Origin of the sequence: Nonomuraea sp. B12E4 (assembly GCF_039871825.1) — a bacterium.
In the GTDB taxonomy this organism is placed as follows: Bacteria; Actinomycetota; Actinomycetes; order Streptosporangiales; family Streptosporangiaceae; genus Nonomuraea.
Genome location: NZ_JBDPME010000001.1, coordinates 398,736 through 624,072, shown reverse-complemented (window position 1 = coordinate 624,072; position 225,337 = coordinate 398,736). Strand labels below are relative to the sequence as shown.

Below are 225,337 nucleotides of genomic sequence, written 5' to 3'. Positions count from 1 at the left end.
GGTTCCTCTGGATGAGCACGATCGGCCCCGGCGCCTCCTACCCGCTCCAGGTGCTGCCCGCGGTGTCCGTCTTCGGGCTGGGGCTGTCGGCGGCCGTCGCGCCGCTGACCGCGACCGTGCTGGCCAGTGCCGACGAGCGGTACGCGGGCACGGCCAGCGGCGTCAACAACGCGGTGGCCCGCACCGGCAGCCTGCTCGCGGTGGCCGCCGTGCCTCCGCTGGTGGGGCTGGTGGGCGACGCGTTCCAGCAACCGACGGTCTTCGACGCCGGCTTCCGGATGGCGATGCTGATCAGCGCCGGGATGATGGTGGTGTCGGCGCTGATCACGTTCTTCACCATCAGGACCAACGTCCTCGCCGCCGAGGACTGACCCGGCCGTCCCAAGGCGTCAGCGCACCTGGCGGGCGGTGACGGTGCCGAAGGTGAACGCCTGGCTGCGCACGCTGTTGTCGAAGTTGGACAGCAGCAGCTCGGGCTCGCCGACCGAGCGGATGTCCGGGAGCCTGGTGAGCAGCTCGCGGAACATCGTACGCATCTCCTGCCGGGCCAGGTTGGCGCCGAGGCAGAAGTGCGGCCCCGGGCCGCCGAAGCCGACGTGCGGCTTGGTGTCGCGGGTGATGTCGAACGTGTCCGCGTCCGGGAACACCGACTCGTCCCGGTTGGCCGAGCCGTAGAACAGCACCACCTTGTCGCCCCGCCTGAGCTCCAGGCCGCGCAGCGAGTAGTCCTGGGTCACCGTGCGGCGGAACTGCATGATGGGCGACACGTAGCGGACCATCTCCTCGATCGCGCCGTTGATGTGCGTGTCGAAGTCGCTCATCAGTAGCTCGCGCTGAGCCGGGTTGTCGGTGAGCAGCTTGATCCCGTGGGCCATGGTGTTGCGGGCCGTCTCGTTGCCCGCGACCAGCAGCAGCGCGAAGAACGAGCCCAGCTCCCTGTCGGTGAGCTTCTCACCGTCCGGGTTGGCGTTGACCAGCAGGGAGAGCAGGTCGCCCTTGGGGGCGGCGACGCGTTCCTGGCCGAGCTTGATGACCATGCGCTGCAGGGCGAGCAGCGCCAGCATGTTCTGGCCGGCCATCTGGACGCTGCGGGCCAGGCTGGGCCGCACCCCGGTGTAGGCGGTGGAGATGTCCACGTGCTGGTGGACCCTGGCCCGCAGCTCCCGGGGTATGTCGAGCATGTCGCAGATGACGTGGATGGGCAGCCTGGCGGCGACCTGGGCGACGAAGTCGCGCGGCCCGTCCCTGATCACGTCGTCCACGATGGCGGCGCAGGCGGACTCGATGTCGCTCTGCAGGCCGGCCAGCATGCGCGGGCTGAACGAGCGGGTGACGATCCGCCGCAGCCGGGCGTGACGCAGGTCGTCCATGTTGACCATCGACTCGCCGAACACCTGCTTCACCCAGCCCGGCGGCTCCGGGTTGGTCACGGCGGGCTCGCTGGAGAAGACCTTGGCGTTGCGGCTGGCCTCGACCACGTCAGCGTGCCGGACGAGGGCGTAGAAGCCCCGGCCCGAGCGCAGGAAGGGGACCTTTTTCTCCGGGAAGAACACCGGCCGCTCCTGTTGCCGGAGCCAGGCGAACGCCTCATGCCGCTTTTTGGGCGGTTTGCGCCAGAAGTCCAGGTCAGCGAGGTCGATGTCCACCCGACTATCCTGACACGTTCCCACGCCCCCGGGGCGACCCGGAACCCCGCGGGCATAGGCCGATCGCCACAAAACGATCACATCCCGGCGAGTCGGTTTCTCACATGGTCACCGCACGCGGCGCACGATGTGCATCCTGCCCTCCTGACCCGTTCCCGCACTGTTCAGAACCGGTTTGAGCTGGGTGGACATTACTTCCGGTATGAAGGTTCTACTAGCGGCCTGTGTGCTTTTCCCCCTCGCTTCCGGTACGTCCTCCGCGGCGGCGGCGTCGTGCTCCGGCCACCCCCTCGACTTCGACGGCGACGGACGGCCGGACCTGGCCGTGGCCGCTCCCTACGACGCCTCCAGGGCCGGCTCCGTGACCGTGATGTACGGCTCCGGCAAGCAGGCCAGGCTCACCCAGGACGGCGCGGAGCCCGGCGACTCGTTCGGCTCGGCGCTGGCGGTGGGCGACTTCAACGGCGACCGCTGCGCGGACCTGGCGGTGGGCGTGTCGGAGGAGTTCGTCGGGCGGCGGACGCCCGGCGCGGACGGCAACGGAGTCGTCCAGATCTTCGACGGGTCCACCGCGGGGCTGGTCAAGGGCAAGGAGCTGGCCCTGGCCAAGCCGTCGAGCGACCGGTTCGGGGCCGCGCTGGCCGCCGGGGACCTGGACGGGGACGGCAGTGACGAGCTGGTCGTGGGGGCGCCCAGCCAGCGGTCCGGCGGGGCGGTGACGGTCTACGGGATGAAGGGCCGCAAGCCGTACCAGATCACGCAGAAGACGTCGTGGGTGCGGCAGGCGGCGAGCATGACCGACCAGTGGGGCGCGGCGCTGGCCACCGGCGACTTCGACGGCGACGGCCGGGACGAGCTGGCCGTCGGCGCGCCCGCGGACAGCGTCAAGCTGGACGGGCAGGGCTCGGTCACGGTGATCGACGTGCGCGGGGAGCGGGCCCGGCAGTACACGCAGAGCAGCCCGGGCATCGCGGGCTCCTCGGAGAAGTGGGACTCGTTCGGGGCGGCCCTGGCCACCGGCGACTTCAACGGCGACGGCCGCGCCGACCTGGCCATCGGGGTGCCCGGCGAAGGGCTCAGCGAGAACCAGCGGGCGATGGACTACGGCGACGGGACCGTCGACGTGCTCTACGGCAGCCGCGGCGGGCTGAGCGCCTCCGGCAGCGAGGCCTGGTCGCAGAACACGCTGAAGGGCATAGCGCGCTACTACGACCGGTTCGGCGCGTCGCTGGCGGCCGGGGACCTCAACGGTGACGGCCGGGACGAGCTGGCCGTCGGCGTGCCCGGCGAGAAGGCGGTCCAGGTGCTCGCGGGACGCTCCTCCGGCGGCCTGACGCGCGAGGGGAACCTGCTGGTCAAGGGCCAGGGACGGGACTTCGGCGCCGCGGTGGCCATGCTGCCGGGCTGGGAGCGGTACAAGCCGCTGGACAAGCGCCGGCCGCTGTACGGGCTCGTCGTCTCCTCCCCCGACCAGGGGCTGGTCATGTACGCGCCAGGCTCACGCGCCAACGGGCTGAAACTGGGCAAGGTACGGCAGCTCAGCAAGGGCACCGGCCTGTACGGCTACACCTTCGGCTGAATCGCTCATCCTCAGAGCGGAAGAACCACCCTGAACAGGGCGCCCTTGCCCGGTTCGCTCTCCGCCACGATGATCCCTCCGTGCGCCTCCACCAGCGTCGCCGCGATCGACAGTCCCAGCCCCGAGCCGCCCGTGCCGCGCGCCGGATCCGCCCGGTAGAACCGCTCGAACACCCGCTCGGCCACCTCCTGCGGGAACCCTGGCCCCTCGTCGGCCACCTCCACCACGGCCTGCTCCCCGTCGATCCCGACCCGTACCTGGAAGGGCGTGCCCGCCGGGGTGTGGACGAGCACGTTCGTGACGAGGTTGTTGAGCACCTGGCCGAGCCGGGTCTCGTCGCCCGTCACCAGCACGTCCCCCTCGCCCCCGGACAGCCGGACCAGCTCGACCCGCCGATCGGGCGCCAGCGTCTGGGCGTCGATCACGGCGGTGGCGGCCAGGCTGAGCAGGTCCACGGGCCGCCTGGCCAGCTCGCGCCGCTGGTCGAGCCTGGCCAGCAGCAGCATGTCCTCCACCAGCAGCCCCATCCGCGCCGCCTGCCCCTCGATGCGGCTCAGCAGCCGCACGGCCTCGGCCAGGTCCTTCTCCTCCCCCAGCCGGTACAGCTCGGCGAAGCCCCTGATCGACGTCAGCGGCGTGCGCAGCTCGTGCGAGGCGTCGGCCATGAAGCGGCGCATCAGCTCCTCGGAGCGCCTGGCGGAGGTGGCGGAGGCGCGGGCGGCCTCGGCCGCCGACTCCCGCTCGCGCGCGGCGGCCTCGATCTTGACGAGCATGGTGTTGAACGCCCGGCCGAGCTTGCCGACCTCGGTGGTCGCGGCCCACAGCGGGACGCGACGCGACAGGTCACCGCCCGCGATCTCCTTGGCCGTACGGGCGATCTGGCCGAGCGGGCGCAGGCTCCGGCGCACCAGCCAGTAGCAGGCGAACCCGAGCACGATCAGCGTGCCTCCGCCGCCGACCGCCACGATGAGCACGAGCTGCGAGACCGTGGCCTCGGCGTCGGCCAGGTTGATGGCGACCACCCGGCTCTGGCCGTTGCGCACCGGCACGGCGACGACCCGCCAGTCGGGGCCGCCCTCGACACGTGACTCCACGGTGAACGGCCGGTCCCCGAGCCTCAGGACGTCGGCGCGGGTCAGCTTGGGCAGGGCGGGGGTGTGGTCTTCGGGCGACTCGCTGATCGTCCTGACCGTGGCGCCGTCCGCGTCCAGGATCACCGCGTGGAACAGCCCGTAGAAACGTTGCGGCCGCAGGCCGGGACGCGGCGGCTCGGGCGGCGTGTCCGTGGGCGCCTCCCTGAAGGGGCGGGTGGCGGCGTGGAGTTGCTGGTCGACCCGCTCGACGAGGTAGCCGCGGAGCAACCGCACGGCGAACAGCCCGGTCAGCGTGATGGCGAGGGTGACCAGCAGCAGGGTCGCCGACACCAGCCGCAGCCACAGCGGGGCCCGCGCGAGGTGCTTGCGCACCGCCATGCCCTTCCCGATCGCCCTGTCCTTCCAGGCCGCGACGGTCCTTCCCAGGGTCCTCATCTCCGGAGCGTTCACGAGCGGACGTTCAGATGCGGGGCGGGCGCAGGATGTAGCCGACGCCACGCAGCGTGTGCAGGTATTTGGTCTCTCCGGTGTCCACCTTGCGCCGCAGGTAGGACACGTACGACTCCACGAGGCCGACGTCGGTGCGCCAGTCGCCGTTCCAGACGTGGTCGAGGATCTGCGTCTTCGACAGCACCCGGCCCACGTTGAGCATGAAGTAACGCAGCAGCCGGAACTCCGTCGGCGACAGCCGTACCGGGACGCCGTCCCGGAAGACCTCGCAGTTGTCCTCGTCCAGCTCAAGGTCGGCGACCTGGAGCCGGTTGGGCCGGGGCGAGCCGCGGCGCGTCCTGCGCAGCACGGCGCGGATCCTGGCGATGACCTCCTCCAGGCTGAACGGCTTGGTCACGTAGTCCTCGCCCAGTCGCAGCCCGGCGATCCTGTCCTCCGGGGCGTCCTTGGCGGTCACGAACAGCACCGGGACCCGCCGGCCGCGCGAGCGCAGCCGGCCCGCGACCGCCAGGCCGTCGAGGTCGGGCAGCATGACGTCGAGCATCACCAGGTCGGGCGCGCTCTCCTCGGCCACGCGCAGCGCCTCCATGCCGCCGGCCGCGGTCAGCACCTCGAACCCGGCCATCCGCAGGCTGGCCGAGAACAGCTCCCTGATGTTGGGCTCGTCGTCGACCACCAGCAGCCTGGCCTCGGGTTCGATCATCTCCGGCCTCCCAGCCCTCCCTGGTTGATCGACGCCGCCGTCACGGAGCCGTCCTCGCCCTGCCGGCCGCGCACCACGACCGTGGCACCTGTCTTGAGATCGGCCACCTTACCGGCCTCGCTGACCGTGATCGCCGTCCGGGCATCGGTGAGCACGGTGACGGTGGTGCCGTCGGCGGTCTTGACGTACACCTTGCCGCCCTGGACCTTCTCCACGGTGCCCAGGGTGGCCCCGCCGGCCGCGCCCGTCCGCCGGCCGCCACGCTGGTCGCCGGAGCCGGGCGGCCGGCCCTCGCCGGAGCCGTCCTGCCGCTGCGCGAAGCCCCCCATCGGCCCGCCGCCCCGCTGCTGGGCCGCGGCAGGCACGTCCCGCCGGCCGACGGCCTTGCCCGCCTGGATGCCGATGAGGATGCCGGCCACCAGCACGACCCCGGCGGCCAGCGTCAGCGTGAGCCTGGACATGCCCGCCCGCGGCCGGACGGCGAGCTCCTCCCGCAGGTCGTCGGGGTAGGGGGAGGAGTCGAGCTGGGCCATGTCATTCTCCTTACTCATGGCGGAGGGCCTGGATCGGCCTGAGCTTGGCCGCCCGGTTGGCGGGATAACTGCCGAAGAACAGCCCGATCCCCACCGACACGCCCAGCGCCAGCGCGACCGACGAGGGCACGAGCACCGGCTGGATGCCGGCGAAGGAGAATCTGGTCCCCAGGAACGCCACCAGCACCCCCGCCAGCCCTCCGATCAGGCTCAGCAACGTGGCCTCCACCAGGAACTGCCCCAGGATCGCGCTCCTGGGCGCGCCGATGGCCTTGCGGATGCCGATCTCGCGCGTGCGCTCCGTGACGGTGACCAGCATGATGTTCGTGATGCCGATGCCGCCCACCAGCAGCGAGATGCCGGCGACCGCGGCGAGCAGCGCCGTCAGGATGCCGGTCGCCTGGCTGACCGTCTCCTGCAGCGTGGCCTGGTTGAGCACCCGGTAGTCGGCGTTCTCGTCCGTGGTGCCGTGCCGCTGGTTGAGGATGGCGGTGATCTCCGACTGCGCAGCCGTGGTGGTCTCCGCCCCGGTCGCCTGCACGACGACGGAGCTGAGCGGCCCGAACCCGCTCAGGCTCTGCTGCACGGCAGGCAGCGGCGCGATGGCCACGTCGTCGGCGTCCTGCATGCCGGCGGAGCCGCTCTCCTTCAGCACGCCGACCACCGTGAACGGCACGCCGGACACGGTGACCTGCTTGCCGATCGGATCGACGGTCCCGAACAGCTCCTCCACCACGGTCTGGCCCAGCACCACGACCTTCCTGGCGGCCAGCACGTCGTCGTTGAAGAAGTAGGTGCCCTTGGCCACGGGCTTGTTGACGGCCTCGAAATAGCTGGGGTACGTGCCGACGAACTGCGCGACGGTGTGACTGGCGGCCCCGTACGCGGCCGCCGGGGAGGCGGCGGTCACGACCGGCGAGACGGACCTGACGCTGGGCGCGAGCGTACGGTCGGTCAGTGCCTTGGCGTCGGCCAGGCTGAGCTGCTTGGCCTGCGTGCGCGGGCCGGTGCCGCGGCCGGCCTGCCCGCGCATCCCGCCGCCGCCCCCGCCCGTGAAGGACGGGGAGATGGTGATGGTGTTGGCGCCCAGGCGCTGGATGTTCTGCTGGATGCTGTTCGAGGCGCCCTCGCCGATGGCGACCAGCATGATGACCGCGGCGACGCCGATGAGGATGCCGAGCGTGGTCAGCAGGCTGCGCATCTTGTTGGCCAGCAGGCCGCGCAGGGCGAAGCGGAAGGTCTCCAGGTGGTTCATCCGGCCGCCTCCAGCAGCCGCGGCGGCGGGCCGTCCACCGGCGCCTGGCGGCGGTCCTCCACGATCTGGCCGTCCACCAATCTGATCACCCGCTTGGCGTGCGCGGCCACCTCGTCCTCGTGGGTGATCAGCACGATGGTACGGCCCTCCTCGCTGAGCCGGTCCAGGATCCGCAGGACGTCGCCGGTGGAGGCGGTGTCGAGGTTGCCGGTCGGCTCGTCGGCCAGCAGCAGCGCGGGCGCGGTGACCAGCGCCCTGGCCACGGCCACGCGCTGCTGCTGGCCGCCGGAGAGCTGGTTCGGCTCGTGGTGCACCCGGTCGCCCAGCCCGACCTGCTCCAGCGCGGCCAGGGCGCGGGCGCGCCGCTCGGCCTGGCCGACGCCGCCGTACACGAGCGGCAGCTCCACGTTGGCCAGCGCGCTCATGCGCGGGATCAGGTTGAACGACTGGAACACGAACCCGACCCTGCGGTTGCGCAGGATGGCGAGCTGGTGTTCGTCCAGCAGGCCCACGTCGGCGCCGTCGATCTGGTACGTGCCGGAGGTCGGGATGTCGAGGCAGCCCAGGATGTTCATCAGGGTGGACTTCCCAGAGCCGGAGGCGCCCATGATGGCCACGTAGTCACCGCGTTCGACGTCGAGGCCGATGCCGCGCAGGGCGCGTACCCTGGCGTCGCCCTCGCCGTACTCCTTGACGAGGTCGCGCACGCGCAGGACGGGCACGGGAGCCGTCATCGCGCGGCCCCCCGCCGGACGGCGCCGCCGCCCGGGAAGCCCCCGCCGCCGGGGATGCGCAGGTTGCCGCCGGTGCCGCCGGTGGTGGCGGGCGGCACGATCTGGTCGCCCTCGGACACACCCGAGGTGATCTCGGTCAGCGTCGTGCCGCGCAGGCCGACCCGCACCGGGGTCCTGACCTGGCGGCCGTTCACGAGCAGGGTGACCGTGGTCTGGCCGCCGCTGGTGGAGACGGCGGTGGAGGGCACCGTGACCACGTCGTCGGCCTGGCCGGTCACGACCTCGACGGTGGCCGTCTGGCCCAGCCGTACCTGGCTCGGGACCTTCGTGAAGGTGATCGTGACCGGATACTGCACGACGTTGTTGCTGGTGGCGGCGACCGGCTCGATCTGGGTGACCTCGCCGGTGGCGGTCACCCCGGGCAGGGCGTCGAACGTGACCGTGGCCTGCTGGCCCTGCTTGAGCTTGCCGACGTCCGACTCGGTGAAGTCGCCGACGAGTTGCAGGCGGCCGGTGTCCGCGATCTCCACGAAACCGGCGGAACCGGCCTTCTGCCCGCCGCCGGCGTTGTTCCCGGCGTTCGCGCCGGTGTCGTTGCCGCCCGCGCCGCCGGAGTTCCCGCCGCCGGAGCTGCTGCCGCCTACGGAGCCGTTCACCGCCGTGACCGTGCCCTTGAACGGGGCCTTCAGCACGGTGGCCGTCACCGTCCGCTGGGCCTCCCGGTAGGCGTTGCGTGCCTTGAGGTAGGCGGCGTAGAGCTGGGCCGTGTCGGTCCCGTCGTCGACGGCGCCGTCGTAGGCGGCCTTGGCCGCCGACAGGTTCTCCTGGGCGGCGTCGTCGTCCAGCCTGGCCAGGATGTCGCCCGCGGCCACCTTGTCGCCCGGCTTGACGTAGACCTTCTCTACCGTCCCTGACGTGCCGAACGAGAGCGCCCTGGACTTCGAGCTCTCGACCGCGCCGGAGGCGGACACCGAGGCCGTCACGGAGCCGCGCGTGGCGCGTACCGTCCGCACGTCCGACTGGCCCGCCGCCCGGCCCGTGCCGAGCTGGGCGTAGGCGAGCACGACACCGCCCAGCAGGAGCACGGCCAGTGCTCCGTTGGTCATCAGCGCTCTGCGCCTTCTCGACACCTTCACAGGCGGTGACCCTCGCACACAATGCTGCACCGCAGCCGCGAGCAAGCTGAACGTTCGCTGACAACCCGGCGGCCACACCGGGCACACAGGTGACTTTGAGGCGGCCCGCAGCCTGGCGCGAACCTGCTGCGCCAGGATGGGCGCCCATGAGACCGACTTTCGCGCTGGGCGGACTCGCCCTGGCCGTGCTGGTCGCCGGGTCCGGCCTGGCGCTGGCGCTGCGCGACGACGCCCCGCCCGCCGTCCAGGTACGGCTCGCCGCCGCTCAGCGCGGCCAGGTCACGGCCTCGGTCAGCGCCGCGGGCAACACCGTGGACGGCTCGCGCCGGGACCTGGCGTTCGGGTCCTCAGGGGAGTTGACCAAGGTCTACGTCAAGGTCGGGACCAAGGTGAAGAAGGGGCAGGTGCTGGCCCGGATCGACAGCCGGAAGGCGCAGGAGGCGTACGAGGCGGCCAAGGCCGACGTCGCGGCCGCCGAAGAGGCCCTGGACCAGGCCCAGGACGCCGCGAGCACCCCGCCCCCCTGCCCCGCACCCGGCCGCTCCGCCACCGGCGGCACCCCGGCCGCCCCCGGCCCGGCAACCGGTGACCAGGCAGGCACCGTCCCGGCCGGCAGCGAGGCAGCGCCCGGCCAGGCCGGTGGCAAGACCGTCGCCGTCCCAGCCGGTGGCGCGGGCGGCGCTTTCGGGCCGGTGGAGGGTGCCTCCGCGAGCCCGAGCGCACGGCCGGGGCAGCACCGGGGGCCTCATGCGGGTGCCCGCTCGACGGCTCGGCCGGCTCCCGGGCCGACCCTCACCCCGGCCCCCACTCCGACCGGCGAGCCCACCGGCGGGCCGACGGACGAGCCCACGGGGCATCATCCCCGCCCCACGGTGACGGTCACGGTGACGGCCACCGTCACCACGACGGTCACCGCCACCCCCACCAGCCCGCCCAACGGCGGCACGGGACGCCCGGGCGGCCATCCACCGGCGACCGGCGGGCCCACCGATGGCCCCATCGGGGGCAGCCCGTTCCCCACGGGCTCCTCCACCGGCGAACCGACCACCGGCGGCAAGCCCTCCACCGGCGCGAGACCGACCGCGAGCGGCAGGCCCACCGCGGGCAGGCGGGCCGTTGGCAAGCCCTCGGCCCGGCCGGACGCCCGGGGAACGGGTGGCCCACGACCGGCGGGTTCCTGCGGCCGGAGCGCGGGCGCGACCGCGGGGGGCCGGGGCGGGCTCAGCGAGGACCAGGCGACCGCGAATGTGGACCGCGCGGAGGGGGCGCTCGAAGAGGCGGCGGACGACGTACGGGCCACCCGCATCGTGGCCCCGGCGGCGGGAACCGTGCTCTCGGTGGCGGGCGGCGTCGGCGACCTGGCCGGCACCGGCACCTTCATCAGCCTCGGCGACCTGAACGAGCTCCAGGTCCAGGCCATGGTCACCGAGTCCGACGTGAACCAGCTCAAGCTCGGGCAGAAAGCCCAGGTCACGCTGGCCACCCGCACCGGCGAGCGTTACCCGGGAACGGTCACCGCCGTCGCCCCCACCGCGACGGTGGACGACCGGCTCGTCCGCTACGCGGTCACCCTCGCCTTCGACGAACCCCCGGCCGGGCTGATGCTCGGGCAGACCGCCTCGGTGACGATCACCACCGACGAGGCCGAGGACGCGATCTACGTGCCCGCCGCCGCGGTGCGCAGCAGGTCGGACGGAACGCAGGTGGTCACGGTACGCTCCGGCGGCCACGACTCGTCGCGGGTGGTCAGGACAGGGGTACGCGGCGACCAGTACGTCGAGGTCACCTCGGGACTGGGCGAGAGCGACCAGGTGGTCATGTCGGGCGGCACCTCGGGCGAGTTCCCCGACGGAACCTGGCCGGGCGCCTGACCCACCGGCGACCGCCGGGACGGACACCCACCCCCCAGCGAGCGGGCACCAGCCCGGCGGGAGGAGCGAACAGGCACCCAACCCCAGCAGAACGGGCACCCGCCCGGCGGAGTCCCGATCGGGCGGGCGGGGACGTTGAGGAGACTTTCAGCGGACTCCCAGCCGGTGTTCAGCCTACGCGGGCGACTCCCGCCTGCCCGGCGGCCGCCGCACCGGTGACGGCCGGCAGGCTCAGGCGGTGGGACGTCCTGGCCGGGGCGCCCTTGCGCGAGATGTAGTCCAGCGTCCGGAAGTCGACGGCCAGCTCGTCCCGCGTGAGCCTCGCCATCAGGTACCCGCGCCGCTGGTCGATGTAGGAGAAGTGGGGGTTCTCCTGGAGCGCCTCGGAGATCCAGGTCCGGTCCCGGTAGCCGTCGCCGTCGCTGGCGATCGACGAGGCCACCAGCTCCGTGGCCACCGCCGGCGACTCGGGGTCGTCGAAGTCGGCCTTGAGCTCGGCCAGATGGTGCATGTGCGCGTCCCCGGTGAGCACCACCGGGTTGGCCGTGCGGGCCAGCGACTTCAGCAGGCGGGTGCGCTCGGCCGCGTACCCGTCCCAGGAGTCCAGGTTGACCTCCCGCCCCGGTCCGATCTTGAAGTCGCGCTGCGCGACCATGATCTGCTGCCCGAGCAGGTTCCACCGGGTGGTGGAGCCGTTCAGCCCCTCCTCCAGCCAGCGCCACTGGTCGGCTCCGAGGAGCGTGCGGTCGCCGGCCAGCCGGGTGTCGCATCCCGCCCGTACCCCGTCCAGGCACGCCTGGTCGTCGCGGAACTGCCGGGTGTCGAGCAGGTGGAAGCGCGCCAGCGACCCCCAGGACACCCGCCGGTTCACCCGCAGCACCGCCCCCTGGAGGCTGGCCCGCCGCAGCGGCATGTTCTCGTAGTACGCCCGGAACGCGTCCGCCCTGCGCCTGGCGAAGCCTGGCTCGCCCGTGCTGGAGGCGTGCCCGGCCCAGTTGTTCTCCACCTCGTGGTCGTCGAACGACACCAGCCAGGGCGCCACCGCGTGCGCGGCCTGCAGGTCGTGGTCGCTCTTGTACTGGGCGTGCCGCAGCCGATAGTCGGCCAGCGTCCGGCACTTGCCGGGCGTGTGGGTACGGACGCGGCCGGCCAGCGAGGTGTAGCCGCTGGGGGCGTACTCGTACATGTAGTCCCCGAGGAACACCACCAGCTCAGGTTCCTGCTCCGCCAGGCGGCGGTAGGCCGTGTAGTAGCCGTGCTCGTAGTGCGCGCACGCGGCCACCGCGAAGTTGAGGGGGCTCTCCCCCGCCGGCGCCGTCCTGGTGCGGGCGGCCGGCGAGACCCGGCCCTCGCTCCTGAACCGGTAGAAGTAGTCGCGCCCGGGCTCCAGGCCCTTCAGCTCGACGTGGACGCTGTGCGCGTCGCGCGCCCTGGCGGTGGCGGTGCCGGATCTGACGATCGAGGAGAAGCGCTCGTCGGTGGCGACCTGCCACTTCACGTCGATGTCGCGGGAGGGCATGCCGCCGCGGCCGTCACCGCTGAGCGGGTTGACGGCCAGCCTGGTCCACAGGACGAAGCCGTCGGTCGAGGGGTCGCCCGAGGCCACGCCCAGGGTGAAGGGATCGGTTTTGAGGGTTCTCGACGAGGCCGCCGCGGGGGCGGACTGCGGGATGAGCAAGCCGGCTGTCGCCGCTGTCAGAAAGGCTCTGCGGTCCACGTCATCAGGTATTTCCGGTCGCGCTGACTCCGCCGTGACAACGGAGTCAAGCGCGGGTGAACAGCATCAGTCGTCCTGCTCGCGAAGTTTCTCCGGACAATGATGGGAAGTGATCAGCGGGACGCCCCGCTCAGCACCCCCCGCAATGCCACGCGCAGCGGGGCGGCGCCGGTGAAGTGCAGGCCGGTCATGCCCGCACGTGCGGCGCCCTCGACGTTCTCCTCCCGGTCGTCGATGAAGACGATCTCGGACGGGTCGGCGCCGAGCTCGCCGGCCATCCGGTCGTAGATCTCCCGGTCGGGCTTGACCAGGCCCATCCGGCCGCTGTAGAAGCGGCGGCCGATCGCGGCGATCCACGGCAGCTCGTCCACCCCGTCGCCGATGCAGATCGGCGCGTTGGACAGCAGCGCCACGTCACGCCCCGCCTCGATCAGCTCGCCGAGCAGCGCGACCGTGCCGGTGTCGGGGTAGGCCCAGCTCGCCACGTCCATGGCGACCAGGCGGGCGATCTCGGCCTGGGTCGCGGGCCGCCCCAGCACCGCCGACCAGTAGTCGAACGGGGTCAGTCCGGCCCGGTCGAACTCCAGGCGGTGCTCCCAGTAGGCGCGCTTGAACGCCTCCGGGTCCGCCTCCACCGCCTGGGCCATGGCGTCCGCGTCGGACTCGGTCTGAGGCAGGCACAGGACACCGCCGTAGTCGAAGACAATCCACGTCATGCAAGGAATGGTCGCAGATGTGGATCGAGTGCCGGGCAACCCAGGTACTTCTCGGCGGTGTGGAAGTCGATCCAGTCGAGATTGACCAGTTCCTCGACGTCGATGCCGGTGAAGCTGTCGCGCAGGGCGGGCGGGATGGCGGCGATGTCGTCCTTGTCGGCGATGTTCACCCAGCGCCCGACACCCTTGGGGCGCTCGCCGCGGCCGTTGACGGGGGCGGGCAGGAGGCGCTCGAAGACGACGTTCCGCATGCCGAGCGGGCTGCCGAGGGTGATCAGGAGGTCGGCCTCCAGATCGGGCTCGGCCCACAGGGCCTCGTACGCGACGACGCTGCCGAGCGAGTGCGCGATCACCACCTTGGGCCGGTGCTCCCGGATGGCGTCGGCCACGACCCGCCGGCACTGCTCGCGCCTGCCCTGATCGGTGAGGTAGGCCGCCACCTCCGGCACGAACAGCCTGGCGAACGCCGCCGACCGGTCGTCCAGCTTGCCGAGCAACCAGCCGGTGAACGACTTGAGCATCCCGGTGACGTGCTCGCCCACGCCCAGATTCCGCAGCCAGGCGGCGAGGACCTCCTGCGACGGGGACTCCGGCACGGCGAGCGACCGCCGGCCGCGCTCATCGTCCTCGCCGTCGTGCAGGAGATGGGAGAAGTACGCGATCTCGCTGAAATACGACACGGCCTCGCCCCCGAGCCCCGCGTGCGGGGACTCGCCTCCCAGCCCCGCGTGCAGGTAACGGTCCCACTTGAGCCGCATGGCCGCGGCCGCGCCCGCCGCCGATCCCCCGGCCTCCAGGTAGTAGTTGTACTTGCCGATCCCGTGCACGCCGACGATGACGGCCACAGCGCCTCCCCACCCCGTGATCTTCCGCGCGATTCTGGCATGCGCCGCTTGCAAGCGACCATCAGGAGGGGCCAACTTTAGGCTTGCCTAAAGGTTTAGGCAGAGCTAAACTCGAAGCATCAGGAGAAGGACGTCGAGAGCGAGACCGTGATGGCCTTTCGTCGTGGCACCGGTGACGAGGTGGGCGGGCTCGCCCAGGAAGTCGTCGACGAGATCACCTGGTACATGAGGGAGCACAAGATCTCCCGCGCCGACCTGGCCACGTCGATGGGCGTGTCCCCCGGCAGGGTGAGCCAGATCCTGTCCGGCGACGAAAATCTCACCCTCCGCACGCTCGGCGCCGTCATCGACGCGCTCGGCGCCCGCCTGGACATCACTCTCAGCGACGTGGAAGGCTCCGCCGCCGCCTTCTGACCAGCACCGGACCGGCCGCCCCCGGCGCTCCGGCCGTTCGGAGCGGGGCGCCGGGGGCGGTGATCCGGTCGGTGACCGCCGGGTCGCCGGCGCCTCAGCGGGTGCGCCTGGCCGATTCGGTGCCGCGCGCCGGCGAGGGCGGGCCGGGCATCGACGGCTCGAACTTGGCCAGCGAGCGGTATCCGGCGCGGTAGGCCGAGGTCAGCAGCCGCAGCAGGTCGCTCTCCGCGTCGTGCCTGAGCACGCCGTGCAGCCGCGTCAGGTTGTTCAGATAGCGCTCGTACCGGACCAGCCGTGTGTAGCGCGATCCGTTCAGTGCCGTGACCACCTTCGACCGCGCCGCCCCGTCCTCGATCAGCGCCGCCACGTCCAGCCGCCGCTCGATCGCCTCCAGCCTGGCGTGCACCCGCTCCCGGCGGCGCTCCTCGGGCGAGAGGCGTTCGGCGATGCGCTCGTGGTAGCGGCCGGCGGCCAGGCTGAGCTCGTAGACGTTCCAGGAGTCGTCCAGGCGTTTCTCGCACCAGACCCGCTGGTCCTCGGCCATCGCCTGGTCCAGCCTGGCCAGCAGCGACACCAGCCAGAACGTCGCCGCCTCCTGCGCCAGCGACCGCCGCTCCTCCTCCTTGGCCCGCATCTGGCTGAGCCAGAGCCCGCTCGGCGCGACGGCTCCCAGCACGGTGGCGAGATACTGGTTCAGCACCATCCCGCTCACCAGCGCGACCCCGGCGGAGACGCACCCGGTCAGGATGGTGATGGCGATGGCGAGCCGGCGCCCCGCCGGCCCGAACGGCCGCCCCTTCCCCTGGCACCGCAGCAGCAGGAACCCGGTGGCCGAGACGATGGCCAGCACCACGGTGAGGCCCGCCTGCGCGGCCGAGACAGGCTGCATGGAATGTCGCCTCTCCTGTGTGGTGTTCCCTTCATAGTCGCAGCGACGGCGAAGATTGAAAATGCCGTTGCGAACGGCATATACCACCCGGATACGGTGGATTCGCATCAACAAGCCATCCGGTGAACAGGAGTCCCACGCATGCCCGGCCCGCTGGTCGTCAACGACTCGGTCGTCATTCCCGACGCCGAGCTCGTCTGGCGTTTCTCGCGCTCGTCAGGCCCGGGCGGCCAGGGCGTCAACACCACCGACAGCCGCGTGGAGCTGGTCTTCGACCTGGCCGCGACGACCGCGCTGCCGCCCGCGCTGAAGGCCCGGGCGCTCGAACGCCTCGGCTCCACCACGATCACCATCGCCGCCTCGGAATACCGTTCCCAGCTCAGGAACAGGGAGGCCGCCGCGCACCGGCTGGCGCAGCGCCTGCGTGAGGCCATCGCCCCGCCCCCGAAGCGCCGCCGCAAGACCAAGCCCAGCCGGGGCTCCGTCGAACGCCGCCTCGCCGCCAAGAAGCAGCGCTCGGACGTCAAACGCCTGCGCCGCGAACCCTGACGCCCCGCGCATCGGAAACCCACAGCCCGGACGGCCCGCGTACCGGAAACCCCTGGAGCGTCTGTCAGAGGGAGAAGGCCGGTTCCAGCACCTGGGCCGGGCAGAGCTGCCGGACCACCGCCCGCACCTGCGCCCGCAGCTCGGGCACCGTCAGATGCCCCGCCTCGTCGAAGTGGGGACAGGCCGGCGAGATGACCAGTTCGGCCCCCATCACGACGGCTCCCGCCCCCTGCAACTGCTTGTAGAGCTCGGCCTGGGCCCACATGGCCCCGCAGGCCCGCGCGCTCGCGCTCATCACCGCGACGTGCTTGCCGGACAGATCGTGACGGGCCGCCATCCAGTCCAGCGCGTACGTCAGCTCGGGCGGCAGCAGGCTGTGCTCGGGAGCGGTCAGCAACACGGCGTCACAGGCGGCCACCAGCCCGGACAGCTCGCATACGGAGGCCGGGACGGCGGGCCCGGCGGTGTACGGCGGGATCTCCCCCAGCCCTTGCCACGCCTCGAAGCCCACGCCTTCGGGCAACTCGCCGCCCGCCGCTTCCAGCAGCCTGTTGATGAACGACCCCGCATGGAGGCTGGCGGCGATCCCGATGATTTTCACCCTTGCTCCCCAAGCTCCGGATGTGTACGGGGAACCTGCCCGATGCCGGGGATGTCCAAGACCATCCCCCGGTCAAGACGCGCACAGGGTTCGGGCGGAAGCCGGAGTGTCGGCACCGCGAGCAGCGACCGGGCCGTCCGGGAGGGTGCCCCCGGCCCGCAGGGGGCCGAGGCGGCGCCGATGGGACGGGGAGCTCCACGCTCCCCGATCAGCTCACCACGCGGCGGACGGTCAGCCCGCGGCGGCGGCGCGGGCCCGGCGCTCGTCCCGGCGCTCGACGAACTTGGCGGCCGTGGCCTCGGTCTTGGCCAGGAACGCGGCCAGCTCCTCACGCGCCCGCTCGCCCTCGGCGTCCAGCCCGGTCTTGTCGAACACCGACCACTGCCGCAGCACCGGCATGAGCACGTCGTCGAGGTGCAGGCGCAGGTCGTAGATGCCCTCGTTGGCGATGATCATGGCCTTGCGGGCGAACCCCTCGATGCCCGTGCCCGGCATCTGGAACGTGGTGACGACGTCGGTCACCGAGCGCATGGTCTGGTTGGGGTCGAGCTCGAAGGCCGCCTTGAGCAGGTTGCGGTAGAAGAGCATGTGCAGGTTCTCGTCGGCGGCGATCCTGGCCAGCAGCCGCTCGCAGCCCTCGTCGCCGGAGGCCCTGCCGGTGTTGCGGTGCGCGATGCGGGTGGCCAGCTCCTGGAAGGAGACGTACGCGAGCTGCCCGAGCATGGTGCTGTATTCGGAGACGAAGCCGTTCTCCATGTGGTGCATGCGGGCCCGCTCCAGGGCGACCGGATCGACGGCCCGGGTGACGGTCAGGTAGTCACGCAGGGCGGTACCGTGCCGATCCTCCTCGGCCGTCCACCGGTGCACCCAGGTGCCCCAGGCGCCGTCGCGGCCGAACGTGGTGGCGATCTCGTGGTGGTAGCTGGGGAGGTTGTCCTCAGTGAGAAGATTGACGATGAGCGAGACGCGGGCGGCCTCGGGGATCTTCGAGTCGCCCTCCTGCCAGGCCTGGCCCCCGTAGACGCCGTCGAAGTCGCGGCCCTCGCTCCACGGGATGTACTCGTGCGGGAACCACTCCTTGGCCATCGTCTGGTGGCGGTCGAGCTCCACCGCGACTACCGGCTCGAGCTCGTGCAGCAGCTCCGTCTGAGTCATCGCCATAAAGATCTTCTCCTTCAGGTTACGGTACCGTAGGTTAGGCTACCCGAAGGACATACCGGTCAATTAGGGTTCCGTTATGCGACCCATTGTCCGCAGTGTCCCACTTACCATTCTGGACGCCGGCAGCGCACGCCGTGGACTACGCGCTCTCCTTCTTCAGTAACCGATCGAGCTTGATGCCGAGATCGGTCATCTCCGACCGGACGGACCCGAGCTCCAGCTCGATCCCGGACCGCACGGACGCGAACTGGTCGGCGATCTCCGCCCACACGTCCACGCCCGCCCGCCTCCGCCTCGCCACATAGCCACATCGCCGCGAAAAGGAACATGCCCAATCTATCCCGGGCCACCCCCCGCCCGTCACCACTTGGTCGCACTCCGTGAGCAAAACTCGCCCCGGCCACGTCCGTTGATCACGCGAGGTGGCACGGTGCGGTGTGCTGTGCCACTGTTGCGGCGGCGGACTCGCGCGGCGAAGGAGCGACCGATGACCACCGACCCCACGATGACCCGGATCGGCGAGGGGGTGGACCTGCACCACCGCCAGGGCCGGCCCGAGGCCGCTCGCGACCTGTTCGCACAGATCTGGGATGACATCGGCGGCGAGCAGGGCGACCCGCTGCACGTGTGCGTCCTGGCCCACTCGATGGCCGACGTCCAGGACGACACGCACGAGGAGCTGGTGTGGGACCTGCGGGCGCTCGCCGCCGCGGACCTCATCACGAACGAGCGGGTGGCGGAAGCCGGGGTGCCGCTCCCGGTGGCCGGCCTGTATCCGTCGCTGCACCTCAACCTGGCCGAGTGCTACCGCAAGCTGGACGATCTCCCCCGCGCCCGCGAGCACCTCCGGCAGGCCCAGGCCACGATCGGCACGCTCGGCGACGACGCCTACGGCAAGCTCATCAGGGACGGCCTGGAGCGCCTGACCGAACGGCTGGGACACGCCTGATCCCGGCACCCGGGGGCGATCCGGCACCGGCCGGGCCGGTCGATCGCGCGGGCGACGACCATCTTCGGGCCGCCCTCCAGGCGGACACGGGGCCATGCCACGTCAGCCTGCCACGCGGACCTGTCAGGACAGGCCGGGTTCAGATGAGCTCGATGAGGTCGGCCACCGACTCGACCACCAGGGACGGCCGATACGGGAAGCGGTCGATCTGGTCACGCTGGGTCACGCCGGTGAGGACCAGGATGGTGTACAGCCCCGCCTCCATGCCCGAGACGATGTCGGTGTCCATGCGGTCGCCGATCATCGCCGTGGTCTCGCTGTGCGCCTCGATCTCGTTGAGCGCGCTGCGCATCATGCGCGGGTTGGGCTTGCCGATGAAGTAGGGCTCGACCCCGGTGGCCTTGGTGACGAGGGCGGCCACGGCGCCGCAGGCCGGCAGGGAGCCCTCGGTCGAGGGGCCGATGGGGTCGGGGTTGGTGGCGATGAAGCGGGCGCCGCCCTCGATGAGGCGGATGGCCCGGGTGATCTGCGAGAAGCTGTAGGTACGGGTCTCCCCCAGCACGACATAGTCGGGGTCGCTGTCGGTGAGCACGTAGCCGACCTCGTGCAGCGCCGTCGTCAGGCCCGCCTCGCCGATGACGTACGCGCTGCCACCGGGCCGCTGGTCGTCCAGGAACTGGGCGGTGGCCAGCGCGGAGGTCCAGATGGACTCCGGCGGCACGTGCAGGCCCGCCCCGCTCAGCCGGGCCGACAGGTCGCGCCGGGTGTAGATCGAGTTGTTCGTCAGGATCCTGAACTTCCTGCCCGACTCGCCGAGTCGTTTGACGAACTCGTCCGCCCCGGGGACCGGCCGCCCCTCGTGGACGAGCACTCCGTCCATGTCGGACAACCAAGAATCGATCCGCTTACCCTGAGTCACCCGGACATCGTACCGAGCGCGCCTTATCGACTTCCTGCCTGCTACGTGAACAATGTGAACCATGTCGTTCACTGAATCCGCACAGGACATGCGGGAAGAACTCGTTCAGCTCAGGCACTCGTTGCACACCACGCCGGAGATCGGCCTGCACCTGCCGCGCACCCAGGAGAAGGTGCTGGCGGCGCTGGAGGGCCTGCCACTGGAGATCAAGACTGGCACCGCTTTGAGCTCCGTGACGGCGGTGTTGCGCGGCGGCAGGCCGGGACCCGCGGTCCTGCTGCGCGGGGACATGGACGCCCTGCCGGTGACGGAGAAGAACGACCTGACCTACCGGTCGGAGTTGCCCGGCCAGATGCACGCCTGCGGCCACGACCTGCACACCACGATGCTGGCGGGCGCGGCGCGGCTGCTCAGCGCGCGGCGGGAGGAGCTGGCGGGTGACGTCATCTTCATGTTCCAGCCGGGCGAGGAGGGCCACGGCGGCGCCGAAGTCATGATCGGGGAGGGCGTGCTGGACGCGGCCGGGGAACGGCCGGTGGCGGCCTACGGGATGCACGTCGTCTCCTCGATGTTGCCGCCGGGGCTGTTCTCGGCGCGCCCCGGGCCGATGATGGCGGCGGCCGACGTGTTCTGCGTCACGGTGAAGGGGCGCGGCGGGCACGGTTCGACCCCGCACCGGGCGCTGGACCCGATCCAGGCCGCGTGCGAGATGGTGACGTCGATGCAGGCGATGGTGACCCGGTCGTTCGACGTGTTCGACCCGGTCGTCGTGACCGTGGGCACCTTCCACGGCGGGTCGAAGGACAACATCATCCCGGACGACGCCTCGTTCGAGGCCACCGTGCGCACCTTCAGCAGGGAGAACCGGGACCTGATCCAGCGCCGGCTGGTGGAGGTCGTGCGGGGCGTCGCGGCGGCGCACGGGCTGGAGGTCGAGACGTCGTTCGGGATGGGCTACCCGGTGACGGTCAACGACGAAAGCGAGGCGGGGTTCGTCGGGCGCACGGCCGAGGAGTTGTTCGGGCCCGGGCGGTTCTTCGTCACGCCGAACCCGATCATGGGCTCGGAGGACTTCTCGTACGTGCTGGAGTCCGTACCGGGCGCCTTCACCTTCCTGGGCGCGTGCCCGCCCGGCCGGGACCCGGCGACGGCGCCGTACAACCACTCGGCGGAGGCGCTCTTCGACGACGCGGTGCTGCCCGACGGGACCGCGCTCTACGCGGCGCTGGCCTTCGCGCGACTGTCCTGACATGCGGGCCTGGGTGGTGGACCGGCCGGGGCCGATGGCGTCCCGGCCGCTGGTCGCGGTCGAGCGGGAGGTGCCCGCGCCCGGTCCCGGCGAGGTGCTGGTACGGGTGGAGGCGTGCGGTGTGTGCCGGACCGACCTGCACCTGGCGGAGGGGGATCTGCCCCCGAAGCGGCCGCGCACCACGCCCGGGCACCAGGTCGTCGGGCGCGTGGTGGGCACCGGCGAGCGGGTGGGGGTCGCCTGGCTGCGCTCCACCTGCGGGACGTGCCGCTACTGCCGCAGGGGGATGGAGAACCTCTGCCCGGACTCGGCCTACACCGGGTGGGACGCCGACGGCGGGTACGCCGAATACCTCCTCGCGCCCTCCGGCTATGTCTACCCCCTGCCCGACGGGCCGCCCGCCGAGCGGCTGGCGCCGTTGCTGTGCGCCGGGATCATCGGATACCGGGCGCTGGCGCGGTGCGACCTGCCGCCGGGCGGGCGGCTGGGGATCTACGGGTTCGGCGCCTCGGCCCACCTGACCGCCCAGGCCGCCATCGCCCAGGGCGCCGTCGTGCACGCCGTCACCAGGTCCGCCGCCTCCCGGGAACTGGCGCTGGAGCTGGGGGCGGCCTCGGCCGGCGACCGGCCGCCTGAGCCGCTGGACGCGGCGATCCTGTTCGCGCCGGTCGGCACCCTGGTCCCGCCCGCTTTGGAGGCATTGGACAGGGGAGGTACGCTGGCCATCGCCGGGATCCATCTCACGGACATCCCCGAGCTGAATTACGAGCGGCACCTGTTCCAGGAGCGCACCGTGCGCAGCGTGACCGCGAACACCCGGGCCGACGGGCGGGCCTACCTGGAGCTGGCACTGGCGCATCCGCCGCGGGTGACCACGACGCCCTACTCCTTCACAGAGGCCGACCGGGCGCTGTCCGATCTGGCAGCGGACCAGGTCAACGGGGCTGCCGTCCTGGTCGTGGCTTGACCGACTATTTGGTGGAACTTAGCGCCACTTCGTACACTCATGAAGGAAAGTTACATTAGCCTCACAACCTCTGGAGATTATTGACGCCGATCGGGCGCGATCGTAGGGTCCGGTCAACTCGTACTGATCCACTTATGGTCCGACATTCCCCGGAGCGGCATATGAAGCGACTGGCAGCGGTAGTGGCGATGGTGAGCCTGGCCACCGCTACTGCGGCGTGCAGCGGTGGCACGAATACGTCCGGCGGCCCGGGCGGCGGCGGGCTCTTCACCACGATCGACGTGACCAGGCCCGGCCTCGACGCGAGCGCCCCGGCCAACATCTGGAACCCGAAGGGCAACGCCTTCCTCGGGTACAACGCGATGAAACTCGGATGGGTCAAGAACTCCCTGACCGACCCGAACCAGTTCTACCCGGGCATCGCGGCGAGCTGGGACATCGCGCCCGACAACTCCTCGATCACCCTGCACATCCAGCCGAACGCCAAGTGGTCCGACGGCAAGCCCGTCACGGCCGAGGACGTCAAGATGTCCCTCGGGCTCGCCTACACCACCGGCAGCACCGCGTTCGCGCTCACGCCGGGCGCGGCGGGCGCCGCCGCGGACGTGCAGATCGTGGACGACAAGACCGTCAAGGTCACCCAGGACATGTCCAACCCCAGCAGCAAGTTCGCCCGAGGCGTCCTCGACAGCTGGGTCGAGCCCGCCCACATCTGGGGCGGCCTGCTGCCGGCCGACTTCTGGGAGAAGCTCAAGGCCTCCCGGGGCACCGGCGCGACGGCCGACAAGGACCGCGAGGAAATCCTCGCCATCGGCCAGAAGGTGCTCGCCTTCGCGCCGCAGAAGGACGTCTCGGCCGGGCCGTTCACCCTGGAGCGGGTGAACCCGGGTGAGGCGCTGCTGGTCAAGAACAAGTACTTCTACAACGCCGCGAAGATCGCCCCCGACCTGGTGAAGTTCCTCAACTACAGCGGCAACGAGCAGGTCTGGAACTACCTGAGCGCCGGCAAGCTCGACCACTCCGGCTTCACGGCCGCGCCCACCGACGTGATGAACCGGATCAAGAACGCCCCGGGCTCGGAGATCATCAAGGGCTTCTCGCCGGTGGCCGTCGGCATGGCGTTCGACCAGAGCAAGAAGCCGTACGACAACGTGCACGTGCGCCGCGGCCTGGCCTACCTGATCGACCGCGCCCAGGTCACCAAGGTGGCCTCGCCCGAGGGCGGCATCCCGGCCGTGACGACCTCCGGCATCCACCAGAAGCCGGCCCAGGAGTGGCTCGGCCCCGAGCTGTCCAAGCTGAACCCCTACCCGCACGACGTGGCCAAGGCGGCGGCGGAGTTCAAGGAGGCCGGCCTGCGGCAGAAGGACGGCAAGTGGACGCTGCCCGACGGCTCGCCGTGGACGGTGACCATGACGGCCCCCTCCGGCTTCTCCGACTGGATCTCCGCGCAGGAGAACATCAAGAGCCAGCTCATCGAGAACGGCGTCAACGCCGAGGTCGTGACCGTCGCCGACTACGCGATCTACCTGGAGGAGCTGGCGGCCGGCAAGTACGACGTGGGCTTCTGGCTGATGGCCCTGGGCCCGGCGCCGTACGACATCTTCCAGCGCCTCTACGGCACCTCCAACGGCTGGAACAACGTCGCGGGCAGGGTCACGCACAGCGCCCCCGGCAAGGCCGGCAACTGGATGGGAGGCCCGGAGGAGCTCGACGTCGAGGGCGTCGGCAAGATCAATCCGGGTGAGCTCACCGCCAAGCTCAACGCCGCCTCCGCCGAGGAGGCCAAGCCGATCATGGTGGAGCTCGCCAAGGCGGCCAACCAGGACCTGCCGGCCATCCAGCTCTGGGACTACGTGAACACGCAGTTCGTCAACACCAGCCGGTTCACCGGCTGGCCCGCGCAGAACAGCGACATGCTGCGCCTGACCGCCGGGGTCTGGATGCAGCTCGGCATGATCAAGAAGAAGCAGTAACCTATGGGCGTTATCGCACGGCGACTCGCGGGCCACCTGGCCCGCGGCATCGTCATGATCCTTGTCGTGGCCACGATCAGTTTCTTCATCGTCAGGAGCATCCCGGGCGACCCGGTGGCCGCGAACGTGCAGAAGCTGATCCAGCAGGGCATGGACCCGGCGGCGGCCGAGCAGGCGACCCGCGTGCTCTACGGGTTCCAGCCGCAGGGCACGCTCTGGCATCAGTACACCGACTACATGTCGGGCCTGCTCACCTTCAACCTGGGCCAGTCGGTCAGCCACGCGGGCGCGCCCGTCACGCAGGTGCTCGGCGAGGCGGCCAAGTGGACCGTTCTACCGGTGCTGGCGGGCACGCTGCTGAGCTTCCTGGTCGGCATCGTGCTGGGCGTCTACGCGGCCATCAAGCGCTCCGGCAAGCTCGGCGACGTGCTGGCGATCTCCGGGTCGCTGCTGCACGGCGTGCCGCAGTACGTGCTGGGGCTGCTGCTGAGCGCGGTCTTCGCGACGCTGATCCCGATCCTGCCGGCGGACGGGCCGGTGGACATCCTGTACGAGCCGGGGTTCAACGCCGGCTACCTCGGCTCGCTGGCCCAGCACGCGGTGCTGCCGGTGGCGACGTACGCGCTGGCGTCCTACGGCGGGTGGATCCTGGCCATGAAGTCCAGCGTGGTCACCGTGCTCGGCGACGACTTCATCCTGGCCGCTGAGCTGCGCGGGATGAAGCGGTCGATCATCTTCAGGTACATCGCGCGCAACGCGATCCTGCCGCTGTTCACGATCCTCGCGCTGTCCCTGGGCCTGCTGCTCGGCGGCGCGGTGTTCATCGAGCGGATCTTCAACTATCCGGGGCTCGGGCTGCTGCTCATCGACAGCATCACCATGCGTGACTACGCGCTGATGGGCGGGGCGTTCCTGCTGATCACGGTGTCCATCATCGTGGCGAACATCGTGGCCGACCTCTTCTACAGCGCGATCGACCCACGGGTGCGCGGCGGCGAGGAGGTTTCGTCATGAGCGTGCTGCTGGAGAGCTCGTCGACGAGCGCCGCCATGCGCCGCAACTTCTGGACCGGCGTGTGGCGGGTCATGAAGCGCAAGCCCAGCCGCATGGTGGGCGTCCTGCTCGTGCTCGGGTTCGCGTTCATGGGCGTGTTCGGGCCGATGTTCTACCCCGCCCAGCTCCCCCTCGACCCCAACCTGATCACCAGCCCGCCGAGCGCGCAGCACTGGCTGGGCACCGACGACCAGGGCCGGGACGTGATCGCCCTGGTGGTCACCGGCTCCCGCTACGTGCTGCTGGCCGCGCTGGTGACGGCCCTCATCACCGTGGTGGTGGGCACCGCGATCGGATTGTTCTCCGGCTTCAGGCGGGGCCGCTCGGACACCGTGCTCATGCGGCTGACCGACATGATGCTGACCCTTCCGGGGCTGCCGCTGCTGCTGGTGCTGTCGACGGTGTGGAAGTTCGGCAGCGCGATCCAGATGGGCCTGGTGCTGGGGCTGCTCGGGTGGGGCGGCGTGGCGCGGGCGGTGCGCTCGCAGACGCTGTCGCTGCGCGAGCGGGGCTTCATCGAGGCGGCGCGCGGGCTGGGGCTGTCCACGACGCACATCGTGGGCAAGGAGCTGCTGCCGAGCATGGCGCCGTACATCGCGATGAACATGCTGATCGCGGTCACCGGCGGCGTCTACGCGCAGGTGGGCCTGTTCTTCCTGGGCGTGCTGCCGTACGAGTCGAACAACTGGGGGCAGATGCTGAACACCGCCGTGTTCCGCTCCGGGGCCCTGACCGTGCCGGAGGGGCTGGGCTTCCTGATCGGGCCGCTGCTGGCGATCCTGCTGCTGACGCTGGCCATCGTGCTCGTGGTCGACGCGATGGACGAGATCTTCAACCCCCGGCTGCGCGAGGAGTAGGGCGTGACCGAGCGAAGCGAGGGCACCATCGAACAGAGCACCACGCCACGGGAGGCCGTGGCCGCCCCGCGGCCGGAGTCGCCGGGGGTGCGCATCAACGGCCTCACCGTCGTCTACAAGACCCCGGCGGGCGAGCTGCCCGCGGTCCGGGACGTCAGCCTGACGCTGGAGCCCGGATCGATCACCGGCATCGTGGGCGAGTCCGGCTCGGGCAAGTCCACGCTGGCCCTGTCGCTGCTCAACGCCGTGCAGCCGCCCGGCAGGATCGCCGCCGGCAGCGTCGAGATCGACGGGCTCGGCGACGTGGTGGGCTTCCGGGGCGAGCGGTTGCGCAAGGCGCGCGGCCAGCACATCGGCTACGTGTTCCAGGCGGCACAGAACTCGCTCAACCCACTCAAGACGGTCGGCAAGCAACTGCTCGACCTGGGGCGCTCGCACGGGGTGGACGACCTGCGCGGCCTGGTCCGGGAGGCCAGGGAGCTGCTCGGCCGGATGGGGCTGGACGGGGCCCGGGTGCTCGACTCCCACCAGCACGAGCTGTCCGGCGGCATGCGCCAGCGGGTCGGCATCATGCTGGCGCTGGTGCTCAACGCCCACCTGGTGGTGCTGGACGAGCCGACGACCGCGCTGGACATGATCACGCAGGCCAACATCCTGAAGATCGTCCGCGAGGTGCACCGCGAACGCGGCCTGACGACGCTGGTCATCACGCACGACATCGGCGTGGTCGCCGAGGTCGCCGACCGGCTCGCGGTCATGTACGGCGGGCGGCTGGTCGAGCAGGGCCCGACCCGGCTGGTGCTCGGCTCCCCGCGGCACCCCTACACCAGGGGCCTGATCAGGGCCATCCCGCGGCTGACCGGCGACATCGACGAGGCCCAGGCGCTGCCGGGACGGCCGCCGACGCTGGCGACCGTGCCGAAGGAGGGCTGCGTGTTCAGGGAGCGCTGCCCGCTGCGCATGGACGTGTGCGACACCGTGGATCCGGAGGCCGTCTCGTACGGGCCCAGGATCGTGGCCTGCCACGCCATGACCGTGAAGGAGCACGCATGATCACCGGGACCGGCGTCGTCAAAACGTTCAAGCAGCGGGGCAAGGTGCTCGGCGCCCGCGAGGTGCCGGCGCTGCGGGGCGTGGACTTCACCATCCCCAAGGGCGGGGCCGCCTCGTTCATCGGGGAGTCCGGGTGCGGCAAGACCACGCTGGGGCGGATCATCGCGGGGCTGGAGACGTACGACGCGGGTGAGATCGTCATCGGCGACGTCACGATGTCGTCGTTGCGGCCCAAGGAGCGGCAGCCGCACTACCGCAAGATCCAGATGATCCACCAGGACCCGTACTCGGCGCTGAACCCCACCAGGACCATCCACCAGACGCTGTACGCGCCGCTGAGCCTGCGCGCCCGGCAGACCGGGCGGCCGCGGTCGTGGATCGAGGAGCGGGCGGCCGAGGTGCTGTCGCTGGTGGGGCTGGATCCGGGCACGGTGCTGTCGCGCTATCCGCACCAGCTCTCCGGCGGCATGCGGCAGCGGGTGGTCATCGCCCGCGCGCTGACCGTCGACCCGGAGATGCTGGTCGCCGACGAGGCCGTCTCGATGATCGACGTGTCGCTGCGGCTGGGCATCCTGGCGCTGCTGAAGGACCTGCGCGAGCGGCTCGGGGTGAGCGTGCTGTTCATCACGCACGACGTGGCCACGGCCCGCTACATCGGCGGCGACGGCGAGCTGTACGTCATCTACCGCGGCCAGGTCGTCGAGCGCGGTCCGGTGGACACGATCATCGCCGACCCGGTGCACCCGTACACGCAGTCGCTGTTGTCGGCCATCCCGGTGCTGCACGGCCTGGAGCAGCCGGGCGAGCAGCCGGTGACGCCGCTGGAGTCGCTGGACGAGAGCCTGTCGGACGAGGGCTGCCTGTTCGCCCGCCGCTGCCCGTTCCGGGGCGAGCGGTGCACGTCCGAGCGGCCGACGCCGGCGGTCACGGACGCCGGGCCGCAGGAGCACGCCTGCTTCTACCCGGAGCGCCGCAGTGTGATCGCCCGCCCGATGAGCGAGGTGTGATGGCGCACGCGGTGCGGGCGGCGGAGCCCGCCGCGGCCGCCCGGATCGCCGCGGCCGCGCTGACGCTGGACGACGAGGCGGCCGAGCTGGTGGGGCGGCTGTCGCGGCCGCCCGCCGACCGGCGCTGGACGGCGCTGGCCACCGACGGCGGTGTCGTGCTGACCTCCCTGTCCACCCGCGACCCGGCCGTCGGGCACGTCGACCTGCTCGCCGTGCACCCCTCCGAACAGGGCCGGGGCCACGGCAGGGCGCTGGTGCGGGCGGCCGAGAAGTGGCTGGCCGGGCAGGGGGCCCGGCAGGCGCGCTTCGCCGGCAACCCGCCCTGCTACGCCTGGCCGGGCGTCGACGTGCGCTACACGGCCGCCGCCTGCCTGGCCGAGAGCCTCGGCTACGAGCGCTACGACGTGGCCTGGAACATGACCGCCGACCTGGGCGGTGCGGACCTGTCCACCGGGGACGACCTGGCCCGCCTGGAGCGGGCCGGGATCGCCGTACGCGCGGCCGGGGAGGACCGTGACAAGGTCGCCGCGTTCGTCCGCGACGAGTGGAACGAGCTGTGGGCCTGGGAGGCGGCCAACGCGAGCGGCCTGCACTACGCCGAGCGCGACGGGCGGGTCGTGGCCTTCGCCGCCTGGGGGGCGCGGCCCGGCTGGTTCGGCCCCACCGGCACCGCTCCCGGCGCCCGCGGGCTGGGGGTGGGCCGGGTGCTGCTGCGCCGGTGCCTGGCGGACATGCGCGCCGCCGGGCAGTCCAGCGCCCAGATCGGGTGGGTCGGGCCGTTGCGGTTCTACTCCTACGCCGTGGGCGCCCGGGCGGAGCGCGTCTTCTGGCTCTACCGGCGCGACCTGGCGTGATGTCACGTATTCAGGAGCCCGTCCCGCGGGCGTCCCGGCGGCGGGCACAGGTCGCGGGGGTCCGCGCCGCTCTCCAGGCACCGGCTCAGCGAGCCGAGGCCCGCGGCCGGCAGGGCGTCGGGGGTGCGGGTGAGGTCGGGCAGGATCCCGGTGGGGTTCGTGATCAGGCCGAGCCGGGCACCGCCGGCGAGCGAGGGATCCGCGGCCGGCCGTTCGGCTCCGGCACGTACGTGCGACATGAGCTCATTGTCCTGAAATATATTTACATGGGAGTAGTTGAGGGTGGAAGTTAGCGACATGATTGATCCGCTACGCGAGTTGTCCACCGAGCAGAGCGATCCTCGCTACAGCCACATCGACCGGCTGCCGACCGAGCAGATCGCGCGGTTGATGAACCAGGCCGACGCCGCCGTACCCGCCGCCGTCGCGGTGGTCATCCCGGCGATCTCGGCCGCCATCGACGCGGTCTCCGCGCGCATGGCCGAGGGCGGCCGGCTGCTGTACGTCGGCGCCGGCACGTCGGGCCGGCTGGCGGTGCTCGACGCGAGCGAGTGCCCGCCCACGTTCGGCACCGATCCCGAACTGGTGCAGGGCGTCATCGCCGGCGGGCCGGAGGCGCTCACCCGGTCCGTGGAGGGGGCGGAGGACGACTCGGAGGCGGGTGCCGCCGCGATGAAGGACCTGGAGGTGGGGCCGCTCGACTCGGTGGTGGGCGTGTCCGCCAGCGGGCGGGCTCCTTTCGTGCTGGGCGCCCTGCATGAGGCGGCCGGGCGCGGCGCGCTGACGGTGGGGCTGTCGTGCAACGACGGCGCGCCGCTGTCGGCCACGGCCGAGCACGCGATCGAGGTGGTCGTGGGGCCCGAGGTGGTGACCGGGTCCACCAGGTTGAAGGCGGGCACGGCGCAGAAGCTCGTGCTGAACATGATCTCGACGATCTCCATGGTCCGGCTCGGCCGTACCTACGGGAACCAGATGATCGAGATGGCGACGATGAACCGCAAGCTCGCCGGGCGGGCGCTGCGCATGGTCAGGGAGATCACCGGGGCCGACCAGGAGACGGCCGGCGCGGCGCTGGACGCGGCGGGCGGGCAGGCGAAGATCGCGGTGCTGATGATCCAGCACGGGCTCGACGCGGCCGGCGCCCGCGCGCTGCTGGAGTCGCACGGCGAGCGCCTCAGCGACGCGCTCAGCGGCTGAGCGCGTCCCGTTTTTCGGTGGGGCGCCGGGCGGCTGAGCCCGTCCGGCCGGACGAGGTGCCGGGCGGCTGAGCCCGTCCCGGTTTCGGTGAGATGCCGGGCGGCTGAGCCCGTCCGGCCGATGAGGAGGGAACGGGATGTCCCGCCGGGACGCTGAGATGGGAACGGGAACGTCCGACCGGCTGGAGGCGATCCTGGCGGACGCGGTGCCGCGCGTCTGCTCGGCCGCGGTCGCGCTGATCGCCGTGGACGGCTCCCTGACGGCCGCCGCCGCGACCGGCGAGCTCGTCCGCTACGCCGACGCCACGGGGACCCCGGCCGCCGAGCGCCCGCCGGCGCGCCGGGACTCGATCTTCGATCTGGCCTCGGTCAGCAAGCTGTTCACCACGGTCGTGCTGCTCTCGCTGGCCGAGGAGGGCCGGCTGGGCCTGGACGAGCCGGTGGCCGCCTGGATCCCCGGCCGCGACCCGCGCGTCACGCCGCGCCGGCTGCTCACCCACACGGCGGGCCTGCCCCCGACCCGCCGCATCGACCTGGAGCTGCCCGGCGCCGATCACGAGACCCGGATGGCCGCGATGCTGGCGACGCCGATCGCCCACCCGGTCGGCGGGCCCTACCTCTACAGTGACGTCGGCATGGTCATCGCGGGCCGGGTCGCCGAGCTGGCCGGCGGCGCGCCGCTGGACGCGCTGGTCCGCGCCCGGATCACGGACGTGCTCGGGCTGCCCGGCACCGGCTACCGCCCGTCCTCGCCGTCCCGGATCGCCGCCACCGAGTGGAAACCGGAGCGCCCCGGACCCGGCTGCGTACGGGGTGTGGTGCATGACGAGACCGCCTACGCGCTGGGCGGCGTGGCGGGGCACGCCGGGGTGTTCGCCACGGCCGGGGACCTGCTGGCCTTCGGCGAGGCGCTGCGGCTCGGCGGCGGGCCGCTGCTGCGCCCCGGGAGCGTCGCCGAAATGGTACGCGACCAGGGCGCCGAGGGGGCCGCGTTCCGGCACGGGCTGGGCGTGCGCCTCGGCGATCCGGGCATCACCGGCCCGCTGGGCCCCGGCGCGTACGGCCATTCGGGGTTCACCGGCACCTCACTGGTGGTCGATCCGGCCCGCGGGCTGACCGTGGTGCTGCTGACGAACGCCGTCCACCCCCTGCGGGGACGCGAGGGGATCGGCGAACTGCGCCGCGCGGTCGCGGCCGAAGCGCATAGCCTGAAAGCATGTCCGTCCATCTGAACCACACCATCGTGCAGGCCAGGGACAGGGACGCGACCGCCGAGTTCCTGGTCGACGTGCTCGGGCTGGAGCCGGCACCGGTCTACGGACCGTTCCGGGTCGTCACGCTCGGCAACGACGTCTCGCTGGACGTCGTCCAGGCGGGCGGGGACGTGCCCGCGCAGCACTACGCGTTCCTCGTCAGCGAGCGGGAGTTCGACCAGATCTGGGGCCGGATCAAGGATCGCGGGCTGCCTTACTGGGCCGACCCGCACCACCGGCAGGCCGGCCGGATCAACACCAACGACGGCGGCCGCGGCCTCTACTGGTCCGACCCCAACGGTCACAACCTGGAGATCATCACAGTCCCGTACGGCGGCGGCTAGGGCGCCAGCGCCTCCAGTGCCTCCTCCGCCCGGCGCATCGCCTCCTTGGCGCCGAGCGTGACGAACTCGCGGTCGAAGTTGAGGTCGTGGAAGACCTCCGTCACGCCTGCCGCGGCCAGCTCGGCCACGTCATGCCGGATGTCGTCGTACGTGCCGGTCAGCATCCGGCCGGAGCGGGCCGCCCTGACCTGCGTGACGCCGCGCACCACGATCCGGAACGCCTCCGCGTCCCGCCCGGCCCCGGCCACCTCCTCCTTGAGCAGCCGCACCCGGCCCGCGATGGCGGACAGGTCCTCCCTGCTGGAGCTCACCCACCCGTCGGCCAGCCGCGCGGCGCGGCGCAGCGCGACCTCGGCGGCGCCCCCGAGCAGGACAGGCGGCGGTCCCGGCTCGGGCTTGGGGTCCATGTGGGACGGCGAGACCCGGTAGAACTCGCCGTGGTGCTCGATCACGTCGTCGCTCCACGCCTCGCGCAGCAGCTCGACATATTCCTCGCCCCTGCGCCCGCGCCGCTCCATGCCGACGCCGGTGGCCTCGAACTCCTCCGGCACCCAGCCCAGCCCGATGCCGGCCGTCAGCCGGCCGCCCGAGAGCGTCTGCAGCGTGGCGAGCTGCTTGGCCAGCACCAGCGGCTGCACGTACGCGTTGATCACGGCCACGCCGAGCCGGATCCTGCTCGTCATGCCCGACAGGTGGGCCAGCGTGATCAGCGGGTCGTGCACGCTGCGATAGGTCGGCCCCATCTGGTGCCCGACGGGGTACAGCAGCCGCTGGAACGTCCAGAGCTCGTGATACCCAAGCGCTTCGGCGCGGGAGGCGACACGGCGCAGGTTGTCCGGCGTGGCCCACGCCCCTGACTGGGGTACGGCGAAACCAACTCTCATGTCCCCCAGTCTGACCGACGCGAGTCCCCGGAGATGACCCGGCGACCCGGCGGAGACCATCTCTGGTGCGCCGGCGCTTCCGCCCGCCTACCGGCAAGCGCCGGCGGCCACCGAGGAGAGCGAGCAGCGGTCCGGCGAGGCGATCTTCGCCGTGACCGTCAAGTGAGCGTCGCGCGGCAGCGCACGTCTGGCCGGGGGTGAGGCCCGATCCGGCGGTCACGTCCGGTGGCATGCACCGCCCATACCGCCGAATAGTCTGTATGAGTGGGTCTGCAGGCGGAACTGGCGGGTATCGCGGAGGCGTACGGAGGGGCGGGGACACCCGTGTTACATCCGACGCGCACGGACGTCGTGGTGTTACGGCTGGGTGAGGTCGTGGTCAAGGCCCACTCCGCGCGTGACGACGCGGGGCTGCTGCGGCCGAGGTTGCGGGCCGCCGCGTCGGCCGCGGTCAGCGGGGTGATGCTGGCCCCGCTGGAGCCGGAGGTGCTGACGGCCGGGGGCCGCGCGGTGACGGTCTGGCCCGCGGGCCGCCCCGTCGCGCACGAGGACCCCGACGCCGCGCCCTGGGAGGAGGGCGCCCGGCTGCTGGCCAGGCTGCACGCCGTGCCGCTCACGCTGGTCCCGGGGCTGCCCGAGGCCGGCGGGCCCGCCAGGGCCGCCCGCGCGGTGGACCGCATGACCGGAGACGGGCCCGTCGAGCAGCTCGTCAGGCGGGCCTTCAAGGAGCTGCCCGAGTCCGGCCCGGCCCGCGGCGCGCTGCCCGGGCTGCTCACGCACGGTGACTGGCACCTGGGTCAGCTCGTCCACCGCGACCGCTGGCTGCTCATCGACGTCGACGACCTCGGCGTCGGCGACCCGGCGTGGGACCTGGCCAGGCCGGCCGCCTGGTATGCCGCCGGGCTGCTCGACCCGGTCGTGTGGGAGCGGTTCCTGGGGGCCTACCTGGCCTCGGGCGGGCCCGCGCTCGGCCGCGGCGACGACCCCTGGCAACGCCTCGACGGGCCCGCCCGGGCGCTCACCATCCAGCTCGCCGCGGTCGCCGTGGTCAACGCCGAACGCGAGGGCCGGGAACTGGATGAGGTGGAGCATTCGTTGGTCGAGTCGTGCAACAGAATCGTCAGAGCGTGACGAGGTTGCGCGCGGTAGGTTTCACCTTGGAGACCTCGAAGGCAAGGAGAGCGACTTAGATGCAGTGCCCCAAGTGCCGCGGCAACATGCGGACTTACGAGCGCAATGGCGTCCACATCGAGCAGTGCGACAACTGCCGTGGGATCTTCCTCGACTACGGCGAGCTTGAGACGATCACTCGGATGGAGTCGCAGTACAACGCGGCTCCCCCGCCCGCCCCCGGCCCCGCGTGGGGCGCGCCGCACGGTGGCCACGGCGGCCACTACGGCCACCACCGGCAGCGCAGCTGGGTGGGCATGCTGTTCTCGACCTGATCCAGGAGGGGCCGCGCACGGCGGGTGCGCGGCCCTCGGGTCCCCCGCGTGTGAGCGTGGCCCGGCTCACTTGGGGAAGTCGTCCGGGTCCACCGCCGAGGTCCGGGCGTTGCCCCCGGAGATCGAGTGCAGCGTGATCCGCCAGTCGTGCCAGCGGATCTGCGTCGCCGTGAACGTCGTCTTGAACGTCACCGACTTCTCGAACCGCTCGAAGCTGCACTCGCGCGTGAACGCCCTGTTCTTGCCGTCCCAGTCCACCCCGTGCGTGAAAAAGATCTTGTAGGTGCCGTCGCGTACGCCCCTGACCTTGAACGTGGTCTTCTTGCGCACATAGACGCTGAACGCCTTGCTGCTCCCCCGGACCACGGTCACCACGGCGTCGCGGCTGCCACCGTTGTCGATCTCCAGCGAGCTGCGGCCGTTGAGGGCGCCCTTGCGGACGAACGAGCCGTTGCTCAGCCGCCTGGACTGCTTGCCCTTGGCCGACACGTCCACGACGTCGGCCGGGTAGTCACCGGCGCGTTCCAGGGCCTCCCCCGCCTTGTCGAGGTCCTCCAGTGTGCCCTCCAGGTCGGTCAGAACGGCCGAGGAGGTGCACAGGTCTCTCGCGCCCACCTTGCCGGCCGTGGTACCCAGTTCGGAGGCGAAGTCGCGCAGGCTGGTCACGTATGCCTGGTGCTGGGTGCGTACGGCCTCGGGCGGGGTGAGGGCGCCGAGCGCGTCGGCCGCGCCGGTCAGCTCCTGCTCGGCCTTGTCCACCCGCTGGTCCAGGGCCTTGACCCCGCGCGCGCCCGCCAGGGCGCTGATCGCGTCGGCCATCGCCTTGTGCCTGCCGTCGAGCTCACCCTTGTAGGCCTCGGCGGTCATGGCGGCCGGGGTGGGCCTGGCGGTGGCTCCGGCCCCGCCGTTGGCCGCCACGCCCCCCTTGCCGCCCGCGACGCCGCTGACCCTCGGCTCGCCACCGGTCGGTGAGGACACATTCGCGGAACAAGCGCTGAGTGTGAGCGTCGCCAGGGCAAGAACGGAGGGGATCAACCGAGGTACAGCCACCTGCCACACTATCGCCGGGTTGATCCCCACGCGTCAATTACGATTCCGACAGTCCCTCGTCGCGATCCCGGCGCAGCCGGCGGGTGATCCCGATCGTCTCCAGCAGCGGCAGGTCATGGCCGGTCACGATCAGCGCCCCCGGTACGCCGACAGCGCCCGGCGGAGCTGACGGACGCCGGCCAGGTCCAGGTCGTTCGCCGGCTCGTCGAGCAGCAGCACCCCGGGCCGTTTGAGCAGTCGCGCCCGGCCGAAGGAGACCTGCTCCACCACGGGGGAAAGGCGAACCCTGGATCAACCGGCGTGGCGACGCGCCCGGTGCGCCGCCACGTTGACCCTGTTGGCGCAGCCCGGCGAGCAGAACCGGCGCCGCCCGTTGCGCGAGGTGTCGACGTAGACGACCTGGCAGCGGCCGCCGTGGGCGCTCACGTACGGCCTGGCAGCGGTGACGCCGAGCAGGTCGTTGACCAGCTTGATCTGCGCCTCCTGGGAGGTCTCCCCGAACACCGGCGCCAGCCGGCCCGCCCACGCCCGCAGCTCCCCGGCCTGCCCCGCGGTGACCGCGGCGCGGAGCATGCGGTGCTCCGACAGCAATGCCTCGACCACCGCCGGGGCGACGTCGGTCGCGTTGACCAGAGCCGCCGCCAGGGCCGACCCGTTGCCGCCGTAAGTGTTGAAATGCATAAAGCCATTACATCAGGTTGGACTCATGCATACAGAGCCGCACAACCCGCTCGACCTGACCGTCGTCTCCCGTCACCGCACGTCCGAGGGCCTCGTCTCCTATCTACGGTGTGCCTGCGGCGCGTGGGAGGTGCGCACGTCGGCACTGGTCGCGACCGCGCTGCCGCGGCGCGGTTCGATCAAGACCATCGACTGACGGGGGCCCGGGGACCTAGAGTCTGCTCCAACACCCCCTGGAGGTCAGGCATGTCCAGCATTCCCTCCCTGCTCCGCGACCGGATCGCGGCCACTCCCGACGCCGAGGCGTACCGATTCCCCTCGGACGACGGCTGGGCCTCACTGTCCTGGCGGGAGGTGGGCGAGCGGGTCCGCGGGCTCGCCCTGAGCCTGTCGGAGCTCGGCGCGGGGCCGGGGACGCGGGTGTCGATCCTCTGCTCCACGCGGATCGAGTGGATCCTGGCCGACCTGGCCGTGCTGGCCACCGGGGCGGCCACGACCACGATCTACCCCTCCAACACCGCCGCCGAATCCGCGTTCGTCATCACGGACTCCGGCAGCACGATCGTCATCGCCGAGAACGAGGAGCAGGCCGCCAAGATCAGGTCCGTCCGGGACGAGCTGCCCGGTGTCACCCACGTGGTCGTCATCGACGGCTCGGCGAGCGAGGACGGCTGGGTGGTCACGTTCGACTCGCTGAGCGACGGCGAGGGCGACTACGACGCCATGGTGGACGCGATCGGCCAGGACGACCTGGCCACCCTCATCTACACCTCGGGCACCACCGGCCGCCCCAAGGGCGTGGAGCTGACCCACGACAACTGGCTGTACGCGGCGAACGCCGTACGCGAGCTGGACATGATCTCCGGGTCCGACCTGCACTTCCTGTGGCTGCCGCTGTCGCACTCCTTCGGCAAGCTGCTGGAGGTGGTGATGATCGACATCGGCGTGTGCACCGCGATCGACGGCCGGCTGGACAAGATCGCCGACAATCTGGGCGTCGTGCGGCCGACGTTCATGGCCGCGGCGCCGCGCATCTTCGAGAAGATCCACAACACCGTGGCCGCCACCCAGCAGCGCGAGGGCGGCATCAAGCTGCGCATCTTCACCTGGGCACGGGCGACCGGCATCAGGGTCAGCAAAGCCCGCCAGCGCGGCGCCGCCGTCCCGGTCACCACCCGGCTCGAACACGCCCTGGCCGACCGCCTGGTGTTCAGCAAGCTGCGGGCCAGGTTCGGCGGCCGGATCCGGTTCTTCATCTCCGGCGCCGCCCCGCTGTCCCGGGACATCGCCGAGTTCTTCGACGGGGCGGGCCTGACGATCCTGGAGGGGTACGGCCTGACCGAGTCCTCGGCGGGCAGCTTCCTCAACCGGCCGGACTCGGTGAGGTTCGGCAGCGTCGGGCCGCCGCTGCCGGGCACCGGCGTACGCATCGACGACGACGGCGAGATCCTCATCGGCGGGCGCGGCGTCATGCGCGGATACCACGGCCTGCCGGAGGAGACGGCCGCCGCGCTGGACGACGGCTGGCTGCGTACGGGTGACATCGGCGAGCTGGACGAGGCGGGCCGGCTGATCATCACCGACCGCAAGAAGGAGCTGATCAAGACCTCGGGCGGCAAGTACGTCGCGCCGACATACCTGGAGGGCCGGATCAAGGCGGCCTGCCCGTACGTGTCGCACGTGTTCGTGCACGGCGACCTGCGCAACTACGTCACGGCGCTCGTCACCCTCGACATGGACGTGGTCAGGCCGTGGGCGCAGGCCGAGTCGCTGCCCACCGACGCCGAGTCGCTGCGCGAGCACCCGCGCATGCGCGCCGAGGTCGACAAGGCGATCAACCAGGTCAACGCGGACCAGGCGAGCTATGCCACGGTGAAGAAGTTCGCGATCCTGGCCGAGGACTTCACGGTGGAGACGGGCGAGCTGACCCCCAGCCTCAAGATCAAGCGCAGGGCGGTCGAGGAGCGCCACGGCAAGATCCTCGACTCCTTCTACGACTCCTGAGCCGGGAACGGCCCGCCGTGAGCGAGGCGAAGGAGCGCGCCCTCGTCACACCGGCGCCTCGCGTAGGGTCCCAGAGGTGATCTCCCACCTCCCGGTGCGCCCGCGGCACTGCGACGCGCAGTCGATGATGCACGCCACCCGCTACTACGAGTATTTCGAGGACGCCTTCCTCGACTGGCTGGGCGCTCGGGGCGGCTACGACCGGCTCCGGAGCGAGGGCGCCGACCTGGTCGTCAAGGCCAGCGGCTGCGAGCACCACGCCCCCGCCCGGCTCGGCGACGTGCTGGCCGTGGAGAGCGCCCCGGCCCGGCTGGGCACCACGTCGCTCACGATGACGTTCACCATGCGGCGCGGGGACGACCTGGTGGCCGTCGGCACGATCACGTACGTGTGCGTGCGCGGCGGCCGGGCCGCCCCCCTGCCCGGGATGCTCACAGCACCCGCTTAGCCCCCGGCAGCGACCGCACCGCGTAGGCCAGCGCCCAGCACAGCGGCAGGGCGAGCACCAGCATGGCGGCGAACTTGACGATCGCGGCGGCGTGCAGCCCGCTCAGCGCGAAGCCGAGGGCGACCAGCACGATCGGGTGCACGATGTAGACGGTGAAGGCGTGCTCGGCCAGGAACCTGCCGCGCGGCCCCTGCTCGTTGAACCGCTCCCGGAACAGCACCGACAAACCGATGATCATGCTGACCGCGAAGGCCGACTCCCACAGCGCGGTGGCCGCCGAGGACGCCGCGCCGGTGGTCATCCCCGCCAGCGGCAGCAGCACCGCGGTCACCACGCCCGCCATGACGAGGCCGAGCCACCCGGCCCGCGCGGGCAGCGACTCGAACCAGCCGCGCCGTTGGGCCACGCAGCCGACCGCGAACATGCTCGCGTACTGTGGCAGGTAGCTCGGCGTCGGCAGCCCGAGCACCGGCACGTAACTGCCGCTCGGCACCAGGATCCGCCACAGGAACGTGACGACCGCCAGCGCCACCACGAACAGCGCGATCGCCGTGAACGTGAGCGGGGCCGGCCGCGGGGCGGCGGGCTTGCGCAGGTGCCGCCAGACCGCGAAGGCCAGCGCGAAGACGATCAGCACCTCGACGAACCACATGGGCCCCGGGTCCCAGGAGGCGAAATAGTACTGCCAGTACGGCATGTTCGCCTGCGGGTAGGTGGGGAAGTTGACCAGCGGCCGGAGCAGGATGAGGAAGGCCAGCAGCGGGAGGCCGAGCCGCACCAGCCGGTCGCGCACGAAGGGGCCTGCCCCCTTGCGCTCGTAGGAGCCCGGGGTGAACAACCCGGAGATGAGGAAGAAGAAGCCCATGAAGAACGCCTGGTTGAAGACGACCAGGATGTCCAGGACCGCCCCCGAGGGGTCCTTGGCGGGCTCGACGTAGAACCAGAGGGGGATGTTTCCGTACGTGACCGCGCAGTGGTGGACGACGACCAGCGCGGTCAGCACGATCCGCAGGTTGTCCACCGCGTAGAGCCTGGTCCTGGTGATCGGCTCGGCCGTCATTGTCTGCAAGCCCTTTCGATGAAATCGGTAAGTTCCCTGACATGCGCGTCCAGGTCGTGGTCCGGGTTGGCCACCCAGTACGCGAACATGGCGTCGATGGCCGACGAGTGCGTGATGGCCATGACCCGCCGGTCGAACTCCCGGAACTCCCCGCTCTCCTGACCCAGCCGGTAGACCTCCTCCATGGCCCGGAAGATCTCCTCACTGGCGTTGATCCCGTAGCGGGGCTTGTTGTCCGCGGTCCTGAGGTTATAGAAGATCTCGCCCAGGGCGATGAGCTGGGTGCGGTGACCGCGCATGTGCTCGGCGACGGTCTGGAGATGCGTCCTGACCATCTCGGTGGCCGTCCGCAGGCCCTCCATCCTCCGCGTCACGCTCTCCCCGATGCTCCCGTAGACCCGGGCGACGACCTCCTCCATCAGCTCGTCCTTGCTGCCGAAGTGGTAGGAGATGACGCCCTTGCTGATGCCCGCGTGCTTGGCGATCCGCGCCAAGGACGCGTGGGTGAAACCGACCTCGGCGATCACCTCCACGGCCGAGGCGACGATCTGGGCGCGCCTGGCCTCCTCGATGAACGACCGGCTTTTCTGGCCACCCGGCTCGTTTTCTGGCCGCATGGCCAAAAAGTAGCACATGCGGCTAGGAAACGAAACGATCGGCTTGTTCTTCGAAAGGGCCTCTACCTCAGAAGCTCAGCCAGCCGAGCCGCCCGTACCAGGTGCCGCCCGCCGCCAGGTGGTCGGCGACGGCCCGCTCCAGCCTGGTGCGGCGCGGCAGCCGGGCCGGGTCGGCGGCGGCGGCGCCGAACACGAACGACAGCATGTCGCCGCCCTCGAACCTGTCGAGCGGGTGGAAGCGCCGCTGGAAGGCCACGATGTTGGAGTCGGCCGGCAGGTAACCGGCGAGCTGCTCGTCCAGCAGCCACGACATGCACGTCACGACCCGGTAGTCCTCCTGCGGGAAATGCCGGGGGAAGAACCTCCTGGCCTGTTCGAACGACGCGTCGCACGCCTCGGGCGACAGCGGGCCGCGGAAGTCCGGGACGTGCACGTCGAGCGCCATGTCGCCGCGCTCCGCCGGCACCCCCGCGACGCCGGTCCCGCCGAACCGGCCGCGGTTGAACTGCAGCCTGCCCAGCTCGTACAGCAGGCCGCGGGCGTGCAGCATGAACCAGTGGGGCGCGTGCAGGCCACCGGTGCCGTGCCGCTTGCGGTGCACCGCCATGTTGCGCCCCAGGTCCGCGAACGTCGCCCAGGACACCTCCTCGGGGATGCCCAGCTCGCGGTGGTAGCGGCGGGTGTGCGGCAGGGTCGCGAGGTAGACGTACACGTAGAAGTACGGCCCGAGCCCGGGCAGCGCCGGGAACGGCGGCGGGCCGTCCAGGCTGCCCATGGTGGACACCAGGGAGTGCACGCACCGCTCGGCCAGCCACCACAGGGGGCCGCCCGGCTCGGGACGGGCGGCGACGACGGCGTTGACGTCCTCGTGCGGCACCGCCAGCCGCAGTAACGCCGACGGCAGGTCGGCGGGCAGGGCGAGGTCGATGCCGTCCCGGGACTCGAGGTGTTCGAGCCAGGCGGGGTGGTCTTTCAGCAGCTCCTTGACGTTCACCGCGGTCAGCTTAGCCGCCCCCGGTAAACGGCCCTGGCCTGCTCCAGCAGGGACATGTGGTCGCCGAACTGGTACGGGCTGACCAGCCGGGCGTGCTGCCTGATCAGGTCCTCCAGCAGGTCCAGCCACTCCAGGCACCAGAGCACGTCCTCCCGCCTGGCCACGTGCCGGCCGTTGACGTCCACGTAGACGGGGCTGGTCAGGGCGTACCCGGTGGAGGTCAGGGTGCGCGGGTGCGGGTCGCACAGGACCTCGGCGACCACGTACGTGGGGGCGTCCACCTGGAAGGAGGCCGTCACGGTCAGCTGCTCGTCGCCCGCCCGCCCGTAGTCGGCCGACAGCCGCTCCGCGCCCGCGCGCACACCCTCGGCCGTGCGGATGCGCACCGCCGCGACCTCCGGGCCGACGGCGCTGGCGGTGATGCTGATGTGCTGTCCCGGGCGGGCGTCGATGACGTGTCCCGGGCCGTGGCCGTCCACGGTCAGCTCCAGCCAGGGGCCGGTGGTGGCGAACGTACGGCCCGCGCGTACCGCCGCCGCGAACGTTCTCGCCGTGAGCGGCCCGTCGACCCGGGCGTAGACGCGGGCCCAGCCGGGCGGGTTCGACTGGTTGTCTGAACGGGTGAAGGAGATCATCGCGTCCGTGCCGGCGGTGACGGCCAGCCGGTTGCCCGCGCCGATCAGCCGCCGGTAGACGGCCGCCGTGGACGGGATCGAGGCGTGGGTGAGCACGTCGAGGCTGTCCACCAGGCCGAGCGCGGCGTCGGCGACGAGCTCGCGGGCGGCGCAGTTGCGCGGCAGGGGCGACACGACGCCCTTGGGCGGGTCGCCGTCGGCGATCGGCGTCCTGAAGGGGTGGCTGTAGCCGACGAGCGCCCCGAGGCCGCGCAGCTCCCGCAGGCCGTCGGCGTTGGGCGGCCAGTCCGCGTCCCCGGCGAACCCGGTGTGGTAGCGGCCGGGGGCGGCGCGCGGCGCGAAGGCGTAGACGTGGCCGAGCAGGTCGTTGCGGTATTCGACGCCCATCCTGGCCACGTGCGTGGCGTCGGACCACGGCAGGTCCTCGTCCGTCCAGTGCTCCAGCGCCTCGCGGTCGTAGACGCGCCGGCCGGAGACGTTGCCGGCCAGCAGGTTGAGCACGTGCAGGTCCTCGCCGTACTGGGCGGCCGCCGCGTCGGCGGGCACGCCCACCACGTCGCCCGCCCAGTTGAGGTGCACGTGCATGTCGGCGCCGTACCAGCCGCGGGCGGCGGCGTCGTAGAGGCGTCGCGGGGTCAGCCCGACCAGGTGCGCCCGGCCCGGGGCGGGCATGAGCTCCAGCGTCTCCTCGTCGAACTCCATGCCCCGGGCCACGGTGATCGTCAGGGGGACCGCGGGGACCTCCAGCTCGATGTCGTCGCCGTGGAAGTACGGGCGGCCGTGGTAGTCGTGGCGGTTGGGGGTGCCGGGCGGGAACCAGCCGCCGCCGTCGGCCGCCGTGACGCTCCACCGGCAGGGCATGCCCGCCCGCAGGCGCAGCCGGGCGGCCGGGGTGGGCCGCAGGAGGGTGTCCAGGCGCACGCGGGCACCGTCGACGACGATCGTGCTGTCGTGGTCCACCTGGATCAGCCAGGCGCCGTGGGGGGCCAGCCGCCGCTGGGTGTCGTCGATGGACACCAGGCAGGGGCTGTCGCGGCTGGAGTCGACGAGCAACGAGATCCGCTCCTCCCCCCGCCCGGGCAACGAGGCCGCGAGACGCGGGGCGGAAGGCGGGCCGTCGGGCCGGGCGACGTCGGTCAGCAGCACGTACGGCGCCTCGCCCGTCCGTCGCGGCCCGGCCTTCGCCCACCTGACCGGTTCGCCGTCCGCGTCCCGTGGCATCGGCAGGAGCACCGTCCGCGGCGCGCCTTCGAGCGTGACCCCGTCCGGGGTGACCCGCAGGGCGGCGAGGTGCCCCGGCAGCGCACCGTCGAGGGTGTCACGCAGCACCCGGTCGTAGTCCGGCTCGGTCAGCCGGGCGGCGAGCTGGTCGAGCGGCTCGTCCGGATGGCTCTCGGTCACCGACAGGTGGATGAGCTGCCAGAACCGGTCGAACAACGCCGGCGGCAGCACCCTGCGCCTGGCGAAGAACTTCACATAGTGGATCTCCGGCTCGCCCCAGGTGATGCCGTGCTCGTCCAGCAGCCGGCCGTACTCCTCCAGCGCTCCGGCCACCTTTTCGGGCAGCGTCGACTCCGCGCACATATGTCGCCCCTCCCCACGTAGTTGCGCGCCATCGTGACATGGCTCGCGACGCCGCCCGCTCGGCGAGGAGCTGGTAGAGGCGGAATCTTCCCACCCGGGTGGAGGTATTCCATCCGGAGGTTTCCGATGCTGCCCCACCGCCCGCGTTCGGCCGGAGTCACGAGGCTTTGAGACCGCCCCGGGCTGAGACGGTCAGGGGCGTTTGAAGGCGGCCAGGAGGCGATCGGCGGCGAGGGCGGGGGGCAGCCGTCCGGCGAGCACCTCGCGCTCCACCTCCTCCGTGATCGCCGCCACGTCGGGGTCGTCGCGCAGCTCGCCCAGCAGCCGGTCCCGCACCATCGTCCAGGTCCACCGCACCTGCTGCGCGCGCCGCTTGGCGCCGAGGTCGAGCGACTCCCGGTGGGCCAGCACCTGCCGCCAGACCCGCTCCAGCCCGTCGCCGGCGAGCGCGCTGCAGGTCAGTACGGGCGGCGGCCCGGTGCCGGACGCGGTGTCGTACCGCAGCATGCGCAGCGCCCCCGCCAGCTCCCGTGCCGCCTTCCTGGCCGGGAGCTCGTGCTCGCCGTCGGCCTTGTTGACCGCGATGACGTCGGCCAGCTCCAGCACGCCCTTCTTGATCCCCTGCAGTTGGTCGCCGGTACGCGCCAGCGTGAGCAGCAGGAACGTGTCCACCATGTCGGCCACCGCGGTCTCCGACTGCCCCACGCCCACGGTCTCGACCAGCACGACGTCGAAACCGGCGGCCTCGACCACGACCATGGCCTCCCTGGTCGCCTTGGTGACGCCGCCGAGGGTGCCGGAGGTCGGGGACGGGCGGATGAAGGCGGCCGGATCGACCGACAGGCGGGACATCCGGGTCTTGTCGCCCAGGATGCTGCCGCCCGTCCGGCTGGAGGACGGGTCCACGGCCAGCACGGCCACCTTGTGCCCCCGGCCGGTCAGCGACGTCCCGAGCGCGTCGATGAACGTCGACTTCCCCACGCCCGGCACGCCGGAGATCCCCACCCGGCACGCGTCGCCGGACAGGGGGGTGAGCTCGACGAGCAGCCGCTGTGCCAGGGCGATGTGGTCCGCCCGGGTCGACTCGACCAGCGTGATCGCGCGGGCGATCCAGGTGCGTGACCCGGCCCGTACGCCCTGGACGTAGTCCTCCAGCGAGTGCATCCGCCTGCTCCCCCTTTTCTTCCCGGTTGATCAGCCTAATGTCTGACAAGTCGTGACACTTGCCAGTAGGGTGCTGGAGTTCTTGTCTCAGCCGTCACAGGAGTCACTCCCCTCATGCCCACCGTCGAACCCCTCCGCGAGGGGGACCCGGCAGCGGCGGGACCCTACCGATTGGTCGGGCGGCTCGGCGCGGGCGGCCACGGTGTCGTCTACCTCGGTCAGGCGCGCAACGGCGCCCCCATCGCCGTCAAGGTGCTGCATGAGGGGATCACCCTGAGCGAGCGCCTGGTCAAGGCGATCGCCGGGGCGCGGAGGGTCGAGCCCTTCTGCCTCGCGCGGGTGCTCGACGCCTCGACCAGCGGCAGAGCGTACATCGTGGCCGAGTACGTGGACGGGCCCTCGCTGCAGCAGGCGGGTCCGCGCGGCGGGACGGACCTGCGGCGGCTGGCCGTGGCGACGGCGACCGCGCTGGACGCCATCCACCAGGCCGGAGTCGTCCACGGGGACTTCAAACCGGCGAACGTCCTGCTCGGCGCCGACGGGCCGCGGGTCGTGGACTTCGGCATCGCCGCGGCGCTCGGCTCCGGGGTGAAGGCGACCGGCGCCATCGTGGGCACGCCCGCGTACATGGCGCCCGAGCAGCTCGCGGGCAGGGCGGTGGGGGCGCCGGCGGACGTGTTCGCGTGGGCGTCGGTGGTGGTGTTCGCGGCCACGGGGGTGCCGCCGTTCGGGGACGACTCGCTGCCCGTGGTGATCAACCGCATCCTGCACGAAGAGCCGGAGATCGGCGAGCTGGGATCGCCGTTGCGCGAGGTGGTGCTGGCGTGCCTCGCCAAGAGCCCGGCCACCCGCCCCGCGATGCGCGACGTCCTCCTGCGCCTCACGGCCCCCCTGCGCCACCGGTCCGCCGCCGGACCCGAACCCGCCATCATGCCCCGGCCCGAAACCCCGCCCCCGAACTGGCACCAGCTCCCCGACCTCACCCCCGACCACACCGCCCACCGCCCTCAGCCCTCAGGCGGTCCCCTCCCCTGGGCCAAACGCCCCGACGGCCCCGCCCTCCGCCCGCAACCCGCGAATCAGCCCGCCTCCGGCCAGGAGACCCAGGAACAGCCCCCGGTCTGGCCAGAGGTTCCGGCCACCCAGGACGCCACCCGCCAACAACCCCCGGACCAGCCCGCGGCCTCGCACGAGACCCAGGACCGGCAGCGACCGGCCCGGCAGTTCGAGACCGCGCCGATGGAGGCGCTGTTCAACCTGGCCTCCCCGGCCGAATCGCCGGAGCACCCCGAACCCGTGGCCCGATTCGAGCCCGAACGCCCCGAGCCCGCGCGCCGGTTCGAGGCGGCGACACCGGGCGGTTCCCCGGTCGCGGTGATGACGGCGCCCTCGGTCCCCGCGGAGGCGGCCGAGGACGAGGCCGGGTCTCGTCCTCCGAGGCCGCGGCCCTGGCGGCGGCGGTTGAAGACCGCGCTCGTCATCACCGTGGCGGGTGTGACCGTGCTGGCCCTGGCCGGTGCCATCGTGTGGCTCACCCCCACGACCCCCACCCCGAAGACCAGGAGCGTGGCCGCCAAGACCGACGCCCCCGCGACATCCACCGCGTCGCCGGACCCGGGGCGCACCACCGTCCCGACCCCGCGAACCGACGACGCCACCGGCGCCGTACCCACGGCGACCGCCACCGCCGCGACCGGACGGCTCAGGCTCATCAGCCTCCGGGCGAACGGCACCAGGAACGGCGCCTGCTGGGCCGACGGCGAGCTGACGCTTCAGGCGCTGGTCCAGCGGACGGGCGGCCCGCTCACCTTCACCTACGTCTGGATCGTCGACGGCGCCATCGCCAGGCGCGCCACGGCGCTCATCCCGGAGAACGGCCGGCGCTACCTGACCGCGCCCCGCAGCCTCACGAGCACGGCCGGCCCTCACGACGTCGCGCTGCGGATCACCTCCCCCATCGCGCTCCAGCGCAGCATCTCGGTCACCACGTGCGAGAGCACGACCCTCTGACGCCCGGGCTCACGGCGAACGGCCGCCGGGGATGTCCATCGAAGGATGACGAATCAGCAGGGTGATCACGGCAGGCTCGGCCCATGAACATCACACGGACCATGGCCGCGGCGGTCACGCTGGTGGCCTCTGCCAGTCTCCTGCCACAGCCGCTGCCGGGGAAGGCACTCTGAGCTGGGGCGACTGCCCAGGAGGCGGCGGCACCACGGGCATGCGCTGCGCCACCCTGCGGGTCCCCGTGGACTGGTCGAAGCCCGGCGGCCGCACGATCGAGCTCAAGCTGGGCCGGCTGGCCGCCACCGGATCCCGCCCGGCCAAGGGGACGGTGCTGGCGAACTTCGGCGCGGGCGCGCCGGGGATCCCCTCCCCCTTCCGGACCGGCCGGCCTCACCGGTGGCCGAGCCGGGACAGGAGGTCGAGGGCGGCGTCGGCGATCACCGTGCCGGGCGGGAAGATCGCGGTGGCGCCGGCGGCCAGGAGTTCGTCCTGGTCGCCCGGGGGGACGACGCCGCCTACGACGACCATGATGTCGGAGGCGTCGAGGTCGGCCAGCGCCCGGCGCAGCGCGGGCACGAGCGTGAGGTGGCCGCCCGCCAGCGAGGACACGCCCACGACGTGCACGTCGGCCTCGACCGCCTGCCGGGCGACCTCCTCCGGCGTCTGGAACAGCGGCCCGACGTCCACGTCGAAGCCCAGGTCGGCGAACGCGGTGGCGATCACCTTCTGGCCGCGGTCGTGCCCGTCCTGACCCACCTTGGCGACCAGGATGCGCGGCCGGCGGCCCTGCGCGCGCTCGAAGTCGGCGCAGGCTCGGCGGGCGCGCTCGATGTTGGCGGCCGGTCCTGACTCGTCGCGGTACACCCCTGAAATGGTACGTACCTGCTCGGCGTGCCGCCCGAACACCCGTTCCAGGGCCTCGGAGATCTCCCCCACCGTCGCCTTGACCCGGGCGGCGTTCACGGCCAGTTCGAGCAGGTTGTGCTCCAGGCCGGGCGCGGGGTCGCCGGCGGCCTTGGTGAGCGCGTCGAGGGCGCGCCGGACGGCGTCGGCGTCGCGCTCGGCCCGCAGCCGGGCCAGCTTGTCGAGCTGGCGGGCGCGTACGGCGCTGTTGTCGACCTTGAGCACCTCGATGTCCTCGTCGATGTCCACGCGGTACTTGTTCACGCCGATGACGGGCTGGCGGCCGGAGTCGATCCGGGCCTGCGTACGGGCGGCCGCCTCCTCGATGCGCAGCTTGGGCAGGCCCGCCTCGATGGCCCTGGCCATGCCGCCGGCGGACTCGACCTCGCGGAGGTGGGCCCAGGCGCGTTCGGCGAGGTCGTGGGTGAGGCGCTCGACGTAGTAGGAGCCGCCCCACGGGTCGATCACCCGGGTGGTGCCGGACTCCTGCTGGAGCAGGAGCTGGGTGTTGCGGGCGATGCGCGCGGAGAAGTCGCTGGGCAGGGCGAGCGCCTCGTCCAGCGCGTTGGTGTGCAGGGACTGGGTGTGACCCTGGGTGGCGGCCATGGCCTCCACGCAGGTGCGGGTCACGTTGTTGAACACGTCCTGCGCGGTCAGCGACCAGCCGGAGGTCTGACTGTGCGTACGGAGGCTCAGCGATTTCGGGTTTTTCGCATTAAATCCGGACACAAGCTTGGCCCACAGCAACCGCGCGGCCCTGAGCTTGGCGACCTCCATGAAGAAGTTCATGCCGATGCACCAGAAGAACGACAGCCGCGGCGCGAACCGGTCGATGTCCAGGCCCGCGGCCACCCCCGCGCGCAGGTATTCCACCCCGTCGGCCAGTGTGTAGGCCAGCTCCAGGTCACAGGTGGCCCCGGCTTCCTGGATGTGGTAGCCAGAAATGCTGATGGAGTTAAATTTCGGCATCTTTTCGCTTGTATAAGCAAAAATATCCGAGATTATCCGCATCGACGGCCCGGGCGGATAGATGTAGGTGTTGCGGACCATGAACTCCTTGAGGATGTCGTTCTGGATGGTCCCCGCCAGCTCCTCCGGCGCGACCCCCTGCTCCTCGGCCGCCACGATGTACAGGGCGAGCACGGGCAGCACGGCGCCGTTCATGGTCATGGACACCGACATGCGCTCGAGCGGGATGCCGTCGAACAGCTGCCGCATGTCGTAGATCGAGTCGATCGCCACCCCCGCCATGCCCACGTCGCCGGCCACCCGCGGGTGGTCGGAGTCGTATCCCCGATGCGTGGCCAGGTCGAACGCCACCGACAGGCCCTTCTGCCCGGCCGCCAGGTTGCGCCGGTAGAAGGCGTTGGAGTCCTCGGCGGTGGAGAAGCCGGCATATTGGCGGATGGTCCAGGGCTGGTTGACGTACATCGTGGGGTAGGGACCCCGCAGGTAAGGGGCCGCGCCCGGATAGGTGTGCAGGAAGTCGAGCCCGTCGAGGTCGCCGGCCGTGTAGAGCGGCTTGACGCCGATGCCCTCGGGGGTCTCCCAGACCTCGCCCGCCGGCGGCTCGGCGTCCTTGGCGGGACGGGTGTCGAGCGGGATGCCGGAGAAGTCCGGGATCATCGGGTCACCTCCAGGTCGTCGAAGGTCTGGCGGAGCACGGCCAGGGCGTCGCAACCGGTGTACAGATTGGCGTCCACGCCTTCGTACTGTCCCTTCCCCGCCAGCCACACCCTTCGCGCGCCCGCCCGGACCAGCGCGGTGGCCACGGCGGCGGCGTGCTGGGCATACAGCTTGTCGGTGGAGCACAAACAGGCGACGCGGGAGCCGCTGACGGCGAAGGCGGTGGCGATCTGCTCGGGGTCGGTGCCCGGCCCCGCGGTCTCGGTGTCCAGACCGCCCGCCCCGAACAGGTTGGCCGCGAACGCCGCCCTGGCCGTGTAGGCGGCCGGCGGGCCGATGGTGGCCAGGAACACCTTGGGCCGCTCGGGCCGGGCGTCGGCGAGGTCCCGCAGCTCCTCGAACGCCCGCGCGTACCGCACCTTCGGCAACCCGCCCGCGGCGGCGTCCGGGGCAGCGGCGGCCGGAGCGGCACCGGGCCCGGCGGCGGGCTCAAAGGCGGGCCCAGCGGTAGCGGCGGTGGGCGGGCGGCGGAGGGGGCTCTCGTGGATGTCCGGGAACTCGCTCACGCCCGTGATCGGGAAGCGCCGGTGGGCGATGTCGGCGTCGCGGCGGGCGCGGGTGGCGGCCAGCCGCTCGGACACCAGCCCGGCGGCCGCCCCGATCCCCCCGGCGGCCTCGATCTCCTGGAACCAGGCCCAGGCCCGCTCGGCCAGCTCGGCGGTGCGGCGCTCGGCGTAGTAGGAGCCGCCGGCGGGGTCGATGACCCGCCCCAGCCCGGACTCCTCCAGCAGGAGCGACTGTGTGTTGCGGGCGATGCGGCGGGAGAAGGCGTCGGGCGGCCCGAGGCAGGCGTCGAACGGCTGCACGGTGACCGCCTCGGCCCCGCCCACCCCGGCGGCGAAGCAGGCCACGGCGGTGCGGAGCAGGTTGACCCAGGGGTCGCGGGCGGTCATCATGGCCGAGCTGGTGACGGCGTGCTGCCGCTGCGCCCCGTGCTCGGCCGCCCCGCACACCTCGGCGACCCTGGCCCACAACCGGCGCGCGGCCCGCAGCTTGGCGATGGTGGCGAACTGGTCGTCGGTGGCGGCGTACCGGAAGTCGATCTGTTCCAGCGCCTGTGCCACGGTGAGCCCGCCGCCGGTGAGCACCCGCAGCTCGGCGACGCCCCGCGCGATCGAGCAGCCCAGCTCGTCGGCGTCGCCGCCGCCGGCGTCGTGGTACGGGGTGGCGTCCACGGTGACGGCCCGCAGCCCGGGGAAGCCGGCGACGCAGCGGGCGGCCAGCTCCAGCCCGGGGGCACCGGAGGCGCCCAGGTTGCCGCGGGGCGCGACGCCGCGCTCGGCGGCCAGGGCGAACAGGACCTCGGCGGCCTCACCGGCCAGTGCCCCGGCCTCCAGCACGACGGGGGCCAGGTCGAGGTAGACGTCCTTGAGCACCGCGCCCAGCGACTCCACCGGGATGGCCCCGGCCCCGACGACCAGCCACAGCGAGGTGGCGCCGCCCTCCAGGTCGGCCAGCACCGCGGCGGGGTCGGGCACGGCGTGCCGCTGGCGCACGTCCCACCCGGCGACCGCCCGGGCTCCCCGCAGGAACGGGTAGGCCCCGGGCAGGCCGGTATCACCCGGCAGGTCGTCCAGGTCGTAGAGTGGGGCGATCGTCGTCCCGTCGTAGGTGGCGCCGGACAGCGCCTCCTCCGGCGAGTCCGCCTCGACCCCGGACCGGCGCAGCACCTCGACCGCCAGCGCGCGCCAGTCGTCTCGATTGATGGACGCGAAACCCGCTGCCAGTTCCATGATTGGGATAGTAGGTCGGATCGCGCCGAACACCGTAACCGGGTGGGGTCAGTCCAGGGCGTCCCAGGTCAGTCGCCAGGTGAGCGGCCCCACGATCCCGTCGTCGGGCACGTCCTGCTGCCGCTGGAAGCGCCGGCACACCTCACGCGACCGGCTCCCGTACGCGCCGTCCACCGCCAGTTCCCAGCCGCGCGTCCGCATCTGACGCTGCCACATGCGTACGTCCTCCCCGTACGTCACCGGCGGGTATCGCAGCAACCGGCCGGGGAAGGGCGGGGGCGGGGCCGTGGGGGTGTCCGGTGACGGGCCGCCGCCGCCCGGCCGGGGCGCGCCCCGCCTGACCCAGGTGTAGAGAGGCTCGCCGGGGCAGTCGGTCGCGTATCCGTCCTGGTGGCCCTTGATCTCCTTTCCGGCCTGGCCGTGCTCGCGCGCGTGCCGGATGGCGTCGAGGATGGCGTGCAGCAGCTCGTCGGGGGGCTCGACCAGCCCGGCGTTGCCGACCAGCCCGAGCACGGCGTAGTGGCCCGCGTTGAGCCCCGGGCCGTTGGCGGCGGGCAGATGGTGCAGCCCGCGCCCCTCGAACACCATCCGGTGCGGGCAGGCGACGAACGAGTAGGCGATGTCGATCCAGCCGTTGGTGTCCATGTGGTGCGCCTGGATGGACCGCACCAGGGCCACGCAGCCCTTGTGGTCGGAGACGATGTCCGGGTCCACCCTGCCGCCCGTGTAATGGACCTTGACGCCCTTGGTGGAATCGAGCTGTGTGTGGTCGCCGCGCGGCGAACGGGCGTTCCAGTCATGCCGTAACACCAGGTCAATGGCCACGGTGATCTCCGGGGGTAGATATCGTGAACACTGAGCGTAACGCGCCGAACACCGATCGGTCCCCCGGATCCGGGGATTTTACTGTTGGCCGTCCAAACGCAATGAGCCGTCCTGGCCCACGGCCCGTCCATGCGGCGCTCCGCGGCCCCCCTTGCCCAGTCGGGCGGCAGCCTGGCCCTTCGAGTCCGGCTTCCAGTCCTGGACGAGAAGCCCGAGCAGCACCTCGTCCAGAAACCCGCCCATCACCCGGGCCGAGGGGCGCAGCACGCCCTCGCGGACGAAGCCGTTGCGCTCGCAGGCCTCCCATCCGACCGGGCCGGCCGGCGGCAGATCGACGCTCATCGCGTTGGGACCTCTCAGGGCCTGATCACCCGCTGGTCCGTCACGATCGCGGTGATCAGGTCGTGCGGGGTCACGTCGAAGGCCGGGTTCAGCGCCCGGGTGCCCTCGGGGGCCAGCCGCGTCCCCCTGATGGAGATGATCTCCTCCGCGCCCCGGTCCTCGATCTCGATGTGCTCGCCGGACGGGGTGGCCGGGTCGATCGTGGACTCGGGCGCCACCACCACGAACGGCACCCCGGCGCGTTCGGCGCCGAGCGCGAGCGCGTACGAGCCGATCTTGTTGGCGGTGTCGCCGTTGGCGGCGATCCGGTCCGCGCCGATGAGCACCGCGTCGACCTCCCCCTTGGCCAGCAGGTACGGCCCGGCGGAGTCGGCGATGAGCCGGTGCGGCGCGCCCATCCTGACCAGCTCCCAGGTGGTCAGCCGGGCGCCCTGGAGCAGCGGGCGGGTCTCCAGGGCGAGCACCTCGGCCAGCCGCCCCCGCTCGTGCAGCGTCTGGACGACGCCGAGCGCGGTCCCGCGTTCCACGGCGGCGAGCCCGCCGGTGTTGCACACGGTCATGATCCGCAGCCGGTCGCCTTCGAGCAGGCCGGCCCCGCGCTCGCCCATGGCCCGGCAGGCGGCGATGTCGTCGTCGCGCACGCGCAGGGCGGCGGCCAGCACCGCCTCACGGCCCTCGGACAGGTGCGCGGCGGCCTGGTCGACGCCCCATGCGAGGTTGACGGCGGTGGGCCGGGCGGCGCGGAGCGCGGCGATCGCGGCGGGGTCACCGTCGGCGAGCACCACCCCGAGCGCCCCCGCCACGCCGAGCGCGGGCGCGCCGCGCACGGCCAGCCGCCGGATGGCGTCCACGAGCGCCCCGACGGTGTGGACGCGCACCATCACGCACTTGTCGGGCAGCAGAGTCTGGTCCACGAGCTCGACGGCGCCGTCGACCCAGTCGATGGTCCTCACGGGCAAACGCTAACTGATCCGGCAACCCACGCATTCAGCTCTCGGCGAGGACGATCACCGAGTCCGTCTCGTCCAGCACGATGGGCTCCGCCTTGGCGGGGTTGAGGACGATGCCATAGTGCGGAGGGTCGTTCCTGGCCTGGGCGTTGCGGTAGCCGATGGCGGTCTCGCCCCTGCGCCGGGCGGCCTCCACGACCGTGGAGAACGTCACCTGCGTGCCCGCCTTGACGTACGAGGCGGCCGGGCGCGGGTAGATCTCGGACCCGCGCGAGTCGAACAGGTAGGCGAACACGTCGGCGAGGTGGCGGTTCTCGGCGAGCTGGGCGAGGAGCAGGCCGATGACGGTGTCGCTGATCACGATGTCGTCGGCCTCGGTTACCTCGGCCAGGGCCCGGTTGTTCTCGTCGTGCATCTCGCTGACGATCGAGTAGTGCTCGCCCAGCGTGCTCTGCATGTCGCGGAGCTGCAGCAGCGTCATCAGCGTACGCGTGTCGGAGTGGTGCGGGTCGAAGCGGTCGTCGGACAGCACGATGACGTGCTGGAAGAGGCCGACGCCGAGGGACTCCAGGGCGTAGCGGTCGGTGGTGTCGCAGTCCTTGACGTTCACGGTGAGGTTGCGCAGTCCCGCCAGGCCGGTGCCCGCGTTGGGGTGGTCGGCGGCGACCTCCAGCACCGAGCCGGGGGCGACGTACCCGTCCAGGTAGCGCACGATCTGCTCGGCCCGGCCGTTCCAGTTGAGCAGGAGCGTGCGCTCCGGCTCGATGGGCGTGGCGGGCGCCATGACGATGACGGACTCGTCCACGGAGGGCATGCCGGCCGCCAGGCTGATGTGGGAGTCGTCGTGCGCGATGACGATGACCTCGTCCTCGGCCGCGATGACGGTGTCCATGGGCGGGTTGAGCACGACGCCGGACGGGCGGCGCAGGCCGATCACGGAGGCCGTCTGGTAGGCGTGCAGCGCGTCGCCGTACGTCATGCCGACGGTCTTCTTCGGAGTGCGCAGGTAGATCTCGCCGCCGTCGAAGTTCAGCAGGTCCATGCAGACCACGGACATGCCGGACTGCCGCGAGGACTGCACGATCAGCCTGGAGGCCGTGTCGTCGGAGTCGACCAGGTGCACGTCGGTGCCGCCGGCCAGGCGGGCGGCGGCGATGTTGCGGCTGGAGGTGAGCCCGGCGACCACCGGCGGGTGGGAGCCCTCGCGCTTGGCCAGGGCCAGCAGGATCTTGATGACGTGCGCGTCCGGGTCCTCCCTGTCGGGCGAGAGCACCACGACGGAGTTGGCCGCGGTCAGGTTCATCAGCGCGAGGTCGTGCGGCTCGGTGGGACGCCCGGTGCGGCAGACGACCCGCGTCCTGCCGAGGTCGCCCACGTGCTCGCGGATTTCCTCCTCCATCTCCAGCTTGTCGCGCTCGGCGAGGATGGCGATGGCCGAGCTCCGCTGGCTGGCGTGCGCCTTGACCAGCTCGGCCACGATCGTGAAGATCTGGTCCGACCAGCCGAGCACCACCGTGTGGCCGGACTCGACGACCTTGGAGCGCCCTCGGCGCAGCCGGTCCACCTTCTCCTTGAGCCCGTTGGACAGCAGGCCGACGAGCAGGCTGACGATGAAGAGCCCGCCGAGCGACCCGGCGAACATCACGGCCATGTACGCGATGGAGCCCCGGTCGCTGGAGATCTTGGCCGGGCTGAAGGCGTGCATGAGCGCGATCCAGAGCACATGCCCCGCACCTGTCACGCCGTCCGGCTCGTTCGGCGCCAGCCAGAGGGTCAGCGACGCCACCACCACGATCAACGCCACCGACGCCAACGCCAGCCAGCCGATCAGCGACGCCGTCCCCCTGGACATGGTGTTGTCGAACCAGTACCGCATTCTTTCGCGGACCGTGACCTTCGACACTTCCCCGATACCTCCGTTTAAGGAGTGATTTATCCCAGCGGTACAAGGTACCGGTGGATCTTCGGTTCCGCAGGGCGACCGGTAACGTATCGGCCATGGCGACCCCCCTGACTGCTGACGACCCGGCGTCGCTGGGCGCCTTCCGGCTGGCCGGCCGGCTCGGCGAGGGCGGGCAGGGCGTGGTCTACCTCGCCCACTCCTCCGACGGCGAGCCGGTCGCGATCAAGCTGCTGAGCACGGGTGACCAGGAGACGCGGGCCAGGCTGGCGCGGGAGCTGCAGGCGCTGGAGAGCATCGCGTCCTTCTGCACGGCGCGGGTGCTCGGCGTCTCGACCGACGGGCCGCGCCCGTACGTGGTGAGCGAATTCGTCGATGGCCCGTCGCTGGCCGACCGGGTCCGCGGGCGCGGCCCGCTGCGCGGTGGCGACCTTGAGCGGCTGGCGGTCGGCACGGCCACGGCGCTCGGGGCCATCCACGCGGCCGGGATCGTGCACCGCGACTTCAAGCCGGCCAACGTGCTGCTCGGCCCCGACGGGCCCCGGGTGGTGGACTTCGGCATCGCCAGGGCCGAGGCGGCGGCGACGATGACGTCCGGGCTGATCGGCACGCCGGCCTATCTGGCGCCGGAGCAGATCGGCGGCTCGCCCGCCTCGCCCGCCTCCGACGTGTTCGCCTGGGCGGCCTCGATGGTGTACGCGGCGACGGGCGTGAGCCCGTTCGGGGCCGACACCGTGCCCGCGGTGCTGCACCGGGTGCTGCACGCGGAGCCGGACCTGTCGGCCCTGCCGCCGCGCCTGCGCGCCCAGCTCGGGGCCGCCCTGTCCAAGGACCCGGCACGGCGCCCGACCGCCCAGCAACTGATCGTCGCCCTGCTCAACCCCAACACGCCCGCACCCCAGGCCACCCCGCCCCCACCCGCCGCCCCCGCCGGATCCCCGCCCGCCGGACCGCCTTCGCGGCCCATCCCCGGGGAAACCGGAACCCCGTCCGGCGGCCCGCCCTCACAACCCGGCCCCGGCGGGCCGGCGCCGGGGGAGGGTCCCACGGGGCCGCAGCACGCGGGGGTGACCACCCAGACGCCGGCGCGCCCGCGCGGGCGAGGGCTGCTCGTCGGCGCGGTGGCGGCGGTGGTGGCCCTGGCGGCGGGCGCCACGGTCCTCTACCTCGGCCGTGCCCCGATCACGGGACGCGGCACCCCGACCCTGTCGGTGCCCCCGCCGCAGAGCCTGTCCGTGTCCGCGACACCGGCCGGGACGACGGCCGGGACACCCACCGAGGCACCACCCGTGACCGTCACGGCGACGCCCTCCCCCACCGGGCCCACCGCCTCCGCGGGCGGTGACCTGAAGATCCCGGCCGCCTTCGGGGGAGACTGGTCCGGGCATACCAAGACCGCCAACCCCCTGGACACCGACGGCGCCGAGAACGCGGTGGAGCTCAATGAGGGGGAGTCCACCGCGTCCTGGTCCGAGGAGGACTCCACCAGCGACTGCAAGGCCACCATCGCCCTGACCGGAGTGGAGCCGGACAGGCTGACCTTCTCACTGACCGAGATCGAGGGAGGCTGCGTGCCCGGCACCATCTGGCTGACCCTGAAGGACGACACGCTCGTCTACCTCTGGCGGGACGTCCCCGGCCGGGACATCGACTCTCAGACCGGCACCCTCAAGAAGAGCTGATCCCCGCCGCGCCGCGATTTTCCCGACCAAAACCCTTCGACATCCGACGCCCTGAAGTAGATCATTGGCCTTATGTCTGTGATCAGGGAGGTGCCGTACCCCAGTCGGGACTCCTCTGAGCTCCCCATGAACATCTGGATCGACGACTCCGACTCCGCCATCGACGTCATCGACGCCATGGCGCTGTCGCCGTTCGCGACGGGAGCCCAGCCGTGGTCACGCCTGGCCCATCTGGCACGCGTACGCCCTGACGCGATGCTGAGCCCCGCCGGCGGGCGCGTGATGCGCACCGCGCGGGTCGAGGACGGCACCGAGTCGCGGCTGATCTGCGGTGAGGGCTGGACCCTGTGCGTCGTACGCCACCGCAACCGCACCGCCACCGTCAGCGTCACGGCCGTGGACGAGGACCTGGCCAAGTCCGTCCTCACGGAGAGCATCGACGGCGCGGAAGAGCCCATGCCGGAGGCCGACCACGTCGAGATGGGGTTCTGGTGGCGCGGCATGCACGGCGGCACCCGCTCGGAGAAGCCGATCACGGCACCACCCTGGACCGAGGTCAGCGCCAACTACTCGGCGAAGGTCCGTCCGGCGCTCGACCGGCTGATGGCGATCACCCCTGACGACGTGAACGGCCGCCTCGTCCTCCTGCACGGCCAGCCGGGCACCGGCAAGACCACGCTGCTGCGCACCCTGGCCAGGCAGTGGAAGGAGTGGTGCCAGGTGGACTGCGTGCTCGATCCCGAGCGGCTGTTCGACGAGCCCGGCTACCTGATGGAGGTGGCCGTCGGCTACGACACCGAGGACGAGGACACGCCGCGGTGGCGGCTGCTGGTGCTGGAGGACTGCGACGAGCTGATCAGCGCGGGCGCCAAGGCCCAGGCGGGCCAGGGCCTGTCCCGGCTGCTCAACCTGACGGACGGGCTGCTCGGCCAGGGCCGCGACGTCCTGGTGGCGATCACCACCAACGAGGACCTCACCCGCCTCCACCCGGCGGTCGTGCGGCCGGGCCGCTGCCTGGCCCAGGTGGAGGTCGGCCCCCTGACCAGGGACGAGTCCGTGGCCTGGCTCGGCACCTCCGAGGGCGTCGGCCCCACGGGCGCGACCCTCGCCCAGCTCTACGCGCTGCGCGCGGGCCGCGAGCTCACCACCCCGGCCCCGGGCGAGGAGTCCACGGGCCTGTACCTCTGACCCGCCGGGCCGGGCGCGGGAGGCTCGGCCCGCAGGCCGAACCCGGCCGCGACCGCGGTCGAGCACGGCGCCACCGAGGTCAGCCGACAGGCCGGGCCTGCCGTCGGCGAGCGTCGAGGGACCGGCGTAGGTGTACGCCTGAGTCGCGGGAGTCATGCCGCGACCACAAAGATCGGCACCGACACAATCACGCTCCTACGTAAACCATCCGATGTGCGACATGCAGGACGAAACCACAATGGTGCCGGTGCTCACCGTCGATCTCGCCCGCGTCGCTTTCGCCCGCTTCGCCGTCCCCGCCGGGCCGGCCGTGGACGGGCGGTGGACGAGCGAGGAACGGCCGATCGGATTCGCCGCCACCCAGCTCGTGCCTTCATGGACGGCGCGCACCGCGCCCGGCTCCTGGATCGAGGTCGCGCTGCGGGCCACGACGGCGACGGGCGGGCGCACCAAGTGGTTCGTCATGGGCCGCTGGTCCGAGCAGGGTGACCCCCGCACCTCGGTGCCCGGGCAGGGCGACGAGGATGGAGACGTGGCAGTGGACACGTTCGTGGCCAGGCGGCCGGTGGTGACCTACCAGGTACAGGTCGTCCGGCACGGCGCGGGCGCCCGCGTGACCGGCCTGGGCGTGATGGCCTCGGCGGTGCCCCGGCACCCGGTCACACCGAGCACCCCCGGCGGGGAGGGACCGGTGGAGCTGGCCGTGCCCCGGCTCTCGCAGCACGCGCACGCCGGGCACCACCCGCGCTACGACGGCGGGGGCGCCAACTGGTGCGGCCCCGCCTCGGTGGCCATGGTGCTCGGCTTCTGGGGCCGCGGCCCGGCGCCCGCGGAGCTGGCCTGGGTGGGCGCCGGCGATCCCGCGCCGGGCGTGGACCACGCCGCCCGCGGCACCTACGACGAGAGCTACCAGGGCACCGGCAACTGGCCCTTCGGCGTGGCGTACGCGGGACGGTACGGGCTGGCCGGGTTCGTGACGCGGCTGCGGTCGGCGACGGAGCTGGAGCTGTTCGTACGGGCCGGGATCCCGGTCATCACGTCGCAGTCGTTCAAGGCGTACGAGCTGCCCGGGTCCTGCTACTCGACCGACGGGCACATCCTGGTGGTCACCGGCTTCACCGCCGGGGGCGACGTCGTGGTGAACGACCCAGCGGCGCCAGGGGAGGCCGAGGTGCGCCGGGTCTATCCGCGGGCGGCGTTAGAGCACGTGTGGCTCAGGGGCTCGGGCAGCGGGGGGATCGCGTACATCCTGCATCCGCCCGAGCATCCGCTTCCTTCCTGTACCAACGGCAATTGGTGAGTTGATGAGCATTAGACCGATCGACGTGGCGCGTACCGACGGAGGCCCCCAGTGGGTGGAGGCGGTGGCCACGCCCTCCGGTGTCGAGGTCTGGTGGGACGAGCCGCGCCCGCATGAGGGTGGCAGGCGCTGTGTGGTGCGCCGCCTGCCGGACGGCACGCGTACCGACGCCCTGCCTCCCGGCTGGAACGCGCGCAACCGGCTGCAGGAGTACGGCGGCCGCTCCTGGCGGCCGCTGCCCGGCGCCGGCCTCGTCTTCACCAACTGGGCCGACCAGCGCCTCTACCGCCTCGACGGCGGCGACCCGGTGCCGCTCACCCCCGCCGGCGCCGCCCGTTACGGGGACCTGTACCTGCCGCCGGGCCGGGACGAGGTGTGGGCGGTCCGCGAGACGGACGACGTGCGTGACCTGGTGGCGGTGCCGCTGGACGGCGGCCCGGTCAGGGTCGTCGCCAGGGCCCAGCACTTCCTGATGAACCCCCGTGTCTCCCCCGGCGGCCGCCAGGTCGCCTGGATCGGCTGGAACCACCCGAACATGCCCTGGGACAGCACCGAGCTGTGCGTGGCCCCGCTGGAGGCGGACGGCACCGCGGGCCCGTACCGGGTGGTCGCGGGCGGGCCCGCCGAGTCGGTGGTCCAGGCCGAGTGGCGCGACGACGCCACCCTGTACGCGGTGAGCGACCCCACCGGCTGGTGGAACGTCCACCTGATCCCCCTGGACGGCTCGCCCGGGCGCAACCTCACCCCGGTGGAGCTGGAGTTCGGCGCCGCGATGTGGAAGCCCGGCCTGGCCTGCCTGGCCGTCGCGGACGACGGCGCCCTGGTCGTCGTGTACGGCTCCCCCGACCACCGCCGCCTGGCCGTGCTGGACCCGGACTCGGGCGACCTGCGGGAGGTCGGCGGCGGCTCGGACGGGCCCACGTACTGGTCCTCGACCGTGTCGGTCGCGGGGCCGGTGGCGGGCGGGAAGGCGGCAGCCGTGCGGGCGACGCCGTACACGCCGCTGGAGGTGGCGCTCGTGGACCTCGCCGGCGGCGCGTACGAGGTGGTGTCGGCGCCGAAGCCGCTGCCCGCGCGCGACCTGCTGCCCACTCCGGAGGCCGTGACGATCGAGGGCGTGCACGCGCACCTGTATCCCCCGGCCCAGGCGCCGGGCGGCCCGGCCCCGTACGTGATCTTCGTGCACGGCGGCCCCACCGGCAACCTGCCGATCACGCTCGACCTGGAGATCGCCTACTTCACCAGCAGGGGGCTGGGCGTGGCCGTGGTGAACTACGGCGGGTCGACCGGCTACGGCCGGGCCTACCGCGAGCGGCTGCGCCACCAGTGGGGTGTGGTGGACGTGCAGGACTGCGCCAAGGTGGCCCGCGGCCTGGTCGAGCTGGGCCGGGCCGACGCCGCCAGGCTCGCCGTCCGGGGCGGCAGCGCGGGCGGCTGGACCACGGTGGCCGCGCTCGTGCACAGCGACGTGTTCGCGGGCGGGGTCGCGCACTACGCGATCACCGACCCGGAGAGCTGGGCCGCCGAGACGCACGACTTCGAGTCCCGCTACCTGGACGGCCTGGTGGGCCCGCTGCCCGAGACGCGGCAGCGTTACACCGAGCGCTCCCCGCTCCTCAACGCCTCCCGCGCCTCCGGCCCCTGCCTGATGCTGCACGGCCTGGAGGACGCCATCGTGGACGTGAGCCAGGCCGAGCGGTTCACCGCCGAGCTGGACAAACATGGCAAAGAGTGGGCCTTGCTCACCTTCCCCGGGGAGCAGCACGGCTGGCGCCGGGAGGAGACCATCGTCGCGGTACTGGAGGCCGAGCTGGCCTTCTACGGGCTGATCTTCGGCATGGAGACGCCCGACGTACCACCTTTGACCTTGAAGGGAAGATCGTGAGGAGCGTTGCCGAGATCTGCTCGGATCTGATCAGGTTCGACACCACCAACCCCGGCTCGGGTGAGCGCCCGGCGGCCGAATACGTGGCCACGCTGCTGGCTGACGCCGGGCTGGAGCCGGTGGTGTTCGAGTCGGCGCCCAGGCGGACGACCGTCGTGGCCAGGATCGACGGCGACTCCTCGGATGCGCTGCTCGTGCACGGCCACCTCGACGTGGTGCCCGCCGACCCGGCCGAGTGGCGGATGCACCCGTTCTCCGGGGAGATCGTGGACGGCTGCGTGTACGGGCGCGGCGCGGTCGACATGAAGGGCTCGTGCGCGATGACCCTGGCCACCGTGCTCGATCTGGCGGCGCGGGGCGTGCGGCCGAAGCGCGACCTGGTGCTGGCGTTCCTGGCGGACGAGGAGGCGACCGGCGATTTCGGCTCGCGGCACGCGGTCACCCAGCACCGGGAGCTGTTCGACGGGGTGACGGAGGCGATCAGCGAGTCGGGCGGCTTCAGCGTGGCCTCGAACGGGCACCGGGTCTACCCGATCGCGGTGGGCGAGCGCGGCACCGCCTGGATGAAGGTGACCGCGCACGGCGTGGCGGGCCACGGCTCGCGTCCCGCCGTGGACAACCCGGTCGCGACGCTGGCGCACGCGCTGTCGCGGGTGGCCTCCCACCAGTGGCCGGTACGCCTGACGCCGCCGGTCGCGGCCCTGCTGGACAGCCTGTCGGAGATCACCGGGCAGCCGATCGACCTGGACCGCCTGGACGCGGAGGCGGCGCGGCTCGGCCCGCTGGGCAGCCTGTTCAGGGGCCAGATCCGCAACTCGGCCAACCCGACGATGCTGGAGGCCGGTTACAAGGTGAACGTGGTGCCGTCCTCCGCCGGGGCGCACGTGGACGGGCGCTACCTGCCGGGGCTGCAGGAGGAGTTCCTGGCCACGATCGACGAGCTGCTCGGGCCCAAGATCACCCGGGAGTTCGTCAACCTGGAGGACGCGCCCGCCACGCCGTACCCGTCGCCGTTCTTCGACGAGCTGGCCACCGCCCTGGTGGCCGAGGATCCGGAGGCGCGGCCGGTCCCGTACGTGATGGCCGGCGGCACGGACGCCAAGTCGTTCGCCCGGATCGGCATCGAGGGCTACGGCTTCGCGCCGCTCATGCTCCGGCCCGACCTGGACTACTTCGGCATGTTCCACGGCAAGGACGAGCGGGTGCCGGTGGAGGGCCTGGAGTTCGGCACCCGCGTCCTCGCCCGCCTGCTCACCTGACGAGCCGCGTCCCGGCCGGGCCGAACCAGGTGGTGAGCGCCTCGGGCAGCCCGTCGCGCTCACCCGCCCAGGCGACGTACCCGTCGGGGCGCACCAGCAGCACGCTCGCCCCACCCGCCACCGCACCGCCACCACCGGCGGCCACCGGAACACCGCCAGGCGCAGGCACACCGCCAGGCACAGGGACATCGGCGGGCAGGGCGGCGCGGGTCAGGCGCACGCGGTCGCGGTGGCCCTTCATGGCCGCCAGGAGCCCCTCGATGCCGGGCGCGCCTGACAGGTCCACCACGAGCCCCCGCCCGTCGCCCAGCGCCTCTGTGGCCCCGCTGAGCCGGCCTCTCGCGGTCCGGGCCTCTCCGACCTGGCCTGTTTCGAGCAGACCCGTGTCGGACAGACCCGTGTCGAGCAGGTCCGTGTCGAGCAGGTCCGTGTCGAGCAGGTCCAGCGGCGGGACGAAACGGCCGACGCGGGGGTCGGCCGAGCCGGGCGCGTAGTCGGTCTCCGTCCCGTCGGCCATCCCCGTGAAGTGCCGCTTGGCCTCGGGCAGTTCCAGCACCTCCGCCAGCACCTCGCGCAACGCCTCCACCTGCGCCCCCGGCCGCATCAGCGCCACCTGCGCCCGCGTGTTGCGCAGCACTCTGGCCGCCACCGGGTGCCGCTCGGCGGTGTAGGTGTCCAGCAGGCTCTCCGGCGCCAGGCCGCGTGCCACCAGCGCCAGCTTCCACCCCAGGTTGAGCGCGTCCTGCAGGCCCAGGTTGAGCCCCTGCCCGCCGATGGGCGAGTGCACGTGCGCCGCGTCCCCCGCCAGCAAGGCCCGCCCCTTCCGGTACGTGTCCGCGTGCCGGGTGTTGTCGCTGTAGCGGATGCCGGTCTCCAGCCGGTCCACGACCACCTCCCGCCCCGTCACGCGCCGCAGGCTGGCCCCCAGCTCCTCGGCCGTCATCGGCGCGTCCCTGTCCTCGGCGGGCCCGCCGTCGAACTCGATGGTGGCGACCTCTCCGGGCACCAGCGACAGGTTCACCAGCCCGCCGGGGCCGCGCAGGGAGGACGTGACGGCCGCGGGGTCGGCCAGCTCGGCCACCGCGGTCCGCCCCGTCATGGTCGCCGGCGTCCCCTCGAACGCGAACCCTGACCGCTTGCGCACCACGCTCCGCCCGCCGTCACACCCCACGAGGTACGCCCCGCGCACGACCCGCCCGTCGGCGAGCGTGGCCACGACACCCGCCACGGGCTCACCACCGAAGTCCGCCGCGGGCTCCTCGGCGACGTCCACCACCGTGCAGCCCTCCCAGACCGGCACCCCCAGCTCGGCGGCCCGCGCAGCCAGGATGCTCTCCAGCCGGTCCTGCCTGAGCATGAGGTACTGCGCGGTCCCGGCCTCGCTCAGCAGCGGCAGGCCGCTGAAGTGCCCCTTGACCTGGCCCTTCCTGAGCAGCTCCAGCATCAGCGCCACCACGTCGGCCCCCGCGGGCCCGGGGCGCCCGGCCAGCTCGTCGAGCATGGCCCACTGCTCGGCGGCCAGCGGCTCGGCCAGCCCGCGCAACGCCAGGGACTGCACCGTCCGCTCGTTGAGCGAGCGCAGGCCGAGGCTCCGCGTCCGGCGCTGCCCGCCCGTGGCCGCCTCCAGGACCAGCACGCCGGCGCCCGCCAGCCTGAGCTCGCACGCCAGCAGCAGCCCGACCGGCCCGCCGCCCACGACGATCACATCCACCGCCATCTTCCGTCCTCCCCGCCTACTTACATCGTATGTGTACGCCGTAAGTAGAACACGTACACCGTAAGCTTTGTCAAACGGCGAGGAAGGGGCACGCATGACACGACGGGAGCCGCTGAACAGGGAGAGGGTCCTGGACGCGGCCCTTGAGCTGGCCGACCGGGAGGGCCTGGAAGGGCTGTCCATGCGGCGGCTGGCGAAGTCGCTCGGCGTCGAGGCGATGTCGCTCTACAACCACGTCTCGAACAAGGCGGACATCCTCGACGGCATCGCCGAGCGGGTGTTCAGCCAGGTCGAGCGGCCGGATCCGGCGCTGCCCTGGCAGGAGCAGGTGCGCGCGGCGGCGCTGGCCATGTATCAGGCGTTCAGCCGCCATCCGGTGGTGCCGCTGGCGCTGGCCACCGACCAGTCCAACCCGACCTCGGCCCGGGCGCTGGAGCCCATCGACGGCCTGGTGGGGGCGCTGTTCGAGGCCGGGTTCGACGACCTGGGCGCGTGGCGGGCGCTGGGCGCGGTGAACTCCCTGGTGATGGGGTCGCTGCTGCTGTCCACCGGCGGGTTCACCGGTGGACAGCAGCAGCACGCGGGCGCGGCGAACGTCAGCGCGTACATCCGCGAGATGGACCCCGACCGGCTCCCGCACTTCAGCAGGCTGCTGCGGATGACCCGGGAGCAGGGCGTGCGGCCGGCGGCCGACTTCGAGCATGCCCTCGACATGCTGATCAGCGGGCTGGTCGCCGAGGCGGCCACCCTACGCCCCGCCTGACCAGCCGGGGCCCGCGCCGTTTCAGGAGAACTTGGTCTTCGGGCGCTCCTGGAGCTCGCCGTCCACGTAGATGTCGAGTTTCTCGTTGTAGAAGGCGATCAGGCCGGCCACCTTCTGGCTCTCCGGCAGCGGCGTCCGGTAGGACCAGGCCAGGTCCTTGCCGCCGTTGACCGACCAGTATTCCGCCGTCCCCTTGTACGGGCAGGAGGTCGTGGTGTCGGTGCCTTCGAGCAGGTCGAGCCGTACGTCCGTCTTGGGCAGGTAGTAACGGGCGGGCAGCCCGGTCTCGAAGAGGATGCGCGGGCTGTGCGAGTCGGCCACGGTGACGCCGTCGACCTCGACCCGCACGTGCCGGTTGCTGGCCAGGATGTCGACCCGCGTGTACGGGTCACGCGGGTGCACGAACACCTCCTCGTCCTCCTCGAACCAGGCGTCCATGGCCTCCCACTGGAAACGCACGTGCCCGCGGATCTGCTCCAGCGGCGAGTCCCGGTAGACCAGGGCCGCGTCGGCGGCCTCGGCCGTCCCCGAGGCGACGGTGTGGACCTCGGCGTCCCCCCGGCTCGGGGAGTGCTTGACGGCCCCGGTCGCCTTCAGCGCGGACTCGTCCACGTCCTCCAGCGGGATGTAGTACGTCGGATAGTACGGAACCTCCCACACCAGCAGGGCTGAGGTGGTGTCGGCCACCACCCGGCCATCGAGATAGGTCCTCACACGTTTGGCCGTGGGCTCTACGCGTACCCGGCCACGGTTTGTGGCGTCCATGTCCGGCAGAACCCCGGCGGCGAGCCCGCTATTCCACCCCGAAGGCCAGCAGCGTCAGCAAGGTCGCCAGCGTGCCGGTCACCGCCCCGGCCACCACCTGGGGCCAGGTGTGGTGCGTGAGGCGTACCCGGGCCCAGGACACCAGCGCCAGCACGGCCGCTCCCGCGATCGCGGTCGGCCAGGCGGGCAGGACGTGCGCGAGCACCACCACCGTGCCCGCCCAGACGGCGGCGTGGAAGGAGATCTTCCAGCGCAGCGTGATCGGCACGGTCACGGCCAGCGCCACCAGCATCGCCGTCACGGTGGCGACCAGCAGCGTCGGCGCGCCCAGCACGACCAGCAGGGCCAGCGCCGCCAGCACGGCCGCCGCCGCGGCCAGCAGCGGGCCGGTGCGGCGGGCGCGGTCCACGATGTGGTGCGAGTCCAGGCGGCCGGAGCGCACGCCCAGCGCGATCACCGCCGCCGGGACGCCACCGCACAGCGCCGAGGCCACCAGGCCCCACGCCGCCCCGGCCCAGCCCTGGGCGAGCAGGCCCACGAGCGGCGGCATGACGATCACCAGCACCTGCGGTGCCAGCAGGTTCGTCACCCGTTTCGCCAGGAGATCGGCCGTCATGTCAGCAAAGGGTATGCGATCATGGACGACGCGCCCCTCCAGGATCCGTGGTCAGCCCTTACCGGCCGCGTTCACGATGCGGGTGGTCGAGCGGCCGGGGATGGCCGCCATCTCCCAGCACTCGGCCCCCAGGATCGCCGCCGCGGCCGCCCGGGCCCCGGCGTGCGGGTCTCCCGCCGTGTGCGCCAGCGCCGCCGGGCACATCGGCGCCAGCAGGTCGATGTAGTCCTCGGGCCCGTGCGCCTCCGGCGGCCCCGTCACGACGAACACCCCGGTCACGAAGCGGAGCGCGGCCAGCACCTCGGCCCGCTCCGCCGCCGGGTTGAACGGGCGGGTCGGCCCCTTCCAGGCCCGCACCCGCGGGTCGTCCTCGACCCCGACGACGAGCGGCAGCCCTCGCGCCGCCACCTCCCCCAGATAGCGCACGTGCCCCACGTGCAGGATGTCGAAGACCCCCGTCACGACCGCCGCCCCGGGCTTGTCGTACGGCTGCACCCAGACGGCCTCCAGACTGCTCACGCGACCTCCTCCGACGGCCGGGCGAGTAGGCTGCTCTGCACGACTTTGCTCCTCCACGGGCCTAGACGACTCGTCGATCGCAGCGTACTCGGTCGGCCTCGGCGGTCGCGCAAGCGACCTTGGGAAAGGGCATTCCTACCTTTTCGCAATAATCTGCATCCCTGGTCTGGCGCGTCTCATAACGTCACCGGATTTGGGGGAGGTCGCCGTGGCACCGCCGGACGTCAGACATGCCACCGGGTCAGCGGATGGAGCCGGGTTCGAGGACGGAGAGGACGAACCCGGATCACACGATCTCGTGGCCCGGCTGCCGGGGACGCCCTCCCAGGTGTCCAGGGCCAGAAACCTCGTCACGTCCGCGCTGGGCCGCGACCACCCGTTCCATGACGACGTGGTGCTGCTCACCAGCGAGCTGGCCACGAACGCCATCCTGCACACCAGGTCCGGCTCCGACGGCTCGTTCACGGTGGCCGTGACGAGCTCGGACACCCTGGTCAGGGTGCACGTGTCGGACGCCGGCTCGGACGGGCCGCCGTGCGTGTGCCGTACGGAGGCGCAGGCCACCGGCGGGCGCGGCCTGCCGCTGGTCGAGGCGCTCAGCCACCGCTGGGGTTTCGTCCGCGAGGACGGCGCCACGACGGTCTGGTTCGAGCTCCTGCGCTCCCCCGTGCCCGCCGGGGTGGCGGTTTAGACGTCCAGGCGGCACAGGCCCTCGGCGAGCGCCTTGGTGGTGAGCCGGGTGCGGCTGTCGCAGCCCAGCTTGGCGAAGATGTGCTCCAGGTGGGTGGTCACCGTGCGGACGCTGAGCACGAGCGCGGCGGCGATCTGCGGATTGGAGTCCCCGGCCGCCACCCGGGTGAGCACGTCCACCTCCCGCACCGTGAGGTCGTAGGGGAGCGTGCAGGGCCGCTCGGCCACGATGGCGCCCTGCAGCGTGCCCTGGAACCCGACCCCCGCCCTGATCAGCCGCAGCTCGTGCCACCGCCCGTCGCGGTCGAGCCAGAGCCCGTGCCGGCCCAGCTCCCGCGAGTCGATGAACGCCCGGGCGAACGCGGCCGCCGCCGGATCCTCCCACAGCGCCCGCGACACCGCGTGCCGGGGCACCTCGCGCCGCACGCCCAGCCGGTCGAACGCCACCGCGCGGAAGTCCGCCGGCAGGCCCACCGGGTCGATCACGCACCTGGTCAGGTCGGTGACGTGGGCCAGCATCGGGCTCGCCGCCGCGACCAGCTCCCCGGTGATCCGCGGGAAGTCCCGCCTGGCGGTCAGGTGCAGCAGCCCCGTGTATCGCCCCTCGCTCAGGAACAGCGGCGCCGTCAGCCCGGCCCGCCAGCCGTAGGGGGCCAGGTGGCGCCGGAAATAGCGCTCGGTGCCCGGCTGCGGCATCCGCACGGGCTCGCGGCTGACCATCGCCGCCTGGTATGCCTCCAGCCCCGCGTATTCCTCGGCCGCGTCGCGGTCGATGCGCCGGTGCCCGTCGGAGACGACGCTCTGGTGCCGCCCCGTGGCGGGGTCGAACGCGACGAACTCGTAGGCGTCGAGCGGGATCACCCGGCGCAACGCCGCCATCGCCCCGTGCGCACCCCCGCCGCCCGCCACCTGGAAGCCCACCTCGGCGAACGCCCGCAAGTGGCGCACACCCAAGGTGATCTCGACCACAGGCCCTTTATACCATCGCCAGAATTTCCTTACCGGACATCGGGAACCCGCGTGGGCCGCGGTCGCCGCGGCCTGCCGCCCACGGGCCGCCCGCCCGCCTTGATGCTATGGTCGTGCCATGCAGCGCGCCTCCGTCACGACGACGCCGGATCCCCACCCGGCGCGCTGATTCCATGCTTCCCGGGCGGACGCCCGGGAGCTGGTCGTTCGCCCTTTTCACAGAGAAGGACGATCATGAACGACCACCGCAGACTCGGCCGCGAGCTGGGCATCTTCGACACCGACCCGCTGATCGGCGCGGGCCTGCCCTACTGGCTGCCCGCCGGGGCGGCGCTGCGCAAGGCCATCGAGGACTACGTCCACGAGCTCGAACGCCGTAACGGCTACCAGCACGTCAACTCGCCCGTGCTCGGCAAACGCGAGCTGTACGAGCGGTCCGGCCACTGGGCGCACTACGCCGAGGACATGTTCCCGCCCATGATGGTGGGTGGCGAGGAGTTCGTGCTGCGGCCCAGCCTGTGCCCGCACCACGCGCTCATCTACCGCTCGCGGCAGCGCAGCCACCGCGAGCTGCCGCTGCGCCTGGCCGAGCTGGGCGGAATGTACCGTTCCGAGCTGTCCGGCGTGCTCGGCGGGCTGACCAGGGTGCGCTCCATCCAGCTCAACGACGGCCACGTGTTCTGCCCGCCGCAGGCCGCCGCCGCCGAGGCCGCGGCGGCGCTCGACCTGATCGAGGCCGCGCACGCCCAGCTCGGCATCCGGGCCGTGCGCTACCGGCTGTCGCTGGGCGGGGACGACGGCAAGTTCGTGGACGACCCCGGCTTGTGGGCGCGTTCGGAGGCGATCCTGCGCGAGGTGCTGAAGGAGCGCGGCCGGGACTACGAGGAGGAACGCGGCGAGGGCGCCTTCTACGGCCCGAAGATCGACATCCAGATCGCCGACCCGGCGGGCCGCGAGAGCACCCTGTCCACCGTCCAGGTGGACCTCTACCAGCCCGAACGCTTCGACCTGCGATACGTCGGCGGCCACCGGCCCGTGATGGTGCACCGCAGCGTCGTCGGCGGCCTGGAACGCCTGGCCGCGCACCTCGTCGAGGTGCACGGGGGCGCGTTCCCCGCCTGGATGGCGCCCGTGCAGGCCGTGGTGCTGCCCTTGTCGGAGGCCGAGTCGGCCGCCGCCGTGGACCTGCTGCGGCGCTGTGTGGCCGCCGGGTTGCGGGCGGAGCTGGCGCCCGCCGACCGGGGCAGCCTGGGAGCCAGGATCAGGGCGCACCGGCTGGTGCCGTACCAGCTCGTGGTGGGGCCGCGCGAGGTGGCGAGCGGGCAGCCGTCAGTACGGCTGCGCGACGGCGGCCAGGCGGGCCACGTGCCGGTCGAGCGGCTGGCGGCCGATTCGCTGCCCGTTTTCTGATTCCGCCGCCACGGAAATCAAAAAGGTAACGGCCCCTTCCCAGATCAAGTAAGGGACTCGTAAAGTCCCTGCAACGCGCCGTGTCGGGAGGACGACTTGACCGAGCTGAGCGACCGTGAGGCCGAGCTGGTTTCCGCACACGAGCAGGAACGCCCGGCCCGGCAACTCGGCGGCGCCCTGCGGCTCGGCGTGTGGATCGTGGGCGGGTCGCTGTCGGTCTATTCGCTGGTGGTGGTGTTCCGGCCGGTCGAGGCGGTGGAGCACCGGATCACGTTCCTCGCGGTGGCACTGCCCCTGGTCTTCCTGTGCTACCGCGCGGGGACGGGATCGCTGCTCCAGCGGCTCCTCAGACGCGGCACCGGCACCCCGGAGCCCGCCGCCCCGGCGGAGGCCGGGATCCCCGAACCGGCGCGGCGCGCGGAGCGGCCGAGCGTGGCCGACTGGCTGCTGGCCGCCGCCGCGCTCGCCGTGCTGGTCTACCCGCTGCTCGACATGGACGGGTTCCGCCAGCGCGGCTCGGGGGCGGCCCTGACGGAGCTGGACATCGCGGCCGGGCTGGTGCTGACGGTGCTGCTGCTGGAGGCGGTACGCCGCACCGTCGGCTGGGCCCTGACCATCATCTGCATCATTTTCCTGATTTATGCCTATTACGGAGCCTATTTACCTATTGATTGGACGATCGGGCACCGCGGCTTCGACCTCAGCCAGATCGTGTCCCAGCTCTACACGGGCACCGAGGGTTTCTTCGGCGTGCCGATGCAGGTGGCGGCCAGTTACATCATCCTTTTCACCATTTATGGCGCCGTACTCGACTATTCAGGCGCGAGCCGGTTCTTCATCGACCTGAGCTTCGCCGCCTTCCGCAGGTCCCGGGCCGCCCCCGGCCGTACCGTCACCACGGCGGGCTTCCTGCTCGGCACGGTGTCGGGCTCCGGCGTGGCCACCACGGTGAGCCTGGGCAGCGTCGCCTGGCCGGTGCTGCGCCGGGCGGGCTACCCCAGGGAGCCGGCCGGCGGCATCCTGGCCGCCTCCGGCATCGGCGCCATCCTGTCCCCGCCCACGCTGGGCGCGGCGGCCTTCATCATCGCCGAGTACCTCCGGGTCGGTTACCTCCAGGTGCTCCTCTACGCGACGATCCCCACGATCCTGTACTACCTGGGCATCTTCCTGGCCATCGAGATCGACTCGCGCCGCTTCGGCACCCACGCCGTGGGGGTGGACGCGCCCAGGGCGGGCAGGCTGCTGCTGCGCTTCGGCTACCACTTCAGCTCGCTCATCCTCATCATCGTGCTGATGGCGCTGGACCGGTCGGCCTTCCAGTCCGTGGTGATCGCTACCGGCATCGCGTTCGCGCTGTCGTTCCTCGACCCACGGCACCGGATGGGGCCCCGGCGCGTCGGGCAGGCGCTGGCCAAGGGCACCCTGGAGGTGCTGCCGGTGACCGCGGTGTGCGCGGCGGCGGGCATCATCGTGGGCGTCATCACCCAAACCGGGCTCGGGCTCAACCTCAGCGGGATCATCGTGGACCTCGCCGCGGGCAACCTGATCCTGACGACGGTCATGTCCGGGGTCGCGGTCATGCTGCTGGGCCTGGCCGTCCCGGTGACCGCGAGCTTCATCATCGCCGCGGTGATCATCAGCCCGGCGCTCATGGCGCTCGGGGTGACGCAGCCCGAGGCGTACATGTTCGTCTTCTACTACGCGGTGCTGTCGGAGGTGAGCCCGCCCACGGCGCTGTCCGCGGTGGCGGCGGCGGCCATCACCGGCGGCAACACGTACCGGACGATGATGATGACCTGGCGGTACACGCTGCCGGCGTTCCTGGTGCCGTTCGCCTTCGTGCTGACGCCGAACGGGCAGGCGCTGCTCGGGCAGGGGCCGATCGGCACCGTGCTGCTGATGACCGCCCTCTCGGCGGTCGCGGTGGCGGCGCTCGCGCTGGCCACCGGCGGCCTGAGCGCGTGGCCCGAGCGCCTGCTGACCGCCGCGGCCGCGGTGCTGCTGCTGTTCCTCGAGCCCGTCCCCATCGTCGCCGGCCTGGCCGCGCTGGCCGTGGTCGCCGCCGTGCACCTCGTCAGAAGAAGCAGAAGGGACCCAGCGTGAAGCGGATCACAGCGATCGTGGCGGCGGCCGTCCTGGTCGTGGCGGGTTGCGGCAGCGGAGGAAGCGGCGGTGGCGGGTCGGGCAACCGGCTCTCGATCGCCACGGGCGGCACGACGGGCGTCTACTACGTGTACGGCGGCGGCCTGGCCAAGCAGCTCTCGGCCGGCATCGCCAACACGCAGGCCACCGCGTCGGTCACCTCGGCCTCGGTGGAGAACATCAAGCTGCTGGCCTCCGGCCGGGCCGACATCGGCTTCTCCCAGGCGGACACGGCGGCCGACGCGGTCAACGGCAAGGACACGTTCACCGCGAAACAGCCGATCAAGGCCATCGCCCGCATCTACGACAACTACGCGCATGTCGTGGTCGCCCCCGGGGTCGAGGCGACCACGGTCGCGGACCTGAAGGGCAAGGTCGTCTCGCTGGGCCCGGCCAACTCCGGCACCCAGGTGGTGGCCAGGCGCATGCTGGAGGCGGCGGGCCTGAACCCCGACACCGACGTCACCAAGCAGCAGCTGTCGATCAACGAGTCGGTGCAGGCCGCCAAGGACGGCACCGTGGACGCGTTCTTCTGGGTCGGCGGCCTGCCCACCAGCGGCATCACCGACCTGGCCACGAGCAAGCCGGACATGAAGATGCTGGACACCAGCGACGTGCTGGCGAAGATGCAGACCACGTACGGCGAGCAGTACGTCGGCCTGGACGTCGACCTGGCCACCTACAAGCTGCCCGGCACCATCAAGACCGTCGGCATCGCCAACGTGCTGCTGGTGCCCGACAAGATGAGCGATCAGCTCGCCCACGACATCACCAAGGTCCTGTTCGAGAAGAAGGCGGAGCTGACGGCGGTGCACCCGGAGGCCGCCAAGCTCGACCTGGAGCTGGGCCGGCAGGTCGCGCCGGTCCAGTTGCACCCGGGGGCGGCCCGCTACTACCAGGAAAAGGGCTGATCAGGCCGGCGCCGGCGCTGGTGGCGGCGGTGGTACTCGGGATGGCGCTCGGCTCCGGCGGCGGCGCCGGGCGCCTCACCGTGAACGGCCTGCCCATCCAGAGCGGGTTCGCGATCGGGTATGTGCATTCGGTCTACCACGCCCCCTCCGCCGAACTCTTCACCGTGGCAGGCCGCCGCTTCACCATGTGGGCGGTCGTCTCGACCGACGACAGCGTGCTCGACTACTACGCCGTGGCGGGCACCCGATCCCGCACGCCGGACGGGTTGTGGGTGCTGCGCCTGGCCGAGCCCGCCACGTACCAGGAGCTGTCGCTGCTCACCACCTCCATCGGCCGCAGGACGCTGCTGGCGGACGGCCGCTGCCTGCGTCTCTACCCCGCCTCGGGTGCCGCCGAGGTGCGCCTGGCGGTGGAGCTCACGCCGGACCCGCGCGGCGAGCCCTGCCCGCCGCCCTACAGCCAGTCCCGCTTCTTGAACGCCGTGTAGAGCGCGACGGAGGTCAGGGCGACCAGCACCAGGGACATCCAGAACCCCCACGACTGTCCTTCGCCGGGGTAGGGCACGTTCTGCCCGTAGAAGCCGGTGATCATGGTGGGCACGGCGATGATCGCGGCCCAGCTCGTCACCCGCTTCATGATCTCGTTCAGCCGGAAGCCCTGCTGGGCGAGGCGGGTCTCGCGGACGTTCGCGAGCATCTCGCGAATCGACTCCACCCACTCGGTCACGCGCAGGACGTGGTCGTAGACGTCCTGATAATAGGGCGCCAGCACCGGGTCGGAGATGATCCCCTGGTCGCGGCGGAGCAGGGTGCTGACCACCTCGCGCATCGGCATGGTGATCTTGCGCAGCCTGGCGGTGTCCTTCCGCAGCACGTACATGGCGCGCTGCAGCTCCCTGCTGTCGTGGACCTCGTCCTCGAACACCGATTCCTCCATCGCCTCCGCCTGCGCGTCCAGGTCCTGGACCAGCTCGAACTGGCCGTCGACCACGTAGTCGAGCAGACCGTGCAGCAGGAAGCCCACGCCGTGCTCGGCCAGGTGGGCGGAGGAGTCCCAGCGCCGGATCACCTCGTCGATGTCGAAGTGGTCGCTCTCCCGCACGGTGACCAGGGCGTTGTGGGTGACGAAGGCGTTCACCTCGACGGGGTCGAGCCTCCCGTCGTCGAAGTGCACCCCGTAGACCGTGATGAACAGGTGGTTCTCGTACGTGTCCACCTTGGGGCGCTGGTGGTCGCTGAGCACGTCCTCGACGGCCAGTGCGTGCAGCCCGAGCTCCTCGCCGATCACGCCGAGGTCGGCCGGCGTCGGGGAGCACAGATCGAACCAGACAGTGTTGCTGGGATCACCGACATAGTCGGAGACGTCCTCGATGGGGAACCCTTCCTTCTCAAGGACACCATTCTTGTATAGACGCGTGTGCACTAGCCGAGTCTGGCAAATCGCTTCGCGTTTCGCACAGCCGCTCCCTCCGGGTCGTTGTTGAAGTAGACGTAGACCTCCTGCCAGCCCGCCTCGCGCAGCCGCCCGGCCCACGTCTTCAGGGCCTTGTCGCCGTACTCCCAGCCGGCGCGGCCCTCGTGCAGCCGTACGTAGCCCCACTCCGCGGTACGCCAGAACGGGCTCTGCGGCCGGCCCAGCCGGTCCCCCCAGCACAGGGCCGCCCCGTGCCGCCGCAGGATGTCCCGCACCTCCTGGGTCCACCAGGAGTCGTGCCGGGGTTCCACGGCCACCCGGACGCCCGCGGGGAAGCAGCCCAGGCAGCGGTCGAGCCGGTCCGGGGCGGCCTTCAGGGTGGGCGGGAGCTGCAGCAGGATCGGCCCGAGCTTGTCCTTCAGCTCGGCGGCGGCCCCCATCAGCCGCTCCACCGGCTCCTCCGGGTCGGCCAGCCGCTTGATGTGGGTGAGGAACCTGCTGGCCTTGACCGCCATCACGAACCCGTCGGGCGTGCGGTCGCGCCAGCCGGCGAACGACTCGGGCGTCGGCAGCCGGTAGAAGGCGTTGTTGCTCTCGACCGTGGCGAACGCCTCCGCGTACGTCTCCAGCCACAGCCGCAGCGGCACGCCCGGCGGGTACAGCACACCGCGCCAGTGCCTGTACTGCCACCCGGAGGTGCCCACCAGCCACGTCATGCCGTTGGCCCTACCCAGCACCGCGACGTGCAGTACTGTCCTATCCGTCATCCCGAGGAGGATCTCTCACACGATGGGCGCCAACCACACGCACGGCACCGCCGTGCCCGCCTCCCGGCGTACGGTGCTGGCCAGCCTGGCCGTGCTGGTGCCGCTGGCGATCGTCACCCTGGCGGGCCTGCTGTGGCTGTGGCCGGACGGCGGGCTGGACACCGGCGGGGGGCCGTCCTCCGTCGAGCGGCGGAGCGGCACGGTCACCGCCGTCACGCTCAGGCCGTGCCCGGCCGTCCCCGAGGGCGCGCCCCGGCCGGACCCCGCCACCTGCGGCAACGCCGTCGTCACGGTCGGGGACGGGTCCGAGGCGGGCAGGAACGTCACGCTCCGCCTGCCCAGCGCCCCCGGGTCACCGCGGTTCGCGGCGGGCGACGACGTGATCCTGCTGCGCGACGCGGACGGGGCCTACCAGATCTCCGACCACGACCGGGCGACGCCGCTGTGGTTGTTCGGGGCGGCCTTCGCGCTGGCGGTGATCGCCTTCGGCCGCTGGCGCGGGGTGACGGCGCTGGCCGGGCTGGTGGTCACGTTCGTGCTGCTGCTGACGTTCGTCATCCCCGGCATCCTGGCGGGCGAGTCGCCGATGCTGGTGGCCATCGTCGGGGCGGCGGCGATCATGCTGACGGTGCTCTACCTGACGCACGGCTTCTCGCTGCCCACCTCCATGGCCGTGCTCGGCACGGTGGCCAGCCTGGCGCTCACCGGGGTGCTGTCATACGTGGCGCTGGGGATGGCCCGGCTCAACGGAGTCACCGACGACAGCGCGCTGACCCTGGGCATGAGCCTGTCGATCGACACGCGGGGACTGCTGCTGGCCAGCATCATCATCGGCGCGCTCGGGGTGCTCGACGATGTCACGGTGACCCAGGCGGTGACGGTGGCCGAACTCGCCCACGCCAACCCGTCCTACGGCTTCGCCCGCCTCTACCGGGCGGCCGGCCGGGTCGGGCGGGCGCACATCGCCTCGGTGATCAACACGATCATCCTGGCGTACGCGGGGGCGTCGCTGCCGCTGTTGCTGCTGTTCAGCATCGGGGAGCAGCCGCTCGGTGACGTGCTGACGACGCCGGTCGTCGCCCAGGAGATCGTCCGTAGCATCGTGGGCACGCTCGGCCTCATCGCCGCCGTCCCCATCACCACCGCCCTGGCCGCGCTGGCCGCCTCCCGCCGCGCCGCCCCCGAGCCGGACGAGCCCGGGGACCACGACTTCTTCGCGCCGCAACGGTCCGGGCCGGACGAGCCCGAGAGACACGACTTCTTCGCGCCGCACGCGTCCAAGCCGGAAGAAGCCGACAGACATGACTTCTTCGCCCCGCACGACGGGCACCTCGCGGACGAGCCCCGAAACCGGCGCTCCGCCGCGCGCGAGCCGTCCGACCGGCCCGCCCGCCACCGCCGGGCGCGCACCTAGCCGGGGTCACCCCGGCCGGCCGCCCGGCCGGGTCAGCTGATCGCGGCGCTGCCGTCCACCCGCAGCTTGCGCCGGGCGCGCTCGTAGAAGGTGGTGCCGACGCGGACCACCTTCGCCGCCCCCGGCCAGGCGTGCACCTTGACGATGTCGCCGGGGCACAGGTGCCCGACCACCGCCCCGTCGACCTCCACCGCCAGCCGCCCGCTGCTGGGCAGCACCTGCAGCGTCACGTCCTCGTCCGCGGGCAGCACCAGGGCCCGGTTGAACGCGGAGTGCGCCGCGGCGGGCACGACCAGCACCGCCTCGACACGGGGCGAGACGATCGGGCCGCCGGCGGAGAAGCTGTAGGCCGTGGAGCCGGTGGTGGTGGCCACGATCACGGCGTCGGCCGCGTAGTTGACGAAGGGACCGCCCGGCGGGGCGCCGGAGTTAGCGTTGGGGTTGCCCGACGGGGTGACGGACACGGCCGCCAGCCCGTCGCCCGGGATCCTGACCAGCGCGATGTCGTTGAACGCGGTCACCTCCGTGCCCGCGATCTCGCTGCGGATGGCCATCCGGGGCTCGATCGTGTATTGGTGGCGGTCGATGGCGGACAGCGTCGCCGCCAGCTCGTCCACGTCGATCTCCGCCAGGAAGCCGAGCCGCCCCAGGTTGACCCCCAGGATGGGCGTCGGCCGGCCCGCCAGCAGCCGCATGGTGCGCAGCATGGTCCCGTCGCCGCCGAGCCCGACCAGCAGATCGGCGCGCTCCACGAGGCTGGCCGCGTCGACCGGCACGGCGCTGCAGTCGATCCGCCCCACTTCCTCCGGCAGGCCGAGCACGGTGACTCCGTTGTCACCGGCCCAGCGCAGGATGGTGTCGATCGCCTTCTTGGAGTCGCGCTGGGGGTGCAGCACCAGCCCGACCGTTCCGACCATGCCCATGACGCCAACCTTAGGCGATGCCGGCGGGCCCGTTCTCAGCGGACGAGGCAGGGACGTTTCGGGTCGAATGTCCAGTCCTTGACCAGATATCGCATGGCGACGGCGTCGTCCCGGGCGCCCAGGCCCTCACTGAGGTAGAGCTCGTGCGCCGCGGCGAGGGCCGCGCGGTCCAGCTCGACGCCGAGTCCCGGGGTGTCCGGCACCTCGATGGCGCCGTCGGTGATCTGGAACGGCCGGGTGGTGAGCGCCTGGCCGTCCTGCCAGATCCAGTGCGTGTCCAGCGCGGTGATCTCGCCCGGGGCGGCCGCTCCGGCGTGCGTGAACATGGCCAGCGAGATGTCGAAGTGGTTGTTGGAGTGCGACCCCCAGGTCAGGCCGAAGTCGTGGCAGAGCTGGGCGACGCGGACCGAGCCGGCCATGGTCCAGAAGTGCGGGTCGGCGAGCGGGATGTCGACGGCGCCGGCGCGTACGGCGTGGGCGAGCTCGCGCCAGTCCGTGGCGATCATGTTCGTCGCGGTGGGCAGGCCGGTCGCCCGCCGGAACTCGGCCATCGTCTCCCGCCCGGAGAAGCGGCCCTCGGCGCCGCACGGGTCCTCGGCGTAGGCGAGCACACCGCCGAGCCCGGAGCACAGCCGGACGGCGTCGGCGAGCAGCCAGCCGCCGTTGGGGTCGAGGGTGATCCGCGCGTCCGGGAACCTGCCGGCCAGCGCCCTGACCGCCTCGATCTCCTCCTCGCCGGCCAGCACACCGCCCTTGAGCTTGAAGTCGGTGAAGCCGTAGCGCTCCTGGGCCGCCTCGGCCAGCGCGACCACCGCGTCGGGCGTGAGGGCCTCACGCCTGCGCAGCCGGGACCAGCGGTCCTCACCGGCGTCGTCCACGCGGTAGGGCAGGTCGGTCCGGCCGGGGTCGCCCACGTAGAACAGGTAGCCCAGCATCGGCACCCGGCCGCGCTGCCGGCCCTCGCCGAGCAGCTCGGCCACGGGCAGGCCGAGGTGCTGGCCGTGCAGGTCGAGCAGGGTGGACTCCAGGCCGGTGACCGCGTGCACGGTGGTGCGCAGGTCGAAGGTCTGCCGGCCGCGGCCGCCGGCGTCCCGGTCGGCGAACCGCGCCGCCACCTCCCGCAGCAGGCTGCGGTAGCCCGCCACGGGCCGCCCGACCAGCAGCGCGCCCGCCTCCTCGGCGGTGCGGCGGATCGCCTCGCCGCCGGGCACCTCGCCGAGGCCGGTGCGCCCGTCGGAGTCGGTGGTGATGACGACGTTGCGGGTGAAGTACGGCCCGTGCGCGCCGCTGAGGTTGAGCAGCATGCTGTCGTGCCCGGCGACCGGGACGACCTCGACGCGCTGGATGGTGGGCGACATGGTCCTGCCTTCTAGCTGATCTTGTTGATGAGCGCGGTCAGCTCGTCGAGCTCACCGTCGGTGAGGTTCCGCAGCGGCGGCCGTACCGGTCCCGCGGGCCTGCCGACGGCGGTCAGGCCCGCCTTGATGATCGACACCGCGTAGCGCCGGCCGGGTCAGGGCCGCTGGAGGCGGGCGCGCGAGTTGGACAGGTGCAGCCGCATCGCGGCGCGCGCCGCCGCGGCGTCCTGGTCGGCGATGGCGCGGTAGACGTTTTCGTGCTCCAGGGTCACCCGGGTGACGTGGGTGGCGTCGGAGACCGTGTAGCCGTGCTCCAGCCGGGTGCGCGGCAGCATGATCATCATGGGGCCGAGCGAGGCGAGCAGGTCGGAGTAGAAGCGGTTGCCCGAGGCGAGCGCGATCTCGTGGTGGAACCGGAAGTCGGCCTCGACGGCGCCGCTGGGGTGCTCGCCGGCCCTGCTCAGGTCGACCAGGGCCCGCTCGATGGCCTTGAGCCGCAGGTCGGTCCGGCGCTCCGCGGCCAGGCCGGCCGCCTCAGTCTCGACGCCGATGCGAAAGTCGATCATGTCGAGGACGTCGCGGTGTGTCCTGATCTGCGCGGCCTCCACGGAGAACCCGGCGGAGGCGGGCAGGGCCAGCACGAACGAGCCGCGCCCCTGGAAGGTCTCCACCAGGCCGGCCGCCTGGAGCCGCGAGATGGCCTCGCGGACCACCGTGCGGCTCACGCCGAACTCCTCGACGAGCGAGGACTCGGTCGGCAGCTTCTGGCCGGGCGCGATCTCGCCGGCGAGGATGCGCGCCTTCAGCCGCTCGACGAGCTCGTGCGCGAGGCCGCGCCCGGTGTCGCGATCGAGCTTCTGGTCTGGCGGCACGGCTGACAATCTACCGGGCCGCGGCATGGAACTCGACGTCGTGCCTATGCGGGTGTCGCCGGCGGGGGGTCGTCGCGCAGCCGGCTGTAGAGGAATCCGTCCCGCCATCGCCCGGCCCGGAACTCGCCCGCACGAATCCGGCCCTCAAGCTGGAAGCCGGCCTTCTCCAGCGATTTCTGCTCGGCGACGTTCTCCAGGTGGGTGGCGGCCTGGATCCGCTGCGCCGGCGTGTGGTGGAACAGGTAGTCGCACAGCATCGCCTGCGCCCGCCAGCCGATGCCGCGGCCGCGCCACTCGGGCAGCAGCGCGATCCCGATCTCCCAGTATTTCGCCAGGCCGGCGTACAGGCCGGCCCGGTAGCTCACCAGCCCGGCGGCGACATGGTCGTCCTCAAGCTCGACCATGAGCCGCCCGTCGTCCGCGCCGAGATAGCCGTCGGCGGCGAACCGCCGGGAGGGCTCCTGGGCGTCACGGAAACCGGCCCAGTCGAGGCCGATGAGGAACGGCTCGGTGAGGAATCGCCGGAACATGGCCAGGTCGTTCTCTTCTACCGGCCGCAGCCGGATGGATGATGCGGTCATCTCTCGGACCGTACGTCCCCTTCGCGTGATGTGAGCGGCAACGGCTCGCCCACACCTACGTTGCCCGATCGGGCAGGCGATTTGTCAGCATTTGGGGCAGTTGTGAGATACGGCCCCGTGTCCGTACGCCTGGCCAGGGCAGCAGTCGCCAAGGGGCGTGTCCTGGGCGGTGTGTTCGCGGGGGGATGATGATGGTGTCACCGGGGAAGAGGAAGCCGGATCTGGTGAGCTTCATGTTCGCCGAACAGGCGGACGGCAGCTTCGTGACGTCACTGCGGGGCCAGGCGGTGCTGAACGAGCCGCTGCTGAACAAGGGCACGGCCTTCTCGCCGGAGGAACGGGCCGAGCTGGGCCTGGAGGGCTTGCTGCCGCCGGTGGTCGAGTCGCTGGACGAGCAGGTACGGCGCATGTACATGCAGTACCGCGCGCAACCGAGCGACCTGCTCAAGAACGTCTACCTGGAGGCGCTGCGGGACCGCGACGAGGTGCTGTACTACCGGCTCCTGGTCGATCACCTGCGGGAGATGCTCCCCATCGTGTACGACCCGACCGTCGCCGAGGCGATCAGGACCTACAGCCACGAGTACCGCCGCCCCAGGGGCGTGTACCTGTCCGTCGACGACCCCGCCGGGATCGAGCGGGCGTTCAGGAACGTCGGGCTGGGCCCGGATGACGTCGACCTGATCGTGGCCTCCGACGCCGAGGAGATCCTGGGCATCGGCGACTGGGGAGTCGGCGGCGGCATCGGCATCGCGACCGGCAAGCTGGCCGTCTACACCGCCGCCGCGGGCATCGACCCCGGCCGGGTCATCCCGGTCGCCCTGGACGTGGGCACCGACAACGAGGGGCTGCTGAACGACCCGGCCTACGTGGGCAACCGGCACGCGCGGGCACGCGGGCAGCGCTACGACGACTTCATCGACGCCTACGTCACCACCGCCACCCGGATGTTCCCCGGCGCCCTGCTGCACTGGGAGGACTTCGGCCCGTCCAACGCCCGCCGGATCCTGGCGAAATACACCGGCCGGATCTGCACCTTCAACGACGACATGCAGGGCACCGGCGCCATCGTCCTGGCCGCCATGCTCAGCGCCGTCCGGGTGTCCCGGACCCCGATGCGCGACCAGCGGATCGTCATCTTCGGCGCGGGCACCGCCGGCACCGGCATCGCCGACCAGCTATGCGATGCGATGATCCGCGACGGCCTGGACCACAACGCCGCGACCCGGCGGATCTGGCCGATCGACAAGCAGGGCCTGCTGGTCGACGACATGACGGATCTGCGCGACTACCAGCAGCCCTACGCGCGGCCGCGGGACGAGGTCGCCGGCTGGGCCCGCGACGAGCACGGCATCTCGCTGGCCGAGGTGGTCGAGCGCGTCAAGCCGACCATGCTGCTGGGCACCTCCACCGCGCACGGCGCGTTCACCGAGAAGATCGTGCGCACCATGGCGGCGGGCGTGGACCGCCCGATCATCTTCCCGATCTCCAACCCGACCGAGCGCATCGAGGCCATGCCCGCCGACCTGATCCGCTGGAGCGACGGCCGGGCACTGATCGCGACCGGCATCCCGATCGAGCCGATCACGTACAACGGCGTCACCTACGCCATCGCCCAGGCCAACAACGCCCTGCTCTACCCGGGCCTGGGGCTGGGCGTGGTGGTCGCGCGGGCCCGCCGGGTCAGCCCCGGCATGTTCCAGGCGGCCGCCGAGGCCGTCGGCGGCATGGTCGACGTCTCCACCCCGGGCGCCTGCCTGCTGCCGATGGTGGACAACCTGCGCGCGGTCTCCGCCACCGTGGCCGTCGCCGTCGCGAACCAGGCCGCCGAGGAGCACCTGGCCCGCGCCGATCTGCACGATGTCGTCCAGCGGGTCCAGGACGCCATGTGGCAGCCCGTCTACCGCCGTGTCCACGGGAACGGGCAGTGAGCGCGCCGCAGGTCCGTGACGTGCCGATCGGGCTGCGGGCCACCGGCACCCGGACGGAGAGCGACTCCCTGGGCGAGATCGAGGTGCCGGCCGCGCACTACTGGGGCGCCCAGACCCAGCGCTCCCTGATCCACTTCGACATCGGCGACGACCGCATGCCCAAAGCCGTCTACCACGCCTACGGCTACATCAAGAAGGCCGCCGCGATCGTCAACGCCCGCGCCGGCCGGCTGCCCGGGTGGCAGGCCGAGCTGATCGCGCGGGTCGCCGACGAGGTCGTCCGCGGTGAGCTGGACAGTGAGTTCCCGCTGTACGTGTGGCAGACCGGCTCGGGGACCCAGTCCAACATGAACGTCAACGAGGTGATCTCCAACCGGGCGATCCAGCTGGTGGGCGGGCGGCTGGGCAGCAAGGACCCGATCCACCCGAACGACCACGTGAACATGGGCCAGTCCTCCAACGACACCTTCGTCACCGCCATGCACATCGCCGCCGTGACGGCCATCGACGACCACGTGCTGCCCGCCGCGACCCGGCTGCGCGAGAGCGCGGCGGCCAAGAGCCGGCAGTGGGAGCACACGGTCAAGATCGGGCGCACCCATCTGGAGGACGCCACGCCGCTGACCGCCGGCCAGGAGTGGTCGGGCTACGCCGCCCAGCTCGGCGACGCCATCGACCACCTGCGGCACTCCCGTACCGGGCTGTACCGGCTGGCCATCGGCGGCACCGCGGTCGGCACCGGGCTGAACGCGCCGCCGGGGTTCGGCGAGGAGGTGGCCGGGCAGATCGCCCGGCTCACCGGGCGGTCCTTCACCAGCGCGCCGAACAAGTTCGCCGCCCAGGCCTCCTGCGACGACGTGGTACGGGCCTCGGCCGCGCTGCGCGCCCTGGCGGTGCCGCTGTTCAAGTTCGCCAACGACCTGCGCTGGCTGGGCTCCGGGCCGCGTACCGGCCTGCACGAGCTGATCCTGCCGGCCAACGAGCCCGGTTCGTCGATCATGCCGGGCAAGGTCAACCCGACCCAGGCCGAGGCCATGCTGATGGTCGCCATCCAGGTAACCGGCAACGACGCCGCCGTCTCGATGGCCGGCGCCGAGGGCAACTTCGAGCTGAACGCCTTCCGCCCGGTCATCATCAAGAACGTCCTGCACTCGGCGCGGCTCCTGGCCGACATGATGGATCATTTCCGTACCTACCTGGTCGAGGGGGCCGAGCTCGACACGGAACGGCTGCGCCACAACATCGACCACTCGATCATGATGGTGACGGCACTCAGCCCTGTCGTGGGCTACGACCGGGCCGCCCGCATCGCCCACCACGCGCTGGACCACAACCTGCCGCTCAAGGACGCCGCACTGCAGTGCGGCATCGCGGAGGACCTCTACGACCGGATCGTCCGGCCCGAGAGCCTGACCAGGCCCGGAGTGCCCGCTCCGGACGGCGACAGACGACGCTGAGCGGGGCGGCCACGGTGGCGACGCCGCGCTCTCATGCCCCGCCGAACTCCACGCTGTCCACGGTCCATGCGCGGCACTGCTCGCTGAGCGTGAACCCGAGACCGGGCCGGTCGGGAACGTGCATGCGGCCCTCACGGGTCTCCAGCCGTTCGTTGAACAGCGGGTTGAGCCATTCGAAGTGCTCGACCCAGGGCTCACGCGGATAGGCGGCGGCCAGGTGGAGGTGGATCTCCATGGCGAAGTGCGGCGCGAGCTGGAGGCCCGCGTGGTCGGCGAGGGTGGCCAGGCGCAGGAAGGACGTGATGCCGCCGACGCGCGGGGCGTCGGGCTGGAGGATGTCGGCGGCGCGCGCCTCGATGAGGCGGACGTGCTCGGCGACGCTGGAGAGCATCTCGCCGGTGGCGATCGGCGTGTCCAGCGCGGCGGCGAGACGCGCGTGCCCCTCGGCGTCGTACGCGTCCAGCGGCTCCTCGATCCAGACCAGCCCGAACTCCTCCACCGCCCGCCCGAACCGCAACGCCGACACCCGGTCCCACTGCTGGTTCGCGTCCACCATCAGCGGCACGTCCCCGAGGTGCTCACGCACCGCCGCCAGCCGCCGCAGATCCGCCCCCATGTCCGGCTGACCCACCTTGATCTTGATCCCACCGATCCCCTCCGCCAGCGACCGGCCGGCCCGCTCCTTCACCTCCTCGATCGGCGCGTGCAGGAAGCCACCCGAGGTGTTGTAGGTCCTGACCGAATCCCGGTAGGCACCCAGCAGCTTGGCCAGCGGCAACCCCGCCCGCCTGGCCTTCAAGTCCCACAGGGCGATGTCGATCGCGGCCAGGGCCTGGGTGGCGACGCCCGAGCGGCCCACGGACGCGCCCGCCCAGAGCAGAGTGTCGTAGACCTTGCCGATGTCGGAGGGATCCTGGCCGATCAGGTTGCCCGCGACCTCCTTGGCGTGGGCGTACTGGGCGGGGCCGCCCGCCCGCTTGGAGTAGCTGAAACCGGTGCCGCCGTGGCCGTCCTCGGTCGCGATCTCGGCGAAGAGGAAGACGATCTCGGCCATCGGCTTCTGCCGTCCGGTGAGCACCTTGGCGTCGCTGGCGGGGACGTCCAGGGGCAGCACGACGGAGGAGAGCGCTACGTGGCGGATGCGGTCGGAAGGCATGGCGGTCCCGGGGCAGAGGTCGACAGGGTGTCAGTCATCATATAAATGCGTAACTCATATGACAACATTCGCGAACCCACGGACCCACGGACCCACGGACCCGCGAACCCACGAACCGCCGGACCGCCGGACCGCCGGACCGCCGGCAGCGGAAGCCGGCGCCCGGCGTGCCCTCAGGGGCGGGTGAGGACGACGTGCAGCCCGGGATGGTCGGTGTTGCGCATGCCGACCACCTCGGTCCTGACGAACCCCACGTTGGCCGCGAACACGTGCTGCACGCTCCCGTCCCCCTTCCTGAAGAAGGGCGCCACGTTGCAGTCCTGCACGTCCGGCCCGAACAGCGGGGCGTACTTGAGGTTGAAGTCCCCGGCCAGCACGGCCGGCTTCCCGGCCACGGCCCGGTCGCGCAGCACGGCGATGGCCGCCTTGCACTGCGCCATGGCGACGTTGCCGGTGGTCGACAGGTGGGTGCTACAGGCGACCAGGTCGGGGAACTCGGCGCAGACGTAGACGCGTTTCTCCGATCCGCTGTCCTGGGTGGCGTACTGGCCGGAGAAGACCGTCCCCGCGGCGGGCGAGCGGAAGATCAGGCCGTTGCCGTACTCGTCGCCGTTGGTGCAGCGCACCGGGGTGCCGTCGGGGCGGCGGGCGGGGGCGAAGGCGCTGAAGCCGTTGCCCATGGCCGGGGCCAGCAGGGCCACGTCATTACGGCAGATCTCGTTGAGCGACAGGACGTGGGGCTGCCGCGCGGTGATGACGGTGGTGGCCTCCTGGATGGTGGCGTCCCCGTGGTAGCAGGAGGTGTTGACGCCGCTGTGGCACAGGTTGAGCTGCAGGACACGGAACTCCTGCGCCTCGGCGGCGGCCGGTAAGACCGCGGCCAGGACCAGGGCGAGGACGAGGTAGATCGGCATGGGCTCGTTTTCCCCTCATATGATGATCGGCGACGGTGACAGCGTCTCAGCGAACATCCGATACCGTCGAGGGCATGCGGCTTCACGTGGGATGCGCGATGTGGACTCACGCGCGCTGGCAGGGGCGGTTCCTGCCCGCCCAGCTCCCCGCCGGTGATCGCCTGCGCGCGTACGCGACGTGGTGCGACGCGGTGGAGGGCAACACGACGTTCTACGCGACCCCGACGCGGAGCACGGTCGAGTCGTGGGTCCGGCAGACCGGCCCCGACTTCCGTTTCGTGGTCAAACTGCCCAAGCCGATCACGCACGAGCACCGCCTCACCGGCGCGGAGGCGGAGCTGCAGGCGTTCCTTGCGGCCATCGAGCCGTTGGGGCCCCGGGCGCACGCGCTCTGGGTGCAGCTCCCCGGTTCGTTCGGGCCGGCCGACCTCGGCGCCCTGGCGGCCTTCCTGCACCGCCTGCCCCGCTCGCACCGTTACGCCGTCGAGGTCCGCCACCGCGCCTTCTTCGAGGACGAGCGCGCCGCCCGCCGCCTCGAACAGGTCCTGGCCGCCGTCGGTGCCGAGTGGGTCCCGTTCGACACGACCGTGCTCTTCCGGAGCCCGCCGGCCAGCGACGCCGAGCGCGACGCGTGGACGAAGAAGCCGCGCCTGCCCCGCCGTTCCCGGGCCCTGACCGCCCACCCGATCGTCCGCTACCTGGGCCGCGACGCCACCGAGCGCACGGTCGAGGGCTGGCGGCCGTGGGTCGAGGAGGCGACGCGGTGGCTGCGCGAGGGCCGCTCGCCGACGGTGTTCATCCACACCCCCGACAACGCCGACGCGCTGACGCTCGCCCGCCGGTTCCACGACGAGGTCCGCGCGGCGGTGCCGGAGCTCGACCCGCTCCCCGAGCCGATGGCGGACGAGGAGCCCCTGACCCTCTTCTGAGCCCTCTGCTGGGCGATGAGCAGGATCGGCGCGGTGGGGTCGGTGACCCCGGCTCCTTCCCGGAGAAACACCGGAACATTGCTCTGGTATGCCGTCGGCGTCGATCGTCACGGCCTGCGCGTCAACCACTCCGGACACACGACACGCCCGGCTGGCGGCCAGCCGGGCGTGTCGGTCGCGGGTCAGCCCATGTGCGGGTAGCGATGGTCGGTCGGCGGGACGAACGTCTCCTTGATCGTCCGGGCGTTGACCCAGCGGATCAGGTTGTAGATCGAGCCCGCCTTGTCGTTGGTGCCCGAGGCCCGGGCGCCGCCGAACGGCTGCTGGCCCACGACCGCGCCCGTCGGCTTGTCGTTGACGTAGAAGTTGCCGGCCGCGAAGCGCAGCCGCTCCGAGGCCGCCGCGATGGCGTAGCGGTCCTGGGCGATGAGCGAGCCGGTCAGCGCGTACGGGGCGATGCCCTCCATCTGGTCGAGCACCGTGTCGAAGTCGCGGTCCTCGTAGACGTGCACGCCCAGGATCGGGCCGAAGTACTCCTTGACGAAGATCTCGTCGGTGGGGTCGGCGCACTCCAGGATGGTCGGCTTCACGAAATATCCGACGGAGTCGTCGTACGAGCCGGTGAGGACGTCGATGCCGCCGGCCGCCCGCGCCCGGTCGATGGCCTCCTTGTGCTTGGCGAACGCCCGGTCGTCGATCACCGCCCCCATGAACGCCGACAGGTCGCCCGCCACGTCGCCCACGGTCAGCGACTCGGACACGGCGACGAAGTCGTCACGCATGCGGTCCCAGACCGAGCGCGGCACGTAGGCTCGCGAGGCGGCCGAGCACTTCTGCCCCTGGTATTCGAACGCGCCCCTGACCAGCGCCGTCGAGAGCACGGCCGGGTCGGCGGACGGGTGCGCGAGCACGAAGTCCTTGCCGCCGGTCTCGCCGACGAGGCGCGGGTAGCCGTGGTAGGAGGCGATGTTGGTGCCGACCGTGCGCCACAGGTGCTGGAAGGTCGCGGTCGAGCCGGTGAAGTGCACGCCGGCCAGCGCGGGGTGCGAGAGGGCCACCTCGGAGACGGCCTGCCCGTTGCCGGTGACCATGTTGATGACGCCCGGCGGGAGACCGGCGGCCTCCAGCAGCCGCATCGTGAAGTGCGCGGCGAACTGCTGGGTGGGCGACGGCTTCCAGACGACGACATTACCCATCAACGCGGCAGAAGTCGGCAAATTTCCAGCAATGGCGGTGAAGTTGAACGGCGTGATCGCCAGCACGAAGCCTTCGAGCGGCCGGTACTCCATCCTGTTCCACACGCCGGGCGACGAGATCGGCTGCTCGGCGTAGATCTGCCGCGCGTAGGCCACGTTGAACCGCAGGAAGTCGATCAGCTCGCAGGCGGCGTCGATCTCCGCCTGCTGCGCCGACTTGGACTGCCCCAGCACGGTCGCGGCGTTGAGCGTCGCCCGCCACGGGCCGGACAGCAGGTCGGCGGCCTTCAGGAAGATCGCGGCCCGCTCGTCGAACGACAACGCCCGCCAGGCGGGGGCCGCCCGCAGCGCCGCGTCTATGGCGTCCTGCACGTCCCGGGCCGTGGCGTCGTTGGCACGGCCCAGGACGGAGGCATGGTTGTGCGGCTGGACCACGTCGATGGGGGCGCCACCGCCGAGGCGCTGCTCCCCGTCGATGGTCATGGTCAGGTCGATCGAGGACCCGGCCAGTTCCTTGACGCGGTCTTCCAGCACCGAACGCTCGGCGCTGCCGGGCGCGTAGCCGTACACCCGCTCGTTGGCGGGGACGGGGACGTTGCTGATGGCATCCATTTACTTACCCCCAAGGGCACGAAGGAAGAAGGCGACGTTGGCCGGCCGCTCGGCGAGGCGGCGCATGAAGTAGCCGTACCAGTCGTCGCCGTAGGGGACGTAGACGCGGACCGTGTGACCGGCCCCGGCCAGGGCCTCCTGCCGGTCGGTCCGGATTCCGTAGAGCATCTGGAACTCGTGGTCGCCGACTCTGCGCCCGAACCGGTCGGCGAGCAGTTCCGTGATCGCGATCATGCGGTCGTCGTGCGTCGCCACCATGGGGTACCCCTTCCCCGCCATGAGGACCCGCAGGCATCGTACGAACGCCCTGTCCACGGCGCTCCTGCCCTGGTGGGCGACGGAGGCGGGCTCGCGGTAGGCGCCCTTGACCAGGCGCACCCGGGAGCCCTCCGAGGCCAGGTCGCGGCAGTCCTCCTCGCTGCGGAACAGGTAGGCCTGGATCGCCACGCCCGTCGTGGGATAGTCCTCGCGGAGCTTGCGCAGGATGGTGAGCGTCGAGTCGACCGTGGTGTGGTCCTCCATGTCGAGCGTGACGCTCGAACCGTTGATCGCGGCGGCGGCGCAGATCTCGCGGGCGTACTCCAGGGCCATCGCGTCGTCGAGCCGCTGCCCGAGGGCCGACAGCTTCACCGACACCTCACCCCGGCCGCCCAGTTGCAGCGGCCGCAGGGCGTTCAGGAGCGTGAGGTAGGCGTCGGCGGTGTTCTCGGCGGCCCGCGCGTCGCGCGTCTCCTCGCCGAGATGGTCGACGCTCACGGCCAGGTTGGTGTCGCGCAGGCGTTCGACGGCGTCGCGGACCTCCTGGACGCTCTCCCCCGCGACGAACCGCTCGACGACCTTCCTGGTGAGCGGGAAGCCTGACACGGAGCGGCGCACGAGGCGGCTCCCGGAGGCGGCGAGCAGCAGTTGACCGAGCATGGTTCCAGTCTAAAAACGCAGCTCAGAGGGGGCCATCGACGCTCGTAACGCGACCTGTGGCAGGCTGTCGTACAAATGCACAACTCCGCAGACCTACAAGAGATCGTCGACGAGATCGCCGCCCGGCTGGGGGCGTCCGCGACGCTGGAGGACCGCTCGTTCCGCCTGCTGGCCTACGGGGCGCAGCACGGCGACATCGACACGGTCCGCCAGGAGTCGATCCTGCGCCGCCGCGCCACGCGCGAGGTTCGCGAATACTTCGAACGCTACGGCATCGCCAGGGCCGAGGGCCCGGTCAGGATCCCGGCCGACGCCGAGCTCAAGGTGCTGGCCAGGGTCTGCTGGCCGCTGCGGCACCGCGAGGTCACCTACGGCTACCTGTGGCTGCTCGACTCGGGCGAGTTCACCGACGGCACGCTCGCGGCCGCGGCCCCGCTCGTCGCCAGGGCCGCCGCCGAGCTCGCCCAGGAGGCCAGGAGCAGGCAGGATCTCGGCCACGGCCTGCGCGCCCTGCTCTCCGCCGATCCCGAGGAGCGCGCCGCCGCGGCCATCGAGGCACAGGGCCCGGTCGCCGCCGTCGCCGTGCGCGAGTCACAGGAGCGCGTCGCCACCCTGTGGACGCTCCCGCGCGGCGTCCTGGCCCGCCCGGGCTCGCCCGTCGCCCTGCTGGCCCCCGCCCACCTCGCCGCCGAGGTGGCGCATACCATCCAGAGCGCGCACGGCACCGCCGCCGGCATCGGCGCCACCCGGGAGGACCCGGCCGACGCCTGGCTGAGCTGGCGCGAGGCCCGCCAGGCCCTGCGCATCGCCGAGCACTTCCCCCGCTACGCCCCCGTCGCCCACTGGGCGGACCTGGGCGTGCACCGCCTGCTGGCCCGGCTGGGCCCGGCGGACCTGCGCGAGCTGGCCGCCGAGGCGGAGGCGCTGGACGCCGAGCTGGCCCAGACGGTGGAGGTCTATCTCGACCGGGGCGGCCACGTCCAGAAGAGCGCCGCCGAGCTGGGCATCCACCGCCAGACGCTCTACTACCGGCTGGGCAAGGCCGAGCGGCTCACCCACCGGGACCTGTCGGACGGCGACGACCGTCTCGCCCTGCACCTGGGTCTCAAGGCCGCCAGGTTGCGCACCTGACATGCCTCCGGCAGGCGGCCGGGCCGCCTGCCGGAGTGTGGGTCACGGGGTCAGGCGCAGGCCGCCTCATAGACGCGTACGAGCTCCTGGCTGACGCGCTCCCAGGAGTAGCGCGAGCGCGCCCGGTCGGCGCCCGCGTAGCCGAGCGCGGTGCGCAGGGTCGGGTCCCACAGCAGCTCGCGGGCCAGCCGGGCGGTGCGTGCCGGCCGGTCCGGCGGGACCAGCAGGCCGGTGACGCCGTCGATGACGGAGTCCAGGTGCGCGCCGACGGCCGAGGCGATCACCGGGACGCCGCAGGCCATCGCCTCCAGCGCGACGATCCCCGTGACGGCCTCGCGCGGCACCGACACCACGGCGTCCGCGCTGCGCATCAGCTTCGGCACCGCGGCCCGCTTCACCTGGCCGAGCAGCGTGATCCGGTCGGCCACGTCGAGCTGCTCCGCCAGGGCGCGCAGGCGGCGGGCGTCCTGGTCGTTGTCGAGGTCCTCGGGCTCCGGCCCGCCGGCGATGATCAGCTCGACGTCGCCGAGGCCCTGCAGCGCGCGTACGACGGTGTCCGCGCCGCGGTCCGCGGTGAGCGGGCCCACGTGCAGCAGCCGCCTGCGGGCGCCGCGGGTGGCCACCGCGCCGCGGCGCTGGAAACGCTCGGTGTCGACGCCGTAGGGGACGACGGCGATGTTGCCGCGCGGCACGCCGAGCCGGATCAGCGCCGACTCCTGGTCGCCCGAGCCCGCGATGACCGCGTTGGCCCGGCGCCCGAGCGCCCGCTCCAGGTCCTGGTGCATGGAGTCCATGCCGTAGAAGGTCTGGGTCACGGGGACGCCCAGACCTTTCGCACCCGCCACCGCGGCCAGACCGCAGGTCCACGAGTGCGCGTGGATCACGTCCGGGCGCTCGTGGCTCCACCGCTCCATCAGATGGTGGCCCACGTCGTTGAGGTAGGGCGCCACCTCGTCGGCCTGGAGATCCATGGCCGGGCCCACGTCGATCTGCTCCAGCATGACGCCCGGGGCCACCCGCGTCTTGGGCTTGCCCTCGGCGTTGTCACGGCGGGAGTAGATGGTGACGTGATGCTCGCGTCCCAGCTCGCGTGCTACGGAGATGATGCGGTGACGCTGGTTTCCCCCGGCGGATGCGACGATCGCAATATTCATGGCACACCTCAGCGTGGAAAGCGTGAAAGGTATGCCTGCGTCTTAGGCACATCGATCTGCAACTTCGACCATACCCGGGTTTCCGCCGACCGCAAACATCCGCAGATCAGGCACCCCGGAGGGCCAGCACCACGATCTCGTCCCACACCTGGCCGCCCGAGAACGCGTGCCGGTCGGCCTCCACCGTCTTGACCACGGTGGACGGCGACTGGCCCGCGCACCGGCCGAGCACGTCGGCCAGCCGCTCCTCGCCGTACGGCTCGCCGCGGTCGTTCCTGGAGGAGACCAGGCCCTCGGAGTAGAGCACCAGCGTCTCCCCCGGGCCCACCGTCAGCTTCTCGACGCCGGTCTCCGCCTCGGGCGAGATACCCAGCGGCACGCCGCCGCCGGCACCGAAGCGCACGACGCCGTCGGACTGCAGCAGCACCGCCGGATGGTGCCCGGCCGACGACAGGCTGATCTCGCGGCCGTGGACGAACCCCGCCACGGCCATCACGAACATGCCGGTGCCCTGCGCGATCAGGGCCTCGTTGACCTTGCGCATCACCGTGGCGGGATCGGACTCCCAGGCGCTCAGCACCCGCAGCCCGCCGCGGACCAGGGCGCTGACCGAGGCCGCCTCCTCGCCCTTGCCCGCCGCGCCGCCCAGCGCGAACCCCCACCCGCCCGAGACGGGGAACACGTCGTAGAACTCGGCCCCCACCGACGAGCCCGGGTGGTAGACGGCCGCGGCCTCGTAGCCGGGCACGTCCGGCAGCTTGCGCGGCGCGACGCTGGCCGACAGCGCGTCCGCCGCCTGCGAGTGGCGCTGGAAGCTCGTCTGGGCCCGTACGGCCAGGCCGATCTGCAGCCCGACCTCCTGCATCACGGCCAGGTCCGCCAGCGCGAACGGCTGCCTCTCGTGCGTACGCACCAGCGTCAGCACGCCGTCGCCTGACCCGATCGGCACGCACAGCATCGAACCCGCGCCCATCGCGGTCAGCAGCGGCCCCTCGGCGCAGAACCCGAGCAGCGTCTCGTCGTCCACCATCTCGTACACCACGCCGGAGCCACGCTCCAGCACCTGCAGGATCACCTGGCTGCCCACCGGGTCGGAGGACTCCACCTGACGCACGAGCTCACCGATCGGCTGGTCCTTCGGCGCCACGACGACGGAACGCTGCGGCAGCCCGGCGCGCACCATGTCGGCGATCACCCAGTCGGCCCACTCGGAGGCCAGCAGCCGGGTCGCCCGCGCCAGCGCGACGGGCCGCAGCAGCGTCTCCTCGTCCAGCAGCAGCGTGGCCATCCTGACCAGCAGGTCCTGCCGCTTGGCGGCGGTCAGCAGCAGCGCGCCGTCGGACGCCTCGGGCCGCCGCGCACCCGGTTCGGGTAGCTGCACCTGGGTCGGCAGCACCACCGCCGCCACCATCTGCTGCGGCTCGCCCGGCATCGTCAGCCTGGTCAGCGCCACCTGGGCCGTGTGCGTGCGCCCCTGGTGCGCCAGCCGCGTCTCGAAGGCCGCGGGCTGCCCGGTCTGCAGCACCGACGTCAGGTGCGAGCGGAAGGCCGCCCGCCGCGACACGTCCACCAGCAGCGGGAACGACCGGCCGACCAGATAGCCGTCAGGGCTGCCGAGCATGCGGGAGGTCTCGGGGTTGATCCGCCTGACCACGCCGCCGCCGTCGAGCACCACGACCGGCACCGGGAAGGCCCGGAACACCTGGCGCAGCAGCTTCAGCTCCCGCTGCGCCCCGTCTTTCTTGCTGCCGGGCCGTTTGGGCGCCTTGCGCAGCGCTTCGCCGGCCGCGGCCAGCAGCTCGGCGGCGGTGTCGAGCTCGGCCAGGGCGGCGTCCAGCGTGGGCGCGAGGTCGGCGGGATAGGCCACCCTCGCCTCACGCAACGAGGAGACGCGCCCCGCCAGCGCGTCCAGCGCGTGTTCGAGGTCGGGCATGGTCACCCTCTGACGCTACGCCACTCGGGATAAGGGGGGCCATATCGGGTAGAGGCTAATCGCTATGGAATCGACCGCGATGATCACCCCCGGTCTCGCCCGGGATCTGGCCGCCCTCGGCCGGTTGGGCGAGGACACCTCGACGGAAAGCGTGCTACGCGGGCTCACGACGGCACTGGCGGCCGGTGTGCCCGGGTGTTCCGGAGCCTCCGCCGAGCACTGGCGCGACCAGCGGGTCCTGGTCTCCGGCTCACACAGTGAGCTCATCATGCTCGTCGAGGGAGAGCGGGAGCTGGGTGAGGGCCCCGCCACCGAGGCCAGGCAGAGCGGCGCCCGCGCCGCCGTGACCGACGTGCTCAGCGACACCCGCTGGCCCCGCTACGACGCCCTGGCCAGCCGCTGGGGCGTGCGCTCCGTGCTCGTCGTCCCCATCGACGTGACCCCGGCCGTGCTGGTCGTGGGCCTGTATTCGGTCCGGCCGGGGGCCTTCTCCCCGCTCGGGGCCCACTCGCTGGCCGACATGCTGACCGAGCAGGTCGGCGTGGCCATGGCCAACATGTGGGACTTCGAGGAGGTGCGCACCGACGCCGCCCAGCTCCAGGAGGCCCTGGCCGGGCGGTCGTTGATCGACCAGGCCAAGGGCATCATCATGCAGACCCGCGGATGCACGTCCGACGAGGCGTTCGAGGAGCTGCGCAGGATCTCCCAGCACCACCAGGTCAAGGTGGCCGACCTGGCCAGGATGCTGGTCGACGAGCACCAGCACAAGTCGAAACGCTGACGTCGGGCGGCCTCAGCCGATGGCGGCCAGGGCGTCGTCGAGCGTGTCGTAGAGCGGCAGGCGCTGCGCCAGCCCGGTGATCCACATCACCTTGGACTTCGAATACTCCACACCGATCAGCGCGAACCGGGCCCCCGAGGCCAGGCTCGTCTGCCAGTGGTGCACGATCAGCCCGAGCGCGCGCGAATCCATGAACGTCACCCCGGCCAGGTCAAGGATGAGGTTTGAGCCCGCCATGGACAGGTAATCGGCGAACTGCTCGCGCGTCGTGGCGTCGAGCACACCATCGACGGTCACCACGGTGATCCCGTCAACGGTCGACGACGTCAGGCTGAGGGCCGCAACGTGCCCCTCGCCGTTCTCCGGCATTGTCACGGAGCAACCCTACTGTCACCACACCAGGGAGGAATACTTCACGCCACACGGGGGACACTGGATCCGAAGTCCAGCAGAGGGCTTTCGTCTCGAGAGTAGAGCGAGGCGTGCCTCTGCCTGGGCTTTTTCTGCTGGGAGAGGACGCCTGCGATCCATATGAGGAGCAGCCATGGCTGTGCAGGAATACATCCTCGAGGAGATGACAGCAGAAGACCTCCTGGCCGAAATGGTCAGGGAGGACACGCCCGGCAGCCACAAGGAGCGGCTGCGCGAGCGCATCGTCGAGATGCACCGGCCGCTGGCCATGGAGATCGCCAGGCGCTACCGCTACCGCGGCGAACCTTTGGAAGATCTCCTCCAGGCCGCGTACGTTGGCCTGATGAAGGCCGTCAACGGCTTCGACCCGAGCCTCGGTCACGCGTTCAGGGGCTACGCGGTCGTGACGATGACCGGCGAGGTCAAGCGCCACTTCCGCGACCGCACCTGGGCCATCCGGGTGCCTCGGCTCTACCAGGAGCGCCGCTCGGAGCTCAACAGGCTCGTGGCCGACCTCAGCCAGGACCTGGGCAGGTCGCCGACCGTGGCGGAGCTGGCCGCCAAGATGAACATCACCGAGGAGGACGTCCTGCTGACACTCGACGCCTCCGCCGCGTACAGCACCCTGTCGCTCGACGCGCCGCTCGGCACCGACGACGACGCCGCCTCGCTCGGCGACGTCATCCCCGAGGACGACGACACGCTGAGCAACATGGTCGACAGGGAAGCCGTCAAGCCTCTCATCGACGCGCTCCCCTCCCGTGAGAAGCACATCCTGCTGCTGCGGTTCTTCGGCAACATGACCCAGGCCGAGATCGCCGCGGAGTTCGGGATCTCGCAGATGCACGTCTCACGTATACTCCGCAAGGTGCTCGACCAGCTCCGCACCGAGCTGGTCGGCTGAAGAAGGCGGTCGTCGGGTGAACGAGGACGTAGAGCCTCAGTCGGGCTACACGAGCCCGCCACCCGGCGCGCCCGTGAAAGAGCTCCGCTTCCGGCTGCCGGGCCTGCCGTTGGTCCGGCAGTTCGCCGAGGACGAAGCCCGCGCCTCCGGCATACCCGAGGAGGCCATCGGCGACTTCGTCATCGCCGTCAACGAGGTGGCCACCAACGCCGTCACCCATGGCGCGGACGATGCCTGGATACGCACCTGGACGGTCGACGGGGCCCTGGTCGTCGAGATCCACGACCAGGGCCGGTGGAAGCCGGGGCCGATCCCGGGCGCCGTGGGTGGCATGGGCCTGTGGGTGGCCCGCCTCCTCTCCTCCGACCTGACCTTGCGGGTCGGCCGGGGCGGGAGCACTGTGATCATGCGTTTCCCGGGCAAGGGCTGACGCTGAGTTCACTTCTCCGACCATGACTCGACCGGGGGCCGCCACCGCGGCCTCCGGTCCTTGTCCGGCCTCCTGTTCACCGGCGGATACTGCTCACCGGTGGGTACTTGTCCCCCTGCTCACCGGCGGGTCCGACCGCGCCAGTTGCTGTATCCGCTACGGATGGACGCCGTGCCGACGCCGGCCTGATGCAGCGCCAGCAGGGTCAGCCCCAGCAGGGCGAAGGTCATCCCGGAGAACCCGCCGGGAATGCGCACGCCGACCAGGTCGAGCAGGAAGCCCAGCCCGAAGACGATCGCTGCGACCACTGCGAGCATGTCGTGTCACCTCATTCCCCGGCTCGAAGGATTCCCCGGCTCGAAAGCCCCTGCTCCGGAATCCCCCGACCAGGGATGCCCTGGCCTGTGAATCCCTGACTCGCAAGGCCCTGGTCGTGGGCCTGGCCCTGACCGGGGAGGCTTCGGCTGGAGAGGGCCAGCAGGCGCTCCAGGACGCTCCTGTAGTCGCGCAGGGCCTGGCGGAGCTGTTCGGTGTCGGGGGCCTCGGCGTCCTTCCAGCGGCCGCGCAGGGCGCTCGTACGGCTGTTCAGGCTGCTGGTGAGGGACTCGACCACCTCGCCCACCAGGCCGTCGGCGCGCTGGACCGCCTCGCCGGGATCGTCCACGAAGGACGTCTGCACCTCGCGCCAGCGAGCCTGCACCTGGCCGGGATCTTGGTCGAACAGCCCACCCTCATCGGGGAGAGCGTGGGCGGGAACGGTGGCCGCACCGGGGACGGCGGCGGGCTCGCGACCCGCCGGAGCCTCGGTGACGCCGGGGGTGGGTGCGGGCTCGGCCAGCATGTCACCGCCGGTCCGGGCGTAGGGATCCCGGTAGGGGGTGTCGTCGTCGTACCCGCGTTCGGGGGTGCTGACGGCACCGGGGACGGCCGCCGCGTACTCGTCGTCCATCCGCGGAGACCTCAGCCCGGCCTCCGCGTCATCGCGGAGAGCCTCGTCACGGGCGCGCTCGTCGCCATCGGCGAGCCGCTCGCGCCCGCCCTCGCTCCTCCCCATGGCCCCCTCGCCCTTCCCCGTGACCATTTCCTCCCGCTCGGCCTCGGCGTCGGCCTTGACGGGATCGGCCTTCGCCGGGTCACCACGCCGCTGATCGCCCTCTTCGTGAGCCGGCTCCCCACCGCTGCCGGGACGTTGTGCGGCGTGGGGGGTGGACCCGACGTCTCCGTGGGAAGTCGTGGAGTCATCGCCGCGTTGCGACGGCACTCTCAGCTCGTCGCTGCTCATATGTGTCTCACCGTCCTCGTGTGGTCTCTTGCAGCAGGTCCTCGAACAGCGTGCGGTAGTGCACCATGGCCTGCCGGAGTTCCTCCGTGGAGGACTCCTCCCTGGCCGCCCGCCCACTGATCTCGTGAGCCGCCCTGTAGTGGTCGAGAGTCTGCGCGTGCCCCACCGACAGGTCGGACAGCCGCTGCTCGAAACCCTCCGTCGGGTAGCCGCGCTCCTCCATGACCGCCGTGACCAGCCGATCGGCCTCGGTCACCGCGGAGGCGGGCGCGTCGACGAAGCGCTCCTGCACTTCCGTCCACCGGTGCGCGTAGGTGTCTCGGGATTCGTCCGTCAGGGGCCGGATGTCCAGCTCGGCGTGCCGCTGTTCACGGCTGAGGAGTTCTTCCTCCGCCTCCCGCCGGGTGTCCCGCTCGGAGACCATGCGTTCGTACTCGGGGCCGAAACGTTCGCGGAGGTGGTTGCGACGCTGCTGCCGCAGCCCGATATAGCCGATTGCGGCGAGCGCCACCACCGCGACCACGACGACGGCCACCCAGATGTAGGTGGTCATGATGTTCGCCTCCGGTCTCTTGTCGAGACCAGCGACTGCCCGCGAGCACTGCTTCGAAACTCGCGCCCTCAGCGGGCTTCCAGGCCCCTCCTGGCCGCCTCGAGAACGGATGCGACATGTGAGCCCTCTGATGCGGCGGCGACCTCGGTGAACCCTTCCGCGGCGTCGTACCGTACGTCGAGGCCCGCGTCCACGAGCCGCTGCGCCCACCGGAGCGCGGTGTTCAACCGCTCGGACGCGGGTGGCTTGCCCTGCGCGGCGGCCGACAGGTTGCGCAGATTGGTGGCGGGCCCGGACTGGCTGTGGGCGCGGGTGAGCTTCCACGGCAGGGCCCCGCTGTGGTCGAGCATCGGCTTGGCCAGCCCGGCGGCCCGCTTGGCCTGCAGCACCCCGGACTCACTGACCCCGAAGTGCGCGGCCAACTCCTGCACGCTCATCCCCTCGGCGACCAACCTGGCCAGCTCCCGCCGATCAATGGTCGACTTCCGCCCCACCGGCCACCTCCACTCCCGCTTCACGTGTGCGCGTGCACCTCCGATGTGCGCTAAGGTTATGACGTCCCGCCCCGAAGGGGGCGGCCGACACAACCGGGACGTAGCGCAGCTTGGTAGCGCACTTGACTGGGGGTCAAGGGGTCGCAGGTTCAAATCCTGTCGTCCCGACCAGGCTCTTTGCTGGTCGAGCAGGGTGTCACTCATCAGGGTGACACCCTTTCGCATCTGGCGAGTGGCCATCAGGTGAAGAGCTTGTCCATCGCCGCAGCTCCGCCCAGGAGTACGGGCCGGATCTGCCTACGGTAGACGGCTTCGGTGACGACTCTCCCGCTGTGGCCGACAAGCCGGACGATGCCCTCCAGGGGGACGCCGGAGTCGGAGAACAGCGAGACGAAGCTGTGCCGCATCTCGCGAGGCGTCCGGCAGTAGGCGGGTATCCCCGCATCCTTGACGATCTTCCGGAACGCTCTACGGACGTCATGCGCGTCGAGCGGCGTACCCACCAGAGACGCAAAGACCAGGCCGTGGTCCTTCCACCTCCCCTGCCCGTCTTCCATGCCGGGAACTTGGCAGCAGAAGTCGGCGGAACCTGGAAGACATACGCACCCGGTGATCACACAACGTGATCTACACCTGCGACGGGCGAAGAACGCGGATCACTCGATCAGCGGTTACCGCCAGTACAGCACCCCCGGTACGCGGGAGAGGCCCGAGGCGGCAGCTTGGGAAAGGCGGCCGGTAGAGTAGGGCGTGAGGATCTCGATCGACAAGCGAGGTTCGCGGCGGTGGGGCCCGCCGCCCCCGATCGTCCGGGGAAACCGCGGTGAGCGTCGCCAACGGTCCCTACCAGGAGGGAATGCTTGTCGTTCTGGTAGGGAGCTGAATGGACGAGCCTGTCACACCCGTCGATCCCGACGTCGATGTCCATGTCCCCGGTGTGCGTGGGGAGCTACGCCCGCGGGCCTGGCCGGTGCTGGCGTCCGTCTCCGCGGGCGGTGTGCTGGGCGCCCTGGCGCGCTACGGGATCTCCGTCGCGCTCCCGCACGCCCCGACCGGCTTCCCGTGGTCCACGTTCCTGATCAACGTGTCGGGCTGCCTGCTGATCGGCGTGCTCATGGCGCTCGTCGACCAGGTGTGGACCGGGCAGCGGCTGCTGCGCCCGTTCTGGGGTGTCGGCGTGCTGGGCGGCTACACCACCTTCTCCACCTACGTCATCGAGATCCACACCGCGATGCGTGCCGGCGTGCCCGGGGTGGCCCTGGCCTACCTGGCCGCCACGCTGGTCGCCGCGCTGCTGGGGGTCTGGGCCGGCGCAGCCATCACCCGACAGGCACTGGCAATCGCCCGGCGCCGCAGCGAACACAGGAGGCAGCGGTGAAACTGCACGGACCCGCGATGCGGCTGACCGTCTTCATCGGCGACACCGACACCTGGCACCACAAGCCGCTGCACCACGAGATCGTGCACCGGGCACACGCGGCCGGTCTGGCCGGCGCGAGCGTGTTTCGCGGCATGGAGGGCTACGGCGCCTCCAACCTGGTCCATACCACTCGCATCTTGTCGCTGTCGGAGGACCTGCCGGTGGCCGTCATCATCGTCGATGCCGAGGAGAAGATCCGCGCCTTCCTGCCCCAGCTGGACGAGCTGATCAGCGAAGGGCTGGTCATCCTGGACGAAGTCGAGGTGATCCGCTATGCGGGCCGCACGCCCGGCCAGGCGGGCGGAGATGAGGGCAGCCGGTGACGATGCTGTTGGTGGCGCTCGGCGCTGCGGTCGGTGCGCCGCTGCGCTACCTCACCGATCGTCTGATCCAGGCCCGGCACGACTCGGCGTTCCCCTGGGGCACTCTGGCCGTCAACCTGACCGGGTCGTTCCTCCTGGGCCTGCTCGCGGGCCTGCCCGCCGACGCGGCCTGGTCGGCGCTCCTCGGCACCGGCTTCTGCGGCGCGCTGACCACGTACTCCACCTTCAGCTACGAGACACTGCGGCTGGCGCAGGACGGCTCCCGCTTCTACGCCCTGGCCAACATCATCGCCAGCGTGGTGGCCGGGCTCGGCGCGGGGTCGATGGGGCTGCTGGTCGCCCAGGCCGTAACCGGCTGACCGGCTGGGCCGGCGGGTGGCGCCCTGCTGGACGGACGGCGGCTTCGGTGAGGCGTTGGATGGCGCACGACCACGCGGGTCACGTCGGGCTGAGGTCAACGGGCTCGACCTGGCGCGGCTCGATCCCACCGTGCGCGGCGGGAAGCCGCTCGCCGCTCAGTACGCGCCGACGGCCGGCGACTGTTTGCGGCCGCCGGGCTGCGGGCTCGCCCATCGGTACGTTTCCCCGGTTGCGGCATCTCCTGGCATCGGGGGTCGATATCGGGGTACGAGGCAGGCATCATGCCACGTGAGAGGGGCCCCGATCGGATGCAGTACGCCGAGGATGACCCACGCCATCACATCACCGGAGCCATGCTCATGCGCGACCGAGGAAGGGCTTGAGGAGGATGGAGCGGCTTGGAGGATGGTGGCCGCGGCTGGTGCGCACGCAGGCGCCCGGCGCGGTGGCCTGGATCCGTCTCTACGTCGGAGCGATCTTTCTCTCGGAGGGGGTGCAGAAGTTCCTCTTCCCGGACGTGCTGGCCGAGGGCCGCTTCGCCAAGGCCGGCATCCCGTTTCCGGGTATCCTGGCGCCGCTGGTCGGAGTGTTCGAGATCGGCTGCGGCCTGCTGATCCTGGCGGGGTTGCTGACCCGGCTGGCCGCCGTTCCGATGATCGTCGATATGGTCGTCGCGCTGGGCACCACCAAACTGCCCATCCTGTGGGGACAGGGCACCTTGTATGTCGGTGAAAGCGGATGGTGGGACTTCGCGCACGAGGCCCGGACGGATCTGGCGATGGTGTGCGGCAGCGTGTTCCTGTTCATCGCCGGTGCCGGCCGCCACTCGCTGGATGCCGCCCTGATCGCGCTCAGGCACGACCCACGAGCGCGGCGCCGGTTATCCGGCTACCCGGCGCTGACGGGGCCTGCCCGGCCCGCAGGAGCGCCTGCGTGAGGAGGGGCGGTTGTCATGGCTGAGGGCACGCCGCGTGCCGAGGATGTCACCGCCGCACCCGCTACTGGCGGCGGCTGGAGAAGCTGCTGGAGGACGTCCTGATCAAGATCCCAGCCGCACCGGCACCTTCCTCGGCGAACGCTACCGGCGCATCGCCAAACGCCGCGGCCGGCTCCGGGCCGTGGTCGCCGTCGGCCGCTCCATCATGGTCATCATCTGGCACCTGCTGTCCTACCTGCCCGCCCGCTGCCACGATCTGGGAGCCGACTACTTCCTCACCAAGATCGACGGGGAGAAGGAGGCCCGCGCGGCCACCCCCACGGGGCCCGGACCGCCTCAGCGCGTGGGAGGACACCGCCCCTGGCGGGGAAGGGGCAGGACATGACATGGTTCGTGACGCTCCTCGGTGCCGCCCTCGTGATGGCCATCCTCCGGGACATATTTCACACGATCTGGCATCCAACCCGCCACGGCGGCCTGAGCAGGCTGGTGATGACGGGCATGTGGCACCTGTCCTCACGCCTGAGCGCCCGGCGGCGCGCAGCCGGGGTCGCCGGCCCCCTGGGCATGGTCTGCGTCGTCGGGGTGTGGGCGCTGACCGTGGCCGTCGGGTGGGCACTGATCTACTGGCCGCACATGCCGGAGAGCTTCACGTACTCCTCCAAACTCGTCCCAGCCGAGCACGCGGAGCCGGTGGACGCGTTGTACGTCTCCCTGGTCACGCTCGCCACCCTCGGCCTCGGGGACATCGCGCCGGCCGCGGGCTGGCTGCGCATCGCCGGCCCGCTGGAGGCGCTCGTCGGCTTCGCCCTCCTGTCGGCGACCGTGTCGTGGATCCTCGGCATCTATCCCGCCCTGGCCCGCCGCCGTGCGCTCGCGCTGCGCCTGTCCCACGTGTGCCGCGGCGGGGTGACTTCCCAGGAAATCGACTCGGACGGAGGCGCCGCCCTGCTGGACGGCCTGGCCTCGACCATCTCGGTCATCACCGTCGACTTCCTCCAGTACTCCGAGTCGTACTACTTCTACGACGGCGACGAGAACACCTCGCTGCCCAGGCAGATCGGCCACGCCGCCAGCCTCGCCGAGCTGGCGGGGAACGCCAGCCATCCCGACGTCCGGCTCTCCGCCACGATGCTGCGCGCGGCGCTGGACGACCTGGCCACCATCCTGGACGAGCGCTTCCTGCACACTGGGGCGGCCACGGCCGACGTCTTCGCGTGGTACGCCTCCGATCATGGCACCTGTACGGGCTCCCTGCCCGCCCTCCGGAGCGAGCCGGACATATCCGCCTCGGGCGGTGAAGAGCGGTGTCCATGAGTTTGTCGTTTTCGTCGGGAGCCCGGGGGCGAGCCGGCTGGGGTGACCTGGACGACGAGCTCCTGCCGAACCAGGGCCGGGCGTGGCGGCGTTGGCCACAGTCCTGGCCCTGGAGCTCCCCCGGGGTTTTGTACGATCTGGGCGCCGGCGAACCTCCAGGAGACGATGAGCTCAGCGCATCACACCGGAGGCGTCCGGTGAAGCACGCCGGCTCCTCGCTCGCCAAGCCTTGTGCACGGCTCGGCCGGCGCCCTCACGGGAATCGCCAGCGGCGAGGGTCCATCCGGCCACCGGCGGGAAAGTGCCGCCCAGCGGCAACACGCCGATGAACGCCCCCATCGCGGCCAGGGCCTGCGCGGAGCCCGAGAACGCCGAACACGCGGACAACAGGGGCGCGCACTGCTGAAGCCGCCCTGGCCGCTGCGGCGCGGCCTGAGCTGACCAACGACTGCCCCGTTCGGGACCTTCGCCCCTGAAAATCGCCAGCGTCGCGAGATGTGATGAAAGCGAACGACAAGGAGGAAGGTATGAACGCCATCGCGCGCCGGAACCGCGGATTGTTCCCGGAGATCTTCGATCTGCTGGAGTCCCCGCTCGCCGGGCTACGCCCGCAGGTACGGATCAAGCTGGAGGACTACGTCAAGGACGGCCGGTACGTCCTGCGCGCCGAGCTGCCCGGCATCGACACCGACAAGGACGTCGAGATCACCCTGGCCCGCGGCATCCTCACCATCCAGGCCGAGCGCCACCACGAGCAGAAGGACGCCCACCGCACCGAGTTCGCCTACGGCGCGTTCACCCGCTCGATCACGCTTCCGCCCGGCGCCGACGAGAGCGATGTCACGGCCGCCTACGACCAGGGCATCCTCGAGGTCAGCGTGAAGCTCACCGAGCCCAAGCCGGCCGGCACCCGCATCCTCGTACAGAAGCCAGAGAAGCGCTGAGTGCCATGCGCATGACCGTCGCGGATGTGATGACGACCAAGGTCGTCACGGTCACCGCCGCCACCCCCTTCAAGGACATCGCCGAAGCCCTCATCTCCGGCGGCATCAGCGCCGTCCCGGTCATCGACGACGGCGGCCACGTGCTCGGCATGGTGTCCGAGGCCGACCTGCTGCGCAAGGAGGAATTCCGGGAGGAGTTCTACCGCGAGGGCTACCGGCCGCCGCTACGCGCCCGGCTGCGCCACCCCAAGGGGCGGCAGAAGGCCGAGGGCGACACCGCCGCCGAGTTGATGACCAGCCCGGCCGTCACCATCTCGAGTGGGGCGTCGGCCGTCTCGGCCGCGCGCCTCATGGACGCCCACGACGTCAAGCGGCTCGCGGTCGTCGACGACAACGGCCGGCTCGTCGGCATCGTCAGCCGGCGCGACCTGGTCAAGCTGTTCCTGCGCGCGGACGAGGAGATCGCCACGGAGGTCCGCGACGACATCCTGGACCGCAGGCTGTGGGTCAACACCGACGGCATCCAGGTGGGGGTCCGCCAGGGCGTCGTGACACTGTCCGGCTGGATGGAACGCCGCACCGAGGCCGCCATCGCCGTCCGCATGACCGGCCGCGTCAACGGCGTGGTCGACGTCGTGGACGAGCTCAACTGGAAGACCGACGACTCCAGGTGGGAGGGCATGTAGCCATGCTCGTGCGCGAGGTCATGAGCAGTCGTGTGATCACCGTCCGCCGCACCGACCCGGTGCGGCGGGCCGTCCGGACCCTCTATGACAACGACATCACCGCCGCTCCCGTCGTCGACGACTCAGGTCGCCTCGTGGGTGTCGTCAGCGAACTGGATCTGTTGCGCGGAGAGTTCGAACCGGACCCTCGCGCCACCGTCCTTCCCCCGCACGCGGCGCACGAGCCGCCGCCTCGGCGGGTCACCGAGGTCATGACCCGCGAGGCCGTCACCGTCACCGAGACCACCGACATCACCACGGCCATCGACCTCATGGTGGGCAAGCGGATCAAGAGCCTGCCCGTGGTCCGCGGCGCGCAGCTCGTCGGCATGGTCAGCCGCCGCGATCTGATGGCGATGCTGGCCCGCCCCGACGACGAGCTGCGCCGGGCGGTCGTGGCCGCGCTGCGCGAGCAGTACCCGTTCGGCCCGAGCTGGGAGGTCGCCGTGCACAACGGCGTCGCCGAGCTGTCCGGGCCGACCCACGAGCACGCCGACCACGTCGCCGACCTGCTCGCCCGCACCGTGCCCGGCATCGTCCGGGTCAGGCACCTCAGGAGATCACCATGAGAACCACCGTCGAGAACGTGATGACCACCGACGTGGCCGCCGTCAACGAGAAGGCGTCCTTCCACACCGTGGCCGAGCTGCTCATCAGCCGGGGCGTCAGCGGCGTGCCGGTGCTGGACGACGACAACCGCGTCCTGGGTGTCGTGTCCGAGGCCGACCTGCTGGCCAAGGAGGAGTTCAAGGAGCGCTACTACGGCGACGGCTACCGGCCGCCGCTACGCGCCCGCATCCGCCACACCGCCGGCAGCGAGGGCAGCGGCTACCACAAGTCCCTCGGCGAGACCGCCGGCGCGCTCATGAGCGCTCCGGCCCACATCACCACTCCTGAGGCAGCCGTCGTGTCGGCCGCGCGCCTGATGGACCGCTACGGCGTCAAACGCCTGCCGGTCGTGGACACCGACGGCCGCCTGGTCGGCATCGTCAGCCGCCACGACCTGATCAAGGTCTTCCTGCGCCTCGACAAGGACATCGAGCAGGAGGTACGCGAGGTCCTGCGCGGCAGGGCGGACGTCACCGTGACCGACGCTGTCGTCACGCTCACCGGGACGTACGCCGAGCGCAGTCAGGCCGTCACCGCCGTCCGCCTGGCCGAGAACATCGACGGCGTCGTCGCCGTGCGCGACGAGCTCACCTGGAAGCACGACGACATCGCCGACCTGCCCATCTGGGGCGGAGCATGACATGGAGCCCGTCCTGCGTAGCCCGTTCACCAGCATGGCGACGACCCTTCGCGAACCCACCACCGTGCGCATGGTGACCCGGCCCGGATGGTCGGGGACCACGGTCCTGTACAGGTCAACGCCCACCTCCGGTGTGCCGGAGGTGGGCGTGTGATCGTTCGCACTACTTCAGCCAGGCGTTGCGCCGGACGATCGGCAGGTTGCCGAGTCCGAGCGTGGCGCCTGGGCACGAGGTCCCGGAACGAGACGCCGTTGGTCCTCAGCCGGCCCGCTGGGCGAGCGAGAAGTACGCCTCTTCCTCCTGTGCGAAGTGCAGGGTCAGCACGGCATGGAGTCCGTACAGGCAGGCCCGCAGATCGTCGAGCTGCTCGGGCCTGAGGCCTTGTGCGGTGGCGAGGTCCAGGTGACGGCCCAGTCTCGCCGCAAGCCTGCTGATCTCGGCGTGTGCCCTGCTCATGGTGACTGTGGCCTCGGGGTCGCCGAGCAGCCGGCTGAGCGCCGGGTACAGGCGCCGCTCCTCGGCCTGCTCATGCGGCAGGATCTCGCTGGTCAATGCTTCGTGGACTCTGCGCAGCAGGGCAAGCGCCCTCGGCGACGGCCGATCGAGCGCGTCGGCGGCTTCTCGCAGCAGGCCCAGCGCGGGCCGCAGCACGGCGTGCTCCTGCTCGAAGCGGTGCAGCAGCGCGCCGGTCGGGGCGTCGACGTCCAAGCGGGTTCCCCTGGCTGGACGCAGGGCACGCAGGGCATTGAGAATCACCGCGACGTCGATGGCCTCCTGCAGGAGCGCTCCGGCCGCCGGTGGAAGGAAGCCCGCGGCGGCCACGACCATGGCGGCCAGCGACAGGCCGAGACCCACCGCCGCGCTCTGTACGGCGATGCGCCGGGTACGGCGGGCCACGTCCATGGCGTCGGCCAGCCGGTCGAGCCGGTCGGTGGTCAACACCACGTCAGCCGCCTGGGCCGAGGCCGCCGAACCGCGCGCCCCCATGGCCACCCCGACGTGGGCGGCGGCCAGCGCCGGCGCGTCGTTGATGCCGTCGCCGACCATCACCGTCGGCGCGCGCCCGGCCTCCTCCTGGACGGCCGCGACCTTCTGCTCGGGCGTTCTCTCCGCAAGCACGCGATCGACGCCGAGCACGGCCGCCACGCTCTCGGCGACCTCGGTCCGGTCGCCGGTGAGCATGACCACGCGGCCGATGCCGGCCGACCGGAGCCTGCGTAGCGTACGTGCGGCATCCGAACGCACCGCATCCCGCAGGAAGATCACTCCAGCGATCACACCGTCCACGCTGACCCAGACGGTCGTCGCGCTGTCGAGGGCCGCTCTGGCCCGCTGGGTCGCCATCCACGCCGAATCGGTCCCAGCCGGCGCCTTTCCGACGCGCACGACTCGGTCACCGACCGTCCCCGTGGTGCCGGATCCGGCCTCCTCGCGCACCTGAGCGACCCGGTACGGCGTGCCTCCCCCCTCGTCCGCGCGGCGCACGATGGCGGCGGCCAGCACATGCGAGGACATCCGGTCGACGGCCGCCGCCAGGCCCAGCACCTCCTGCGGTGTGAAGCCGTCCGCGGCGACGATGTCCACCACCTCGGGACGGCCCTGAGTCAGGGTCCCCGTCTTGTCAAGGACGAGCGTGCGGGCGTGGCCCAGCCTCTCCAGGGAGCCGCCACCCTTGACCACGACACCCCGGCGGGCAGTGCGTGACAGACCGGAGGCGATCGCGGCCGGTGCGGCCAGCAGCAGCGGGCACGGGGTAGCCACCACGAGCACGGCGACGGCCCGCACCGCATCTCCCGACAGAGCCCACGCCAGCCCGGCCATCCCCAGCGTCGCGGGCAGGAACCAAGCGGCGAACCGGTCGGCCAGCCGCACCACCGGAGCACTGTCCGCCTCGGTTTCGCGGGTCAGTCGCACCACACCGGCGTAGGTGCTCTGGTCCGCCGCTGCGGTGGCCATCAGATCGAAGGCCGGCCCGGCGTTCACGACACCGCTTCGCACCCTTTCCCCGACCGGATACTCCACCGGCAGCGCCTCACCGGTGAGGGCCGACTCGTCCAGCACCGCCGCCGCGCCCCCGGCCACCACGCCGTCGACCGGCACCATCTCGCCGGCGGGAACCAGCAGCAGGTCGCCTCGTGACACCTCGGAAACATCCACCTTGCGCGGGCCGTCGTTCCCGTAGCGGTGTGTCCACCGCGGCGCCCGCTCGTACAGCGCGGTCAGGTCGCGCCGGGCCCGCCTCATCGCGTACTCCTCCAGCGCACGGCCGCTGGCCAGCATCACCGCGATCAGCGAGCCCGCCAGGTACTCCCGCACGGACAGCGTACCGGCCAGGGAGAGCACCGCGATGGCGTCCACACCGAGCCTGCCGCCCCGAAGCGCCGACACCACCCACCACGACGCGGGCAGGATGGCGATGACCGTCCCGGCCGCGAACACCGCATCGCCCCAGTCGGGACGGCCGATCAACTTCAGCACCCCTCCGACGGCCAGCGCGGCGACCGTGAGCGCCAGGAAGGCCGCCAGCCTCGAACGCTTCACCCAATAATCCTCGCCGCTCCGGTGATTCTCCCCCAGGGACCTTCGACCTGCTCCAACTGCCGATCGGCCATTCATACCCACGCCGCGTCACGCACAGGTCCCTTGGTCCGCGGCTTTGGAGACCAATGGCACTCGTATGGCGGAAATTTCGCGACTGTGCGGGGCGGCGGACGAGTTCGAGCGGAACCAGTGCGCCGGGCCACTTGTGGTGGGGCCAGTCCCACGCGTGGCACACGGTCAGCGGCAGCCCTCTGCCGGCGGCTTCGGCGGCACCCCATCGCAGGGCTTCGTGCGCCGGCAACGATCCTTCGTATCCGACCAGGACGCCGAGCTCATGCTGGTTCATCGTCTGCCTCCGCCTGTTCGATCTCATTCACGCTCTCCCGGGAGAGGCGGTGTCGTTCAGAGGCGTCTCTCTCGTTCTGAGGGGACTTGGGTCCTCCTGTGTGCGCTGCTGATCACGCCCAGGTCCACTCACGGACCTCGGGCGCGTCCTCGCCGTGCTCGCGGGTGTGGGCGCGGGCCCGCAGACGTTCGTCGGCCATCTGCTGGCGCAGGTGCGCCTGGGTGGCGCCCAGCCCCGGCACGCGATCGATGACGTCCATCACCAGGTGGAAGCGGTCGATGTCGTTGAGCATGCACATGTCGAACGGCGTCGTCGTGGTGCCCTCCTCCTTGTAGCCGCGCACGTGCAGGTTGGCGTGGCCGCGACGGCGGTAGGTGAGGCGGTGGATCAGCCACGGGTAGCCGTGGAAGTTGAAGATGATCGGCTTGTCGGTGGTGAACAGGGCGTCGAACTCGGCGTCCGGCATGCCGTGCGGGTGCTCGGACGGCGGCTGGAGCCGCATGAGGTCCACGACGTTGACCACCCTGACCTTGAGCCGCGGCAGGTGCTCGCGCAGGATGGCCGCGGCGGCCAGGGTCTCCAGGGTGGGCACGTCGCCGGCGCAGGCCAGCACCACGTCCGGCTTGTCGCCGGCGTCGGTGGAGGCCCACGGCAGGATGCCGAGGCCGCGGGTGCAGTGGGCGATGGCCTCGTCCATGGTGAACAGATCGAGCACCGGCTGCTTGCCGGCGACGATGACGTTGACGTAGTCGCGAGAGCGCAGGCAGTGGTCGCCGACGGAGAGCAGCGTGTTGGCGTCCGGCGGCAGGTAGACGCGCACGATCTCCGCCTTCTTGTTGACCACGATGTCGAGGAAGCCGGGGTCCTGGTGGCTGAAGCCATTGTGGTCCTGGCGCCACACGTGGGAGGACAGCAGGTAGTTGAGCGAGGCGATCGGTCGCCTCCAAGGGATCCGCTTCGCGGCCTGCAGCCATTTGGCGTGCTGGTTGAACATGGCGTCGATGATGTGGATGAACGCCTCGTAGCAGTTGAACAGGCCATGGCGGCCGGTCAGCAGGTAGCCCTCCAGCCAGCCCTGGCACAGATGCTCGGACAGCACCTCCATCACGCGGCCACCGGCCGCCAGATGCTCGTCCGTGGGTTCGACCTCGGCGTTCCAGGCGCGCGTGGTGGTCTCGAAGACGGCCTGCAGCCGGTTGGAGGCCGTCTCGTCGGGCCCCATCAGCCGGAAGGTGCGCGGGTTGGCCGCGATCACGTCCCGCAGGAACGCGCCCAGGACGCGGGTGGGCTCGCTTGACTGGACGGCGGGCGTCTTGACCTGCACCGCGTACTCGCGGAAGTCCGGCAGGGCCAGCGGGGCCAGCAGTTCGCCGCCGTCGGCGTGCGGGTTGGCGCTCATCCGCAGCGGCCCCTCGGGCACCGTCCGCAGCACGGCGGGCGCCGGGCGGCCGTCGGCGTCGAACAGTTCCTCCGGGCGGTAGGAGCGCATCCACTCCTCCAGCATCGCCAGGTGCCCGGGGTTGTCGCGGACCCCGGACAGGGGCACTTGATGGGCCCGCCAGGTGCCCTCGATGGGCAGGCCGTCGACTTCGCGCGGCCCGGTCCAGCCCTTGGGCGTCCGTAGGATGATCATAGGGGAACGGTTCGCGCGGCCTTCCTTGTAGGCGGCGATCTGGTCGAACACCACGTCCAGCGTCCCGGCCATCTGCTCGTGGTCCGGGCCGACGATGTGCGGACGGTAGCCGTAGCCCTCCATGAGCTTGAGCAGCTCCGTCTCGGGGATCCTGGACAGGAGCGTCGGGTTGGCGATCTTGTAGCCGTTCAGGTGCAGGATGGGCAGGACCACACCGTCGCGGCTGGGATCGAGCAGCTTGTTGGAGTGCCAGCTCGTGGCCAGCGGGCCGGTCTCGGCCTCGCCGTCCCCGACCACGCAGGCCACGACCAGCCGGGGGTTGTCGAACGCGGCCCCGTAGGCGTGGGCGAGGGCGTAGCCGAGCTCACCGCCCTCATGGATCGAGCCCGGTGTCTCAGGTGCCACGTGGCTGGGGATGCCGCCGGGGAAGGAGAACTGCCGGAACAGCCTGCGCATGCCGACGGCGTCCTGGGAGACCTCGGGGTACGCCTCCGAATAGGAGCCCTCCAGCCAGGCGTGCGCGACCGCGGCCGGGCCGCCGTGCCCGGGACCGGCGATGTAGATCATGTCCTGGTCGCGCTCGTTGATGATCCGGTTGAGGTGGGCGAAGCAGAAGTTCAAGCCCGGTGTGGTGCCCCAGTGACCGAGCAGGCGGGGTTTGACGTGCTCGGGTCGGAGCGGCTCGGTCAGCAGGGGGTTGTCCAGCAGGTAGATCTGCCCCACGGACAGGTAGTTCGCGGCACGCCAGTACGCGTCGATCGCCTGTGTCATCGTCATGGTCACGATGATTTCCGCGGCCGCAGGTGCTGCCTAGGGACCTTGGTCCCCAGGCTCGCGGGCCAACCTCACAGGGGGACCTGCCAGCGCAGCCGTGTCCCGCCCTCGCCGGGGGACCCGAACTCCGCGGTGCCGCCCAACCGGCCGGCCCGTTCTTCGATGTTGTGCAGCCCGCTGCGGCGCCCGCCCTCGCCCAGACCGACGCCGTCGTCCGTGACCACCAGAGTGAGGCCGGCGCTCGTGACCTCGACGGACACGTCGGCACGGGTCGCGCGGGAGTGGCGGACCACATTGGACAGCGCCTCGCGCAACACCGCCACCAGATGCTCGGCGGCGGAATCGGGCACCAGGGTGTCGATCTGGCCTTCCATCCGCAGGCCCGGCATGAACCCCAGGTGGCTGCCCGCGCCCTCCACCAGCTCCACGATCTGCCCGCGCAGGCTCGGCGCGGCATCGGCGGGCGAGCCCTGCAGGGCGAAGATGGACGAGCGGATCTGCCGGATCGTCTCGTCCAGCTCGTCGATCGCGTGCTGCAGCCGCTTGCCCGCCTCGGGCCGCTCCACCAGCCGGAGCGTGCTCATCAACGTCATCGCGGTCGCGAACAGCCGCTGGATGACCACGTCGTGCAGGTCCCTGGCGATCCGGTCGCGGTCCTCCAGCAGGCCGAGCCGTTCGGCGTCCCGCCGCGCCTCGGCAAGTTCCAGCGCGATCGCCGCCTGGCCGGCGAACGCCCCCAGCATCTGCTGGGTCGCCCGGCTGAAAGGCAGCCGACCGCTGCGCTTGGCGAGCACCAGCACCCCGCGCACGGCCGGTGCGGTGCCCAGCGGGACGACGAGTCCCGGGCCGTAGCCGAGCCGCCGCAGCGGCGAGCCCGGATAGGGGGCGCTCTTCATGTCCGCATTGGACAGCGGCTCTCCTTGGGCCAACGCGGCGCCCTCGAGCGTGGCCGATATCTCGACCAGGGTTCCCAGCAGGCCCTCCGCGCCCTCCCCCTCGGCGACCTCCACCACGAGCGCCTGTCCGGCGGCATCCGGCAGCAGCACCTCGACCAGGTCCGCGTCGCCCATCTGGCGGGCGCGGGCGGCCACCACGGACAGCACCTCGCGCGGGTCGGCGCCGGACAGCAGGCTCGTGGTCACCTCAGACGACGCCTGCAGCCAGGTCTCGCGACTGCGCGATTCCTCGTACAGGCGGGCGTTCTCCACCGCCACGCCGGCCGCCGTGGCCAGGGCGATCACCACCGCCTCGTCCTCTTCGTCGAACTCGCCGCCGCCGCGCTTCTCCGTGAGGTACAGGTTGCCGAACACCTCGTCGCGCACCCTGACAGGCACGCCGAGGAAGGTCCCCATCGGGGGGTGGCCGGGCGGGAAGCCATAGGACTCCGGATGATCGGAGATGCGGGCCAGCCGCAGCGGCCGGGCATCCTTGATCAGCAGCCCGAGCAGGCCCAGCCCGTGCGGCCAGTGCTCAATCCTGGCGATCTCCTCCTCGGTCAGCCCGACCGGGATGAACTGCAGCAGCGTGCTGTCCTGCCCGACCACACCCAGCGCCCCGTAGCTGGCGTCCACCAGCGTGGTCGCCGTCTCCACGATGCGTCGCAGGACCGTCGGCAGGTCGAGATCGCTGCCCACCGACACGACGGCCTCCAGCAGCGCGTGCACCCGGTCACGGGTGGCCAGCACGGCGTTCAGCCGAACCTGCAACTCCGCCAGCAGTTCATCGAGCCGCATCTGCGGCATCAGCGGGCTGTGCTCACTTTCCACGCCGAACAGTGTCGCATCGGGACGGCCGGATGCCCAGTACGGCCGATCAGCGACGTCGCGCCTGCTCAAGGACCTTCGGCGCCTCCGAAGGGCTCCCGGTCAAGGGCTCCGGACCCTCACGACGGCGCCGTGGGAGAAAGCGCGATGAAAGAGAGGTAGGAGGGGCCGAAGGGGATCTCGCGCGCAAGGAGGGGTTCCGGGACTGCGGGGCATCCTCAGCAGGCGTGACCTGCTCAGGATGCACCTGCGCGACGACTACGAGACCAGGCGGCGCGTCGTCGAGGGCAGCATCGTAGACGTCCAGGAGGCGCTCACTCGGCGAGAGGACGACGTCCTGGAGCTTCCCCGTCACCTGGGGCCGCCCGTGAACCTCCGGTCCGGTCAGTGGACGGGAACCAGTTCGAAGCCCGTGATGATCTCTGGGCGGATGCGGATCACCTGGTCCATCTCACCTGCCACCCAGGGCTGCAGCAGGTCCTTGTAGCGGGCGACCTCTTCGGAGCGGCTCACCAGCTGGGCCCTGCCCGTCACGACCACGCTCCAGCCCAGCCGCTCCACGATGTCGAGGTCGTCCGCCTCGAACGCCACCACGACGTCGGCGGCGGCCAGTTCCACGCTCAGTATGGCGCTGTGGCCGGAGCGGATGACGATCTGGCCGCCCGTGACAATGTGATTCACCGGCCGTATGGCGGGCAGCGCGTTGCGGGTGAACACGATCCGCCCGATCGGCACGCTGGCCAGCCGTCGCAGTGAGTCCACCGTGGACAGTTCCTTGAGGTCACGGGGATGCATGTCGCCGGACCGTTTGCGAGGTCATCGGTACATCGTGGTGCGCGGATCACGACCGGGGGTAGGGCCGAAAGTCCTTCGTCACAGCACAACGTGTTTGCCGGCCCATCGCCGCGTCCACGGCCACTCCGGTGCCGGACCGACTGCGTGTGGTCGGCGCGACGCCGAGCACCGCGCCCGGCGCACAGGCCAGATAGCGACGCAGGATGGGAGCCCGCGCGCCTCGGCGAGGCCGGCCCTGGAGCCGTCCACCGCCACGCGAATCATGTTTCCTCCTCTGTGTCCCTTTCAGGACCACGACACGCTGGAGATCGTCGCCCGCCCAGCATCGGAGGGCCCGTGCCGGAGGACCTTCGCCGGCGCCACTTCGGGACTTTCGTCCTTTCGGCGATGCCACCGCTTCGGTAGCGTCGCAGGTATGATTCGTGTGTTCCTCCTCGATGATCACGAGGTTGTACGCCGGGGTGTGGCCGCCCTGCTGGACTCTGAGGACGACATCGAGGTGATCGGCGAGGCGGGCACCGCGGAGTCCGCGGTCGCCCGCATCCCGGCGCTCAAGCCGGACGTGGCGGTGCTCGACGTGCGATTGCCGGATGGCAACGGCGTGGACGTGTGCCGGGAGGTGCGCTCGCGGGTGCCGGGGCTGGCGTGCCTGATGCTGACCTCGTTCGCCGACGACGACGCGTTGTTCGACGCGGTGATGGCCGGGGCCGCCGGCTATGTGCTCAAGCAGATCCACGGCTCCGACCTGGTCGGCGCCGTCCGCACGGTCGCCTCCGGCCAGTCGCTGCTCGACCCGCAGACCACCGCCGCCATGCTGCAGCGCCTGCGCGACCAGGCCGAAAGGAAAGACCCCCTCGCGGCGCTGACCGCCCAGGAGCGGCACATCCTCGACCTCATCGGGGAAGGGCTGACCAACCGGCAGATCGGCGAGCGCATGTTCCTGGCCGAGAAGACGGTCAAGAACTACGTCTCCAACCTGCTGTCCAAGCTGGACATGCAGCGCCGTACGCAGGCGGCGGCCCTGGCCGCACGGTTGCGGGCCGACCGCAAGGAATGACCGGCGGCACCGCCTGCGCTCAGCGATCGGCTCAGTGTGGTGCGACGCTCCGCCGGGCCACGGTGATGGGGCGGTTCGATCCGCCATGCCGCGTCCGCGACGGCACTCCTACATCAGTGGAGGGACGACAATGAGGTCGTCGTTACCGGAGACCACCTCGCACACGACATCCACGACGCCTTCGACGGCGCGGACCGCCTCGGTGAGGGCGATGGCCTGCGATCTCCGCTGCACCCGTCCACCGATCGTCACCACACCTGCGTCGATCTCGATGGAGAACGGGCCGGGGTCCGAGAGTGCGGCCCGGATGTCGGCCTCCAGTTCCGCGGCGGGGCGGGTGAACACCCGCAGCACGTCGCGCTGGTGCAGGGTGCCGACCACGCGCCCGGTGACCGGATCGATCACCGGCAACTGCTTGATGCGCTTGGCGTGCATCAGCAGGGCCGCGTCGCGCACGCTGGTGCGCGGGGTGACGGTGATCGCCGGGGAGGTCATCAGCTGGGACGCCGTGACCGCCGCGGCCTTCTCATGCTCGCGCCGCTGCCTGCGGGACTCGAACATCGACACGCTGTGCCGTACCGGGTCGATCTCCTTGAGCAGCAGGTCGTCCTCGGAGACCACGCCCATCGGCCGCCGGTCGGCGTCGATGACGGTGACCGCGCCGACCGCGTACCGCTTCATGGCGGCCACGATGTCGGCGAACGACGCGTCCGCCGACACGGCGATGGCCACACGTCCCATGACGTCCTTGACTTCGATCGACATGGCGTCCACCTCGCTTCCACCTCCCACGCTCCCGTACGGCGGGCCGCGGAGCCAGCGGCGAACGTCCCCCCGCCGCCGGCCGAAGGTCCCGTGTCTCCGCCGCGCGCTCGCAGCCGTTCGGCGAAGGCCTCGGCCGCCAGGCGCGGCCGCGAGGGTGGGGGCTGCGGAAAGCCGGCGGGAGCGGGCCGTTGTGACGGGTCGACCAGCGACGCGAACAGCGCGACCGTCTCGGGGGGCGGCAGGGCGGGCAGCCGGATGCGGGTCATGCCGTACGGCACCGCCAGGTCGATCCGGCTGGTCAGCAGCACCGCGCGGCAGGGCCCGCAGCGGCGACTGGGTCTGCCCGGCATCGGTGACATCGTCCAGCACGACCGGCACCCGCCGGCCGGCCGGCCGCGCCCGCAGCGGTTCGCGATCGAGATCCGGGCAACCGCCCAGACGTAGTCGACGGAGGTGCGCGCCGCCCTGCCGACGCCGGTGTCCATCACGGGCTTGCGGGTGCTGGTGGCCATGGCGGCCTCCCTTCGGTTCCGTCGTACGTCCCTCTCGCACCTCCATCACACGGTTCGCGGCCGGTGGCGTTCAGTGTCGTACGGCCCGTCGCCGAAGGACCTTGGTCCCCCTCACTCCAGCACGTCGGTGAGCGGTCGGCGGGGGACATCCTTGCTGTCGAAGGTGACGCCCAGCCGCATGATCATCTGCGGGTACTCGCCGGAGCAGAGCTCCTGACGCAGGAACTCGCGCAACAGATCCATTTCCAGGGCCTGCGTGTGAAAGGCGGCGCTGACGCCGTGCGCTGAGGCGTGCAGCAGGACACGCTGCAGCGCCTGACCGGTGGCGATCCACTCCTCGCGGCTGTCGCCCGGCGTGGTCAGGACGGCCACCACTCCGGTCGACGCCTCGCTCCGGGTGGCCGGGATCCCCCAGCCGTGCCGCCAGGAATAGCGGCGCTGCGGGAAGTCAGGCTCCGTCGGCACGGGCTCCCGCGGATAGGCATCGGCAGGCACCCCGTCGGCACGGGCACCGCCCGGCGGCTGTGACCAGCGGATGAGCTCCAGGCTGAACCGCTGCTCCTGCACCTGGACGCCCTGAGCCGCCTGCGTGAGCGCGGCGAGCACGTTCACCGCGGCCGGGGAGCGGATGGGCGTCAGCTTGGCGCCCTCCCTCATGGCCGCCCTGGCCAGCGACTCGATGAGCTGGTCGGGTATCGGCACGTCGGCGAAGCCGGCCCGGTGGGTACGGCGCCGTTCGATCTCGCCTCCGAGGACCCATGTCAGCTCGTCGGCCTCGATCTCCTCGCCCGGTCTGATCGTGGCCAGCAAGCCTGGCCGGTCGGGATCAGGAAGGATTCGGACGACGGGTTCGTAGCCCTCGAAGCGGATGGTGGTGCTCATGGTGAACAGGGCGGCACCGCAGCTGATCAGCAGCTCCCGGCCCGCGGGATCGCTCACCGGAAGTTGCCTGCTGGTGTCGGCCCTCAGGCTGATTTCCTCTCCGGAGACGGCGAAGGCCCAGGGCTGGGTGTTGTGCACGGATGGGGCCCAGCGGCCGGCTTCCACCGCGGCGTCCAGTGCCTGCTTCGGCGAGCGGATGCTCATGGTGCACCTCCAGGAGACGATGCGCTCAGCGCATCACACCGGAGGCGTCCGGTGAAGCACGCCGGCTCCTCGTTTGCCAAGCCTTGTGCACGGCACCATCGAGGGGATCAGAGACGTTCGACGCTGATGATCGAGACCGGCCGGGGCGAGGCCGTAGGTCCTGGCCGAGGCCGGAGATCGGGAAAGCTCAGGCCCAAAGGCCCTGTCCGATCCGGCAGGCGAATGGGTAGCTTCCCACAAGGCGGCACGCGTCAACCACGACGTCCGCCATCGGCGTCATCACCACGGGAGGACACGCTCATGACACACACCGGCGACTTCGGGCGTCGCATCACCCATCATCGTACGAGGCTGGACCTCAGTCTTGAGCAGGTCGCCGACCGCGCGGACATGTCAGCCGACTACATCCAGTACCTGGAAGATCACCTGCGCACACCCGACATGGGCACGGTGGCCCGGCTGGCCAAGGCGTTGGAGACCACCGTGGAGGATCTGCTGGGCGGTGGCCGGGATCGCCCGCCTGGTCCCGGTTCGGCCATGGCCGAGCCGGTCCTGGAGGTGCTCAAGCCCGAGGAGTGCCTGCGCCTGATCGCGCCCGGGGGTATCGGCCGAGTCGCGTTCAGCGGCTTGCACGGGCCGACGGTGCTGCCCGTCAACTACAAGCTGCACGACGGCGCCATCGTCTTCCGGACCGCGCACGGTGGCCCCATGGACCAGGATCTGCGGACCGGGCTGGAGGGCGTGGACATCAAGATAGGTTTCCAGGTGGACCGGATCGACGAGGCCCAGCGCGCGGGCTGGAGCGTCCTCGTCCAGGGGCCCGCGCACCACGTGCCGGACGACGAACTGGCCACGGTGGCCGATGCCGAGGTCACCCCGTGGGCGGGTGGCCAACGCCACCTGTACATCCGCATCGTGCCCCATCAGATCACCGGCCGTCGCATCCACGGCCTCTGAGGCGCCCGGCTCGGTGGCGTGCTTCATCGCCGCTCGGGAGCGCTCTGAGCCCTCGTAGCCGACCACGACGTGCCTGGCCAGCCCGGGGATGAGGCCGGCGCTTGCCCTCTGGTGTGTTCCGGCATTCCGGACCTGGTCGGTGCTGAATGAACTATGTACCCCACCTGCCGGCCGACCAGCGCGAGTGACCCAGATCCCGCCAACAGGGAATGCCTACCCCCGAACCCGGAGGTAGGCATTCCCTGTGTGAGCTACTTGAGCCAGGCGTTGCGCCGGACGATCGGCAGGTTGCCGAGCCCGAACGTGGCGCCCGCGCCCGCGAGAGCGAGGCCGATGAGGACGATGGAGTAGATGATGTGGTCGTCCATGAACGGGTTGGTCTCCAGGGGCAGCTCAGCCGCCCACATCAGGACCAGCATCAGGCTGCCGGCACCGGCGGCGATCCGGGTGCCGACGCCCAGGATCAGCGCCAGGCCGACGCCCAGCAGGCCGGCCATGAACAACCAGTCCACCCACGCCTGCCCGGCCAGCGAGCTGAAGAACCCGCCGAGCGCGTGCTCGCCCGTGCCCTTGAGGAACCCGGTCGTCGGACTGCCGCCCTCGATCCAGGCGCGGTTGGCCGGAGTGGCGAAACCCCAGCCGAAGGTCTTGTCCAGGAACGCCCACAGGAAGACCCAGCCGATCGCGATCCGGGCGGCTGCCCAGACGTAATCGACCGAGCGGCGTTCGGCGGCGGTGGCTGCTCCTGTATGCATGGCGGGCCTGCTGATCGTGGCGGCCATGACGGCCCCCTTTCCTTTGATTTCGTCCCTTATCCGCGCTTTCATCACACCGCTTCCGGCGGTTGGCCAGCAGTGCCGTACGACTGTCGTTCCATGGGACCTTGGTCCTCTCCCTCGGACGCCGGTGTGGCTCCACGCGTCCGCCACAGCCTGTATGGACCCAGTCACCGGCCATGGCCACGACCTGGCCGCGTGAGCCAGGACGCCGGCAACGCGCAGCTTGTCCCCGGGCACCATCCGTGGGGCTGACACCTACGGGAGCGTGCGACGGGCCGGCGGAAGCAGGATGGGCCGTCGGCGGCCGGCCTGCCGTCACCTGGGCACTGGCGAGCCTCACTTGGGTGAGACAGGGTGGCGCCGCCATGACCGCCACGGTTCTCACCGAGCGGGTGTGCCGGGCAGGGCCTTTCGGCACCCGTGCATGGGCCGTCCGGCACTGCCCGTGGACCAGGGGCTCGCGGGAGGGTCAATGGCGGGAGGTGCGCCATGTTCACTCCACTCGTTCACGAATCCGGCGTTCGAAGGCTGCTGGTGGCGGCCGGTCAGGCGCCGTCGGTGCTCAACACCCAGCCATGGCGTTTCCGCGTGGCCGGTCGTGAGCTGGTCGAGCTGTACGCCGACGCCGAGCGGCACCTGCGGGTGAGCGACCCGCGAGGGCGCAACCAGCACGTCAGCTGCGGTGCGGCCCTGTTCAACCTGCGCCTGGCGGTGCGGACGGCCGGGTGGCGGCCGATGGTGTTCCTGCTTCCCTCGCCCGAGGCGGAGCCCGATCTCCTGGCCGCCGTCCGCGTCGGAACGGCCCTGCCCGCGACGGCCGAGCAGCGGCAGCTGTACGACCTCATCCCCGTGCGGCGCACCAGCCGCCGGCCGTTCTGGGACCGGCGGATCCCGCCTGCGGTCATGGCCGAGCTGTGCCTGGCCGCCTCCCGTGAGGGTGCCCGGCTCATGCCGCTGGACCGGCACGGAACGGCCGACACACTCGACTACGCCGCCATCGCCGAGGACGAACTGTCCCGCGACCACGACTATCGCGCCGAGCTGGCGGCCTGGACGATGCGCGGCGCACTCTATGACGGCGTGCCGGACTGCGCCCAGGGCCCTCGTCCTCTGCATGACCCGTCCCCGACGCGTGACTTCGGGCGGCGGCAGGGCGAGACCCGGTTCGAGGAGCGGCCCCAGCTCGCCGTGCTCACCACGATGGGCGACCGGCCCGTCGACTGGCTGCGGGCCGGGCAGGCGTTGCAGCGGGTGCTGCTGGTCGCGGCACGGCATGGCGTGTCGGCGTCGTTCCTGAACCAGCCGCTCGACCTGCGTGACATGCGCCGCCGACGCGATCCGCGCCACCGGCGCGGCCACCCACAAATGATCACGAGGCTCGGTTACGGTCCTCATGTGCCCCGTAGCCCGCGCCGTCCCGCCACCGAGCTGGAACTCACGCGTGCCTGACATGACCCGCGGCCGCCGAACAGCCGGACGCCGATCCCGAAGGTGTAGAGGCCGTTCGCCGCGTCTCTGCTGACCTTCTTGCGGTCTTCGGTGAAAGGCGCACGTCGCAGGGCGCGGGCTGCCTCAGCGGTCGATGAGGTGGCGCGGCGCGGCGCGCGTCCCGGACGCCTCGCCGGAGTGACGGCCACGTCCCGGCCGCGAGCCGGTGCGCGAACGGCCGAAGCCGACGCCCTGGACGATCCCGTGTACCTCGATCCGCCATGCCGTGTCCATGACCGGCTTCTACAGCAGCGGGGGGACAACGATGAGGTCGTCCTCGTCACTGGCCACGTCCGCCACGACGTCGACGACGCCCTCGACCGCGCGTACCGCCTCGACGAGCGCGATGGCCTGGGACCTCCGCCGCACCTGTCCGCTGATGGTCACCACGCCCTTGTCGATCTCGAGGGTGAACGTCTCGGGGTCGTCGAGCACCGCTCTGATGTCCGCTTCCAGTTCGGCGATCGGGCGGGTGAAGACGCGCAGCACGTCCCGCTGGTGCAAGGTGCCGACGATCCGGCCGGTGACCACGTCGATCACGGGAAGCTGCTTGATCCGCTTGTCGTGCATCAGGCGGGCCGCGTCACGCACGGAGGTTCCCGGTGTGACCGTGATCGCCGGGGAGGTCATGAGCTGGGCCGCCCGCACGCCCGCCGCTTTCTCGTGCTCGCGCCGTTGCCTGCGGGATTCGAACATCGACACGGCGTGCCGCACCGTGTCGGCCTCCTTGAGCAGCAAGTCGTCCTCCGACACCACGCCCACCGGCCGCCGATCCGCGTCGATCACGGTCACCGCCCCCACCGCGAACCGCTTCATCGCCGCCACGATGTCGGCGAACCTCGCGTCCTCCAGCACGGCGATGGCCACTCGTCCCATGACGTCCTTGACTTCGATCGACATGATGTCCACCTCGCTTTCTACTCCCAGGCTCCTGCGCGGCGGCCCTGCCCGGCAGCGGCGAACGTCCCGGATGCCGGGGCCCAAAGTCCTACGCGCGCACCACCGCCACCGGGCAGTTGGCGTGGTGCAGCACCCCCCGGCTGACCGAGCCGAGCAGCGCCGATCCCAGGGGGCCGCGCCCGTGTGAGCCCATCACCAGCAGATCCGCCCGGCCGGACGCCTCGGTCAGCGCCGCCACCGGGTGCGCGACGGGCACGTGCTCGATCACTTCGACCTGCGGGTAGTCCTTTCTGAACGCGGCCAGCCGGTCGCGGACGCCCTGGTGCTGCGCCGCACGGATCTCGTCCATGTCGTACGCCACCTCCGGGGCGTAGGCGTGCACGGGCAACTGCCAGGCGTGCACCACCCTCAGCGCGGCGCCGCGCAGCTTGGCCTGCTCGAAGGCGCAGGCCAGCGCCGGCTCACATTCCGCCGAGTCGTCCACACCCACCACGACCTCCCCGTACGGCACCGGCCGGCGCTCGCCGCGTACCACGACGACGGGGCACCGAGCCTGCACCGCCACCTGCGTGCTCACCGAGCCCAGCAACGCGCCGGCGAAGCCACCCAGGCCCCGGCTCCCGACCACGATCTCGGTGGCGTCCTTGGCCTGATCGCACAGGACCACGGCGGGGGTGCCTTCGACGTCCTGCGTCGTGACTTCAACGGACGGCTGACGCTCGTGCACGAGGGCCAGCGCCTCACGCAGGATCCGCCGCCCCTCGCGCAGCAGCGTGTCGGGCACGTCGTCGATAGGAAATCTGCCGACCTGGTACCAGGAGCGATCCACCGCGTGCACGATCCGCAGCGGGACCCGCATGCGGAGAGCGTCGTTGGCCGCCCATTCGACGGCGGCGCGTGAGGTCACGGAGCCGTCCACTCCGACGATGATCATGTTGTCCTCCTTCGTCTCCTCTCCATCGGACCTGGTCGCGAGGGCACCGTGCAGGGCCGGAGGTCGGTCATCGCAGGGGCCGAAAGGCCCTGGCTGCCGACGGTCGGGGCGATGGTTCTCACCGACATCGACCGTGACCACCTCCGCTTCGTCGCCGGACACGCCGCCGGCCCGTGCGTGGCGGAATGCCCGGCAGGCGCGACCGAGATGGTCCCCGAGATCAGCTGATGCGGCGCCAGTGACCTTGGTCCCTGCCGCCAGGACCGTCCGGCCCTGCTCAGTGATCCGCCTGCCGGACAGCCTTGATGTGGGAGACACCTGATGCCCTCCGCCGGACGACACGAGCCCACCCACGAACGGGAGATCCGCCATGCCTGATGGATACGACGTACTGCTGCGTGACGGCGGCATCGCCCACGTGCGCCCCCTGCGCCCCTCCGATCGCGACGCCCTGCACGAGTTGGTGGACCGCTCGTCGGAACGCTCGGCCTACCTGCGCTTCTTCACCGGCGGTCGGGGCACCGCCCACTCCTACATGGATCGCGTCACCAGCGACAGATACCGCGGCCACGCCCTGGTGGCCACCGTACGCGACCGGCTGGTCGCGGTCGCCGAGTACCTCCCCGTCGACAACGGCAGCGCCGACCTGGCCATCCTCATCGACGACGCCGTTCACGGCCACGGCCTGGGCACCCTGCTGCTGGAGCACGTCGCCCTGGACGCCGCCGGGCACGGAGTGCGCGAGCTGGTGGCCGACGTGCTGGCCGAGAACCGCCCGATGCTCCGCGTGCTGCACGACCTCGGCCTGGACGTCGCCCAGCGCATCGACGGCGGCACTTTTCACATCAGCATCGCCGCCGAGCCCACGTCCCGGCTCCGAGCCGGTGTCGAGGCCCGCGACCATGAGGCCGAACGCGCCTCGCTGGCGCGCGTGCTCACCCCCCGCTCGGTGGCGGTGATCGGCGCGAGCCGGAACGAGCAGGCCGTGGGGCACAAGGTGCTGAGGAACCTGGTCGACGGCGGCTTCCCCGGGACCGTCTACCCCGTCAACCCCCACGCCGCCGAGGTGGCCGGCCTCGCCTGCCACGACAAGATCCCCGACGGCGTGGACCTGGCGGTCGTGGCTGTTCCCGCCCGGCACGTGCTGGACGTGGCCCGCGACTGCGCCGACGCCGGCGTGGCCGGGCTCGTCGTCCTGACGTCAGGATTCGCCGAGGCCGGGCAGCGGGACGGGGAGTCCGAGCTGCTGAAGATCTGCCGTACGGCCGGGATGCGCCTGATCGGCCCGAACTGCCTGGGCGTGGTCAACACCGGCGCGCGCCTGAACGCCAGCTTCCTGCCGCATCACCCCGTCCAGGGCCGCGTGGCGCTGATGTCACAGTCGGGCGCCGTGGCCGCCGCACTGCTGGAGCGGCTCGACGTCTCCTCGTTCGTCTCGGTCGGCAACAAGGCCGACGTCAGCGGCAATGACCTGCTCGAATACTGGGAGGACGACCCCGGTACCGACGTGATCGCGCTGTATCTGGAGTCGTTCGGCAATCCCCGCAAGTTCGCCCGCATCGCCCGCCGCGTGGGGGCGCGCAAGCCGGTGTTACTGGTCAAGAGCGGCCGCAGTGACGCCGGCGGCCGGGCCGTGCGCTCGCACACCGCCGCCGCGGCCACCCCGGACGTCGCGGTGGACGCGCTCACCCGGGCCGCCGGTGTCATCCGGCTCGACAGCGTGCACGAGTTGATCGACACCGCCAAACTGCTCTCGACCCAACCTCTCCCCCGCGGCCGCCGTATCGCCATCGTCGGCAATTCGGGTGGCCCCCAGGCGATGGCCGCCGACGCCTGCGAGCGGCACGGGCTGATCGTCCCCGAATTGCCGCCCGGCCTGCTGAACGCCCGGGCCGCCGCCGCGCTCGGCAACCCCGTCGACCTGACCGCCGACGCGAGCGCCACGGAGATCGGCACCGCGGTGTCGGCACTCGCCGCCACATCCGAGGTGGATGCGGTGCTCGTCGTCTACACCCCGCCGTTCGGCTCCGGATTGGACGAAACCCGCCAGGCCATCGCCGAAGCGACCAGGACAGCGGGCAAGACCGTGCTGGCCTGCGTCGTCGGCCACGACGGCCTCATCGACGGGCGTGTTCCCAGTTACGCCTTCCCAGAACAGGCCATCCAGGCGCTCACACACGCCGTGCACTACGCCGAATGGCGCCAGCGCTCGGAGGAGCAGTCCGCCGCCCCGGTTCCGGCGGACGGCAAGACCGCGCGAGAGATCGTACGAGCCGCATTGGAGGCGAACCCTGAGGGCGGCTGGCTCTCCCCCGAGGCCACCACCCTGCTGCTGCGCTGCTACGGCGTCGCCCTGACGGAATCGGTCGAGGTCCACGGCCCGGACGCCGCCGCCGAGGCGGCCTCTGAGGTCGGCCTGCCCGCCGTGCTCAAGGCCGTCGGTCCGGTGCACAAGAGCGACGTCGGCGGCGTCCGGCTCGACCTCCGGACCGCCGACGAGGCACGCCGGGCCTACCGCGGGATGTCGGCCCGCATCGGGCCGGAGATGACGGGCGCCATCGTCCAGCACATGCTGCCCGGCGGTGTTGAGATCATCGCCGGCGGCGTCAACTACCCGGCCTTCGGACCGCTGGTCATGGTCGGCATGGGCGGGGTGATGGCCGATCTCCTGGCCGACCGGGCCTTCCGCGTCCCCCCGGTCACCGACCCCGCTACGATGCTCGCCGAACTGCGCTGCGCCCCGCTGCTGCACGGCTACCGCGGCTCACCCGTCGTGGCCGCCACGGCCCTGGAAGACCAGCTCGTACGCGTCGGACAGCTGCTCGACGACCTCCCCCAGGTGGCCGAACTCGACCTGAATCCGATCCTCGTCACACCGGACGGAGCCACCACGGTGGACGCGCGGATCAGGGTCGCGCCCTGCGAGGCGCCGCCCTCACCGCTGCTGCGCCACCTGCGCTGACCCACCAGAGCTCTCTGAGCTGCGGCGGCGCAACGTGGGAGACCCGCTCCCCGCTCCTCCCCCAGGCGGCGGTTACACAGTCGAGCGCGTCGTCCCGGAGCACGAGATTGTTAGGACCAAAGTCCCACAAACCAGGTGCCTTTGCGCCTATGCGATCCGCGGAGGCGGCCTGTTGAGTTGTGGAGAGGACTGGCCAAGGGAGGAGGTTGGGGGAAGATGTCCTTCTTCGCGAGCAAGCCCCGGCAGGGGCATCGAACCGGCGGGCCGCTACACCTGACCCGGCCCATACCGCTCACCGAGTCGCCGACCGCCCGGTACGTGTGGGCGATCGCCAGGCTGTCGCTGGGTTGGGTGTTCCTCTGGGCGTTCCTGGACAAGACCTTCGGTCTGGGACGCCAGACCCCTGCCGCGAAGGCGTGGATCAACGGTGGCAGCCCGACCGAGGCGTTCCTGAAGCACGGGGTCAAGGGCCCGTTCGCGGACTTCTACCACGGACTGGCAGGGGCGTTCTGGGCCGACTGGCTGTTCATGATCGGCCTGGCCGGGGTCGGCGTCGCCGTGCTGCTGGGGGTCGGCATGCGAATCGCCGCAGCGGCGGGGGCGGTCCTGCTGGTGATGATGTGGAGCGCGGTGCTGCCGCCTGAGAACAATGTGTTCATGGACTACCGCCTCATCTACGCGATTCTGCTGGTAGGGCTGGCGCTGGTCAACGCTGGTGACACCCTCGGGCTGAGCCGGTGGTGGCGGCAGACCGCCGTGGTGCGCCGCTACCCCATCCTGAAGTAAGCCGCACCCGTTGCCGTCGGGAGTGCCCGGCTCGGGGCGGCACTCGCGCGGCGATGCCAGCGACATGGGGGCGCGCGAGGAGTGATGGGTGTCCAGGCGTGCGTCTCACCGCCGACCGGTGCGGTGGACTCGACCATACCTGCACATCAGACGCGCCTTACACCATGGCCTGCATGCTGCACATGGCTTTGCCGGCAGGGCCGTTACCGATCACCTGGCCAGGTAAGCCATTTTACCATGGCCGTAAATGGCCGCACCCGGCCGGGGAGGTAGACATGGTCCGCTTCTCAGCACGCGCGTTCATCACCAGTGCGTTCGCGATCGCGTTGAGCACACCCATCGGCGGCGCGCTCGCCACGACTGCACCGGCGCAACCGCCCACGGAAAAGACGGGGGAACTGAACCCTCAGACCCGCAAAGACCTGGAGCAGTCGATGCGCGGCGAGGCCTTCGCCAACGCCTCCTACCTGCTCTACGCGGCGCAGGCCGGACGGGAGAACCTGCCGTCGGTGGCCCGGCTGTTCGAGCGCACCGCCGAGGTGGAGTTCGGCGAGCACTTCAAGGAGGAGGCCGGACTCAGTGGCCTGGTACGCGGCGACGCGGAGCACCTACGGGACGCGATCAAGGGGGAGACCGACGAGTCCCAGAAGATGTATCCCGGATTCGCCGACCAGGCCAGGGCCGCCGACGACACCGAGGCGGCCGACCGCTTCGCCGAGATAGCCCGCGACGAGGGGACGCACGCGCAGGCCTTCGAGACCGCGCTTCGGGTCGTCGAATCCGGCAAGGGCACCGTCCCGGCGCCACCGCGGGTCAAGCCGGAGGAGGTTCCGCAGGGCCCGCCGGCGGTCAGCGCCGAACAGACCAAGCGTGACCTGGACACCGCCATGCACGGCGAGGCGCTCGCCCACGCCAGGTACCGGCTGTACGCTGAGAACGCCAAGGATCCCGCGGTGGCGCACCTGTTCCGCGGCAACGCCGACGTGGAACGGCGTGAGCACTTCGCCGAGGAGGCCAAGCTGGCCGGGTTCGTCGGGACGACCAGCGACAATCTGAAGAAGGCCATCGCCGGGGAGCGGTACGAGTCCCAGACCATGTACCCGACCTTCGCCAAGCGCGCCGCGGCGGCGGGCGACACCGAGGCAGCCGAACGGTTCTCGCACAACGCCGAGGACGAGGCCGCACACGCCCTCGCCTTCCAGCGGGCACTGGATCGGCTGCAGCCCTAGTGGGCCGCTGCCGCCGGGGCCGGAGGGTGACGCAGGCCGTGTGCGGGCGGCGCCCTCCGGCTATCGGTAGGTCGTGTCAGCCTGCCGACTGACCCATAAGGGTGTCCCAGGCCAGGGTGGAGGGTTATCGATTGCCGGCCTGGAAGGCTCGTTGGCCGGGCGCCGCTCTATGTGGAGCAAGGAGAGGGGCGGCAGGCCATACCCGGAGATCACCCCGGAGGCACGACGATGTTCACCAGACGGGAGTTCCTAAGCCTGGCGGCGGCGACCGCAGTTGCCGGAGTGGGCGAGGCGGGGACGACGGCTCGCGGTCTGCGCAAGTACGTCGATCCCCTGCCCAGACTGCCGATGGCCGTGCCCGACACGTCCAGCCATTCGGGCCGCGACCACTACGTGCTGACCATGCGGGAGCGTCCATGGCGTTTCCATAAGGACCTGGGCACCACAGCCGCCTGGGGCTATTGGGCATCCGACCCGTCCGGCCGTGCCGTGCCCGCCGGGCTCGGCTGCCTCGGCCCCATCCTGGTGGCCCGACGAGACCGGCCGTCGATCGTGCGATACCGCAACGAACTACCAACCCGGCACCTGCTGCACCGCGCGATCGATCAGACGCTGTGGCGGCAACTGCCCGGTGTGCCACCCGATCCGCCCGGCGGCCGGCACATGGACATGCCGAGCGGCCTCACCGTGTGGAACGTCGTGCACCTGCACGGCGGGTGGAATCCACCACAGTCGGATGGCAACCCGCTCGCCTGGTTCACCCCGCAAGGCCAACACGGCCCGCTGTACGCCACGCTGCCCGGCGCCGCACCGAATGAGGCGATCTACGCCTACGGGAACAGGCAACGGGCCACCATGCTGTGGTACCACGATCACGCGATGGACCTCACCCACCTCAACAACTACGCCGGTCTGTCCGGGCTCTACGTGATCCGGGACGAGGCAGAAGAGACGCTCGGCCTCCCCCGGGGCCGCTTCGAGATCCACCTGGTCCTGCAGGACCGCACGTTCAACCCGGACGGATCCCTCTCCTACCCGGTCAAGGGAGTGACCGCCTACCACCCGATCTGGTCCCCGGAGTTCTTCGGCGACACCCCTGTGGTCAACGGCAAGGCCTACCCTTTCCTGACGGTCGAGCCCCGACGCTACCGGCTGCGCGTTCTCAACGGGTCCAACTCACGCTTCTACCACCTGTGGCTGGGCGACGAGCGAACCCGGTTGCCGTTGTGGCTGATCGGTGTCGCCGGCGGGCTCCGGGGAAACGCCCTCCGCACCACAACCCTGCTGATGGCCCCGGCCGACCGCATGGACATCATCATCGACTTCTCGATGGTTCCCCGCGGCGGCACCGTCACGCTCATGAACGACGCTCCCGCTCCGTACCCCGCCGGGGGTGGCGGGCCGGCCATCCCGCAGATCATGCAATTCCGGGTGACGGAGCCGCTGAGCCGGCGCGACCCGACCACACCGCCCGACGAACTGGACCTGCCGCCGCTGGAGCGGCTGAGGCCCGATAGCAGGACGTTCTGGCGCGAGCGTGTGCTGACCGAAACGACCGACCGGCACGATAACCCCATCCACCTGCAGATCAACGGCCGCTACTTCTTCGAGCCGGTGGACGACTTCATCCGCGCCGGCTCGACGGAGGTATGGGAGTACATCAACACCACCGAGGACGCTCATCCCATGCATGTGCACCTCGTACAGTTCCAGATCCACAACCGGCAGCGGTTCAAGTCAGATCTATACCGGGGCGACCACGGCCGGTGGCTTGCGGGGGGCCGTCCCAAAGGCCGCGAGCCGCGACTGGAGCGCTACCTCATCGGCCCGCCCCTGCCACCAGAGCCGGAACAACAGGGCTGGCGCGACAGCTTCATCGCTTATCCGGGCATGGTGAACAGGATCATCGCCCAATACACCAAGGCGCCTCCGATACCCGGGATCGACGGCACCGCCACCACGTTCCCGGCCGACTACATCCACCACTGCCACATCCTGGAACACGAGGACAACGACATGATGCGCCCCTGGCAACTCATCAGCTGACCGCCTCGATCACTCGGCGGCCCAGCCAAGCCCGCGAACGCGTGAGCCGTCAGGTGACGGAGAGCGCCATGTGGCAGACGGTGTGGCCGGGAGGGCTTCCCAGGTCCGGCGTGCCGCCGTGGGCGGCGGCCACCGCTTGGGCGATGGGACCATTGATCACGGCGCGCTGCCGGGAAAGCCGGCGGTGCGCCAGGTGGTGCCAGCAGCGGTGATGGCGAAAGCCTCTACGCCGGGGAGTCGTTCGACCCATGCCCGGGCCGCGTCCCCCATCGCGAAGGCCGCCGTGGCGTAGGCGTCGATCAAGGTGAGGCCGGCGCCGGTGAGGGTGATCGAGGCCAGCTCCAGCGCGGGCCGTCCGGTGCGGGGGTTCATGATGTGCGGCCCCCGCTCGGCCGTGCCGGAGGTCGCGATGGCCAGGTCGTGTCCGGCGACCACTGTGGCAAGCACCCGGGGGCGCAGCGGGTGCACGACGGCGACACGCCACGACCGGTCGGGCGCGGGCGTTCCGGAGCACTGGACGTCGCCGCCGCCGTTGAGGCAGTGGTTCACCGCTCCGTAGCGGGCGAGGATGCGTGATGCCTGCTCGATCGCCCAGCCCTTGACCAGACCAGAGGGGTCCAGGAGTCCGCGGGGGCGGATGCTGAAGTAGCCTTCGGACACCTCCGCCACCGATGCGCCCAACTCGAGAACCTCCGCCACCTGAGGTGGGCAGTCATCCAAAGGGATCTCACCCCTGGCCAGCCGGCTTACGGGGCTCTCCGCCCGATACGTTGAGAAAACCGCGTCCACCCGGTGCAGCCAGGCGACGGCCTCGGTGACGGCCCGCCGCGCGTCGCCGAGCGGAGGCCGCAGGTCGAAGGAGAACACCGTACCCATGGCGTGCTCGACGTGCCGCATCACAGGCCTGCCCGGTCCAGGGCACTTTGCAGCGACCGAGCGTATCCCTCGCTGGTGTAGGTGGCGCCGGAAACGGCGTCGATCTGGGCCGACTGGGCGGCGAGCGCCTCGTCGTTGAGCATCGGCAGCGCCTCGCTGCTGATGGCGAGGTCGCGGTGAGTGCTGTCGGGAGCCCGGAGCACCCGGATGCCGGTCATCCTGCCACCGGACAGGACGAGCTCGACCTGCACAGGCCCCCAGCGTGTGTCGGCGATGTCACCGGTGGCCACCTTGTCCCCCCTGGTGGTGCCTGCCGTGGCGCCCGGCCCGGTCCAGGTGCCGTTGGCCGGCGGGACGGCGGTGTCCTGCCGGCCGCTGGAGGGCGGCTCGCCGGCGCTGTGCTGAGGGGCGGGCGCATGGGAGACGGCGGACGGCGGGGAGGCGACCGCGGTGAGCTCATGGGGTTTGAACGACAGCAGCAACACCAGGCCGACGGCGGTGACGAGGACCGCGAATATCGCTCTGCGCATGAGATTCCTCAGAACTCGAATGACTCACGATGGATGCGGTGGTTCGGTATTCCCGCGGTGCGCAAAGCGTCTGCCGCAGCGCCGGTCATCCCGGCGGGCCCGCACAGGTAGACCTCGTGCCGCGCCAGCTCGGGCACCAGCCCGGCGAGTACGTCCGGCGCGAAGGGGTCGCCGACCCGGCCGCGCGGGCCGACGCAGTAGTGCAGCGCCGCCCCACGCCGGCGGGCGATCTCCTCCAGCTCTTCGCGGAACACCAGGTCCGCTGGGGTTCGGGCGCGGTAGAGGAGGGTGAGATCGCCGGTTGCGGCGGGAATCGCTTCGAACAGGGCACGCACTGGGGTGATGCCGACTCCGCCCGCGATGAGCAGCACCTTGCGGTCCCGGCGCGGCCGGCCCGGGGTCAGCGCGCCACTCGGGCCTTCGGCGATGACCCGGGTTCCCGGCCGCAGGCGCGCAAGCCGGCCGCTCTGGTCCCCAAGATCCTTGACGGTGATACGCAGCTCACCGGGCCGGGGGACGGCGGACAGCGAGTACGGGTTGGCCGACCACCACAGGTCCCTGGTGAGGAACCGCCACCGGAAGAACTGGCCCGGCTCCGCCTTCAGCCTGTCCAGGTCGCGGCCGGAGAGGTAGACGGAGACGATTCCCGGGGCCTCGGGCTCCACCCTGTCGACCCTGAGCCGGTGCCGGACCGCCTGGCGTACGGGGGCGAGGAACCGGTACCAGACGAGCACCGCCGCGACCCCGAAGTAGAGGGCGTACCAGGTGGCGCGGGCGAGCGGCGAGCCGACGAACTCGCTGCCGGTCGACAGCTGGTGCCCGAAGGCCAGCCACGCCGCCAGGTAGGTGTAGAAGTGCAGGTGAAACCAGGTCTCGTAACGCAGGCGGGGCCGGACCGCGCGCGCTGAGACGACGCCGATGCCCACCAGGAGCAGCACCGCCACCGTGGCGGAGAGCACATCGGGGTAGGACAGGTTCAACGTCACCGTCTCGCTCGCCACATCGGTGCCGTCCGCCACCGCGTACCCCCAGATGATCAGCAATGTGTGCGCAACCGCCAGCCCGACCACGTAGCGGCCGCCCATCGAGTGCCAGCGGGCGAGCCGATCGGAGCCCACCCCACGCTCCAGCGCGGGGATCCGGGCCATCAGCGCCAGCAGCACCGCTATCCCGTACGCGGCCAGCAGGCCGGTGATTCGGCCGGCTCCGGTCAGCCAGTCCCCGAGCCCCACGACGCGCGGGGTGCCGGACCACCAAAGGCCCACGACGGCCGACGCGCCGGCGACGATGACCGGCAGAACAGCGGCGGGGCCGGCGCGGCCGGCCCCGCGGTACGGCGTCCTGGTGGCGGCACGCCCGGCCAAAGCGGTGCTCACGGCTTTGCCCTTTCCTCGACATCCCTTTTCTCGATCGCGGGCCACACTGCCAGCCCAACCTCTCGGTTTCCTATGAAAGCGGCATATATCGGCCATTCAGAGAGTTCTCATAGGAGAAGTAGATGGTCCGCAGAGCGGACAGATGGATCCTGATAAAGCCATGCAACCGATTTCCCGTAACCTGCCCGAACTGCGCCGCGTGGACGGCACGCCCGTCCGCGTGCTCGTCGTCGACGACGAACCCGACCTCGCCGAGGTGCTCGCCACCGTGCTGCGCGAGGAGGGCTGGCAGGTCCGCATCACGGGCGCCGGCGCCGCCGCGGTGAACGTGGCCCGCGAGTTCCACCCGGACGCGGTGCTGCTCGACATCATGCTGCCCGACCTGGACGGCCTTGAGGTGCTGCGCCGCCTGCGGATCGACGCGCCGCAGTTGTGCGTACTTTTCCTGACCGCCAAGGACGCCGTGGAAGACCGAATCGCTGGGATCACCGCGGGCGGCGACGACTACGTCACCAAGCCCTTCAGCCTCGCCGAGGTCCTCGCCCGGCTGCGCGGGCTGCTGCGCCGGGCCGGCATGGTCCGCACCGCCGAGGGCAACCGGCTGGTCGCCGGCGACCTGGCGATGGACGAGGACGCCCGGGAGGTGACCCGCGGGGGAGAGCTGGTGGAACTCACCCCGACCGAGTTCGAACTGCTGCGCCTGCTCATGCGCAACCAGCGCCGGGTACTCAGCAAGGCCCAGATCCTGGAGGAGGTCTGGTCCTACGACTTCGGCGGCCAGGCACACGTTGTCGAGCTCTACATCAGCTACCTGCGCAAGAAGATCGACGCCGGACGCCCGCCGCTGATCCACACGGTGCGGGGCGTGGGCTACGTGCTCAAACCATGAGACCGCACACCCTCCGCGGCCGGCTGATGGCCGGGATGCTGGTCCTGCTCGCGCTGGCCTGCGCCACGATCGGCGTGGTCACCTCCATCGAGCTGGAGCGCTTCCTGGTGGATCGGCTGGACCAGCAGCTTTCCACAGCTGCCGGCCGGTTCGCCGTCACCCTGGAGCACCACCGGCAGGAAGCGGGGGAGGAACGCGAGCATGGCGACAGCCGCGGCCAGTCCGTCGGCACTCTCGGCGTGCGCATGGTGAACGGCCAGGTGACCGACGCCGCCATGGTCCGATCCCGCAGCTCGGACGACGCCAAGCTCAGCCTGTCGGCCCAGGACGGCGCCGTCCTGGCCGCCGTCCCGGTGGACGGGCGGGGCCACTCCATCGAGCTGTCCGAACTGGACGACTACCGGGTCATGGCGACCCGCGGCGAGAACGGCGTCGTGCTCGTCAACGGGCTCCCGGCGGAAGGGGCCGAGGCCACGGTGCGCCGGCTGCAGCTCGCCGAGCTGGTGGTGTTCGCCGTGGTCATCACCGCTGCCGGGACGGCCGGGGCGCTGTGGGTACGGCTGTCCCTGCGCCCGCTCCAGCGGATGGCCGTGACGGCCCAGCGGGTCAGCACGCTCCCGCTGTCCAGCGGCGAGGTGGCGCTGCCCGACCGCGTGCCACTGGAGAACCCGCGGACCGAGATTGGTCAGCTGGGCGCCGCCTTCAACCGCATGCTGGGGCACGTGGGCGACGCGCTCGCCCGGCGCCACGCCAGCGAGCAGAGGATGCGGACCTTCGCCGCCGACGCCAGCCACGAGCTGCGAACACCCCTCGCCACCGTCCGGGCTCACGCGGAGCTGGCCCGCCGCCATCGCGAGGAGCTGCCGGCCGAGGTCGGGCATTCCCTGGAGCGCATCGAGGCCGAATCGTCGCGGATGAGCCGCCTGGTCGATGACCTGCTGCTGCTGGCCAGGCTCGACGCGGGCCGGCCGCTGGCCCGCGAGGAGGTGGATCTGACCCGCGCGGCGCTCGACGCCACCGGCGACGCCCGGGTCTCGGCCCCGAACCACCGTTGGCGGTTGGAGCTGCCGGAAGAGCCGGTGACCGTGATCGGCGACGCGGCGCGCCTGTATCAGATCGTGGTGAACCTGCTGGGCAACGCCGCCGTCCACACCCCTCCCGGCACCACGGTGACGGTATCGGTGCTCGTCCTGCCCGGCGAGGTGGAGCTGACGGTGACCGACGATGGGCCGGGCATTCCCGAGGGGATCCAGCAGGAGCTGTTCGAACGGTTCGTCCGCGCCGACAAGGCCCGCTCGCGCGCCCTGGGCGGCAGCGGGCTCGGGCTGGCCATCGTCAAGGCTGTAGTCGGCGCGCACGCGGGAGCCGTGTCCGTCCAGAGCCGACCAGGTCGTACTGCCTTCCGCGTGACCCTCCCCGCTCCTGCGAGCCGCTCCGAAGCAGGACCACATGAGTAGCGGCTGAAGCCCGGTAAACCCGGCGCGTACGTCTGGCGGGACCAGGTATCGGCACAGGCGACGCCTCTCAACCCAGGCTTGTCCTGAAATGGTCGGCGAACCAGTCGCGTGCCAGGTCGGCGACGCTTTCCAGCGCTCCGGGCTCTTCGAAGAGATGCGTAGCGTCAGGGACGATCTCGAGGCGGTTTTCACAGCTCATTCGCTCTTGTGCCGCCTGGTTCGGGCCCCTGCCGGAGGCGAAAGCCACCGTCCGTCATGAGGTAAAGTCCCCGCCTTCCGATTCCTACGACCGCATTGCCCAGGATGTTGGCAACGCTGTCGTTCATTTGGCCGGCTTGTCCGGCGAAGCTCCCGGCCAGGGATCAATCCTCCAGGGAAGCGGGACTTTCGCCTCTAACGCAGCTCGCCCCCGGCAGGGAAAATGGATACATATCGATTCGTCCCGACTTCAGGTGCTCTCCGGTCGCGGTTGTGCGGCCGCGGGCAAAGGAGGAGTCATGACCGTGGAATCGCTGACCGCCGGGCAGGTGATGAGCCGGTGCCTCGTGGCGATCAAATCGGACGAGTCACCGTTGATGGCTTGGGAGCTGATGCGCCGCGCCGGTGTGCATCACCTGCCGGTCGTCGAAGGGCGGCACGTGCTGGGCATTCTGACGCGTGAGCTGGTGTCGGCCTCGTGGTCGGGCGGACCGCAGGAGCAGTCGAGCCGCCAGGTCCGGGCGTTGCTCGGGTGCGAGCGCAGGCCGGTGGTCCGGCCGGACACCCCGCTGCCCCGGGTGGCGGCGGCGATGCTCGATGCTGGGTGCGACGCCGTGCCGGTAGTCGACGGAGACGGTCTGAGCGGCATCATCACGGCTCATGACGTGCTCTCGGCCGTCGCTGGACGTCTCCGGCCGGCCGAAGGGCCTCGTGAGATGGTCACCGGGATGTTCCGTCTCGAGCCGGTCCTGCCCTCGACGCTCTCGCCAGAAGGCGTGGCATGAATGGGCCGGCACGCACGCCATGCCGGGCATGCCCGGACTGGCCCGCCGGGTGTGGCCAAGCGGTCGGGCCATCACCACGGCCCGGGCACCACCTTCCCAGGCGACCACATCCACCCCTGCCACATCCTGCAACACCTGGGCAACGACATGATGTGCCTCTGGCAGCTCGTCAGCTGAGGTCAGGGTGGGCTGAGGATGCCGCGGGCGATGGCGGTGGTCACGGCGGCGGTGCGGTCGGCGACTCCGAGCTTGTCGAAGATGCGCATCATGTGGCTCTTCACGGTCGCCTCGCTGATGAACAGCTCGCGGCCGGTCTCCCGGTTCGACAGGCCGCGGGCCGCGCACTCCAGCACCTGGATCTCCCGGGTCGTGAGGGCGGGGGCCTCACCTCGCATGCGGGTGGCCAGCTTGGCCGCGACCGGAGCCGCGAGCACGGTGCCGCCCGCCGCGGCCATCCGGATCCCGGCGACCAGTTCCTCTCCCGAGGCGTCCTTCAGCAGGTAACCGGTCGCTCCCGCGGCGACGGCGCGCAGGATGTCCCCGTCGGAGCCGTAGGTGGTGAGTACGACGACCGCCGTCGCGGTCCCGGCCGCGACGATCTGCTCGGTCGCCTCGACCCCGCCCAGGCCGGGCAGCCGCAGGTCCATCAGCACCACGTCGGGCACGATGGCCGCCGCCAGCGTGACCGCCTCCTCGCCGGTGCCGCATTCGGCCGCGACCGTGAGGCCCGGTTGAGCGGCCAGCACGGCACACAGCCCCTGCCGGACGATGGGGTGGTCGTCGACGATGAGGACGCGAACGCTCACGACGGCAGCTCCACCTGGACCAGGGTTCCCGCGGGCCGGGCTGGGCCGAAGGTCAGGATCCCCCCGACCTCGGTGACCCGGTCGCGCATGCCGCCGATCCCGAATCCGGTGCCGGCATCGCCGGGGTCGAAGCCTTGGCCGTCGTCGCTGATCCGCAAGGTCACGCCCTCGGTCCCGTAGGCCAGCACGCCCTCCAGCCGGCCTGCGCCGGACGCGTGCTTGCGGACGTTGGCCAGGGCCTCCTGGGTGACGCGCAAAAGCACCACCTCCTCGTTCGGCGTGAGCCGGCGGGGCGTGCCGGTCACCGTGAAGGCGGCATCGAGCGCGGTCTCCGCCTCGAACCGCTCGATGAGCCCGCCCAGGGCGTCGGGCAGCGAGGCGCCGCGGAGTTGGGGCGGCGGCAGCGCCGCGACCAGGGCGCGGGCCTCGGCCAGATTGTCCATGGCGGTGCGGCGGGCCTGATCGAGGTGGCCGCGAGCGGCCTGGTCGCGCTCGCACGTTCCGGCCTTGGCCGCTTCGAGCAGGAGCAGCACGCTGGTGAAACCCTGCGCGAGCGTGTCGTGGATCTCCCTGGCCAGTCGCTCGCGCTCGGCCAGCGCCCCGGCCTCCCGGCTGACCTCGGCCAGCTCGGCCCGTGTCGCGGCCAGCTCCTCGACGAGCCTGGCCCGCTGCCGGCTCTGCTCGATGATCCGGGTGATCCAGAGGCCGAGCACGAGGGCGGCCAGCAGCGCCACCGCCGCCACAACCATCACCGACGGCAGGTCCTGCCCGTAGGCATCGCCGCGTACGACCATGACGACGGCCATCGACAGGACACTCGCGACCGTCGCCCCGATGGCTCTGCGTAGCGGGAGCAGCGCCCAGATATGCGGGTACAGCATGAACGACATCAGCGCGCCCGAAGGCGCCACCGCGAACAGCGCCGCCGACAGGGGGACCGCGCCGGCCAGATAGACGACGCCCAGCCGGCTGTGGTCGCGATGCAGCGCGCGAGCGCCGGTGGCGCCGTACCAGCCGCATAGCAGCACGAGCACGAACAGCGCGGTACTTCGCTCGGCGGCGGGAGGGCCGGCGTCGCCGGTGACGACGAGACCGGCGGTCAGCACGGCCAACGTGGCGAAGGCGAGATGCCATCCGGGCACAGTCCGATGCCAGTCGTCCTGCCCGGCATCGACCGGGTCTGTGAGGGAACCGCCAGCCATCTCGCCAGTATGGACGGTCAGCGCCGCCGCGCGATATCCACCTTTCGTCGGAATCGGCGTCCCATCCCCCGGTGACTGTCTCTGTGCGGCCGGGCTCGGGCAGGCTCAGCACCCATGAACCCGAAACTCTCCGCACGAATCCTCGTCGCCCTGTCCATCGTCTACGGCCTGACGATCGGCCTCCTGTCCATCCTGAACGTCGCCCAGCGCACCATGACGACCTTCCTGATCGTCGGCGCCGTGGTGCTCGGCGGCCTGTGGGTGGTGCGTGGACTGTTCACCCGACGCGGCTGACCGGAGCTCTCCGCTCCCACCGCCTGAGGCTCCCGCTGATGCGTGCGGGCCACCGTGCGTTGCCGCAGCGTGGCCGCTGTAATCCTCAGGCCATGATCTCTGACAAGGGGCGACGAACCGAACCCTTGTCGTCGAAGGTGACGCCGAGCCGCATGATCATCTGTGGGTACTCGCCGGAGCAGAGCTCGTGCCGCATGAACTCGCGCAGCCGGCTCATCTCCAACGCCTGAGTGTGGAAAGCGGCGCTCACACCGTGCGCCGCCGCGCGCAACAGGACATGCTGCAGCGCTTGACCGGCGGCGACGCAGTCCAGGCGGGTGTCGCCCCGCGTGGTGAGCAGCGCGACGACACCGACGGACGTCGCGGCTCGCTGGTCCGTCTGGCTGCCCCAGTCGTGTCGCCAGGAATAGTCGCGCTGAGGGAAGTCAGGGCTGGTGCGCACCGCCTGACGGGGGTAGCCCTGGGCGGGAACCCCGTCCTTGCGGCTGCTGCCGGGCGGCTGCGCCCAGCTGATCAATTCCAGGCTGAAACGGCGGTCCTGCGCCTGTACGCCCTGCGCGGCCCGGGTGAGGGCGGCGATCACACTGATCGCCTGCGGAGAGCGGACGGGCGTCAGCCTCACACCCTCTTCCGTGGCCGCGCTGACCAGCCGCTCGATCAACCTGTCCGGTACCGGCACGTCGGCGAAGCCCGCTCGATGCGTACGGCGGTGTTCGATCACGCGGCCCAGCGCCCGGAAGGACTCGTCAGGCTCGATGACGGTGCCGGGGCGGAGGGTGGCGAGCAACGACGGGCGGTCCGGGTCTGGCAAGGTACGCACCTCCGGCTCGAAGCCTGCGCACCGCATCGCCGTACGCATGGTGAACAACGCGGCCCCGCAACTGATCAGCAGCTCGCGGCCCGCGGCGTCGGCGACACGCAGCTTCCGGCCGGGGTCGGCCCGCAGGCTGACCTCCTCCCCGGATATCGAGAAGGTCCAGGGCTGAGTGTTGTGCACGGACGGCGCCCAGCGTGCGGCCTCCACCGCGGCCTCCAGCGCCTGCTTCGCCGGAACGGATCTCATGACTTCCACCTCCACGCATTCATGTCCCATCGCATCACCCCCGCGACGGGTTCGTCAGGGCCAAAGGTCCCGCACCCACACGGCCGTCGGCTCTGCCGCTGTTGCCGGCCGGCGGCGCTGGAGTGCGCGGCCAAGGCGATGGCCACCTGGCGGGCGTGTGTACGGGTCGTGATCGGGCGCGCCCTACGTGTCGTCACGTCTCCACTGGAGCTTGTCGATCACATCGACCACCCCGTCGACGCGTGCGACCAGCCGGACGGCGAGCTGTGCCCGGCTGCGGCGGTCCATGCGACCGCTCAGCGTCACGACCCCCTGACGTACGTCGACCCTTACGTCCGCGGTCTCCACCAGTAGCGAGCGGTTCAGCACGTCCTGGCGGAGCTCGTGGGCGATGTCGGCGTCGGCGCGCACGAACACTTTGAGCAGGTCGCGCCTGCTGACGATGCCTTGCAGCGTGCCGTCCTCGGCGACGACGATCAGGCGCTTGACGCCGTACTCGTCCATCCGGCGGGCGGCCATCACGGCTGAGGTGGTGGCGAACACGGTCACGGCGGGTGCGGTCATCACCTGCGCGGCCGTGTCGCCGGCGGCCTTGCGCCGGACGTCTGGTCCTTCCTCGGACAGGCGGTGGCGCAGCCGTGCCCGCAGCGGCGGTCTGTAACCCTCGGCGTAGAAGGCTTCGCGGAACTCCTCCTTGCGCAGCAGGTCCGCCTCGGACACCACGCCGAGCACGTGGTTCTCCGCGTCGACTACGGGTACGGCGCTGACACCGTGCGCGATGAGCACCTCAGCGATGTCCTTGAATGGTGTGCTGCCGTTGACCGAAGCGACCTCGCTGGTCATGATGTCCTGAACTTTGGCTCGCATGACGGCTCCTCCCCTCAACCATCCCTGCCCTCGCCCAGGCCCAGGACTCATCCTCGCAGGCAGGGGAAGGAGGCTCCGCACGGTGAAGCCATTCGTCAAACATGTCAGGTACTGCCGCCGCCGGGGTTGTGCGGCTGAATCGACGCCTCGGCGCAAGGGGCCATGGGCCGCCATCGAAGGACGTAAGCCCCGGGTTTCTTGCGGCAGCGGCCCACTCGGCAAAAGTGTCATGCTACGGGCGATATGTCTTAATCGAATGCGGGCGGGGTTTTGGACCTGACATCGGTGTCCGATGAGTAGCAAGGTGGAACGTTCGTAGTGAGCTGGGGCATCCAGATCGAGGCCGACGACGCCTTCGTCGCCGACATCGATCTGCCGGGCGTGCAGAAGGACGACGTCAATGTGGAGATGAGCGACCGGGAACTGGTGGTGACCGCCGAGATCAAGGAGAAGGGAACGGACGGCCGCCCGCACCGCCGCATGCGCCGGACCGGCCGCGTCACGGTGACCGGCTCCGGGCGGCGGCCCGGGGGCTTGGCCGGACTTGACGGGCATTGATACGTTGTTGACGGTGCGCCGGGAAGTCTGGTCGGCAATGTCCTGTCACCGATCCCGGAAGAGGCCCGCCGATGCGTGCGCGCGATCTGGTCACCGACTTCCCCACCGTCGCCCTCGACACCCCGGTGCACGAAGCCGCCCGGCTGCTGGCCGCGCAGCGGCTGCCCGGCCTCATCGTGGTCGACGAGCGTGGACTGCCCTCGACCATCCTGCCGGGCACCCAGGTGCTGCGGCTCGCGGTGCCCTCCTACTGCCAGGAGGACCCGGCGCTGGCGCGCGTGGTGGACGAGGAGCACGCGGACCGGTTCCTGCGGTCCCTGGACGGGCGGACCGTGCGTGAGGCGCTGCCCAGGAAACCACGCGAACTGCCCGTCACCGATCCCGATGCCACGATGCTGGAGATCGCGGCGTTGATGGCACGCACGCACAGCCCGCTGGTGGCGGTGGTGGACCACGGCCGGCTGCTCGGAGCCGTCACGCTGCAGGTGCTCCTCGACCAGGCGGTCGGCACGTGACGGTCACCGCATGGGCGGCGGTGGCGGTGTTCCTGGGCGCGTACGCGCTGATCGCCACCGAGTGGATCCACCGCGTCGCGGCGGCGCTCGGCGGGGCGGGGATCATGCTGCTGATCCACGCCACGAACGCGCACGCCGCCTTCTTCTCCGAGGCCACCGGCATCGACTGGAACGTCGTCTTCCTGCTGCTCGGCATGATGGTCATCGTCGGCGTGCTCAAACAGACCGGCATCTTCGAATACCTGGCGATCTGGGCGGCCAAACGGGCCAAGGGGCGTCCGTACCGGCTGATGGTGCTGCTGGTGGTCATCACCGCGGTCGCCTCCGCGCTGCTGGACAACGTCACCACCGTCCTGCTCATCGCGCCGGTGACGTTGCTGGTGTGCGAGCGGCTGGCGCTGCCGGTGGCTCCCTACCTGATCGCCGAGGCGCTGGCGTCCAACATCGGCGGCGCCTCCACCCTGGTCGGCGACCCGCCGAACATCATCATCGCCAGCCGCGCCGGCCTGAGCTTCAACGACTTCCTCGTCCACATGGCGCCGATGGTCGTCGTGCTCATGCTGGTCTTCATCGCGATGTGCCGGTTCCTGTTCCGCAGGTCCTTCCGGTACGACCCCGAGCGGGCGGCCGGGGTCATGGCGCTGAACGAGCGGGAGGCGATCGCCGATCGCCGGCTGCTGCGGCAGTCGCTGGTCGTGCTGGCTGTGGTGATGGTGGCGTTCGTGCTGCATCCGGTGCTGCACTACGAGCCGTCGGTGGTGGCCGTGCTGGGCGCGGGGGTCCTGGTGGCCGCCACCCGGGTCACCGCCGAGGAGGCGATCCGCGAGGTGGAGTGGCCCACGCTGGTGTTCTTCGCCGGGTTGTTCGTGATGGTGGGCGCCCTGGTGGAGACCGGCGTGATCGGCCAGATCTCCCAGGCGGCGGCCGCGGCCACCCAGGGCCGGCTCGGGCTCACCACCATGGTGCTGCTGGGCGCCTCGGGCGCGCTGTCGGCGATCGTGGACAACATCCCGTACGTGGCCACGATGAGCCCGATCGTGGCCGAGCTGGTCCAGGCGGGCGGCGGCCACGGCGCGCAGGTGTTGTGGTGGGCGCTGGCCTTCGGCGCCGACCTGGGTGGCAACGCCACCGCGGTGGGCGCCGCGGCCAACGTCGTCGTTCTCGGCATCGCCGCCCGCAACGGCACCCCGATCAGCTTCTGGCAGTTCACCAGGTACGGCCTGGTGGTCGCCGTGGTCACCATCGTGCTGTGCGTGCCGTACCTGTGGCTGCGCTACCTGTGAAGCGCGCGGTGTCGACCCGCCCGCTGCTGATCGACCATCGGAGCCCCGTCCCGCCGGACGTGGGCCAGCCGCTGAGGACGTCCCACCAGGGCACTTGGGGTGGCAGACGACCCGAATCCGCAGATCGACCGGCGAAGAGCACAATCACGAAGCTCAGACTCGCTTCACCGGATCGTGCTCTCCACCTTCCGTCATGCCCTACCACTACTGGGGCATGAGGACCTTGTCGAGGACGTACACGGTGGCATTGGCCGTCGGGATGTCGCCGCAGACCACTTTCGCGTCGTTGACCGTAAGATCGTCACCCGAACCCTTCACGCGCAGCTCCTGCCCCTGCAGGGTCTTGAGGGTGGCGTTCTCAAGGTGGGCGGGTGATTTCTTACCCTCCACCACGTGGTAGGACACGATCCTGGTAAGCAGCTCTTTGTCCGCCATGACCGCGTCCCGCTTCTCCTGCGGGAGCGCCTCGAATGCCGCGTTGTCCGGCGCGAAGACCGTGATGTCCTTGGCGGTGTTCAGGCGGTCAGCGAGACCGGCCCGCTGAACTGCGTCCGCCAGCGTGGACAGTTCGGGCACCTCCGAGATCGCGGTCCCGACCGGCTGGTCAGCGAGGTCGGCGATACGTTCCCGAATCCGGGCACATCCGGCCCCGAACGGGCTTCCCTCCGGTGAGGGCGACATGTCTGGAGAGACCGGCGGAGACATGTCGGAAGAGGATGGTGGCGAACTCTCTGGGGAGGGTCCGGGCGAGCTGGTGGATGCGCCGGCGACGCCGGACATGGTTGTGGCGAACGCCAAGCCCGCCGCGAGAAGCATGCGTTTCACGATGATCCTTCCCACTCCTGTGAAACCCGGCTGTGACCTGTCCACTCCAGGATCGCCACAATGGCCGCGAATAGAGGCCACGACCAGGGCAAACGAGCTCAAGAAGCTGTTGGACGTCGCCCCGGACGTGGCGATCCAAACCCACTGGCGGGTCTGGAGTGCGCGGTGCCCCACGCAGGGCTGCTCGCGGGCTCAAGAGGTGACCGGGGGTCAGGAAGCTGGGAACGCATGGCTCCAGGACGTCCGACGAGCCCTGGACCCCTGCGCCGGCGCAGCCGCGCCCCACGACGATCGCCGTGTCCATCATCGACCCTCTTCATCGCTGGTGACCGGACTGCCGTGCCGTACGGGTCCAGGACCAATGTCACCCCTATCAGGGACTTTGTCCCCGTGTGCGGCGAATTTGCGGTCACGAAGATGGAGATGAGGAAACCGGACATGTGAAGAGGCATGATGGCCGGTTACATCGTGGTGGGTGTGGACGGGTCCGCACCGGCGACCGCGGCGGTCGAGTGGGCCGCCGCCGACGCGCAGCGGCGTGGATTGGCCATCCGCATCGTGCACGTTGGCGAGCAGCAGTGGCCGCACGGCGAGACCATCGAGTGCCGCGCAGGTGCGCTGGAGGCCGCCGCCGACCGAGCCCGCCGGCTCACCAGGGATGTCAAGGTGACGGCAGAACTGCTCAGCGGCCACGTGATCACGAATCTGATCGCGGAGTCGGAGTCGGCGGACAGTCTGGTGCTGGGCAGCAGAGGGCTCGGCGGGTTCGCACGGATGGTGCTCGGCTCGGTCGGCACGGCCGTGGCCGGGCATGCGGCCGGTCCGGTCGTGGTCGTCCGGGCCCCCGCCGTGGTGCAGCACGGCAGGATTGTGGTCGGCGATGACGGTTCCGAACACTCCGAGGCCGCCATGGCCTACGCCGTCGAACAGGCCGGGGCTCGCGGGGCGCAGTTGCACGTCGTGTCGGCGTGCCAGATGCCGGCCCTGTCACCGTACGCCGTCAACTACAGCAGCCTGATGGAGAGCGCCCTGCGCGACGAGGCCCGCGTGGCGCGGGAGCGCGTGATCCCCTGGCGCGAGCGCAGTCCCGGTCTCGTCATCACCGACGATCAGCCGTTTGAGCACCCGGCGATAGCGCTGGTGGAGGCGAGCCGGACGGCCGACCTGGTGGTGGTGGGCTCGCGTGGGCTCGGCGGTTTCGCCTCGGCGGTGCTGGGTTCGGTCAGTCGCGGGGTACTGCACCGCGTACACTGCCCGGTCGCGGTCGTACGGCCTCGCGCAAAGGCGAGGCCATGACCGTGGAAGCGCCGGCTGCCGGCCAGGTGCAGGGGTAACGTCCCTCGCTTACCGGCCCACCGGCCCGGCGAGTCCGCCGTCCAGCGTGCCCGACGCGCTGAACGTGCCCTGCCGGTTGATCGTGTGCCAGCGCAGCCGTACGCCGAGGATGGCCGTGGCCACCGACTGGATCACCACGAGGTACATCAGCTGCCGGTAGACGAACTGCTGCAGCGGCAGCACCCACAGCGCCGAGGCCCGCTCGCCGTCGAGGCGCAGCGCGTACCAGCCGGTCACCGCCTGAACGGCGACGAACCCGGCCCACACCGCGACGACCGGCAGCGGATCGCCCACCACCGTGCTGTAGATCGCCATGAGGTCCACCACAGGTGCGAGCAGCGGCAGCACCACCTGGAACAAGGTCAGGTATCCCAGGCATCGGCGGCCGAAGGGCGCGCCTTCCACCAGCGATCGCCGGTGCTTCCACATGGCCTGCAGGGTGCCGTAGCACCAGCGGTAGCGCTGCTTCCACAGTTGGCCGAGCGTCGTCGGGGCCTCGGTCCAGGCCAGCGCCTTCTCCTCGTACACCACCCGCCAGCCGGCCCGGCACAGCGCCATCGTCAGGTCGGTGTCCTCGGCCAGCGTGTCCGTGCTCACCCCGCCCAGCGCCACCAGTGCCGAACGGCGGAACGCCCCGATCGCGCCCGGCACCGTCGCCATGCAGTCCAGCAGCTCGAAGGCGCGCCGGTCCAGGTTGAACCCGATCACGTACTCGATGTGCTGCCAGCGTCCTACCATGCCGCGCCGGTTGCCCACCTTGGTGTTGCCGCTGACCGCGCCGATGCCCGGGTCGGCGAGCTGGCGGACGAGGTGCCCGATCGTGGCGGGCTCGAAGACGGTGTCGCCGTCCACCATGATCAGGATCTCGTGGGAGGCCTGCGCGATGCCGACGTTGAGCGCCGAGGGCTTGCCGCCGTTCGGCTTGGTGATCACGCGGACGTTGCCGTAGCCGAGCGCCGCGGCCAGCTCGGCGGTGCGGTCGGTCGAACCGTCGTCGACGACCAGGACCTCCACCTGGCCCTGGTACGCCATGGTGACCAGCGAGTGGACCGTCGCCTGGATCCCGGCCTGCTCGTTGTAGGCCGGGACGATCACCGTCACGGGAGGCGGCGCGGGCCAGTCGGGAGCGCGCCCCTTGCGCCGCCGTCCGCCCCGGTTGCGGTGGGCGTGCACCATCGCGAGCACCGCGAAGAACGCCAGCCGGCCCAGCGTGAGCACCCCGGCGGCGAACAGCGCCCACGACAGGGCCGTGGTGAACCACCCCGAGAGACGCTGGGCGAAGGAGAACACCGCGCCCACGAACCGCTCGCCGCCTCCCGCCTTCTGGTGCGCCGAGGGCATGCCGAGCGCGTCGGTCACGGTGACCATCCGGTACTTGCGCGCGGTGAGCTCCCGCAGGGTGCGGTCCAGGGCCTCGACGGTCTGCCGCCGGTTCCCGCCCGAGTCGTGCATCATCACGACCGCGCCCCGCCCGCGGTCCGGCACCGCCGCTGCGACGATCTTGTCCGTGCCGGGGTGGCTCCAGTCCTTGGTGTCCAGGTCGGTGAGCGTGACCAGGTACCCCTGGGCCGCCGCCGTACGCAGGCCCTCCCACTGAGGAACGGTGATCGTGCCCGGCGTCGAGGAGTACGGCGGGCGTACCAGCGTGGTGTGCAGGCCCGTCGCGCCGGCCAGTGCCCGCTGGGTCAGCGACAGCTCCAGCCGCAGCCGCCACTCCGGGACCGCCGCCATGTCCGCGTGCGTGTAGGTGTGGTTGCCGATCTCGTGGCCCTCGGCGACGATCCGCCGGACCAGCTCGGGGTGCTGGGCGATCTTCGAGCCGATCAGGAAGAACGTGGCCTTGGCGCCATAGCGGCGCAGCACGTCCAATACCTGCGGTGTCCACTCCGGATCGGGGCCGTCGTCGAACGTCAGCGCGATCGTGCGAGCGGGCAGGCCGGCGCTTGCCGGCCTGCCGTCCGTGAGGTTGAGCACGGGGCCGCCGCGGCGAGCCCGCTCCAGGTCGGGACTCGGATGGTCGGTGGCGGGCGGGACGGCCTGGGTCTCACCGGCGACGTTGGTCACGTACCCGTTGAGGACGAGCATGGCGGCCACCAGCAGCAGCCCGGTGGCCATCAGGAACCAGTGGCCCCGCGGATCCTTCGGCTTCCGGGATGCCGGCGCGGCGGTTCCGTCCACGGACGGCGGAACCGCTGACGGCCGCGTCCGCGGCGCTTGGCTCCGCGGTTGCCCAGGCAACGGCTGTCCGTGCGGGGGCTGGGCTTGTGGCGGCTGTCCGTACGGCGGGTTCGGGTGCCGCGGGGCGACCGGTGGGCGGCCGGCGACGAGGCGGGGATCCTGCCACGCAGGCACGGCAGGACGGCTCACCTCTTCGGACCTCTCGTCTTGTCAGGGTCGTGTCCCGGTGGGAAGTCACGGCCGGGCAAATCCAGTTCGGTCGGCACGGGCTCGGCCGTGGGCCCGGCGCTGTCCTCGTCGGCCGGCTCGCCAACCGGTTCCGCGCTCGTCGAGCTGCCGGGGTCCACGGTCGGCCGCTCGGCCGCGGGACGTTCTCCGGGGTCCGTGCCGCTCACCCGCGGGGGCTCCTGCTGGTCTCGCACCCGAGTCGGCTCGGCCGAGCGTGTCCTGTGCGCCTCGGCCGAGGGGGAGGAGGACGCGGTACGGGCAGGGGTCGTCACCGGCGGCTCGCTTGCCTGGATGGTGCGGCGGGGCGTCGGCGTGGGGCTCGCACGCGGGGGCGAAGCCGTACCGGCCGGGCCGCCGGGCTGGTCGCCGGGCCAGCCGCTCACGGAGAGCGTCGTGCCGGTGAAAAGCCCGCCGACCATGACGATGAGCACTCCGAGCACGACCACGCTGCCGGCGATCGAGGCGAACATGATGAGCCGTCGGCGGCGGCCGCTGTGGTCCACGAAGACTGCGGTGGCAGGCGGCTCGGCGACGGTGGGCGGCGCCTCGAAGACGGCCGTGGGAGACGGCTGAGGGCGGTGATGCTCAAGGGACACAAGCTGAGATCGTAGTGACAAATCGGGAGATATGACGCTTAACCCCCAGCTTGACATGAGTTAGGAGCGGGCTCGTCCGAGCCGATCCCTGGCCCGGATCCAGTGGAACCACGGGGGTGCGCGGGTCGACCGGGCCAGCGCACCACGGCCATCCGAGCTTGATGGGGCGAGGGTATCCGCCCGTTGACAGGGCACCGACGGCCGGACGAGGCAGGACTGGAGATAGGTCGGCCCCGTGCCGGCCACGCCGATGTCACCCTCTCGATCGTTGATCACGCGGATGTGGCCGCCGGCTCCGCACCTCGCCTGGAGGTGGGGCGCTGCTCCCGGACCTCACCCCCTCGCGTCCGGCTACGCTCGGCAACGATCAGGCCGGCCCCGATGGCCGCCGCCACCGGCCATTCGATCACCTCGAACGCGGCCAGAGCGGTGAGACCGCCGTAGTAAGCGAGGTGACCCGGCCGCAGAACCGACCGGGCGGTTCCCGCCACGGTGCCGACCACATTTCGGACCTGCTGGCGGCTGACGTTCGGCGGGTGGACGTTGAGGCTGAGCATGGGCAGATCCAGCGTGACCCCGCGTCCTTGGCCGTCATGCTCCACGACCGGCCCTCTGCCCTTCCGCTCCTCGGGCTCGGGCTTCCTGACTTTCGCCGGTCTGGGCTTGCGAGCGCGCGGTGTTGGCTCGGCCATGACTCCTCCTCCCAAGGGTTGGAGCGTCGGTTCAAGCGATGTACGTGCCGTTGCGGGCACGGCATGCCACTTCTCTATCCCCCTTACTGGGGGGTGCGGGTCCAAACCCCCATATTCGCAAAAATGAGGCTGGTACGGTGCGGCCAAAACGGATCTGACGTGCGGTTATGCCGTGAAGCGCCGGGGTAGCGAGCCGGGAGTCACATCAATCGGGGAGGCGACACCATGCTCAGCATGCTGCACAAGATGGGAATCCGCTCCGGTCACATGTACGCCGCCGGCGCGGTGTCCATCCTCGCCTCGTTCGCGTCTTGGATGTTGTCCAAGCAGTACGAGAGCGAAGGGATCGCCCGAGCCGACAGGTGGGGAATTTTCGTCGGCGAGTGGGCGCCCACGTTCATGGCGTTGGGCGTGGGACTGGCCGTGGAGGAGACACGCGAGGAGCTCAACCTCGTGCGCAGGGAGGAGATCCCTGAGCAGATACGCCGGCCCGTGGGAGTGTAGCCGGCGCGGGCGCCGGAGCTGGTGGGGCCGGACAGCAGGAGCCGCAGCGGCCCGCGTGTCACGTCGGCGAAGGCCGGCGCGGCGCTGAAGTTCGCGGTGAAGCCGAGGTGGGTGGTGTAGAAGTCGACGGCTGCTTGGACGTCGTCCACGATGTAGCGGACGCTGGCGACCTGGTCGGCTGCTGTCATGGCCGGACCTCCCGGTGCGAGGTGGGGAAAAGGACGGGTTGCAGGTGCCGGATGCGGATGTCGATCTCCGCGGCGGTGCGGTCGAACGCGCGGTGGATCTCCGCTGCGGTCTCGTCGCCGCTGGTGGCGGCGGGGTCGGGGATGCTCCAGTGCAGGTGTTGCGGATGGTCGCCGAAGTCGGGGCAGACCTCGCGGACCTTGTCGCACAAAGTGATCACGTAGTCGAAGTGGCGGCCGGTCATCGTGTCCAGGTGCCGTGGGCGCTGGTCGGCGAGGTCGATGTCGTATCGCCGGCGGAGCACACGCGCGGCATGGGGGTGCAGGCGGGCCTTGGGGGCGCTGCCGGCGCTGGTCACCTGGGCGCGGCCGCCGACGCGGTGGCGCAGCAGGGCCTCCGCGATGGGTGAGCGGGCGCTGTTACCGGTGCACAGGAACAGCACGGAGGGTGTTTCCGCCACGGAGATCGCGGCCGGGCGGGCCGGCTCGGCGGGGAGCAGGCGCAGCGCGGGGTGCAGGGCGGCACCGGCGTCGGCCAGCGCGTCCGCACAGCGCTCCAGATCCAGGTGGTAGTAGCTGTCGCGGCCGTCGAAGCTGCTGCGGCGGGCGTGGACCAGCCCTCCGGAGCGCAGCAGCCGCAGGTGGTAGGAGATCAGGTTCTGCGGCTCGCCGACCAGGGCGACGAGCTCCCGCACGCGCAGGTCGCTGCGCGCCAGCTCACTCAGCAGCCGCCAGCGCACCTCGTGGGCGGCCAGCCGGACGAACGGCGGCGGGGCGGCCTGATCGGACAGCACCATGCCCGCATAATACATCAAATTGATTTGATGTAATGGGCGGCCGCGGCTGTGCTGACTCATCAAGTAGCCGTGTTCATGGCGCCCCTGGCGCCCGCTCCCGCCGCACCGAGGTGAGCGGCTGACCGCGGCGAAACAAGCGCGCGTTCGAGGAGCTGCTCCTCCGCTTCCTGTGACCGGACGTCAGAACCATGTCCGCTGAACCCGCCGCCGGTCATCCTGCCGAGGGAGACACCTCACCCTGCCGCAGACGCCGCACGAGCCGCGAATCTCCTGCGTCCGCGGTAGGCACGGGTCCGTGCCGGCGGCAGCCGCGTACCGGCTGCCGGAGATCATGGATGCCTCTTCGCTTCTTCGGCACCGGTGACGGCGGCCGCCGGGGGGCCGTATGACCTGCGGCGATTACCCGCCGTCGTACAGTGGAGGCGAAGAGTCCCAATGTGCTGGTTTGCGTACAAAGCGCACCACAAAACCGCCGCTGCCGAGGCGACAAGGGAGCGATAAGGAGGAGACCAGCCCGGCCCACCGACCGTGCGGTCCGACCACGTCATGGACATGCTGATAGAGAAGCGCAACGCCGCTGATCAGGGGTTCAACATCTGGACCCTGAACGGCGAGGCGTTCAACATGCGCGCCAACGAGCCGATCTTGCCGGTCGAGCGCGGCAAGCGCTACCGGCTGCGCTTCCGCAACGTCACCGACGACATCTACCCCCTCCATCTGCACCGCCACACCTTCGACGTCACCCACATCGCCGGCTTTCCCCATGCCCTTCATCCGCTCGACCGCGCCGGCTCCGCGGGGAGCCGGATCGCCCCTCGGGTCAGGAGGCGGTGTGTACGGGCGTGGCGGGTGCCTGATCGTTCTGGTCGCGGTCGATGTGGTCGGCGTGATACAGGCCCTGGGCCAGCAGGCGGCGCACATGTTCGTCGGCCGCGCTGTAGTAGACGAAGGTGCCCTCCCGGCGGCCCTTGACCAACCCGGCCAGGCGCAACTTGGCCAGGTGCTGACTGACCGCGGTGGGGGCCGCGTCAGCGAGTTCGGCCAGGCAGGCGACATTGGACTCGCCCTGCAGCAACGCCCAGAGGATCTTGATGCGGGTCGGGTCGGACAGCAGCCGGAACGACTCGGCGGCCAGGTGCACCTGTTCCTCGTTCGGCATGTCGAAGTCGGGCGAAGAGTCGTGCATACCGCCAGCATATCCCCGGACCTGAGCATTTGAATATCTGCATGAATACGCATATACGATGGTTCGATGACAACAGAACTGAGACCCTCCCTCGCTGCGCTGAGCCCGTCGGCGTCGTCCCGGTCGTCCACCTGGTGGCGATCCGGGGCCGGTTCACTGCCGGAGGTGCGCTGGGCGATGGCGGCCACCGCGCTGTTCGCCGTCGGCGGCATCGCCCAGCTGGCCGGCGCGCCCCCGTGGCTGTGGTGGACCCTGTACCTGGCCTGCTACGCCGCCGGCGGCTGGGAGTCAGGTCTGTCCGGGCTGAAAGCGCTGCGCGAGAAGACGCTGGACGTGGACCTGCTGATGGTCGTCGCGGCGATCGGCGCGGCGGCGATCGGGCAGGTCTTCGACGGCGCGCTGCTGATCGTCATCTTCGCCACCTCCGGCGCGCTGGAGGCGACAACCCCCGCGCCGCAGCCCGTGTCGCCGGCCAAGCCGGGATCACCGACGTACGAGCCGGCCTGCTGCCCGAGGACAAGGTGCGCGCGGTCCTCGAACCGCGACAACACCAGGCGCTCATCGCCCTGGTGGGCGATGGCGTCAACGACGCCCCCGCGCCGGCCACCGCCCACGCCGGGATCGCCATGGGCCGCGCGGGCGCCGACCTCACCCTGGATGCCGCCGGCGCGGTCATCACCCGCGACGAACTGGCCACCGTCCCCGCCGTGCTCGCCCTCGCCCGGCGCGCCCGACGCCTGGTCACCACCAACCTCGTCATCGCCGGCGCCTTCATCGCCGTACTGGTGGCCTGGGACCTGCTCGGCGACCTGCCGCTGCCACTCGGCGTAGCCGGCCACGAGGGCTCCACCGTCATCGTCGGCCTCAACGGCCTGCGCCTGCTGCGCGACGCGGCCTGGCGACGCGCCTCGACCATGGCCACGCCCGCCGCCCGGCGGAGCTGACCACGACCGCCGCCGGCGCGCTTGGCGCAACGACACCGCCGCATCCGATCACAACGACCTGGCCGCAGAGCCGGCTCACCTGCACGCGACCCTCACCTGACGGTGATGACGCAGATGAGTGCTTCCGGCCAGGGTCTGACCCATCGCCTGACAGACATCGGGCTTTGCGTCGCGCTCGACGGCATGTCGTTGGGACCCAGACCCCTGCCCGAGCGCCGAACGCGCCCGGGCAGGGGTCGTGGGGTCAGAGCCGGTCCAGGATCTTCTGTAGCTGCTTCACCTCGGCCTGCTGCGTGGACTCTATGGTCGCGGCCAGTGCTTTGGCCTGCGGGTTCGAGCCGTTGGCCTGCTCGGTACGGGCCATCTCGATCGCGCCGTCGTGGTGGGCGATCATCTGCTGCGCGAACAGCTTGTCGAACTCCGCACCCTTGGTCGCCTTGAGTTTGGTCATGTCCTCCTCGGACATGACGTCGGGCATGTCGTGCCCCATGCCGGCCTCCGGCGCCGGCTTGCCCCACTCGGCCAGCCGGCCCTTCATGGTCTGGATCTCTGGGTCCTGGGCTGCCTTGATCTTCGCTGCGAGCTTCTCGATCTCGGGATCGCCCGCGCGTGCGGGAGCCAGTTCGGCCATCTGGACCGCCTGCTCGTGGTGCGGAATCATCATCTGCGCGAACATGACATCCGCGTCGTTGAAAGTCCCCGACGGCTGCGGGCTGGCAGTGGCGGCTGCGTTGCGGTTGCTCATCTCCTCGTGCCCGGTCACGGAGCCACCGTTTCCGCCACACGCGCTCACCAGGGTGAGGGCACTCGCGGCCACGGCGACGGTCATCTTGCGATTGATACGCATCATCGTTCGATCTCTCGATTTGTCGGATCTGTTGGCCTGTGTGCGGGCAGGGCTCACCGCCCGTCCGCACCTGGGATCGGCCTATATGCGCAACATCGAGAGAATTGCCAGACGCTGAGACGTGAGCTTCGGCGGTGGGCGAGCGACCTGCCGGACGGGCGAGGTCATCCCGTCCCTGGCCCCGGCTCGTCGGTTCATCCGCGTGTAGACGCTGGCCAGCAGCAGGACGATGAGCGACATCAGGATGGCCAGGCATATGTCCGTCGGGTCGAATCCTGGCATCCCGCGGTCGGGAACGAAGGCCTGAAGTCCAGCGGGAACTGCGGGAAGAGGCGACTGGGCGGTCTCCATGGCGTGCGTGACGGCGGCGTGGCCGGCGTGCCGGCCATCCAGATGGCCCAAGGTATGCATGCCGCATACACCCAGGGCGAGGGCCACGAGCAGGACCGCGCGTGCCACGCGCACTGCGCGGAATCGCCGCATCATCCCTCCACCCTCGTGGCAGTCAGCACGTCACAGTACCTGTCAGCGTACTGATACACGTCGTTGAAGCCGGCACCGGGCGCCGCCACGCACAGGGAAGGGTACCGCGCCCGGCGCTCAGTCGTTCACCGGATCGCCTGAAGGTCTCTGCCGGGCGGTCAGGCGGAGGTCAAACAGCGAGTGGGGCGACTGGTTCTGGCTGAAGTGATCGGCGTGGAGCCGGCGCTACGGGACGAGCGGTGATGACGAGCACTCCCGCGAGGGGATGGCCGACCGCTTCGCCGCCCTGACATCCGGCCGGGCCGGTCATAGTGCACGACATCGAAGCCCCGGGAGACCCGTTCGGTCGTCAAAGCCGGGGTGGGCGGGTCGAGGTCGCGTGCGCCGACAAGTGGAGGCAGGCGGAGATCAGCCGGATCAGGTCCACGGTGTTGCCGACCTCGCGCACGAGTCCGAGACCGCCGAGGCGCTGCGCCTCGGGCACGTACATGGCGTAGTCACAGGCCAGCGGGATGGTGAAGTCGATCTCGACGCGCATGCTGTCCGGCACCGGTGGGCACACCAGCCCCGCGCGGCCGGACACGGCGTCGCGGGCGGCGGCCCTGATGCGCTCGGCGGCCACCGACGGGTGCGTAGAGGTCGCCGCGTGAAAGCCCGCCGCCCGCTTGACCGGCACGGTCAGCACACCGGGCAGCGTCTTCTCCGCTGCCGCGCAGACCAGGTCGTCGCCGGTGACCAGGCCCACCGGCACGCCCAGCGACGCGGCATGGAGCGCGTTGACCTCGAGCTCGCCGACCGGCGCGCCGTTCACCCGGATCTCGCGGAAGGTGCCGGAGAAGCTGTGCGCCAGCACGCCCCGCTCCCCCGCCGCCGCGTGGTAGCCGATGAACAGGGCGACCGCGTCGCCCTCCGTGATGCCCTGCATCATGGCCAGCGGCTTGGGCGAGCCGGTCACCACCTGGGCCCGCGGGTCCAGTTCGGTGTGCAGGAGGTTGTCCATGGTTCCGTGGCTGTCGTTGACCACGACTTCCTCGGCGCCGGCGTCGAAGGCTCCGCGGACGGCGGCATCGGCCTCGGCGGTCATCAGGCGCTGGGCTCGCGCGTAGCCGGTGCCGCCGCGTACGGCCTGGTCGAGGGTCGCGATGCCCGCGACGCCTTCCATGTCGATCGAGATGAAGACTCGCATGCCCATCATCGTAGTGTTCAGGGAAGCCTGAGTTCCCTGAGGCTTTTCTGCCCTGACCAGCCATTGGATCTTCTGCTTCAGCGGGACTCTGGGCCCACGTGAGTTCTCGTTGAAGGACCTTCGGTCCGCGTGAACTCTGGGTTTTCGATGGCCCCCGCCCGGCCGGCCCCAAAATCGTGTCAGCGCTATACCGCCGAGACCGCTCAGGTAGTCGTTGCCGTGTTTGAGGGCGGTGGCCGGTGGGGATCCGGGCCGGCCGAGGCGCTGTTCAGCGCCGTGTTGGGGCGGCGGAGCACTGTGATGACGAGTCCTTTGGCAAGGATCTCGCGTCCTCATTGCCTGCGCTGCCCGCCGGGCAGTCATCCTGAGGTGGAAGGCAGGAAGACCTCCGCACACCCAAGGGGGGTTCTCGACGACCTCGCACGACAAGACGCACCGGCTCGTGCCCGCCGCCGTCATCCCCGGTATCGCGCCGGCGCGGCAAATGCCCAAGCGCCCGGGAACCGCCACTGCCTTCGGCATCCACGGAGCACACCACCGGATGGGAGAAGGGTTACAAGCGGGGGCTGGAGACTACGGCCGGCAGGCCAAGGAAGGGAAGGTCATGGCCATCAGGAGATACGCGGTTCTGACATCTTTCGTTCTGCCCATGCTCATGCGAGTTCCGGGACCCAAACGCTGCACGCGCAGCAGCAGATACCTCCGTTGCGGCGGCCGACCTTCCATGACTCGCCGGCTCCTTCGCCGCCGCTGATCGATCATGAGCATGTGGGGGCACGCCCCGCCCCCACATGCTCATGGTTCCGGTGAAAGCACGGGTCCGATCACGCTGCCGGACGGTGTCCCCGGCCGCAGATGTCACGTAGCGCGGAGGCGAAACGGTCCACGTCCTCGATGGAGGTGAACAGGGCCGGCGTGACCCGGACCGCGTCCCCGCCGATCATGCCCTTGCGCGCGACGGTGAAGATCTTGTATCTGTTCATGAGGTCGTCGGCGATGGCGGTGTTGTCGGCCTCGGAGGTGTGACCGCGCACACGGAACGCGGTGATGGCGCCGTACATGTCCGGCTCCTCGGGGGTCAAAATCTCCAGGTTGCCGATGTCGCGCACCTGGTGAACCCAGCGATCGCGCAGATATCGCAGGCGGGCCTGCTTGGCCTGCGCGCCCAGCGTGTCGTGGAAGTCCAGGGCGGCGTCCGCGGTGAGGAAGGGCGCGACGTTCATGGTGCCGGAGTGGACGCGGGAGCGGATGTCGGTCGCGGGGAAGGTCTCATCGGCGCAGAAGACGTCGATGTCGGCCAGGCGATGCTCGCGGATGTAGAGGAACCCGGCTCCCAGCGGTACGCCCATCCACTTGTGCATCGAGAAGACGGCGAAGTCCGCGTCGAGATCGGGGAGCGTGAAGTCGAGCTGGCCCCAAGAGTGGGCGGCGTCCACGATCACATCCACGCGCCGCTCGCGGGCCATGGACACGATCTGGCGCACCGGTGTGACCAGGCCGGTGCGGTTGTTCATGTGGCTGAGCAGGAGCAGCTTGACCTTGGGGTGCTCGCGCAACGCCCGCTCGTAGGTCTCCAGCACCGCCTGGTGGGTGGCGGGCTCCGGGATGACGATCCGGACGATCTGAACGCCGCGCCGGGACCGCAGCCAGTTCATGGCGTACTGCCCGCTGTGGTAGTCCAGGTCGGCGTACATGACGCCGTCATCCGGGCGCAGGAGACGGTATCCGCTGATCAGGTTCTGCAGGGCCTCGGTACCGCCCCTGGTCAGCGCTATCTCGTTCCGGGTCACGCCGAGCAGGCGGGCGATGCGGTCGCGCACCTCGTCGGCTCGCGGTTTGTACGCGGTACGCAGCAGGTGCGAGCCGCGCTCGTTGAGCTGGTCGACGTGGCGGTGGTAGGCCCGCCGGACCGGCTCCGGCATGATCCCGTAGTAGCCGTTCTCCAGGTTCACGAAGTCCGGGCTCACGCGGAACTGCCGGGCGACCCCGGCCCAGAAGCGCTCATCGCGGGCCAGCCGCTCGGGGGGCACGCCATGCGGGGCAGCCGGCACTTCTGCGGCGAGGGGGCGCGTCGTGGCGCCGGCGGCCAGCGCACCGAGCCCAGCGACCATCCGGCGTCTGGACAGCATCAAGGACACCACCTATATCGACGGTTTTCGCGAATGACCATTGTGGCGAACATCTCCGTACGGGCACGGCATTTCTCTTCCCGTGTCGGCGAGAATCGGATTGAATGACGAGGGGCGTACGGCGACCAGCCCTTCGCCCGCGCGCACCCCGCAGCAGAACAAAGGCGCGAGCTTTACCTGAACCTTTGCTGCCGCTGGGCGCGCCGAGCCGTCTCCCGGGCATTATCACCGGTGATGCTCACCACTCGAACACACCACTCGCGCCGACCGGCGACATCACGCGCCGGCCGGCTGGTGGCCCATGCGGCGCTGGCGATCGCCTTGGTCATCGGTGTGGTGTTCGCCCATGGTGGTGCCTGCGCGGCCGTGGAGTTCGCGGAGTCGGCGGCTCACAGCGCCCCCCTGGAGGGGCATGCGGCGGAACCGGCGGCTCACCACGCGCACTGCCTGCATCGCAACCTGCCCGAGCGTCACCACCACGGGACCGAACAGGACTGCTCGGCGATCGGTCCGGGCAGCGCCCCGCCTTACGTGGCCGTGCCGTCGGCGACGTCCGTCTCCTCGACGCCGGCGACCAGCGAGGCTCCATCATGTCCGGCGGGCAGTGCTCGCCTTACCGCGCCCTATCTGGAAGATCTCTGCGTGAAGCGCATATAGGACTCGCGACGTCCATAAGTCGTCCATGTCCGCTCAGGTTCGCGGCTGTTCTGTCATACCGTGAATTGCGTCATTCACTTCGGGGATTTATCAATGTCAACCCAAGCTACTTTCGCGCGCCCGCAAGAAGCGTCATCCACCGGGTATTCCGCTCTCTCCCTCGCGGTCGGCAACACGCCGCTGACCTTCATTTCGGAGCCGCTCGTGCCCGGTGGCGGAGGGTTCTGGGCCAAGCTCGAAGGCTTCAACCCGGGCGGCATCAAGGACCGGCCCGCCCTGCACATGGTCCGCCGGGCCCGCTCCCGGGGAGACCTTCAGCCGGGCGCGACGATCGTCGAGTCCACCAGCGGCACCTTGGGCCTCGGCCTGGCGCTGGCCGGCATCGTCTTCGGCCACCCGGTCGTGCTGGTGGGCGACCCCGGGATGGAGCCGCTCATGTGCCGGCTGCTCGCCTCCTACGGCGTGCGGCTGGAGATCGTCACCGAGTCGCACCCGGTCGGCGGCTGGCAGCAGGCCCGGCGGGAACGCGTACGACGCCTGCTGGCCGAAATCCCCGGCTCCTACTGCCCGGACCAGTACAACAACCCCGACAACGTCGGCGCCTACGGCGGGCTGGCCCACGAGCTGCTGGGCCGGCTCCCCCACATCGACACCCTGGTGTGCTCGGTCGGCACCGGCGGGCACAGCGCGGGCATCTTCGCCGTCCTGCGCCGCCACTTCCCCGGCCTGAAACTGGTCGGCGTGGACACCGTCGGCTCGACCATCTTCGGCCAGCCCGCCCGAGCCCGGCTGATGCGCGGCCTCGGCTCCAGCATCCATCCGCGCAACGTCGCCTACGACGCCTTCAGCGAGGTGCACTGGGTCAGCGCCGCCGAAGCGGTCTGGGCCTGCCGTACGCTGGCCGCCCGCCACTACGTGTCGGGCGGCTGGAGCACCGGTGCCGTCGCCCTGGTGGCCCGCTGGCTGGCCCGCACCGGCCCTGACCAGGCGATCGTCGCGATCTTTCCCGACGGGCCGTGGCGCTACTGGAACACCATCTTCGACGACGGCTACTGCGATGCCAACGGCCTGCTCGGCACGATCCCGGACGAGGAACCCGACCGGGTGCGGGTACCGGCCGAGCGGGAGGTGCGCCGCTGGACGCGCTGTACGGACGTGACCGACCCGCTGGCAGGCGCACGATGAGGAGCACGCTGCGGCAGTTCCGCTCCTTCGACCGGCCGATCCGGCTCCTGCAGATCAACCAGGCGGGCATCAACCTCGGCTTCTACATGCTCATGCCCTACCTCGCCCAGCACCTGTCGGCGGGCGCGGGACTGGCCGCCTGGACCATCGGCCTGATCCTGGGCCTGCGGAACATGAGCCAGCAGGGCATGTTCCTGATCGGCGGCACCCTGGCGGACCGGCTCGGCTGCAAGCCGATGATCATGCTCGGATGCGCGCTGAGAACGGCCGGGTTCGCCCTGTTCGGGCTGACCTCCTCGCTGCCGCTGCTCATCGTGGCCGCTCTCGTGACGGGGTTCGCGGGGGCGCTGTTCAACCCGGCGGCCCGCGCCTACCTGGCCGTGGCGGCGGGCGAGCGCAAGGTGGCGGCCTTCGCCGTGTTCAACGTCTTCTGCCAGGGCGGCATCCTGCTCGGCCCGCTGCTCGGCATCGTCCTGCTGAAGATCGGGTTCACCGCCGTGTGCCTGTCCGCGGCGGCGATCTTCGCGGTGCTCACGGTCCTTCAGGGGTTGTGCCTTCCGGCCCGGCGCGGTCCCCTGCCAGCCGATCGGCCGGTGCTGCGCGACTGGCGGCAGGCGTTCGGCGATCGGGCGTTCGTGTCCTTCGCCGTGGCGATGATCGCCTCCTACGCGCTGTCCTTCCAGATGTATCTGGCCCTGCCGCTCGACGTACAACGCCTCGGCGGCGGCGAAGCCGGGGTGGCGGCCCTGTACGCGATCTCGGCGCTGCTCGGCATCGCCGGGCAGGTGCGGCTGACCACCTGGTGTTCAGGCCGGTGGAGCCGCGGTCAGGCGATCAGCCGCGGCCTCGCGCTCATGGGGCTGGCCTTCCTGCCTCCGGCCGTGGTCGCCCACCTGCCGCTGCCTGCGCTGGGGGGGATCCTGGCAGTGGCGACCTGTACCTTCCTGCTCACCCTGGGGACGATGGCGGCCTTCCCGTTCGAGATGGCGACCATCGCCGACATGGCGGGAGACCGGCTGATCGGCACCTACTACGGGTTGTACAACCTGCTGTCGGGCATCGGCGTCCTGGCCGGGAACCTGATGGCGGGCGGGCTGGTCGACGTGGCCCGTTCCGCCGGGCTGGCCGGTCTGCCGTGGGTGCTGCTGGCCGTCGCGGGGCTGGTCTCCGCGGCGGCCGTCCGGCGGCTGGAACGCCATGACCGGCTGCCCTCGAGCGGTCAGGCAGCGGTGGCCACCTGAGCTTCCCCGGTGCGGCTCGCGCCGGCCGCACCAGGGAAGCGTCCGCTCTCGCCGTTGAAGAACGTGATCGTGATGTTCCATGCCCGGTAACCCAGGAGAGCGTTCCACCGGATCGCCGCCACCATCTGGCCAGGGCCGGCACCGCTTGGCACGCGACCCGGTCGAGATGCTTCCCAGCCCCTACTCGGCAGGCGGGACCTGGGAGTCGTTGGTCAAGCTGTAGCTGCGGGTGACCGCGATGAGGTCGCCGTCCTCCCGGGTGGCCGCGACCAGGTGAGGCGGTCTGGGGACGAAGCCCGGCACCGCGGTCAGCCCGTCGGTCTCGCCGATGACGGTGAGGCGAATCCGGTCCGCTTTCGGGATGCGCAGGGTGATCTGGGCCTTCTGGGCTGGGATGCCGCGGAAGCGGATCTCTGAGGGCCAGGTCGCGGCTCGCGTGCCGGTGACGGGCACGCTCGCCGACCCGAACCGGCCGGCCGACGCGGTGGCGTGGGCGATCGGCCGGTCGAGCCGCAGCGTCACCGAGCGCGCTCCCTTTCCTGCTGTCACGTGCAGTTTGAGCGTGTTCTCGCTGTGGGCCAGGACGGTGGCTCGCGGAGCGGCAGCGGCGATCGCCGGTGCGGGACCCGTCCACAGCGTGCCTCGTGCGTACCCGGCGGGCAGCGCGGAGGTGTCGTGGCCGGACACGTACTGCCTGGTCCACTGTGCCGGGTCGGTGTCGGCGCTGACCCAGTGGGCGGTACGGGTGCCGGCGTCCATGACGTAGGCCAGGTGGGTGCGCTGGGGCCGGCCGGCGTCGAAGTCGTCCACCACGAGCCCGGTGGCGACCAGTCCCGCCGCCAGCAGAAGGGCCGTCAGGGGCATGGAGAGGACGGCGGCTCGATCGGGCCGGGTGGCGGGATCGGGCGGGAACAGTTCCGCGAGCGGCACCACGACCAGCCCGAACAGGGCCAAGGCAGGTGTGCGGAGCAGGATCGCGGCGGTCCAGCGCGCGTTCGGCACTGAACTGCGCTTTCGGGGCGGTGGCCGGCAGAGGTTGCATGGTGCTGTCGGTCATGGCGGACAGCATGATCACCGCCATCAGGGTGAGCACGGCCGCCGCCCCGGCCAGCCGCCGCCGTGGGACATCGAACAACGTTCCGATCATGGCCAGGAAGGCCAGGCCGGGTCACTCGCCCCGCGGAATGGGGTGCCCGCCCGCTCATACCTGCGGTTTTCCGCAGCCCGAGACGGCCATCGACGCTCCTTCTCGGGCTGGGTGCCGTCAGCTCAGCGGCGAAGGGCCTCGCGCCGGCAGCCGCCGCAGGCGGCTGACCGCCGGCGCGGCTGAGTCAGCACCAGGTCAGCGTCGAGTTGACTCGGGTCACGTTGCTGACGGTGTTGTTGCCGCCGGTGCAGGGGCTCCACCGGATGTTGGTGTTGGTGACCGTCAGGTTCTGGAACCTGATGCCCGACGACGGAGCGAACTCCGTACGGGCCGAGATACGGACCTCGCCGCCACCGCTGATCGTGCCCGACGCTCCGGCGATGACGACGTTGTAGCAGTTCTCCACCAGAACCGAGTTGTTGCCGGTATTGGCGATGTCGACCCGGTCGATGGTGACGCCGCCGCTCTCCGAAACGCAGAAGATGCCCCGGCCGCCGCCGCGCGCCTTGACGGTGCCCACCCGGATGTTGTCCGGGTAGGAGCTGCCGACCCGGCCGTTGCGGTTGGCCATGCGGAAGGCCGCGTACCCGGTGCCGGCGCCGGCGTTGTCGGCGTCGACGGTGCCGACCGTCGCGTTGATGGTCTGGTTGAGCAGCAGGCCGGACTCGCCGACGTTGCGTGCCGTCACGGTGCCCACGGTGAGACCGTCGACGCCGTAGGTCTCCATGGCGTGCGAACGGGCTCCTTGGACGTAGACGTTGTCGACCCGTACGTTGCGGGTCCACTGGCTGGTGTCGCCGCGGTTGTCGATGCGCACGCCGAGGCCCCCGCTGAGCCGCATGTCGATCTGCCCGAGCCAGACGTTCGTGACGTTGCGCAGGAAGATGCCGTAGATCGGGGTGCCGGTGACGTTGACGTACGGGACCTCGATGTTCGTGGTGCCGCGAGAGTAGATGGGCGCGTAGTCGCCGGAGCCGGAGCCGGTGACGTTGATCGTGCCGCAGACGGACAGGGAGGTGTAGCTCGGCAGCGAGATCCGGGCGCCGGCGCTCATCGTGCCGTTGCCGCGCACGACGACCCGCTGGATCGAGGTGCGCCCGGACGTGAGGCTGCCGATGCCGGCCTGGACCGCCGCCCGGAAATCGGTGCCGCTGTAGACGCTGCCGCCGGCGCTGTTCCGCGCGGTCCAGGTGCTACCGCTGAGCGTCACCTGCGACTGGAAGGTGCCGTCGCCGCAGGCCAGTGCGGACGCCGGGAGCGTGCCGAGCACGACACCGGCCCCGGCACCGCCCATCAGGACGGCGAGCGCGGCGACGATCCGGGGGAGCCGACGACGACGTCCCGTGGGCGGACGTAACGCGGTGGTGGTGACTGTTGTCATGGGATCCTCCGTGGGGTGATGGCAAAGGGCTCGGGCGATCCGAGCCGGTAGTGACCGTGACCGCAGTCAGTTCGCCAGCGGCGAGCGGGCCTGGATGAGCGGTCACGACGTGCTCCTTGGATTTGAACGTTTCAGCACGTCTCCCTGCCGCTCGGCCAACCGGCCTGACGCCGAAGCGGATGAGGGGTCGTGCCGGTCGCCGACGCTGATGCACGGGTGGTGCCGCCTGGTCCTGGCACCGGGTCGCGTCCAAGCAGGCTGTCAGTACGGTTCGCCGCAGTCGTGGCCAAGGCGGGGGATGTGTTCGTCACCGACGAAACCGCTGGTCACGCGGGCCCTAGGAGTGTCAGGGCCCGTCGGTGCGCCGAAGGTCGCGGCGGACTCCGCCACCGCGGCGCCGGCGATCAACGCGGCCACGGGGGCCCCGCGGTGCACGCCATCAGCGCTTTTCCGGTACGCATGGATCTCTCCCGATGACGGTGGGTGGGGAGATGGAGCCGCGCTTCGCTACCGAGCGCGCGTACTATTTATAAAAACGTTTCACACCGTTTGTCACCGAGACAGTAAATATCGATCACGACCGTGTCAAGCAGCCTGTGAGAATCTGCGTCGGACAGTGCATTGTCGACCGGACACTGACGGAAGAACGGCATCGAGGAACACCTCGCCGGTGAAGGTCCGTTCAGGCGCCCCGAGGTTACGATGCCGGCGCAGGATCGTCGCTGGGGTAACCGGATACGCCTCCACCCATCATCAGGCGGCAGGCTCGCCCCCGGTGTGCAGCCGCATCAGCACCACTCCGTACATCCGGTGCGCCGGGCACAGGCCCCACTGTTTGGAGTCCTCTGATCGGGGGTGGTCTCCACGCAGCACCAGCATGCCCGGTGGCACGCGGTCAGGCCGGTCGCCCGCCACCCAAGGGGGGACCGGGTCTCCGGCCGCCGCGACGACCCGTTTGACGTACCAGCCGGCGGCTCGGGAGGGGCCGGCGGGACCGTGCCACCCCTTGTCCCGGTCGGGCCGCTGGACGACCACGATCCGGCCGGGCCGGGCCCGGCGGCGGTGGCGCAGCACCAGCAGCACATCGCCGTGAAGCAGGGTCGGGGTCATGCTGCCGCCGCGCACGGTGACGGTGGACAGCAGCAGCCGGGCTGCCAGCGCGGCCCCGATCAGCAGCGCCGCCGCGCCGATCCAGCCCAGAACCGGGCTCATCCGGCGGCCACCGTGGTCGGCACCGTGTCGTCCTCCCCGTTCAGCGGCCTGACGTCGCCCTCCGAGGAGGCGGGGTCCTCCCGGTAGCCCTCCGCCTGGGTACGGAAGAGCCGGGCATAGAGGCTGTCCGGGGACGCGGTGAGGGAGGCGTGGTCGCCGCTCTCCAGGACCCGGCCGTCCCGCACGACGACGATCCGATCGGCCCGGCGGACGGCGCTGAGCCGGTGGGAGACCAGGACGCTGGTGGCGCCCGCGCGCAGCTCCCGCAGCCGGTCGTGGACCGCCCGCTCGGCCACCGCGTCCAGGCCGGAGCTGGGCTCGTCCAGGATCATCAGGTCGCGGCCCTGACGCATCAGCCCGCGGGCCAGCGCCAGGCGCTGCCACTGCCCGCCGGAGAGGTGGACACCGGTGGTCCGCGCGGCCTCCTCCTCGTCCTCCTCGTCCCCCGCGTGGAACAGCCTGCTCAGCATGGTCTGGTAGCCGGCCGGCAGCCGCTCGACGGCCTCGTGGACACCGGCGCGCTCGGCGGCGGTCCGGACCCGGTCCTGGTCGTCGATCGCCTCCAGGTCCCCGAGCCCGATGTTCTCCGCGGCGGTGAGGTCGTAGTCCATGTAGTCCTGGAACACCGCCCCGATCCGCTGCCGCAGTTGCGCCACCGGAATGTCGCGGATGTCCGTCCCGTCCCACAGGACGGAGCCGCGCTGCGGGTCGTAGAACCGGCAGAGCAGCTTGACGAGGGTGCTCTTGCCGGCGCCGTTGAGCCCGACCACGGCCAGGCTGGTGCCGTACGGGATGGTCAGGTTGAGCCCGCGCAGCACCCACGGGGAGTCCTGGCCGTAGCGGAACCACACATCACGCAGTTCGATGGCGTGGGCCAGCGGGGCGAGCCGGCGGGGCTGCGAGGGTGCGGCCAGGTCGTCCCGGGCCCCGACCACCGTCAGGTAGTGGTGAAAGACCAGAGCGGACTGGTGCCCCTGGGCGATGCCCTGCACCAGGACGCCGAGCCCGGACTGGACTCCGGCCAGGGAGGCGATGAAGACCGACACGTCGCCGATGCTGATCGTCCTGGTGGCCGCGGCGTGCACGGCCCACAGCAACCCCCCGGCTGACAGCAGCGCCCCCAGGACGGCCAGGCACACCTGAACGCGTACCACGCCCCGCTCCAGCCGATCCTCGGCCCCGTTGACCGCCCGCAGTTCGGTGAGCATCCGGCCGTGCAGAAACGCTCCCAGCCCGAACAGGCGGACTTCCTTGGCGGCCTGCAGATCCGTCAGCAGCATCTGGTAGAAGAACTTACGCCGCATACCCGGGCTGGTACGCCACATCAGCCCGGCCCGCCGCCGGCTCAGCACCAGATGGGCGATCATCGCGGGGATGGCGGCCACCAGCGCGGCGCCCGCCATGACCGGGCTGATCGCCAGCAGGGTGCCCAGGAACCCGGCGATCCCCAGAGTCCCCCGCAGCGTGGACAGGCCCATCTGCACCAGCTGGTCCGGGGCGAGCTCCGCGGACTGCTGGGCCAGCCGCAACCGGTCGTGGAAACGCGGCTCCTCCAGGCGCGCCAGCCCGCTCAGCCGGTTGACCGCGTCGAACAGCCGCTCCTGTGAGCGCAGGCCGACCGCGCGCCGAGCGCGCCCCTGCGCATAGGTGGTGACGGCCGAGGTGGCGGCCATCGCGATGCCCAGGACCCCGATCCCGGCCGCCACCCACACCAGCGCTCCGAATCGGGGACCGGGGCCGGCGAGCTCGTCGAGCGCCAGCTTGGTCAGCCAGGCGGTGGCCACCGGCGCCACGCCACCGATCACCGCCATCACGCACTGGAGGAGCAGCATGCCGGGACAGGCCTGCCAGGCGAGAGCGCAGGCCGCCGTCATCCCGCGGACGACGGAAGCCCTGGGCTCCTCATCGCACTCCGTGCCGTTGCCGCTCACGACGCCGAAGGCTGCGCGGGCTCGCCCAGCCTCTCCAGGCCGACGCTGGTGGTGGTGGCGACCCCATCGGCACCGTAGTGGGCGAATCCGGGGTAGAACCGGACCCCAAAGAGGTTACCGACCGGCGCGTCGAGGAACTCGGGCACCACATGATCCGCGACGCCCGCGAGCCGGGTGGCCAGTTCGCTGCCGGCCGCGTCGATGCCGACCACCGTGGCCAGCACCCGGCCTCCCGCCTCGCGCACCCGGCGCGCGCGTTCGGCGAACTCGGGCACGCTGTCGTCGCAGCCCGCGCAGTCCAGCGACAGGAAGGCGATCAGCGCCGGGCGGCCGGCCAGTTCGTCGCGGGTGACCGTCATACCGTCGATGGTGACCGCGGTGAAGTCGGGCATCCGGTCTCCGGGCGCGATGCCCAGCTCTGGGTCCCTGCCGGAGGAGACGGAGCTGTGGTGGAGGGCGGCCGGCGGGGCACTCAGACGGGCACGCCAGCGGCGCACCACGGCCACGGTCAGCACGACGTTCAGCGCGGTGACCACAGCGACCAGAACGAGTCCTGCGACAAGGTATTCCACGAATGTCCTTTCCGGCTCCGGTGCCGTCTCACCGGCCGGACTTCCCGGCCGCGACCGGGGAGGCGAAGAGCGCGGCGATGTCATCGACGAAGACGATCACAGTGGTGAGCACGCCGGCCGCGACCACGGCCAGCGCGATGCCCGGTATCTGGGCGGGAACCCCGTCGCCAAGACGTATCGTCACGAACGAGCCCAGGACCGCAGCCGCCAGCAGCACCGCGTTGCGGGCGATGTGCCAGCCGCCCATGGGCACCTCACCGGCGCCGAAGCAGGCACACTTCACCTGCTTCCCGCGGGCCACGACGAGGATCGGCACGACCGTCAGGCCGCAGCAGAACAGCGCGGCGGCCAGGAAACCGGCGGTGACGGTGGCCGGCACGGCCAGCAGCAGCGCGATGAGCAGCTCGGCGGCCGGGACCAGCACGGCCAGCGGGCGGCGCAGCCGCACGGGGACGAAGTCGAAACCCTCCAGGGAGGCGGCGAAGACACCCCGCGAGCGCAGCTTGGCCACCGCCGCGAGCGCCATCACCGCCACGAGGGCCAGACGGCAGGCGAACGATATGTACAGCACGCAGGCTCCTGGAAGTAGTAAGGCCCGAACGGGCGCCGCCCTGACTCAGGCGGCCACGCGCATTCGGGGAGCACCGGGGGCGCGCGTGGCCGCCCTCGGCGAGGGCGGCCACGCGCGTCAAACAGGTGTCACGCAGGACCAGAAGGGGCGGGCGTCAGCAGTAGTTGTCGCTGTAGCTGTACCAGGTGCCGCAGTGGGTCTTGCAGTCGCCACTGGTCGAGCAGGTCCGGCCGAAGCACACACCGTCGATGTACTTGTACTCCATGTACGGGTCCGGGGGGCAGCCGGCGTCGGCGGTGGCCTTGGGAAGCAGCACCTCGACCGCACGGGTGACACGCCGGGTCATGGATCGGAACATGGTCTCTCCTCAGGGTTGGTGTATCCGGTTTCCAACACGGGCCTCGAGCCACCGAGAAAGTCGGAACGCGATGGCTGCCGCCCACGCAGGCATAAGGGGGGAAATGCGCTTCGGCACGCTAGAGGGCGACCAGTTCGGACCGCAGGGCGGCGACGCCCACGCCCGCCGTGATCACCACCCCGTTGGGGCCGTACGAGGCATAGGTCGGGTAGTGCCTGGCTCCAAACCGCTTCGACAGCTCGGCCTCCGCACCTTCGGCGACGACGATGTCCATCACGTCGCCGAGCATCGCGGCCAGCTCGCTGCCGGCCGAATCGTCTCCGTGGACGATCGCCAGGGAGATCCCTCCGGCGGCCCGCAACCGCTCAGCGTGCCCGGCGAAGACGGGCACGGCCGCGACGCAGGCCTTGCAGGTGAGCGAGAAGAATCCGACCAGGGTCTCCTTACCGAGCAGGGTGCTCTCCGTCACCGTGGTGCCGTCGAGGGCACGGGCGGAGAAGCCCGGGATCCGATCCATGATCCGGACGTCGGAGCCATGCCCGTGCGCGCCACCGCCCGTGGCCTCCAGCTCCCGCCACCGGCGGAGCACGACCAGGAGAACCACCAGATTCAGTACGCTGACGACGCCGACCAGCACCAGCCCCACAACAGCGAATGTCACGACGTGTGTCCTTTCTCCACCGACCTCGGTGCAGGCCCTGGCTGGGCATCGTCAAAGTCTTGAAAGGTTGTCAAGAGAGTCATCCATCCAATGCCCGCTAGCTGGCTCAGCGTCCAGGGTCAGCACTGCCGGCAGCAATGTCCGGGCAGCCTTTTCCGGGATAAGCCGGAGCCGAGCGGCCGGGGCCAACCGAAACAAGCCGTCCACAGCGAGTCCCAGTGGCTTTCAGCAAGGATCGGCCGTATGCGAGCAGTGAGCCGCTACAAGCTTCAAGCGCTCGACATCGTCCGAACCAGGCCGTCTGCGCACACCGATCGGTGGATTCCCGGTCGACAGACGGCGCAGGCGGAGGGTCTTCATGGGATGCGGAGCCCGGGGAGGCCACGCCCGAGGTGGCCACGGTCTCGCTGAGGACGCCAGTTTTCCCTTGAAATCGACAAACACGGAGCTGCTGTCCTCGTTTCGTGAGCCCGGCTCTCCTGGTGCGATCGCCTCACGGGCAAAGATTGCAGCGGGCTGCACAAAACCTCCATATGATCACCACATGCGAGAACTCCCTGGCGATCGCCGCCATGGCGGGCGCCCCGGGCACCCTCTCCGGGTTCGTCGCCCGCGGGCTGCGCGCGCAGCCCGCCGGCGACACACGCCACCGACCTGATGAGCGAGGACGTCGATGGCTGCGCCGGCCGAAGGCACCATCAGAGCAGCTGAAGCGGCATGTGGGCATTCAGCGGACTCCGCCGAGCCCACCTGTGCCGCATCAAAGCCCATCGCACAGAGTTTGAACTGCTCGTCCTTCGAAGCGTCTGGGCGGCTCCGTGATACTCGCTGATCGGCCCGCCGAACACTTCCGACATTCGATCCGACCTTCAGCGGTGCAACGTCCTGCCTGTCGTCGAGATGGATGACGCCCCGGCTGGCGTTCCGTTTTGACGGAGGACCTCATCGGTGCCGTCGCTGCGGCTGAGGACGCATCGGGGGCAGCCCGTCCGCGGGCTCGGTGAGGCGAGCGTGGAGGCCGCCGGGCCTGTCCAGGACAGGCCTATGGCCCACCACACCCGGTGAGGGGTGGGTGGGCCAGGGGAGGAACGGCTGTCAGGCGCAGGTGTATCCGCTCGGCAGCGAGGTGTTGCCGCTGGGACGGCTGACCTGGAAGCCGAAGGAGGTGCTGGCGCCTGGGCCGAGGTTGCCGTTGTGGCCCGCGTTCCTGGCCGTCACGGTCTGCCCGCTCATGGTCACCTGGGCGTTCCAGGAGCCGGTGACGGTGTGTCCGGCCGGCAGGGTGAAGGTCACCGTCCAGCCGCTGATCGCCGAGCTGCCCGCCGTCACCCGGACCGGGTCGACGACGTACCCGTTCTGCCACTGAGTCTGCGTGGTCGCGGTCACGGCGCAGGAGCCGCCGGAGCTGCCGCCGGTGGTGGTGAAGGTCGCCGACGCCGAGTTGGCCGACAGGTTGCCGGCGCCGTCACGCGCCCGGACGTACACCTGATACTGGGTGTTGGCGGTCAGGCCGGTCAACGTGATCGAGTTGGTCTCCGGCTGCCCCAGCAGCGGGTCGGTGGCGCCCTGCTCCCGGTACACGTTGTAACCCGCCAAACCGCTGCCGCCCGAATCCGTGGACGCGGTCCACGTCAACGTCGCACCGGAGGACGTCACATTCGACGCGGCCGGGGTGCCCGGCGTGCTCGGCGGCGTGGTGTCGGTGCCGCCGCCCGTCTGGGTGGTGAAGGTGACCAGCTGGGAGTTGCCGGACAGGTTGCCGGCGCCGTCACGCGCCCGGACGTACACCTGATACTGGGTGTTGGCGGTCAGGCCGGTCAACGTGATCGAGTTGGTCGCCGGCTGCCCCAGCAGCGGGTCGGTGGCGCCCTGCTCCCGGTACACGTTGTAACCCGCCAAACCGCTGCCGCCCGAATCCGTGGACGCGGTCCACGTCAACGTCGCACCGGAGGACGTCACATTCGACGCGGCCGGGGTGCCCGGCGTGCTCGGCGGCGTGGTGTCGGGGTTCGGGTTCACGCTGTTGAGGGCGTTGAGGACCGAGGTGTAGGCGGGCTTCTTGTTGCCGTTGCCGTCGAACAGCAGCGGGGTGTCGCCGGAGCGCCAGGAGTCGCTGTCGCGCACGCCCCACACGGTGATGCCGACGCATCGGGGCACGGCCAGGCAGTCGTTGGTCACGTTGGCGTACGTGGTGGCCGAGGCGCCCTGAATGTCCAGTTCGGTGATCTGCACGTCAACCCCCAGGGCGGCGAAGCTCTGCAGGGTCGTGCGGAAGTTGCTGTTGTACGGGCTGCCGCTGTTGAAGTGGGCCTGCAGGCCGACGCAGTCGATCGGCACGCCGCGTGACTTGAAGTCGCGGACCATGTTGTAGACGCCCTGCGTCTTGGCCCACGTCCAGTTCTCGATGTTGTAGTCGTTGTAGCACAGCTTGGCGGCCGGATCGGCGGCACGGGCGGTTTCGAAGGCCACCTCGATCCAGTCGTTGCCGGTGCGCTGCAGGTTGGAGTCGCGCCGGCCGCCGGAGTTGCCGTCGGCGAACGCCTCGTTGACCACGTCCCAGGCGTAGATCTTGCCCCGGTAGTGGGCCATCACGCCGTTGATGTGGTCGATCATCGCCTGGCGCAGCGAGCTGCCGGACAACGACTGCATCCAGCCGGGCTGCTGGGAGTGCCAGGCCAGCGTGTGCCCGCGCACCCGCTTGCCGTTCTGCACCGCCCAGTTGTAGACCCGGTCACCGTTGGTGAAGCTGAACTGGCCCCGGTTCGGCTCGGTGGCGTCGATCTTCATCTCGTTCTCGGCCGTCACCATGTTGAACTCGCGGTTGGCGATCGTGGTGTACGCCGATTCGTTGAGCTTGCCCGCGGAGATGGCGGCGCCGTAGTACCGACCGCTCTGCATGGCCGCCGCGCCGAGCGTGGTCTCCGCGGCATCGGCGGGAACCGACAACGTCAATGGTGCGATCGTGCCCACCAAGCCGAGAACGCCGGCGGCCACAACCCGGCGGAAGCTGCTGAAGGATCGTCGGCTTCCGGGCGGGGGTAAGGCGTTTGTACGCATGCCTGGGCCTCCATTACTGGATCACGAAACCTACGCGGAGACACACCCCGCCGGATACGAAGCCGCATCCCGCATGGGATGCAGACCACCAGGGCGTCGGAAGGCGGCGATCCCTGCCGTGTCCACCGACCCGGCAGGGAAGCCGCCTCGAGGACTCAGTGTGGAAACGTCCCCGAAATATGTCAAGAATGCTTAGAAAGGTTTCGACCCCCATAGACTGAGCAAAGCGCCTATCACGCGCTTATACAGCAGAAATACTCTGCTGAAACTTTCGGCATCCGCTCGCCAGATGGCGATGGCCGTGAAATTTCATCGCGAGGCTCCGTGCACGACAGCCTGGTTCTCCCGATCGAAAGCCGGCCCTTGATCATTTGGCCGTCGATGAATGCGTCGGCGGGGCCGACCTGGAGGACACCGCGGTGGCGCGCAGGCACCGGAGGGCTCGGCGGATCGGGACCCGGTGAGCAACGGCTCGAGACGAGCGCGAGGCGGCCCGGAACGGTTCATTCCTCCAGGACCTCGGACAGCGGGCGGCGGGCAGCGCGCTTGACGTCATCGGCCGCCACGCCCAGACGCATGATCACCTGTGGGTACGCGCCACCGCAGAGCTCCTCCCGAAGGAACTCGCGCAGGTGGGGCTTCTCCAGCGCCTGGGTGTGGAAGGCGGCGCTGACGCCGTGCGCGGCGGCGTACAGCAGGACATGCTGCAGTGCCTGACCGGCGGCGATCCACTCCTCGCGACCGTCGCCATCGGTGGTGAGCAGGACCAGCGCCCCCAGCGCCCGGCCTTGCCCGCCCTCGGCTCCCCAGGCGTGCCGCCAGGAGTAGTCCCGCTGGGGGAAGTGCGGGTCGGTCGGCGCCGCGTGTCGCGGGTAGGCCCCGGCCGGTACACCGTCCTCGCGCGTGCTCTCCGGCGCCCGGGACCAGCGGAGCAGTTCCAGGGTGAAGCGCTGGTCCTGGCTCTGCACGCCCTGTGCGGCCTGGGTGAGCGCGGCGACCACCGTTGCCGCCGCCGGATGGACGACGGGTGTCAGCCGCACGCCCTCCGCGGCGGCCTTGCGCCCGAGTGATTCGATGAGGTGTCCCGGCACCGGCACGTCGGCGAAGCCCGCCCGATGCGTTCGCCGCCGTTCGACTTCGCCGCCCAGGGCCCGTATCTGCTCATCGGCCTCGATCGGCGTCCCGGCTTTGACGGTCGCCAGCAGGGACGGCCGATCCGGGTCCGGCAGGAGCCGCACGGCGGGCTCGTACCCCTGGCACCGCATCACCGTACGGATGGTGAACAACGCGGCGCCGCAGCTGATGACGAGTTCCCGGCCGCTCGGGTCACTCACCCGCAGTTGCCGATCGACGTCGGCCTTCAGGTCGATCTCCGTTCCCGTCACCTTGAAGATCCAGGGTTGGGTGTTGTGCACCGAGGGGGCCCAGCGAGCGGCCTCCACCGCGGCGTCGAGCGCCTGCTTCACGGACCGGACGTCCATCGTTCCCACCCCCAGCGAATGAGCCTCCAGGAAAGGGCGATGCCGCCGACGACGGCGATGGCGACCGGCCCCATGACGTCCTTGACCTGGGTCGGCATGAAATCCACCCCTGTTTCGAGACTACTGCCGGGTCGGGCTCCGCCGTTGCTCGTACGTCATCGCAGCTCACGGCCGGCGGCACTCTCGTCACCGTCCCGTTCGACGGCTCCCGGTGCCGCGGATTTCCCGCTGGTCGCCGCCCGGGCGGGGAACGCCGGCCCCTGACCGCAGGACAGGCCGTCGAAGAGCAGGTCGAGCAGGCGGTCGAGGCCATCGGCCTGCGCCGCCGCGGCCTGCTCGTGCGCCCACGCCACGCCGAACACCAGCGTGAACAGCTCGACCGGGGCGAGATCGGCTCTGATCTCCCCGCTGCGCTGGGCATCGGCCAGCAGGGACTCACCCGCCGCGCGCATCGCCTCGCACGAGGCGTGCAGGGCGGAGGTCTCGTCCCGCAGCGTGGCCGACAGCGCGGCGGTCAGGCCCCGGTAGGTGGAGCCGGCCGCCGCGAAGCGCCGCGTCCATGCCTTGAGCGCGTCGCGGGGGCGGCCACGGCCCAGCAGGGCGCGGGCCTCGGTGGTGAGCGCGTCGAACCGCTCGCGCAACACCGCCTCCAGCAGGGCCTCTCGGGTTGGGAAGTGGCGGTAGAGCGTACCGATGCCGACCCCCGCGCGGGCGGCGACGTCCTCCAGCGAGGCGGTGACGCCGTCCTGGTCGAAGGCGGCGTGCGCCTCGGCGAGCAGCCTGGCGCGGTTGCGCCGGGCGTCGGCCCGCAGCGGCCGTGGACTCGCCGCGCCGTTCATGAGCGTACTCCTCCCGTGTCCTTGCCAACCGGAGCCTGCCTCCGTATCTTATCGTCCGAGAAATCGGAGGATGCCTCCGAATAATTTCATGGCGAGAGGTGAGGACCATGGACCTGCGGGAGACGCGTGACAGGCTGGGCGCCTTCGGCGTGTGGATCGCGCCGATGACGCTGCTCGACACGCCGGTGTCGGTGCAACGCGAGCAGTTCGCGCGCGTTGAGCGGCTGGGGTACGGGTCGGTGTGGACGGGAGAGCCGCCGGCGGGCGCACCGGCGAGCGGCCGGGAGATCTTCGCCCAGCTCTCCGTCGTCCTGGGCGCGACCAGGCGGCTGGTCGCCGGGGCAGGCATCGCCAACATCAGCAGCCGCGTACCCACCACGATGCACGCCGCCGCGGCCACGCTGGCCGAGGCCCACCCGGGGCGGCTCGTGCTCGGTCTCGGCGGGCAGCCCGCGGACCGCCCGATCACCCGGCTCCGGGAGTATCTCGACGCCATGGACGAGGCCGCCACCCGCCTGCTGCCGGACATCCGCTACCCGCGGGTGCTGGCCGCGCTCGGCCCCAAAGCGCACCTGCTCGCCGCCGAGCGCGCCGACGGTGTCCACCCCTTCCTCCAGCCGGTGGAGCACACCGAGATCGCCCGCAAGTCGCTCGGGCCCGGCGCCCTGGTGATCCCGCACCAGGCCCTGGTCCTCGACTCCGACGCCGACACGGCCAGGGCACGGTTGCGCGCCATCCTGAACATCGGGCAGCGCAACGTGGAGACCCCGTACAGCGCCAACTACCGCAGGCTCGGCTACGGCGACGCCGACCTGGCCGACGACCGCAGTGACAGGCTCATCGACGCCACGCTGGCCTGGGGCGAGGAGGGCGCGGTGGCCCGCCGCCTGCGCGACCACCTGGACGCGGGCGCCGACCACGTACTGCTGCACCCCCTCGCCGGCAGTCTGACCGCTGCCGTCGACCAGCTCGAAAGTCTCGCGCCCCGGCTCCGCCCGGCCCGCTCCTGATCATTTCCTTCCGACGACGCCAGGCGCCGCGACTCTCCTCGCCGCTCGTCGGCCCTGGTCACGTATGCGGGGGCTGAGTTGCGCGGTGCTGGCGGACGGTTCGTTCGTCGCGGCGGACGCGGTCGTGTGGACCGCCGGCCTGGAGGCGGACCGGCTCGTCGCCTTGTCCGGCGCGGAGGGCAAGTGGGTGAAGCGCTGGATCATGGACAAGATCCATCCGCCGGTCGACGACGCCGCCGTGATCCGTTCTTCGCGGTCCGCCCGGTGCGGAGCCGGCGCCTTTCGGCTTGGCTGTCAGGGACGAGGGTCCGTCCAGCCGCGGCGGGCGGCGAGCAGACCCGCCTGGAACCGGGTGCGGGCGCCCAGCCGGTCCATCAGCTCGCTGACGCGGCGGTGGATCGTACGCAGGCTCACCCCCAGTTGGCGTGCCACGGTCTCGTCCTTCAGGCCGGCCGCCAGGAGGGTGAACAACTCCGGATCCGGCAGGTCCGCGGCCGAGGACTTGGCGGGGAACGGGAGGGCCGAGCGCCACAGGACCTCGAACAGGGTGACCAGCGCGTCGAGCAGAGTCGAGGAGTGGACGATGACCGCGCTGTCGGCGTGCGCGGACTCGGCGGTGCTCAGGGGCAGGATCGCGCTTCTGCGGTCCGCTATGGCCAGTTTCATGGGAACCTCGGAGCTGATCCGGGCCTGTTCGCCGGCCGCGACCGACTCCTGGGCCAGGCGTAGCTTGCCGGGGATCTCCAGGGCCGAGGCGTCGTAGATGCCGCGCACCAGGACGCCGTGCGCCAGGCGTTGCAGCTCGGTGGCGTTCTGCTGCGTGGGGTCCTGGGCGTAGGGCGGGCGGTCCAGGACCAGGAGCTCTTCCGTCGCGGTCTGCTGGAGCTGGGTGAAGCGCTGGGCCACGGCCGCCTGGCCCTGGACGACCTCGACCAGTTCCTCGGGGGCCTGGTTCTCGGTTCGCGGCGTCTCGGCGAGCATGGCCAGGGCGGCCAGGCGGGCCTGGGCCAAGCCCTCCTCGCGGCGGGAGATGAGGGCGGCCACCGCGACGTCCGGCCGGGTCGGTACGTACCTGACCGGGCGGCCCGCCATGCGGCTGGCCAGCCCCAGCTCCTCCAGCCTGCTGAACGCGCGGCGCAGGGCCACCGTGCTGCGCCCGGTGCGCGCGGCGAGCTCGGGCAGGGTGGCGCGCGGGCCGCGTAGCAGGTCCCGGTAGATTCGTTCGTCCTCGGCGTCGACCCCGACGGCCGAGAGCGCGTTGTCGTCGGGTTTCATGATCCTTTGCCGTGTCTGATTCGTGCAATGTCATAGATCTGCCAATCCTCGGGCTAGCGTAGGCGATCCCGCCCCCGATAGGACAGATACAGATCATTTGCGCTTGTTGTCTGTCTTGGAGGCAGTTTTGAGAAAGGCGCTCACCCTCGGGGTGGCGACCGCGCTCGCGGTGCTCTCGGCCGCCACGCCCGCCGTCGCGGCGGACGACGGCTTCCGCGGCTGGCACCAGCCGCGGTGCACGACGGTCACCGGCGGCGGGTCGGTGACGTTCACGCGGGACGAGGGCAAGACGATCACACCGACCAGCGAGGTGCTGCATCCGATCGTTTACACCAGCGGGCTCGTCACCCTCGATCGTCCCGACACGTTACTCGCCCTGTCCAACAATCTGCTGTTGACCTCGGGTGACGCCGGTTGCAGCTGGACTCCGGTGGGCAAGGTGAACGGCTCGTACATCGAGCTCGTCGCGGCGCGGGACGGCCGGGCGTACGCCTGGGATCGCGACGGCAACCTCTCGCTGGTCACACCCGGCGAGATCACGCCGCTGACCTCACCGGCCGGCCGGTTGCGCGGTCTGGGAACGGATCGGCGCCGCGGTGACCACCTGCGCGCGGCCGACGGGTCCGGGCAGTTGTACGACTCACGGGACGGCGGGCGCACCTGGCGGCCCCTCGGGGTGCCCGCCTGGCCGCAGGACGACCTGCTGATGGTCTACACCACGGCCTTCGATCCGGACAACCTGGACCACGTGGTGCTGGGCGCGGCGGGCCACGGCGCCCGCGTCACCTTCGACGGCGGTCGCACGTGGAAGACGTCCACCGGTCTGGGCGAGGAGGGCGCCAAGGTCAACGTGTTCAGCGCCACGGTCTCCCCCGCCAAGCCGAACATCGTGTATGTGATGGGCCTCAATCTGGCGGAGTCGGACGCGGGCGCGCCGTCCGACGGCCGGCACATCTACCGGTCGTCCGACGGCGGCCGCACCTTCACCCCCGTCGTCGACCAGGGCAACGGGATCACGCTCAGCAACGGGCCGGTGCTCGCCGCCCATCCGAAGGACCCGGGGGTGCTCTATTTCGAGTTCGGCACCGCGTGGGCCGCGACCGGCACGGACATCTACACGTACGACTTCCGCCGCAACCGGGTCACCACCCGGCACAACGACTACGACCGCGTGACCTCCTTCGCGTTCAACCCGTCGAACGCGAGGGTGATGTATCTGGGCGTGGCCGAGGAAGGATAGGCGAACGCCGCCTTCGTGGCCCGGCCGGGGAACGTGACGAGCGGACGTTTCCCGGCCGGGGCCTCGTCCCCGGGAGTCGGTCGCCTGGTGCAGATGTGCCGGGCCGTCGGCGGCCAAGGTGGGGCGTGGTCTGGGATGATGGCGACCTCCGCGCGGGCGATGCGTGAGGCGGGCGTCGATGTCGCCGCCGGCACCGCCCAGTGTGCCCAGGGGCGTGGGCAGGCGGTCACCGGAGCGCCGGCATCTCGATGGGCGCCCTGCTGACGGAGACGCTCTTCGCCAGGGCCTGGAGCACGTCGCGACGCACGCGCTCGCACCGCTCGCGCATGGCCTCGTGGGCGCCGTCCGCGTCCCGGGCGCGCAGCCGCTCGAAGATGGCTTCCAGCTCCCCGGGCGGGCTCGCGGCCTCGGGAGCGATCAACGCGGCCATCCGCAGGACCCGCTCCAGCTCGTCGAGCACGTCGACGATCGCCTTGCCGAAACGGTCGTTACCGCTGGAGTTGGCGATGACGGCCTCGAACTCGATCCCGGCCCGCAGCGACGCCTCTTGTCCCACCTCGCCCGCCGCGAGCGCGTGCGGCACCTTGGACAGCACGTCGAGCCGATCGAGCGCCGGCGCCTCGACACCTCGGCGCGCGGCGGCGGCGACGGCCTCGCCGGACAGCAGCGTCCGCAAGGCACACAGATCGCCGGTGTCCTGGAGCGTGATCGGGCTGACGACGTAGCCCGCGCGCGGAAGCGCCTCCACGAGCCCGTCGCGCCTCAACCGCGCGAGCGCCTCACGCACTGGCGTCTTGCTGATGCCCCATCGCTGCGCGAACGACGCTTCGCTGAAGCTGCTGCCGGGCGGCAGGGTCAGGTCGATGATCTGGCGCTTGATCGCCCGGTAGGCCTGGCTGGTGCGGTCGAGGCCGGGCTCTTCCTCGCCGGCCAGCAGCAGCGCGGGGATGTGAGGCATTCCCCTGACCACGGGATGGATATCGGGCACTCGCTCAGCATATCAGCGGAGGCATTTGAGATATCAACGAATAAGATTGGTATCTTGCGCCTATGCTGCTCATGTGCAGGAACCTCCGCCGATCCCGGGTCCACCGCACCGTGAGCGCCCCCTGCGATGGGCGCGATGAGCACGCGCCGACCCCGTCAGCAGGTTCCCCGGCCCCGTTTCAGCGATCGCGTACGAGTGGATGGCGTATTTCATGATCCTCAAAGCCTTTGATCACAGCGCCGGCGAGATGCCGGAGAACATCGTGGTCCTCGCGGACGGCACGATCTGTGCGACCCTGCTGATGGCGGGTACCGTCTGGTCGTCCAGCGGCGAGCCGGAACGGGTGGTCTCGGGACCGGCCGACGCGATCGTGGTCGGCCTCGCCTCGGACTCCGAGGGCCGGCTGTATGCCGCCGTGCGCAGCTCGACCGGCACCGTGGCGGGAATCTGGCGGCGCGAGGCTCCGCGTCGTTGGGTTCGATTCGCCGCCTCGGAAACCCGGGCGGGGCTCAACGGCATCACCTTCGCCGAGGACGGCACGCTGTTCGCGGCCGACTCCGTGAACGGCGAGATCCTCTGCTGTCCTCCCGGCGACGACACGCTTCGGCTCTGGCTCGCCGACGAGCACTTGGCGCCGGTGTCGCCGGACGACCCGGTGTCGTCCACGGGCGTGAACGGGCTCAAGCTCTGGGACGGCGCCCTGTGGGCGACCAACACGGCCCAGGGCACCGTCCTGCGTATCGGCCTCGACGAGGGACGCCCAGGCGAGGTGAAACAGATCCACACCGGCATACCCGCCGACGACTTCGCGTTCGACAGCTCGGGCACGCTGTATCTGGCCGTCCATCCGCACGACACCGTGCTGCGCATCGCCCCGGACGGGGTCATGACCACCCTCGCGACCCAGGCCGACGGCCTCGACGGCCCGAGCGCGATCGCCGTCATCGACGACGGGCTTCTCGTGACAAGCCTGGGCATGCTCGGCTCACGTCACAACCCGAACATCGCTCGTCTCAGCCTGGACGTGGCCGCTCCCGCACTGCCCCGCCCGCGAATGCCCCGCTGACGACCAGGACAGCGCTCAAGGAGCACCGTGGCTCGCCCGAGGCTCGCGGAGGCTCGCTCCGACCTCGTGGATGCCACCGCAGAGCCGTAGATCATGCCGCTGCCACGGCTGGATACGGGCATTCATCCTCGAATGTGCGGAAGGTAGGGTGAGGGCTTGTGACGACGTTTCGGATCAGCGAGGCCGCGGCTCCGCTCGGGATCAGCGCCGACACCGTCCGCCGGTGGGTGGACGCGGGCCGGCTCGGGGCCGAGCGGGACGAGCACGGCCACCGGCGGGTGAGCGGCGCCGACCTGGCCGCTTTCACCCGTTCACAGATCGAGAAGGGCGACGGCGATGGTCGTTCCTCGGCGCGTAACCGATGTCGTGGCATTGCCACCGAGGTGACCCGCGATGTGGTGATGGCGCAGGTGGAGATCGCCGCGGAGCCGTTCCGGGTGGTGTCGCGGATGAGCCGCCAGGCCGCGACGAGCCGGGCCTGGATGTCGGGGTGGCGGCGGTCGCCGTGATCAGGTCCGCCAACGTCGTCGTGGAGATCCCCGGCCACGAGCGCGTGGCCAGTTACCTGTGAGGAGCCCCCCTTGGTGTTCAGGCGTAGATCCCGGTGGGCGATCGCCCTGCCCGTCGCGCTCGCGCTGGCGGGTTCGTCCGGCTGCGGCTCCGGCGACCCCGCAACGTCCACGACCTCCGCTTCGTCCTCGGCGTCCGCCGGAGGCGAGGCCAGGGAGGTGACGGTGTTCGCGGCGGCTTCGCTGACCGAGACGTTCACCGAGCTCGGCAAGATCTTCGAGGCCACTCACCCGGGCACGACGGCGAGGTTCAACTTCGGCTCCAGCGCCACGCTGGCCCAGCAGATCACGCAGGGGGCGCCGGCCGACGTCTTCGCCGCCGCGAGCCCGGCCACCATGAAGACCGTCACCGACGCGTCGCCGGCTTCTGCGCCCACCACGTTCGTACGGAACAAGCTGCAGATCGCGGTGCCCGCGGACAACCCGGCCAAGGTGGACGAGCTGAGGGATCTGACCGATCCCAAGGTGAAGGTGGCGCTCTGCGCCGAGCAGGTGCCGTGCGGGGTCGCGGCGGTCAAGGCACTGGACGCGGCCAAGCTGGCGGTCAAGCCGGTCACGCTGGAGCAGGACGTCAAAGCCACACTGACCAAGGTGGAGCTGGGCGAGGTGGACGCGGCGCTGGTCTACAAGACCGACGTGATCGCCTCCGGCGGCAAGGTGCGGGGCATCGCGTTCCCGGAGGCGGACCAGGCGATCAACGACTACCCGATCGCCACCCTGGCCGAGGCTCCCGCCGGTGACACGGCCAAGCAGTTCGTGGATCTGGTGCTGTCGCAGCGGGGCAAGGACGTGCTGACCAAGGCCGGCTTCGAGTCTCCCTGATCCCGGATGAGCTGATCCGCTCCGCAAGAGTTCGACTCGGCGGCGCCACGTGGCGGCCCCGCCGATCCTCCGGCAGGGCGATCCCCGGGGCGATCCCATCGCACCGCTCCGCGCATCGCCCGGGCCGCCGGCCGGTTCCAGGACCGAGGACCGGCGGGACCGCTGACCGGCTCGTGACACGTTGTCGCAGGTCAGACAAAGTACGAACGCATCTGGGGGATGCCCTTTGGACCACAGAAGTTGTACTATGCGAGTTGTACAACAGATGTTTTGCCAAGGGTGACCATCTTCGAGGGGGTGCGGACATGCCGAAAAACCCTGAGCGCCGGGATCAACTGGGCGACGTCGCCCTCGAAGTGCTGGCCTCCGAGGGGAGCCGGGGGCTGACCCACCGGGCCGTGGATCAGCGGGCGGGCCTGCCGGCGGGCACCACCGCCAACTACTACCCCTCCAGGGAGACCCTGCTGACGGCCGCGGCCGAGCGCATCAACGCCCGGCGCTGGAAGGAATACCAGGCGCGCTGGCCGATCTCCCACGTGCGCACCGGTCCGGAAGGCTTAAGTGACGCCTTGTGCGAAACGCTGCGGGCCGCCCTGACCACAAACCGGGAGCGCTGCCTGGCGGTGCTGGAGCTGAGCCTGGAGGCCACCCGCCGGCCGGATCTGGGCGAGCTGATCGCGCAGAACCGCCGGGCTCAGGAGAAGGTCGTCGAGGGGATCCTGCAGGCCAGCGGCGCCCACTACGGCCAGGCCGATCTGGTGGCGCTGACCACGTGGGTGTACGGCACCATCCTGTGGCTGCTCACCAGGCCGCCCTCCGAGCCGGCCGATGACCAGTTGCTGGCATCGCTCTCGCGGACGACCGCGTACCGGTTCTGGCACCCCTCACCCTCGTCCCTGGCGCCGCACGAGGCCGGCGGGAGCGTGGCCGAGGACAGCGACGACGATCTGCGCAGGATCTGACCGAACGCGAATCCCACCCTCGCCCGGCCCCGGCCGTAGATCGCTCCGGCCTCATAGGGAAGTCCGGAAAGGTGTGGCACGACCACCTGGGACGAGCCGGCCGGCAGCGACATCGTCTTGGCCGGCGGACGCGGCACCCGGAGGACAGGAACCGGACGGCCGCGCCTGAAACGGGCCGGTGCGGGCCCTCCCGGGGGCGGGACCGGATCGGTCCCGCACCCGGGGCCCCATCCCAACACGACGAAACCCAGAACTCCGATCACCGCAAAGAAACCGCGTTCCGGGGCCCCATCAGGGAGGACTCATCATGGTAACCCGATCCGGCGGAGGCAGAGGCGACCCGAACGACACGGGCCGCCCCGCCAAGCCCCTGGTCAGTTGCCCGCGTCACCCGAGCGTGATGACCAGCGGCGCGTGTCCGGCCTGCCTCCGCGAGGCTGCCCGCCGGCAGGAAGGGACCCCACGGCCCCCGGTCGAGGGCAGCCTGTCCGAGCACCACGTCGTCATGTGGTTCAACCCCATCTGGGACTCCGTCCGCCGGCTGCGCCGAACTCCGGCCCGGGTCTGACGGCCGCGACCCACTGACAGCAAGCCCAGCAAGGCCGCGTCGGCCGGATGCTTGATCGTCATCTCGGCGGCGCTCGTGGCCGCCGGCGCACTGGCCGCCCCCGCGTCCGCCGACCCGCCCCCGCCGAGGGTCAGAGGCGGCCGCCGGAGGCGGGGCGGCGGTGGAGGAGGCCGAACTTGGTCCACATCGCCTCCGCCGCCTCGATCGAGGCGCCCGTACGGGCCGGGTCCACGGCGGCGAGCTGGGTGACCAGGGCCTGGGCGACGGCGATGCCGGCGGTCAACGACGGGAAGAACGCCTCGCCCTCCGCCGGCACCATCACGACCTCCTCCGCCGCGCCGGCCAGCGCCGGACTGGCCACGTCCGTCACGGCGAACACGCGCGCCCCTCGCGAACGGGCCTCGTCGGCGGCCAGCACCGTGCTCTCGTACAGGCGCCAGAAGCTGATGGCGATCAGCACGTCGCCCGCCTCGACCGCGGCCACCGCGTTCGACAGGTCCGCCTCTCCCCCCGTCACGGCCGTCACCGGATAGCCCGCCAGCCGGGCGTTGTGGGCGAGCGCCAGCCCGACGGCCGCGTAACTCCCGCTGGCGACGATCACCGTGCGGCGCGCCCGCGCGACGGCCTCCGCGATCGTGAGGAGCACGCGCTCGTCCAGGCGCCGGTTGAGCAGCGCCAGGCTGTCGAGGTCGCGGCGCAGTGAGCGGGAGCTGGGTGAGCCGGTCCCCCGGTGCTCGGCGGCGACCTGACCGGCGCTGAGCGAGGACAGGTAGCGGGCGCGCAGCTCCTGCTGCAGCGCGGGCCAGCCGGCGAAGCCGAGTGCCTGCGCCGTGCGGGTGACGGTGGCCACGTTGACGCCGGCGAGCTGGGCCAGCTCCCCCGCTGAGCCGAACGAGGCCCGGCGCGGCTGCGAGAGCAGGAGTTGAAGCACTGCGGCCGACTTGCCGCGCAGCCCACGCCCCGGCAGCCGCGCACGCAACCAGTCCTCGAAACCGTCCGTGTCATCCGTGCCGCCTGGGCCGGCCGGGGGGTCCCGCCGGATCGTGTCGTCCTCTGTCACCTGGTCCCTTCCTTGGGCGAGCCGGGCATGCGCTCCCGAGCGCGATCGCGTCCCCCCGGGCCGGGAACATCGTACGCGGTCATCATCTCCCTAAATTGCAAAGACCATTGCAATGTGTCCAATCTGCACTATATGTTGCTTGACAATTGTTTTGCTGGGCCATGACCTGGGGAAAGGTGTGTCAGATGACCTTGCTGGCCCGTCTGGACCGGCTTCCGCTGAGCCGTCCGCACTATGTCCTGCTTCTCATTGGCGGCCTCGGCTACACCTTCGACGGCATGGACACGGCCGTCGTCGCATTCCTGCTGCCGAGCGCCCAGGAGGTCTGGGACCTGTCCAACGGCCAGCTCGGCTTCATCGGGTCCGCGACGCCGTTCGGTTTCCTGTTCGGCGCGACCATCGCGGGCGTGCTCGGCGACCGCATAGGCCGCAAGAAGGTGATGATGTACGCGCTCGCCTTCTACGCCGTCTTCTCCGTCGTGGCCGCGTTCGCCCCGAACTATGAGGTGTTCCTCGCTTCCCGGGTGCTGGCCGGAGCCGGGGCAGGGGCGGAGAGTGCGATCATCGCGCCGTTCCTGTCGGAGTTCGTGCCCGCCAAGCGGCGCGGCTGGTTCATCGGCGCGCTGGCCGGGTTCTTCTCGTTCGGGTTCGTGATGGCGGCGCTGCTCGGGCGGTTCGTGGTGCCGACGTTCGACGAGGGCTGGCGGATCGCGCAGATGATCAGCGCGCTGCCCATCCTGCTGCTGCTGTGGTGGCGCCGTTCGCTGCCCGAGTCGCCCCGGTTCCTGCTCCAGGAGGGCCGCCCGGGTGAGGCCGAGGCGGTGGTGGCCGATCTGGAACGCCGGGTCGAGCGGGCCACGGGCCGGCCGCTGCCGCCGGTGCCGGACACCGCCGTCGCCCCGGCGACGCGGACGCCGAAGGTGAACCTGCTCAGCGCGCTGCGGTTCCTGTGGAGCCCGGTCATGGCCCGGCGCACGGCGGTGATCTGGCTGATTTGGTTCGTGATCACGTTCTCGTACTACGGGTTCTTCTCCTGGATCCCCACCCTGCTCGTGCAGCGCGGCATCACCGTCACCAAGAGCTTCGAGTTCTCGATCATCATCTACCTGGCGCAGATCCCGGGATACTTCTCCGCCGCCTGGCTGTCGGAGCGGCTGGACCGCAAGAACACGATCGCGATCTACCTCGCCGGCTCGGCGGTGAGCGCGTTCTGGCTGTCGCAGATGGACTCGCCCGTCGCCATCACGATCGCGGGCGCGGTGCTGTCGTTCTTCCTGAACGGCACGTACGCCGGCGTCTACTCCTACACGCCCGAGGTCTTCCCCACCTGGGTCCGCGCCACCGGCACCGGCCTGTCGAGCGCGTTCGGGCGGGTCGGCAGCATCCTGGCCCCGTCGATCATCGGCCTGTCGGAGGCGAGCCTGGGCTTCGGCGGCGTGTTCGGGCTGACCACGGCGGTGCTGGCGGCCGGGGTGATCTGCGTGCTCGTGTTCGGCCTGGCCACGGCCGGGCGATCGCTGGAAGAGCTGACGGAACCCACCACCACCGAGGAGGCGACCAGATGATCAACGATTTGGCCGGGCTGGAGAAGGCGGTACGCGAGGAGGTCGGCGTGCGGCTGTTCACCGTGCTGGCCTGGGTGCCGGAACGGCGGGCGCTGCGCCGGGTCCACAGCAGCCACCCGGCCGAGTACCCGGTGGGCGGCGAGAAGACCGTCGAGGTCGCCCAGGACTGGCTGATCACCTGCATCGAGCGAGGTGAGCCGTACTTCGGCCGCGACAGGGAGGCCGTGCGGAAGATCTTCGCCGACCACGAACTGATCGAGAGCCTGGGGTGTGGTTCGATCATCAATGTGCCCGTGATCGGGAAGGAGGGCGAGGTGCTCGGCGTGCTGAACATCCTTGATGCCGAGGGGACCTACGACGACGCGTCCGTGGCCGAGGCCGTGGCGATCGCCGCGAAGGCCGCCCCGGCGCTGTCCGGGGGTGCCGCATGAGCCTGCTGCTGCGCAACGCGCTGCTGCTCGACGTGACGACCGGCGAGTACACCGAGGGCGACCTGCGCTGTGCCGAGGGCCGGGTCGCCGAGACGGGGCGAGGGCTGTCCGCGCCCGACGGCACGAGGGTGATCGACGTGGCGGGGGCCCACGTGGTGCCCGGCCTGATCGACGCGCACGTGCACGTCACCGCCTCGTCCGCGGACCTCGGCTCGCTTCGCTCCATGTCCCCCTCATACGTCACCGCCCACAGCGCCCGCATCATGGGCGGCATGCTGGACCGGGGCTTCACCACGGTCCGCGACTGCTCCGGCGCCGACTTCGGGCTGGCCGACGCGCAGGCGGAGGGCCTCATCCGGGGGCCGCGCCTGCTGTTCTGCGGCAAGGGGCTGAGCCAGACCGGCGGCCACTCCGACTTCCGCGGCCGGGGCGAGCAGGTGCACGACGAGCACCCGTGCTGCGCGGGCATCGGGCGGGTGGCGGACGGCGTGGACGCGGTCCGCGTCGCCGCCCGCGACGAGTTGCGCAAGGGCGCCCACCACATCAAGGTCATGGCCTCCGGCGGCGTGGCCTCGCCGACCGACCGGATCGACTCGACCCAGTTCTCGACGGAGGAGCTGCGCGCGGCCGTCGAGGAGGCCGAGGCCGCCAATCGTTACGTCGCCGCCCACGCCTACACCGCCCGTGCCGTCAACCGGGCGCTGGAGGCCGGGGTGCGTTCCGTCGAGCACGGCAACCTGATCGACGACACCAGCGTCGAGCTGTTCCTGCGCAACGACGCCTACCTGGTGCCGACGCTGGTGACGTACTGGGCGCTCAAGGAGGAGGGCCGCGAGTTCGGGCTGCCCGAGCGGAGCTGGCGCAAGGTGGACGAGGTGCTGGAGGCGGGCCTCGTCGCGCTGGAACGGGCGGCGCGTGCGGGCGTGCGGCTGGTGTACGGGACGGACCTGCTGGGTGGCATGCACCGGCACCAGAGCCACGAGTTCCGGCTGCGGGCCGAGGTGCAGCGGCCGATCGACGTGCTGCGCGCGGCCACGACGAGCGCGGCGGAGCTGACCGGGCTGACGGGCGAGGCCGGCACGCTGGCCGTGGGGGCGCATGCCGACCTGCTCGTGCTCGACGGCGATCCGCTGGAGGACATCGGCGTGCTGGCCGAGCCGGACAAGCGCGTGCGGCACGTCGTCCAGGCGGGCGTGGTCGTCACCTCCTCCCCGTGATCGTCACGTCCTCAAGGCGGCGGTCGCGAGAGACCTGGCTGGTCAGGGGCGGTCGGCGCAGAGCGTGAGCGCCGGGCTGCGGTACACGATGGCGTGCGGCAGCTCGTCGGGGGTCTCGGTCCAGTTGGGCACGTCCTTGCCGCAGACCGACGCGTCCGCGGTCCCCTCTGACACTTTGGCGACCCGGTAGGTGGCCGAGGACCCGCAGGCGACCTTGGACACCTTACCGGTGGGGAAGCCGACCTCCTGGTAGAAGCAGTCGCCCTCCTTCGCGTTCAGCGTCAGGCACAGCTGACTGCGGGATCGGCGGCTGCCGACCTGGACGTATCCGTTGGTGACGTCGTCGCAGCGGTCCGCCTTCTTGATCACCTTGTAGGCGGCCCGCGGGGTGGTGCACGCGACGATGTGGAAGTCCTCCTGAACGGTCTTGCCGCCCTTTCCGAGCGCTTCGAGGCAGGAGCCGACCTGGGCGTTGCCCGGGTCGTCCTCGGCCGCGCAGCCCCCGGCCGCCGCGATCAGGAGCGCGCAGGTGAGGCCCACGGCGAGGCGGGCGACAGGACGGTGGCGGTCATTCGTGGTGCCGATCATGGCACGGCAGCGTAACCACCTCGCCGGACGCTTCCGCTCATTTACAAAATCGCCGAAGCGTCCTGGCTGGGGCCCTGTGTGCTCCGGATGATCCGGGCGATCTCCGGGGCGTGGGTGAAGACCAGCCCATGGTCGGCATCGAGCCAGGATGTGGTGATGTGCGGCTGCGCGCGGACAAGCCGCTCGATACCGGCACGCCAGTTCCGGTTGAAGCCCGGCGCGCGCCCTTCACCGCTGTCGCCGGCCATCGAGGTCGACATGATCATGCTGATGGGCCGGTCGATCCTCCCGTACCGGTCGAGGATCCTGGACCGAACCACGTCGATCTCGAGGTTCAGGTCGAGAATCTCCTGAGCGGTGAGCAACACCTGACGCGCGGTGCCCCGCCCGGCCTCCTGCCGCGTCGCCATCTCCGCCCACATGGCACGGAACTCCGGCAGGGCGGCCTCGGTGATGAACGGTTCGGGCACCGGGTTCGCCCCGTCGATGAGAACGAGCTCGGCGACGGCTTCGGGGTGCTCGGAGGCGAAGTGCATGGCCAGATCCGCGCCCAGCGAGTAACCCACGAGCACGGGCGCCGTACTCGGCTCCGCCATCACGGCGGCCAGGTCACTGAGGAACGCCTCGAAGGAGTACCGGTCGGCGGCCGAGGCGAGGCCATGGCCCCGGAGGTCGAAGGTCACCACGTCGTGGTCGCGCCGCAGCAGTCCGGCCAGCTCGTGCAGGTCGGCCTGCGTCGAGTTCAGCCCGGGGCACAGCACCAGCGGTCGTCCCTGACCGCCGCGAGTCACCGGGATCGTGACGCCGTCGTGGTGGATCGTGAAGTGCCGCATCGTCCTGTCGCCTCTCAACCCGCATCGGTTTCTCGGTCCCGCCACCATGCTGGGACATTGACCCTGCGTCAGGGTCAAACCGTCGGCTCAGCCGCCGATCACCTGAGGCCGTCCACGGGAGGGTCCGGCCGGCTGGGTCGAACTGTGGAGACTCTTGTTCACCTCTGATCTTCTTGCGCGCTATGTCACACCACTGTGCGTAGGCAAGGATTCGACGGAGATGTCGGAGCGGCCCACGCTGGGCCGCCCCGGCGCGGCGGCTGCTCGGCGGCCTGCGGACGGAGTTCGAGGAGGTCGTGACGACCATGACGGTCTGGCGCAACCTACCACCCGCGGTGGTCTACGTGGCCCGCCGCCCCCGGGCGGCACACCCCTGACCTGGGGAACTCCTAGCCTCGCACACGACCGGGCGATGCGCTGTCTCGACCACCCGGGGGTTCCGCTGCCGGCATCTCAGCGCAGCGTGGTCATGAGGTCGAGCGGGCCGTCGGAGGCCGCGTCCAGGACGGCCGGCAGATCCGTCCGCCGTACCGCCGCGACGATCCTGGACTCGCCGCCCGCGGGCGGGCGCGCGTCCAGGACCACGACCTCGGCGTACGTGCCGTCTTCGCCGGTGACGGCACGCATGGTGAGCCCGCGGGCGGTGGGCGCGGGCGGGAGCATGGACGCCTCGACGGGGATCACGATGACGACCCGGTCGTGCACGGCGGCGGGCAGGCGGGGGCCGAGGCCGGCCGGGTTGAGGGGCGCGTTCGCCGGGACGGGCGTCAGGGTGTAGCGGCCCAGAACCGACGTGGCACCAGGGGTTCGGGCGGCCGAGGCGCGGACATCGCCCGCGGCGATGACGTGGAACGGCGGCAACGCGTTCGCGGCGCGGGCCATGGGAGGCGGCGAGGAGAACAGCCCCACGATCGGCCGGCCGGCGGCGGTGAGCGCGCCGACGACGACGGCCCCGGCCAGCACCCAAGGCATCAGCCGAAACCGGGCGGCGACCGGGACCCGCTGAGCGGCGTCGTCGGTGACAGGCGGCGGCGCCGGCAATGCGGCGTCGCCGGTGGCAGGTGGTGGGGCCGGCGACCCAGCCGATTCGGTGACAGGCGGCAGTGCCGGCGACCCAGCGGCGCCGGCGGCAGACGGCGGGGCGGTGGTGGGGACGGGAGATAGCTCCTGTGGAGCGGCTTTCGGGGGTACGGCTTTCGGGGGTACGGCTTTCGGGGGTACGGCTTTCGCGGGTGCGCCGGGGGCGGCGGGGCGGGGCCGGGGTTGGGGTGAGGGCCGGGGGTAGCCGAGGTGGCGGGTGGCGGTCGAGTCCGGGGCCGCCCTGGGCCCACAGCTGATCGAGGGCCGCCCAGCGCTCCAGCTCCGCGCCGTAGTCCTGGGGTCGTTCCAGGCCCATCTCGTCCAGCAGGCGCCAGCGGTAGACGTCGAAGGCCGTTCGTACGAGGTGGGCGTACGTGCGGCCGCGGTGCACCGCGCCCAGGTACCCCAGCCAGGCCACGGCCAGCCCTGCGAGGACACAGATCGGGCCGCCGTACCAGGGCAGCAGGAGCGCCGCCGGCACACCACCGGCGACCGCGAAGAGGCCGCCCAGCGCGCTCACGGTGACCATCAGCTCAAGACCGGCGGCGGCGTTCGCGAACGTCTGCGTGAACTCCGCGGGCAACACCCCGTACAGGCGCGGCCACATGGTGGGCGCGTCGATGAAGTACCGGCGCGCGTGCTCCTCGGCGGCACGCAGCACGTTCCCCAGCCGCGTCGCCTGCACCCTCGACGCGGCCAGCGGATAGTCCGTCGTGGTCCGGCCCTGCTCGTGGTGCTCCTGCCAGACGGCCAGGTGGTGCGCCGACAACCGCCGCCGCAGCCGCCGGAGCAGCGGCACGCCGGCCCAGTACCCCTCGTACAACCGCAGCACGGGACCGTGCGCGGCCGAGACGATCTGCCCGGCGAACACGACGCCCAGCACCACGACGAGAGCGAGCAGCCCGAGATCGGCCGCGTCGAGCCGCTGCCACCACGCGCCGACCGCGCTCCACCCGACGCCACTGAAGATCACCGCGCAGACCGCGATCGCGAACGCCGTCACCGGCAGCAGCACACTGGTGATCAGCCGCCGGTCCAGGGACGCCGAGACGGTTTCGATGAGGCCGTTCACGCGGAGGTGTCCCACTCGGGGACCAGGTCGTGGACCGGGACGGGAGTCTTGCAGACCGTCCGGTCCGTCGGCAGGTAGCCCCGGTAGGCGTGTGTCAGGCCGCATACGCGGCATCGGATGAGCGGCCCCGCCGAGGCCACGAGGTCCTCCCGTGGGCCGTGCAGGGTCGCGTCGTCGCTGGGCGTCGGATTGGACAGCTCCCGTTCGAGCCCCTCGGACAGCGCGGTCTCGAGCGCCTGCCGCCGGATCACGCCGGTCAGCCGCCCCTCGTCCAGGACGACCAGGCCGGGCAGTCCGGTGCCCAGCGTCTCAAGAAGCTCGACATCGGACAGGATGGCCAGCACCGGGACGCCCGGGGCCACCGCGACGGCCGGCCCGGCACCCTCCGGACCGACCACCCAGCGCGGGCTCCCCCGCTCGTCCACCACGACGGTCATGGTCGCCGACGTCTCCGGCGCCTCGGCCACCGAGCGGACGCCGTAGTCGTCACTCACGAGGTCGGCCGCACGGCTCTCGTCGTGCTCCTCCATGCCTCTCCTCTCACTGCCGGTGCCCCACCAGGCCGAAGGGCGCCCTCGCACGGCCTCTCCGCGGCCGGGTCCCCGCTTCGATGTCGCGCCCGGCGGCGCGCGCGTTACCCCCGGGATGCGCGTCCCGCCGGGTGCTAGCCTTGGCTGCTCGGCGCTGGAATCGAGAGGCCAGGCACATGACGGGCGGCAGGACGCGGTTGAGCGAGGCGCTCCGCCTGGCCACCGTCGCCCTCCGCGGAAACGGCGGCGAGGGCACGGGGTTCTTCGTCGCGCCCCGGCTCGTGCTCACCTGCGCGCATGTCGTCGCGAAACCCGGTGACCCGCTGCCCGGCGCCGTCACGGGCACCTGGGGAGAGGTCGAGCTGGAGCTGGAGGTCCTGCCGCGGTTCCACCGGCCGGGCAGCCACAACGGCCCCGACCTCGCCCTGCTGCGTTCCCCCATCGACCTGGAGCACGCCTGCCCCCGGCTGGGCGCCGGGGTCGCTCCCGGTGACGAGTTGTGGATCTTCGGCTATCCCTCCGGCACGTACCGGGGCGGGGACGCCGTACGCGCCGTCTACGAGGGCCCGTCCGAACGCTCCGACGGCACGCCACTGCTGCGGGTCGCGAACGGAGTACTCGGGCCCGGGCACAGCGGCGCGCCCGCGCTCAACTGGCGGACGGGCCTGGTGTGCGGGATGGTCCGCTCAGGGGAGAACATCAGCCTGGTCAGATCCCCGGTGGCCCGGCTCGAACCGGCGCGCGTCGTCCTCGCGGCCTTCCCCCACCTCGGGCAGCCGCCTCCGGCGCGGTCGGACTGGCTCGACCTGCTCACCGACGAGCAACTCGCCGCGGGTGACCAGCCGATCCCCGGCCCGCGATTACGCGAATACCTGCGAGCCGTACGCGACGCCGCCCGCGAGCACCCCTACCGGCTCTCCCCCGCCGACGCGCCCCCCTTGCCCACCGTCTATCTCCGCCAGTGGGCGACGGCCGAGCAACCCGACTCCCCCGGCCCCGAGTACGAGAACGCCGACGACGTCATCGACCGGCACACCGGCGTGCAGATCATCGGCGAGCCCGGGATGGGCAAGTCGAGCCTGCTGCGGCACATCACCGAGCGCACCGCCGGCGCCTGGCTCGACGGGCACCAGGACGGCGCGGTGCCGATCCTGGTCCACGCGAGCGCGCTCACCAAGTCCCTGAGCCTGCCGGACGCCCTCGCCGCCGGAGTCATCGAGGAGCTGGGGCCGAACATCGGCACGCGCGAGCTGGCCGACCTGTTCACCCGGCCGCCGCTGCCCGGGGTCGCCTGGCTGGTCCTGGTCGACGGGCTCGACGAGGTGCTCGATCAGCAGCGCAGAAGCCGGATCGTCACCGTGGTGGCACGTCACCGGGAGTCCTCGTCCCACCTGCGGTTCGTGCTCACCAGCCGGCCGCTGCCGCCGTACGCGACGCAGCGGCTGCACACGCCCGCGACGCCCACGTACGTGCTGGAACGGTTCACCGACGAGCAGCTCGAGGCGTTCGCGGAGGGCTGGTTCGCCGCGCTGCGCCTGTCCGAACCGGTGGAGACCGCCCGTACGTTCGTCACCCGGCTCCAGCGCGGCAAGTTCCGCCAGCTCGCCCGGGTCCCCCTGATCGCGACCATGCTGTGCATCGTCTTCGCGGCCGATCCCCAGGCCCGGATCCCGCTGAACAGGGCCGAACTCTACGAACGGTTCGTCCGGCGCCTGCTGAACAAGGCGATCGACGCCGTCGACATGCGCGCCCAGCTCCACGACCAGGTGCGGCCCTACGGCGCGGCGGCTCAGGAGGCGGCGGACTCGTTGCTCGACACCCTCCCCAAGCGCCTCGGCGAGCTGGCTCACCGCCTGCAGTACGACCTGCCGCCACCACCGGACGAGCCGCCGTCGTGGCCGGCCGCGGCCGATCACGACCTGTGGCGCGCCATGGTGAACGAGACCCTGCGGCAGTGCGGCCTGCTCGTCGAACGCGGCGACACGTTCGTCTTCATCCACCAGACCATCCAGGAATTCCTGGCGGCACGCCACCTGGCCCACCACCACTCACCGCCCGGACGGTGGCGCGGTCACGAGGTGATCGAGGAGGAGCCGCAATGGCCGTGGCGGCACGCCGAGGTCATGCTCTTCATGGTGGGGATCTGGGCCGACCGGGGCGACAACATCAAACCGGCGCTGCTCCGGCTGCTGCGGCACGGCCAGGTCGAGTTCGTCGCCGAGCTGGCCCACCGGGGCGTCCCGCTGCCGCCCACCGTCAGCGCGAAGGCCGTCACCGAGCTCCGGCGGCAGGTGCTCAACTCCCGGCTGGAGCACGCCGCATGGGCCGTGCACCGCGGGCTGCTCATCGACCTGGACCCTGACGTGGCCGCGCAGGCGCTCGCCGAGCTGGCCCGCAACCCGAACGCCGCCAGCTTCCGCCGCCTGGAGTCGGCCCAGGTCCTCCTCTCCCTCGACGAGCACCTCGGCAAGTCGGCCCTGGAGGAGATCTCACGGGACAGCAGTTCCGGCAACAACCCGGTTCGGGCGGCCCGGCTGCTGTTCGACCACGACAGGCGCCTCGGGGTCGCCGCGCTCAACGCCATCGTGCGCGACACCTCCATCCATGGCAGCCTCCGCGTGGACGCCGGGCACATCCTGCTCCAGAGCCATCCCGAGGCGGGGGTGTCGGCGCTCACCCACCTCGTACGCGACACCGCCGCCACCCCGGACGAGGCCCGCCTGCAGGCCGCGCGGATCCTGGCCCCCAGGGACACCACCCCGCTGCGTGACCTCGCCACCCAGCACCAGACCGCGAGCGCGGTGCGGATCCGCGCGGCGACCGAACTCGCCGGACTTGACCACGCCGCCGGACTGACCGCCTTCCAGCACCTCGCCACCGACCGTTCGCTCACCGTGGAAGAACGGCTGACGGCCATCGATCACCTTCCGGACCCGCAGGCCGCCGACGCCCTGCACACCGCCCTCGCCGACCACCGGTACGAACGCCAGGACAAGGAGCTGGTCGCCGACCGGCTCGGCCCGCTCGACCCCGGCGGCGCCGCCGACGCCCTGATCGGCATCGTCGACCACGAGCTCAAGGAGGGTAACGGGCTCAAGGCGGCCGAGCGGCTGCGGCTCGTCCAGAAGGCCACACGGTACTCGCCCGACCGTGGCGTCCCGGCGCTGCGTGAGTTCGCCACAGACCGCAACGTCCCTGAACGGCTGCGGCTCTCCGGCCTCGAATCCGTGCTCAGCCTCTCCCCCGCCACCGGCCTGGACCTGCTGTCCGCGCTGAGCTCGGATCGGTCCGTCAGCGCCCAGAACCGGCTCGACCTCGCCGGCCGCCTGCTGACCGCCGACAAGGAGCGCGGCCTGGACGCGCTGACGACCATCGCCAAGGACGTCACCGTCGGAGCCGAGGCCGTGACGGCCGCCAAAAAGGTAGCGACAGAGGTCCCGGCACGCGGGGTCGCGCTTCTCAAGGCCATCGCCCGCGGAAACTCCCGCAATGACGGCGTACGCGCCATGGCCGCCATCGCCATCGGAAAACGGGCCCCGGCCGCCGGGCAGGTCGAACGCCAACTCCTGATCTCGGAGTTCAACGTCACCCTGCAACGACTGCGCCGCCAGCAAAGGGACGCCCCCGGGGGGAACGACTTCTCCTTGGGCCCCAACAGGGATTACCTGGAGAACTCGATCAGAGACCTGGAAGAACTGATCAGAAGCCTGTGGTGACGCACATCGCGTCTGCCGCATGCGGGTGATGGCCGTCCAGCCGCCGTCGAGCGGAACCCTGGTCCGGTCGTACGTGTGCGACGGCCGTACGATCGTCGCCGGAAGCCGTCGTCGCGGTGGGCCGCCACGAGCAGGTCCTCGCACGCGATCTTGTTACGCGAATATTCCAGGAAGGGGTTGCGCAGCGGCGTCGACTCCACGATGGGCACCCGGCCGGGCGGCGTCTGGTACGCCGAGGCGGAGCTGATGAACACGTACTGCCCGGTCCGGCCGCGGAACATGTCGATGTCGGCCTGAACCTGCTGTGGTGTGTAGGCCACCCAGTTCACCACGACGTCGAACTCCCGGTCGCCGAGCGCGGCCAGGGCGGAGCCGGGGTCCCGGATGTCGGCGCGCAGGGTGGTGGTCTCCGGTGGCAGGGGACGGTGTGTGCTGTGGCCACGATTGAGCACCGACAGGTCGATGCCACGGGCCACGGCCAGCCAGGAGCAGGCGGAGCTGATGATGCCGCTGCCGCCGATGAACAGGACCTTGAGTGATGGCACGATCTCGCCTTCCGATCTTCGGTCGAGGGCTTCACACACAGGCGGAGACGATCCGGGAATGTGTCGTTGCCGGCCCGGCAGCCCATGACACCCCGCCGCCCGGGCAGGCGGCCCGGGCGGCGGCCGGTCAGGACGGCGACGCGGTGGGTACGGGGACCCGCAGCTCGGCGCCTTCACCCCGGGGAACCGAGCCCCGGGCGTCGGGCCGGTGCCGTGCCAGCAGGTCCAGGCCCAGGCGCGCCCGGCGTACTCGCTCGCGGCTGAGCGCCACCGTGGTGGCCTCCAGGTGGGTCCCGGCCGGGTAGACGTCCGGGGCGTTCCGCAGTCCGAACTTGATGTGCACCGGAGCGGCGACCTGGACCAGTGTGGGCAGCTCATAGTGGCGGACGAATCCGCCGAGGTTGTCGGGGGCCTCCACGTACACGTCGAGCGGGATGTCGACGGCGGCGCGGATCGCGGCGATCTGCCCGAGGGTCAGGTCGGTGGGGAGGTTGAGGCTGTCGGCGCCCAGGTCCGCAAGGATCCGCGCCGACTCGGGGTTGGCGGCGGGCAGCATCACCGAGACCTTGGCCTGCATGTCCGGGGGCAGGTGTCCGGCCGATCTGAGCCGGCCGAAGACGGACAGCACGCCGAGGTCGGCGATGAGCACGCTGCGGAACCCGTACTCGGCCGCCCGCAGGATCTCGTCCAGCACCGCCGCGACCTGGTCCTGCCCGCGGGCCGTCGGCGCCAGGACCATGCCCGCGGGGCTGCGGGCCATCGCGGAGGCGTCCCAGCCCGCGCAGGGGCGGGCGAAGAGGCTGACCTCGACCCCGGCCTCAGCGGCCAGGGCCGCCATGTCGCGCAACTCGGCGCCGGTGAGAAGGCCGACCCCCGTGCCCTGGGACACCCGGGTGACCGGCACGCCGAGCGTCCGCGCCTCGGCCAGCACCGCGGCCAGGCACGCCGGACCCTCGACGCTGGGGATCTCCACCCGATACCGCGCGCCGTCGGGGAACCGCCCTGGCGAGTCCGGCAGGTCGCGTAGGTCGCCCGGCGGCAGCCCGAGCGTGGTCAGCAGTTCCGCCGGGCGCGGCATGCCGGCCGGCGTGGCGGCCGGCGTGGCGGCCGCGCCGCCGGTGCCGGTCACGCGTGCCTCGCCGGCGACGCGGCCGACCCGGGGGCGGCGGCCGGCGCGCCCCGGACGAGTTCTTCGGTGATCTTCACTGTGCCTCCATAGGTCCGGGGAGATCGCACGCGCGGCCCATCCGCCCAGATGTGAGCGGTGCATTCGGGGTACGGGATCGAGGACGGCGCCTGTCTCTCAGTCGTCGGCGTCGCTCGTGGGCAGGGTCAGGAACGCGCGCAGGTCCATGCGGGTCTGCACGAGGTGCTCACGCATGGCCTCCGCGGCGCCCCGGGCGTCCCGGTCGCGGACCGCGGCCAGGATCCGGGCGTGCTCGTCCATGATGTCGTCCATCGTGCGCCCTCGGGCGAGGTGTCCGCGGAGGCTGCGCAACCGGCTCTGACGCATGGGCTCATCCATCGCCTCGACTAAGAAGCTGATCATCTGGTTGCCGCTCGCCGCGGCGAGGACGGCATGGAAACGCACGTCCGCCTGGTTGAACGACTCCTCGTCATCCGCCTGGCCCATCGTGCTGAAGGCCAGGTCGAGCGAGGTCAGTGCCGTACTCGTGGCGTGCTGCGCCGCGAGCGTCGTGGCGTGCACCTCAAGGGCGAGCCGCACCTCGATGAGCTCCAGCAGGTTACGCGGGTCGCGGCGCAGCGAGGCGGCGAAGAATCCGCTCAGCGGGTCCGCGTTGGGGTGGGCGATGGCCGGACGGCGGCCGTGCCGCACTTCGAGCAGGCCACGGGCCTGCAGCGTGCGCACGCCCTCGCGCACGGTGAGCCGGCTCACCCCCATCGTCGTCGCGAGTTCGCCCTCCGACGGGAGGAACTGACCCGGCTCCAGCCCGCCACCGAAGATGAGCTCCTCCAGGTGCCGCACCACGCCCGCGGTCCGCGACTCAGTCCGTGGCGCCTTCTCGTTGTCCATCGTGTCCCCTGCCGGTTCGGCATTACGGAGCCGGTATCTCCGATGCCCTGCCATGCGTTGGGCCATCGTTCCACGCCTAGGACCATCGCACATATCAGATAAGTCCTCAACCAGTCGCGGACAAGGTGAAGCCTGCGGTCAGCGGCTCGGCAATGACACAGCAGCTCAATGACGTGATCTTGTTCGGGCCTGGCGCCCAGTCTTGCCAAGTTATCTGTCAGACGTCCCGGGCGGCTCGGCGGCGGCGGGCGATCAGAGCGAGCCCGGCGATCAGGACCAGGGCGAGGACCGCCACGCCCGTGACGGTCCAGCGCCAGTCGAGGCTCGTCGCGGTCGCTTGGGCGGGTCGGGCCTGGACGCGGTGCGGCGACATCGCGCTGACCTTCGTCGGGCGGCCCAGGGCGGCGACGAGTTCGGCATCGACGGCGCCCGCCGGACCGGCTTGGCCGGGTGGCCGCTCCTCGGTGGGCCGCAGCGGGCCGGTGCCCTGCGCGACCGGCCGGTTCCCGGCACAGGAGCCCGAGGACAGGCCGGTCCCAGAGACGATCCCGTTGCTGGAGGTCGCGAACACGAGGTAGCGCGTGCCCTGGGTGAAGGCGTACCCGCACGCGGCACTTTCGACGTTCGTGGCGACGGTGAACTCGGCGGCAGGCGTGCCCTTGTAGACATGGTCCGCACGGAAGGTGTAAACGGCCCGCGACCCGACCGGACGGGAGTCGGACACCCGGGCTGCCGTGACGGTGCCCGTGAAGACCGCCTTCGCGTTGCCCACTGCCTGAGCCGGCGTCATTTCCGCGCACTTACAGGCGTGGGCCGCGGTGGACGTGGCCGTCACCAGGGCGGCGACGAGCGCGAGGAGTGTGAGCAGTCGGAGCGTCAGGCTGCCGGAGCGTACGACAGGCCGCAGATGGTGGCGCATCCCTCCATGATGCTGCAAACCGGCCCCGCCACCTGGTAACCCCTGCTTCGCCGGCATTTCGCCCGTGCGGCCCCGCGGAGGCGGGGTGACGGCGTTCGCGGCCGGCTTGCCGGGGTTCAGGTCTTCGCCCCGGAGACCCGTCCCGGCGACTTTACGTTGTAGATTCGCTTCAGGCCGAAGACGGGCGAGCCCGGTCGATCGCGGTGGCTCGGCCGGGCTCGTCCGGTTGGAGCCGGGTCAGGTGAGGTCGAACCGGTCGAGTTCCATCACCTTGGTCCAGGCCGCGACGAAGTCGGTGACGAACTTGTCGCGGGCACCCTGGCCGGCGTAGACCTCCGCGAGGGCCCGGAGCTGGGAGTTGGAGCCGAAGACGAGGTCGACCGCGGTGGCGGTCCACTTCACCTCATCGGTGGCCGCGTCCCTGATCTCGTACACGTGCTCCTCCGCCTCCGAGGTCTTCCACCGGGTGCCCGGGGAGAGCAGGTTGGTGAAGAAGTCGTTGGTGAGCACACCGGGCCGGTCGGTGAGGACGCCGTGCCGCGTACCGCCGAAGTTGGCTCCGAGGGAGCGCAGGCCGCCGATGAGGACGGTCATTTCCGGCGGGGTCAGATTGAGCATGTAGGCACGGTCGACGAGCAGCACCTCCGGCTGGGTCTTCTCGCCGGAGCGCAGGTAGTTGCGGAACCCGTCGGCGCGCGGCTCCAGGACCCGGAACGACTCGACGTCGGTCTGCTCCTGGGTGGCGTCGGTGCGGCCCGGGTGGAACGGCACCGTCACCGCCACGCCTGCCTCGCGTGCCGCCCGCTCGACAGCGGCCGAGCCGGCCAGCACGATCAGGTCGGCGAGCGAGATCTTCGCGCCGCCGGCCCCGTTGAACTCGCGCTGGATGCCCTCCAGAGTGTCCAGGACCGTCGCGAGCCGCCCGGGCTCGTTGACCTCCCAGCCGCGCTGCGGCTCCAGGCGAAGCCGGGCGCCGTTGGCGCCGCCGCGCTTGTCGGTGGAGCGGAAGCTCGCGGCGGCGGCCCAGGCGGTGGAGACCAACTGGGCGGTCGTGAGGCCCGACTCCAGGACCTTCGCCTTGAGAGCGGCGACGTCGGCGTCACCCACGAGTTCGTGGTCGACGGCCGGCACCGGGTCCTGCCACAACTGGGGCTCGGCGACCCACGGCCCGAGGAAGCGGCTGACCGGACCCATGTCGCGGTGCAGCAGCTTGTACCAGGCCTTGGCGAAGGCCAGCGCGAACTCCTCCGGGTTCTCCATGAAGTGGCGGGAGATCTTCTGGTACGTCGGGTCGACGCGCAGCGCCAGGTCGGTCGTGAGCATCGTCGGCTTGTGCTTCTTCGACGGGTCGTAGGCGTCCGGGATGATCGCCTCGGCGTCCTTCGCGACCCACTGCTTCGCGCCGCCGGGGCTCGTGGCGGGCTCCCACTCGTACCCGAAGAGGATCTCGAAGAAGCGGTTGCTCCACTGGGTCGGCCGGTCGGACCACGTCACCTCCAGACCGCTGGTGATCGCGTCAGCGCCCTTGCCGGTGCCATAGCCGCTCAGCCAGCCCAGGCCCTGCGCCTCCAGCGGGGCGCCCTCGGGCTCCGGCCCCACGTGGTCGTCCGCGACGCCGGCGCCGTGGGTCTTGCCGAACGTGTGGCCGCCGGCGATCAGGGCGACGGTCTCCTCGTCGTTCATAGCCATCCGCCTGAAGGTCTCGCGGATGAAACGCGCCGCCGCGGCCGGGTCCCCGCTGCCACGTGGACCCTCCGGGTTGACGTAGATGAGACCCATTTCGGTCGCGCCGAAGTTCGGCACCATCTCGGTGTCGGTGACGTAGCGCTCATCGCCGAGCCAGGCGTCCTCCAGCCCCCAGAAGATCTCCTCAGGCTCCCAGACGTCCTCGCGTCCGAAGCCGAAGCCGAAGGTCTTGAAGCCCATCGACTCCATGGCGACGTTGCCGGCGAGCACGAGCAGGTCGGCCCACGAGATCCGCTGGCCGTACTTCTGCTTGACCGGCCACAGCAGCCGGCGGGCCTTGTCGAGGTTGGCGTTGTCGGGCCAGCTGTTGAGCGGGGCGAACCGCTGAGCGCCGTCCCCGGCCCCGCCGCGGCCGTCGTAGATCCGGTACGTGCCCGCGGCGTGCCAGCTCATCCTGATCATCAGACCGCCGTAGTGGCCGAAGTCGGCCGGCCACCAGTCCTGCGAGGTGGTGAGCACCTCGACGATGTCCTGCTTGAGGGCCTCGACGTCGAGCTTCCTGAACTCCTCGGCGTAGCTGAAGCCCTCCGCCATCGGGTTGCCCTTGGACGAGTGCGCCCGCAGCACCGAGAGGTCGAGCTGGTTGGGCCACCAGTCCCGGTTCGTGTGCGGGCGGCCGCCGGTCTTCGGAGTGGGGGAGTCGATCGCCGGGTTCTCGCTCTCGCTGCCGTGCGCGGTCACGGAGTCATGCGCGACCGGGCAGCCGGCCGCCGTCTTCTGGTCCACGCCCTGCGCGCTGATAGGGGCGTTGTCCTGGGTGTCGCTCATTTTTACCTTCCGAACTGCCGAATCACTGTTCGATGCGTCTGGTCGCACAGTCGGGGCAGGTGCCCCAGTAGACGACCTCCGCCTCATCGATCACGAACCCCTGGTCGTCCGAAGCGGTGAGGCAGGGAGCGTGGCCGACGGCGCAGTCGATGTCCGCGATCGCGCCGCACGAGCGGCACACCACATGGTGGTGGTTGTCCCCCACCCGCGACTCGTAGCGGGCGGTCGCGCCGACGGGCTCGATGCGGCGCACCAAACCGGCGTTGGTGAGCGCGCGCAACACGTCGTACACCGCCTGGTGGGAAACCCTGGGAAGTTCGGCCCTGACCAGGGCGATCACCGTGTCGGTGTCGATGTGCGCATGATCGCGCAGCGCGGTGAGCACTGCCAACCGCGGCCGGGTCACGCGCAGCGAGACCGCTCGCAACTGCGCCTCGAAGTCAGACGCCATACAATCGACATATATCACTTTTCTGGAATAATTCAAGTTTGCTCCCGGGCATGGCGGGTCCGGCCAAGCGAACGGGACACCTCAACCGGTGGGACGGGCTGTCAGCGCGGCGGCGGCCGCCCGCGACCACGCCGTGTCGATCGACCCTGACACCTTCGAGGCCGGCCCCGCGGATACCGAGCGGCTTCGCGCCGCTCTCAGGGAAGCCGTTGCGCGGCGGCCGACGGGGGCGACCCCGCTCCGCCATGAAGAGCGTCCAGGTGACGAGCGCCGCCACCACCGCGATCGGCAGCGCGGGCGGCGACCTCTGACAGCTTTTTCGCGTTCCCGCGCCACGCGTGCGCGGCCCACAAGATCCCAGGTCCGGGGCACCGCAGACCTCCGTGCGGTCCTCCGGTGGCAGCCGTTGGCAGGAAGCGGACGCGCCGGGGCAGCTTACTGCCTCCCATTCGTCTGGTTCGGCGATTGCCGAAAGCGCAGAGTTGGTTGTGCGAGAACGAAACACAAAACAACTCACAAAGGGACCGAAGAAATGAACCTCACCGCTTCCGCCAAGGCCCGCCGCGTCTCCCGCTTCTCGCTCGTCATCGGCGCCGGAATCATCGCCGGAATCTTCACCCTGAACGCCGCCCCCGCCTCCGCCGACAGCACCTGGGACCGCGCCTCCAGCAGCGTCACCAGCTCCGACAGCACCTGGGACACCCCCTCCAACCTGGACGACAGCACCTGGGACACCCCGAGCGCCACCACCGACGACAGCACCTGGGACTAATGGCGAAATCGGCGCCCGGAAAATGCAAAACAAATGGGCTCGAACATTCAGCTCACCTCGACGCCGAACCAATCCGAATCCACGACATAAGAACTCCGCCCGCGAGGTACAAGTAAATCAGGCCGACCGAACTCGATAGTCTGACGGCAACCGGCAACTGGCCCATCTCGACTCGGTTCTCACCGACGACCGCCTGGCCTTCGTCCACGGCGACGCCAGCATCCCGGCCCTGGTCAACACACTGGTCGCCCAGCACTTCGCCGCCGAATCGAACGCGATCCACCCCTGCCGCGACGCCTCCCCGTTCACCAGACTCATGTGTGACACCCATGCCGCTGTTCCCTCCCCCGTGCCGCTGCGGCATCCGGCGGTCACTCGGCATACGGCAGACCATGGATCTCGATGAAGCGTGCTCCCCGAGATCGTCTCGCCGAGCCACCGAATCAGGGCTTCGCCCTCGGCGTCCTCAACTGGAGCGCGGTTGACGCGTGGCGGCGTGGTACTGGTGGATGAGCCAGCGCCCCTCCGCCTGGGCGGCCACGATGGACAGGCGGACCAGGTGGACATCACCGGTTGGCGCGGTGAAGGTCACCTCCGCGAGTCCGTGCACGATCGTTCGGCTCGGCTGGGCGGCGGACAGCACCTCGGCCTGTGCTGTCGTACCGCGGGTGACCCTGGCGTAATACTCGTGGATGTCCCGGGGGCCGCGTCTGAGCCGTGGGCTGATGCCCTGGAAGTGCGCGTCCCGGCTGAACAGGGCGACCATCTGGGAGGGTTGGTGCGCGTTGAAGGCGTGCTGCCAGTCGTGCAGCAGCCCGGTGAGGACGTCTGTGGCCTCGGCGCCGGTCATCGTCATCGCGGGGAACCCGCGTGCAGAGCCTCCCGCGTCCACCGGTGTCGTGGCTGGGTGTGCAGCCGCCAGTAGTGCTCGGCGATGTCGTCGGGATCGAAGTCGGTGCCGGGGGCGACCGGGCCGGCCACGGTGACGCTCGCCACGTGTACGCCGGCGGGCCCGTACTCCTGGCCGAGCAGCGTGACCAGGGTACGGACACCTGCCTTGCCCAGGGAGAGGCTCACGTACCGCGGCTCGGGCTCGGGCATGCCGCCGGTGATGAGGATCGTGCCGTGCCCGCGGGCCGCCATGGCGGGCGCGACGTGGGCCGCGGCGTTGAGCGCGCCGACCACGTTCACCGCCCAGGCCTCCATGTGGCCGCGTACCGGCAGCTCGCCCGGCGCGTCCGGCTGGATGATCGCGGCGTTGTAGACGAGGACGTCCGGCACGCCGTGCGCGCTGACGGCCTGGTCGAGCGCGGCGTTCAGCCCGGCCTGGTCGGTGCTGTCGGCCTCCGACGTGACAACGGGAACACCACTGGGAGCAACCGCCTCGGCCGCGGCACGCAAGGTCCGCTCACTCCGGGCGATCAGCCCGATCGGCAGCCCTTCCCTGGCGAACCGGCGGGCCACCGCCTGCCCGATCCCCGGACCAGCACCAATGATCACAGCGCCTGACATCGACCCACTCCTCACTTCTCGATCAGCGACACGGATGCCGGCGACGGCCCGGCATTCAGCCACCGCCGGCAGCCGGAACGGTAAGGCGTCACATCGGTGTGATGGTCAAGCGGAAGGAGCCGGGTGACCCGGCTCACCGACCGGGATTCCTGGACCTTTTCCGGGCAACCTCTCGTGAGGGGATCCGGCCGCAGGTCACGCGTGGCCGGGCTGTGCGTTGTTCGTCCAGTTGATCGACGCGCTGCGACCCGACCACTGCAACGACGGCAAGACCTCGGACGGCTGCCACCTGCCCGGAAACCCTCTCCCGGACCTGGCGCGGGCCCCGGCGGCGGGTGCCGAACGGGGCGCCACAAGTTCTCGCAAGCCTGGGGTTTTCCCCAGGCCATCTCCTGACGCGGCCCTGACGAGCGATCCCTAGAGTGCGGTGTGTGCTCGATGAGGGAGAGCGATATGCCTGAGCTGGAGGGATTCCCCTACACGGAGGCGGAGTTCGCGGCCGACGGCGGCCTGCTGTCCGATTCCGTCGCCGAGGTGGCCGCGGGCGGACGGCCGCCGACCGACCTGATCGTGCTGGTACACGGCTGGAACAACACCCCCTCGATCGCGCGTGAGCTGTACAAGTCGTTCGCGCGGTCGCTCAGGGCCGTGGCCCGGCCGGCCGGCGACCGCACGGTCGGCCTGTACGGGGTCCTGTGGCCGTCCGCCAAATGGGACTGGTTCGAACGGCTGACCGGCAGCCTGACCGCGCTCGACACGGGGCCGGGCACGGAGCTGGGCATCCGCCTGGACGGGCTGCGCGAGGTGTTCGTCACCGAGGAGGCGCGGCAACGGCTGGCCCAGGCCCGCGAGCTGCTGCCCGGGCTGGAGCGTTCCAGGCAGGCGCAGCGGGAGTTCGTCACCGTCGTACGCGGCCTGCTGCCGGGCTCCGCCACCGCGGACGAGGACGCGCCGGACGAGCTCTTCGCGCTCAGCTCCGAGGCGCTCGTCGAGCGGCTCAGCCGGCGGCTCGTGCCGCCGCCCGGCAAGGACGACGTGGCGGTTCCCGCGGACAGCCTGCTGTGGAACATCGCCGGCGGCTTCCTCGAAGGCGCCAGGAGGCTGATCGACTTCATCGGCTACTACGAGATGAAGGAGCGGGCGGGCACGGTGGGGACCGGGCTGGCCCGGTTCCTGCGTACCCGGGTCCCCGCCGGGGTGCGGGTGCACCTCGTCGGCCACAGCTTCGGCGCCAGGCTGGTGTCCGCGGCGGCGGCCACCGAGGCGGGCGGGATCGGCCGGCGGCCCTGCTCGGTGACGCTCCTCCAGGGCGCCTTCTCGCACCACGGTTTCGCCCGGGCCTACCGCGACGGCCGCGACGGGCGGTTCCGCTCGGCGGTGACCTCCGGCGTCGTCACCGGGCCGATGCTCATCTCGCACACCAGGAACGACCTGCTCGTCAGCATCGCGTACGGCGTCGCCTCCCAGCTCGCCGGACACGAGGGCGAGGACGCCTTCGGCCCCGCCAACCCCTACGGCGGGATCGGCGCCAACGGTGCGCAGAGCACGCCCGAGGCGATCCAGGCCCGGCTGCTGCCCGCCGGCCGGCCGTATGACCTGACCCCCGGCCGTCCGCACAACCTCCTGGCCGACGACTTCATCCCCGACCACGTCACGGTGGCGGGTCGCGAGGTCGCTCATGCGATCTTGTCGGCCGTGGCCGCCACACCCTGAACAAGGAGCCGGCACATGCCGCAGATCGCCCGTCTACAGGAGCGTCTCGGGACGGTCTTCCTCCCCGAGGCCCAGGAGATCGTGCCCACCCAGGAGGCGGCGCCCCTGCCCGCCATCACCGAGACGGCCGACGAGCCGCAGGCGCCGGTGCCGGGCCCGATCCCGTTCCCGCCGTTAAAGCTGTGCGTCACCAAGCTCAGGCAGGGCTGCTACCGGCTGCGGTTCACCCCCAAGGGATCTCCCACCGCCTTCCGCGGCACCCTGCGGGTGGAGGACGCGGGCGCGAACCTCAGGTTCTCCGGTGACCTCTACAAATATCGTCCCGCGGCCTCCGACGACGCCGCCGACGCCGTCATCCCCATTCCGGTCTATCCCCGGCTGGACTACCACTCCTACCTGAAGGGCACGCAGGCCAGGCTCGTCACCCTCGTGCGGCCCGGCGTGCCCTGCCCGTTCAGCCTGGCGTTCGAGCAGTTCTCCTACCTGCACCCGGCCACGGGGTTCAAGGGCGGCTTCAACCCGGCGCCCGACCGGACGATCCGTTTCGACCTGCGGGCCACCCCCACCCAGGACTTCTACCAGGGCAGCGCCTTCGACGGGCTCACCGAGCTCGGCGACGTGAGCATCCGCTGGATCTCCCCGTCGTTCCGGCGCGCCCGCGTCCAGCCGCACACGCTGCAGGGCGCGGTCTCGCCGCCGGTGACCGTGGGCGGCGAGACCTTCTCCACGCCCTTCGCCAAGGCGGGCTGGGACCTGTCCGTCAGCGCCGACAGCATCATCCCGCTGCCCCCGGCACTGGCCGGGACCGACATCAACGACTCCTGGCCCGAGGAGAGCCTGCACACCCTGATGGCGTCGGTCCCCACCTACGACCCGGCCATCCTCGACGAGGAGTGGCTGGTCCACCTCATCTGCGTGCCCGCCCGGCTGGGCAGCGGGCGCGGCGTCATGTTCGACTCCTCGCTCGGCGCGGACCCCGACGAGATCGCCAGGGAGGGCAGCGCCACCTTCAGCCATGACGGCTACCCCTCCGGCGAATGCCCGGACGGCCAGGGCGGATCCCACTACGACGGGGCCGCCGGCCAGCCGCAGCACCAGGTGCCGCGCGCGTTCCTCCGCTCGGCGACGCACGAGATCGGCCACGCCTTCAACCAGATCCACACCTTCTTCGAGGCCCCGTCCGACAACTCGATCATGAGCCCGACGCCCACCGTGGCCACCGTGATCGGGTTGCCCGGCAAGTTCCCGGACGAGATCAAGATGGAGTTCAGCCCGACGGTCACCAAGCACCTCAACCACCTGCCCGATCCCGCGGTACGGCCGGGCGCGATGGAGTTCTTCGGCGCCGCCGTCTCCGCTCCCGAGCCCGCGGACATGGACTGGCCGGACAGCCTGGAGCTCACCGTCACGCCCGCCAAGACCCAGCTCGTCATGGGCGAGCCCGTGTCGCTGACCTGGGAGCTGGCCAATCGCGGCGACACGGCCGCCGTCGTGCCGGCCGGCCTCGACGTCCAGTCGCTCATCGCCAGGGTCAGCGTCGCCGACCCGCAGGGCGGGATCACGTTCATGCGGCCCGCCGACCTGTCGGCCTGCCCGTCGGCGAGCATGACCGAGCTGCGGCCGGGAGCGGTCCTGTCCGGCTCGACCACGCTGTACTGGGGCACCGACGGCTTCGCCTTCAAGATGCCCGGACGGCACACGGTCGAGGTCATCGTGATGTGGCAGAGCGCCGAGACACCGCGGCCGATCCCCGGAGCCGCCGACGTGCGGGAAGCCCTCCCCGTGCTCGAAGCGGTGTCGGGAACCGCCACCGTCTTCGTCGCCTATCCCATCGCCGCCGCCGACAACGACCTGGCCGACCTGCTGCTCGACCCGGACGTCGGCAAGGCCGTCGCCCTCGGCCGGCCGTACGGGGAGGCGGTCGCGCGGGTGCGGGACGCCGCGGCCATCGCACCCGGGCACGCCGCCACGGTGGCGCTCAGGGAGATGGGCCCGCCGCAGTTCGGCGGCTAGAGTCGGCCAGGTGGACCGCAGGCTCGTCGAGCTTCCCGGACCGGCCGTGGCCGCCGCCACCGACGGCACGACCGTCTGGTGCGCGGCGGCCGGCCGGCTGCTCGCGTTCGATCCGTACGGCTCCCCCACCGGCTCGGTGCCCGCCCCGCCAGGGCTGCGTTCCCTCGCCGCCGTCGCCGGGACCCTGGTGGCGGCGGGCGAGGCGCTCTCCTGGCTGGACCCGGGCGCAGGCAAGCCGGTCGCGACCCTGGCCGCGGGCCAGGACACGGTCGTCGTGGCCGGCGGCGGGGCGGTGTGGGCCGCCTCGCCGCGTGAGGAGCGTGCCTGGCCGCTGCCCGCGCCGGGAGCCCTCGGGGCACCGGTCGCCGCGCCCGGCCTGAGCCGGTGCGCCGCCGCCGGGGACCGCCTGTGGTGGACCTCCCGCCACGACACCCTGCTCCGCGGCGGCCCCCAGCCGGTCGATCTCGGCGTACGCGCGGTGGCCGCGATGACGGTGTGCGCGGGAGCGGTCTGGCTGGCGGCGACGGACACGTTGCTGCAGGTCAACGCCTGGTCGGGGCGGCCGGGGCCGGGGTTCGGCCTGATGGCCTCCAGCGTGGACTGCGCCGGGGGCGTCCTGGCCGGCGGCTGTCCGGGTCAGGGCCTGTTCGTCCTGGACCCGGCCAGGGACGAGGGGCCGAGGCGGCTGGCTGATGAGCCGCCCGGCACGCTGGGCGCGATCGTCGGGTGCCCGCCGGCGGTGTGGGCCCTGTCCGCGGAGGAGCCCGCCGCCCTCGTCGTGCCCCTGACCGCGTTCAGGTGACGGCAGGCCACCCGCGACCGGTCTTCTCCGCCCCCGGCCGCCGGGCACTCGGACGCGCTCGCGCCACAGAGTGTCAGCGGGACGTGGCCGATACGGACGTGCTCGGCTGTCGTGCCCGTGGCAGGGCGGTGAAGCGCCGGGTCGAGATGGCGACGAGGAGTCCGAGTGCGGCGTAGGCCGCCCCGAGCAGGCTGGCGGCCGGCCATCCCATGGTGCTGTAGGCCCAGGTGGTGGTGATCGCACCGAGCGCGGAGCCGAGGGAGTAGAAGGCCATGTAGGCGCCGATGACGCTGCTGCTCCGGTCGGGGCGGGCGGTGGTGAGCAGGTGCTGGCTGCTGACGTGCACGGCCTGCACGGCGAAGTCCAGGACGACGACGCCGGCGATCAGCAGCCACAGCGACGACCTCGCCTGAGCGATCAGCAGCCACGAGGCGGTGAGCAGGGCCAGCGACCAGCCGGTGACCGAGCGCGCCAGGCCGCGGTCGGCCCAGCGGCCGGCCCGGGCCGCGCCCAGCGCCCCGATGAGACCGGCGAGTCCGAACAATCCGATCTCGGTGGTGCCGAAGTGCCACGGCGCATCGCCGAGCGGGAGCGCCAGCCCGCTCCACAGCGTGCCGAAGGAGGCGAACAGGAAGAACGCGACCAGTCCCCGGCTGAGCAGGAGGCGGTCGCCCACGACCAGCCGGCCCAGCGACGACAGCAGGTCCCCGTACCCGGCCCGGGGGCGGTGGGTGTCGGCTTCGAGGGTGAATCGGGCGGCTAGGGCGAGCACCGCGCACAGCCCGGCGATGACGAGGTAGACCAGGCGCCAGCCGGCCAGCTCGCCCAGTGTGCCCGCGACCACCCGGACGCCGAGGATCCCGATGACCACGCCCGAGGTGACCGTTCCGATGTTGCGGCCGCGCTCGCCGGCCGGTGAGACGGCGGCGACGTAGGCCACCGTGATCTGGACGACCACGGCGAACAGCCCGGCCAGGGCCAGGCCCGCGATCGCGATGCCGGCGGCGGGCGCGGCGGCGGCCACCCCCGCGCCTGCCGCCGTGAGCAGCAGGTGCACCGTGATGAGCCTGCGGCGGTCGAACAGGTCACCGAGCGGGACCAGCAGCACCAGCCCCGCGAGATAGCCGATCTGGCCGGCGGCGGCCAGCCGGCCCAGCGCTCCCTCCCCCAGCCCGAGGTCCGCGCCCGCGGCCTCGAGGACCGGCTGGATTCCGTAGACGGTCGACACCGCCACCGCGCACACCAGCGCGAGCACGGCCCGCTGCCGCCTGGTCAGTCCTGACGCCACAACACCCTCCGATAAGTTTCAAAATGCAACCTATTCGAAAGTAGGGCATAATGGTTTCAGATCGCAACCCATCGTGGAGGGGGCCGGTGGACGTCACACTCGCCGCGGGAAGCGCCTGGACCGACCCGGCCTGCCCGGTCGCACGGACCGTCGACCTGATAGGCGACCGGTGGAGCCTGCTGATCATCCGCGACGCGATGGACGGGGCGACCGCCTTCACCGAGTTCCATCAGCGGCTGGGGATCGCCCGCAACATCCTCACCGACCGGCTCCGCAAGCTCGTCGAGCACGGCATCCTCGACAAGAGCGCCGCCACCGACGGCAGGCGGCACACCTACCGGCTCACCGAGGCCGGGCAGGACCTCTTCACGGCCGTCGTCGCCCTCCGCCAATGGGGCGAGCGCCACGCCTTCGCCCCGGACGAGCCGCACTCCGTCCTGGTCGACGGCCACGGGCGCGAGCTTCCCGAGCTCCGCCCGCTCGGCCAGGACGGCGCGCCGCTCTCCGCCGAGGCGTCACACGTCAGGAAAACCGTCTGAGCCCGGCCGCGCCCCCCATCGGGTCAGCCGGTGACCGTGACGTCGTCCCCGCGGGCACGGCGATTCACCGGGCTTGGGGCTGGTGTCCGGCCTCGGCCGGCGGCGCCTTCGAGGCGGTGCCGCGGGTGGCGAAGGCCGAATACCTCGGCACCCAGCGCATCAGTGCCCCGGCGGCGATCACCCCCACCGCGCCCATCGCGATGATGCCCGCCGCCAGGCTGCCCAGCCCGGCGGCGGCCGAGACGACCAGCGGTCCTCCGGCGCTGCCCGAATCGGCGCAGAGCCGCCACACCCCGAGGAACTTCGACCGCACCTTCGGCGGTGCGACGTCCGCCCCGAGGGTCATCAGGATGCCCGCGCCGATGCCGTTGCCGAGGCCCATGAACATGGCCACGACGGTCAGCGACACGAGGCCGTTCGTCAGAGGCAGCAGGCCCTGGGTGAGCCCGAGCACCAGCATCGACGGCACGGCGATCCACAGCCGCCCGGCCCGGTCCATGATCTTGCCGGAGGGGTAGAAGGTCATGGTGTCCACCAGGCCCGCGATGCCGAAGACGACGCTCGTCGTGGCGGGGTCGAGGCCCAGGTGATCGGCCCACAGGGGCAGCACGGTCTGCCGCGTGGCCCGCACCGCGCCCACGAGGAACACGGCCATGCCGAGGGTGAGGAACACCTGGCGGTGCCGTACGACCAGGGAGCGGACGGAGACGGCCGGCGAGCGTTGCTCATGGGTTCTGACCGGTTCGGCCACGTCGGGCACGAACAGGACGATCAGCCCGGCCGCCACCGCGCAGCCCAGGGCGAGCCAGAAGACGTCACGCACCGGGTGGTCGCGCACGACCAGGGCCCCGACGAAGGGGCCGACGAAGGCCCCCACGCGGCTCATGCCGCCGAGCGTGGACATCGCCCTGGCCCTGAGCCGGGCGGGGATGATCTCGGCCAGGTATGACTGCCGAGCCAGGACGAACACGGCGTTCGTCGCGCCGGTGGCGGTGACGGCGATCTCCAACTGCCAAAGCGTACGCGCCATGGCACAGCCCAGGAGCGTCAGGACGGCCACCCCGGCGGCGATGAGCATCGCCTTGCGGTCACCGAGCCGGGCCGCCAGAGCCCCGGCGGGCACGTCGCCCAGGATCTGCCCCACGCCCAGCAGCGCGAGGACCAGCCCCGCCTCACCGACCGAGGCGCCGAGCTCGCGACCGCTCAGCGCGAGCATCGGCGTGAGCGCCCCCATGCCCGTCTCGAAGACCAGTGCGGGCAGGAAGACCGCCGGCGTCACGCTGATCAGGGACACCCGGCGAGAACTCACGTGCATCCGCCTCGCTTCGCTGTAGGCATTACGTCGTGCCTGGCGATGCTATTCGGACGGCCTTGATGAGGGGCGGGCAGGGTGGCCAGAACATCTGACATCTGTCATCTGGCCCTCGTTGTGGATCTTGGCCGATCCGCCACCAGGGCTTCTGGTGGCCACCGGCTCGTTCGCCTGTGCGTCGTTGTACGCATCCGCCCCCAGCATGCGTTTCTACACAGAAATGAAATATTTCGCCCTTCTAGGTTGAAAGCGCTCCAACGGCTGGGGCACACACGCGCGTTGCGCGGCGGCCTGCGCAACCTGGTGGTGGACGTGGCCGGGCTCGGCTTCTGCGATTCCGAAGGGCTGGAGGCGCTGCTGCCGGTGGGCACCGCGACGGGGTCCGTGGTCGCCTCGTCGGACCACTTCGCGACCTGCTTGACGCGTCAAAGCGTCCTGTTCAGCGCCTGGTCCAGGTCTTCCCAGAGATCCTCGACATGCTCACAGCCGACACTCAAGCGCAACAGGCTCGCGGGCACGTGCTCCTGGCCCGGCAGCTTCGCCCGGCGCTCGATCGTGCTCTCCACGCCGCCCAGGCTCGTCGCGGCCCGGATGACACCGAGACCCTCGCACACCCTGTCCGCGGCCTGCTCGCCGCCGCTCACCTCGAAGGAGAGCACGGCCCCGAAGCCGTCCATCTGCGCGGCGGCGCGAGAGTGGCCGGGGTCGTCCGCCAATCCCGGGTAGCGCACCCGGCTGACCGCTGGGTGAGCGTGGAGGCGTTCGGCGAGTTCGCCGGCTGACCGCTGTCCGGCGGCCAGGCGCACGGCCATGGTGCGCAGCCCGCGCAGGGCCAGGTACGCCTCCAGACCTCCGGGGGTGGCGCCGGCGAGCTCCCGGCGGGTGCCCAGTTGCTCGTTCAGGTCCTCGTCAGCCGTCACGGTCAGGCCGATCAGCAGGTCAGAATGGCCGCCGATGAACTTCGTACCGCTGTGCACCACGAAATCGGCGCCGAGGGTCAGGGGACGCTGCAGCAACGGCGTGGCGAACGTGTTGTCGACGGCGACGAGCGTGCCGGCGGCGCGTGCCCCCGCGCACAGGCGTGCGAGGTCGGCGACGTCCATCAATGGGTTGGTCGGCGACTCCAGCCACAGCAGGTCGGCGCTCTCCGCGGCGGTCAGCACCGCGTCGGTGTCGGTCACGTCGACGTAATCGAGCTTCCAGCGGCCACGGGCGCCGTCGGTCCTGAGCAGTGCGCGCAGGGTCGAGTAGCTGTCGCTCGGCACGACGACCCGAGACCCGATGGGCAGAAGGTCCAGGACCGCGAAGACCGCCGCCATGCCCGAGGCGAACGCGGTGGCATGGCCACCTTCCAGCGCCCCGACGGCGGCCTCGAGCGCCCGCCAGGTCGGCGTGCCGCCATCGCGGGAGTACTCCACGGTCGCCAGGCCGGGACTGCCGGCACGGAAGTTCGACGCCATCACGATCGGCACGTTCAGCGGCTCTCCCGGCCGGTCCGGCGGACGCCCGGCCGTCACCGCCACCGTCTCGGGGCGCATGTGACGCGTCCCCCTGTCCGGCATGCCGTCCTCATGTCCCGCCACAGCCGAATCACCACCCTAATTTCACCGGAAGTGCACTAGATTACACCGAATAGTGCAGCCACTTGAGGGGTGGTCGAGGATGACGGACCTGAGCCAGGTCGCCGCGGCGATCGCCATTCGTGTGCGATCCAGCCGCCTGGAGCGCGGCTGGACGCTGGACGCGCTCGCGGCCCGCTCGGGTGTGAGCCGGCGGATGCTCGTCAGCCTCGAAGGCGGGCAGACCAACCCGAGCATCGCCACTCTCCTGCGCCTGGCGGACAGCCTGGGGATCGGGCTTCCGGCACTGGTCCAGGTCGCCCAGGCGCCGGCGCTGACCGTGACCCGGGCAGGCGACGCGCCGACGCTCTGGCGAGGGCCGTCCGGCGGACAGGCCAGGCTGCTGGCCGGTACGAAGCCGCCGAACGTGGTGGAGATGTGGGAGTGGGTGCTGGAACCCGGGGAGAGCCACGGCAGTGACGCGCATTCCGCGGGCACCCGCGAACTGCTGCTGGTCCTGGAAGGTGAGGTCCGGGTGACAGCCTCCGACGAGGTCGCACTGCTTTCCGCGGGTGACTCGGTGACCTTTCCCGGGGACCGGGATCACGCCTACGCCAATCCCGCTCCGCCTCCCGGCCCACCGGCGCGTTTCGTGCTGACCGTCCTGCAGCCGGGCGTGGGCCTGGACTGACGACCGAGCCGGAATTGTTCGAAATCCGGCAGCGGACGAATCTTCCGGGCCCCCGGTACAGCCGTTGCCGGAGCAACACCGTGACAAGGATGGCGCCATCTCGGTCGCCGATTCAGCCGCTTGCCCGAAACGATCCGGTGTTCCATTCGACGCGGGCAACGCAATGAAATGTTCCGAGGCCGTTCGCCGGGCCGGAAGCTGGCGCGTAAACACAAGGAATTGGCACGCGGGCGCAAGGACATCCGCAGGCCCATCTGCAAGCCTCAGGAGGTCCCCGATATCCCACGCCCGCAGGGATTCGGGTACTGGACGCGCGCTTCCTCCGCAGCGCGACACGGCTGAAGCATGAGACACTGCCGCGAATTGGATCAAGCACTCTGATCGCCACGAGTCCGGGCGTGCCACGCCTCGGGCACGAACCCTGTGCTGGCAGCCTTGACCAGCACGTTTGCGAAAGGAACACATGAAAAGGCGGATACTCACCGTTGCCTTAACGGGAATCGCCCTCATCACCTCCCTTGCCCAGCCGGCCCTGGCGGCCCCGTCCCCCACCGTGACGGCCGCGACCCCGGGCCGGCATCCCAAGACCCCGATCGACTGGGCCGCGTGCGGCGACCTCCCGGGAAGCGAGTGCGCGACCCTGCGGGTCCCGCTCGACTGGAGCAAGCCGGGCGGGCCGACCACCGACCTGGCGATCGGCCGGCTCAAGGCGCTCAGCCCCGCCAAGCGGATCGGCGTCCTGATCGTCCACCCCGGCGGCCCGGGCGGCTCCGGGCTCAACTCCTTCATCTACCGCCGGGGCATTCCTGACAGCGACCCCATCAGGCAGTATTTCGACCTGGTCACCCTCGACCCGCGCGGCGTCGGCCGGAGCACCCCCGTGCTGTGCAGCGAAGACCTGGTGGACCAGGGTCCGGTGACCTATCCGGCCACCGAGCAGGAATACCTGAGCCTGCTGTCGTACAACGCCAAGCTGTCCCAGGACTGCCGCGAGCGGACCGGCCCGCTGTTCGACCACGTGGACACCACCAGCGCCGCCCGGGACATCGACGCCATCCGCGTCGCGCTCGGCGAGCGCGAGATCAGCTTCTTCGCCATCTCGTACGGCACGCAGGTCGGCCAGCAGTACGCCGAGCTGTTCCCGCGCAACATCCGGGCCATGGCGATCGACTCCAACATGGACCACAGCATCACCGACCCCTACCAGTACCTGAAGACCACGACGGAGGATTTCGAGGCCAGCTTCCTCGCCTTCGCCCGGTGGTGCGGTGAGACCCCGGCCTGCGCCCTCAACGGCCAGGACGTGGCCGGGGTCTGGGACGACCTGCACGCGAAGGCGGAGGCCGGCCGGCTGACCGACCCCGAGGACGGCCACGTGATCGTCGCCGAGGAACTCCGCTACAACCTCTTCGACGCCCTGTACGACCCGACGACCTGGTTCGACGTCGCCGGCTGGCTCAAGGCCCTCGCCGAGGGCGTCCCGTCGGAGCGGGCCGCCGCACCCAAGGCGGCGGAGCTGGTCAACGAGCCCTACCCGGCCATCTGGTGCTCCGACTGGAAGTGGAACGTCAGCGGCTTCGCCCAGCTCGACGACTACCGGCGGGAACTGGAGAAGATCGCCCCGCACACGAAGATCTCGCCGTTCTGGTCCGACGTGACGGGCTGCCTCGGCTGGCAGGGCAAGGTCTCCAACCCGCAGCACCGGCTGAAGATCAGCGGCGCTCCGCCGATCCTGATCGCCAAGGGCAGCGCCGACGTCGGCACGCCCGCCGCCTGGAACTACGCCGTCGCGCAGCAGATCCCGGACGCGATCGTGCTGGAGAACGACATGGTCGGCCACGGCCAGTTCCGCAACAGCGTCTGCGCCCACGACGTGATCGCCCGATACCTGATCGACCTCAGGATGCCGGCCCCGGGCACCCGCTGCGCGCCCGAGTATCCCACCGAGCCCTCGGCTTCCCTCCTCAAGCGCCCCGTCACCGGCAACGGCCGCCCGGTCCACGCCTCCTGACGTCCCTCGAAGGCCCGGGCCGCCCACCGGCTCGCCCAGTCCGTCCTGGAACGCCGTCTCGTCATCCCGCGCGTCGAGATCGAGCCGGCGCCGCGAAGGTCGGCGCCCGGGTTAGGCGCTCACTCCGCTCCGAGCCACCGGCGGGCTCCGTCGAGGACCATCGACAGCCCCTCGTCGAAGCGGCCGCCGACGTTCGCGAACACCGCCTCGCCCGATGCCCCGGCATAGCGCTCGTCCAGCTTGCCCGGCACGGGGTAGACGGCCTGCTCCTCGATCGTGAAGCCGATGACGAAGCTGTAGACGGTGAACAGCGCCATCGCCGCGCGCCGCTCGTCCAGGCCGGACTCGATGCTCCGGCGCAGCGGCTGCTCCTCGTCCGGGTCCACCTCGCCGAGGTAGGTCCCGGAGAAGACCTTGGCGCCGTCGCGGTAGGCGAGCATCATCCGGCGCAGCGCGCGGGCGCGGTACGCGACGAGGTCCCACTCCTCCAGGGGCTCGGGCGGCTTCCGGTCGGCCGAGGCGTCGACGTACATCTGCGTCGCCATCTCGTCGAGCAGCTCCTGCTTGTTCTTGACGTGCCAGTAGAGCGCCGGCGCCTTGACCCCCAGGTCGGCGGCGATCAAGCGCAGCGTCAGCCCGTTGAGCCCGACGTCGTTGAGCAGCTTCAGTCCGGCACGGGCGATGTCCTGCCTGGTCAAGGCCATCGGTCGGAACTCCTCGGGACGCCGTTTGACAGATTAACGATGTTAAGGGCATTCTTGGCGAAGTTCAATTTAACATCGTTAAGGGGGTCGACGGCCGAGCTGACCGCCCCGGCGTCACCCAGGCGTTGATCCGTCCGGACGGCTACGTGGCCGCGACGACCGTTTCGAGTTGTCCGCTCACATCCCGACAGGCGCGGGCCGGGCGCCGGGCGGCTGGCGTTAGCCATCCGCCTCCGCTTTCTCTGCCGTGGTCCGGAAACGGCGGGGGGTCATGCCGAGAGATCAAGGGGGCCTGGACCGAGCCCACCTGCCGCCGCACCAGCTCGTCGAGATCGACCGGCTTCGCCAGGGCCGAGGCCGCCGCGGTCAGACCTGGCGGGCCAGCGCCTGCTGAGCCAGCTCCAGGGTCGGATACGCGTCGAGCGCCCGGCCCAGGACGCCCGTCCTGTGCAGCAGCTCTTCGGGCTTGCCGTGCAGACCGGCCAGGACCAGCGTGCCTCCGGCGTCGTCGATCCGCCGCCACATCCGGACCAGGCAGCTCACTCCGGCGGAGTCGCAGAACTGCAGCGCCGACAGGTCAAGGATCATCATCGGCCCGCCTTCGTTCTGTGCGCGGCAGGCCGTCTCCAGTACGCGCTCCGCGTCCTCCGAAGTCGTCCAGTCCAGGGCACCCCGCAGGACGACGACCTGTCCCGGCGGCTCGGCGCGTACGTTGATCATCAGTCCCTGGTGCAGTTGGGTCATCGTCCCTTTCTCCTCCGCAGACACGTCCTCGCTCACGAGAGGCACCTGCCCTGACCTGGCGACCTGATGCCGTGTGATGCGGGAGGCCACGTCACGGCATCGGGCGCGGGCCCTCCGGAGGTGTGTCGCGCGGAGGCATCGGACCGGGCGGCGGAAGCGTCCCGCCGGGCGGTGCGCTGTCGCCGCCCCCGGCCGTGCCGGGCGGGATCGGCCCCGGCTCTCCGTAGGTGGAGCCGGGCTCGTGCGGGCCGGGCACGTCGCCGCGCCACCCGCCGGTCTGCCGCCCGCGCGCCTCGACGAACGCCTTGAACCGCTTCATGTCGTCGACTATCCGCATGCGGACGAGCTGGAGCCAGTCCCCCGCGGTCTCGACGAAACCCTCGGGGTCGTACTCCATCCGCAGCGTGACCTTGGTGGCGGAGTCGCCGAGCCGGTGGAACATCACCACGCCTGCCTGGTGCGGCTTGCCGGTGGAGCGCCAGGCGACGCGATCGTCCGGGTGCTGCTCGGTGATGTCGGCCTCGAACTCGCGCCGGACCCCGGCGATCTCCGCCACCCAGGCCGTACGCGTGTCGCTGAGCCGCTTGACCGACTCGACGCCCTCCATGAACTCGGGGTAGCTCTCGAACTGCGTCCACTGGTCGTAGGCCACCCTGACCGGAACCTCGACCTCTTCGGAATGTTCGATGGTGGTCATGGGGGCTGCCACTGCCCCGGCACGCCGGAGGCTAACGCCCTGGAGAGAGCTCCTCCCCGGTGTTGGAGCGACGGCCGTCAGGTCACGTCGGCAGTCCGGCGCGGATCACGAGCGCGTCGTGGTCGGTGTACGTGGCCTGCTCAAACTCCAGGGTCGGCGCGGTCAGGTTCCCGTAGGCGTGCTGGATGCCGGGAGCCTGGGTGGCGGCCGCGTCGGTCAGCGTCCACTGGCCCGCGGGGGCGCAGGAGGCGTGGCGGTTGACGTCACCGGCGAAGACGATCGGCTGCCGGCCGCGGGAGGCGAGCACCTGGGCGAGCTCGGCGCACTGGATCGAGTTGGTGCTGCCGGGCGTCTCGCCGTCGGTGGACAGGTGGCTGGTGCACACGTTCACGCGGCGGGCGGTCGCCACGCAGAGCCAGCGGCGCTGCTCCACCCCGCTGAACACGGAGTACGGCGCGTCCTCGGAATCCTTGATGGCCTCCTTGGTCAGCACGGCGTTGCCGAACTCACCGCGCCTGTCCGGGGTCTTGCAGGCCAGCGGGGCGCCGTTGTAGATGATCGTGGCGAACCGGAAGTGGTAGCCGGTGCGCTCGGCGATCTCGGCCACGTCGCCGCTGCACGCCTCGTTGAGGGTGACCGCGTTGACGTCGTTGGCCTCGATGCGCTCCACAACCTCGTCGAGGATCTTCGGGTACTGGGTCCTGGGATAGCAGCCGGCGTAACCGCTGTCACAGATGTTCATCTGGAGCAGCGAGTACGGCCGCCGTACGTGCTGCGACGGCGCGTCCCCGGGCTGCGTCACGGTCGAGGCCATCGCGACGCCGGAGGACGACAACAGCCCGGCGGCCGCCAGGAAGCCGATCAGCAGGGTACGCGAGCGCGTCAGGAAAAATGAGATCACCGCGTCATTGTGCTGGCCTGGTCATCGGACCGACAGGATGCGCGGAAGAGTTCACCGCCCCCTCACACGGCCGTCACCCGGTCATATTCCCTCCACAGCTCGATGGCCTCCGCCTCGAGCGCGATCTCCTCGGTGGCCTCCGCCGCGTCGCTCTGTTCCTCCAGCTCGATGGCGCGTGCCCGGGCCCGCAGGGCCGCGTCTACGGCGTCCGAGGCCGCCCTGACGTCCGCCATCACCCCGGACGGCACACCGATCTCGCCATGGCCGCAGAAGCCGTCGGTCTCCGGTGCGCCGTCCTCGACCAGCACGGCGGCCGGGACATGTGCGCACTCCGGGCACACGCCTGTCGGCGGGATATGGTCGGCGCGTGGACGCGCCTACCGCTTTGTTCCTGGCCGTACGAGATGTGCCGTATGCGACGGACGGCACCGACGCGGTGCGGCGGCCCGGCTGAGTAAAGTGGGCGGATGGCAGGTGATCAGTCGAGCGCGCGGGTGGACAGCTGGATCTGGTCCGTCAGGCTGACCAAGACCCGGTCGATCGCGTCCGACGCGTGCCGGGGCGGGCACGTCCGGGTCAACGGAGCGCGGGTCAAACCCGCGCACGCGGTCCACGCCGGCGACGAGATCCGGCTGCGGCACGACGGCCGGGAACGCGTCGTGATCGTCTCCCGGATCATCTCCAAGCGGGTCGGCGCGGCCGTGGCCGCCGAGTGCTACGTCGACAAGAGCCCGCCGCCTCCGCCGCGCGAGGAGGCCGCCGCCATGCCCGTGCGCGACCGCGGCGCGGGCCGCCCGACCAAGCGCGACCGCCGCAGCATGGAGAGGCTGTTCGGGCGCCGCGACTGAAACGCACCCGCATACCGAGCCCTCCCAGGAGCGGGGCCGCCAGGGAACGGCGAGGTAAGACATGGACCTCAAGGGACCGATCGCCGTCGTGACCGGCGCCGACCGCGGCATCGGCCGCGCGTTCGCCCGCGCGTTGCTGGAGCACGGCCGGCCTGCCGCCTCCACCGTCCCGGCGCACGTCACCGGAACCCCGTTCCGCAGGCCCAGGTAGGCGTGCACCCCGCTGTCCCACAGCGTGGAGGTCAGAAGTCCGTCGCGCTCGCAGCCGGCCCGCGCGCCTGACGGTGTGAGGGCAGCGTTACTGGTGGGGAACTACCAGGACACGTGGGGGCAACAAAACGCGGTTACTTATCTGTCAATCGACAGAAATTGCCCCCGGGGAGAGCCCATGACGCCTTCACCTTCCGTCGACGAGCGCGTCCTCGAAAAGTTCGGCTACCGGCAGGAGCTGCACCGCAGCATGGGCCGCTACGCCTCGTTCGCGGCCGGCTTCTCCTTCATCTCGGTCCTCACCACGGTCTTCCAGTTCTTCGGCCTCGGCTTCTCCTTCGGCGGCCCGGCGTTCTTCTGGACCTGGCCGCTGGTGCTGGCCGGCCAGGTCATGGTCGCGCTCTGCTTCGCGGAGCTGGCCGCGCGCTATCCGATCTCGGGGGCCATCTACCAGTGGTCCAGCCGCATGGGCAACGCGACGTTCGGCTGGTTCGCCGGCTGGATCATGGTGCTCGGCCAGGTCGTGGTGATCGCCGCCGCGGCGCTGGCCCTGCAGGTGGTGCTCCCGGCCATCTGGCCGGGCTTCCAGGTGATCGGCACCGACCCCTCACCGGTGTCGGCGGACGGCGCCGCCAACGCCGCGCTGTACGGCGTGCTCCTGCTCGCCGCCACCACCGTGGTCAACCTGCTCGACAACAAGATCATGGCCCGGATCAACGTCGTCGGGGTCACCGCCGAGATCGTCGGCGCGGTCCTCATCGTCGTCCTGCTGCTCACCCACGCCGACCGCGAGCCGGCCATCACCTTCCAGACGGGCCTGCCCGGTGGCGCCCTCGCCGCCCTGCTGGTGGCCGCCTTCGCCGCGTCGTACGTGTTCATCGGCTTCGACAGCGCGGGCGAGCTGAGCGAGGAGACCCGCAGGGCCTCCGCCGTCGCGCCACGCACGATCATCACCGCGCTCGGCGCGGCCGGGCTGCTCGCCTGCCTGATCGTCTTCGCGGCGCTGCTGGCCGCCCCCAGCCTCACCGACGGCCGCCTGGCCGCCGAGGGCCTGTCATACGTGCTGACCAGCACCCTCGGCGACGGCGTGGGCAAGCTGCTGCTGGCCGACGTCGTCGTGGCGATCTGCGTGGCGACGCTGGCGATCCAGACCTCCGCGACGCGCATGCTCTTCTCGATGGCCCGCGACGGCGTCGTGCCCTTCGCCGCACGGCTGGCCCGGGTCTCGCCCCGCACCGGCATGCCGGCCGGCCCCGCCCTGGTCACCGGCGTCCTGGCGGCCCTCATCGTGGCGATCAACTTCTTCTCACCGGACGCCTTCCTGGCGATCGGCACCACCTGCATCGTGGCCCTGTACCTCGCCTACGTCATGGTGACCGGGCCGCTGCTGTGGCGACGGCTGCGCGGGTCGTGGCGGGGCGGGGCCCCGGAGGGGGTGGACGAGAACGGCGGGCCGCTGTTCTCCCTGGGCCGGTGGGGACTGCCGGTCAACGTGCTGGCCGTGGTCTACGGTGCCGGCATGGCCGTCAATCTGGCCTGGCCGCGGGCCGAGGTGTACGCCCCTGTCAGCGGCGAGTGGTATTTCCAGTGGTTCACGGCACTGTTCCTGGCCGCGGCGGTGGGCGCAGGCGTGCTGTATCGCCGGTCAGCCGCCGGGAAGCAGCGCGCGGCCCAGCTCCCGCAGGCGGGCGAGGTCACCCTCACCGACGCCGCCAACGCGTAACGCGGCGTCGGCCACCGCCTCCGCCATCGTTTCGTCCCTCGCATGGGCCGCGACGTTCCTGCGGATCAGGATGACGCTCTCCACCACGGCGTAGACCAGGTCCGCGCGCAGGTCGCGCTCGGGCTGCGGCAGCCCGGCGGTGAGCGGCGCGAGCAGGGCGGCGTAGGCCCGTCTGAGCGCGGTCCGCAACTCCTGGAAGTCGAGGAAGCGGTCGGCTTCGGGCAGCAGGTAGAGAGCGCCCAGATTGTGCTCGCCCGTGCACAGCAGCGTCGCGTCCCGGTGGGCCAGCGCCCACAGCCGCGCCCCGGCCGGCGCGTCGGAGGCGGCGAGCAGGCGCGCGGCCTCCAGCGACGGCCGTACGGTGCTCTCCAGCAGCTCGGCGAGCAGTGCCTCCTTGCCCGTGAAGTAGTGGTAGAGCGTCGCCTGCCGGATCCCGGCCCGCTCGGCGACCTCCCGGGTGGTGGTGGCGCTGTAGCCGTTGACGGTGAACAGCTCGGCCGCCGCCGCCAGGAGCTCCTCGCGCGGGGACAGGCCGGTCTCGGGACGCGGGACGGCACGTGGCCGTCCCACCCCGCGCCTGCCCACGTACTGATCCTTCCACAGGGACGGTGAGGTGATCTCTACCGGGCCGCCGTGATGTGCCGGGCCGGCCCGGCACCGGGCCTCGCCCGCGGGCCAGGAGCTGATCCCCGCCTGACGCCGCGGCCACCGGGCAACCCGCTGTGCGGGCCGTGATCCTAGGCGGGTGGCCCGGGAAGGTTGCTCCGCAGGAAGTCCAGCTCCAGCAGCAGCAGGTTCTCGGCGACCTCCTCCCGGGCGGTCATGTGCGAGACGCCGGACAGCGGCAGGACGGTGTGCGGGCGGCCCGCGGCCAGCAGCGCGGCGGACAACGTCAGCGTGTGAGCGGCGAAGACGTTGTCGTCGGCCAGACCGTGCATGAGCAGGAGCGGCCGGCGCAGGTTCGGAGCGTCGGCGATGAGGGAGCTGCGGTCGTAGGCTTCGGGATGCCGGTCGGGGTGGCCCAGGTAGCGTTCCTGCCAGTGGGTGTCGTAGAGGCGGGCGTCGGTGACCGGCGCTCCCGCGACGGCGACGTGGAAGACGTCGGGGTGCCGCAGCACGGCCGCGGCCGCCAGATAACCGCCGTACGACCAGCCGCGGATCGCCACCCGGCCCAGGTCCAGGTCGGGGAAGCGGCCGGCGGCCGCGCGCAGCGCGTCGGCCTGGTCCTCCAGTGCCGCGCTCAGTTTGTCGAGGTGGATGGCCCGCTCCCAGGCCGGTCCCCGGCCCGGCGTGCCCCGCCCGTCCACGACCAGCACGGCGAAGCCCTGGTCGGCGAACCACTGCGAGACCGCGAAGTCGTCCAGCCCGCGCTGGACCCGGGCGAGGCCCGGCCCGGCATAGGGGTCGAGCAGCACCGGCAGCCGCCGCGAGCCCGGCACGTGCCCGGCCGGGAACATGATCGCACCGCGCAGTTCCCGCTCGCCCAGCGAGACCAGCTCGACGTCCGGGCGCAGGACCGGGATCGCGCCGTACGAGGTGATCCGCGTGGCCGCCCGCCCGCCGGTGACCGTGACGCGTGCCCCGTGCTCCTCCAGGGTGCGGGTGACGGCCAGCGTGACGCCGCCGCCACGCGTCCCGGTGTGCACTCCCGGCTCGGAGGTGACCCTGACCAGCCCGCCGGCCCTGGAGTAGCTGTACAGGTGGCGTTCGGTCGGCTCGTCGCAGCACTGCGCGAGCACGGTGTCGCCGTCCACCGCCAGGACCCGCAGCACCTGCAGGCCGGGCGGCGTGACCAGGTCGTCTCCCACCATCAGGCGGCGCGTGCCGTCGCGGTCCACCGTCCAGACCAGCTCCCCGCCGGCCGTGCGGGCGGGCGTGCCGGGGACGAGCTCCAGCCAGGCGTCATCGGTGTCCTCGCGCAGGAGCGTGGTCGCGCCGGTGCCGGGGTCGGCCTCGAGAACGCGGGTGGTGCGCTGGTCGCGGCTCTGGACCAGCACCAGCAGGCCGTGCTCGGTCCACGAGACCGCCGCGACGTACTCGAACGCCGTCCTGTCCCAGATCACTTCGGTACGCTCCCCCGCCGGCGTGGCCAGCCACAGCGTCACGTCGGCGTTGTCGGTGCCGGCCGCGGGATAGGCCATGGTCCTGGGCGGCCTGCCGGGGTCGGCGGGCTCGGACAGGTGCCACGTGCTCACCCTGGCGTTGTCCACGCGGGCCACCAGCAGGCGGGAGCCGTCGGGCGCCCACCAGTAGCCCCGGTGCCTGGCCATCGACTCGGCCGCCACGTGCTCGGGCAGCCCCCAGGTCACGTCGGGACCGTCGGGTGTCAGCACCGGCCGGCCGTCGACGTACAGTGCGCCGCCGGACACGTAGGAGACGTGCTGCCCGTCCGGGCTGAGGCGCGCGTCGGAGCCGGTCACATCGAGCGAGGTGACCGCGCCGGTGAGCAGGTCGGCGGTGTGCAGCGCGCCGTCGAGCGCGTAGACGGCCTTGGTGACGGCGGCGTCGGTGGCGTAGGCGACGATGCCGCCCGCGCGTTCGCGCGTGCGCTCCCTGTGTACGCGCTCCGCCTCCGGCAACGCCGCCCCGGACGGGGTGCCGGGGTCCACGAGCAGCCGTTCCTCCCCGGTGGCCACCGTGAGCGTCCAGAGCCGGTTCACCGGGTCGTCACCGGCCGAGGACCGCAGGAAGACCACCCGGGCGCCGTCCGGGGAGATGGTGAAGTCCCTGGGGATGCCGAGCTTGAACCGGGCCGTGCGGGCGTGCTGGCGGGGAAGCGTGAGAGCAGGCATGAGGGATCATAGACGCGCCCGTCACTCCGGCCGCAAGACGCGGGCCCGCGGCGAGAATGCGGCCGCTCCCCGGTGGTGGCCCACCCTCGCCGGTCGCGGCCAGGCACGATCCCGACCCCCGCGACCCGGCTTGCCCTTCACCGCCCCCATGACACATATCACTCGAAGCCGGTAAAGCGGAATGTTCCGATAAAGTCAACTAATACCGGACAAGGCGGGCGCCTATTGCCAAAATCTGGTGCAGACGATCTGTCGAGCCACACCAAATGGCACTACGATTTGTTCAAGCTGGTGAATGCGACACTCTCCAACCGGTTGACGTCCGATGTGGGTCGGCCGGACAAACCTTGAGCCGACAACCCATCAGTCAGGGTTTGAGAAGGGAGAGCCTGTGTTCCTCAGCCTGAGCGTCGAAGAACAACTGTTGCTCATCCAGCAACTGCTTCTGCTCCTCGACGTACTGATGAAAATGCGGCACCTCGGCTAGCTCGGCAGGCAACCCCGAGGTGCACGCACACCCAGGCGCCGACCGGCGTCTCACAAGACAACGGTCGGCGCCGTATTCATTCTTCGCGCACCACGATGATATGACATTATCCCAGGCACCTGAAGAGCGAGTGCCGCATGGAATAACAGTGGCCCGTTGATGCCCGCGACATGCCATTGGCCTTGGCGACATTACACAGGCGTCAACAAGGGCCATCACTCATGGCCGCCTCGGGCGACGAGTCACCACCCGACTGCGCGCCCCGACTGCGCGGCCCGGCCGCGCGACCCGGCCGCGCGGCGGTCGGGCCGTGCGGGCTGTGCGGGCTGTGCGGGCCGTGCGGGCTGTGCGGCCGGTCGAGCCGGTCGGCGGCCCGGGTGAGGTCGCCGCCTCCGCCGGAATCCCCGCCCCGCGCCCCGAACCCCGACCTCGCCTGTCCCATGCGAAGAAGCATCCCATATAGTTAGTTGACGTTAAGTAAGTGAATCGACCGGCAGGAGACACATCGATGCAGGCCGAGGGCGTGATCGGGACCCCCCGGGAACGCAGACCGCGAAGGACGCCGAAGATCGATTCCGATCACCCCCGCTACAAGTGGGTGGCGCTGTCCAACACGACGCTGGGCACGCTGATCGCCACGATCAACAGCTCCATCGTCCTGATCTCGCTACCGGCGATCTTCAACGGCATCCGGCTCGACCCCCTGGAGCCCGGCAACGTCAGCTACCTGCTCTGGATGCTGATGGGCTACATGCTGGTCACCGCCGTGCTGGTGGTGAGCCTCGGCCGGCTCGGCGACATCTACGGCCGGACCAAGATCTACAACGCCGGATTCCTGATCTTCACCGTGACCTCGGTGGCCCTGTCGCTCGACCCCTACGCGGCCGGCGCGGGCGCGCTGTGGCTGATCATCTGGCGGGTGGCGCAGGCGGTCGGCGGCTCGATGCTGATGGCCAACTCCGCGGCGATCATCACCGACGCCTTCCCCGCCCGGCAGCGCGGCATGGCTCTCGGCGTCAACATCGTGGCCGGCATCGCGGGGTCGTTCATCGGGCTGGTGCTCGGCGGGCTGCTCGCCGAGTGGAACTGGCGGTCGATCTTCTGGATCAACGTGCCGATCGGGATCATCGGCACCATCTGGGCGTACCGCTCGCTGCACGACAACGGCGCGCGGCAGCGGGCCAGGATCGACTGGTGGGGCAACATCACGTTCGCGGTGGGCCTGACCGCGCTGCTCGCCGGCATCACGTACGGCATCCAGCCCTACGGCGGCAGCACCATGGGCTGGACGAACCCGTGGGTGCTGGCCGGGCTGATCGGCGGCGTCGCCGTCCTGGCGATCTTCTGCGTGATCGAGAGCAGGACCAAGGACGCCATGTTCCCGCTGAAGCTCTTCGCCAACCGGGTCTTCACGGGCGGAAACGCGGCCACGCTGCTCGGCTCGATCGCCCGCGGCGGGCTGCAGTTCATGCTCATCATCTGGCTGCAGGGCATCTGGCTGCCGCTGCACGGCTACGACTACGAGGACACCCCGCTCTGGGCCGGCATCTACATGGTGCCGCTGACCGTCGGCTTCCTCGCCGCCGGGCCGCTCGCCGGGCACCTGTCGGACAAGCTGGGCGCGCGGATGTTCGCCGCCAGCGGCCTCGTCGTCATGGCCGCCTCGTTCCTCGGGCTGCTGGTGCTGCCGACCGACTTCAACTACTGGGGCTTCGCCGCGCTGATCTTCCTCAACGGCCTGGCCGGCGGCCTGTACGCGGCGCCGAACACGTCGCTGATCATGTCGAGCGTCCCGGCGGAGGCCAGGGGCGCGGCCTCCGGCATGCGGGCCACGTTCCAGAACGCGGGCATGGTGCTGTCGATCGGCGTCTTCTTCTCACTGATGGTGGCCGGCCTGGCCGGATCGCTGCCGCACACGCTGAGCTCCGGGCTGGTCGCACAGGGGGTGCCCGCCCAGTCGGCGCAGGCCATCGCCGCACTGCCACCGGTCGGTACGCTGTTCGCCGCGTTCCTCGGCTACAACCCGATCCAGCAGTTGCTCGGCAGCCACACGCTGAGCGCGCTGCCCGCGGCCAACGCGCACACGCTCACCGGCCGGCGGTTCTTCCCCGACTTGATCTCCGGCCCCTTCCACGACGGCCTCGTCGTGGTCTTCTGGCTGGCCATCGTCATCTCGCTGATCGCCGCCGTCGCCTCGCTCCTCAAGGAGCGCGGTACGATTCGGCGACCGGACGGCGTGGGGTGACCGATCCCCGGGTCCGCGAGTGAGAGGCCGGAGGCAGCATGTCCGACCGTACCGGGCAGCACGACTCGGCGGCGATCGGCCGGCTCCGGCTCGTGATCGCCAGGCTGCACCGCCAGATGGTGCAGTCGCTGGGCGAGCAGGATCTCACCCCGGCCCAGTTGTCGGCCCTGGCCAGGATCGAGCAGTACGGCCCGATCCGGCCGGGTGAGCTGGCCGCTCTCGAAGGGGTCGCCGCCCCGTCGATGATCCGCACCCTCACCCCGCTCACGCGGGCGGGACTGATCGGCAAGGAGCCCGACCGGCAGGACGGCCGCTCGTTCTTCATCAGGGCGACCGCCGCGGGCCATGAGAGGCTCGCCACGATCCGCCGGGAGCGCTCCGCGCTGCTGGCCCAGCGCCTCGACCACCTCACCCCGGAGCAGCGCGACCTGCTCTACGCCGCGATCCCGGTGCTGGAGCTGCTCGTCGACGAGGGCGGCGGCCCCGGCGCCCCGGCCGGCGACGCCCGCCTCTCTCCCGGCGCGATCCCCCGGGGTTGAGGCGACCGTGATCCCGCCACGTCGCTAGACGCCGGCCTGTGCCAGAACGTTCGCGAGTCCGGACGCGTCCAGCCTGGTCGAGATGTACCAGGCGGTGCCCGCGCCCGCCTGGTGCCGGGTGACCGCCGGGCCTCCACCGGCGTAGGTCAGGATCGCCGTGGCGCCGGTCAGCTGCACGGTCTCGCTCCAGAAGGTGCCAGCCGTCCCGTCGGAGAGCGCGACGGGGCCGGTCAGCGGGCGGAACTCCTCCACGCGGACGCCGAGCAGGTCGCGCAACGCGCCGGGGTAGCCGCCCAGCCGGACGCGGGTGTCGGGGTCGGCCATGCCGCTGAGGTACCACACGATCAAGGTGCCCCCGCCCTCGACGTACGCGGTGAGGTTGGCGACGGCCTCGTCGGAGATCAGGTACAGGGACGGCACCAACACCGCCCGATAGCGCGAAATATCGTGAGAAGGGTGGACGAAGTCGACGGCCAGGCCCCGCTGCCACAGCACCCGATGCGCCTGCCCCACCGACGCGCGGAAGTCCAGGCCGGCCACGGGCAGGGCCGGGTTCCGCAGCGCCCAGGCGGCCTCGTCGTCCCAGAGCACGGCCACCTCGGCCGCGGCGGGCTCCGCGGGCGGCAGGGT

General features: G+C 71.1%; 218 protein-coding genes, 1 tRNA gene and 2 pseudogenes (2 of these 221 only partly in view). 98 read left to right on the top strand and 123 right to left on the bottom strand.

Annotated features, from left to right (window positions below):
- Positions 1-371, top strand: the end of a protein-coding gene (locus tag ABGB18_RS02835) for an MFS transporter (RefSeq protein ID WP_347693704.1). 1,042 nt of this gene lie to the left of the window's left edge; the window shows 371 of its 1,413 coding nt (coding positions 1,043-1,413); the start codon falls outside the window, past its left edge; its stop codon occupies positions 369-371.
- 18 nt (positions 372-389) lie between these two features.
- On the opposite strand, the gene ABGB18_RS02830 is transcribed toward ABGB18_RS02835, so the two are convergent.
- Positions 390-1,646 (bottom strand): cytochrome P450, encoded by a 1,257-nt coding sequence (locus ABGB18_RS02830; protein WP_347693703.1) that lies wholly within the window; start codon positions 1,644-1,646, stop codon positions 390-392.
- Positions 1,647-1,848: 202 nt separating this feature from the next.
- On the opposite strand from ABGB18_RS02830, the gene ABGB18_RS02825 reads away from it, so the two are divergent.
- The gene (locus tag ABGB18_RS02825; RefSeq protein WP_347693702.1) at positions 1,849-3,225 is read left to right on the top strand and encodes an FG-GAP and VCBS repeat-containing protein; all 1,377 of its coding nucleotides are present in this window, start codon (positions 1,849-1,851) and stop codon (positions 3,223-3,225) included.
- A gap of 11 nt (positions 3,226-3,236) precedes the next feature.
- On the opposite strand, the gene ABGB18_RS02820 is transcribed toward ABGB18_RS02825, so the two are convergent.
- Genes ABGB18_RS02820 through ABGB18_RS02795 form a run of 6 tightly spaced genes read right to left on the bottom strand, consistent with a single transcriptional unit; the run spans position 3,237 to position 9,100 of the window.
- Entirely contained in the window at positions 3,237-4,754 is a 1,518-nt protein-coding gene (locus ABGB18_RS02820; protein WP_347693701.1) for a HAMP domain-containing sensor histidine kinase, read from the bottom strand.
- Positions 4,755-4,779: 25 nt separating this feature from the next.
- The gene (locus ABGB18_RS02815) at positions 4,780-5,472 is read right to left on the bottom strand and encodes a response regulator transcription factor (RefSeq protein WP_347693700.1); all 693 of its coding nucleotides are present in this window, start codon (positions 5,470-5,472) and stop codon (positions 4,780-4,782) included.
- A complete protein-coding gene (locus tag ABGB18_RS02810) occupies positions 5,469-6,005 on the bottom strand; it encodes a hypothetical protein (RefSeq protein WP_347693699.1) in 537 nt (178 codons plus the stop codon). The genes ABGB18_RS02815 and ABGB18_RS02810 overlap by 4 nt, the downstream gene beginning before the upstream one ends.
- Positions 6,006-6,015: 10 nt before the next feature.
- Positions 6,016-7,260 (bottom strand): ABC transporter permease, encoded by a 1,245-nt coding sequence (locus ABGB18_RS02805; RefSeq protein WP_347693698.1) that lies wholly within the window; start codon positions 7,258-7,260, stop codon positions 6,016-6,018.
- The gene (locus tag ABGB18_RS02800) at positions 7,257-7,994 is read right to left on the bottom strand and encodes an ABC transporter ATP-binding protein (protein WP_347693697.1); all 738 of its coding nucleotides are present in this window, start codon (positions 7,992-7,994) and stop codon (positions 7,257-7,259) included. The genes ABGB18_RS02805 and ABGB18_RS02800 overlap by 4 nt, the downstream gene beginning before the upstream one ends.
- The gene (locus tag ABGB18_RS02795; protein ID WP_347693696.1) at positions 7,991-9,100 is read right to left on the bottom strand and encodes an efflux RND transporter periplasmic adaptor subunit; all 1,110 of its coding nucleotides are present in this window, start codon (positions 9,098-9,100) and stop codon (positions 7,991-7,993) included. Before ABGB18_RS02795 ends, ABGB18_RS02800 begins: the two co-directional genes overlap by 4 nt.
- 176 nt (positions 9,101-9,276) lie before the next feature.
- Here ABGB18_RS02795 and ABGB18_RS02790 point away from each other — a divergent pair, with 176 nt between their 5' ends.
- A complete protein-coding gene (locus ABGB18_RS02790; RefSeq protein WP_347693695.1) occupies positions 9,277-11,001 on the top strand; it encodes an efflux RND transporter periplasmic adaptor subunit in 1,725 nt (574 codons plus the stop codon).
- Positions 11,002-11,170: 169 nt separating this feature from the next.
- On the opposite strand, the gene ABGB18_RS02785 is transcribed toward ABGB18_RS02790, so the two are convergent.
- From ABGB18_RS02785 to ABGB18_RS02775, 3 genes are all read right to left on the bottom strand, one after another.
- Complete coding sequence (locus tag ABGB18_RS02785) at positions 11,171-12,718, bottom strand: alkaline phosphatase D family protein (protein WP_347693694.1); 1,548 nt, start codon at positions 12,716-12,718, stop codon at positions 11,171-11,173.
- Between the two features lie 113 nt (positions 12,719-12,831).
- On the bottom strand, positions 12,832-13,434 hold the full coding sequence (locus ABGB18_RS02780; RefSeq protein WP_347693693.1) for an HAD family phosphatase: 603 nt from the start codon (positions 13,432-13,434) through the stop codon (positions 12,832-12,834).
- Entirely contained in the window at positions 13,431-14,279 is an 849-nt protein-coding gene (locus tag ABGB18_RS02775) for a hypothetical protein (protein ID WP_347693692.1), read from the bottom strand. The genes ABGB18_RS02780 and ABGB18_RS02775 overlap by 4 nt, the downstream gene beginning before the upstream one ends.
- 150 nt (positions 14,280-14,429) lie before the next feature.
- Between ABGB18_RS02775 and ABGB18_RS02770 the strand changes: the two genes are divergently transcribed.
- Complete coding sequence (locus tag ABGB18_RS02770; RefSeq protein WP_347693691.1) at positions 14,430-14,693, top strand: helix-turn-helix transcriptional regulator; 264 nt, start codon at positions 14,430-14,432, stop codon at positions 14,691-14,693.
- A 94-nt stretch (positions 14,694-14,787) separates the two neighbouring features.
- Here the strand turns inward: ABGB18_RS02770 and ABGB18_RS02765 are convergent, their stop codons facing one another.
- Positions 14,788-15,582 carry a hypothetical protein gene (locus tag ABGB18_RS02765; RefSeq protein WP_347693690.1) on the bottom strand — a complete coding sequence of 265 codons (795 nt, stop codon included), beginning with the start codon at positions 15,580-15,582 and terminating at the stop codon, positions 14,788-14,790.
- 141 nt (positions 15,583-15,723) lie between these two features.
- Between ABGB18_RS02765 and arfB the strand changes: the two genes are divergently transcribed.
- Positions 15,724-16,131 (top strand): alternative ribosome rescue aminoacyl-tRNA hydrolase ArfB, encoded by a 408-nt coding sequence (gene arfB / locus ABGB18_RS02760; protein ID WP_347693689.1) that lies wholly within the window; start codon positions 15,724-15,726, stop codon positions 16,129-16,131.
- A gap of 64 nt (positions 16,132-16,195) precedes the next feature.
- On the opposite strand, the gene ABGB18_RS02755 is transcribed toward arfB, so the two are convergent.
- The 3 genes from ABGB18_RS02755 to ABGB18_RS02745 all read right to left on the bottom strand — a co-directional run bounded on the left by ABGB18_RS02755 (position 16,196) and on the right by ABGB18_RS02745 (position 18,194).
- A complete protein-coding gene (locus ABGB18_RS02755; protein ID WP_347693688.1) occupies positions 16,196-16,732 on the bottom strand; it encodes an NAD(P)H-dependent oxidoreductase in 537 nt (178 codons plus the stop codon).
- A 231-nt stretch (positions 16,733-16,963) separates the two neighbouring features.
- On the bottom strand, positions 16,964-17,893 hold the full coding sequence (locus tag ABGB18_RS02750) for an acyl-ACP desaturase (RefSeq protein WP_347693687.1): 930 nt from the start codon (positions 17,891-17,893) through the stop codon (positions 16,964-16,966).
- Positions 17,894-18,032: 139 nt separating this feature from the next.
- Positions 18,033-18,194 carry a hypothetical protein gene (locus ABGB18_RS02745; protein WP_347693686.1) on the bottom strand — a complete coding sequence of 54 codons (162 nt, stop codon included), beginning with the start codon at positions 18,192-18,194 and terminating at the stop codon, positions 18,033-18,035.
- 186 nt (positions 18,195-18,380) lie between these two features.
- On the opposite strand from ABGB18_RS02745, the gene ABGB18_RS02740 reads away from it, so the two are divergent.
- Positions 18,381-18,842: a hypothetical protein gene (locus tag ABGB18_RS02740; protein WP_347693685.1), complete on the top strand. Its 462-nt coding sequence runs from the start codon at positions 18,381-18,383 to the stop codon at positions 18,840-18,842.
- Positions 18,843-18,981: 139 nt separating this feature from the next.
- Here ABGB18_RS02740 and ABGB18_RS02735 read toward each other — a convergent pair whose 3' ends face one another.
- On the bottom strand, positions 18,982-19,761 hold the full coding sequence (locus ABGB18_RS02735; protein WP_347693684.1) for an HAD-IIA family hydrolase: 780 nt from the start codon (positions 19,759-19,761) through the stop codon (positions 18,982-18,984).
- Positions 19,762-19,822: 61 nt separating this feature from the next.
- Here ABGB18_RS02735 and ABGB18_RS02730 point away from each other — a divergent pair, with 61 nt between their 5' ends.
- The 8 genes from ABGB18_RS02730 (at position 19,823) to ABGB18_RS02695 (ending at position 28,777) form a co-directional block, all read left to right on the top strand.
- Positions 19,823-21,010, top strand: a complete 1,188-nt coding sequence (locus ABGB18_RS02730) for a M20 family metallopeptidase (protein ID WP_347693683.1) — start codon at positions 19,823-19,825, stop codon at positions 21,008-21,010.
- Position 21,011: 1 nt separating this feature from the next.
- The gene (locus ABGB18_RS02725; protein ID WP_347693682.1) at positions 21,012-21,977 is read left to right on the top strand and encodes a zinc-dependent alcohol dehydrogenase family protein; all 966 of its coding nucleotides are present in this window, start codon (positions 21,012-21,014) and stop codon (positions 21,975-21,977) included.
- Positions 21,978-22,138: 161 nt separating this feature from the next.
- Complete coding sequence (locus ABGB18_RS02720) at positions 22,139-23,953, top strand: ABC transporter substrate-binding protein (RefSeq protein ID WP_347693681.1); 1,815 nt, start codon at positions 22,139-22,141, stop codon at positions 23,951-23,953.
- A 3-nt stretch (positions 23,954-23,956) separates the two neighbouring features.
- Positions 23,957-24,967: an ABC transporter permease gene (locus ABGB18_RS02715; RefSeq protein WP_347693680.1), complete on the top strand. Its 1,011-nt coding sequence runs from the start codon at positions 23,957-23,959 to the stop codon at positions 24,965-24,967.
- Positions 24,964-25,863: an ABC transporter permease gene (locus ABGB18_RS02710; protein ID WP_347693679.1), complete on the top strand. Its 900-nt coding sequence runs from the start codon at positions 24,964-24,966 to the stop codon at positions 25,861-25,863. The genes ABGB18_RS02715 and ABGB18_RS02710 overlap by 4 nt, the downstream gene beginning before the upstream one ends.
- Before the next feature lie 3 nt (positions 25,864-25,866).
- Positions 25,867-26,916, top strand: a complete 1,050-nt coding sequence (locus ABGB18_RS02705) for an ABC transporter ATP-binding protein (protein WP_347693677.1) — start codon at positions 25,867-25,869, stop codon at positions 26,914-26,916.
- Positions 26,913-27,923, top strand: coding sequence for an ABC transporter ATP-binding protein (locus tag ABGB18_RS02700; RefSeq protein WP_347693676.1), 1,011 nt, complete (start codon positions 26,913-26,915; stop codon positions 27,921-27,923). Before ABGB18_RS02705 ends, ABGB18_RS02700 begins: the two co-directional genes overlap by 4 nt.
- Positions 27,923-28,777 (top strand): GNAT family N-acetyltransferase, encoded by an 855-nt coding sequence (locus ABGB18_RS02695; protein WP_347693674.1) that lies wholly within the window; start codon positions 27,923-27,925, stop codon positions 28,775-28,777. Before ABGB18_RS02700 ends, ABGB18_RS02695 begins: the two co-directional genes overlap by 1 nt.
- 2 nt (positions 28,778-28,779) lie before the next feature.
- Here ABGB18_RS02695 and ABGB18_RS02690 read toward each other — a convergent pair whose 3' ends face one another.
- The gene (locus ABGB18_RS02690) at positions 28,780-29,016 is read right to left on the bottom strand and encodes a hypothetical protein (protein ID WP_347693673.1); all 237 of its coding nucleotides are present in this window, start codon (positions 29,014-29,016) and stop codon (positions 28,780-28,782) included.
- Positions 29,017-29,074: 58 nt separating this feature from the next.
- Between ABGB18_RS02690 and murQ the strand changes: the two genes are divergently transcribed.
- The 3 genes from murQ (at position 29,075) to ABGB18_RS02675 (ending at position 31,570) form a co-directional block, all read left to right on the top strand.
- Positions 29,075-29,974, top strand: a complete 900-nt coding sequence (gene murQ / locus ABGB18_RS02685) for an N-acetylmuramic acid 6-phosphate etherase (RefSeq protein WP_347693672.1) — start codon at positions 29,075-29,077, stop codon at positions 29,972-29,974.
- Between the two features lie 136 nt (positions 29,975-30,110).
- Positions 30,111-31,205: a serine hydrolase domain-containing protein gene (locus ABGB18_RS02680; RefSeq protein ID WP_347693671.1), complete on the top strand. Its 1,095-nt coding sequence runs from the start codon at positions 30,111-30,113 to the stop codon at positions 31,203-31,205.
- A complete protein-coding gene (locus ABGB18_RS02675; RefSeq protein WP_347693670.1) occupies positions 31,190-31,570 on the top strand; it encodes a VOC family protein in 381 nt (126 codons plus the stop codon). The genes ABGB18_RS02680 and ABGB18_RS02675 overlap by 16 nt, the downstream gene beginning before the upstream one ends.
- Here ABGB18_RS02675 and ABGB18_RS02670 read toward each other — a convergent pair.
- On the bottom strand, positions 31,567-32,454 hold the full coding sequence (locus ABGB18_RS02670) for a TIGR03619 family F420-dependent LLM class oxidoreductase (protein ID WP_347693669.1): 888 nt from the start codon (positions 32,452-32,454) through the stop codon (positions 31,567-31,569). The two genes, ABGB18_RS02675 and ABGB18_RS02670, sit on opposite strands and share 4 nt — an antisense overlap.
- Before the next feature lie 264 nt (positions 32,455-32,718).
- Here ABGB18_RS02670 and ABGB18_RS02665 point away from each other — a divergent pair, with 264 nt between their 5' ends.
- Both ABGB18_RS02665 and ABGB18_RS02660 read left to right on the top strand, forming a co-directional pair.
- A complete protein-coding gene (locus ABGB18_RS02665) occupies positions 32,719-33,585 on the top strand; it encodes a phosphotransferase (protein WP_347693668.1) in 867 nt (288 codons plus the stop codon).
- 59 nt (positions 33,586-33,644) lie between these two features.
- Complete coding sequence (locus tag ABGB18_RS02660) at positions 33,645-33,899, top strand: zf-TFIIB domain-containing protein (protein WP_347693667.1); 255 nt, start codon at positions 33,645-33,647, stop codon at positions 33,897-33,899.
- A 66-nt stretch (positions 33,900-33,965) separates the two neighbouring features.
- Here ABGB18_RS02660 and ABGB18_RS02655 read toward each other — a convergent pair whose 3' ends face one another.
- The 3 genes from ABGB18_RS02655 to ABGB18_RS02645 form a co-directional block, all read right to left on the bottom strand.
- On the bottom strand, positions 33,966-34,877 hold the full coding sequence (locus tag ABGB18_RS02655; protein WP_347693666.1) for a hypothetical protein: 912 nt from the start codon (positions 34,875-34,877) through the stop codon (positions 33,966-33,968).
- Between the two features lie 201 nt (positions 34,878-35,078).
- Complete coding sequence (locus tag ABGB18_RS02650) at positions 35,079-35,219, bottom strand: hypothetical protein (RefSeq protein WP_347693665.1); 141 nt, start codon at positions 35,217-35,219, stop codon at positions 35,079-35,081.
- 21 nt (positions 35,220-35,240) lie between these two features.
- Complete coding sequence (locus tag ABGB18_RS02645) at positions 35,241-35,630, bottom strand: CGNR zinc finger domain-containing protein (protein WP_347693664.1); 390 nt, start codon at positions 35,628-35,630, stop codon at positions 35,241-35,243.
- Positions 35,631-35,655: 25 nt separating this feature from the next.
- On the opposite strand from ABGB18_RS02645, the gene ABGB18_RS02640 reads away from it, so the two are divergent.
- The 3 genes from ABGB18_RS02640 to ABGB18_RS02630 all read left to right on the top strand — a co-directional run bounded on the left by ABGB18_RS02640 (position 35,656) and on the right by ABGB18_RS02630 (position 38,082).
- Positions 35,656-35,826 carry a hypothetical protein gene (locus ABGB18_RS02640; RefSeq protein ID WP_347693663.1) on the top strand — a complete coding sequence of 57 codons (171 nt, stop codon included), beginning with the start codon at positions 35,656-35,658 and terminating at the stop codon, positions 35,824-35,826.
- Positions 35,827-35,876: 50 nt separating this feature from the next.
- Complete coding sequence (locus ABGB18_RS02635) at positions 35,877-37,634, top strand: long-chain fatty acid--CoA ligase (RefSeq protein WP_347693662.1); 1,758 nt, start codon at positions 35,877-35,879, stop codon at positions 37,632-37,634.
- A gap of 76 nt (positions 37,635-37,710) precedes the next feature.
- Positions 37,711-38,082 (top strand): thioesterase family protein, encoded by a 372-nt coding sequence (locus ABGB18_RS02630; protein WP_347693661.1) that lies wholly within the window; start codon positions 37,711-37,713, stop codon positions 38,080-38,082.
- Here ABGB18_RS02630 and ABGB18_RS02625 read toward each other — a convergent pair.
- The 5 genes from ABGB18_RS02625 to meaB form a co-directional block, all read right to left on the bottom strand.
- Positions 38,066-39,142 (bottom strand): acyltransferase, encoded by a 1,077-nt coding sequence (locus ABGB18_RS02625; RefSeq protein ID WP_347694293.1) that lies wholly within the window; start codon positions 39,140-39,142, stop codon positions 38,066-38,068. The two genes, ABGB18_RS02630 and ABGB18_RS02625, sit on opposite strands and share 17 nt — an antisense overlap.
- Positions 39,139-39,759 (bottom strand): TetR/AcrR family transcriptional regulator, encoded by a 621-nt coding sequence (locus ABGB18_RS02620; RefSeq protein WP_347693660.1) that lies wholly within the window; start codon positions 39,757-39,759, stop codon positions 39,139-39,141. The genes ABGB18_RS02625 and ABGB18_RS02620 overlap by 4 nt, the downstream gene beginning before the upstream one ends.
- Before the next feature lie 67 nt (positions 39,760-39,826).
- The gene (locus ABGB18_RS02615; protein ID WP_347693659.1) at positions 39,827-40,753 is read right to left on the bottom strand and encodes an acyltransferase domain-containing protein; all 927 of its coding nucleotides are present in this window, start codon (positions 40,751-40,753) and stop codon (positions 39,827-39,829) included.
- A gap of 5 nt (positions 40,754-40,758) precedes the next feature.
- Positions 40,759-42,972, bottom strand: a complete 2,214-nt coding sequence (locus tag ABGB18_RS02610) for a CehA/McbA family metallohydrolase (protein WP_347693658.1) — start codon at positions 42,970-42,972, stop codon at positions 40,759-40,761.
- Between the two features lie 192 nt (positions 42,973-43,164).
- On the bottom strand, positions 43,165-44,136 hold the full coding sequence (meaB, locus tag ABGB18_RS02605; protein ID WP_347693657.1) for a methylmalonyl Co-A mutase-associated GTPase MeaB: 972 nt from the start codon (positions 44,134-44,136) through the stop codon (positions 43,165-43,167).
- Between the two features lie 114 nt (positions 44,137-44,250).
- Here meaB and ABGB18_RS02600 point away from each other — a divergent pair, with 114 nt between their 5' ends.
- Positions 44,251-46,146, top strand: a complete 1,896-nt coding sequence (locus ABGB18_RS02600; protein WP_347693656.1) for a protein kinase — start codon at positions 44,251-44,253, stop codon at positions 46,144-46,146.
- Positions 46,147-46,533: 387 nt separating this feature from the next.
- Here the strand turns inward: ABGB18_RS02600 and scpA are convergent, their stop codons facing one another.
- From scpA to ABGB18_RS02570, 6 genes are all read right to left on the bottom strand, one after another.
- Positions 46,534-48,672 (bottom strand): methylmalonyl-CoA mutase, encoded by a 2,139-nt coding sequence (gene scpA, locus ABGB18_RS02595; RefSeq protein ID WP_347693655.1) that lies wholly within the window; start codon positions 48,670-48,672, stop codon positions 46,534-46,536.
- Positions 48,669-50,465, bottom strand: a complete 1,797-nt coding sequence (locus ABGB18_RS02590; RefSeq protein WP_347693654.1) for a methylmalonyl-CoA mutase subunit beta — start codon at positions 50,463-50,465, stop codon at positions 48,669-48,671. Before ABGB18_RS02590 ends, scpA begins: the two co-directional genes overlap by 4 nt.
- Positions 50,466-50,513: 48 nt before the next feature.
- Positions 50,514-51,290 (bottom strand): N-acetylmuramoyl-L-alanine amidase, encoded by a 777-nt coding sequence (locus ABGB18_RS02585; protein WP_347693653.1) that lies wholly within the window; start codon positions 51,288-51,290, stop codon positions 50,514-50,516.
- Positions 51,291-51,368: 78 nt separating this feature from the next.
- Positions 51,369-51,632: a GNAT family protein gene (locus tag ABGB18_RS02580; RefSeq protein ID WP_347693652.1), complete on the bottom strand. Its 264-nt coding sequence runs from the start codon at positions 51,630-51,632 to the stop codon at positions 51,369-51,371.
- A 14-nt stretch (positions 51,633-51,646) separates the two neighbouring features.
- The gene (gene mtnA, locus ABGB18_RS02575) at positions 51,647-52,585 is read right to left on the bottom strand and encodes an S-methyl-5-thioribose-1-phosphate isomerase (protein WP_347693651.1); all 939 of its coding nucleotides are present in this window, start codon (positions 52,583-52,585) and stop codon (positions 51,647-51,649) included.
- A gap of 34 nt (positions 52,586-52,619) precedes the next feature.
- A complete protein-coding gene (locus ABGB18_RS02570) occupies positions 52,620-54,458 on the bottom strand; it encodes a potassium transporter TrkA (RefSeq protein ID WP_347693650.1) in 1,839 nt (612 codons plus the stop codon).
- Between the two features lie 122 nt (positions 54,459-54,580).
- Here ABGB18_RS02570 and ABGB18_RS02565 point away from each other — a divergent pair, with 122 nt between their 5' ends.
- The 5 genes from ABGB18_RS02565 to ABGB18_RS02545 all read left to right on the top strand — a co-directional run bounded on the left by ABGB18_RS02565 (position 54,581) and on the right by ABGB18_RS02545 (position 61,796).
- Positions 54,581-56,164 (top strand): serine/threonine-protein kinase, encoded by a 1,584-nt coding sequence (locus tag ABGB18_RS02565; protein WP_347693649.1) that lies wholly within the window; start codon positions 54,581-54,583, stop codon positions 56,162-56,164.
- A 72-nt stretch (positions 56,165-56,236) separates the two neighbouring features.
- A complete protein-coding gene (locus ABGB18_RS02560; RefSeq protein WP_347693648.1) occupies positions 56,237-57,352 on the top strand; it encodes a DUF5925 domain-containing protein in 1,116 nt (371 codons plus the stop codon).
- 220 nt (positions 57,353-57,572) lie between these two features.
- A complete protein-coding gene (locus ABGB18_RS02555; protein ID WP_347693647.1) occupies positions 57,573-58,652 on the top strand; it encodes a C39 family peptidase in 1,080 nt (359 codons plus the stop codon).
- Between the two features lie 4 nt (positions 58,653-58,656).
- Entirely contained in the window at positions 58,657-60,537 is a 1,881-nt protein-coding gene (locus tag ABGB18_RS02550) for a prolyl oligopeptidase family serine peptidase (protein ID WP_347693646.1), read from the top strand.
- The gene (locus ABGB18_RS02545; RefSeq protein ID WP_347693645.1) at positions 60,534-61,796 is read left to right on the top strand and encodes a M20/M25/M40 family metallo-hydrolase; all 1,263 of its coding nucleotides are present in this window, start codon (positions 60,534-60,536) and stop codon (positions 61,794-61,796) included. The genes ABGB18_RS02550 and ABGB18_RS02545 overlap by 4 nt, the downstream gene beginning before the upstream one ends.
- Here the strand turns inward: ABGB18_RS02545 and ABGB18_RS02540 are convergent.
- Positions 61,789-63,513: an FAD-dependent monooxygenase gene (locus ABGB18_RS02540; RefSeq protein ID WP_347693644.1), complete on the bottom strand. Its 1,725-nt coding sequence runs from the start codon at positions 63,511-63,513 to the stop codon at positions 61,789-61,791. The genes ABGB18_RS02545 and ABGB18_RS02540 overlap by 8 nt on opposite strands.
- 94 nt (positions 63,514-63,607) lie before the next feature.
- On the opposite strand from ABGB18_RS02540, the gene ABGB18_RS02535 reads away from it, so the two are divergent.
- Entirely contained in the window at positions 63,608-64,276 is a 669-nt protein-coding gene (locus ABGB18_RS02535; protein WP_347693642.1) for a TetR/AcrR family transcriptional regulator C-terminal domain-containing protein, read from the top strand.
- A gap of 21 nt (positions 64,277-64,297) precedes the next feature.
- On the opposite strand, the gene ABGB18_RS02530 is transcribed toward ABGB18_RS02535, so the two are convergent.
- The 3 genes from ABGB18_RS02530 to ABGB18_RS02520 all read right to left on the bottom strand — a co-directional run bounded on the left by ABGB18_RS02530 (position 64,298) and on the right by ABGB18_RS02520 (position 66,176).
- Positions 64,298-64,990, bottom strand: coding sequence for a DUF427 domain-containing protein (locus ABGB18_RS02530; RefSeq protein WP_347693640.1), 693 nt, complete (start codon positions 64,988-64,990; stop codon positions 64,298-64,300).
- A 79-nt stretch (positions 64,991-65,069) separates the two neighbouring features.
- Positions 65,070-65,657, bottom strand: coding sequence for a hypothetical protein (locus tag ABGB18_RS02525; RefSeq protein ID WP_347693639.1), 588 nt, complete (start codon positions 65,655-65,657; stop codon positions 65,070-65,072).
- Between the two features lie 51 nt (positions 65,658-65,708).
- Positions 65,709-66,176, bottom strand: a complete 468-nt coding sequence (locus tag ABGB18_RS02520; protein ID WP_347693638.1) for an adenylyltransferase/cytidyltransferase family protein — start codon at positions 66,174-66,176, stop codon at positions 65,709-65,711.
- 208 nt (positions 66,177-66,384) lie between these two features.
- On the opposite strand from ABGB18_RS02520, the gene ABGB18_RS02515 reads away from it, so the two are divergent.
- Complete coding sequence (locus tag ABGB18_RS02515) at positions 66,385-66,867, top strand: ATP-binding protein (protein WP_347693637.1); 483 nt, start codon at positions 66,385-66,387, stop codon at positions 66,865-66,867.
- Here ABGB18_RS02515 and ABGB18_RS02510 read toward each other — a convergent pair.
- A complete protein-coding gene (locus ABGB18_RS02510) occupies positions 66,864-67,835 on the bottom strand; it encodes a LuxR C-terminal-related transcriptional regulator (RefSeq protein WP_347693636.1) in 972 nt (323 codons plus the stop codon). The two genes, ABGB18_RS02515 and ABGB18_RS02510, sit on opposite strands and share 4 nt — an antisense overlap.
- A gap of 102 nt (positions 67,836-67,937) precedes the next feature.
- Between ABGB18_RS02510 and thrS the strand changes: the two genes are divergently transcribed.
- From thrS to ABGB18_RS02490, 4 genes are all read left to right on the top strand, one after another.
- Positions 67,938-69,245: a threonine--tRNA ligase gene (thrS, locus tag ABGB18_RS02505; RefSeq protein WP_347694292.1), complete on the top strand. Its 1,308-nt coding sequence runs from the start codon at positions 67,938-67,940 to the stop codon at positions 69,243-69,245.
- Between the two features lie 96 nt (positions 69,246-69,341).
- On the top strand, positions 69,342-71,348 hold the full coding sequence (locus ABGB18_RS02500; RefSeq protein WP_347693635.1) for a TRAP transporter fused permease subunit: 2,007 nt from the start codon (positions 69,342-69,344) through the stop codon (positions 71,346-71,348).
- A complete protein-coding gene (locus ABGB18_RS02495; RefSeq protein WP_347693634.1) occupies positions 71,345-72,298 on the top strand; it encodes a TAXI family TRAP transporter solute-binding subunit in 954 nt (317 codons plus the stop codon). The genes ABGB18_RS02500 and ABGB18_RS02495 overlap by 4 nt, the downstream gene beginning before the upstream one ends.
- Positions 72,299-72,327: 29 nt before the next feature.
- Positions 72,328-72,786, top strand: coding sequence for a hypothetical protein (locus tag ABGB18_RS02490; protein ID WP_347693633.1), 459 nt, complete (start codon positions 72,328-72,330; stop codon positions 72,784-72,786).
- Here ABGB18_RS02490 and ABGB18_RS02485 read toward each other — a convergent pair.
- Together ABGB18_RS02485 and ABGB18_RS02480 are read right to left on the bottom strand one after the other, a co-directional pair.
- Complete coding sequence (locus ABGB18_RS02485; protein ID WP_347693632.1) at positions 72,753-73,721, bottom strand: magnesium transporter CorA family protein; 969 nt, start codon at positions 73,719-73,721, stop codon at positions 72,753-72,755. The two genes, ABGB18_RS02490 and ABGB18_RS02485, sit on opposite strands and share 34 nt — an antisense overlap.
- Positions 73,721-74,479 (bottom strand): DUF72 domain-containing protein, encoded by a 759-nt coding sequence (locus ABGB18_RS02480; protein ID WP_347693631.1) that lies wholly within the window; start codon positions 74,477-74,479, stop codon positions 73,721-73,723. Before ABGB18_RS02480 ends, ABGB18_RS02485 begins: the two co-directional genes overlap by 1 nt.
- A 22-nt stretch (positions 74,480-74,501) precedes the next feature.
- On the opposite strand from ABGB18_RS02480, the gene ABGB18_RS02475 reads away from it, so the two are divergent.
- Positions 74,502-75,893: a YibE/F family protein gene (locus ABGB18_RS02475; protein ID WP_347693630.1), complete on the top strand. Its 1,392-nt coding sequence runs from the start codon at positions 74,502-74,504 to the stop codon at positions 75,891-75,893.
- Positions 75,894-75,925: 32 nt separating this feature from the next.
- On the opposite strand, the gene ABGB18_RS02470 is transcribed toward ABGB18_RS02475, so the two are convergent.
- From ABGB18_RS02470 to ABGB18_RS02450, 5 genes are read right to left on the bottom strand one after another with little or no spacing between them, the layout of a single operon-like run.
- Positions 75,926-76,816 (bottom strand): NAD(+)/NADH kinase, encoded by an 891-nt coding sequence (locus ABGB18_RS02470; protein WP_347693629.1) that lies wholly within the window; start codon positions 76,814-76,816, stop codon positions 75,926-75,928.
- Between the two features lie 35 nt (positions 76,817-76,851).
- Positions 76,852-78,174 (bottom strand): enolase C-terminal domain-like protein, encoded by a 1,323-nt coding sequence (locus ABGB18_RS02465; protein ID WP_347693628.1) that lies wholly within the window; start codon positions 78,172-78,174, stop codon positions 76,852-76,854.
- Positions 78,175-78,185: 11 nt separating this feature from the next.
- Entirely contained in the window at positions 78,186-78,311 is a 126-nt protein-coding gene (locus tag ABGB18_RS02460) for a hypothetical protein (RefSeq protein ID WP_347693627.1), read from the bottom strand.
- 18 nt (positions 78,312-78,329) lie between these two features.
- Positions 78,330-79,046, bottom strand: a complete 717-nt coding sequence (locus ABGB18_RS02455; protein ID WP_347693626.1) for a FadR/GntR family transcriptional regulator — start codon at positions 79,044-79,046, stop codon at positions 78,330-78,332.
- A gap of 44 nt (positions 79,047-79,090) precedes the next feature.
- Positions 79,091-79,627, bottom strand: coding sequence for a GNAT family protein (locus ABGB18_RS02450; RefSeq protein WP_347693625.1), 537 nt, complete (start codon positions 79,625-79,627; stop codon positions 79,091-79,093).
- A gap of 233 nt (positions 79,628-79,860) precedes the next feature.
- On the opposite strand from ABGB18_RS02450, the gene ABGB18_RS02445 reads away from it, so the two are divergent.
- Both ABGB18_RS02445 and ABGB18_RS02440 read left to right on the top strand, forming a co-directional pair.
- A complete protein-coding gene (locus tag ABGB18_RS02445) occupies positions 79,861-81,558 on the top strand; it encodes an NAD-dependent malic enzyme (RefSeq protein ID WP_347694291.1) in 1,698 nt (565 codons plus the stop codon).
- Entirely contained in the window at positions 81,555-83,015 is a 1,461-nt protein-coding gene (locus ABGB18_RS02440) for a class II fumarate hydratase (protein WP_347693624.1), read from the top strand. The genes ABGB18_RS02445 and ABGB18_RS02440 overlap by 4 nt, the downstream gene beginning before the upstream one ends.
- A gap of 31 nt (positions 83,016-83,046) precedes the next feature.
- On the opposite strand, the gene ABGB18_RS02435 is transcribed toward ABGB18_RS02440, so the two are convergent.
- Entirely contained in the window at positions 83,047-84,171 is a 1,125-nt protein-coding gene (locus ABGB18_RS02435) for a mandelate racemase/muconate lactonizing enzyme family protein (RefSeq protein ID WP_347693623.1), read from the bottom strand.
- A gap of 173 nt (positions 84,172-84,344) precedes the next feature.
- Positions 84,345-85,085, bottom strand: a complete 741-nt coding sequence (locus ABGB18_RS02430) for an endonuclease/exonuclease/phosphatase family protein (protein WP_347693622.1) — start codon at positions 85,083-85,085, stop codon at positions 84,345-84,347.
- Between the two features lie 74 nt (positions 85,086-85,159).
- Between ABGB18_RS02430 and ABGB18_RS02425 the strand changes: the two genes are divergently transcribed.
- Positions 85,160-86,014, top strand: coding sequence for a DUF72 domain-containing protein (locus ABGB18_RS02425; protein ID WP_347693621.1), 855 nt, complete (start codon positions 85,160-85,162; stop codon positions 86,012-86,014).
- A 182-nt stretch (positions 86,015-86,196) separates the two neighbouring features.
- On the opposite strand, the gene pruA is transcribed toward ABGB18_RS02425, so the two are convergent.
- Both pruA and ABGB18_RS02415 read right to left on the bottom strand, forming a co-directional pair.
- The gene (pruA, locus tag ABGB18_RS02420; RefSeq protein WP_347693620.1) at positions 86,197-87,822 is read right to left on the bottom strand and encodes an L-glutamate gamma-semialdehyde dehydrogenase; all 1,626 of its coding nucleotides are present in this window, start codon (positions 87,820-87,822) and stop codon (positions 86,197-86,199) included.
- Positions 87,823-88,740, bottom strand: a complete 918-nt coding sequence (locus ABGB18_RS02415) for a proline dehydrogenase family protein (protein ID WP_347693619.1) — start codon at positions 88,738-88,740, stop codon at positions 87,823-87,825.
- 75 nt (positions 88,741-88,815) lie between these two features.
- Between ABGB18_RS02415 and ABGB18_RS02410 the strand changes: the two genes are divergently transcribed.
- Entirely contained in the window at positions 88,816-89,871 is a 1,056-nt protein-coding gene (locus ABGB18_RS02410) for a helix-turn-helix domain-containing protein (protein ID WP_347693618.1), read from the top strand.
- Positions 89,872-89,921: 50 nt separating this feature from the next.
- Here the strand turns inward: ABGB18_RS02410 and ABGB18_RS02405 are convergent, their stop codons facing one another.
- Both ABGB18_RS02405 and ABGB18_RS02400 read right to left on the bottom strand, forming a co-directional pair.
- On the bottom strand, positions 89,922-91,025 hold the full coding sequence (locus tag ABGB18_RS02405; RefSeq protein WP_347693617.1) for a glycosyltransferase: 1,104 nt from the start codon (positions 91,023-91,025) through the stop codon (positions 89,922-89,924).
- 106 nt (positions 91,026-91,131) lie between these two features.
- On the bottom strand, positions 91,132-92,958 hold the full coding sequence (locus ABGB18_RS02400) for a GAF domain-containing SpoIIE family protein phosphatase (RefSeq protein WP_347694290.1): 1,827 nt from the start codon (positions 92,956-92,958) through the stop codon (positions 91,132-91,134).
- Positions 92,959-93,022: 64 nt separating this feature from the next.
- Here ABGB18_RS02400 and ABGB18_RS02395 point away from each other — a divergent pair, with 64 nt between their 5' ends.
- Positions 93,023-93,739 (top strand): GAF and ANTAR domain-containing protein, encoded by a 717-nt coding sequence (locus ABGB18_RS02395; protein ID WP_347693616.1) that lies wholly within the window; start codon positions 93,023-93,025, stop codon positions 93,737-93,739.
- A 12-nt stretch (positions 93,740-93,751) separates the two neighbouring features.
- Here ABGB18_RS02395 and ABGB18_RS02390 read toward each other — a convergent pair whose 3' ends face one another.
- Complete coding sequence (locus ABGB18_RS02390) at positions 93,752-94,108, bottom strand: STAS domain-containing protein (protein WP_347694289.1); 357 nt, start codon at positions 94,106-94,108, stop codon at positions 93,752-93,754.
- A 175-nt stretch (positions 94,109-94,283) separates the two neighbouring features.
- Between ABGB18_RS02390 and ABGB18_RS02385 the strand changes: the two genes are divergently transcribed.
- A complete protein-coding gene (locus ABGB18_RS02385; protein ID WP_347693615.1) occupies positions 94,284-95,054 on the top strand; it encodes a SigB/SigF/SigG family RNA polymerase sigma factor in 771 nt (256 codons plus the stop codon).
- A 16-nt stretch (positions 95,055-95,070) separates the two neighbouring features.
- The gene (locus tag ABGB18_RS02380) at positions 95,071-95,484 is read left to right on the top strand and encodes an ATP-binding protein (RefSeq protein ID WP_347693614.1); all 414 of its coding nucleotides are present in this window, start codon (positions 95,071-95,073) and stop codon (positions 95,482-95,484) included.
- A gap of 119 nt (positions 95,485-95,603) precedes the next feature.
- Here the strand turns inward: ABGB18_RS02380 and ABGB18_RS02375 are convergent, their stop codons facing one another.
- The 4 genes from ABGB18_RS02375 to ABGB18_RS02360 form a co-directional block, all read right to left on the bottom strand.
- Positions 95,604-95,801 (bottom strand): hypothetical protein, encoded by a 198-nt coding sequence (locus ABGB18_RS02375; RefSeq protein ID WP_347693613.1) that lies wholly within the window; start codon positions 95,799-95,801, stop codon positions 95,604-95,606.
- 11 nt (positions 95,802-95,812) lie between these two features.
- The gene (locus ABGB18_RS02370) at positions 95,813-96,766 is read right to left on the bottom strand and encodes a hypothetical protein (RefSeq protein WP_347693612.1); all 954 of its coding nucleotides are present in this window, start codon (positions 96,764-96,766) and stop codon (positions 95,813-95,815) included.
- A gap of 7 nt (positions 96,767-96,773) precedes the next feature.
- On the bottom strand, positions 96,774-97,319 hold the full coding sequence (locus ABGB18_RS02365; protein WP_347693611.1) for a hypothetical protein: 546 nt from the start codon (positions 97,317-97,319) through the stop codon (positions 96,774-96,776).
- A gap of 68 nt (positions 97,320-97,387) precedes the next feature.
- Entirely contained in the window at positions 97,388-97,813 is a 426-nt protein-coding gene (locus ABGB18_RS02360; protein WP_347693610.1) for a hypothetical protein, read from the bottom strand.
- Between the two features lie 94 nt (positions 97,814-97,907).
- Here ABGB18_RS02360 and ABGB18_RS02355 point away from each other — a divergent pair.
- Positions 97,908-97,984: transfer RNA gene (locus ABGB18_RS02355), tRNA-Pro, on the top strand.
- Between the two features lie 68 nt (positions 97,985-98,052).
- Here the strand turns inward: ABGB18_RS02355 and ABGB18_RS02350 are convergent.
- Positions 98,053-98,370, bottom strand: coding sequence for a tyrosine-type recombinase/integrase (locus tag ABGB18_RS02350; protein WP_347693609.1), 318 nt, complete (start codon positions 98,368-98,370; stop codon positions 98,053-98,055).
- Between the two features lie 326 nt (positions 98,371-98,696).
- Between ABGB18_RS02350 and ABGB18_RS02345 the strand changes: the two genes are divergently transcribed.
- The 11 genes from ABGB18_RS02345 (at position 98,697) to ABGB18_RS02295 (ending at position 105,242) form a co-directional block, all read left to right on the top strand.
- Entirely contained in the window at positions 98,697-99,191 is a 495-nt protein-coding gene (locus tag ABGB18_RS02345; protein WP_347693608.1) for a CrcB family protein, read from the top strand.
- Positions 99,188-99,556 carry a DUF190 domain-containing protein gene (locus tag ABGB18_RS02340; RefSeq protein WP_347693607.1) on the top strand — a complete coding sequence of 123 codons (369 nt, stop codon included), beginning with the start codon at positions 99,188-99,190 and terminating at the stop codon, positions 99,554-99,556. Before ABGB18_RS02345 ends, ABGB18_RS02340 begins: the two co-directional genes overlap by 4 nt.
- A complete protein-coding gene (crcB, locus tag ABGB18_RS02335; protein WP_347693606.1) occupies positions 99,553-99,915 on the top strand; it encodes a fluoride efflux transporter CrcB in 363 nt (120 codons plus the stop codon). The genes ABGB18_RS02340 and crcB overlap by 4 nt, the downstream gene beginning before the upstream one ends.
- 422 nt (positions 99,916-100,337) lie before the next feature.
- Complete coding sequence (locus ABGB18_RS02330) at positions 100,338-100,853, top strand: DoxX family protein (protein ID WP_347693605.1); 516 nt, start codon at positions 100,338-100,340, stop codon at positions 100,851-100,853.
- A gap of 43 nt (positions 100,854-100,896) precedes the next feature.
- The gene (locus ABGB18_RS02325) at positions 100,897-101,238 is read left to right on the top strand and encodes a hypothetical protein (protein WP_347693604.1); all 342 of its coding nucleotides are present in this window, start codon (positions 100,897-100,899) and stop codon (positions 101,236-101,238) included.
- Positions 101,235-102,170 (top strand): potassium channel family protein, encoded by a 936-nt coding sequence (locus tag ABGB18_RS02320; protein ID WP_347693603.1) that lies wholly within the window; start codon positions 101,235-101,237, stop codon positions 102,168-102,170. Before ABGB18_RS02325 ends, ABGB18_RS02320 begins: the two co-directional genes overlap by 4 nt.
- A 527-nt stretch (positions 102,171-102,697) precedes the next feature.
- Entirely contained in the window at positions 102,698-103,114 is a 417-nt protein-coding gene (locus ABGB18_RS02315; RefSeq protein ID WP_347693602.1) for an Hsp20/alpha crystallin family protein, read from the top strand.
- Between the two features lie 11 nt (positions 103,115-103,125).
- On the top strand, positions 103,126-103,800 hold the full coding sequence (locus tag ABGB18_RS02310) for a CBS domain-containing protein (protein ID WP_347693601.1): 675 nt from the start codon (positions 103,126-103,128) through the stop codon (positions 103,798-103,800).
- A 20-nt stretch (positions 103,801-103,820) separates the two neighbouring features.
- Complete coding sequence (locus ABGB18_RS02305; RefSeq protein WP_347693600.1) at positions 103,821-104,408, top strand: CBS domain-containing protein; 588 nt, start codon at positions 103,821-103,823, stop codon at positions 104,406-104,408.
- The gene (locus ABGB18_RS02300; RefSeq protein ID WP_347693599.1) at positions 104,405-105,088 is read left to right on the top strand and encodes a CBS domain-containing protein; all 684 of its coding nucleotides are present in this window, start codon (positions 104,405-104,407) and stop codon (positions 105,086-105,088) included. The genes ABGB18_RS02305 and ABGB18_RS02300 overlap by 4 nt, the downstream gene beginning before the upstream one ends.
- 1 nt (position 105,089) lies before the next feature.
- Positions 105,090-105,242: a hypothetical protein gene (locus ABGB18_RS02295; protein WP_347693598.1), complete on the top strand. Its 153-nt coding sequence runs from the start codon at positions 105,090-105,092 to the stop codon at positions 105,240-105,242.
- Positions 105,243-105,347: 105 nt separating this feature from the next.
- On the opposite strand, the gene ABGB18_RS02290 is transcribed toward ABGB18_RS02295, so the two are convergent.
- From ABGB18_RS02290 to ABGB18_RS02270, 5 genes and pseudogenes are all read right to left on the bottom strand, one after another.
- Entirely contained in the window at positions 105,348-107,630 is a 2,283-nt protein-coding gene (locus tag ABGB18_RS02290) for a heavy metal translocating P-type ATPase (protein WP_347693597.1), read from the bottom strand.
- 142 nt (positions 107,631-107,772) lie between these two features.
- Positions 107,773-107,976 (bottom strand): annotated as a pseudogene (locus ABGB18_RS02285) (universal stress protein); the annotation flags it as partial.
- A gap of 112 nt (positions 107,977-108,088) precedes the next feature.
- Positions 108,089-110,386: a phosphoketolase family protein gene (locus ABGB18_RS02280; protein WP_347693596.1), complete on the bottom strand. Its 2,298-nt coding sequence runs from the start codon at positions 110,384-110,386 to the stop codon at positions 108,089-108,091.
- A 68-nt stretch (positions 110,387-110,454) separates the two neighbouring features.
- Positions 110,455-112,125 carry a GAF domain-containing protein gene (locus ABGB18_RS02275; protein ID WP_347694288.1) on the bottom strand — a complete coding sequence of 557 codons (1,671 nt, stop codon included), beginning with the start codon at positions 112,123-112,125 and terminating at the stop codon, positions 110,455-110,457.
- 405 nt (positions 112,126-112,530) lie between these two features.
- Positions 112,531-112,941, bottom strand: a complete 411-nt coding sequence (locus ABGB18_RS02270) for a pyridoxamine 5'-phosphate oxidase family protein (protein WP_347693595.1) — start codon at positions 112,939-112,941, stop codon at positions 112,531-112,533.
- A gap of 415 nt (positions 112,942-113,356) precedes the next feature.
- Here ABGB18_RS02270 and ABGB18_RS02265 point away from each other — a divergent pair, with 415 nt between their 5' ends.
- Entirely contained in the window at positions 113,357-113,998 is a 642-nt protein-coding gene (locus ABGB18_RS02265) for a response regulator transcription factor (protein ID WP_347693594.1), read from the top strand.
- Between the two features lie 108 nt (positions 113,999-114,106).
- Here ABGB18_RS02265 and ABGB18_RS02260 read toward each other — a convergent pair whose 3' ends face one another.
- Positions 114,107-114,763, bottom strand: a complete 657-nt coding sequence (locus tag ABGB18_RS02260) for a CBS domain-containing protein (RefSeq protein WP_347693593.1) — start codon at positions 114,761-114,763, stop codon at positions 114,107-114,109.
- A 264-nt stretch (positions 114,764-115,027) separates the two neighbouring features.
- Here ABGB18_RS02260 and ABGB18_RS02255 point away from each other — a divergent pair, with 264 nt between their 5' ends.
- Positions 115,028-115,207: a hypothetical protein gene (locus tag ABGB18_RS02255; RefSeq protein ID WP_347693592.1), complete on the top strand. Its 180-nt coding sequence runs from the start codon at positions 115,028-115,030 to the stop codon at positions 115,205-115,207.
- Positions 115,208-115,386: 179 nt separating this feature from the next.
- On the opposite strand, the gene ABGB18_RS02250 is transcribed toward ABGB18_RS02255, so the two are convergent.
- Entirely contained in the window at positions 115,387-116,361 is a 975-nt protein-coding gene (locus tag ABGB18_RS02250) for a nitroreductase family protein (protein ID WP_347693591.1), read from the bottom strand.
- Between the two features lie 300 nt (positions 116,362-116,661).
- Here ABGB18_RS02250 and ABGB18_RS02245 point away from each other — a divergent pair, with 300 nt between their 5' ends.
- The gene (locus tag ABGB18_RS02245) at positions 116,662-117,318 is read left to right on the top strand and encodes a pyridoxamine 5'-phosphate oxidase family protein (protein WP_347693590.1); all 657 of its coding nucleotides are present in this window, start codon (positions 116,662-116,664) and stop codon (positions 117,316-117,318) included.
- Between the two features lie 251 nt (positions 117,319-117,569).
- Here ABGB18_RS02245 and ABGB18_RS02240 read toward each other — a convergent pair whose 3' ends face one another.
- Entirely contained in the window at positions 117,570-118,100 is a 531-nt protein-coding gene (locus ABGB18_RS02240) for a hypothetical protein (RefSeq protein ID WP_347693589.1), read from the bottom strand.
- Between the two features lie 486 nt (positions 118,101-118,586).
- Here ABGB18_RS02240 and ABGB18_RS02235 point away from each other — a divergent pair, with 486 nt between their 5' ends.
- Complete coding sequence (locus ABGB18_RS02235; RefSeq protein WP_347693588.1) at positions 118,587-119,546, top strand: hypothetical protein; 960 nt, start codon at positions 118,587-118,589, stop codon at positions 119,544-119,546.
- Positions 119,547-119,669: 123 nt separating this feature from the next.
- On the opposite strand, the gene ABGB18_RS02230 is transcribed toward ABGB18_RS02235, so the two are convergent.
- From ABGB18_RS02230 to ABGB18_RS02220, 3 genes are all read right to left on the bottom strand, one after another.
- Positions 119,670-119,819 carry a hypothetical protein gene (locus tag ABGB18_RS02230; protein ID WP_347693587.1) on the bottom strand — a complete coding sequence of 50 codons (150 nt, stop codon included), beginning with the start codon at positions 119,817-119,819 and terminating at the stop codon, positions 119,670-119,672.
- 9 nt (positions 119,820-119,828) lie between these two features.
- Positions 119,829-120,485, bottom strand: a complete 657-nt coding sequence (locus ABGB18_RS02225; RefSeq protein WP_347693586.1) for a CBS domain-containing protein — start codon at positions 120,483-120,485, stop codon at positions 119,829-119,831.
- 88 nt (positions 120,486-120,573) lie between these two features.
- Positions 120,574-121,419, bottom strand: a complete 846-nt coding sequence (locus ABGB18_RS02220; protein ID WP_347693585.1) for a universal stress protein — start codon at positions 121,417-121,419, stop codon at positions 120,574-120,576.
- A 370-nt stretch (positions 121,420-121,789) separates the two neighbouring features.
- Between ABGB18_RS02220 and ABGB18_RS02215 the strand changes: the two genes are divergently transcribed.
- The 4 genes from ABGB18_RS02215 (at position 121,790) to ABGB18_RS02200 (ending at position 128,442) form a co-directional block, all read left to right on the top strand.
- Complete coding sequence (locus ABGB18_RS02215) at positions 121,790-124,381, top strand: GNAT family N-acetyltransferase (protein WP_347693584.1); 2,592 nt, start codon at positions 121,790-121,792, stop codon at positions 124,379-124,381.
- Positions 124,382-124,597: 216 nt separating this feature from the next.
- Complete coding sequence (locus ABGB18_RS02210) at positions 124,598-125,167, top strand: hypothetical protein (protein ID WP_347693583.1); 570 nt, start codon at positions 124,598-124,600, stop codon at positions 125,165-125,167.
- 275 nt (positions 125,168-125,442) lie between these two features.
- The gene (locus ABGB18_RS02205) at positions 125,443-126,396 is read left to right on the top strand and encodes a ferritin family protein (protein WP_347693582.1); all 954 of its coding nucleotides are present in this window, start codon (positions 125,443-125,445) and stop codon (positions 126,394-126,396) included.
- Positions 126,397-126,624: 228 nt separating this feature from the next.
- Complete coding sequence (locus tag ABGB18_RS02200) at positions 126,625-128,442, top strand: multicopper oxidase domain-containing protein (RefSeq protein WP_347693581.1); 1,818 nt, start codon at positions 126,625-126,627, stop codon at positions 128,440-128,442.
- A 156-nt stretch (positions 128,443-128,598) separates the two neighbouring features.
- Here the strand turns inward: ABGB18_RS02200 and ABGB18_RS02195 are convergent, their stop codons facing one another.
- The 3 genes from ABGB18_RS02195 to ABGB18_RS02185 are packed head-to-tail and all read right to left on the bottom strand — an operon-like array spanning position 128,599 to position 131,224.
- Complete coding sequence (locus ABGB18_RS02195; RefSeq protein ID WP_347693580.1) at positions 128,599-129,339, bottom strand: FAD:protein FMN transferase; 741 nt, start codon at positions 129,337-129,339, stop codon at positions 128,599-128,601.
- A complete protein-coding gene (locus ABGB18_RS02190; protein ID WP_347693579.1) occupies positions 129,339-129,848 on the bottom strand; it encodes an FMN-binding protein in 510 nt (169 codons plus the stop codon). The genes ABGB18_RS02195 and ABGB18_RS02190 overlap by 1 nt, the downstream gene beginning before the upstream one ends.
- Positions 129,849-129,856: 8 nt before the next feature.
- The gene (locus tag ABGB18_RS02185) at positions 129,857-131,224 is read right to left on the bottom strand and encodes a ferredoxin reductase family protein (protein ID WP_347693578.1); all 1,368 of its coding nucleotides are present in this window, start codon (positions 131,222-131,224) and stop codon (positions 129,857-129,859) included.
- A 160-nt stretch (positions 131,225-131,384) separates the two neighbouring features.
- Here ABGB18_RS02185 and ABGB18_RS02180 point away from each other — a divergent pair, with 160 nt between their 5' ends.
- The 3 genes from ABGB18_RS02180 to ABGB18_RS02170 all read left to right on the top strand — a co-directional run bounded on the left by ABGB18_RS02180 (position 131,385) and on the right by ABGB18_RS02170 (position 134,553).
- The gene (locus ABGB18_RS02180; RefSeq protein WP_347693577.1) at positions 131,385-132,113 is read left to right on the top strand and encodes a response regulator transcription factor; all 729 of its coding nucleotides are present in this window, start codon (positions 131,385-131,387) and stop codon (positions 132,111-132,113) included.
- The gene (locus ABGB18_RS02175; RefSeq protein ID WP_347693576.1) at positions 132,110-133,570 is read left to right on the top strand and encodes a HAMP domain-containing sensor histidine kinase; all 1,461 of its coding nucleotides are present in this window, start codon (positions 132,110-132,112) and stop codon (positions 133,568-133,570) included. Before ABGB18_RS02180 ends, ABGB18_RS02175 begins: the two co-directional genes overlap by 4 nt.
- A gap of 497 nt (positions 133,571-134,067) precedes the next feature.
- On the top strand, positions 134,068-134,553 hold the full coding sequence (locus ABGB18_RS02170; protein WP_347693575.1) for a CBS domain-containing protein: 486 nt from the start codon (positions 134,068-134,070) through the stop codon (positions 134,551-134,553).
- Positions 134,554-134,732: 179 nt separating this feature from the next.
- On the opposite strand, the gene ABGB18_RS02165 is transcribed toward ABGB18_RS02170, so the two are convergent.
- Positions 134,733-135,359 (bottom strand): response regulator transcription factor, encoded by a 627-nt coding sequence (locus ABGB18_RS02165; RefSeq protein WP_347693574.1) that lies wholly within the window; start codon positions 135,357-135,359, stop codon positions 134,733-134,735.
- A complete protein-coding gene (locus tag ABGB18_RS02160; RefSeq protein ID WP_347693573.1) occupies positions 135,356-136,561 on the bottom strand; it encodes a sensor histidine kinase in 1,206 nt (401 codons plus the stop codon). Before ABGB18_RS02160 ends, ABGB18_RS02165 begins: the two co-directional genes overlap by 4 nt.
- A gap of 114 nt (positions 136,562-136,675) precedes the next feature.
- On the opposite strand from ABGB18_RS02160, the gene ABGB18_RS02155 reads away from it, so the two are divergent.
- The gene (locus ABGB18_RS02155) at positions 136,676-136,855 is read left to right on the top strand and encodes a hypothetical protein (RefSeq protein ID WP_347693572.1); all 180 of its coding nucleotides are present in this window, start codon (positions 136,676-136,678) and stop codon (positions 136,853-136,855) included.
- An 85-nt stretch (positions 136,856-136,940) separates the two neighbouring features.
- Here the strand turns inward: ABGB18_RS02155 and ABGB18_RS02150 are convergent, their stop codons facing one another.
- Entirely contained in the window at positions 136,941-137,918 is a 978-nt protein-coding gene (locus tag ABGB18_RS02150) for a nitroreductase family protein (protein ID WP_347693571.1), read from the bottom strand.
- Positions 137,919-138,101: 183 nt separating this feature from the next.
- On the bottom strand, positions 138,102-138,785 hold the full coding sequence (locus tag ABGB18_RS02145; protein WP_347693570.1) for a CBS domain-containing protein: 684 nt from the start codon (positions 138,783-138,785) through the stop codon (positions 138,102-138,104).
- Positions 138,786-139,103: 318 nt separating this feature from the next.
- On the opposite strand from ABGB18_RS02145, the gene ABGB18_RS02140 reads away from it, so the two are divergent.
- The 3 genes from ABGB18_RS02140 (at position 139,104) to ABGB18_RS02130 (ending at position 141,141) form a co-directional block, all read left to right on the top strand.
- Positions 139,104-139,343 (top strand): Hsp20/alpha crystallin family protein, encoded by a 240-nt coding sequence (locus ABGB18_RS02140; RefSeq protein ID WP_347693568.1) that lies wholly within the window; start codon positions 139,104-139,106, stop codon positions 139,341-139,343.
- Positions 139,344-139,414: 71 nt separating this feature from the next.
- Positions 139,415-139,858 carry a CBS domain-containing protein gene (locus tag ABGB18_RS02135; RefSeq protein ID WP_347693567.1) on the top strand — a complete coding sequence of 148 codons (444 nt, stop codon included), beginning with the start codon at positions 139,415-139,417 and terminating at the stop codon, positions 139,856-139,858.
- The gene (locus ABGB18_RS02130) at positions 139,855-141,141 is read left to right on the top strand and encodes an ArsB/NhaD family transporter (RefSeq protein ID WP_347693566.1); all 1,287 of its coding nucleotides are present in this window, start codon (positions 139,855-139,857) and stop codon (positions 141,139-141,141) included. The genes ABGB18_RS02135 and ABGB18_RS02130 overlap by 4 nt, the downstream gene beginning before the upstream one ends.
- 204 nt (positions 141,142-141,345) lie before the next feature.
- Here the strand turns inward: ABGB18_RS02130 and ABGB18_RS02125 are convergent, their stop codons facing one another.
- Positions 141,346-141,957: a fasciclin domain-containing protein gene (locus ABGB18_RS02125; protein ID WP_347693565.1), complete on the bottom strand. Its 612-nt coding sequence runs from the start codon at positions 141,955-141,957 to the stop codon at positions 141,346-141,348.
- Positions 141,958-142,416: 459 nt separating this feature from the next.
- On the opposite strand from ABGB18_RS02125, the gene ABGB18_RS02120 reads away from it, so the two are divergent.
- Positions 142,417-143,262: a universal stress protein gene (locus tag ABGB18_RS02120; RefSeq protein ID WP_347693564.1), complete on the top strand. Its 846-nt coding sequence runs from the start codon at positions 142,417-142,419 to the stop codon at positions 143,260-143,262.
- A 48-nt stretch (positions 143,263-143,310) separates the two neighbouring features.
- On the opposite strand, the gene ABGB18_RS02115 is transcribed toward ABGB18_RS02120, so the two are convergent.
- The 8 genes from ABGB18_RS02115 to ABGB18_RS02080 form a co-directional block, all read right to left on the bottom strand.
- Entirely contained in the window at positions 143,311-145,416 is a 2,106-nt protein-coding gene (locus tag ABGB18_RS02115) for a bifunctional polysaccharide deacetylase/glycosyltransferase family 2 protein (RefSeq protein WP_347693563.1), read from the bottom strand.
- A 248-nt stretch (positions 145,417-145,664) separates the two neighbouring features.
- Entirely contained in the window at positions 145,665-146,303 is a 639-nt protein-coding gene (locus ABGB18_RS02110) for a hypothetical protein (RefSeq protein WP_347693562.1), read from the bottom strand.
- 272 nt (positions 146,304-146,575) lie between these two features.
- Positions 146,576-146,995, bottom strand: a complete 420-nt coding sequence (locus ABGB18_RS02105; RefSeq protein WP_347693561.1) for a hypothetical protein — start codon at positions 146,993-146,995, stop codon at positions 146,576-146,578.
- A 263-nt stretch (positions 146,996-147,258) separates the two neighbouring features.
- A complete protein-coding gene (locus tag ABGB18_RS02100) occupies positions 147,259-147,687 on the bottom strand; it encodes a VOC family protein (protein WP_347693560.1) in 429 nt (142 codons plus the stop codon).
- Positions 147,684-148,481: an ArsR family transcriptional regulator gene (locus ABGB18_RS02095; RefSeq protein WP_347693559.1), complete on the bottom strand. Its 798-nt coding sequence runs from the start codon at positions 148,479-148,481 to the stop codon at positions 147,684-147,686. Before ABGB18_RS02095 ends, ABGB18_RS02100 begins: the two co-directional genes overlap by 4 nt.
- A gap of 399 nt (positions 148,482-148,880) precedes the next feature.
- Positions 148,881-149,255 (bottom strand): hypothetical protein, encoded by a 375-nt coding sequence (locus ABGB18_RS02090; RefSeq protein WP_347693558.1) that lies wholly within the window; start codon positions 149,253-149,255, stop codon positions 148,881-148,883.
- Between the two features lie 46 nt (positions 149,256-149,301).
- Positions 149,302-149,667 carry a metalloregulator ArsR/SmtB family transcription factor gene (locus ABGB18_RS02085; RefSeq protein ID WP_347693557.1) on the bottom strand — a complete coding sequence of 122 codons (366 nt, stop codon included), beginning with the start codon at positions 149,665-149,667 and terminating at the stop codon, positions 149,302-149,304.
- A 266-nt stretch (positions 149,668-149,933) separates the two neighbouring features.
- Positions 149,934-150,218 (bottom strand): hypothetical protein, encoded by a 285-nt coding sequence (locus ABGB18_RS02080; protein WP_347693556.1) that lies wholly within the window; start codon positions 150,216-150,218, stop codon positions 149,934-149,936.
- 18 nt (positions 150,219-150,236) lie between these two features.
- Here ABGB18_RS02080 and ABGB18_RS02075 point away from each other — a divergent pair, with 18 nt between their 5' ends.
- Positions 150,237-150,611 carry a hypothetical protein gene (locus tag ABGB18_RS02075; protein WP_347693555.1) on the top strand — a complete coding sequence of 125 codons (375 nt, stop codon included), beginning with the start codon at positions 150,237-150,239 and terminating at the stop codon, positions 150,609-150,611.
- A gap of 244 nt (positions 150,612-150,855) precedes the next feature.
- On the opposite strand, the gene ABGB18_RS02070 is transcribed toward ABGB18_RS02075, so the two are convergent.
- The 4 genes from ABGB18_RS02070 to ABGB18_RS02055 form a co-directional block, all read right to left on the bottom strand.
- Positions 150,856-151,440, bottom strand: a complete 585-nt coding sequence (locus tag ABGB18_RS02070; protein ID WP_347693554.1) for a DUF305 domain-containing protein — start codon at positions 151,438-151,440, stop codon at positions 150,856-150,858.
- 99 nt (positions 151,441-151,539) lie between these two features.
- On the bottom strand, positions 151,540-151,944 hold the full coding sequence (locus ABGB18_RS02065) for a DUF6153 family protein (protein WP_347693553.1): 405 nt from the start codon (positions 151,942-151,944) through the stop codon (positions 151,540-151,542).
- 346 nt (positions 151,945-152,290) lie between these two features.
- Positions 152,291-153,127 (bottom strand): M55 family metallopeptidase, encoded by an 837-nt coding sequence (locus ABGB18_RS02060; protein WP_347693551.1) that lies wholly within the window; start codon positions 153,125-153,127, stop codon positions 152,291-152,293.
- A gap of 824 nt (positions 153,128-153,951) precedes the next feature.
- Positions 153,952-155,256 (bottom strand): aminotransferase class V-fold PLP-dependent enzyme, encoded by a 1,305-nt coding sequence (locus ABGB18_RS02055; RefSeq protein ID WP_347693549.1) that lies wholly within the window; start codon positions 155,254-155,256, stop codon positions 153,952-153,954.
- A gap of 234 nt (positions 155,257-155,490) precedes the next feature.
- Here ABGB18_RS02055 and ABGB18_RS02050 point away from each other — a divergent pair, with 234 nt between their 5' ends.
- The 3 genes from ABGB18_RS02050 (at position 155,491) to ABGB18_RS02040 (ending at position 158,339) form a co-directional block, all read left to right on the top strand.
- Positions 155,491-155,913 (top strand): hypothetical protein, encoded by a 423-nt coding sequence (locus tag ABGB18_RS02050; RefSeq protein ID WP_347693548.1) that lies wholly within the window; start codon positions 155,491-155,493, stop codon positions 155,911-155,913.
- A 93-nt stretch (positions 155,914-156,006) separates the two neighbouring features.
- Positions 156,007-157,098: a PLP-dependent cysteine synthase family protein gene (locus tag ABGB18_RS02045; protein ID WP_347693547.1), complete on the top strand. Its 1,092-nt coding sequence runs from the start codon at positions 156,007-156,009 to the stop codon at positions 157,096-157,098.
- Positions 157,095-158,339 carry an MFS transporter gene (locus tag ABGB18_RS02040; RefSeq protein WP_347693546.1) on the top strand — a complete coding sequence of 415 codons (1,245 nt, stop codon included), beginning with the start codon at positions 157,095-157,097 and terminating at the stop codon, positions 158,337-158,339. The genes ABGB18_RS02045 and ABGB18_RS02040 overlap by 4 nt, the downstream gene beginning before the upstream one ends.
- Before the next feature lie 180 nt (positions 158,340-158,519).
- Here ABGB18_RS02040 and ABGB18_RS02035 read toward each other — a convergent pair whose 3' ends face one another.
- The 11 genes from ABGB18_RS02035 to ABGB18_RS01985 form a co-directional block, all read right to left on the bottom strand.
- Positions 158,520-159,341: a hypothetical protein gene (locus ABGB18_RS02035; RefSeq protein WP_347693545.1), complete on the bottom strand. Its 822-nt coding sequence runs from the start codon at positions 159,339-159,341 to the stop codon at positions 158,520-158,522.
- A gap of 329 nt (positions 159,342-159,670) precedes the next feature.
- Positions 159,671-160,867, bottom strand: a complete 1,197-nt coding sequence (locus ABGB18_RS02030) for a hypothetical protein (protein ID WP_347693544.1) — start codon at positions 160,865-160,867, stop codon at positions 159,671-159,673.
- 753 nt (positions 160,868-161,620) lie between these two features.
- Positions 161,621-162,079, bottom strand: coding sequence for a S26 family signal peptidase (locus tag ABGB18_RS02025; protein WP_347693543.1), 459 nt, complete (start codon positions 162,077-162,079; stop codon positions 161,621-161,623).
- Positions 162,076-164,010, bottom strand: a complete 1,935-nt coding sequence (locus tag ABGB18_RS02020; RefSeq protein WP_347693542.1) for an ABC transporter ATP-binding protein — start codon at positions 164,008-164,010, stop codon at positions 162,076-162,078. Before ABGB18_RS02020 ends, ABGB18_RS02025 begins: the two co-directional genes overlap by 4 nt.
- Positions 164,007-164,582: a redoxin domain-containing protein gene (locus tag ABGB18_RS02015; RefSeq protein ID WP_347693541.1), complete on the bottom strand. Its 576-nt coding sequence runs from the start codon at positions 164,580-164,582 to the stop codon at positions 164,007-164,009. The genes ABGB18_RS02020 and ABGB18_RS02015 overlap by 4 nt, the downstream gene beginning before the upstream one ends.
- 28 nt (positions 164,583-164,610) lie before the next feature.
- Entirely contained in the window at positions 164,611-165,153 is a 543-nt protein-coding gene (locus ABGB18_RS02010; RefSeq protein WP_347693540.1) for a MauE/DoxX family redox-associated membrane protein, read from the bottom strand.
- A gap of 154 nt (positions 165,154-165,307) precedes the next feature.
- Positions 165,308-165,511 carry a hypothetical protein gene (locus ABGB18_RS02005; protein WP_347693539.1) on the bottom strand — a complete coding sequence of 68 codons (204 nt, stop codon included), beginning with the start codon at positions 165,509-165,511 and terminating at the stop codon, positions 165,308-165,310.
- Positions 165,512-165,629: 118 nt separating this feature from the next.
- Positions 165,630-166,172, bottom strand: coding sequence for a redoxin family protein (locus ABGB18_RS02000; protein ID WP_347693538.1), 543 nt, complete (start codon positions 166,170-166,172; stop codon positions 165,630-165,632).
- A 1,095-nt stretch (positions 166,173-167,267) separates the two neighbouring features.
- Entirely contained in the window at positions 167,268-169,124 is a 1,857-nt protein-coding gene (locus ABGB18_RS01995; RefSeq protein WP_347693537.1) for an endo-1,4-beta-xylanase, read from the bottom strand.
- A 608-nt stretch (positions 169,125-169,732) separates the two neighbouring features.
- Positions 169,733-170,710, bottom strand: a complete 978-nt coding sequence (locus tag ABGB18_RS01990; RefSeq protein WP_347693536.1) for a nitroreductase family protein — start codon at positions 170,708-170,710, stop codon at positions 169,733-169,735.
- A 155-nt stretch (positions 170,711-170,865) separates the two neighbouring features.
- On the bottom strand, positions 170,866-171,549 hold the full coding sequence (locus ABGB18_RS01985) for a helix-turn-helix domain-containing protein (RefSeq protein ID WP_347693535.1): 684 nt from the start codon (positions 171,547-171,549) through the stop codon (positions 170,866-170,868).
- Positions 171,550-171,656: 107 nt separating this feature from the next.
- On the opposite strand from ABGB18_RS01985, the gene ABGB18_RS01980 reads away from it, so the two are divergent.
- Positions 171,657-172,559: a TIGR03620 family F420-dependent LLM class oxidoreductase gene (locus ABGB18_RS01980; protein ID WP_347693534.1), complete on the top strand. Its 903-nt coding sequence runs from the start codon at positions 171,657-171,659 to the stop codon at positions 172,557-172,559.
- 294 nt (positions 172,560-172,853) lie between these two features.
- Here the strand turns inward: ABGB18_RS01980 and ABGB18_RS01975 are convergent, their stop codons facing one another.
- A complete protein-coding gene (locus ABGB18_RS01975) occupies positions 172,854-173,834 on the bottom strand; it encodes a LuxR C-terminal-related transcriptional regulator (protein ID WP_347693533.1) in 981 nt (326 codons plus the stop codon).
- Positions 173,835-173,961: 127 nt separating this feature from the next.
- On the opposite strand from ABGB18_RS01975, the gene ABGB18_RS01970 reads away from it, so the two are divergent.
- Positions 173,962-175,074, top strand: coding sequence for a hypothetical protein (locus tag ABGB18_RS01970; protein ID WP_347693532.1), 1,113 nt, complete (start codon positions 173,962-173,964; stop codon positions 175,072-175,074).
- A 226-nt stretch (positions 175,075-175,300) separates the two neighbouring features.
- On the opposite strand, the gene ABGB18_RS01965 is transcribed toward ABGB18_RS01970, so the two are convergent.
- Positions 175,301-176,032, bottom strand: a complete 732-nt coding sequence (locus ABGB18_RS01965; RefSeq protein ID WP_347693531.1) for a GntR family transcriptional regulator — start codon at positions 176,030-176,032, stop codon at positions 175,301-175,303.
- Between the two features lie 241 nt (positions 176,033-176,273).
- Here ABGB18_RS01965 and ABGB18_RS01960 point away from each other — a divergent pair, with 241 nt between their 5' ends.
- The 5 genes and pseudogenes from ABGB18_RS01960 (at position 176,274) to ABGB18_RS01940 (ending at position 180,049) form a co-directional block, all read left to right on the top strand.
- Positions 176,274-177,128 (top strand): hypothetical protein, encoded by an 855-nt coding sequence (locus ABGB18_RS01960; RefSeq protein WP_347693530.1) that lies wholly within the window; start codon positions 176,274-176,276, stop codon positions 177,126-177,128.
- Between the two features lie 158 nt (positions 177,129-177,286).
- Positions 177,287-177,699, top strand: a pseudogene (locus ABGB18_RS01955) (helix-turn-helix domain-containing protein).
- Between the two features lie 10 nt (positions 177,700-177,709).
- Positions 177,710-178,519 carry a molybdate ABC transporter substrate-binding protein gene (modA, locus tag ABGB18_RS01950; RefSeq protein ID WP_347693529.1) on the top strand — a complete coding sequence of 270 codons (810 nt, stop codon included), beginning with the start codon at positions 177,710-177,712 and terminating at the stop codon, positions 178,517-178,519.
- 305 nt (positions 178,520-178,824) lie between these two features.
- A complete protein-coding gene (locus ABGB18_RS01945; protein ID WP_347693528.1) occupies positions 178,825-179,481 on the top strand; it encodes a TetR/AcrR family transcriptional regulator in 657 nt (218 codons plus the stop codon).
- A 307-nt stretch (positions 179,482-179,788) separates the two neighbouring features.
- A complete protein-coding gene (locus ABGB18_RS01940; RefSeq protein WP_347693527.1) occupies positions 179,789-180,049 on the top strand; it encodes a hypothetical protein in 261 nt (86 codons plus the stop codon).
- A 130-nt stretch (positions 180,050-180,179) separates the two neighbouring features.
- On the opposite strand, the gene ABGB18_RS01935 is transcribed toward ABGB18_RS01940, so the two are convergent.
- Positions 180,180-181,109: a MurR/RpiR family transcriptional regulator gene (locus ABGB18_RS01935; RefSeq protein ID WP_347693526.1), complete on the bottom strand. Its 930-nt coding sequence runs from the start codon at positions 181,107-181,109 to the stop codon at positions 180,180-180,182.
- Between the two features lie 185 nt (positions 181,110-181,294).
- Between ABGB18_RS01935 and ABGB18_RS01930 the strand changes: the two genes are divergently transcribed.
- From ABGB18_RS01930 to ABGB18_RS01920, 3 genes are read left to right on the top strand one after another with little or no spacing between them, the layout of a single operon-like run.
- Positions 181,295-182,674 carry an MFS transporter gene (locus tag ABGB18_RS01930; protein WP_347693525.1) on the top strand — a complete coding sequence of 460 codons (1,380 nt, stop codon included), beginning with the start codon at positions 181,295-181,297 and terminating at the stop codon, positions 182,672-182,674.
- A complete protein-coding gene (locus ABGB18_RS01925; protein WP_347693524.1) occupies positions 182,671-183,105 on the top strand; it encodes a GAF domain-containing protein in 435 nt (144 codons plus the stop codon). Before ABGB18_RS01930 ends, ABGB18_RS01925 begins: the two co-directional genes overlap by 4 nt.
- Complete coding sequence (locus ABGB18_RS01920; RefSeq protein WP_347693523.1) at positions 183,102-184,322, top strand: amidohydrolase family protein; 1,221 nt, start codon at positions 183,102-183,104, stop codon at positions 184,320-184,322. The genes ABGB18_RS01925 and ABGB18_RS01920 overlap by 4 nt, the downstream gene beginning before the upstream one ends.
- 42 nt (positions 184,323-184,364) lie before the next feature.
- Here ABGB18_RS01920 and ABGB18_RS01915 read toward each other — a convergent pair whose 3' ends face one another.
- From ABGB18_RS01915 to ABGB18_RS01905, 3 genes are all read right to left on the bottom strand, one after another.
- Positions 184,365-184,910: a hypothetical protein gene (locus ABGB18_RS01915; protein WP_347693521.1), complete on the bottom strand. Its 546-nt coding sequence runs from the start codon at positions 184,908-184,910 to the stop codon at positions 184,365-184,367.
- 41 nt (positions 184,911-184,951) lie between these two features.
- Positions 184,952-185,743, bottom strand: a complete 792-nt coding sequence (locus ABGB18_RS01910) for an alpha/beta fold hydrolase (protein WP_347693520.1) — start codon at positions 185,741-185,743, stop codon at positions 184,952-184,954.
- 453 nt (positions 185,744-186,196) lie between these two features.
- Positions 186,197-186,715: a hypothetical protein gene (locus ABGB18_RS01905; RefSeq protein ID WP_347693519.1), complete on the bottom strand. Its 519-nt coding sequence runs from the start codon at positions 186,713-186,715 to the stop codon at positions 186,197-186,199.
- 629 nt (positions 186,716-187,344) lie between these two features.
- Here ABGB18_RS01905 and ABGB18_RS01900 point away from each other — a divergent pair.
- Entirely contained in the window at positions 187,345-187,530 is a 186-nt protein-coding gene (locus tag ABGB18_RS01900; protein ID WP_347693518.1) for a hypothetical protein, read from the top strand.
- A gap of 361 nt (positions 187,531-187,891) precedes the next feature.
- Here the strand turns inward: ABGB18_RS01900 and ABGB18_RS01895 are convergent, their stop codons facing one another.
- Positions 187,892-188,425, bottom strand: a complete 534-nt coding sequence (locus tag ABGB18_RS01895; protein WP_347693517.1) for a hypothetical protein — start codon at positions 188,423-188,425, stop codon at positions 187,892-187,894.
- A gap of 176 nt (positions 188,426-188,601) precedes the next feature.
- Between ABGB18_RS01895 and ABGB18_RS01890 the strand changes: the two genes are divergently transcribed.
- Positions 188,602-192,141: a trypsin-like peptidase domain-containing protein gene (locus ABGB18_RS01890; protein WP_347693516.1), complete on the top strand. Its 3,540-nt coding sequence runs from the start codon at positions 188,602-188,604 to the stop codon at positions 192,139-192,141.
- On the opposite strand, the gene ABGB18_RS01885 is transcribed toward ABGB18_RS01890, so the two are convergent.
- From ABGB18_RS01885 to ABGB18_RS01860, 6 genes are all read right to left on the bottom strand, one after another.
- Entirely contained in the window at positions 192,087-192,686 is a 600-nt protein-coding gene (locus ABGB18_RS01885; protein ID WP_347693515.1) for an NAD-dependent epimerase/dehydratase family protein, read from the bottom strand. The two genes, ABGB18_RS01890 and ABGB18_RS01885, sit on opposite strands and share 55 nt — an antisense overlap.
- 127 nt (positions 192,687-192,813) lie before the next feature.
- The gene (locus tag ABGB18_RS01880) at positions 192,814-193,815 is read right to left on the bottom strand and encodes a U32 family peptidase (RefSeq protein WP_347693514.1); all 1,002 of its coding nucleotides are present in this window, start codon (positions 193,813-193,815) and stop codon (positions 192,814-192,816) included.
- Between the two features lie 174 nt (positions 193,816-193,989).
- Complete coding sequence (locus tag ABGB18_RS01875; RefSeq protein ID WP_347693512.1) at positions 193,990-194,721, bottom strand: FadR/GntR family transcriptional regulator; 732 nt, start codon at positions 194,719-194,721, stop codon at positions 193,990-193,992.
- Positions 194,722-194,938: 217 nt separating this feature from the next.
- Entirely contained in the window at positions 194,939-195,640 is a 702-nt protein-coding gene (locus tag ABGB18_RS01870; RefSeq protein WP_347693510.1) for a hypothetical protein, read from the bottom strand.
- Between the two features lie 237 nt (positions 195,641-195,877).
- Positions 195,878-198,154, bottom strand: a complete 2,277-nt coding sequence (gene katG / locus ABGB18_RS01865) for a catalase/peroxidase HPI (protein WP_347693509.1) — start codon at positions 198,152-198,154, stop codon at positions 195,878-195,880.
- Positions 198,155-198,176: 22 nt separating this feature from the next.
- Complete coding sequence (locus tag ABGB18_RS01860; RefSeq protein ID WP_347693508.1) at positions 198,177-198,605, bottom strand: Fur family transcriptional regulator; 429 nt, start codon at positions 198,603-198,605, stop codon at positions 198,177-198,179.
- A 532-nt stretch (positions 198,606-199,137) separates the two neighbouring features.
- Between ABGB18_RS01860 and ABGB18_RS01855 the strand changes: the two genes are divergently transcribed.
- Entirely contained in the window at positions 199,138-199,377 is a 240-nt protein-coding gene (locus tag ABGB18_RS01855) for a hypothetical protein (RefSeq protein WP_347693507.1), read from the top strand.
- 466 nt (positions 199,378-199,843) lie between these two features.
- On the opposite strand, the gene ABGB18_RS01850 is transcribed toward ABGB18_RS01855, so the two are convergent.
- The gene (locus ABGB18_RS01850) at positions 199,844-200,233 is read right to left on the bottom strand and encodes an SgcJ/EcaC family oxidoreductase (protein WP_347693506.1); all 390 of its coding nucleotides are present in this window, start codon (positions 200,231-200,233) and stop codon (positions 199,844-199,846) included.
- Positions 200,230-200,889, bottom strand: coding sequence for an SDR family NAD(P)-dependent oxidoreductase (locus ABGB18_RS01845; protein ID WP_347693505.1), 660 nt, complete (start codon positions 200,887-200,889; stop codon positions 200,230-200,232). The genes ABGB18_RS01850 and ABGB18_RS01845 overlap by 4 nt, the downstream gene beginning before the upstream one ends.
- Before the next feature lie 453 nt (positions 200,890-201,342).
- Between ABGB18_RS01845 and ABGB18_RS01840 the strand changes: the two genes are divergently transcribed.
- Genes ABGB18_RS01840 through ABGB18_RS01830 form a run of 3 tightly spaced genes read left to right on the top strand, consistent with a single transcriptional unit; the run spans position 201,343 to position 205,417 of the window.
- Positions 201,343-202,602: a hypothetical protein gene (locus ABGB18_RS01840; protein WP_347693504.1), complete on the top strand. Its 1,260-nt coding sequence runs from the start codon at positions 201,343-201,345 to the stop codon at positions 202,600-202,602.
- Positions 202,603-202,617: 15 nt separating this feature from the next.
- On the top strand, positions 202,618-204,615 hold the full coding sequence (locus ABGB18_RS01835; protein ID WP_347693503.1) for a hypothetical protein: 1,998 nt from the start codon (positions 202,618-202,620) through the stop codon (positions 204,613-204,615).
- A gap of 10 nt (positions 204,616-204,625) precedes the next feature.
- On the top strand, positions 204,626-205,417 hold the full coding sequence (locus ABGB18_RS01830; protein ID WP_347693502.1) for a hypothetical protein: 792 nt from the start codon (positions 204,626-204,628) through the stop codon (positions 205,415-205,417).
- 73 nt (positions 205,418-205,490) lie between these two features.
- Here the strand turns inward: ABGB18_RS01830 and ABGB18_RS01825 are convergent, their stop codons facing one another.
- Positions 205,491-206,705 carry an MFS transporter gene (locus tag ABGB18_RS01825; protein ID WP_347693501.1) on the bottom strand — a complete coding sequence of 405 codons (1,215 nt, stop codon included), beginning with the start codon at positions 206,703-206,705 and terminating at the stop codon, positions 205,491-205,493.
- 86 nt (positions 206,706-206,791) lie between these two features.
- Between ABGB18_RS01825 and ABGB18_RS01820 the strand changes: the two genes are divergently transcribed.
- Positions 206,792-207,244 carry a helix-turn-helix domain-containing protein gene (locus ABGB18_RS01820; RefSeq protein WP_347693500.1) on the top strand — a complete coding sequence of 151 codons (453 nt, stop codon included), beginning with the start codon at positions 206,792-206,794 and terminating at the stop codon, positions 207,242-207,244.
- Between the two features lie 64 nt (positions 207,245-207,308).
- Here the strand turns inward: ABGB18_RS01820 and ABGB18_RS01815 are convergent, their stop codons facing one another.
- Positions 207,309-208,553: an MFS transporter gene (locus tag ABGB18_RS01815; protein ID WP_347693499.1), complete on the bottom strand. Its 1,245-nt coding sequence runs from the start codon at positions 208,551-208,553 to the stop codon at positions 207,309-207,311.
- A gap of 428 nt (positions 208,554-208,981) precedes the next feature.
- Positions 208,982-210,094, bottom strand: coding sequence for a PLP-dependent aspartate aminotransferase family protein (locus ABGB18_RS01810; RefSeq protein WP_347693498.1), 1,113 nt, complete (start codon positions 210,092-210,094; stop codon positions 208,982-208,984).
- A gap of 124 nt (positions 210,095-210,218) precedes the next feature.
- On the opposite strand from ABGB18_RS01810, the gene ABGB18_RS01805 reads away from it, so the two are divergent.
- Both ABGB18_RS01805 and ABGB18_RS01800 read left to right on the top strand, forming a co-directional pair.
- Entirely contained in the window at positions 210,219-210,806 is a 588-nt protein-coding gene (locus ABGB18_RS01805; RefSeq protein WP_347693497.1) for an XRE family transcriptional regulator, read from the top strand.
- A gap of 463 nt (positions 210,807-211,269) precedes the next feature.
- On the top strand, positions 211,270-212,817 hold the full coding sequence (locus ABGB18_RS01800; protein WP_347693496.1) for an alpha/beta fold hydrolase: 1,548 nt from the start codon (positions 211,270-211,272) through the stop codon (positions 212,815-212,817).
- A 119-nt stretch (positions 212,818-212,936) separates the two neighbouring features.
- Here the strand turns inward: ABGB18_RS01800 and ABGB18_RS01795 are convergent, their stop codons facing one another.
- From ABGB18_RS01795 to ABGB18_RS01775, 5 genes are all read right to left on the bottom strand, one after another.
- Positions 212,937-213,521, bottom strand: a complete 585-nt coding sequence (locus ABGB18_RS01795) for a TetR/AcrR family transcriptional regulator C-terminal domain-containing protein (protein ID WP_347693495.1) — start codon at positions 213,519-213,521, stop codon at positions 212,937-212,939.
- Between the two features lie 366 nt (positions 213,522-213,887).
- Positions 213,888-214,265, bottom strand: a complete 378-nt coding sequence (locus tag ABGB18_RS01790; RefSeq protein ID WP_347693494.1) for an STAS domain-containing protein — start codon at positions 214,263-214,265, stop codon at positions 213,888-213,890.
- A gap of 91 nt (positions 214,266-214,356) precedes the next feature.
- The gene (locus tag ABGB18_RS01785) at positions 214,357-214,962 is read right to left on the bottom strand and encodes an SRPBCC family protein (protein WP_347693493.1); all 606 of its coding nucleotides are present in this window, start codon (positions 214,960-214,962) and stop codon (positions 214,357-214,359) included.
- Positions 214,963-215,044: 82 nt separating this feature from the next.
- Positions 215,045-215,863 (bottom strand): endonuclease/exonuclease/phosphatase family protein, encoded by an 819-nt coding sequence (locus ABGB18_RS01780; RefSeq protein WP_347693492.1) that lies wholly within the window; start codon positions 215,861-215,863, stop codon positions 215,045-215,047.
- A gap of 62 nt (positions 215,864-215,925) precedes the next feature.
- A complete protein-coding gene (locus tag ABGB18_RS01775; RefSeq protein WP_347693491.1) occupies positions 215,926-216,171 on the bottom strand; it encodes a hypothetical protein in 246 nt (81 codons plus the stop codon).
- Positions 216,172-216,330: 159 nt separating this feature from the next.
- On the opposite strand from ABGB18_RS01775, the gene ABGB18_RS01770 reads away from it, so the two are divergent.
- The 3 genes from ABGB18_RS01770 to ABGB18_RS01760 all read left to right on the top strand — a co-directional run bounded on the left by ABGB18_RS01770 (position 216,331) and on the right by ABGB18_RS01760 (position 218,644).
- Positions 216,331-216,711, top strand: coding sequence for an RNA-binding S4 domain-containing protein (locus tag ABGB18_RS01770; protein WP_347693490.1), 381 nt, complete (start codon positions 216,331-216,333; stop codon positions 216,709-216,711).
- Positions 216,712-216,772: 61 nt separating this feature from the next.
- On the top strand, positions 216,773-216,922 hold the full coding sequence (locus tag ABGB18_RS01765; protein ID WP_347693489.1) for a hypothetical protein: 150 nt from the start codon (positions 216,773-216,775) through the stop codon (positions 216,920-216,922).
- Positions 216,923-217,099: 177 nt separating this feature from the next.
- On the top strand, positions 217,100-218,644 hold the full coding sequence (locus ABGB18_RS01760) for an amino acid permease (protein ID WP_347693488.1): 1,545 nt from the start codon (positions 217,100-217,102) through the stop codon (positions 218,642-218,644).
- On the opposite strand, the gene ABGB18_RS01755 is transcribed toward ABGB18_RS01760, so the two are convergent.
- Together ABGB18_RS01755 and ABGB18_RS01750 are read right to left on the bottom strand one after the other, a co-directional pair.
- A complete protein-coding gene (locus ABGB18_RS01755; protein WP_347693487.1) occupies positions 218,567-219,229 on the bottom strand; it encodes a helix-turn-helix domain-containing protein in 663 nt (220 codons plus the stop codon). The two genes, ABGB18_RS01760 and ABGB18_RS01755, sit on opposite strands and share 78 nt — an antisense overlap.
- A gap of 152 nt (positions 219,230-219,381) precedes the next feature.
- Positions 219,382-221,436 carry a prolyl oligopeptidase family serine peptidase gene (locus tag ABGB18_RS01750; RefSeq protein ID WP_347693486.1) on the bottom strand — a complete coding sequence of 685 codons (2,055 nt, stop codon included), beginning with the start codon at positions 221,434-221,436 and terminating at the stop codon, positions 219,382-219,384.
- A 995-nt stretch (positions 221,437-222,431) separates the two neighbouring features.
- Here ABGB18_RS01750 and ABGB18_RS01745 point away from each other — a divergent pair.
- Both ABGB18_RS01745 and ABGB18_RS01740 read left to right on the top strand, forming a co-directional pair.
- Positions 222,432-224,168 (top strand): MFS transporter, encoded by a 1,737-nt coding sequence (locus ABGB18_RS01745; RefSeq protein WP_347693485.1) that lies wholly within the window; start codon positions 222,432-222,434, stop codon positions 224,166-224,168.
- Positions 224,169-224,206: 38 nt separating this feature from the next.
- Positions 224,207-224,707 carry a MarR family transcriptional regulator gene (locus ABGB18_RS01740; protein WP_347693484.1) on the top strand — a complete coding sequence of 167 codons (501 nt, stop codon included), beginning with the start codon at positions 224,207-224,209 and terminating at the stop codon, positions 224,705-224,707.
- 24 nt (positions 224,708-224,731) lie between these two features.
- Here ABGB18_RS01740 and ABGB18_RS01735 read toward each other — a convergent pair whose 3' ends face one another.
- Positions 224,732-225,337 carry the end of a beta-galactosidase gene (locus ABGB18_RS01735; RefSeq protein ID WP_347693483.1) on the bottom strand. It continues 1,113 nt past the right edge of the window, so the window shows 606 of its 1,719 coding nt (coding positions 1,114-1,719); the start codon falls outside the window, past its right edge; it ends in the stop codon at positions 224,732-224,734.

Coding starts and splice junctions, on each gene's coding strand:
- ABGB18_RS02825 (WP_347693702.1), top strand. CDS start 1,849: ATGAAGGTTCTACTAGCGGCCTGTGTGCTTTTCCCCCTCGCTTCCGGT.
- ABGB18_RS02820 (WP_347693701.1), bottom strand. CDS start 4,754: ATGAGGACCCTGGGAAGGACCGTCGCGGCCTGGAAGGACAGGGCGATC.
- ABGB18_RS02815 (WP_347693700.1), bottom strand. CDS start 5,472: ATGATCGAACCCGAGGCCAGGCTGCTGGTGGTCGACGACGAGCCCAAC.
- ABGB18_RS02810 (WP_347693699.1), bottom strand. CDS start 6,005: ATGGCCCAGCTCGACTCCTCCCCCTACCCCGACGACCTGCGGGAGGAG.
- ABGB18_RS02805 (WP_347693698.1), bottom strand. CDS start 7,260: ATGAACCACCTGGAGACCTTCCGCTTCGCCCTGCGCGGCCTGCTGGCC.
- ABGB18_RS02800 (WP_347693697.1), bottom strand. CDS start 7,994: ATGACGGCTCCCGTGCCCGTCCTGCGCGTGCGCGACCTCGTCAAGGAG.
- ABGB18_RS02795 (WP_347693696.1), bottom strand. CDS start 9,100: ATGACCAACGGAGCACTGGCCGTGCTCCTGCTGGGCGGTGTCGTGCTC.
- ABGB18_RS02790 (WP_347693695.1), top strand. CDS start 9,277: ATGAGACCGACTTTCGCGCTGGGCGGACTCGCCCTGGCCGTGCTGGTC.
- ABGB18_RS02780 (WP_347693693.1), bottom strand. CDS start 13,434: ATGACGTGGATTGTCTTCGACTACGGCGGTGTCCTGTGCCTGCCTCAG.
- ABGB18_RS02770 (WP_347693691.1), top strand. CDS start 14,430: ATGGCCTTTCGTCGTGGCACCGGTGACGAGGTGGGCGGGCTCGCCCAG.
- ABGB18_RS02765 (WP_347693690.1), bottom strand. CDS start 15,582: ATGCAGCCTGTCTCGGCCGCGCAGGCGGGCCTCACCGTGGTGCTGGCC.
- arfB (WP_347693689.1), top strand. CDS start 15,724: ATGCCCGGCCCGCTGGTCGTCAACGACTCGGTCGTCATTCCCGACGCC.
- ABGB18_RS02750 (WP_347693687.1), bottom strand. CDS start 17,893: ATGGCGATGACTCAGACGGAGCTGCTGCACGAGCTCGAGCCGGTAGTC.
- ABGB18_RS02740 (WP_347693685.1), top strand. CDS start 18,381: ATGACCACCGACCCCACGATGACCCGGATCGGCGAGGGGGTGGACCTG.
- ABGB18_RS02730 (WP_347693683.1), top strand. CDS start 19,823: ATGTCGTTCACTGAATCCGCACAGGACATGCGGGAAGAACTCGTTCAG.
- ABGB18_RS02725 (WP_347693682.1), top strand. CDS start 21,012: ATGCGGGCCTGGGTGGTGGACCGGCCGGGGCCGATGGCGTCCCGGCCG.
- ABGB18_RS02720 (WP_347693681.1), top strand. CDS start 22,139: ATGAAGCGACTGGCAGCGGTAGTGGCGATGGTGAGCCTGGCCACCGCT.
- ABGB18_RS02715 (WP_347693680.1), top strand. CDS start 23,957: ATGGGCGTTATCGCACGGCGACTCGCGGGCCACCTGGCCCGCGGCATC.
- ABGB18_RS02710 (WP_347693679.1), top strand. CDS start 24,964: ATGAGCGTGCTGCTGGAGAGCTCGTCGACGAGCGCCGCCATGCGCCGC.
- ABGB18_RS02700 (WP_347693676.1), top strand. CDS start 26,913: ATGATCACCGGGACCGGCGTCGTCAAAACGTTCAAGCAGCGGGGCAAG.
- ABGB18_RS02695 (WP_347693674.1), top strand. CDS start 27,923: ATGGCGCACGCGGTGCGGGCGGCGGAGCCCGCCGCGGCCGCCCGGATC.
- ABGB18_RS02690 (WP_347693673.1), bottom strand. CDS start 29,016: ATGTCGCACGTACGTGCCGGAGCCGAACGGCCGGCCGCGGATCCCTCG.
- murQ (WP_347693672.1), top strand. CDS start 29,075: ATGATTGATCCGCTACGCGAGTTGTCCACCGAGCAGAGCGATCCTCGC.
- ABGB18_RS02680 (WP_347693671.1), top strand. CDS start 30,111: ATGTCCCGCCGGGACGCTGAGATGGGAACGGGAACGTCCGACCGGCTG.
- ABGB18_RS02675 (WP_347693670.1), top strand. CDS start 31,190: ATGTCCGTCCATCTGAACCACACCATCGTGCAGGCCAGGGACAGGGAC.
- ABGB18_RS02670 (WP_347693669.1), bottom strand. CDS start 32,454: ATGAGAGTTGGTTTCGCCGTACCCCAGTCAGGGGCGTGGGCCACGCCG.
- ABGB18_RS02660 (WP_347693667.1), top strand. CDS start 33,645: ATGCAGTGCCCCAAGTGCCGCGGCAACATGCGGACTTACGAGCGCAAT.
- ABGB18_RS02645 (WP_347693664.1), bottom strand. CDS start 35,630: ATGCATTTCAACACTTACGGCGGCAACGGGTCGGCCCTGGCGGCGGCT.
- ABGB18_RS02640 (WP_347693663.1), top strand. CDS start 35,656: ATGCATACAGAGCCGCACAACCCGCTCGACCTGACCGTCGTCTCCCGT.
- ABGB18_RS02635 (WP_347693662.1), top strand. CDS start 35,877: ATGTCCAGCATTCCCTCCCTGCTCCGCGACCGGATCGCGGCCACTCCC.
- ABGB18_RS02625 (WP_347694293.1), bottom strand. CDS start 39,142: ATGACGGCCGAGCCGATCACCAGGACCAGGCTCTACGCGGTGGACAAC.
- ABGB18_RS02620 (WP_347693660.1), bottom strand. CDS start 39,759: ATGCGGCCAGAAAACGAGCCGGGTGGCCAGAAAAGCCGGTCGTTCATC.
- ABGB18_RS02610 (WP_347693658.1), bottom strand. CDS start 42,972: ATGTGCGCGGAGTCGACGCTGCCCGAAAAGGTGGCCGGAGCGCTGGAG.
- meaB (WP_347693657.1), bottom strand. CDS start 44,136: ATGCACTCGCTGGAGGACTACGTCCAGGGCGTACGGGCCGGGTCACGC.
- ABGB18_RS02600 (WP_347693656.1), top strand. CDS start 44,251: ATGCCCACCGTCGAACCCCTCCGCGAGGGGGACCCGGCAGCGGCGGGA.
- scpA (WP_347693655.1), bottom strand. CDS start 48,672: ATGATCCCGGACTTCTCCGGCATCCCGCTCGACACCCGTCCCGCCAAG.
- ABGB18_RS02590 (WP_347693654.1), bottom strand. CDS start 50,465: ATGGAACTGGCAGCGGGTTTCGCGTCCATCAATCGAGACGACTGGCGC.
- ABGB18_RS02580 (WP_347693652.1), bottom strand. CDS start 51,632: ATGAGCGTCGATCTGCCGCCGGCCGGCCCGGTCGGATGGGAGGCCTGC.
- ABGB18_RS02570 (WP_347693650.1), bottom strand. CDS start 54,458: ATGCGGTACTGGTTCGACAACACCATGTCCAGGGGGACGGCGTCGCTG.
- ABGB18_RS02565 (WP_347693649.1), top strand. CDS start 54,581: ATGGCGACCCCCCTGACTGCTGACGACCCGGCGTCGCTGGGCGCCTTC.
- ABGB18_RS02560 (WP_347693648.1), top strand. CDS start 56,237: ATGTCTGTGATCAGGGAGGTGCCGTACCCCAGTCGGGACTCCTCTGAG.
- ABGB18_RS02555 (WP_347693647.1), top strand. CDS start 57,573: ATGCAGGACGAAACCACAATGGTGCCGGTGCTCACCGTCGATCTCGCC.
- ABGB18_RS02550 (WP_347693646.1), top strand. CDS start 58,657: ATGAGCATTAGACCGATCGACGTGGCGCGTACCGACGGAGGCCCCCAG.
- ABGB18_RS02540 (WP_347693644.1), bottom strand. CDS start 63,513: ATGGCGGTGGATGTGATCGTCGTGGGCGGCGGGCCGGTCGGGCTGCTG.
- ABGB18_RS02535 (WP_347693642.1), top strand. CDS start 63,608: ATGACACGACGGGAGCCGCTGAACAGGGAGAGGGTCCTGGACGCGGCC.
- ABGB18_RS02525 (WP_347693639.1), bottom strand. CDS start 65,657: ATGACGGCCGATCTCCTGGCGAAACGGGTGACGAACCTGCTGGCACCG.
- thrS (WP_347694292.1), top strand. CDS start 67,938: ATGCTATGGTCGTGCCATGCAGCGCGCCTCCGTCACGACGACGCCGGA.
- ABGB18_RS02480 (WP_347693631.1), bottom strand. CDS start 74,479: ATGACGGATAGGACAGTACTGCACGTCGCGGTGCTGGGTAGGGCCAAC.
- ABGB18_RS02475 (WP_347693630.1), top strand. CDS start 74,502: ATGGGCGCCAACCACACGCACGGCACCGCCGTGCCCGCCTCCCGGCGT.
- ABGB18_RS02470 (WP_347693629.1), bottom strand. CDS start 76,816: ATGGGCATGGTCGGAACGGTCGGGCTGGTGCTGCACCCCCAGCGCGAC.
- ABGB18_RS02465 (WP_347693628.1), bottom strand. CDS start 78,174: ATGTCGCCCACCATCCAGCGCGTCGAGGTCGTCCCGGTCGCCGGGCAC.
- ABGB18_RS02450 (WP_347693625.1), bottom strand. CDS start 79,627: ATGACCGCATCATCCATCCGGCTGCGGCCGGTAGAAGAGAACGACCTG.
- ABGB18_RS02445 (WP_347694291.1), top strand. CDS start 79,861: ATGTTCGCCGAACAGGCGGACGGCAGCTTCGTGACGTCACTGCGGGGC.
- ABGB18_RS02435 (WP_347693623.1), bottom strand. CDS start 84,171: ATGCCTTCCGACCGCATCCGCCACGTAGCGCTCTCCTCCGTCGTGCTG.
- ABGB18_RS02430 (WP_347693622.1), bottom strand. CDS start 85,085: ATGCCGATCTACCTCGTCCTCGCCCTGGTCCTGGCCGCGGTCTTACCG.
- ABGB18_RS02425 (WP_347693621.1), top strand. CDS start 85,160: ATGCGGCTTCACGTGGGATGCGCGATGTGGACTCACGCGCGCTGGCAG.
- pruA (WP_347693620.1), bottom strand. CDS start 87,822: ATGGATGCCATCAGCAACGTCCCCGTCCCCGCCAACGAGCGGGTGTAC.
- ABGB18_RS02415 (WP_347693619.1), bottom strand. CDS start 88,740: ATGCTCGGTCAACTGCTGCTCGCCGCCTCCGGGAGCCGCCTCGTGCGC.
- ABGB18_RS02410 (WP_347693618.1), top strand. CDS start 88,816: ATGCACAACTCCGCAGACCTACAAGAGATCGTCGACGAGATCGCCGCC.
- ABGB18_RS02405 (WP_347693617.1), bottom strand. CDS start 91,025: ATGAATATTGCGATCGTCGCATCCGCCGGGGGAAACCAGCGTCACCGC.
- ABGB18_RS02400 (WP_347694290.1), bottom strand. CDS start 92,958: ATGCCCGACCTCGAACACGCGCTGGACGCGCTGGCGGGGCGCGTCTCC.
- ABGB18_RS02395 (WP_347693616.1), top strand. CDS start 93,023: ATGGAATCGACCGCGATGATCACCCCCGGTCTCGCCCGGGATCTGGCC.
- ABGB18_RS02390 (WP_347694289.1), bottom strand. CDS start 94,108: ATGCCGGAGAACGGCGAGGGGCACGTTGCGGCCCTCAGCCTGACGTCG.
- ABGB18_RS02385 (WP_347693615.1), top strand. CDS start 94,284: ATGGCTGTGCAGGAATACATCCTCGAGGAGATGACAGCAGAAGACCTC.
- ABGB18_RS02375 (WP_347693613.1), bottom strand. CDS start 95,801: ATGCTCGCAGTGGTCGCAGCGATCGTCTTCGGGCTGGGCTTCCTGCTC.
- ABGB18_RS02370 (WP_347693612.1), bottom strand. CDS start 96,766: ATGAGCAGCGACGAGCTGAGAGTGCCGTCGCAACGCGGCGATGACTCC.
- ABGB18_RS02365 (WP_347693611.1), bottom strand. CDS start 97,319: ATGACCACCTACATCTGGGTGGCCGTCGTCGTGGTCGCGGTGGTGGCG.
- ABGB18_RS02350 (WP_347693609.1), bottom strand. CDS start 98,370: ATGGAAGACGGGCAGGGGAGGTGGAAGGACCACGGCCTGGTCTTTGCG.
- ABGB18_RS02345 (WP_347693608.1), top strand. CDS start 98,697: ATGGACGAGCCTGTCACACCCGTCGATCCCGACGTCGATGTCCATGTC.
- ABGB18_RS02325 (WP_347693604.1), top strand. CDS start 100,897: ATGTCACCGCCGCACCCGCTACTGGCGGCGGCTGGAGAAGCTGCTGGA.
- ABGB18_RS02320 (WP_347693603.1), top strand. CDS start 101,235: ATGACATGGTTCGTGACGCTCCTCGGTGCCGCCCTCGTGATGGCCATC.
- ABGB18_RS02315 (WP_347693602.1), top strand. CDS start 102,698: ATGAACGCCATCGCGCGCCGGAACCGCGGATTGTTCCCGGAGATCTTC.
- ABGB18_RS02310 (WP_347693601.1), top strand. CDS start 103,126: ATGACCGTCGCGGATGTGATGACGACCAAGGTCGTCACGGTCACCGCC.
- ABGB18_RS02305 (WP_347693600.1), top strand. CDS start 103,821: ATGAGCAGTCGTGTGATCACCGTCCGCCGCACCGACCCGGTGCGGCGG.
- ABGB18_RS02300 (WP_347693599.1), top strand. CDS start 104,405: ATGAGAACCACCGTCGAGAACGTGATGACCACCGACGTGGCCGCCGTC.
- ABGB18_RS02295 (WP_347693598.1), top strand. CDS start 105,090: ATGGAGCCCGTCCTGCGTAGCCCGTTCACCAGCATGGCGACGACCCTT.
- ABGB18_RS02280 (WP_347693596.1), bottom strand. CDS start 110,386: ATGACGATGACACAGGCGATCGACGCGTACTGGCGTGCCGCGAACTAC.
- ABGB18_RS02275 (WP_347694288.1), bottom strand. CDS start 112,125: ATGCCGCAGATGCGGCTCGATGAACTGCTGGCGGAGTTGCAGGTTCGG.
- ABGB18_RS02270 (WP_347693595.1), bottom strand. CDS start 112,941: ATGCATCCCCGTGACCTCAAGGAACTGTCCACGGTGGACTCACTGCGA.
- ABGB18_RS02265 (WP_347693594.1), top strand. CDS start 113,357: ATGATTCGTGTGTTCCTCCTCGATGATCACGAGGTTGTACGCCGGGGT.
- ABGB18_RS02260 (WP_347693593.1), bottom strand. CDS start 114,763: ATGTCGATCGAAGTCAAGGACGTCATGGGACGTGTGGCCATCGCCGTG.
- ABGB18_RS02255 (WP_347693592.1), top strand. CDS start 115,028: ATGCCGTACGGCACCGCCAGGTCGATCCGGCTGGTCAGCAGCACCGCG.
- ABGB18_RS02250 (WP_347693591.1), bottom strand. CDS start 116,361: ATGAGCATCCGCTCGCCGAAGCAGGCACTGGACGCCGCGGTGGAAGCC.
- ABGB18_RS02245 (WP_347693590.1), top strand. CDS start 116,662: ATGACACACACCGGCGACTTCGGGCGTCGCATCACCCATCATCGTACG.
- ABGB18_RS02240 (WP_347693589.1), bottom strand. CDS start 118,100: ATGGCCGCCACGATCAGCAGGCCCGCCATGCATACAGGAGCAGCCACC.
- ABGB18_RS02235 (WP_347693588.1), top strand. CDS start 118,587: ATGTTCACTCCACTCGTTCACGAATCCGGCGTTCGAAGGCTGCTGGTG.
- ABGB18_RS02230 (WP_347693587.1), bottom strand. CDS start 119,819: ATGGACACGGCATGGCGGATCGAGGTACACGGGATCGTCCAGGGCGTC.
- ABGB18_RS02225 (WP_347693586.1), bottom strand. CDS start 120,485: ATGTCGATCGAAGTCAAGGACGTCATGGGACGAGTGGCCATCGCCGTG.
- ABGB18_RS02220 (WP_347693585.1), bottom strand. CDS start 121,419: ATGATCATCGTCGGAGTGGACGGCTCCGTGACCTCACGCGCCGCCGTC.
- ABGB18_RS02215 (WP_347693584.1), top strand. CDS start 121,790: ATGCCTGATGGATACGACGTACTGCTGCGTGACGGCGGCATCGCCCAC.
- ABGB18_RS02210 (WP_347693583.1), top strand. CDS start 124,598: ATGTCCTTCTTCGCGAGCAAGCCCCGGCAGGGGCATCGAACCGGCGGG.
- ABGB18_RS02205 (WP_347693582.1), top strand. CDS start 125,443: ATGGTCCGCTTCTCAGCACGCGCGTTCATCACCAGTGCGTTCGCGATC.
- ABGB18_RS02200 (WP_347693581.1), top strand. CDS start 126,625: ATGTTCACCAGACGGGAGTTCCTAAGCCTGGCGGCGGCGACCGCAGTT.
- ABGB18_RS02195 (WP_347693580.1), bottom strand. CDS start 129,339: ATGCGGCACGTCGAGCACGCCATGGGTACGGTGTTCTCCTTCGACCTG.
- ABGB18_RS02190 (WP_347693579.1), bottom strand. CDS start 129,848: ATGCGCAGAGCGATATTCGCGGTCCTCGTCACCGCCGTCGGCCTGGTG.
- ABGB18_RS02180 (WP_347693577.1), top strand. CDS start 131,385: ATGCAACCGATTTCCCGTAACCTGCCCGAACTGCGCCGCGTGGACGGC.
- ABGB18_RS02175 (WP_347693576.1), top strand. CDS start 132,110: ATGAGACCGCACACCCTCCGCGGCCGGCTGATGGCCGGGATGCTGGTC.
- ABGB18_RS02170 (WP_347693575.1), top strand. CDS start 134,068: ATGACCGTGGAATCGCTGACCGCCGGGCAGGTGATGAGCCGGTGCCTC.
- ABGB18_RS02160 (WP_347693573.1), bottom strand. CDS start 136,561: ATGGCTGGCGGTTCCCTCACAGACCCGGTCGATGCCGGGCAGGACGAC.
- ABGB18_RS02155 (WP_347693572.1), top strand. CDS start 136,676: ATGAACCCGAAACTCTCCGCACGAATCCTCGTCGCCCTGTCCATCGTC.
- ABGB18_RS02150 (WP_347693571.1), bottom strand. CDS start 137,918: ATGAGATCCGTTCCGGCGAAGCAGGCGCTGGAGGCCGCGGTGGAGGCC.
- ABGB18_RS02145 (WP_347693570.1), bottom strand. CDS start 138,785: ATGCGAGCCAAAGTTCAGGACATCATGACCAGCGAGGTCGCTTCGGTC.
- ABGB18_RS02135 (WP_347693567.1), top strand. CDS start 139,415: ATGCGTGCGCGCGATCTGGTCACCGACTTCCCCACCGTCGCCCTCGAC.
- ABGB18_RS02125 (WP_347693565.1), bottom strand. CDS start 141,957: ATGCTTCTCGCGGCGGGCTTGGCGTTCGCCACAACCATGTCCGGCGTC.
- ABGB18_RS02120 (WP_347693564.1), top strand. CDS start 142,417: ATGATGGCCGGTTACATCGTGGTGGGTGTGGACGGGTCCGCACCGGCG.
- ABGB18_RS02115 (WP_347693563.1), bottom strand. CDS start 145,416: ATGGCCACCGGGCTGCTGCTGGTGGCCGCCATGCTCGTCCTCAACGGG.
- ABGB18_RS02105 (WP_347693561.1), bottom strand. CDS start 146,995: ATGGCCGAGCCAACACCGCGCGCTCGCAAGCCCAGACCGGCGAAAGTC.
- ABGB18_RS02100 (WP_347693560.1), bottom strand. CDS start 147,687: ATGACAGCAGCCGACCAGGTCGCCAGCGTCCGCTACATCGTGGACGAC.
- ABGB18_RS02095 (WP_347693559.1), bottom strand. CDS start 148,481: ATGGTGCTGTCCGATCAGGCCGCCCCGCCGCCGTTCGTCCGGCTGGCC.
- ABGB18_RS02090 (WP_347693558.1), bottom strand. CDS start 149,255: ATGAAGGGCATGGGGAAAGCCGGCGATGTGGGTGACGTCGAAGGTGTG.
- ABGB18_RS02085 (WP_347693557.1), bottom strand. CDS start 149,667: ATGCACGACTCTTCGCCCGACTTCGACATGCCGAACGAGGAACAGGTG.
- ABGB18_RS02070 (WP_347693554.1), bottom strand. CDS start 151,440: ATGACCGTCGCCGTGGCCGCGAGTGCCCTCACCCTGGTGAGCGCGTGT.
- ABGB18_RS02065 (WP_347693553.1), bottom strand. CDS start 151,944: ATGATGCGGCGATTCCGCGCAGTGCGCGTGGCACGCGCGGTCCTGCTC.
- ABGB18_RS02060 (WP_347693551.1), bottom strand. CDS start 153,127: ATGCGAGTCTTCATCTCGATCGACATGGAAGGCGTCGCGGGCATCGCG.
- ABGB18_RS02055 (WP_347693549.1), bottom strand. CDS start 155,256: ATGCTGTCCAGACGCCGGATGGTCGCTGGGCTCGGTGCGCTGGCCGCC.
- ABGB18_RS02050 (WP_347693548.1), top strand. CDS start 155,491: ATGCTCACCACTCGAACACACCACTCGCGCCGACCGGCGACATCACGC.
- ABGB18_RS02045 (WP_347693547.1), top strand. CDS start 156,007: ATGTCAACCCAAGCTACTTTCGCGCGCCCGCAAGAAGCGTCATCCACC.
- ABGB18_RS02040 (WP_347693546.1), top strand. CDS start 157,095: ATGAGGAGCACGCTGCGGCAGTTCCGCTCCTTCGACCGGCCGATCCGG.
- ABGB18_RS02030 (WP_347693544.1), bottom strand. CDS start 160,867: ATGACAACAGTCACCACCACCGCGTTACGTCCGCCCACGGGACGTCGT.
- ABGB18_RS02025 (WP_347693543.1), bottom strand. CDS start 162,079: ATGAGCCCGGTTCTGGGCTGGATCGGCGCGGCGGCGCTGCTGATCGGG.
- ABGB18_RS02005 (WP_347693539.1), bottom strand. CDS start 165,511: ATGTTCCGATCCATGACCCGGCGTGTCACCCGTGCGGTCGAGGTGCTG.
- ABGB18_RS01990 (WP_347693536.1), bottom strand. CDS start 170,710: ATGGACGTCCGGTCCGTGAAGCAGGCGCTCGACGCCGCGGTGGAGGCC.
- ABGB18_RS01985 (WP_347693535.1), bottom strand. CDS start 171,549: ATGAACGGCGCGGCGAGTCCACGGCCGCTGCGGGCCGACGCCCGGCGC.
- ABGB18_RS01980 (WP_347693534.1), top strand. CDS start 171,657: ATGGACCTGCGGGAGACGCGTGACAGGCTGGGCGCCTTCGGCGTGTGG.
- ABGB18_RS01975 (WP_347693533.1), bottom strand. CDS start 173,834: ATGAAACCCGACGACAACGCGCTCTCGGCCGTCGGGGTCGACGCCGAG.
- ABGB18_RS01965 (WP_347693531.1), bottom strand. CDS start 176,032: ATGCCTCACATCCCCGCGCTGCTGCTGGCCGGCGAGGAAGAGCCCGGC.
- ABGB18_RS01960 (WP_347693530.1), top strand. CDS start 176,274: ATGATCCTCAAAGCCTTTGATCACAGCGCCGGCGAGATGCCGGAGAAC.
- ABGB18_RS01945 (WP_347693528.1), top strand. CDS start 178,825: ATGCCGAAAAACCCTGAGCGCCGGGATCAACTGGGCGACGTCGCCCTC.
- ABGB18_RS01940 (WP_347693527.1), top strand. CDS start 179,789: ATGGTAACCCGATCCGGCGGAGGCAGAGGCGACCCGAACGACACGGGC.
- ABGB18_RS01930 (WP_347693525.1), top strand. CDS start 181,295: ATGACCTTGCTGGCCCGTCTGGACCGGCTTCCGCTGAGCCGTCCGCAC.
- ABGB18_RS01925 (WP_347693524.1), top strand. CDS start 182,671: ATGATCAACGATTTGGCCGGGCTGGAGAAGGCGGTACGCGAGGAGGTC.
- ABGB18_RS01920 (WP_347693523.1), top strand. CDS start 183,102: ATGAGCCTGCTGCTGCGCAACGCGCTGCTGCTCGACGTGACGACCGGC.
- ABGB18_RS01915 (WP_347693521.1), bottom strand. CDS start 184,910: ATGATCGGCACCACGAATGACCGCCACCGTCCTGTCGCCCGCCTCGCC.
- ABGB18_RS01910 (WP_347693520.1), bottom strand. CDS start 185,743: ATGCGGCACTTCACGATCCACCACGACGGCGTCACGATCCCGGTGACT.
- ABGB18_RS01905 (WP_347693519.1), bottom strand. CDS start 186,715: ATGCCTTGGGTGCTGGCCGGGGCCGTCGTCGTCGGCGCGCTCACCGCC.
- ABGB18_RS01895 (WP_347693517.1), bottom strand. CDS start 188,425: ATGGAGGAGCACGACGAGAGCCGTGCGGCCGACCTCGTGAGTGACGAC.
- ABGB18_RS01890 (WP_347693516.1), top strand. CDS start 188,602: ATGACGGGCGGCAGGACGCGGTTGAGCGAGGCGCTCCGCCTGGCCACC.
- ABGB18_RS01875 (WP_347693512.1), bottom strand. CDS start 194,721: ATGGACAACGAGAAGGCGCCACGGACTGAGTCGCGGACCGCGGGCGTG.
- ABGB18_RS01870 (WP_347693510.1), bottom strand. CDS start 195,640: ATGCGCCACCATCTGCGGCCTGTCGTACGCTCCGGCAGCCTGACGCTC.
- katG (WP_347693509.1), bottom strand. CDS start 198,154: ATGAGCGACACCCAGGACAACGCCCCTATCAGCGCGCAGGGCGTGGAC.
- ABGB18_RS01860 (WP_347693508.1), bottom strand. CDS start 198,605: ATGGCGTCTGACTTCGAGGCGCAGTTGCGAGCGGTCTCGCTGCGCGTG.
- ABGB18_RS01855 (WP_347693507.1), top strand. CDS start 199,138: ATGAACCTCACCGCTTCCGCCAAGGCCCGCCGCGTCTCCCGCTTCTCG.
- ABGB18_RS01850 (WP_347693506.1), bottom strand. CDS start 200,233: ATGACGATGACCGGCGCCGAGGCCACAGACGTCCTCACCGGGCTGCTG.
- ABGB18_RS01845 (WP_347693505.1), bottom strand. CDS start 200,889: ATGTCAGGCGCTGTGATCATTGGTGCTGGTCCGGGGATCGGGCAGGCG.
- ABGB18_RS01840 (WP_347693504.1), top strand. CDS start 201,343: ATGCCTGAGCTGGAGGGATTCCCCTACACGGAGGCGGAGTTCGCGGCC.
- ABGB18_RS01835 (WP_347693503.1), top strand. CDS start 202,618: ATGCCGCAGATCGCCCGTCTACAGGAGCGTCTCGGGACGGTCTTCCTC.
- ABGB18_RS01810 (WP_347693498.1), bottom strand. CDS start 210,094: ATGCGCCCCGAGACGGTGGCGGTGACGGCCGGGCGTCCGCCGGACCGG.
- ABGB18_RS01805 (WP_347693497.1), top strand. CDS start 210,219: ATGACGGACCTGAGCCAGGTCGCCGCGGCGATCGCCATTCGTGTGCGA.
- ABGB18_RS01800 (WP_347693496.1), top strand. CDS start 211,270: ATGAAAAGGCGGATACTCACCGTTGCCTTAACGGGAATCGCCCTCATC.
- ABGB18_RS01795 (WP_347693495.1), bottom strand. CDS start 213,521: ATGGCCTTGACCAGGCAGGACATCGCCCGTGCCGGACTGAAGCTGCTC.
- ABGB18_RS01790 (WP_347693494.1), bottom strand. CDS start 214,265: ATGACCCAACTGCACCAGGGACTGATGATCAACGTACGCGCCGAGCCG.
- ABGB18_RS01785 (WP_347693493.1), bottom strand. CDS start 214,962: ATGACCACCATCGAACATTCCGAAGAGGTCGAGGTTCCGGTCAGGGTG.
- ABGB18_RS01770 (WP_347693490.1), top strand. CDS start 216,331: ATGGCAGGTGATCAGTCGAGCGCGCGGGTGGACAGCTGGATCTGGTCC.
- ABGB18_RS01765 (WP_347693489.1), top strand. CDS start 216,773: ATGGACCTCAAGGGACCGATCGCCGTCGTGACCGGCGCCGACCGCGGC.
- ABGB18_RS01760 (WP_347693488.1), top strand. CDS start 217,100: ATGACGCCTTCACCTTCCGTCGACGAGCGCGTCCTCGAAAAGTTCGGC.
- ABGB18_RS01750 (WP_347693486.1), bottom strand. CDS start 221,436: ATGCCTGCTCTCACGCTTCCCCGCCAGCACGCCCGCACGGCCCGGTTC.
- ABGB18_RS01745 (WP_347693485.1), top strand. CDS start 222,432: ATGCAGGCCGAGGGCGTGATCGGGACCCCCCGGGAACGCAGACCGCGA.
- ABGB18_RS01740 (WP_347693484.1), top strand. CDS start 224,207: ATGTCCGACCGTACCGGGCAGCACGACTCGGCGGCGATCGGCCGGCTC.